Genomic DNA, 229739 nt, shown 5'->3' on the forward strand with positions numbered 1-229739 from the left:
TACAGCCCGGAGCTCAATCGCATCGAGAAACTGTGGCACAAGATGAAATATGAGTGGCTGGCCTTCAAGGCGCGTGACATCCAAACCCTTGAAGAAGACGTCGATACGGTCCTTCAAGGATTCGGATCAAATTATAGATTTACTTTCTGTTGAGAGCTTATCAACCTTCCATCACGTCCAACCAGGGCGACACGCTGTGCGGCGAGTCGATGGAACGCGGGCGCATCGTTGCGCAAGTGAGTTCGAGCCTGATGCTGGCCACGTCGATCCGGTCGGGCATCGGCATCGGCGAATTGCCGGTGTACATGGCGCAAGGGGATGATTCGCTCGTGCGAATCCGGCCCGACCGGTCGCGAGCCGCGCCGTATCAGGTCTGGCTCGTGTCGCATACGGACCTGAACCGGACCGCGCGCGTTCGGGCCGTCACCGCCGAGATTGCCGCTTCATTCGACCGCTATCGATAGCTAGCGGTCGGACTCACACCGGGGCAGTGCCTTGCGCTTAACGCGGCGGGGTCTTGCGCATCGACAGCGTGCGTCGCGCGGCATACCAGCGAGGCACGATCGCGATCGCCGCGACGATCGCGAAGAACGGGATGGCCGTCGCGAGCACATGGCTGCCGGTACCGAGCAGGCCGCCGGACACGGTGGCCGCGAGCGACGCACTGCCGATCTGGAAGAAGCCGACGAGCCCGGACGCCGTGGCCGCGCGCCCGTGTTCGCTCGCGATGGCGCCCGAGACGGCGAGCGACAGCGACGATCCGTTGGACAGGCTGACGACGAACATCGGCAACACGATCGCGATGATGCCCTTGACGTGCCACGATTCGCACAGGGCGAACGCGATGCCGCCGGCCACGAAGCAGCCGACGCCGGCTACGACGATCGCGTCGTAGGACATCCGGTCGAGCATGCGGCGCGACAGCATGTTGGCGGCAATGATGCCGGCGGTCAGCGGCAGATAAAGCCAGCCGCTTTGCTGTTCCGACAGGCCCAGGCCGGAGAAGATGAACGGCGACTGCGTCAGGTAGACGAACCACGCGCAATAGATCGCGCAGACGACGAGCATGTACCGGATGAATGCCCGATCCCCGAGCACGTCGGCGAAGCCGGCCAACGGCGCGGCGTGAGGTTGCCCCGGCGCGACGGCAGGCCGCGTTTCCTTCAGGAGAAGCTGGACGAGCACGAGCGCGACCGCGCCAAACGCGGCGACGAACATGAAATCGCTGCGCCATCCGAACCAAGCCGCCAGATATCCGCCGATCGCGGGCGCGATCGCCGGAGATAGCGACACGAGCGGATACACGATGCCGTAGACCTTCGCGGATGCGTGCTTGTCGCAGGTGTCTGCGATGATCGCGCGTCCGATGACGAGCCCGGACGCCGCGCCGAGCGCTTCGAGCACGCGCCAGCCGAGAAAGCTCGCGAAGCCGCTGGCGCTTGCGCAGCCGATCGAGCCCAGGATGTATACGAGGATGCCGACCGTCAGCACCGGTTTGCGTCCCCATCGATCGGAGAACGGGCCGTAGAACAGCTGCGCACAGGCGAGCGCGATCAGGTACGCCGATACCGTTTGCGGCATCTGCCACGCACCGATCGAAAACGCGTGGGCCATCGACGGCATCGCGGGCAGGTAGACGTCGGACGCGATCAGGCCAAAGGCGCTCAACAGGGAGACGACGAGGATGAGTGAGAAGTGGGACATGTTCGCTGGGTAGTTGGGGCGGAGCGCGAGGAGAGGGCAACGCGCATTGAGCCGCCCTGAGAAAAGGCCGGGGCGATCATACGGTGTGCGATGCGGTTCGGGAGCGGGCGGAATTGCATCGCTCGGATGCGTTTTTGCAGGCGGCGAAGGGGGCGGGGAGGAGTGTGGAGGGCGGCGCGGGGTGTTGTGCAGGACACCGATTAGCCGAAGCCCGGCGCGGTCGTTGGAAACTTGCAGCGCGGCACGTCGTCGTTGCTCATCGCAGCGCGCGCGAAATTGCCGCCGTCGTTAACGAATCCGTGAAGCTCTGACTGGCGGATCAGGATACGTAAAGTGTCTATCTTTTTATAAACGCGAATGATCCAGAGAATGTAGCGGCCTCAATTTCATTGGAATAAATGCGGGACGCCACATCAATTTTCGCGCTACCTCTTCGCGCAATTTTTCGTCGAAAATCTTGCCAATCGGAATGCCTTGAATCTGAGATGGAGTGGATGTCGCCGGAAATTGAATTTGTGAATTTGATGCTGTGGCTACATATAATGACGTCCCCTTCGAAGGACTCCTCTCGCACATTGGCCCATGCCAGGCACCATGCGGACAGGATTGCCAGGACACTGATGCTTCCGCCAAATGCAGTGCCGCAATGATTGATGTTTTTGTCGAGTGGCGCAGATATTTATACTTTTATTTTAGAGAATGATTTAATGCTGAATCCGATGCTTTCTGTCATCGGCATCGCTTTGATCAAATATTTCTCTATGTCGCGAACATTCGTCGAGTTCGTCATATGGGGTGGATATGAGTAGGGTGCGAAAAAATTGCCTTGATGGGGGGCGTCAAGGCATCGGGGATGCTTCGCATTAACGCATACGAGGAGTGCCCGTTTCGTGGTTTGGTGTAAAAATCGGACAGAGATTTATTGGGTGAAGACCATTTTTCGTACTCGTTCGGCCTTCTGATGGCCGACGCATCCCGATATCGATGGGGCGCGCGCTAGCAAGATGCCATGGATGTTTTGCTTCACCAAGTTGATTTCCTGGTTGCAGAACAAGAAAGGCATTCCTCTTTGACGAGCGAGGGCCCGACAGTGAGGTCAAGGATGGAGCCTGAGTCGTACTCGGAAACGAATGCAGTTCGCCGTCTTCGCAGAGATCGCGATAAATGCGGAACGAGTGGCCGCGACGAGAGCGGCCCTGTCGATGCAGGTATTGAGCATGGGCCGCCGCTTGCCGGCCAGCCCACGCACGCATCACAGACCATCAGCGCATCAGAACGACACCGTCGTCGTCAGCGTGACGAGCCGCGGCTCGCCGACCGCGATGATCAGGTTGTTGTTGCTCGACGGGTAGTAGGTCTTGTCGAGCAGGTTCTTCACGTTGAGCTGGAAGCGCGTCGGGAACTTGCCGATCGTCGTTTCGTAGGCCGCGAACGCGTCGACGGTCACGTAGCCGGGCAGCGTGAAGCTGTTCGCGGTGTCACCAGAGCGCGCACCGACCAGCCGTGCGCCGCCGCCGAAGCGCCAGCGGCCGGGCAGGTTCGCGATCGCCGTGTCGTATACCGCGAAGAGGCTGCCCGTATGGCGCGCAACGTTGGTTAGCGGCGTGTTGCTGTCACGATCGGTCGCATTCGTGTACGCATAGGTGCCGATCACGCTCAGGTGGCGCGTGATCTGCCCCGCGACGTCGAGCTCGATCCCGCGCGAGCGCGCGGTGCCGATCGTCGACGTCAGATCGCCGACCGTGACCGCGACGTTGCGCTTGTCGATCTGGTAGACCGCGAGCGTGCCGGTGATCGCCGGCCTCAGGCTGAATTTCAGCCCGGCCTCGAGCACGCGACCGTATTCCGGTGCGAGCGGCGCCGCGACGTTCGTGGCGACGTTCGGCTTGAACGAGCGGCTCACGTTCGCGTAGGCGGTCAACGCCGGCGTGAGCGCGTACGCGAGGCCGAACTGCGGCAGCCACACGGTGCCGCGCGAGCGGTCGGCGAACACGAACGGCCGCCCCATCCCCGATTCCTGCTGCCAGTTTTCCCAGCGCAGCCCGCCCACCGCGGTGAGCCGGTCGGTGAGCTTCACCGAGTCCTGCACGATCGTCGAATACGCATGCACCACCGAGCGCGAATCGCTTTGCTTCGGGTTGGGTATGCCGCCCGGTGCGAGCAGGTCGTACACGGGATCGTAGAGAGTGAAGCCCTTCGTCGCCTTGCCGCGGATCGTGTCGCCGCGGAAGCTGCGCTGACGCTCGTATTCGCCGCCGATGTAGATCGCGTGGTGCATCCCGGCGAGCGTCACGTTGCCGAGCAGGCCGAGCGTCGCGATCTGGTCGGAGTCGTTGCGCCCGAGGTTCGCATCGGACGAGCGCGTCAGTGCGCCGGTCGAACTGTTGAACGCGGTGGCGCGGGTGATGGTTTGGTCGTAGCGATCGCGGCCCCAGCCGTAGGTTGCGCGCACGCGCCACGCATCGGAGAAGCGGTGCTCGACGCGTGCACGCAGCGTTTCCTGGATGCCCGTGCTCTGCGACCACGCTTCCTCGTAGCGGCGGTAGCGCAGCGCATCGTCGAGCTGGCCGTTCACGAGCACGGTGCCGCGATCGAACGGCGTCGTGTAGTCGACGTACTGGTAGCTGACGTCGATCGACGTGTTCGCGTCGTGCCACGACAGCGCGGGTGCGATCAATGCATCGCGCTGGCGGCCGAAGCTGCGCCAGTAGCGGCTCGTGTCGTACTGGCCGGTCAGACGGAACGCGAGCGTGCCGCCCGCGACCTGGCCCGGCTTGCCGAGCGGGCCCGTGAGATCGAAGGTCGCGCTGCCGCCGCCGTGGCTGGTGCGCGAGGCCGAGATCGAGCCGCCGAACGTGTCTTCCGGCTTGCGCGTGACGAGGTTGATCACGCCGCCCGGATCCTGCATCCCGTAAAGCAGCGACGCGGGGCCCTTCAGCACTTCGACGCGGTCGATCGTCGCCAGATAGCTGTGCAGCACCGGCGTGCGCACGCCGTCGACGAGCACGGAGCCGTCGTTGTTCGACCCGAAGCCGCGCTTGATGAACGCGTCGCGCGTGCCGCCGAGCGTGTTCGTCTGCGTGACGCCGCTGATGTTGCCGAGCACGTCGTCGAGCGTGCGCGCCTGCTGGTCCTGCATCACGCTGCTGCTGACCACCGCGACCGATTGCGGAATCTCCTTGATCGAACGGTTGTCGCCGCCCGCGATGCTCGTGGTGCGCGGCTGATAGCCGACCGTCGGATCGGCGGTTGCCGATGCGCTGACGCTGATGGCCGGGAGTTCGCGCGCGGCCGGCGTCACGGGCGTGGTGGCAGCGGTGGCGGGCTCGGCTGCGGATGCATGCGTGCCGCTCGCGACGCACAGGGTGACCAGGGCAGGCAGGCTCGTGCGCCACGGGCGCAGGGTCCGGGCGCGGCGGGGTGTTCGACGGGATGGCATGAATCGATGCAGGACGGAGTGCTAAGGATCGGGGCGCGGGCCGCAGCGTTTCGCCACGGCCAGGACGCGAATAATATATGTAATGAGAATCACTTGCAATTGTGATGAAATGAGCGGTGGCATACGGGGCTTGGTTGCCGGGCCGTTGGCCGTCTGCTACCGTAGCGACCAAAATCAGACGCAGTGAAATTCAATGAGAGAGCCGGGGGCCGCACCATGTCATCTTCCTGTCACGTCGCGTTCAGCGCGACGCTGCGCACCGCACACGACCATGCGGGTGGTGAAGTGATCGCAGCCGTGTTCCGCCATTCGAACGATTAAAGCAACGGAAGCGAATTCATCGGGCGTTGCGCCGGGCAGCCGGCGAAGCGCCGTATTCCATCACTTCAACCACCACGCTAGACGGGAGACCACCCATGCGAAAAATTTCCGCGCCGTTCGCGGCGGCCGCGCTTGCGGCATGCACGATGCTGGCGGGCGTTCACCAGAGCGCCTGCGCCGCGTCGGACACCGAGCCCGCGATCGATGCGCATTACGGCGCCGTGATCGAGGCCTATACGCAGGACATGGCCGCCGCGAAGACGAAGTACGACGGCAAGCGACTCGTGTTCGTCGGCGCCGTGATCCGGATGGGCAGCGATCCGGGCGGCACCTATTTCGGCGCGCTGACGAAGGACGGCGAGCAGTTCGACACGCATTTCGACGTGGCCGACCAGGATGCGCTGAAGCCGAAATTCCCCGGCGGCGAGATCAAGCCGTTCGTCACGTCGTCGGCGTTCCGCTTCAGCTGCGTGAACGAGGGCTATGTCGATGCGCCGGTGCTGCCGGGGTTGAAGCTCTCGCACTGCCGGCTTGCCAACTGACCCCGCGCCGGCGTGGGGGCCGGCGTTCAGAACTTCTGCTGGATGCCGGCCATCACGCCGAGCTGGTTCATCCCGGTCCCGACAGTCCCGCCGGCGGCGACCGCGTTCGCCGCCAGCGTGCTGTTGAACATGTAGCCCACCGACGTATAGACGGTCGTCCGCTTCGACAGGAAATAGTTCGCGCGGCCGACGAGCAGCGTGGCATTCGTGCCGCCTTCGCTGTTTTCGCGGCGTTGCAGGTAGCGTACGCCCTGAAGGTCGAGCGCAAGGTAGGGCGTCGCATAGTACGTGCCGCCGGCGAACACGATATCCGCCTGCAGGTGTTCGGCTGCCGCGAGGTTGCGGCGGATCCATCCGGCGCCGAGTTTCGCGGGGCCGATCTTCACGTAGCCGGCGACGATGTCGCGCGTGTCGGTGTACGCCGGATTGTTCGGCGGGGCGAGCGCGCCGCCGCCGCCGCGCATCACGTCGTGCGACGCGGCGAGCCCGAAGTTGCTCGCGTCATACGCGAGCATCGCCGTGTACTGGCGGCAGGCGACGATGTCACCGGGCACCTGTCCGGCACAGCCCGTCGCCGACGGCCCTGCCGGCCCGGCCGCGTCGCGGCCGAAGCTGTAGGTGGCGCCGAGCGTCACGCCGTGGAACGTGCCCTTGTAGCCGATCGCATTGTCGCTGCGCGCGTTCGGCAGATAGGAATCGAAATCCGCCATCGAGTGAATCGACGGGCCGATCACGTCGGCATTGGTCAGCACGATCATCGACATGTTCATCTGGCGGCCGAGGGTCAGCGCGCCGAACGGACCGTTCACGCCGACGTTTGCCTGTCGCCCGAACAGGCGCCCGCCGTAGTTCAGTGCGCCGGTGCCGGGCTGGAAGCCGTTTTCGAGCACGAAGAAGGCCTGGTAGCCGCCGCCGAGATCCTCCGTGCCTCTCAGCCCCCACCGTGACGGCACCTCGCCGGTCAGCGTCGGCATGCCCGTGAAGGATCCGCCGTGCGCGGCGTTGTTGTAGTAGGACACGCCGGTATCGATGATCCCGTACAGCGTGACACTGCTTTGCGCGCAGGCCGGTCCGGCCAGCGCCATTGCCGTCGCGAATGCGACGCCCGGTTTCCTTTTCATGACTGTCTCCAAACAGTATGTAGCTGTGCTTATCGATTTTTATGGTAACCCGGATGTATCCGGGGTGCCGACGGGTATCGGCAGGACTGCTGGCGTCGCGTGTTACGAGATCGCCGGGTCGCGCTGCCGGCGCGGCGCCGCGGCACGCGAGCCCGCCATGACGACGGCGATTGCCGCGCCGGCCATCGGCACGAGGAACGCGAGATAGAGATGGGGCACGGACCAGCCGTCGTCCAGCAACGCACCGACCGTCATCGGCGACAGGATCGCGCCGAGGCGGCCGATGCCGACCGCGAGGCCGATGCCGGTCGTGCGGATTTCGGCGGGGTACGGCGTCGGCGAAAGCGCATACATGCCGGCCACGCACGCATTGATCACGGCGCCGAGGCATACCGCGACGGTCATCCCGATGCCGAGCGAGCCCGTGTTCGCGCCGAACACGACCATCAGCGCACCGCCGAGCAGCAGGGTCGCGCCCAACAGGTTGCGCAGGCCGACACGCGTCGACAGCAGGCTGAAGAGTGAGGCGCCCGCAATGCCGCCGAGGTTGAGCAGTACGCCGCCGGTGACGCCTTGCGATGCCGACAGCCCGGCCTGGACCAGCAGCTTCGGCGTCCAGCTCACGACGAAGTAGAAGCTGCCCATCACGAGGAAGAACGCGATCCACAACGCGATCGTGCGGCGCGCGAGCGGTGCGCGCAGCACGGCCGTCCAGCTCGACGCGGGGCTTGCCGTGCCGATGGACGAGGCCGCGGCCGGCAGCGAGTCGATCGGTGCGCGCTTCATTCTCGCGAGGATGCGGTTGATTTTCTGCAGCGCGTGGTCCGGACGCCTCGCCAGCAGGAAATCGAGCGATTCCGGCAGCAGTGCGAGCACCATCGGGATCGACAGCAAGGTCAGGACGCCGCCGAACGCGAACACGCTGCGCCATCCCCACGTCGACAGCAGGTAGCCGGCGATGACGCCGCCGGCGGTGGCGCCGATCGCGTAGCCGGTCGACTGCATGCCGATCGCGGCGCTGCGCCATTTGTTCGATGCGTACTCGCCGCTGATGACGGTCAGGCTCGCCAGCATGCCGCCGATGCCGAGCCCCGTGTAAGCACGCGTGACGGCGAGTTGCAGCGTGCCGTGCGTGGCCGCGCAGGCGAGCATCCCGGTCGAGATCACGGCGAGGCAGAGCAGGATGATGCGGCGGCGGCCGACGCGGTCGGCCAGCGGCGCGATCAGCACCGAGCCGATGCCCATGCCGGCCAGCCCGGCACTCAGCAGCAGGCCGATTTCCTTGCCGCTCAGTTTCCATTCGGCCGCCAGGTGCGGCGCGGCAAACGCGATGGCCAGCACATCGAATCCATCGAGCATGTTCAGCACGACGCAGGCCGTGACCGCCATCGTCTGGAACGCGCTCATCGGGGATTCGTCGATCGTATTGCGGATATTTGCGCTCACGTCAAAGATCCTTCATGAAAATAGTATGACTAATCAAATGGAATGGCATCGAAGCCGGCGGTAGCGAATGCGACGAAAGCGAATGCGCGGGCCGACGGGCATCTCCGGGGGAACACCCGCCGCGGCCGGCAGGCACCGCTAGTGCGCCGGCACGATGCTTACGCGGGTTCGGGGTGCAGCAGCAGCCGCTCGATCACGCGCCGCGCGCGATTGGGGCCCGCGTCGCCATGAATGTCGATCTGTCGGCCGTCCGGGAACCGCAGCTGATTCCGGTATTGCGCTTCGATCACGGTCTTGTCCTCGTCGAACGTCGCCGCGGATTGCTCGATGACCGTTTGCGCGACGCGCTCGACGTCGTGTTGCGGATTGGTCGCGACGGTCCAGAAGTAGTGCGTCGTCGTTTCCGTTTCGGGCGTGATGCCGTGGAAGCCGCGCATGTGAAGGCCGCCGCGTGCCGGATCGCGCAGGTCGCCGGTGCCGGCGTCGATCGCGCCGGTCCAGATCCGGATGTGCGACACGTGGAACTCGATTTCCTGCCAGCGATCGACGCGGGCCGCGAACGGCCATGCGGCGGTGTAGGTCGGCGGCGGGTCGGAATCCGGCATCCGGCGAACCAGTGTCACCGTGTCGCCGTCGCTGCTGACGCGGGTTTCCGCGCCCATGTGCAGCGGCGCGTCGCCGCCGATCGTTTTCAGATGGACATAGCCGAGGTGGCTCAGGTCCATCAGGTTGTCGTGAATCAGTTGATACGGCGCGTCGTAATGGTAATGGCCGCCGCCGAACCGGTATTGCGGATCCGTATGGAATGCGTAGCGGGGCGGCGCGCAGGTCGGTTGAGCGTGCGCGTCGGCACCGATCCAGATCCACACGATCGCGTCCTGCTCCTGCACCGGATACGACGACACGCACGCCTTCGCCGGAATCCGGTCCTGCCCGGGAATCTCCACGCATGCACCGCCGCGGTCGAACAGCAGGCCGTGATAGCCGCAGCGCAGGCCGCGCGCTTCGAGCGAGCCGCACGACAGCGGCAGCGACTTGTGGCAGCAGCGATCCTCCAGCGCACCGACTTCCCCGGACGGCAACCGGAACAGGACGACCGGATGGCCTAGCAGCGTGCGGGCGACGGGTTTATCCGTCAGTTCGGATGACAACGCGGCGACCCACCATCGGTCAACCGGGAATTTAGCAGTCTTGATTGATGGACGGGCAGGTTGCTCCATTGATCGTCTCCAGTATTGTGGTGGGCCGCCTCGGGTCGGGCGTGTCCGTCTACAGATCGAGTACCAGCAGGTCGGTTCGTGCTCGCGAGCAGCAGGGCATGAACTGGTCGCCGGCGGCTTTTTCCTCGTCGGTCAGATACGTATCGCGGTGATCGGGCTCGCCTTGCAGCACGCGTGTCAAGCACGTGCCGCACACGCCTTGCTCGCACGACGTCAGCACGTCGACGCCGTTTGCCGCCAGCGCCGCGATGACCGTGCATTCGGCCGGCACGTCGATCACCTGGCCGCTGCTCGCGATCCGGACCTGGAACGCGCGATCCGCGCCGGACGGTGCAACCACGCCGCCGAAGAACTCGTAGTGCAGTCGCGCTTCTGCCCAGTTGCGCTCGCGCGCGGCGTTCAACACCGCATCCATGAAGCCGCGCGGCCCGCATACGTACAGGTGCGTGCCTTCGGGCGCCGCGGCGAGCACGGCGGCCAGGTCGAATCGTTGCTCGGGCGCGCCGTCGTCGACGTGGAAGCGGGCGCGATCGTGGAACCCGGCCGCGTTGATCCGCTCGACGAAGGCCATGCGGTCGGTCGAGCGCGCGCAATAATGCATGTCGAACGCGCTGCCGGACGAGAACAACCGTTCCGCCATGCTGAGGATCGGCGTGACGCCGATCCCGCCTGCGAGCAGCAGGTGGTGCGGCGCGTCGGGGGCGAGCGGAAACTGATTGCGCGGCACGCCGATCCGCACGGTATCGCCTTGCCGGACTTCGTCGTGAATCGCGCGCGACCCGCCGCGGCCGTCCGCCTCGCGCAGCACCGCGATCTGATAGCGATCGCGTTGCTCCGGGTGGTTGCACAGCGAGTACTGGCGCACGAGCCCGCCCGGCAGATGCACGTCGATATGGGCGCCGGCGTCGAAATGCGGCAATGGCGAGCCGTCGTCGCTGACGAATTCGAAGCCGTAGATGTCGCGCGCTTCCTGCCACTTGCGAGCGACTCGCACCGTCCGGGTCGCCGCGCTCATGACGCCTCCTTGACGTGCGCGACCGGAATCACGGGCCGCTGCGGGCTCACGGCGGTTTCGGCGGCGAGCAGCCGGTCGATCACCTTGCGCGACAGCACGCCGCCGGCGTCGATGTTGAGTTTGAGCAGTTGGCGGTCCGGCCATTTCTCGAGGTTGAGCTGCTGGCGCTCGAGCATCTCGAGATCCTCGGCGAAAATCTTGCCCTGGCCTTCGCGGATCTCGGCGGTCAGTGCGTGATCGTCGGGCCGGAAGTTGCGCGCCATCCCCCAGAAGTACCAGATCGAGGTGTCCGTCTCGGGCGTGATGAAATCGACCACGATCGACGACGCCTTCCATTCGGCCGGCGCGTCGTAGCCGCCGTGGCCCGCGTGCGCGACACCGACTTCGATCATCACGTGGCTCGGCGGCGTGAAGCGGCAGATCTGCCAGCGGTCGACCGGCACGTCGTCGGCCAGCCCGTTGCCGCGCAGCGCCATCTGCCAGAACGGCGGCGGCATCACGTTCTCCATGAAGCGGCTCGTGACGACTTCGTCGCCGTGGCTGGTGGTCTTCGGCGGCGCTTCGTCGATTTCCTTCTGGCCGATGCTCGTCGCATGCACGTAGGTCTCGTGCGTGAGGTCCATCAGGTTGTCGATCATCAGCCGGTAGTCGCAGCGGATGTGATACAGGCCGCCGCCGTGGGCCCAGGCCGGATCCTCGGCCCACGCCAGCGCGGGCAGTTTCGCGGGATCGGCTGCCGACGCATCGCCCGGCCAGACCCAGATGAATCCGTATCGCTCCACCACCGGGAAACTGCGAATCGGCGGGAAACCGCCGACACGCTGGCCCGGCATGCCGGTCGCCTTGCCGTTGCAGCCCATTTCCAGCCCGTGATAGCCGCACACGAGTACGCCGTCGCGCACGAATCCCAGTGACAGCGGCGCGCCACGGTGCGGGCAGAAGTCCTCGAGCGCGGCGACCTGGCCATCCGCCGCGCGGTAAAACACCATCGACTCGTTGCAGATCTTGCGGCCCAGCGGCTTGCCGTCGATGTCATCGGGTGTGCACGCCACGTACCACGCGTTCTTGAGAAACATGTTCCTTGTCTCCTTCGGGGGCGGTGCCGCCGGGGAGGCGGCCCGATCTTCATTCCGTGTACTGAATGAGATTCAGTGTACTCATCGAGATTGGCGGAAACAAGGCGAGCGGTATACTGGTTTTCCCGGGAAATGGCGCGAGGCAGCGCCATGCCGTCGGCGCGTGCAACGGCGCGCGCCGCCTATGTCATCGACTCATTCATGGAAAAAACGAATCCCGCCGACCTGCCGGCTTTCCCGCTCGATCTGTACGACGAACCCGGGCACCTGATCCGGCGCGCCCACCAGATCGCGGTCGCGATGTTCTACGAGAAACTGGGCCGGGACGTGACGCCCGTGCAGTACGCGGTCCTGCGGATGCTCTACGAGAATCCGGGGCTCGACCAGGTGACACTCGCGCAGCGGGTGGCGCTCGATACGTCGACCACCGCCGATCTCGCGGTCCGGCTCGAAGCGAAAGGATTGATCGTGCGCGAAGTGCTGCCGCGGCGGCAGCGCCGCTTGCTGCTGACGCCGGCGGGCGTCGAACTGCTCACGCACCTGATTCCGTCGGTGAAGGAACTGCGGGCCGGCCTGTTCGACGGAATGGGCGAGGACGATTCGCAGGAACTGATGCGGCTGTTGCGCAAGTTCGTCCATTTGAACAACGAGCAGAGCCGCGCGCCGCTGCGCGTCAGCGACGAGTCGTAGCGCCCTCGAACCCCGCGACGGCGGCGGGCGCGCTGCCCGCCGCGCGTCACCCGCGCGTGCTTTCGCCTTCCAGCCGCCGCACGGCTTCCGCCACTTCGTTCCTGAAGCGCACGAGCGCCGCCTGTTCCGGCGCCGGCGGTTGCACGGCCGCCCACAGCATGTCGACGAGCTGCGTGGCCGTCGTTTCCGCATCGAGCTTGCGGTGCCCGAGGATCGCATCCCACAGGACGTGCTCGATCGGCCCGAACACCATCGAACGCAGCAGGCTCAGCGGCAGGTCGGTACGCACTTGCCCGGCCGCCTGGCCGCGCGCGAGCACGTCCATCAGCGGCGCGGTATAGCGGCGCTGCAGTGCGGTGAGCTCGTCGCTCAGCGCATGCTGCTTCGCGCGGCCTTCCGACAGCACCAGCGCGCACAGGCCCGTGCCGTTCACCAGCATCAGCCGCAGATGGGTGCGCACGATGAACGCGAACTGCTGCTGCACCGATGCGTCCTGCGGCATCCCTTCCTCGAATGCGGCGATGTTTTCGTCGTACCAATCCGCGATGACGCGCGCGCACAGCTCGCGCTTGCCGCGGAAATAGCTGAACACCGTCGCCTCCGACACGCCCACGCGCTGCGCGATCTCGGCGGCCGTCGCATGCTCGTAACCTTTTTCGGCGAACACTTCCCGGCCGGCGCGCAGAATGTCCTGCACGCGTTGCTGGGATTTGCGCCCGGCGGGCGCGCGCGACGTGTCGGCGCGGTCGGCTTTGACGGTGGCGGTCATGGTGTCGGCGGTAGCGGCGGTCATCCCGGCATGATATCTGAGTGTCACTCAAAAAAATATTGACGCCGAACCCGGCGAGGCGCGAAACTGTGCAAAATTTACGCTGTATTGGTCAATGAATCTACGCATTCATTCGATCTGAGCGAAACTCAGAAATCGGTGAGTGCCACACACTTTCTGGAGACGGAGGAGACATGATCAACCTGCCCGGTGTGCAATTCATGCTCGGTGAAGACATCGAGATGCTGCGCGACGCCGTCGCGACGTTCGCGGCGAAGGAAATCACGCCGCGCGCGGCCGAGGTCGACCGCACCGACCAGTTTCCGATGGATCTGTGGAAGAAGTTCGGCGATCTCGGCGTGCTCGGCATGACGGTGGCCGAGGAATACGGCGGCGCGAACATGGGCTACACCGCGCACATGGTCGCGATGGAGGAGATCTCGCGCGCATCGGCATCGATCGGCCTGTCGTACGGCGCGCACTCGAACCTGTGCGTGAACCAGATCCACCGCAACGGCACGGAAGCGCAAAAGCAGAAATACCTGCCGAAGCTCGTGTCGGGCGAACACATCGGCGCGCTTGCGATGAGCGAGCCGAACGCCGGCTCCGACGTCGTCAGCATGAAGCTGCGCGCCGACAAGCGCGGCGATCGCTACGTGCTGAACGGCACGAAGATGTGGATCACCAATGGCCCCGATTGCGACACGCTCGTCGTCTACGCGAAGACGGACGTCGAAGCCAACTCGCGCGGCATCACCGCGTTCATCGTCGAGAAGGGGATGAAGGGCTTCTCGGTCGCGCAGAAGCTCGACAAGCTCGGCATGCGCGGCTCGCACACGGGCGAGCTGGTGTTCCAGGACGTCGAAGTGCCGGAGGAGAACATCCTCGGCCAGCTCAACGGCGGCGTGAAGGTGCTGATGAGCGGCCTCGACTACGAACGCGCGGTGCTGTCCGGCGGCCCGACGGGCATCATGGCCGCGTGCCTCGACGCGGTGGTGCCGTACATCCACGACCGCAAGCAGTTCGGCCAGGCGATCGGCGAATTCCAGCTGATCCAGGGCAAGGTCGCCGACATGTACACCACGTTCCAGGCCTGTCGTGCGTACCTGTACGCGGTCGGCCGCCATCTCGACTCGGCCGGCAGCGACCACATCCGCCAGGTGCGCAAGGACTGCGCGGGCGTGATCCTCTACACCGCCGAGAAGGCGACGTGGATGGCCGGCGAGGCGATCCAGATCCTCGGCGGCAACGGCTACATCAACGAATACCCGGTCGGGCGCCTGTGGCGCGATGCGAAGCTGTACGAGATCGGCGCCGGCACGAGCGAGATCCGCCGGATGCTGATCGGCCGCGAGCTGTTCGCGGAAACGATGTAACGCCCCACGTCACGCGAACGGAGCCCCGTCGATGCCGATCATCGAATCGAAACTGAATCCGCGCTCGGAAGACTTCCGCGCGAATGCCGCCGCGCTCGAGGCGGTCGTCGCCGACCTGCGCGCGAAGATCGAACAGCTCGCGCAGGGTGGCGGCCAGGCCGCGCGCGACAAGCACCTGTCGCGCGGCAAGCTGCTGCCGCGCGACCGCATCGCGCAACTGCTCGATCCGGGTGCGCCGTTCCTCGAGTTCTCGCAGCTCGCGGCGAACGGCATGTACAACGACGATGCGCCGGGCGCCGGCGTCATCACCGGGATCGGCCGGATCGCCGGCCGCGAATGCGTGATCGTGTGCAACGACGCGACGGTCAAGGGCGGCACCTACTACCCGGTCACCGTGAAGAAGCACGTGCGCGCGCAGGAAATCGCCGCGGAAAACCGGCTGCCGTGCGTGTACCTCGTCGATTCGGGCGGCGCGAACCTGCCGAACCAGGACGACGTGTTTCCCGATCGCGACCACTTCGGCCGCATCTTCTTCAACCAGGCGACGATGTCGGCGGCGGGGATCGCGCAGATCGCCGTCGTGATGGGCTCGTGCACGGCGGGCGGCGCGTACGTGCCCGCGATGAGCGACGAGTCGATCATCGTGAAGGAGCAGGGCACGATTTTCCTCGGCGGGCCACCGCTCGTGAAGGCCGCGACCGGCGAGGAAGTGAGCGCCGAGGATCTCGGCGGCGGCGACGTGCATACGCGCCTGTCGGGCGTGGCCGACCATCTCGCGCAGAACGACGCGCATGCGCTGTCGATCGCGCGCAACATCGTCAGTCACCTCGCGCCGAAGATCGCGTCGCCGGTCGCGCTGCGCGAGCCGAAGCCGCCGCGCTACGACGCGAAGAGCCTGTACGGCGTAATTCCGGTCGATACGCGCAAGCCGTTCGACGTGCGCGAGGTGATCGCGCGCATCGTCGACGATTCCGAGTTCGACGAATTCAAGGCGCGCTACGGCACGACGCTCGTCACGGGCTTCGCGCACATCTGGGGCCACCCGGTCGGGATCGTCGCGAACAACGGCATCCTGTTCTCCGAATCGGCCGTGAAGGGCGCGCATTTCATCGAGCTGTGCTGCCAGCGCAAGATTCCGCTCGTGTTCCTGCAGAACATCACGGGCTTCATGGTCGGGCGCAAGTACGAGAACGAAGGCATCGCGCGGCACGGCGCGAAGATGGTGACGGCCGTGTCGAACGCGAAGGTGCCGAAGTTCACGGTGATCATCGGCGGCTCGTTCGGCGCCGGCAACTACGGGATGTGCGGTCGCGCATTCGGTCCGCGCTTCCTGTGGATGTGGCCGAACGCACGCATCTCGGTGATGGGCGGCGAGCAGGCAGCGTCGGTGCTCGCGACGGTGCGTCGCGACGGCATCGAGGCGAAGGGCGGTTCGTGGTCGGCCGAGGAAGAGGATGCGTTCAAGCAGCCGATCCGCGACCAGTACGAGCGCCAGGGCCATCCGTATTACGCGAGCGCACGGTTGTGGGACGACGGCGTGATCGACCCCGCGCAGACGCGTGACGTGCTGGGCCTCGGCCTCGCCGCGTCGATGAACGCGCCGATCGAAGACACACGCTTCGGCGTGTTCCGCATGTAACGGCCGGGAGGGCTGAACGATGCGATACGAAACGATCAAGGTAAGCGAAGCCGGCCGCGTGGCGACTGTCACGCTCGCGCGTCCCGACGTGCGCAACGCGTTCAACGAGACGACGATCGCCGAGCTGACCACCGCGTTCGAATGGCTCGACGCGCACGAAGGCGTGCGCGCGATCGTGCTCGCCGCGGAAGGCGCGGCGTTCTGCGCGGGCGCGGACCTGAACTGGATGAAGAAGATGGCCGGTTACTCGGACGACGAGAACCGTGCCGATGCGCGCAAGCTCGCGCGGATGCTCGAGGCGATCCATCGCTGCGGCAAGCCGGTGATCGCGCGCGTGCATGGCGACGCGTATGCGGGCGGCGTGGGCCTGGTGGCGGCGGCCGACATCGCGATCGCCGCCGACGGCGTGAAGTTCTGCCTGTCGGAAGCGCGGCTCGGGCTGATCCCCGCGACGATCGCGCCGTACGTGGTGCGCGCGATGGGCGAGCGCGCGTCGCGCCGCTACTTCACCACGGCCGAGGTGTTCGACAGCGCGCGTGCGGCGTCGCTCGGCTTCATTCACGACGCGGTGCCGGCCGATGCGCTCGACGAAACCGTCGCGAAGCTGGCCGTGACGCTCGTCGCGAACGGCCCCGACGCGGTGAAGGCGTGCAAGCGGCTCGTCGCCGACGTCGCCGGCCGGCCGCTCGACGCGACGCTGATCGAGCAGACCGCCGACTGGATCGCGCGCACCCGCGCCGGCGCGGAAGCGCGCGAAGGGATTGCGTCCTTCCTCGAAAAGCGCACGCCGTCGTGGCGTGAATGATCGCGCAGCGCGCGTGACCCCCTCTTTCCGGACGACACCGAAGCCATGTTCGACAAGATTCTGATCGCCAACCGCGGCGAAATCGCGTGCCGCGTCGCCGCGACGTGCAAACGTCTCGGGATCGCGAGCGTTGCCGTCTATTCCGACGCGGACGCGAACGCGAAACACGTGGCCGCATGCGACGAAGCCGTGCACATCGGCGGCTCGGCCGCCGCGGACAGCTACCTGCGCATCGAGCGCATCATCGAAGCCGCGCGCGCCACCGGCGCGCAGGCGATCCACCCCGGCTACGGCTTTCTGTCGGAGAACGAAGATTTCGCGCATGCGTGCGAAGCGGCCGGCATCGTCTTCATCGGGCCGCCGGTCGACGCGATCGCGGCGATGGGGTCGAAGGCCGCCGCGAAGGCGCTGATGCACGCGGCGGCCGTGCCGCTCGTGCCCGGCTATCACGGTGACGACCAGGACGCGTCCAACCTGCATCGCGAAGCCGACGCGATCGGCTATCCGGTGCTGCTGAAGGCGAGCGCGGGCGGCGGCGGCAAGGGGATGCGCGTGGTCGAGCGCTCCGACGATTTCCCGGCGGCGCTCGCATCGTGCCAGCGTGAAGCCGCGAGCAGTTTCGGCAACGATCGCGTGCTGATCGAGAAATACCTGACGCGCCCGCGCCACGTCGAGGTGCAGGTGTTCGGCGACACGCACGGCAATACCGTGTACCTGTTCGACCGCGACTGTTCGGTGCAGCGCCGTCACCAGAAGGTGCTCGAGGAAGCACCGGCGCCCGGTTTGCACGACGATGTGCGCCAGGCGATGGGTGAAGCGGCCGTCGCGGCCGCGCGTGCGGTGAATTACGTCGGCGCGGGCACCGTCGAATTCATCATGACGGGCGAAGCGTTCTACTTCATGGAAATGAACACGCGCCTGCAGGTCGAGCACCCGGTGACCGAGATGGTCACGGGGCTCGATCTCGTCGAATGGCAACTGCGCGTCGCATCGGGCGAGCCGCTGCCGCTGAAGCAGGACGAACTGCGCGTGCAGGGGCATGCACTCGAGGCGCGCCTGTATGCGGAGAACCCGGCGCGCGGCTTCCTGCCGTCGACGGGCACGCTGAAGCACCTGCGGCTGCCGGCCGGCGTCGAGTTCGCGATCGGCGCATCCGTGCGCGTCGACAGCGGCGTGCGCGAAGGCGATGCGATCACGCCGTTCTACGATCCGATGATCGCGAAGCTGATCGTCCATGGCGCGGACCGTGCGGAAGCGCTGAGCCTGATGCTGCGCGCATTGCGTGCCTGTGAAGTGGTCGGCCTGCACACGAACGCCGCGTTCCTGCAGCGGATCGTTGCGTGCGCACCGTTCGCGACGGCCGATCTCGACACGGGCCTGATCGAGCGCAACCACGACGCGCTGTTCGCGCCGCAGGAGCCGCCGCGCGCGATGCTTGCGCTCGCATGCGCGGCGCTGCTCGCGCGCGAACGCGGCGCGACCGCACAGGGTTCGTCGCCGTGGGGCGCGCTGCCGGACTGGCGGCTGAACGGCGGCTATCGCCGCACGCTCGAATGGCACGCGGCCGAGCGCGAAGCGGACGTGACGGTCACGTACGAGGACGACGGCGCGGGTACGCGCCTCGCGATCGGCGACGCCGCCGCGCAGCCGTTCGCGTGGACACGTGGCGCCACGCCGCTCGATTTCGACGTGACGCTCGGCGGCGTGCGCAGCAGCGGCCGCGTGTATGCGGACGGCGACCACTTCCACGTGTTCACGCAGGGCGTGGGGGAGACGTTCGAATGGCGCAACCTGCTCGCGCATGCAGGTGACGTGGAGCAGGGCGGTGGCCGCCTGACCGCGCCGATGCCCGGCAAGGTGATCGCGGTGCTGGTCGAGCCCGGCCAGAAGGTCGAAGCCGGCACGCCGCTGATCGTGATGGAAGCGATGAAGATGGAGCACACGATCGGCGCGCCGAGCGCGGGCGTGGTCGCGGAAGTGTTGTTCGGCGTCGGCGACCAGGTGTCGGATGGCGCGCAGTTGCTGATGATGGCGGAAGGCTGAGCAGCGCTTTCGTCGTACACGGGCCGGCGGCTGCCGGCCCGCTCAAACCGCGACCGCGTCGCGATTCACCGCGCGCCGGTGGTTGCGACGGCACCGCCTGGATCGCATCGACAAGCGGCAGCAGTACGAAGCTTTCGATTGAATTACGCACTCGCTGGCGCTGATGACATGTCGTGCCGCATATTCCGCACCATGCGTGTTTTTGCCCGCATGCACAGCGATTTTCTCCCGCCACACGACACCATCGTGTAACACGTCGAAATTAGCATCTCGCCGTCGATATGACCGGTGCGCACCCGCGCCTGTGTCACGTCATCACATCCACGGAGAGACGTTATGCGAAACTCGGCCCTACGGCCCTTCGCGGTCGCTGGTCTGATCGCGCTGACCGCACTCCTCGGCGCCTGCAACGACGACGTGACCGCACCCGCCGCACCCGTCGCGCAGCAGAAGGCCGCCTGCGGCGGCGGCGTGGTCGCCACCGCGCAGATGCACTGCCCGCCCGGTTTCACCGCACCTGCCTCCTCGCCCGCTTCCTGATCCCGGCCGTTTCCACCAGAAATCCAATCAAGAGCAACCAGCATGGCCACCCATTCGCGACGCGACTTTCTGAAGTTCTCGGCCGGCCTCGCCGGCGCGACCGCCGCCACCGCACTGCTGCCGGAATCGATCCGCAAGGCGCTGGCGATCGAGCCGAACACCGTGACGGGCACGATCCAGGATGTGCAACACATCGTCGTGTTCATGCAGGAGAACCGTTCGTTCGACCACTACCTCGGCCACCTGAGCGGCGTGCGCGGCTACAACGACCGCTTCCCGGTCACGCTGCCGAACGGCAAGCCGGTGTGGTTCCAGCCGCGCCAGGAAGACACGTCGAGCGTGATCGCGCCGTTCCGCTACGACACGACCAATCCGGGCGTCAACGCGCAATGTATCGGCGGCCTGCCGCATACGTGGGCGACGACGCACGGCGCGATCGACAACGGTCGCGCGGACCAGTGGGCGGTGCAGAAGTCGAACATGACGATGGGCTACCACGTCCGCGACGACATCCCGTTCCATTACGCGCTCGCGGATGCGTTCACGGTGTGCGACAACTACTTCTGCTCGATCCCGGGCAACACGCACCCGAACCGCATGTACCTGATGACGGGCATGGTCGACCCGCTCGGCACGGGCGGCGGCCCGCTCCTCGACAACACCGACTACATCGACAACCCGTTCGACAAGATCAAGCTGCCGCCTTTCAACTGGACGACCTACCCGGAACGGCTCGAAAAGGCCGGCATCTCGTGGCAGATCTACCAGCAGGGCACCGGGTTCGACAACTTCACCGGCAACTACGGCACGAACATGCTCGCGTGCTTCAACAACTTCGTGAACGCGCCGGCCGGTTCGTCGCTGCAGACGCGCGGGATGAGCACGCGCCCGATCACGCAGCTGAAGGCCGACGTGCAGGCGAACGCGCTGCCGCAGGTGTCGTGGCTGCTGCCGCCGGCCGCGTATTCGGAACATCCGAAGTTCACACCGCTCTACGGCGCGTACTACCTGTCGACGATTCTCGATGCACTGACGTCGAATCCGGACGTATGGAGCAAGACCGTCCTGCTCATCATGTATGACGAGAACGACGGCTTCTTCGACCATGTCGTGCCGCCGTCGGCGCCGACGTTGCCGGGCTCCGGCATGAGCACCGTGGATGTGTCGCTCGAGCGGCACAACGTCGTGACCTCGACCCAGACCGGCACGTACACGGCCGACAACCTGCCGTACGGCCTCGGGCCGCGCGTGCCGATGTTCGTGGTCTCGCCGTGGTCGAAGGGCGGCTTCGTCTGCTCGCAGGTCTTCGATCACACGTCGGTGCTGCAATTCATCGAGAAGCGCTTCGGCGTGATGGAAACGAACATCTCGCCGTGGCGCCGCGCGATCTGCGGCGACCTGACGTCGGCGCTCGACTTCTCGAAATCGGATGCGACGCTGCCGACCCTGCCGAGCACGCAGGCGTATGTCGCGCAGGCGGATCTGCAATGCTCGCGCGCGTCGTCGCAGACCGCGCCGGCCAGTACCGCGCAACAGGTCGTGACCGCGCAGGAACCCGGCACGCGGCCGGCGCGCGCGCTGCCGTACGAACTGCACGTGACCGGCCAGCTCCAGGCGCAGGGCTATGCGCTGACGTTCGCGAATACCGGCACGCAAGGCGCGCACTTCTGGGTCTATACGGGGGACGCGACCGCGATGCCGCGCCGCTATACGGTCGAAGCGGGCAAGCAGCTGACCGATACGTGGGCGCTCGACGCGAACGGCAACTACCTGGTGAGCGTGTGGGGGCCGAACGGTTATTTCCGGCGCTTCGCGGGTTCGGCCGCGGCCGATGCCGGCGCGAAGCCTGAAATCACGCCGTGCTACGACACGGCCAACGGCGACGTGTACGTGACGATCGCCAACGCGGGTACCGGCACGCTCACGGTCACGGCCACCGATGTCGCGTACGGCGGCGCACCGCGCACGCTGACGGTGCCGGCCGGGCAGCGCGTCGAGGCGCACTGGGATCTGTCGTGCAGCAGCCACTGGTACGACCTGCAGTTCGCGGTGGCGGGGAATGCCGGATGGACGCGCCGGATCGCGGGGCACGTCGAAACCGGCAAGCCCAGCCTCACCGACCCGGCCGCCGTCGCGCCGACCATCACGGCGATCTGACCGTAGCCCGTGCGTGCCTTCGCGGGGCCGCGTCCGGCTTCCGGCACCGCGAATGTGCAGTCAATCGTGAAAAAGGCGCCGTGAGGCGCCTTTTTCATTCGTCGTGCAAGCAGGATGCGTCGAGGTTGGATCGCATCACGCGCGTGAAATCGGATCGGGTGAAATACCGCAAATTGGTCGCCATCGAGTTTTTCCATGTACCGGGTGTCATGGCGCGTCAGGTTGACCGGCTGGCGCATTTTTGCATTCCGCGTGCTGACCATCCCTGACAGTATGCGGCCGGCGCTCCGCTAGAATGCCGGCTTGCCGCCGGCGAGCGCCGCTTGACGCGGGCGGCGCATCGCGCGCTACACTGCGTCCATTCCATCCCCATCCAATCTTCCATCCTGCCGACGATGACGTCTCCTGCCCTGAACGGCCTGCGCATCGGTATCACGATCGGACTGCGTGCCCCCGACGAAAGCCTGTGGATCAACGGCATCAAGCAGAACGCGTTGTTTCTCGCGAAGCTGCTGATGGCGTCGCCGCACGGCTACCGCGTCACGCTGGTCAACACCACCGATGTGCCGCTCACGGACGCGCTGCCGTGGGATCGCAACGTATTCGACACGCGCGCGTTCGACGACATGAAGGATTCGCTCGACGTGGTGATCGAGCTCGGCGGCCAGGTCAACGGGGAGCAGACGGCCTACCTGAAGGCGCGCGGCGCGAAGCTCGTCAGCTACTGCTGTGGTGTCGAGTACATCAACGTGATGGAGTCGATGCTGTTCGGCCGCCGGCTGTGGGATTCGCTGTTCATCAACCGCGGCTACGACGAGGTGTGGGCGATTCCGCAGATCGCGCCCTCGTCGCTGCCGTTCCTGCAGTCGCTGCGCCGCTGCCCGGGGCGCGTCGTGCCGTTCGTGTGGGATCCGATGTTCCTGAGTGCGCGCGCCGCGCCGCTGCCCGAGCACGGTGAATACCGGCCGCGCAGCGAGCCCGGCAAGCGGCTGACGGTGATGGAGCCGAACCACGACGTGGTGAAGTTCTGCGTGTATCCGATGCTGATCATCGACGAAGCGTATCGCCGCGATCCCGACGCGATCTGCTTCACGCACGTGACGAATGCCGACCGCCTCGCACACGACAGCCCCGAGTTCGTGATGCTGATGAACTACCTCGACATCGTGCGCGCGGGCAAGGCGAGCTTCGTCGGGCGCTTCGATACGCCGCTGTTCCTGGCCGACCTGACCGATATCGTCGTGTCGCACCAATGGTCGAACCCGCTCAACTATTTCTATTTCGACGTGTGCTGGCAGGGCTATCCGCTCGTGCACAACGCGAGCCTCGCGCCCGATCTCGGCTACTACTATCCGGACAACGACGTGCAGCAGGGCGCCGATGCGCTGCTGCGCGCGCTGCATACGCACGATGACGACTGGGAAGCGTATACGCGGCGCCAGCGCGAGATCCTCGGCCGCTATACGTCGGCCAATCCCGCACTCGTCGCCGAATACGACGCGCTGCTGGCGAATCTGGTCGGCGCATCGGCCGCATAAGGCGCGATTTTTCGCGCGACGCACACCGTCGCGCCGAATCCCGCCATCGGGATTGTCCCGCCCTCATGTCTGACGAATGGATGCCGTTAAAAAAGAAACCGCCGAACCCGATCGGTTCGACGGTTTTTGAAGGCACGAATTTGACGGCTCCGAGGGAAGTCCGTCGAAAATCATTTTATAGGTTAACAAGTATTTAAGATTGTTAAAAATGGTCCGGTCGATAATCGTCATATGAATTAAATTGGTATTATTGATTCAATGTGGTTGGATTCCAGGTTGGAAATTCAATAATTCGTTTGAAACAATAAAATTGAATGCTGCGACGATCGAATGACGTGCGGCGGCCGATTTTCGACCCGGGAAAAACCGGGTGGCCGGCCACCTGGGCGCGCTTGGCAGCGGGCAAAGACACAAGACTTTCCGGGCCGGTATTTATCTGATTAATTGATAATTTCCTGATTTCCTGATTTCCTGATTTCCTGATTTCCTGATTTCCTGATTTCCGAGATCCGTAAGTTGCGAGGAAATCGAGTCGGATCGGGTTGTTTAGGTGCGACGAATAAACAGTATCTGGGTCGGGGGTTCCGTAATTTGCGTTAATGTGACCTGTCGCACATTCGGTATCGTGCACACATGGTGTATTTCCAGTAACTGAATATCGTTGAAAAATATCGAATTTGACGGCGCGCCGAAGCGAAAAGTACGCTCCCGGAAAAGATCGACATAACAGGATAGGCCGGGTAGGCGGCGGAGCGCGTCATGGTCGGCTTGCTCCGCATGTTTGTTGAGGTCGAGCCGTGATTGGCGGCTCGCCATTTGCCGGAGCGCCGGATGAATGCGGTCGAAGCTCGCCAGGAGGCGAATCGGGAAGCGAATCGTGACGAAATCTATCTCGTGTTCGGCACCCCCGACGATCATCCCGACCTTGCGTCGGTACGCAGTTTCGTGGAAAGCCGGCTCGGGTTCGCACAAGAGCCCGTGTGCCGGGCCGACCTGTCGGGTGGTGTGCTGTACCAGGAATGCCTGGCGCGATTGCGGTGGGGTGAGCGTGATGCGCTGCCGCCGGTCGCGTTCCTGCCGCGCCTCGAGGCGCTCGGGCTGATGCGGTGGTTCGACCGGCTCGTGGTCGGCCGGACGATCGACGCGCTGCGTGCCGATCCGGCTGCCGTCTACGGCTGCAACGTGGCGGCGGCGAGCGCGGTGGTCGACGACGCGTGGCTGGCCATCTTCAGGCGGCTCGAGCGCGAGCCGTCGGTCGCGGCGCGCCTGGTGGTCGAGATCACGGAGACGGGGCCGCTGAATCCCGTCGCGGGGCGCTCGTTCGTGAACCGCTTCCAGCAGGCCGGGTGCCGCATCGCGATCGACGATTTCGGTGTCGGCTTCAGCGCATTGAACAACCTGGTGGTCGGCAATCCCGACATCGTGAAGCTCGACCGGTCGATCCTGTCGATGATCAAGCGCAACGCGATCGGGCGTTACCAGTTCCGCCGGCTGATCGCGTTCGCGCATGAAGGTGCGCGACACGTCGTCGTCGAAGGCGTGGAGAGCGAGGGCGACCGGCAGATCATCGTGGATGCCGGCGTCGCCTGGGCGCAGGGCATCCGTTTTTCGTGGCGGTCGCCGGCCGCCGCGTGACGGTGTGGGAACAGGCGAGGTGGCGTGCATGATGCGCGCCGATGTCGGGCGTGATCGGCGCGTGGCCGGAATGAATCGCAAAGGGGCTGAGCATGGCAGGGACGAAGGCCGGAGGCGGAACGGGCACGCAGGCGGCCGGTGCGCGCGACCTCGTCGCGATCACCGAGCTGGCCGACATGCTGTGGCAACTGGGCGCGGAATCGACCGATGTGCCGATCGACGTCGCGCCGTATCTCGACGGCCTGACAGCCATTGCGCGCCGCATTCAGCGAATGAAGCCGCTCGACGCCGGCGGCCGCGAGCTGGCGGCGCGGCACTATTACGCGGCCGTCATCGCGGGTGCGTGCGGCGACGATTCGGCCATCGCGCGTGGCGTATCCGACGGCCTCGTCAGGCAATCCGGCGGCGCCAGCCGGCCGGTGGCGCATTGCTTCGCGGTGCTCGCGCGGATGGGGCGGCGGCATGGCCGCACGTTCGCCGCGCAGAGCGGTGATCGGGTGCTGGTCTAGCGCCCGTTCACGCCAGTCACGGGCCCTGGCGCAGCGCGAGACGCGCGCCCCGCGTCGACATCGTCCGCACGCCGCGGCCCCCGATCCGCATCCCGTCGATCAATCCTTCCCGAATCCGCCGAGCACGAACGCCATCGCGCGGTCGACCGCGTCGTCCCATTGCCCGACGCGCGCAGCGCGCACGATCCGGATGCCCGGATAGAGCGCGGTGCGCGAGCCGGTTTCCCAGCGCGCGTCGGCTTTCGGGCTGAGCAGCAGCACGGCCGGCACGCCGAGCGCGCCGGCGAGATGGATGTGCGCGGTGCAGGTGGTCACCACGGCATCCAGCGCCAGCATCAGCCCCGCCAGGTCGCTGAAGTCGCCGATCGCGTGATGCGGGAACGTCACCGGCAGGTCGGATTGCTCGGACTGCGCGGACAGGTCGCGGTTGATGCAGTACGCGGCGTGGCCATGCATCCGCGTCAGCGGCGCGAAGTCGCGCAGGCTGGCCGCGCGATGGAAGCGCGCGTCGCTTTCGTCGCGTCCGCGCCAGTTGAGCCCGATGCGGCGCGTGCCGGCGGGATGGCCGTCGCGCGACACGCGTTCGCGCCACGCGGCCGCGTGCTCGGGCGGGCACGACAGGTAGGCGGCCGCCGAGCCTGCGGGCGCCGGCGCGTAGCCGAACTGCGCGGCGAGCATCAGGAACGAACACCAGTAGTCGTGCGCGAGCGGCGACGTGTCGACCCATGCGCCATGTGCGCCGACGAATTCGAAGTGCGGGAACGTGTGACGCAGCAGGCCCGTCAGCGCGTCCGGCACGACGACGGTCACGCTCGTGCAGCCGAGTGCGCCGAGCGCAGGCAGGTAGCGCGCGTACTGGAGCTGGTCGCCGACGCCGCCGTAGCTGAGCACGAGCAGCCGCTTGCCTTGCAGCGGCTGGCCCTGGTAGAGCCGCTCCGTCGGCAGCCCGAACTAGTTGGCCGTCAGCACGTTTTCGCTGGCGATGGTGGCGCGGGCGGCCTCGTCGCGCCGGCCGGCGCGCAGCAGCAGCGCCGAACGCGCGAGTTCGATACGCCCGCGCGTCGCGTCGGGCAGGGCGGCAGGATCGCCGAAGCGTTCGAGCGCCGCGAGCCCGGCTTCGGGTGCGCCGGCGAAGCCGTAGCACGACGCGAGCTGCAGCGCGATCGCATCGTCGTCGAGCCCGCGGCCGCGCGCACGCTGCCAGCGGTCGATTGCATGGCCCCATTCGCCGCGCGACTCGTGGTCGAGTGCGAGATTCCAGTTCGTTTCGGGCGCCTCGGCGTCGGCGGTTGTCGCTGTCGCTGCCGGGAGCGCCGTATCGTTTTCCGCCGTCGATGTGACGGCGAGCGGTTCGCCCGAGATGATCAGCTTCTGCCGGTCCCAGCGCGGGTTCGGCACACACAGCATGTTCAGGCCGTCGATCCGGTAGAACGTATAGTCGAGGCCGGCGAACGTGGCGATGATCGGCGCCTCGCCGACTTTCCAGTATTCGATCCAGCACCACGGCAGATGCGTCTCGATCAGCCGGCGCGCGCCGCGCAGCGCGTCGATCTCCATCCCTTCGATGTCGAGCTTCAGGAAATCCAGCCGAGGCAGCCCGAGCGAGTCGAGCCGCACGACGGGTGTCGGCGTGCCGCCGTCGGCCTGCCCGTCGACGAGCGAAACCTGGCCGAAGTCGGCTTCCTGTCCGTAATCGACGTCGGGCACCTTCATCGTCCCGTTGGCGCTGGCGAGCCCCATGTTCAGCAGATGGACGTTGTCGAGCTGGTTGAGCGCGACGGTGCCGCCGAGCGCATGGAACAGCGTGCGCTGCGGCTCGAACGCATACACGCGGCCGCCGCGCGCCCGCAGCCGGTGCGCGATCGGCACGCACACGAGCCCTGCATTTGCGCCGCCGTCCACCGCGATCGCATCGTCCGGCAACTGGTCGATTACGTGCAGGATCGTGTCGAGCTCGTCCTGGATGTGCGGCCGGCCGGTCTTGATCAGCGCTTCGGCCTGAAACGCGCAGTGCCGGTTGATGACGAACGGGCCGTGGATCGAATCGATCACGACGAAATTGCGGACGGTCTGATTCATGGGCGGGGCGTGTGCGAAGGAGGTCAGCCGAGTGCGCGGCCGTCGAACAGCTGCCGGATCTGCGCGGAATATGCGTGGACGTTGTGCTCGGCGAGCGTGTCGACCTGGTGCAGGCAGCGGCGGGCCGCGGCCGCGTAGTCGTCGAGCCGCCCGTCGTGCGTCTGCGCGGCGGTCGCGATCGCACGCGCCGCATCGAAGATCTCGAAGTCCGGGTAGTAGTAGCCGACGTCGCGCAGGAACGGCGAGTTGTGCACGAGCGGATAGTTGCCGTACAGCGCGTCGTACAGCAGGTAGTTGAGGCCGTTTTCCCAGTGATGGGACACGACGATGTCGGTGTGATGCGCGGCCCATGCGACGAACGGCGCGCGCACGTCGGCGGTGGCCTTGCCGTCGCGCACCATCTCGAGCCCGAGCGCGAGATGCTTGAAGGCGACGTTTTCCTTCTTGTCGAACGTGTTGGTCATGAACACGTGCTCGACGAGCTCCGGATGCTCGACGTAGCACGCGTTCGCGGCGAGCATCGGCACGATCGCGCTCTTCACGACGTTCAGGTTCGGTTCGAAGAACGCGATGCGCTTCGCGGTGCCGTGATTGCGATAGCCGAAGCGCACTTTCAGTTCAGGATCGGCGTCGAGGCTGCGTTCGATGAAATACGGCGACCAGATGTGCGGCAGCTCGATCACCGGCGCGCGATAGACGGCCTGGAAATACGCCGCGCACGTGTGCATGTGCTGCGGGTTGGTCCAGATCTCGTCGAACTGCACGCGGTTCGGGTTCGGCCGCCACTGATTCTTCTCGAAGTTGATCGTCTCGACCGCGATCACGTAGTCGTTGCCGAAGCGGTACGACACGCACTTGCCGCCGCGCCGGCGCACGGCATCCGTGTGGGTCTGATCGACGAACGCATTCATCTCGATCAGCAGGTCGGTCTGGTGGACGACGGCCGACAGCGGCCGCAGCGCGTCGCCGAACGCGTCCATCATCAGCGCTTGCGGATAGTCGGTGATGCCGTCGTCGTGCGCGAGCCAGACCTCGCCGATCAGCGGCGACTGCTTCAGCAGCATGTACAGGAACACGCAGTGCTGGTTCGCGCCGTTGTACCAGATCGACTGCGTCGCGTCGCGCTGCACGTTCATCGTTATCGCGACATTGAGTTTCATCGGATGCTCCGTCGGGGCGCGGCGCGCGGTTTATTGCGCGAAATTCTGCGACTGGCGCGGCACGTAGCCCGTCAGGTGCCAGCGGCCGTCATCTTCGAGTCGGAAGCTCAGCGTCTCGTAGACCGTCGCGCCGCTCGTCAGCGTGGTCGTGTAGTCGACGTTCGCGTAAAGCCCGTCGGGCGTCGTCGCCGCATTCGTGTAGCGGATGCGCGTGACCTGCGCCCAGCCGCGACGGCTGACCGTGCCGACCGACTGGCGTGCATGCTGCATGTCGGCCGCGAACTGGTCCTGCTTGATGCGCGCCTTCACGAACGGGGCCGCGTCGGTCCACACCGCGCCGTACTGGCCGGCATCGAGCTGCTTGAACACCGCATCCGAGTCGCGGAGCAGCGCGTCGGCCGATTCGCCGGCGGATTGCGCGTGCGCGCCGATCGCGATCGAAGCGACGGCGCAGCCGATCAGCCATTTGGCGCGGGTGAGGGGCGGGCGTGCGTTCATGTCGGAGTCCGGAACGGGCGGCGGGTCACGCGTCGCGATAGAGGGTGGCGATCGCGTCCGTGTACGCGGCGACGTTCTCGGGGTTGTAGATGCTGACGGCGCTGAGCACGTGCTTCGACTGCTCGCGGTACGCCTCGAGGTTCGCGTCGTGCTCGGTGAACGCCTTCAGCAGTGCGCGGCCGCCGGCCTGGCAGTCGAAGTCCGGATAGAAATACCCGGCCTTGCCGAGGAACGGCGAGTTGTGGATCAGCGGATAGTCGCCGTACAGCAGCTCGTAGTACAGGTAGTTCTGCGCGTTTTCCCACGTGTGCGACACCACCGCATCGCCGTACGCGGCCATGAACTCGTACACCGCATAGCGGCTTTCGAACGTCGTGATCCCGTGGTTCACGATGTCGAGGCTCTTCGCGAAGTGGACGAACGTCGCATGTTCCTTCAGGTGCAGCGTGTTGCACACGCGCACGAACTCGAGGAAATCAGGCTTGGCCCGATACGCTTCCTCGGCCACCAGCATCGGGATGACGCTCGTCTTCACCATGCAGATGTTCGGCTCGAACATCGTCACGCGCCAGCGCGGCTTGCCGGGCTCATAGCCGAACGACAGCCCGGCGCCGAGCGTCGCGCGCGCCTTGTCGAACAGCACCGGGTGCCAGATGTGCGGGACGATCGTGACGGGCGCGCGCAGGCCCGTCTGGTAGTAGTGCAGGCACGAGCGCTCGAACTCGGGGATCGTCCACACGGCGTCGTACGGCGCGCCCGAGAACAGGAAGCCCGACGGCTTGTCGAACATCGCGCGTTCGATGTCGATCACGTAGTCGTTGCCGACCCGCATCGTGACGACCTTGCCGCCGCGCTCGCGGAACGCGCGCAGGTAGTCGGCGCCGAACTGCGCGCTCATTTCGATCAGTACGTCGCAGCGCTGCAGCGCTTCGTCCATCGACAGCAGCGGCACGTCCCATTCGCCGAGCATCATCTGCGGATCGGCGACCTGTTCGCCGCCGTTCACCATCACGGCTTCCGCGACGAGCGGCGACTGGCGCAGCAGCAGGATCAGCAGCAGGCAGTTCTGGAAGATGCCGTTTTCCCACAGCGACTGGCCGGCGCCGCGCACGAACAGCGACACGCCGACGACGAGACGCTTGCCCTCGCCGGGCGCTTGACGGGCATTGGAGTCCGACATGCGTATGCTCCGGTTCAGGCGACCAGACGCGAGACGAACGCGTCGAGGTTCGCGGGGTTGTCGATCGAGACCGACTGCAGCAGCCGGCCGGCCTTCGTGCGGTAGTCGTCGAGGCGTTCGTCGTGATGCAGCCAGGCCTCGAGCAGCGCGCGGCCGCCTGCGGCGGAATCGAAGTCCGGGTAGTAGTAGCCGGCGTCGCCGATCAACGTCGAGTTGTGGATCAGCGGGTAGCCGCCGTACAGCACGTCGTAATACAGATAGTTCTGCCCGTTTTCCCAGTGATGCGACACGACCGCGTCCGCATGGCGCGCCATGAAGCCCGGCAGGTCGAGGCGCGGCTCGAAGGTCGCCTTGTGCTGGCGCACGAGGTCGAGGCTGTTCGCGAAGTGCACGAAGGTCGGATGTTCCTTCATGTGCAGCGCATTCACGACGAACATGTGCTGAACCGCGTCCGGGCGCGCACGGTAGAACTCGTCGCACGCCAGCATCGGGTAGTGGCAGGACTTGGCGACCGAGATGTTCGGTTCGAGCATCGCGAGGCGCCATGGGCGGGCGCCGGGCTGATAGCCGAACGTCGCGCCTTCCGCGGCGAGCGCGGTGATGCGGCGCTCGAGGAAGTACGGCGACCAGATGTGCGGCATCAGGTGGACCGGCGCGCGCAGGATGGTCTGCAGCATCGGCGCGGCCGTCTTGTCGTATTGCGGCAGCAGCCACACTTCGTCGAACGGCGCGCCGTTGAAGATGTGCCCCGACGGTTTGCCGAAGATCGGGGTTTCGCACAGGCCGGCATACACGTGCCCGCAGAAGAACGCGGCGATTTTCTTGCCGAGCGCCTTCATGTGCCTGAGCCATTCCACCGGCAGCTGCGCGCCCATTTCGATCACGACGTCGAGTTCGTGCGTGACGTCGGAGGGCTTCACGAGCGGGATGTCGAGGCCGTCGAGTTCGAGGCCGGCCGGCAGCGCGCTGGCGTCGCCGCCGTTCAGGAAGTAGACGGGGCCGACGCGATCCGAGCGCTTGAGCATCATCGCGAGGAACGCGATGTTCTGGTGTATGCCGTTTTCCCAGATCGCCTGGCCGTCGCGCGCAAACAGCGAGATGCCGACCGCCGGCCGTTGCTTGCGGGTGCCGCCCGAGGCGGCTTCATTGATGTCCGTCACCGGTTGGTTTCCTCTGCGGCGTCGTGCGTCCGGGCATCGCGTCGAGCGTCTGGCCTGGAAGCGGCGCGCCGTGGATTGTCATGGTTGCATGTGCGCCGGTGCGCCGCGGCGGGCGAATCGGGCGACCTGGTTCGCGAGGGCGGCAGCCGGTTTCCGGCGTGTCGTCGCGCACGCCTGGCACGGCGTGCGATTCGGGCAGGCTGCCCCGGCGACTGTCTGCGGCGATTGTGGCACGGAAACCACCGGTTTTGGCGGGGCGTGACGAACTTTGACATAGCCGTCGGCCAACGGAAACGGGCGCCGGCGAAGCGGCGCCCGGGCGGTCCGGCGGCGGTCGGGTGCGGGGCCGGCGCGGCGCTGGCGGCCGGCCGGACCGGGGCGCCGCGCGCGGCGGCGGCCCGCTCAGTGCTGCAGGCGGATTTCGACGCGGCGGTTGCTGGCGCGGCCTTCCGGCGTCGCGTTGGACGCGACCGGATCCGCCTTGCCGCGACCGGTGACCGTCAGCGAGTCGGTCTTCAGGCCGTGCGCCTTCAGGTACGCCGCGACGGATTCGGCGCGGCGCTTCGACAGCGCGAGGTTGTAGTCGTCGCTGCCCACCGAATCCGTAAAGCCGGTGACGCTCACCTGCGAGTACGTGTGGTCGGCGCGCTCGCTCAGCAACCGGTCGAGCGATTCGCGCGCGGTCGGGGCGAGCGTCGCGTGGTCGGTCGCGAACAGCGCATCGCCCGACAGGTTCACCTGTTCGACGACGGCAGCCGCCGGCGTGGCGGCCGATGCCGCTTCGGCCGGCGCCGCGCCGCACTGGAACACGAGCGTCGCGGGATCGGATTTGTCGCGCAGCGCGCGGGCCGAGTCGACGGCGCGCACCGGCTCTTCGCCGCAAATCTTGCGGGCGGCCTTCATGCAGGTCTGCGGGCCCGACAGCAGGCCGTGGCAGTCCACCTGGAAGGTCCGCACGCCGTCGCGCGGCTGCAGTTCGGAGGCGCTGAAGGTCGGGCCGGATGCGGTCGAGCACGCGGCGAGGGCCGTTGCGGAAAGTGCGAGCGCAAGAGCGAGTTTGTTCACGGTTACATCCTCAATGCTTGGGTTGACTGAAGCCCGCCACGGGTGGCGCGGCGGGCTCGTCCGGCCGTCGGGGCCGCCGCGGGCCGTCCGGCTGGCGAGCCGGGCGGCCTGGCGGCGCGACGCGTTACTTCCACTGGTACAGCATGCCGGCGCCGATCACCTTCTGGCCGCCGCTGAAGCCGCCGTTGATCGACGCCTTCAGGTTCTCCGTGATGCGAGCCTGCATGTTGACCGCCATCGCCTTCTGGCCGAGGAAGGTCGACGTACCCACGCCCATCCCGAAGTTGGCATCGCGATCGAGCTGCGGGATCGATGCCATCGCGCCGACGGCCGCGATACCCTGCTTCGCCATCTGGTCGGTCTGCTGCAGTTGCGAACCCAGCGAGTTGATCTGCGCCTGCTGGCCCGACAGTGCCGTCGACAGCGTCGTCTGCACCTGCGTCAGCTGGTTCACGTTCACTGCGTCGGTGCCTTGCGTACCCGGCGCGACGTTCGTGATCTGGCGCTGCTGCTGGTCGCTGCCGACCGACACCACGTTCGAGCGGCCGCCGTCGTTGGAGCCCGCGCCGATCGCCACCGAGTTCGAACCCGCGGTGACGACCGGAAGGTCGTTGCCCTTGCCGTTCAGGTCGGCGGCGACACCGTTGTTGTTGTTGGAGCGAATCGTGTTGTTGTTGATCGTCGTCGACAGCGAGTTCAACGTGTTGTTGATGTTGGTCACGCCGGTCGACAGCGAAGCCACGTTGCTGTTCGTCGTGCTCAGGCCGGTGGACAGCGAGCCGATGCCGGTCGAGGTCGACGTCGACAGCGAGTTGACGTTGCTGTTCGTCGTGCTCAGGCCCGTCGACAGCGAGTTGATCGCGGTCGACGTCGACGTGGACAGCGAGGCCACGTTGCTGTTCGTCGCGCTCAGGCCGGTGGACAACGAGTTGATGCCCGTCGACAGCGACGCGACGTTCGACGCGGTCGACGTCGACAGCGTGTTGATCGCGTTGTTCGTCGCGTTGAGCTGGCTGCCGTTGATCGCGTCCGTGCTGCTGGCCGAGATCCGGCCTGCGGCGACGTTCGTGATCTGGCGTTCCTGGCCCGGTGCGCCGACGCTCACCACGCCGACCGGCGAGCCGCCTGCGAAGGGGTACGTGACGCCGCCGATCGTGGCGCTCGACGTCGGGTTCGCGGCGCTCGTGACCGAGTTCGCGCCGAGTGCGATCGAGTTGGCGACGTTGGCCTGTGCGTTCGTGCCGAAGGCGAGTGCGTCGGCGGCGGTTGCCTTCGCTGCCGAGCCGTACGCTTGTGCGCCGGTGGCGCTTGCCGTGGCCTGGTTGCCGAGCGCGATCGTGTTGTCCGCGGTGGCCTGGTTCGAGCTGCCGAGTGCGAGCGCGCTCGCGCCGTTGGCCGTGTTCGCGTTGCCGAGCGCCACTGCGCCGTTGCCGGTCGCCGTGTCGTTCGCGCCCATCGCCACCGCGCCGGTACCCGTTGCGATGCTCGGGTCGCCGATCGCGACCGCGCCGTCGCCGGTTGCCGTGTTGCCGGAGCCGATCGACACGGCCTTGCCGCCCGTTGCCGATGCGTTCTGGCCGATCGCGACCGCGCCCGCCGTCTGCGCGTTCGAGCCGTCGCCGACCGCGACGCTGCTGGTGCCTGCCGCGCTGGCGTTCACGCCGGCTGCGAGGGCGTTGGTGCCCGTTGCGCCCGTGTTGTCGTAGTTGGCTTGCTGCACGCCGTTGTCGTTGACGCTGTAGTAGTGCGTCTTCGCGGCGTTGATCGCGGTCGAGGTCGAGGTCGACAGCGAGGTGATCGAGCTGGTCGCCGACGACAGGCCCGTCGAGGTCGAAGTCGACAGCGACGTCATCGAACTATTCGTCGAGCTGAGGCCCGTGGACAGCGAACCGATCGAGCTGTTGGCCGACGAGAGGCCGGTCGAGGTTGAGGTCGACAGCGATGTCACCGAACTATTCGTCGAGCTGAGGCCCGTGGACAGCGAACCGATGGAGCTGTTGGCCGACGAAAGGCCGGTCGAAGTCGAGGTGGACAACGACGTGATCGAGCTATTCGCCGAGGAAAGGCCCGTCGAAGTCGACGTCGACAGCGACGTCACCGAACTATTCGTCGAGCTGAGGCCGGTCGACAGCGAGCCGATCGAGCTGGTGGCTGACGAAAGGCCGGTCGACGTGGAGGTCGACAGCGAGGTGACCGAGCTGTTGGTCGAGCTCAGACCGGTCGACAACGAGCCGATCGAGCTGTTAGCCGAAGACAGACCGGTCGACGTGGAAGTTGACAGCGAGGTGACCGAGCTGTTCGTCGACGACAGGCCCGTCGACGTCGAGGTCGACAGCGAATCGATCGAGCTGTTGGCTGACGAGAGGCCGGTCGACGTCGAGGTCGACAGCGAATCGATCGAGCTGTTGGCCGACGAGAGGCCGGTCGACGTCGACGTGGACAGCGACGTGATCGAGCTGTTGGCCGAGGACAGACCGGTCGACGTGGAAGTCGACAGCGACGTGATCGAGCTGTTCGCCGAAGACAGGCCGGTCGAGGTGGACGTCGACAGCGAGGTGATCGAGCTGTTCGCCGAAGACAGGCCGGTCGACGTGGAAGTCGACAGCGAGGTGATCGAGCTGTTCGCCGACGAAAGGCCCGTCGAAGTCGACGTCGACAGCGACGTCACCGAACTATTCGTCGAGCTGAGGCCGGTCGACAGCGAGCCGATCGAGCTGTTGGCCGACGAGAGGCCGGTCGACGTGGAGGTCGACAGCGAGGTGACCGAGCTGTTGGTCGAGCTGAGGCCGGTCGACAACGAGCCGATCGAGCTGGTAGCCGACGAAAGACCGGTCGACGTGGAAGTCGACAGCGAGGTGACCGAGCTGTTCGTCGACGACAGGCCAGTCGACGTCGAGGTCGACAGCGAATCGATCGAACTGTTGGCCGACGAGAGGCCCGTCGACGTCGACGTGGACAGCGACGTGATCGAGCTGTTGGCCGAGGACAGACCGGTCGACGTCGAAGTCGACAGCGACGTGATCGAGCTGTTGGCCGACGACAGACCGGTCGAGGTCGAGGTCGACAGCGAGGTGATTGAGCTGTTCGCCGACGACAGGCCCGTCGAAGTCGAAGTCGACAGCGACGTCACCGAACTATTCGTCGAGCTGAGGCCGGTCGACAGCGAGCCGATCGAGCTGTTAGCCGAAGACAGACCGGTCGACGTGGAAGTCGACAACGACGTGATCGAGCTGTTCGCCGACGAGAGGCCGGTCGAGGTGGAGGTCGACAGCGAGGTGATCGAGCTATTCGCCGACGACAAGCCGGTCGAGGTCGAAGTCGACAACGACGTCACCGAACTGTTCGTCGAGCTGAGGCCCGTGGACAGCGAACCGATCGAGCTGTTTGCCGAAGACAGGCCGGTCGAAGTCGAGGTGGACAACGAGGTGATCGAGCTATTCGCCGACGACAGACCCGTCGAGGTCGAAGTCGACAGCGACGTCACCGAACTATTCGTCGAGCTGAGGCCCGTGGACAGCGAACCGATCGAGCTGTTAGCCGAAGACAGACCGGTCGACGTGGAAGTCGACAACGACGTGATCGAGCTGTTGGCCGACGACAGGCCCGTCGACGTCGAGGTCGACAGCGAGGTAATCGAGCTATTCGCCGACGACAGGCCGGTCGAGGTCGAAGTCGACAGCGACGTCACCGAACTGTTCGTCGAGCTGAGGCCCGTGGAAAGCGAACCGATCGAGCTGTTAGCCGAAGAAAGACCGGTCGAAGTCGAGGTGGACAACGAGGTGATCGAGCTATTCGCTGACGAAAGGCCCGTCGAAGTCGAAGTCGACAGCGACGTGATCGAGCTATTCGCCGACGAGAGGCCGGTCGAGGTCGAAGTCGACAGCGACGTCACTGAACTATTCGTCGAGCTGAGGCCCGTGGACAGCGAACCGATCGAGCTGTTGGCTGACGAGAGGCCGGTCGAGGTGGAAGTCGACAACGACGTGATCGAGCTGTTTGCCGACGACAGACCCGTCGACGTGGAGGTCGACAGCGAAGTGATCGAGCTGTTAGCCGAGGACAGACCAGTCGACGTGGAAGTCGACAGCGACGTCACCGAACTATTCGTCGAGCTGAGGCCCGTGGACAGCGAAGTGATCGAGCTGTTAGCCGACGACAAGCCGGTCGAGGTCGAAGTCGACAACGACGTCACCGAACTATTCGTTGAGCTGAGGCCCGTGGAAAGCGAACCGATCGAGCTGTTGGCCGAAGACAGACCGGTCGACGTCGAGGTGGACAACGAGGTGATCGAGCTATTCGCCGACGACAGACCCGTCGAGGTCGACGTGGACAGCGACGTGATGGAGCTGTTAGCCGACGACAGGCCAGTCGACGTGGAAGTCGAGAGCGAGGTGATGGAGCTGTTAGCCGAAGACAGGCCGGTCGAAGTCGAGGTGGACAACGACGTGATCGAGCTATTCGCCGACGACAGGCCCGTCGACGTGGAGGTCGACAGCGAGGTGATCGAGCTGTTAGCCGACGAGAGGCCGGTCGACGTCGAGGTCGACAGCGAGGTGATCGAGCTATTCGCCGAGGACAGGCCCGTCGAGGTCGAAGTCGACAGCGAGGTTACCGAACTATTCGTCGAGCTGAGGCCCGTGGAAAGCGAACCGATCGAGCTGTTAGCCGAGGACAGGCCAGTCGAAGTGGAGGTCGAGAGCGACGTGATCGAGCTGTTAGCCGACGAGAGGCCGGTCGACGTCGAGGTCGACAGCGAGGTGATCGAGCTGTTAGCCGACGAGAGGCCGGTCGACGTGGAGGTCGACAGCGAAGTGATCGAGCTGTTAGCCGACGACAGACCCGTCGACGTGGAGGTCGACAGCGAAGTGATCGAGCTGTTAGCCGACGACAGGCCCGTCGACGTGGAAGTCGACAGCGAAGTCACTGAACTGTTGGTCGTGCTCAAGCCCGTCGACAGCGACGAAATGGCGCTGGTCGCGGTGTTGACCTGTTGGGCGACCGAATAGAGTTGGCTGCCGTTGATCGCGTCGGTACTGGTCGACGTTACCTGGCCAGCGGCGACGTTGGTGATTTGGCGCTCGTTGTTGAGGCTACCGACGCTAACGGTGCCGACCGGCGTGGTGCCTGCGAATCCGCCGAACGTGACGCCGCCGACGGTCGCGCTGCTCGTGGCAGTGGCCGTGCCGGTCTGCGAATTTGCGCCGAGCGCCACGGAGTTGCTGTTGCCGGCGGAGGCGCCGTTGCCGATGGCAATGGCATTCTTGGCGCTGGCGACGGCGCCGGTGCCGATGGCGACAGCGTCGGTGCCGGTCGCGGTGCTGTCGGCGCCGGTCGAGTTCGCGTGGAAGTACTTGATGCCCTGGCTGTTGATGTTGTTGATCGCCGAGCCGACGCTGTTCGCGGTCGACGTCGTGCCGTTCGCGTTATAGGTCGTGTACGCCGGTGCGGAAACGGTCCCGGTCGTCGGGTCGTACGTGGACCCGCCGCCGAGTGCCGACGCCGTGCTGGTACCAAGGTTGTTGGTCTTGGTCGTAATCGTGCTCAGGCCGGTCGACGTGGAGGTCGACAGCGAGGTGACCGAGCTGTTGGTCGAGCTCAGGCCGGTCGACAGCGAGCCGATCGAGCTGGTAGCCGACGAAAGACCCGTCGACGTAGAAGTCGACAGCGAGGTGACCGAGCTATTGGTCGAGCTCAGGCCGGTCGACAACGATCCGATCGAGCTGGTAGCCGACGACAGACCCGTCGACGTCGACGTGGACAGCGACGTAACCGAGCTATTGGTCGACGAAAGACCGGTCGACAGCGAGCCGATCGAGCTGGTGGCCGACGAGAGGCCGGTCGAGGCCGAGGTCGACAACGACGTAACCGAGCTATTGGTCGACGAGAGACCGGTCGAGAGCGAGCCAATCGAGCTGGTGGCCGACGACAGACCCGTCGACGTGGAAGTCGACAACGACGTAACCGAGCTATTGGTCGACGAGAGACCGGTCGACAGCGAGCCGATCGAGCTGGTGGCCGACGAAAGACCCGTCGACGTGGAAGTCGACAGCGAAGTGATCGAGCTGTTCGCCGACGACAAACCGGTCGAAGCCGAAGTCGACAGGCTCGTGATGCTCGACGTCGTCGTGCTCGCGACCGAGTAGAGCTGGCTGCCGTTGATCGCGTCGGTGCTGGTCGCCGTGACGAGGCCGGCTGCGACGTTCTGGATGCGGCGCTCGTTGCCCGCCTGCCCGACGCTAACCACGCCGCCTGCCGCGCCCGCGCCCGCGAAGTTGCCGAACGTCTGGCCGCCGATCGTGGCGTTGCTGACGGTGGTGGTGCCGCCGGACGTCGTTGTTGCCGCGCTGGTCGTCAGGGAGTTGTAGCCGAGGGCGACCGATTTGGCGACGCTTGCCGTCGAATTCGAACCGATTGCCGTCCCGTAGGTACCGGACGCCACGGCTGCGGCGCCTACGGCGACCGCACCGGCGGCGCCGCTGGCCGTCGAGCCGTTGCCGAGTGCGAGCGCGTCCGTGCCGCTCGCGATCGAGGTGGCGGCGAAGCTGCCGGAGTTGCCGAGCGAGATCGCGCCGGTGCCGGTTGCTGTCGACGAATTGCCGACGGCGATCGAGCCGTTGGTGCCAGTTGCCACCGCCGAACTGCCGAGCGCCACGGAGCTATTGGTTGCCGTGCTGGTGTTACCGAGTGCAACCGAGCCCGTACCGCTTGCCGAGTTGCCGTTACCGATGGCAACCGCGCCGTCGCCACTGACCGTCTGCGAGCGACCGATCGCCACGGCACCGCCGGTCGCGGAACCGCTGTTGGCCGTCGTGCCGGACGAGCCGATTGCGACGTTCTGGCCCGTCGCGCCGGAGATGACGCCGTCACCTTGTGCGATGCCATATGCCCCATTGACGGTCGCGCCGCGGCCGAGTGCGATACCCGACGTGGCGGTCGATGCGACGGACGACTGTCCGCCGATCGCGATGCCGTCCGAGGCGGCCGACTGCGCGCCCTTCGTTGCGTTGCTGCCGATTGCGATCGAGCCCGCGCCCGACGCGAGCGTCGAGTTTGCCTGCGAGAGCGGCGTCGTGCCGTTGCCGCCCGCGCCGCCGATCGCGACCGAGTTCAGCGCGCTCGCCGTCGAGCCGAAGCCGAGTGCGGTTGCACCGGCGCCGCTGGCGGTGGTTTCGAGGCCGGCCGCGACGCCCCACAAGCCGGCCGACGACTGCATCCCGGTGGCAACGGCGCCGTTGCCGGTCGCCTGTGCGAATGAGCCATATACCGTGACACCGGTCCAGCCGTTGCCGTTGGAGTTACACCCGGCCACGACCGAATACGTACCGGAGCCGTCGCCGGCCTGGTTTTGCGTGCCGCCCGGGTTCACGCGGCCGACCGCGCCGTTGCTGCCCGTAAAGCAGGTCTGCTGTGTGTTGAGCGTATTGGCCTCGGCGAGCCCCGGCAGGCTGATCGCCAGCGCTGCGACAGCAGCGACCACGACAGCCGACTTGTTCGGCTTGCCCCGTGCCGAATCGTGTTCCGATGCCGCGACCCAGGCGCCAAGTGCTTCGTTCCAGATCGAGCGGTATGTGCGGTTCATGTCCTGCTACCTCCAAATGTGCACGCCACACACCGGTCTCTTTTGTTAGAGGAATACTCCGTGCGCTCGCGCGAATCTCAAAATTGATGGGCGGAGTTTATTGGAGGAGGATTTTTTGGATTGATAAAAAGTGACAAATAGAGCGTTTTGAAAGTTAAAGGATGGTTAATAAGTCGTGTTTTGATGTATCCGCTCGGAATGTATTTGAAAGTTGCAAGAATGTTTAGTGCAGGGTTTGAAGCTTCCGCGCGCCTCGTGATTTTTCTTATAAAAATCATGGAGTTGCGTTGGTTTTGTGCGGTGGATTACACAACGGCGATGCTCAATCGTAAGACGAATGAAATAGCAAACGTTTGCGAGAGAAGTATTTCTTTCATCGATGTAATGTTTGTTGGGGTGCCGGAGGATAATATGATTGACATCTTGTTAATTTGTTAATTAAAGATTTGATGGCTGATTTTATATTGATTTTATCGGTTATCTTTAAATCGATTTAATTTGAAATATCGAACATCGGACTATGCTGATCTGCGCATCTGGTCCGCTGCGATGGCCCGCGAGACGGGCGTTTCGGGCCGGTTGGCTCGTCGAATTTGTAAAAAAGTGCTACAACGAGGTGGGCCGGACCGCCGTCATTCATCTTTCGAATTTGTCCTATTGACTATTTCGGTGATGGTGACAATCGAGCAGGTTCGGCGACGGGGGCGAATCGGTCAGGCAGACGTGATCTGCGTCGACGGTGCGCCTGGCGGCGACAGGTTGCTGAAGAGGCTGTCCGGCATCGGTGGCGACGTCGCCGAATCGTCAAATCCCGGGTGTGACAATTTGTCCGCGCGCGCCGAAGCACTGAAGAAAAAAGGGCGGGAGTGAATGTGTCCGGTGCGCCACATCCGGCAGGTCGATGCAGGTCGGTGAGGCTCACACCGCACGCGAAGGGTCGGCCTCGAGCGAGCGGCGGGCAGGATAGCCCCCCGTGATGCGGCTCGTCATGGAAGTGCAACGAACGCGCAGCGACGTTCGAACGCGACGCAGCGGCGGGCCGTCGAACGGGACGGATGCCTCGATCGTCGCGTACTGCTCGTTGCGCGGCCGGATGCTGGCGATGCCGTCGCCGACATCCGGATCCCGGTGGAATTCAGCGGCCCGAGGTTTCGAGCGTCAAGGAAGGCGTTGCCCGGTTGCCCGATCGGACAACCGAGGCAACCGGGGGCAACCGGACTTCTACCCGGCGCGGCAGCCTTACTTCTTGAGAAACCGCAGCGCGAACCGCGCCATGCGCGGCACGAACATCGGGCGCAGCAGGCGCTTGTCGTAGCCGGCCATCCGCCGGTCGTTCTCGGCGAGGCACAGTTCGATCAGCTCGCGCGGATTGAGCGCGTCGCCGATATCGGCGGTGCCGGTTGCCGGGAAGTTCGCGTCACGAGCGACGCCGTCGGAATCGATGCCGCGCGCGATGCCGATGCGCTCCCGGATCAAATGCACCCACACGGCCGCGACCCGCGCGAAGAACCACGGCCGGCGCCACCACGGGAGCGAGCGCCAGTACCACGCGTACCAGTTCACGAAGAACAGGATATGGCGGCCTTCTTCCTGGATCACGGGCTCGAAGGTGTCGACGAGTTCGGGCGGGAAATAGCCGGAGCGCTGCGCGGAACGGAACAGGCCGAACGCGAAGAAGCTGTCGATGCATTCGCTGAAGCCCGTGACGATCCACCACCACTCGGGATCTTTCGGCGCAGGGTAGGCGGGCTCGGGGGCGAGCCGGATGCCGTATGCCGCGACGAGCTTCGACAGTACGACCTTGTGGCGCGCTTCCTCGCCGCCGTCCATCTCGAGCGCGCGGCGCAGCAGCGGATCGCCGATCGTCGCCGCATAGGTCGCCACGCGGATCGATGCGCGACCTTCGGTCTGCACCGCGATGTCCCAGATCGGCAGCGACGTGAGCCGTTTGAGCTCGGCGGGTGTGAGCGCCGGCCAGTCGATCACTGCCGGCTTGTACGGATTGTGTGTGTCGAGCAGCATGCGGCAGAACATCTGCATATGCGCATCGGAACCGATCCGGACCGGACCTTGCCTGTCGAAGGTCCAGTTGCGCATTGCGTGATCTGCTGCTGCATGCTCTTCCTGCAGCGTGTCACTCATGGCTGTTGTTATGCGATTACGGGTCGAAAGATTCTTGCATAGCTTCCGTAAACGCGTATTTTCGAGCGGCCATGTGCACGCCGGCGAGGCGTGCATCACGCGTTCGTGTCGACCCAGAGGCGGCCCCAGCGGGATGCGTAGGCCAGCGCGTGCTCTTCCTCGAAGAAGAAATCGATTGCGTCGAACGAAACGGCGCGCGGCGACGGGCCGCCGCTCGCCTTCTCGATCGTCAGGTTGGCGGCGAACAGCCCGTTCGGCAACCGGGCGGCAGCGGGGGCGACTTCGTAGCCCTTGTAGCGGATCGTACGGTTCATGGCGTGCGCGGAGAAAGTTCGGAGGTTCAGCGTACGAAAACCCGCCCGCGGCGTGAACCAATCTTTCGGCCAATGCAAATCACGCGGCGGGCTGAATCGTTATCGGCACGAGGGGCGCGGAAGGGCAGGCGGGAAGCAGCGTCGGCGTGCACGGCGCGTGGCCGTTGGTCCGAATGGGCACCGCCCGCGCCGGCGATTGGCGTCGGCCGGCGCGGGCGGTGGAAGGCGGGGAAATTACTGGTTGGCGATCTTCAGCACGGGCGCGAGTGCGTCGACCGAGGCCGCATGCGAGGCCGCGCGATGCGATGCGAACGCCAGCGCGAACTCGGCTGCCTGCGTGCCGACCGTCTCGAGCTGCGCGACGACCTTCGGATCCGAGCAGCTGTCGGCGCTGTCGAAGCGCGTTTCGAGCGTGTTCACGGTCGCTCCGAACGGCGTCGGCCAGCCGCGCAGCGCATGCACGATCGAACGCAGCGACGTCAGCACGGTGCCGGCCGCCTGCCAGCCGTAGGCGGTAACGATCAGGCCGACCGCGCGGCCGTCGAGATACGGGCGATCGTCTGCGCGCAGTTCCTCGAGCGTGTCGAGCGCGTTCTTCACGAGGCCGGAGACGCCGCCGTGATAGCCGGGCGTCGCGATGATGATGGCATCGGCCTGGCGCACGGCGTCGATCAGTTCGCGCTGCGCGTCGGTCAGCGTCTTGTGTTCGGGCGCGTAGTGCGGCAGCGTATGCAGGAACGGGCCGTCGAACAGCCGCGTGCGTGCGCCGGCCGCCTGCGCGCCGCGCAACGCGAACGACAGCGCGCGTTCGGTCGACGACGCTGCCCGGGTGGTACCGCCAATGCCGACGACGAACGGGCGGCGGTGTTGATCGAATGCAGTCAAGGGGCGCTCCTTGGGGATGGCTTGCCCGGCTAAGCACAGGCTTAAAACCAGATGGTAACGACCCCGCCGCCACTCTGAAAACGACTTTTCGTTCTATCGATATGCCGCGCGGCAGGGGCAATCGTGTGCGCGGTCGCCCAGATCGATAGCAGAAATGCTTGGTTGGGACGGCGGGCGGCGGTCGATAAGATGGGCCCGTCTCCTCCATGATGTCTCTACTGACATGGGTTGGCCCCGCCGCGCGGATGCAGGCGGGGCTTTTTTTCGTCCCGGTCAGGAAAAGGGGGCCGATGTGCCGGGCCGTTGCCCGTCGCCCGTTACCCGTTACTCGAACACCGGCCGGAAGAAGCTGCGCTCGTAGCTGACGATGCAGCGTGTTTCCTCCGCGTAGCGGAACGCGGCCTGGCAGGCCGGATCGTCCATCGAGCGTTCGCGGTAACGCTCGTATTCGGCGAGGCTCGGGAACGAGAACATCGCGAGCGCGATGTTGTTCGCCCCTTCGGACGGCAGGAAGTAGCCGTGATGCGTGCCGCCGAATTTTTCGACGAGCGGAATCCACATCTTGCCGTACGTTTCGAACTGGTCGAGCTTGTACGGATCGATGACGTAGCGAAGGTGGCAGGTGATCATGAGCGCGCTCGAAGCGGGGAGGATCCAGCGAGTCTGGATGGCGCCGCCGCATGTGTCAACGACACATGCCGACGCGTAATCCGGCCACGAGATGCGTTGCTTGCGCAAACAACGATCGGCGCGCTTTCATCTGTTCGCAACGACCCACGCAGCGCGGCGGCTCGCACCGTTACGCGCGTCTCTCCCGCGTGCATTTCCCCAAACTTTTACGACATTTTTTCTTGCGAGGGTGGCTGGCGCGCTCATAGACTTCGGGCATCCCAACCACGGAGCAAGGCAATGTCGATACCCTGGAACGCGATCGCCGAACACACCCCTGCCGCGCCGCCTTCCGTGTGCGCCGATCGGGTGATCGTGCGGCGTTTCGATCCGGCCTTCGACAGTTATGCACAACTCACGCCGATGCTGCATCGCGCGTTCGCGCGGCTCGGCGCGATGGGACTCAACTGCACGTGCGTCGACCAGAGCGAGGACGTCACGCGCCGCCGCGCGGAAGCGGGCGAGTGCTACGTCGCCGTGTGCGGCGGGCGCGTGATCGGCACGGCCACGCTGTATGCGACCGATCCTTCGTCGGCGTGCTCGCTGTACCGGCGCGAAGGCGTCGCGAGCGTGCGGCAGGTGGCGGTGGACCCCGATTGCCAGAGTCGCGGGATCGGCGCGTTGCTGCTGTCGTTCGCCGAGCAGTGGGCCGCGCTGCGCGGCTATACGCTGCTCGCACTCGATACGCCGCATCCCGCTTCGCACCTGCTCGCGTTCTACGGCGCGCAGGGTTTCGAGGTCGTCGACGTGATGCGCTTCGACGGCAAGCGCTACGACAGCGCGATCCTTTGCAAGCGGCCTGTCGCGCACCTTGCGCGCCGCGTGTCGCCGGCGTCACGCATGGCCGCGCGCGTGGCGGCCGTGCGGCGTCTTGCGCATGCGTTGCCGTCGCGCGTGGTCGCCGTGGCCCGGCGCGGCCAGCACGTGCGCCGTGGCGCAGGCTGGGCGGCACGACGCGCGGCCGGCGCCGCGAGTTGCCGCTCGTCGCCGTGGCGTCCGCGTCAGCACGGGCGCTACACGTTCGGCTGAACGCCGCGCCCCGGTTCGGGTTCCTGCTTTGCCGCGTAAACGTCGGATGAGCGGAGTGTGGCGCTCCCGCTCGTGTACGGCCCTTGAGACACCCCCGCCGCGCCGCGGCGAAACGGACGTTTACGCGCTTTTTATACCCCGACGCGATCCTTTGCCGCGATCTTCACGCGAACCTTCATAAGATGGTTGCGTGGAAATCGGAAGCCGCACGCGAGCATGCGCGAAGGCCGCCGGCTCGCCTGACCGATGCCGGATGCCGATGCGCGGGCGTGCCGGCAAAAGGAAACCGCCATGTCTCTCTCGCCCATGACAGGTCCGCGCCCAGCGCAGCCCGGCCATCCGCGCACGGCCGTGCGCTCGATGTTCGATCCCGCGCTCGTGCGCCCGGCGATCGCCGATTCGTTCCGCAAACTCACGCCGCGCACGCAGTTCCGCAACCCGGTGATGTTCTGCGTGTACGTCGGCAGCATCCTGACCACGATCCTGTGGATCGCCGCGCTGTTCGGCCAGGCTGAAGCCCCCGCCGGTTTCATCGTCGCGATCGCGCTGTGGCTGTGGTTCACCGTGCTGTTCGCGAACTTCGCCGAAGCGCTCGCGGAAGGGCGTTCGAAGGCGCAGGCCGCGTCGCTGCGCAGTGCGAAACACAACGTGGTCGCGAAAAAGCTCTCGGCGCCGCGTGCGAAGGCGGTCGTCGAAGTGATGGCATCGACCGGCCTGCGCAAAGGCGACGTCGTGCTCGTCGAAAACGGCGACACGATCCCGGCCGACGGCGACGTGATCGAAGGCGTCGCGTCGGTCGACGAATCGGCGATCACCGGTGAATCCGCGCCGGTGATCCGCGAGGCGGGTGGCGATTTCTCGTCGGTGACGGGTGGGACGCGCGTGCTGTCCGACTGGATCGTCGTGCGGGTCGCCGTCAATCCGGGCGAGGCGTTCCTCGACCGGATGATCGCGATGGTCGAAGGCGCGAAGCGCAAGAAGACGCCGAACGAGATCGCGCTGACGATCCTGCTCGTCGCGTTGACGATCGTGATGCTGCTCGCCACCGCCACCCTGCTGCCGTTCTCGACGTTCGCGGTCGAAGCGATGAAGGCCGGCCATGTCGTGACGATCACCGCTTTGGTTGCGCTGCTCGTGTGCCTGATCCCGACGACGATCGGCGGCCTCTTGTCCGCGATCGGCGTGGCCGGGATGAGCCGGATGATGCAGGCGAACGTGATCGCGACGTCGGGCCGTGCGGTGGAAGCCGCGGGCGACGTCGACGTGCTGCTGCTCGACAAGACCGGCACGATCACGCTCGGCAACCGCCAGGCGTCGGCGTTCGTGCCCGCGCCGTTCGTGACCGAGGAAGCGCTGGCCGATGCCGCGCAGCTGTCGTCGCTTGCCGACGAAACGCCGGAAGGCCGCAGCATCGTCGTGCTCGCGAAGCAGCGCTTCAACCTGCGCGAGCGCGACATGCAGGCACTGCACCCGGTGTTCCTGTCGTTCAGCGCGCAGACGCGGATGAGCGGCGTCGATCTGCCCGGCCGTGAAATCCGCAAAGGCGCGGCGGATGCGATCAAGCACTACGTCGAGTCCCACGGCGGCCGCGTCACCCGTGAAGTCGAGGCCGTCGTGACCGACATCGCGCGCCGGGGCAGCACGCCGCTCGCGGTGGCGGAGCGCGTCGACGGCGTTGCCCGCGTGCTCGGCGTGATCGAGCTGAAGGACATCGTGAAGGGCGGCATCAAGGAGCGCTTCGCGGAACTGCGCAAGATGGGCATCAAGACCGTGATGGTGACGGGCGACAACCGGCTGACGGCCGCGGCGATCGCGGCGGAAGCGGGCGTCGACGATTTCCTCGCGGAAGCGACGCCGGAAACCAAGCTCGCGACGATCCGCGAACATCAGGCGGCGGGCCGTCTGGTCGCGATGACGGGCGACGGCACCAACGATGCACCGGCGCTCGCGCAGGCAGACGTGGCGGTCGCGATGAATACGGGTACGCAGGCGGCGAAGGAAGCCGGCAACATGGTCGACCTCGACTCGAACCCGACGAAGCTGATCGAGATCGTCGAGATCGGCAAGCAGATGCTGATGACGCGCGGGTCGCTGACGACGTTCTCGATCGCGAACGACGTCGCGAAGTATTTCGCGATCATCCCGGCCGCGTTCGCGACGACGTATCCGCAACTGCGCGTGTTCGACGTGATGCATCTCGCGTCGCCGGCGTCGGCGATCCTGTCGGCGGTGATCTTCAACGCGCTGATCATCGTCGCGTTGATCCCGCTCGCGCTGAAGGGCGTGCGCTATCGCCCGCTCGGCGCCGCGCCGCTGCTGCGCCGCAACCTGCTGTTGTATGGCCTCGGTGGCGTACTGTTGCCGTTCCCGTTCATCAAGTTGATCGACATGGTGCTGGTGGCATGCGGATGGGCCTGAGCATGGGCGCGCACCACGCACCGGACGAAGGCGCTGCCGCATGAGCGAACCGAACGTCGTCATCGTGATCGTCGACGAAGACAGGTTCATCCGGCATTTCGTCCGTGTCGCGCTGAAGGCCGAGCACATGCACGTCTTCGAGGCCGCGACCGGAGCGGCGGGCGTGGCGGCCGTCGGCGCGCGACGTCCCGACCTGATCGTCGCGGACACGAACCTGCACGACATCGGCGGCACCGACCTGATCCATGCGCTGCGCGCGTGCTCGGCCGCGCCGCTGATCGTGCTGTCGGCACTGAGCGCGGAAAGCGACAAGGTGGCGGCGCTCGACGCGGGCGCGGACGACTACCTGACCAAGCCGTTCGGCGCCGCCGAGCTGATCGCACGGATTCGTGCGCACCTGCGGCGGCAAGCCGGCGGCGGGCGCATCGATGCGGCGTGCATCCGCTTCGGCGACGTGACCGTCGATCTCGGCGATCGCCAGGTGTTGCGCGGCGGGGCGCGCGTACATCTGAGCCCGATCGAATTCCGGCTGCTGGCCGCGCTCGCGCATCACGCGGGCCGGCTACTGACGCACGACCGCTTGCTGAGCGAAGTGTGGGGCGCGGCGCACGGCAAGGATGCGCACTACCTGCGCGTGTATGTCGGCCACCTGCGGCGCAAGCTGGAATGCGATCCGCGGCGGCCCGCGTACATCGTCACGGAGACGGGCGTCGGCTACCGGCTCGACGGTGCGCGATAGCGACGCGCTCAGGGATTCGCGGCCGTCCGCAGCGCGTCGCTCGCCGCGCCGTTCGAACGGCGCAGCTGCGCATCGAATTGCTGCACGCGCAGCGCGACCCGCTGCGCATAGCGCTTCGTGCCGCCGTTGTAGCGCACGAGCGCGGTTTCGACGTCGCCATCCGCATCGTCGAGATAGCCGCGGAAGATCGCCGCGCCGATCCGCACGTTGGTGGCCGGGTCGGAGAGATCCTTCACATGCACGACGAGATCGCGATGGGCGGTGGGCATCACCTGCATCAACCCGCGCGCGCCGGCGACACTGACCGCGTGGCGATCGAAGCCCGACTCGACCGCGATGATCGCGAGCAGCAGTGCCGGAGCAAGCCCGTAGCGATCCGATTCGGTCTGCACCGCGCGGGCGATCGTGCGCGCGTCGGCGTACGCGACGTGAAAGCGGTTGCGCAGCGCGGTGACGATCGTGTCGAGGGTCGGGGGAAGCGAGGGTTCGGGCGTGCTGGCTGCGCTGACCGGCGCCGCTGGCGTGTCGTCGGCATGCGCGGGCAATGCGATCGACAGCGGCAGCACGATCGGGAAGCGCAGCAGAAGGCGCTTCAGCCGCAGGGCCGGGCGCACGCGCGTGCGTGGCAGCGGCCGGTCATACGATGGATAGGTTTCCTGCATGTCGTCGCATCGTGGTTCCGATGCGACGACTGTACGCAGTTATGTATTGCGACCGTCGAAAGAAACCGGCACGCGAGATAAACGGCGCGTAAAGACGGGCGGTGCACGTGGCTGCGCGGCGTCACCCGTCTCGGCCGTGCGTATCGCCGCCGCCTTTTGCGAGGCGCCACGCAATCGTGCCGAGCACGCCGACCGCGACGACCAGCGCGCCCCACAGCACGTAGCGGCGCGGTGCATCCGTATCGGCGGCTGATGCCGGCGCGACCGCCGACGCCGGCAACGCCGCGCCGACGCGCGCGGGCCGCACTTCGGGCGCCATGCCCACCAGCAACGCGTCGCGGCTCACGGCCGACGACACGAGCGACGCGTCGCCGACGCCGAGCGTAAACGGCGGCGTGCCGCGCGCGACGAACGTCAGCGCGGCCGGATGCCAGCCGATCGCGACGGCCGGCTGGCCGCCGCCGAATCCGCCATTGCGCATGTCGACGACGATCCGCCACGCGCGATCCGTATTCGCCGCGAATTCGAGCGGCGGATTGCGCTGCTCGCCGGCCTTGCCCTGCAACCGGAACAGCACGGCGCCCGCGACGTCGCGCCACGGCGCCTGCGCGTCGGCGCGGCTCTGCAGCGTCGCGCGCGCGACGGTATTCGGCTGCGGCAGGTCGATGCGCACGCGGTCGACCGGATACGCACCATCGGTGTCGAACAGATACTCGCCTGGCGTGCTGCCGGCCCGCACGCGCACGGCGTCGCGCCATTGGCGCGGCACGGATGCGGTGTCGGTCCCGCGTGCGTCGCGCGGGTGCGTCTCGACCTCGATCGACGCGATCGCGGGCGCACCGTCGAGCCAGTCGAGCCTCAGATAGCGCGGCGCTGCGCCTTCGAGCGCGATGCGTTCCTGCACCAGCATCGCGTCGCCGTGACCCACCTTCAGCAGTTGCGTGCTGCCGAGCGACCGCCAGCTGCGCAGGTCGTCGCTGGCTTCGACGGCGACACGCCCCTGGTAGCTGTCGTCGCTCACGTGCACGAGCAGCGCGTCGATCTCGCCGTCCGCATGCGACAGGTCGACGAGATCCGCGCCGTGCTTCGCACGCACCGGTGCGGCGACGCCCGCGCGCAGCGCACCGTCGGGGCCGACCGTCACGCCGAGCGGCGCGTTGCCGTTGTCGGCGCGCGCGGGTGGCAGCGGAAACCCGTGCACCGGCGTGCGCTTCGGCGGGACGGCGGGCGCGGCAGCGGCGGGCGCGTCGAGCGAATACGGTACCGGCTCCCCCGCGCCGTTGAAGATACGCACGTCGCCGAGGTCGTCGCGCCGGCTCGCCGCGTAGACGGGCTGCGGCACGGTGAGCTGGTAATACGCGGCGGTGCCGTCGAGATCGAGCGAGAAGCGCTGCGCGACGCGCCCGTCGGCCGCCGCGAACGACGCGAGCAGGCTCAGTCCGAGCAGGGCGGCGAGTCGTTTCATGGCGTGTCGTCCTGCGGCGCAGCGGCCTTCGGCGGCAGCGGCGAGAAATACCCGATCAACAGCAGCAGCACGCCGATGCCGATGAACGACACGATGCGCTCGATACCGGTCACGTGCGACAGGTCGAACAGGAACAGCTTGACGACCGTGAGCGCGAGCAGCGCGGCGCCGACGAACCACAGCGGGCGCAGCCCGCGGCGCGTGGCCCAGATCGTGATGGCGAGCGCGCAGAGCGTCCAGTACACGGACACCGACGCCTGCACGAGCGTCGATTCCGCCATCGCGCCGAGTTCGTACGGCACGCCGGCCCAGTGATGCAGCGTACGCAGCAGGATCGCGTTCAGCCACAGGAACGCGGTCGCGCCGGCCGCGCTCAGCAGCTCGACGCGATACTTGCCGAACGACCAGCCGAGCTTGCGTGCGCGCACGAACCACGAGGCGGCGAGCGCATAGACCACCGCGAGCACGAGGTCGAGCGGGTTGAAGAGCGGCACGCGCGCCCAGCTTCCGCCGTCCTGCGTGAAGTTCGCGTAGAAGGTCCACGCCCACATCACAACGATCAGCGGCAGCGACGCGAGCGCGCACACGCGGGCGATGCCGTCGCGGCGCGTCAGCCACATCCCGGTGAACGCGAACAGGCTCCAGCCGACCATGAACACCTGCTGGATGCCGAACGACGACAGCACGGTGTCGATGTCGTAGCCCAGGTGGAAACGGTGATGCAGCGTGCGCAGCATCAGCGCGTTGAACCACAGGAACACGGTCGCGATGGCCGCGTAGTCGACGACGCGCGGATGCCACACGATGCCGAGCGTCTTCAGCCGGCGCAGCCACACGGCGAATGCAATGAACACCAGGCACTGCGCGATGTCGAGCGGGTTGAGCAGCGGCAGCCAGAAGAGCGGCGCCGCGTTGCCGTCGCTGGTCACGCTGGCGAGGCTCCACAACCACAGCAGCGCCGCGAGCGGCGCCGCGCCCCACACCTGGTACGCGCGCGGAAACGCCGCGACGGGCCAGCGCAGCCGCGAGCCGGGGCCCGACACCAGCAGGAGCAGCGCACCGAAGCCATAGGCCCACGCGCTCCAGCTCCACGCACCTTCGGGCACGTACGCACGCAGGCGCCAGAAGCCTTCGAGCGACAGCAGCCCGCACACGGTCCAGAACATCAGCGTATGCAGCGGCGCGATGATGCCTGCGGAGATGGATTGCAAGACGCCGCGCGCCGAGCCTTGCGCGGAATCGGCGCCTGCCGTGCCGCGCGACTGGCGCCACAGCAGCGCAAGGCCTGCGCCGACGGCGACGGGCCACGCGAACGCGCCCATCCCCGACAGCGGCGCTTCGTGCGCATCGAACGCACGCAGCGCGAGCAGCGCCAGCACCGGCGTCAGCGCGAGCGCCGGCCATTCGGCGAGCGGCCACGCCAGCCGGCGGCGGGCGACGTGCGCGAGCCATGCGGTGCCGGCCGCGAACAGCGCGGTCGTATCGACGACGAAGCGGTCGGCATGCAGGTCGACGTGACGGCTCGCGTAGAGAAGGATCTCGTGCAGGCCGCCGCTCACCCACCACAGCAGTCCCCACGCGGCGGCCGCGGCGCCGATCTCGGGCATCCACGCATGCCACGCGCGCGCTTCGCCGCGCCCGTGCAGCCACCAGCCGGTGAACAGGCCGGCGAGCGCGATCAGCAGCATCGCGATGGTCGGGCTGTTCAGTACGGGCAGCGCGTTCACGTCGGCCGGCCCGAGCAGGCTCGTGAAGAACGCGCCGGCCGCGGCAACCTGCATCAGCAAGCCGAAGCCGAACCGCAGCATGCGCTTCTCGCGCACGCCGAGCCAGACGACGGCCGCGCCTTCGATCGCCCACGCGGCGCTGGTCGTCGGACCGGAGAACGCGAGCGGCACGGCCAGCGTCGCGAAGATCACCGCGAGCGCGAGCGTGGATTCGAACAGCAGCGCGAGGCGGTCGCGGCGCCGCGCGAGCCACGCGGAGACCACGACGTAGAACGCCGACAGCGCGACGGCGCTCCATGCGAGCCCGAACGGCATGTCCTTCACGAGCGACGCCTGCAGCGCGGTCGCGACGATCGGCGTGCCGAACACGAGCGTGCCGTCCACGTAGTGCCGCAGCGCGAGTTCGCGCTTCACCGCATACAGCAGCGCGATGCCGACATACATCAGGAAGAACAGGATGAGGAACGGCTCGGTGCTCGCGAACAGCGCGGGGCGGTAGGCCGTCACGCCCCACGCCGAGCCGATCGTGAACGTGAAGACGAAGCCGAGCAGGTTCAGCGGACGCCAGGCCTTGAACCAGGCGATCGCGAAGATGCCCGCGTTCAGCAGCGCGTAGTAGCTGAACAGCGCGACGTGGTTGCCCTGGCCGGTCGACAGCAGCACCGGCGCGAGAAAGCCGCCGGCGCTGCCCATGAACGCGAGCGGCAGTGCGTTCTGCCGCACCGCGAGGAACGCGCTCAGCGCGCACACGGCCACCATCAGCGGGAACGCGGCACCGACGGGCAGCAGCGTGTAAAGCTTGGTCGCGGCGAAGATCGTCAGGTACAGGATGCCGACGCCGCCGCCCTGCAGCACGAGCCCGTACGCCGCACGGCGCGCGCGCACGCGCCAGCCGATCACGAGCAGCGCGGCCGCGGCGAGCGCGGTACCCGCGAGGCGGAATTCGATCGGCAGCATGCTGTTGTCGGCCGCGTACTTGAGCAGGAACGCGACGCCGAAGAACAGCACGATGATCCCGACGCGCACGACCGTGTTGCCGCCGAGCAGCCAGTCGCGTGCGGCGCGGAATGCGCGCTCGACGAGGTCGGGTTCACGTGGTTTGGGCGGCGCGGGAGGCGCCGACGGTGCGGGCGTCGGGGCGGCAGGTGTTTCGCTCGCGCGGATCGCGGCGGCTGGTGTCGGTGCCGGCGTGGCGGCGCGAGCGGGGGTGGGGGTGGGCGCCGGTGCCGATGCGGACGCCGGTGCGTCCGGGCGTGCAGCGGCCGGCTGGGCAGGCGCGCGCGGCGGCAGGGCGGTCGAAGGCGGGAAAGTTGCGGATGGGGCTACCGAGGCAGATGCAGAGGCGTCCCCGGTGGGCGTGTGCACGGTCGCGTCAGTCGTGGCCGAGCCGGCCTTCGCACCGGCCAGCTGGCCGCGCAACGACGCGACTTCACGCGTCAGCGTCTCGACGGTCGCCTCGAGGCGTGCGACGCGCTCGGCCAACGGAACCGGCGGCTGGACGGGCGGTGCCTGCATCGCGAACGCATCGGAGGCCGTGCCTTTGCTTTTGCGCTTGCGCTGTTGCAGCGTGTTGTCGAGGCAGAACCCGATCGCGGCGCCGAGCACTGCGCCGGTGATGGCGGAGAAATCCCCGATCAATGCGGCAATCCCGCCCACGATGAAGCCGATTGCGGTAAAAGCCCAGTTCATCTCGCCCTGCTCCCTCTCTCGTATCGTTATCAGCCTGCGATCGGATGTTTGCCGGTCGAGGCGGTATCGGCATGGCCGGCAGGCGAACCGGCATGCGCTGGTGACCCCGGTGGCCGCATGGCGGCCTGCGTCGCGGTCAGCCTGTTGGCGGGGAATGTATCACAGCGGCCGTCGCGGATTTTCCGGGTTGGCGCGGTATCGTGGCGTGCACCGTCCGGTGTCGCCGCGCGGCTTTTTGCACGGTCATGCTTTTTATTGGTGGACGCGATGCGCTTTCGTCTGAACAGATCGGCGCGTGATCGGACGTGAAATTGTCGTAAAGCGACGCGTGCCCGATGCGAATTGCCGCAAGGCGCGACGCGATATGCGCCGCGCTGCTGCGCACAAGTCCGACGCGCGATGCCCGCCGTTGCTGGCCGTGCGCGTATTGCGCCGCCGCAATCGGGTGCCGTCGCGTGCCGCGGCCCGCCCGGCGGGGCTGGCGGCCGTGTCGTATTTGCGCAAGCGTTTGTCGTAATTCGTCGGCAGGTCGGGGTTTTTTCTGGCAACTATGTAGGCACGCTAAGACAAGCGCGAGTCCCCGCTACACGAGGAGAAGGTTTCGATGGATGCCCCCAAGGTCGTGGTCGAAGGTCTGTGCAAGGTGTTTGGAAGCAACCCGCAGCAGGCGCTCGACATGCTCGCCGCCGGCGCGACGAAGGACGATGTGCTCAAGCGCACCGGCCAGGTCGTCGGCGTGCACAACGTCTCCTTCGATGTGCAGGAAGGCGAAATTTTCGTGCTGATGGGCCTGTCCGGCTCCGGCAAGTCCACGCTGATCCGCCTCGTGAACCGGCTGGTCGATCCCAGCGCCGGCAAGGTGATGATCGACGGGCTCGACGTCGCGTCGGCGCGCCGCTCGGCGCTGACCGCGCTGCGCCGCAAGGACATGAGCATGGTGTTCCAGTCGTTCGCGCTGATGCCGCATCGCACCGTCGTGTCGAATGCCGCGTTCGGACTCGAAGTCGGGGGCATGGGCAAGAAGGAACGCGAGCGGCGTGCGATGGAAGTGCTCGAGCAGGTCGGCCTCGCACCGTTCTCGCACAAGCTGCCGTCCGAGCTGTCGGGCGGCATGCAGCAGCGCGTCGGCCTCGCCCGCGCGCTGGCCGTGAACCCGTCGCTGATGATCATGGACGAGGCGTTCTCCGCGCTCGATCCGCTCAAGCGCCGGGAAATGCAGGATGTGCTGCTGCAGCTGCAGAAGGAACAACGCCGCACGATCATGTTCGTGTCGCACGATCTGGAAGAAGCGCTGCGCATCGGCAACCGCATCGCGATCATGGAAGGTGGCCGGCTCGTGCAGGTCGGCACGCCGCAGGACATCATCGCGAACCCGGCCGACGATTACGTGCGCGCGTTCTTCGACGGCATCGACACCAGCCGCTACCTGACGGCCGGCGACCTGATGCAGACGGGCGCCGTGCCGATCGTGTCGAAGTGCGATGCCGCGAACGTCGCGGCGACGCTGAACGGCAGTGCCGACTATGCGTTCGTGCTCGATGCACAACGCAAGATCCGCGGCTTCGTCACGCGCGATGCGATCGGTCAGGCGACGCCGTCCGTGAGCCCGATCGAATCCATCCGGCGCGACGCGTCGCTCGAACATGTCGTCGCGCGTGTGGTCGCGAGCCCGAATGCACTGCCGGTCGTCGACGACGACGGCTGCTACTGCGGCTCGGTCGATCGTGCGCTCATCCTGAAGGCCATCACGCGTTCGCGAGGTTCCCATGTCTGAAATGATTCCGCTCGGTACCTGGGTCGACCAGTCCGTTCACTACCTGCTCGACCACGACGCCAAGACGTTCGACACGATCGGTCAGGTGATCGAGGGGCTCGCGGCATTCGTCGAGCACGGCCTGCAGGCGATCCCGATGTGGCTGATGATGGCGATCTTCATCGGCGTCGGGCTGTGGCGGGTGGGCTGGCGCTTCGCGCTGTTCACGACGCTGTCGCTGCTGCTGATCTTCGCGACGGGCTTCTGGGACCAGACGGTCATCACGCTCGGCCTCACGCTGTCGTCGACGATCATCAGCCTCGTGCTCGGCATCCCGCTCGGCATCTGGGCGGCGAAGAGCAAGTGGGTCGCCGCGATCGTGCGCCCGATCCTCGACCTGATGCAGACGATGCCCGCGTTCGTCTACCTGATTCCGGCCGCGATGCTGTTCGGTCTCGGCCGCGTGCCGGGGATCCTGTCGACGGTGATCTTCGCGATGCCGCCGGCGGTGCGCCTCACGAGCCTCGGCATCCGCCACGTGAACCGCGAGATCGTCGAAGCCGGCCAGGCCTTCGGCTGCACGCCGTGGCAGCTGCTGTACAAGGTGCAGTTCCCGAATGCGCTGCCGTCGATCATGCAGGGCGTGAACCAGACGATCATGATGGCGCTGTCGATGGTGATCATCGCGTCGATGGTGGGTGCAGGCGGCCTCGGCAACGACGTGCTCGCCAGTATCCAGCGCCTCGACATCGGCCTCGGCTTCGAAAGCGGTCTGTCGGTCGTGCTGCTCGCGATCATTCTCGACCGCATTACCGAAAGCTTCGGCCGTGCGCCGGGCACCGTGAAGGCGCCGCTGTTCTCGGGTCTCAAGCAGCTGTTTCGCGTGAAGGCCGCGCCCGCCCAGGCTTGACCTCCAGCGGCCGGAACCCTCCGGCCGCTCAACCTGAATAGAGATAACGGCCTCCGCGGCTTTGGCCGCGGGGCTGGCCCCCTGCAACCTCCTCGCCAGGAGACCGATGTGACGTCCGCCGTCGCTGTCGCGCCCGCAGCCTGCGTTTCACCGGTTTCATCTCTCGCCCATTTCGGCTTCCTGACGCTGCCGAACTTTTCGATGATCGCGTTCTCGAGCGCTGTCGAAGTGCTTCGGATGGCGAACTATGTCGGGCGCGCCGATCACTACCAGTGGTCGATCTATTCGCTCGACGGCAGTCCGGTGCACGCCAGCAACGGCATCGCGGTACGGCCCACGCAGGCGCTCGACTACACGAACCTGCCCGACGTGATGATCGTGTGCGGCGGCATCCGCATCCGCGACGTGGTCGACGAAGGCGCGCGCGATACGCTCGCGGCGCTCGCCGAACGTGGTCTGCCGCTCGGCGGCATCTGCACGGGCGCGTATGCGCTGATGTCGAGCGGGCTGCTCGACGGCTATCGCTGCACCGTGCACTGGGAGAACCTGTCCGCGCTGCATGCCGAGTTTCCGCAAGTGGGTTTTGCGGACGAACTGTTCGTCGTCGACCGCGACCGGCTGACCTGCACCGGCGGCACCGCGCCGCTCGACCTGATGCTGAACCTCGTCGGCATGCGCTTCGGCCAGCAGCTGGCCGCGCAGGTATCCGAGCAGTTCATCCTGGAGCGCATCCGCAGCTCGACGGACACGCAGCCGATTCCGGTCGATGCGCGCGTCGGCTTCTCGCGCGCGGAGCTGATCGAGGTCGTGCGGCTGATGGAGGCGAACATCGAGGAGCCGCTGTCGCTCGAGGAGCTCGCACGGCTCGTGCGGCTGTCGCAGCGGCACCTGCAGCGCATGTTCAAGGTGTACCTGAACGTGTCGCCGACCCACTATTACCTGACGCTGCGCCTGAAGCGCGCACGCGACCTGCTGCGCACGACCGACGCGTCGATCGCACGCGTGACGACGGTCTGCGGCTTTCATTCGCCATGCCATTTCAGCAAGGCCTACCGTGCGCAGTTCGGCCACGCGCCGAGCTACGAGCGCCGGTTGCCCGGGCGCTGACCGAACCTCTGGTCCGCGACGCCGCCGGGATCGCGGCGCGCGGCTTCAATAAGCGATCCCGCATTCAAGCAAACGACATCACTTTGAGGAGAAGCAAGATGAAGCGCCTATTGATCGCAGCGGTGTGCGGGATCGGGATAACCGCGCCGATGTCGGCCGTGTATGCGGCCGATCCGCCCGTGTGCAAGAACGTGCGCTTCGCGGACGTCGGCTGGTCCGACATCGCGGCGACCACGGGCCTCGCGTCGACGATGCTGCAGGGGCTCGGCTACAGCCCGACGAAGACGATCGCGTCGGTGCCGATCACGTTCGCCGGCATCAAGAGCAAGCAGATCGACGTGTTCCTCGGCTACTGGTCGCCGACGATGGACCCGATCATCCAGCCGTTCACGAAGGCCGGCCAGATCAAGGTGCTTTCGACGCCGAACCTGACCGGCGCGAAATACACGCTCGCGGTGCCCGACTACGTGTACCAGGGCGGCCTGAAGTCGTTCGCGGATATTCAGAAGTACGCGGACAAGCTCAACGGCAAGATCTACGGGATCGAACCGGGCAACGACGGCAACCTGCTGATCAAGAAGATGATCGACGGCAACCAGTTCGGCCTCGGCAAGTTCAAGATGGTCGAGTCGAGCGAGGCCGGGATGCTGGTCGAGGTGAATCGCGCGATCCGCGACAAGCAGTGGATCGTGTTCCTTGGATGGGAACCGCATCCGATGAACGTGCAGATGAAGATCGACTACCTGACCGGCGGCGACGACGTGTTCGGCCCGAACTACGGCGAAGCGAAGGTGCTGACGGCGACGCCGCCCGACTACGCGCAACGCTGCCCGAACGTCGCGAAGTTCGTATCGAACCTGCAGTTCACGACGTCGATCGAGAACCACGTGATGATGCCGATCATGAACAAGGAAGATCCGAACAAGGCGGCGGCCGAGTGGCTGAAGGCGAACCCGCAGGCGCTCGACAAGTGGCTCGCGGGCGTGACGACGCTCGATGGCAAGCCGGGCCTGCCGGCGGTGAAGGCTTATCTCGGCGTGCATTGAGCGCCGTGACCGAGCGGTCCCCGGGCCCGCAAGCGGCTTGACGGACCTGCGCCCCCCCGTCTCGGGAAGATCCCGGGATGCGGGGGGCGTCGGCGTGCCTGTCCGGTCTGTCCGCTCTGTTCAGGCGGGATGGTTCGAATCGGGCGTCAGGCATCAGGCGACCGCATGCATGAGCCACGCGTGGATGTTTCGAACCACGTCGCTCCAGTCACCTTCCCTGGTTTGCCTCAATGCGGTCGCATGCCTGATCCACGGGCTCGTGGTTCCCTCGACGCCCCAACGCCAATCGCCGCAGGTGTGGGTCGGTACACACGTCCGCATGCCCATCATGGCCGCCAGGTTGGCGACGCCTGAATCGACCGCGACCACGGCGTCCAGTTGGGCAGTGCACGCCGCCGTGTCGCCAAAATCCCGGATCACCGGCTGGTAGTGACTGACATTGCCGGCCGGCGTACCCGCCAGCGCCGCGGCCGCGGGATGATGCAGATTCACGAAATGCATGCGTTCCGCCATGGCAGGGTGCTGCACGATCTCGTTGACCGCATCGAGCGGCAGGCTGCGGCGGCTGGCCCAGCATCTGACGATGGCGCCCTTTTCGGGCCAGTGTCGTTGAACGCAATCCCAGAACAGTCCGATCAGCTGCTTCCCCGGATGCTGGTCGCGCAGTTGCGCGGCCCATTCGGCCGCGATTCGTTGCTTTTGCGGCGGCACCTGGATATAGGGCGCGAACCATTGCTCCGGCACGCGCGTCCGCCGGGCTTTCAGCATGGGCAAATGGAGCAGTGTGGCATGCAGGTCCGGCGCGAACCCGTCTACCCGTGATTGCAGTTCACGGGGCAAGGGCGCATGAAACTGCGGCGGATTGGGTGCGGCGACAACCTCGCAATGCGGCAGTGACGCCTGCATCAGCGCGTGGTTCTGCGGATGGCAGGTGAGCATGACGTGCGCGCCCGCATCCAGCCAGTCGGCCACGCAGGCTGCCAGGAGAAAGTTGTCGCCGAATCCGTGTTCATGCGTGACCAGGACACGCTTGCCGCGCACATCCGATTCGCCCGCCCATGTCGGGAGGTCGATCGGGCGGTAATTGGCGGACAGGCGCGGAACGTCATCGCGCATTCGCCAATAGGCGAAGCCGCGCGGATCGCCGGCCTTGAGCATCGCCTCTCCCATCGCGAATCCGATCGATGCGGCCATCTCGGCAGGGCCGGATTCGGCCATTCGATAGGCTTCGTCGAGCAACCGGATGGCCTGCGCGAGATCGCCGGCCATCATCAGGCTCATGCCCAGTCGCAAGCGGTAGAGTTCGGGGCGGTCGTGCCGCGACGGATCACGTTGCCATGTATCGGCGGCTTCGACATACCGGCCCAGCAGGTAGAGCGCATCGGCGCGCCGTGTCATGGAAACCGCGTCGTGCGGATCGAGCGCCAGCGCGCGGTCGGCCCACGGGAGCATGTCCTCCTCGCGCCTGAGCGCGGTCAGCAGTTCGCAGATGCGATGCAGCAGCGCGGGATCACGCGAATCGCCTGCGTATTGCGTCTGCGCGACATGCAGTTGCTGTTCGAGGTCGACCATGACGATTCGGCTCGGGAGGGCGTGGCCACCGCACGGGACAGGCGTTACGTGAACCTGCGCGGGCAGGGGCCGACGGTGGAAGTCGCGAGGCCGGCATCGTGTCGGTGCTTCGATGCCGGCCGTGTCGTCGAAGGCGCTATACGTGGAACGCGCCGTCGAAGAGGACGGTGTCGTCGAACCGAATCGTTCCGGACGAAAACACCAGATCCAGATGATGGCTGCCGCGTTCACCGCCGCCGAGGCCGAGGTGCAGCCCGGCATGGCGTTCTTCGAAACTGGCATTGCGTCCATGCAGCCTGACGTTCAGGTTCGTACCGATCCCGAACTCTTCGACGATCCGGTTTCCCGCGCATTTATCGAGGTACAACTTGATGTCGTCCTCGAGCTGACGATTGGCCGATGCGACGCTGACCACGTGGCCCCGTTCGATCCCGATGTTCAAGATCGGGTCGATGACGCCGTACTTGATGGCAAAGGGCACCGTGCTCAAGAAGGTGCCGCCGAATGTGACGTTGCCGGTCAGGTCGGGTACCCGGGTCGCGACTTCGCCGGGCATCAGGTCATAGTGATTGCGCCCGTCCAGGCTTTTCCAGGTCTGATCGAGCGTTCCATGCAGCGAACTGCCGAAACCATCGTGGAATTGCACGCGTCGGGCGCGTTGTGCCGCGGCGATGATGCGTTCGTTGCGTGCGGCAATGTCGTCGATGCGCTCGGAAAAGGCCTCTTCGAAGAATTCGCCGTACTCCCGGAGCAATACCGACTTCTTCCAGTGCTCGGCCATTTTCGGCTTGAGGGGCGGGATGAACGACGGCCCGTGCGGATTGATGTCGGAACGTATCGAGGAGTCGTACATGAAGATGAACATGTCACACCGGTCGATTTCCTCGATGACCTGTTCGTGATTTTCCGTGTCGAGCTCGACGTAGGTGAATGAATATTCCAGTTTCTTCGGGCAATGCCGAATGATGGATTGGGCGGTATTTTTCTGGCTTTTGTCCGAGCCGACCAGGATATTGGCGCCGGGCGCGTTTCTCTGCATCATGGCTGGATGTCCGCGGACGCACGAAAAGAAATTTTCGACACTTTTTTCCATCACACTCTCCGCGATATCCAGGTTCTCGATCAAAAAATGGCGGATCGTTGCGATCCGCCATCATCCGAGGCTGACCGCTTATGCCCAAAGAGCGGTGGCGAATGGAATGACCGCGCTGTCTTTCATCATTTCGACCCAATCTTCATGCTGATCTTCCTGCATCCATTCGATCAGCGGGAGATCCTGCTTTTCTTGATTTTCGTTCATGATGATTTCCTTGTTGAGGAATTGAACTGCGAACATCGCAAATCGCCCTCGAAGCTTCGAGGGCGGATTTAGCGATTGAGTCGGCGCGTGTGGTTGCGCTGATTATATGGGGTGGGTGCGGGTGATTATCTTGTGTTAATCGTCAACCTACATTAGCAGTTGAAATTGCGAGGCGGCAATGTAACGTAAACCCTATGTTTGATTTTGACTTTGTGAATGTGTTGGGCGGCGAAAGTCGGGCGTTTGAATAATGAAATTTCAATTGGCATTAAAATCGAAATAAACGCGTCGATTGATGTCATTCCCGGCTGTCCGGTTTCACGGAGCGGTGTGTCCGATTCATTGCTCCTTCGTCGCCGCCGGCACGTCGAACACCCGATCGAATGCCCACTGGAACACGAACGCGTAACAGAAGAAGAACGCGAACAGCCCGATGTCGACGACGAACGCGTCGAGCCACGAGATGTCGAGCCACCCCGCCACGACGGGCACCAGGATGAAGATCAGCCCGCCTTCGAATCCGGTCGCGTGCAGGATCCGCCGCCCGAGCGTGCGTGACGGCTGACGGCGCGACGCTTCCCAGCGCTCGAACAGCGCGTTGAAGATCATGTTCCACAGCATCGCGATCGCCGACATCGTCGCCGACAGCGCGCCCGAATAGACGAGGTCCTGCTTGAAGATCGCCGCGATCGCGGGCGAGATGCAGGAAATCGCGATCGCTTCGTAGAGCACCGCCTGCGTGATCCTGCGCGGTAGGCCTTGCACGTTGTTGCTCCGGTTGGACGTCACTCGACGCGGCACCGTGCCGCGACGTCCCGCAAGGCTATTCGCGTTGCACGCCCGCTTCAATTCACCTAATCTCACCCCGGTTCAATTGAATTCAACCCGGCCCGATCCGGCCCGCGAGGCCCCGTGTTCTCGAAAATCCCCCTGACCGCATTGCGTGTATTCGAGTCGTCGGCACGGCTCGGCGCGTTCAAGGCTGCCGCGGACGAGCTGTCCGTGACACCAGCCGCCGTGTCGCACCAGATCAAGTCGCTCGAAAGCCGGCTCGGCGTGCTGCTGTTCGAGCGCGGTGCGAGCGGCGTGCGGCTCACGGACGAAGGCGAACGCCTGTTTCGCGCGAGTCACGATGCACTGCTCGCATTGAGCCGCGGGCTCGACGCGGTGCGGCCCGAAACGACCGGCGAGCGCACGCTCGTGCTGACCACCACGCCCGCGTTCGCCGCGATGTGGCTGATTCCGCGCCTCGGCCGGTTTCGTCGCATCGATCCGCAACTGCACATCAAGGTTGAAACCGGCAACACGCTTGCGGATCTCGAACGCGATGCGCGGATCGACCTCGCGATTCGCGCGACGTCGCGCACGTTTCCGGCGCTGCACGAGATTGCGCTGATCGACGAGTATTTCGGTGCGTATGCAGCCGCCGGGTTCGACTCGCATCGGACGGACGAACCGCTCGACCTGATCGAGACCGTGTGGGATACGCCGCTGCCGGTGTCGGTCGACTGGGTGTCGTGGTGTCGCGCGGCTGGCCGCGAAGCGTGGCTCGAGCGCGCGGTATTTCGCCACGACGACGACGAGCATTACGCGTTGCAGGCGGTGCTGCACGGGCAGGGCATCGCGTTGCTCAGTTCGGTGCTCGCTGCCGAGCATGTCACGCATGGGGCATTGACGCCGATCGAGCCGTCGGTGCGGATCGAGGGCGCGCGTTTTGTCGCGCTGTGCCGGCCCGGGCGGGAGCGCGAGCCGCAGGTCAGGTCGTTTCTCGACTGGCTCGAGGCGGAGATTGCGCAGACGCGGCAGGCGGTGGCGCGGATGGCGGGAGGGGGCTGAGCAGGAACGCCGGGGCGCACTGCTCGTCACGCGCGGGCGGGTGCCGCCCCGGTCATTTCCCGGCGCGTATCGGCTTCGCGAGCTTCGCGTCGCAACGCCAGCTTCGGTCGCGTATCGTTGCGATCTGCGCGACGGCCGGGCTGCGCCATGCGTCGGGCAGCTTGCAGGTGCGGCGGACGGCACGTTTCGCGGGCGTTTCGTCGCCAGGGATCGGCGCGTCGCTGTCGTGCACGTCTCCCGTCAAAGCATTGACGCTGGTATGGGATTCGCTGCTGCCGCTGCCGTCCCAGCGGAAGTCCCAACTGTCCTCATCCCATCCCGCGACGATCCATTGGCCGTTGCGCGTCGTCACGCGCCAAGTTTCGCCCCAGCGCATCGAACTGCCGCCGTAATTCCGCACCAGCAGCGAACCATGGCTGATGTCGAGCGGCTGGTACGGATCGCCCATCATGCCGCCGTCACCCGGCCCCATCGCGATCGAGTCGTTCGTGAGTACGCGCTTGCCGTCGACGAAGATGCGCAGGCGCCGCGGGCCGTCGGGTTGCCCGCGCAGCACGTCGATGCAGGCGGTGACCGGCTGGGGCGAGCCGAACGCGCCGCGGATGCTGTCGTCGAGTGTGTAGCCGGTGTCGACCTTGCCGCACGGATCGTCGGTCGTGTTGGTCAGCGCCGCGCCGTGTGCGGTGGAGGCGGCGAGGACGGTGAACGCAAGCAGCGCACGCAGGCTGTGCGGCGCAGCGTCGAAACGCCCGGGAAACGACCGGAGAAATCGCATGGCGACAGGGGGATGAGAGGCCGGGTGTGCAGTGTAAGCGATTCGGCTGGCCGATCGGGCGGCGTGTGGAAGCGCGGTTTCCCGGCGAGCGGGCCACCGCATTTTGCATCGGCTTCGACGTTCCGGAGCGGGCCGTCAACCGGACCGTCGCCCGTCGTCACCCGAACCGTACACAATAAACCGGCGGCAAATGCGCAGACACCAACTGCCAGTTTTCGCCGCCGTCAGCGGACGTCCATAACCCGCCGGTGGTCGATCCCATCGCGAGGCGCGTACCGGTGTCATCGATCGCGAGCCCGTGCCGATACACGAGGTCGTACGCCGGCGCACTCGGCAGCCCGTTCGCGAATTGCTCGAAACTGCGCCCGCCGTCGCGCGTGCGCGTGACGACGAACCTGCCGTCCACCGGAATCCGGCACGCGTCCTTCACGGCCGGCACGAACCACGCGGTGTCCGGTTCGTGCGGGTGCACGGCTACCGCGAAACCGAAGCTCGAAGGTTGCGCCTCGATGCGCTGCCAGTGCTCGGCGCCGTCGGTCGAGCGGAAGATCGCGCAGTGATGCTGCGTCCACAGCACGTCCGGGTCGGCCGCGCACTGCACGACGCGGTGCGGATCCTGCATGTTCGGTTCGCCGCGCCGCTCGGGCGGCATGTAGTCGGCTTCCATGCCGTCGGCGGTCACACGCCACGTCGCGCCGCCGTCGGTGGTCTGCCAGACGCCGCCGCACGAGATGCCGATCGCCACGTGCCGGCTGTCGCGCGGATCGACCATCACCGAATGGATGCCCGGTGCGTCGTATCCGCCGCCGCCCCATTCGGCGCGCTCCGGGCGATCCCACAGCGGGCGGTTGAGCACCCACGAATCGCCATGGTCGTCGGAGCGGAACAGGCCGCCGGGAATCGTGCCGGCCCACAGCACGCCCGGCTCGTCGGCGCCGCCGGCTTCGAGCGACCAGATCTGCTGGAGTGTCCATGGCGGCTTCGGCAGGCCGGGTGGCGCGTCGTCGTCGTCGCCGGTGCCGGCATTCACGCTGGCGCCGGCGGGTGCGGCGTCGGCGGGCTGCGGCGGATAGACGGGAACCGCGCATTCCTCCCAGTCGGTGGCGCCTGCGCGCCGGCGGTGCAGCTTGACGCCGAAATGGCCGAGGTTCAGCGCGGCGTACAGCGTGCCGTCGCGCGGGTCGGCGAGCGTCATGCTGACCGGCTCGCCGGCGAAGTGCGGCTCACCGAGCGTCCAGCCGCCGTGGCCGTCGGCCTGCAGGACGAACAGGCCCTTGCGGGTGGCGACGAGCAGTCGATCGTTCATTGCGATGTCTCCTGATGGCCCGGCCTGACGTCGGGGTGCGCGGTCGGTGCTGGTGGATGCGTCCCCTTATCCGCCCGTCAGCGCCTGCACGACATAGACCCGGCTGGCATCGCCGAGTACATCGGACAGGTGTTGCCGGTCGCGTATCGGCTGGCCGTCGATGAATACCGACAGGTGTTTGCGCAGCGCACCCTGGTCGTCGAGGATGTAGCCGCGCAGCCGCGGCTGCTCGCCGAAAACGGTGTCGAATGCTTCGCCGACCGAGTGGGCGTCGATTTCGCGCTCGGGCGTTTCGATATGCCGCTGGATCGAGGCGGCGAAGAAGAGGTGCGCCATGGCGGTGGCTGGCAGGAGCCGCGCGGAGGGGACGGTCTGTAGTTTAGGCGATCCAGCGGGTGCGACGGAGCCGGATCCCGCATCGGTCGCATCGTCGATGCGCAGGCACCGAATGGCCTTGCGGGGCGCGCCGTCGTGCGTTTCGGTCACGCGTACTTGTCGCCCACCGCCTCCCTGACCGGATGCGTGTCATAGACGATGACCATGCGCTCGACGAGTCCGCTTTCGTCGAATTCGAACACATCGACGCATTCGAACTGCACCGCCGAGCCGTCCTTCAGCCCCCAGTCGTACACGAAGTAACCGGTTGCCCGTCGCGCGCCGGTCGCACTGACACAGATGTCGATCGCCGTGATCCGGCTTTGTCCGGATGCCGAAGCGACCTTTTCGAAGAACGGTGTCGGCTTCATCCAGCCGAGAAACGGCGAAAAAATCCGTGCATCCGGCGTGAACAGTGCGCAGATCGCGGCGACGTCGCCGCGCTCGAGCGCCTTCAGGTAGGTGTCGACCTGCCGCGTGTATAGTGCGTTCGACGATGGGACCATTCTCTTTCTCCGCTGGTTGTTGACGAGCCGGGCCGCGACAGGTGATGCGGGTCCGGCGCAACCAAGATAGCGATGCACCGATGTCCGAACAATCGAAAAATCCGCAACCCGGGCATGCGGCCCGTGCATACCCGCTTGCCGAACTCACGCGAGCCCTGCCGCCGTTGACGGCGTTCCAGGCCTTCGTTGCCGCGGCCGAACTCGGCAGCTTCAGCCGGGCTGCCGATCATCTGTGCCGGACCCAGGGGGCGGTGAGCCGTCAGGTGCAGCAACTGGAAGTGCATTACGGGTGCGCACTGTTCGTGCGTCATGCGTCGGGGCTGACGCTGACTGCGGAAGGCGGCGCGTTGTTGACAGTGGCGGTCGACGTCCTGACGCAACTGGCACGCCACGCGGAGGCGCATTGCGGCGTCGCGCCGGTTCTGACGTTGCGGTTGCCGTCGACCTTCGCGATCCGCTGGCTGCTGCCGCGTCTTGCGGCGATCAATCGCGCACTCCCGCGGACCGAACTGCGTATCCAGACGTCGGCGGACGACACGCCGGATTTCGCCGGAACCGACGTCGATGCGATCGTCGTACGAGGCGCCGGACACTGGGCCGGAATGGTGTCGGTTCCGCTCTTTGCAGAGCGGCTGACACCGATGTGCACCGGTACGCTGGCCGCTTCATTGAGATCGATCGCCGATCTTGCGCAGGCCACGTTGCTTCATCCCGCCCACGGGCACGAAGAGTGGCGCTGTTGGCTCGCTGCCGTCGGCGCGACGCAGGTCGACCCTGAAACCGGGCTCATACTGGACACGCTCGAATTGACGCTCACCGCCGCCGAGCAGGGGCACGGCGTGGCGATCGGTGACCCGCGCATGGCCCGGGACCGGCTCGCGGCCGGGTCGCTGGTTGCCCCCTTTGGCGACCTCGTGGACAACGGTCTCGGCTATTTTCTTGTGTACCCGTCGCCGCGTGCGATGCAGCCCAAGATTCGCGCGCTGACGTCGATCCTGACGGAGCTGGCACGGGACGATTCGCCGCGCATGGCGTGACGGGAGGTCGCGTCGCTCACACGCGCTAAACCGGAATCGAGCGCCCGCGAATCCTGATCCCGATCCGCACGACACCGATCACCGCATTCGACAGCCACGTGAGCAGGCGCGGCATCCCGCGCCGGCGGATATCGAGCAGCAGCACAATCCGCACCGCGTCACTGTCGTTCCACACCTCGTGCATGAAGGTGTCGTCCCACAGCAGGAAACGTCCTTCCTCGAGCCGGTATTCGTGGCCGTCGACCTTCAGCACGGCGGCCGGCGTGCCGTCCGCGCGCTTCGGCATCGACAGCACGAGATAGCCGCGCAGGATGCCGCGAAACGGCCCGCGATGCGGTGGAATGTGCTTGCCGGGTGCGAGAAACGACAACGATGCCGATAGCACGTCCGGCGATGCCGCGACGATCGATGCGACGGTCGGGCAGCGCGACAGGTTGCGCGGGAACGGCTGGCCGTACGCCTGCATGATGAACATCCGCCAGTCGCGTGCATCGTTGGCCGAGATGTCGTACTGCTCGCGCATGATCTCGTGAAAGCGCGGGATGCGCGGCATGTCGCGCGCCACGGCGAATGCCTCTGCCTGGATGTCGGTCCACGCACGAACGAAACGCTCGGCGTCGGGAAACGCGGCCGGATCGAGCACCGCGCCGCCGTCGATATGGCGGTCGTACAGCGTGCGCAGCAAGCCGGCTGCATAGTCGTAAGCGACGGACATGGTCGATCGATCGGCGATCCGTAAGGGGTGACGTCAGTCTGCCCGAAGCGCGGCGGGCGCTGCGTTACGTCAGGTTACGCCGGCTGACGAAAGAATGACAGTTTCATGAACGTCCATTCCGGGCGCTCCAGGGGCCGGAGAAGCCGCGCCATCCGCGTTGCGCGACGCGCGGGAATAAACGCACGCGCTCCGTCGTCATACGGGTGTAGCACGTCGTCTCGTTGACTTCTCAAGGAGTGGAACATGAACACGCATTGGCTGGTGGCCGCCGCGGTGGCGGCGATTTCTTTCGCGGGTATCGCGACGCAAGCGTCGGCACAGGAGCTGACGCGCGCGCAGGTCAGGCAGGAACTGATCGACGCCGAAAACAACGGGCTGCGCTTCGTGACCGATACATCGTATCCGGACGTGAGCCCGCTGTTCCAGCGGCAGGTCGAACAGATGCCGGAGCATCAGGCCAGCACGGCGGTCGGCAGCGATCCGGCCGCGTCGTCCGAAGCGGGCAAGCCGGCGACGATGTCGCCGCGCCGGGGTTCCACCGCATGCGTCGGCCCCGCGAGCTTCTGCGCGATCTATTTCGGAAGCTGACGCAGCCGCCTGCGTTCGCAGGTCAGGCATTCAAGGTATTCGACACGGTTGATCGATACGGAACATTGAAGGAGTTCATGATGAAAACATATATCGCAGTACTGACGATGATCGGCGCGATCGTCGCTCAGTCGGCTTTCGCGCAATCGGCCGCGCCGCTCACGCGTGCCCAGGTTCGCGACGAATTGATGCGTCTGGAAGCAGCCGGGTACGACCCGGCGAAGGGAGACGACGGCGAGTATCCGGCGGACATCCAGGCGGCGGAAGCGAAGCTTGCCGAGCAGGACCGGGCCCGGATGGCGGCTGCCGCCGCGCACGCACCGGCCTCCGGTATGCCGGCGCATACCAGCAACTAGGTGCCGACATGGTCTTGTGTGACTTCAGGCCATCGTGTTCGCGGCATGGCAGTACGGCAGCCCTTCGTGCCACTCGACGCGGCAGAAGGGCGCCGGCCGCGCTGCCGGTCATCGCGCGCCGCTTCGCGCGGCGGCGCGATCATCTCATCGGCCGCGTGCGATGAGCGGCCGGTCGGTCGTGCGATGAGCCGGAACGAACACGGTATCGGTATCGGCGGCAATGCGGCTCGCGCGCGATGGCATGCGGTGCCGCCGGCAAGGCGATCACCAGGGCATCATGCGCTGCATGACCTGGTCGCGCAGCACGAAGCGGTGCGCGAGCGCGGCTGCCACGTGCAGGCAAATGCCGACGAACAGTGCCCAGGCGAGGATGCCGTGCACGTCGCCCATCGCGTGGCCGAATCCGGAGCCGGCCGCCGACAGCGCGGGCAACGGCACGATCCCGAGCAACGTCACGCCCCATGCGCGCGACGACGCGTTGATCCAGCCGAGCAGCGGCACCGCGATCAGCAGTGCGTAGAGCGCGAAATGCGTCGCGCCCGACAGTGCGCGCATCGCGGGCGGCAGGTCACTCGCGGGCGGGCGATGCGTTGCGCGCCACAGCACGCGGCAAGCCATCGCCGCGAGCAGCGCGGTGCCCACGAGGAGGTGCGCGGCGATCAGGCCAATGGGCTGCGTGTCGCGATGCACGTCGGGCATCGTCCAGCCGATCGCATATTGCGCGATGACCAGCGCGACGATCAGCCAGTGAAGCAAGCGCGCAACGGTGTCATATCGGGCGGGCATGGACATGGAGACTCCTGCGGACGACGGGGACGATATCGGTCGGTGGATTCTACGTTCGCTTTCTTAACGAAACGTTAAGCAGGCGTCGCCACAATCGTTCTCCGCTGGACCTTCGCTTTTCCTGATCCTGATCCACGCGACCTTTCGAATCTTCAGATCGATACCGGTCGTCCGCACGGGAGAGTCTTTCACCATGGCATCTTCGACGATCGAGCGATGGCGTGCCCACCTGCTGATCGCCGCGCTGGCCGGCATGTTCATTCAGTGCTTCGTGCTGGTGTCGTTGCTTGCATGGCGCGTACCCGAAGCATTTTTCACCACGATGACGTTTCGTATCTGGGTCGTCATCGCGCTCGCCACCGCGATCCTTTCGGCCCGCAAGCTTGCCGACGTCGCGTTCCGGACCGCGCTCGCCTGCGGCTACGTGCGCGTGACGGGAATCGATCGCCGCACGGTAGTTGTGTCATCTGATTGCGCGTATCGTCGCTTGGTCGTCCTTCACATCCGGCTCCACGGGAATCGATACGGCGGCGCGCACGGGTGAACCCGCGTGCGCGCGGCGGCTCCCGGGTGTCGTGGTCGTACGGGTCACCACTGGGGAGAAGCATGGTTTTGCTGCATGTGCTGCGCGCGCTGGTTGAGGCAATGTCGATCGTCTGCGGGCTGGGCGGCTTACTGGGCATTGCCTACACGATCACGGCCAGCGTGCTGGTCGGCCGGTTCTTTTCCCGGGCGGCGGCCGAACCGCGCGATTATCCGGGCGTCACCGTCGCGAAGCCGCTGCACGGTGACGAGTGGCAACTCGTACAGCATCTCGAAAGCTTCTTCGTGCAGAATTATCCGGGGTCGGTCCAGCACCTGTTCGGCGTGCACGATGCGAACGACAAGGCGCTCGTGGCCGTCGAGGCGCTGCGGGCGCGCTACCCTGACGCGAACATCAAGGTCGTCGCCGATGCGCGGCTCTACGGGCCGAACCGCAAGATCGCCAATCTCGTGAACATGCTCGAACACGCGGAGTATTCGATGCTCTGTCTCGCCGACAGCGACGTGCTGGTCGAGCGCGATTATTTGCGCGCCGTCGTCGGCGCGCTGCAGCAGCCGGATGTCGGCATCGTGACGAGCGTGTATCGCGGCATCGCGTCGCCGGGCTTCTGGCCCGGTGTCGCCGTCGCGATGACGAACTACCATTTCCTGCCGGGCGTGATCACCGGACTCTTCATCGGGCGCGCACGGCCATGCTTCGGCCAGACGATTGCGATCACGCGCGCGACGCTCCAACGCATCGGCGGGCTCACGCGTTTCGCGCATCACCTGGCCGAGGATCATGCGCTGGGCGAGGCGGTGCGGCAGGTGGGCGCGCAGGTCGTTATTCCGCCGTTCGTCGTCGGGCATGCATGCGTCGAGGAGACGTTCGGGAACCTGTACGCACACGAATTGCGCTGGAGCTGCACGATCCGCGCGGCGGACCGGCTCGGTCACGCCGGCTCGGTGCTGATGCACCCGGTGCCGCTCGCGCTGCTGGCTCTGCTGTTCTCCGGCGGCACGGCCGTCGCGTGCGGGCTGGCGGTCGCGGCGCTGGCCGCGCGGGCGCTGCTGATGCTCAAAACGAGCCGGGCGACCGGCGCGGGCCTGCGCGGTGCGCTCTGGCTGCCGTTCGTCGATCTCCTGCAGTTCTTCGTGTTCGTGTCGAGCTTCTTCTCGTCGCATGTCATGTGGCGCGGCACGCGTTTTCGTGTCGACCGGGAAGGCCTGCTGTCGCCCGCGAGCGAATCATGACGACCCAAACGAACCGCGCTGCCGATGCCGCGGAGCGCAACGCCGCGCGGGGCGACGCACGGCTGCGCCACGTGGGGCAGGTGGCGGCGCTGGGCGGGCTGGCGCTTGCCGTGTGGCTGATCTGGCGTGAGCATCCGCTGGACATCCTGCATCGCCTGCAGATCGCCGGGGCCGGACTGTTGCTCGCGGCCCTCGCGCACATCCTGCCGATGCTCGCGAATGCGTGGGACTGGCGGATGCTGATCCGCGGCCCGCGCCGCCCGTCGTTCGCGGCGATGCTGAAGCTCGTGTGGATCCGTGAATCGATCAACGGGTTGTTGCCGGTCGCGCGGATCGGCGGCGAGATCGTGTCGTTCGGCCTGCTGCGGCAGGCGGGCGTGCGACCGGCGACCGCCGTCGCCAGCCTCGTCGCCGACATGCAGCTGACGCTGATCAGCCAGCTCGTGTTCGCGCTGGTCGCGATCGGCTACGTGCTCGAGCATGTGTCGTCCGATACCGCGCGGGTGGCCGGCAACCTCGCGATCGGCATGGCCGCGCTGGTGCCGGTGCTGCTGCTGTTCGCGCTGGTGCAGCATGCGCGGCCGTTCGAGCGCGCGATGCGCGTGCTCAACCGCGTCACGAGCGGCAAGGTGGTGGCGCTGGTCGGCGAATCGGCGCGCACCGATCAGTCGATCCGGATGATCTGGAGAAAGACCGGCATCGTCGTGCGCTATCTCGTGATCTGGCAGACGCTGCAGTTCGTCGGCTATGCGCTGGAAATCTGGCTCGCGCTGTATTTTCTCGGCGCGGAGCCGACGTTCGTGCAGGCGCTCGCGATCGAGGCGCTGATCCAGCTGGTGAGCAGCATCGCGTTCCTGATGCCGGGCGGGCTCGGTGTGCAGGAGGGCGGGTTCGTGCTGATCGGCGGGCTGCTCGGGTTCGACCCGCCGACCTGTCTCGCGCTGGCCGGCGCCCGCCGCGTGCGCGACCTGCTGTTCTATCTGCCGGGCCTGCTGGCATGGCAGTGGGCGGCCGGTTCGGCGAACCGGCCGGGCGGAACGAAAACCGCGCCGCTGCCCATCGGGGAATCCGCCCGGCCGCGTTGATGCGACCGGGGCGCCGGTGCCTGCGCGGCCGGCGGCGCGGGAATCAGCGTCGTTCGTCGGCGAGATGGCTGCGGATCACGTCCGCGAACGACGTATCGCCCTTCAGCCCGAGCGCTTCCGCGTGCGACGTATCCCAACGGCCCGGCCAGCTGCCGACGATCTTCTCGATGCGCTCGTCCGGCGCATGGCGGATCAGCTTCACGACTTCGTCGCCCGCGACTTCGCGCAGCGCCGCGATCATTTCGTCGACCGACACCGACAGGCCGGGCAGATTGATCACCCGTTTGTTGCCGAGCTTCGCGCTGTCGATCTCGCAGCCCGCGACGAGCGCTTCGATCGCGCCGCGCGGCGACAGCAGCCACAGCCGCGTCGAACCCGGCACCGGGCACACGCTTTCCTCGCCGTTCAGCGGTTCGCGGATGATGCCGCTCGCGAACGACGACGCGGCCGCATTCGGGCGGCCCGGCCGCACGCTGATCGTCGGCAACCGCAGCACGCGGCCGTCGACGAAGCCGCGCCGCGCGTAGTCGCACAGCAGCAGTTCGGCGATCGCCTTCTCGGCGCCGTACGACGATTGCGGGTTCAGCGCGGTGTCGTCCTGCACGACGTCGGGCAGCGTGCCGCCATAGACCGCGACGGAGCTCGTGAACACGACGCGCGGCCGATGGCCGCGCGCGCGGCACACTTCGAGCAGCGTGCGCGACGCGTCGAGGTTGATCCGCATGCCGAGATCGAAATCGGCTTCGGCCTGCCCGCTGACGATCGCCGCGAGGTGGAAGATCGCGCCCGTCTGCGTGTCGATCGCGCGGTCGAGCACCGCGCGGTCGGCGATGTCGCCGACGATCGACGTCACGCGCGCATCGCCGAAATCGCTGCCTGCGACGACGTCGAGCAGCACCAGCTCGTCGATCTTCTCGCTGCGGCCGTCGGGGCCGGTGAGTTCACCGCGCTCGAGCAGCTTGCGCGCGAGACGCTGGCCGAGAAAGCCGGCGCCGCCGGTGATCAGTACTTTCATGTTCTTTACCCTCAGAAGAATGCTGGAATTACAGGTACGGCTTGAGCCAGCCGAGCCCTTCCGACGTGCCGGCCTTCGGGCGGTACTCGCAGCCGATCCAGCCGTCGTAGCCGAGCGCGTCGATCAGCGCAAACAGATACGGGTAGTTGAGCTCGCCGATATCCGGCTCGTGGCGCTCGGGCACGCCCGCGATCTGGATATGGCCAATGCCCGCGAAATCGCGCTTGAGCTTCATCGCGAGGTCGCCCTCGACGATCTGGCAGTGGTAGCAGTCGAACTGCACCTTCAGGTTCGGCGCGCCGACTTCCGCGCAGATCTCGTGCGCATCGTCCTGGCGGCTCAGGAAATAGCCGGGCATGTCGCGCTGGTTGATCGGCTCGATCAGGATCGTGATGCCGTGCGCGAAGGCGGCCTGCGCCGCATGCCGCAGGTTCGCGAGGTAGGTGTCGCGATGGCGTGCGCGGTCGGCGCCCGGCGGCACCATGCCGGCCATCACGTGCAGCTTCCTGTTGCCGAGCACGCGCGCATAGTCGAGCGCCTGGTCGATGCCGCGCCGGAACTCGTCCTCGCGGCCCGGCAGCGACGCGGTGCCGCGTTCGCCCGCGGCCCAGTCGCCGGGCGGCGCGTTGAACAGCGCCTGCTCGAGGTTGTGCGCGTCGAGGCGCGCGCGGATGTCCTCGGCGGCGAAATCGTACGGGAACAGGTACTCGACGGCCTTGAAGCCGTCGTAGGCGGCAGCGGCGAAGCGTTCGAGGAACGCGTGCTCGGTGTACATCATCGAGAGGTTGGCGGCGAAGCGTGGCATGGCAGCGGGTCCTGTGAATGAATGGGGCGGGGCGCACGGCGCCCCGCGTCGAATGGCGGCCGGATCGGCGGCTCGGCGAATCAGCGGTTCACGAGTTTCGCGGGCGTGAGCCACACGGCGATCGCGCCGATCACGAGCATCGCGGCGAGCACGTACATGCCGGACGCCGTGCTGTGCGTGACGTCCTTCAGGTAGCCGATCACGTACGGGCTCGCGAACCCGGCGAGGTTGCCGACCGAGTTGATGATCGCGATCCCGGCGGCGGCCGCGGAGCCCGCGAGGAACGCGGTCGGCAGCGACCAGAACAGCGGGGCGCAGGTCAGCACGCCGCCCGCCGCGAGCGACAGGAACACGATCGACACCGCCGTATTGTGCGAGTACGACGCGGCGACCGCAAACCCGAGCGCGCCCATCAGCGCCGGCACGATCAGGTGCCAGCGGCGTTCGCGGCGCTTGTCCGCGCTGTGGCCGAACAGGTTCATCACGACGATCGCGACGACGAACGGAATGGCCGACAGCAGGCCGATCTGCAGCGTATCGGTGATGCCGGTCGACTTGACTAGTGTCGGCATCCAGAACGTGAGGCCGTACTGGCCCGTGACGAACGCGAAGTAGATCAGCGACATCCACCACATGCGCGGGTCCGCGAACACGGCCTTCAGCGAATGGCCGTGCTTCTGCTGTTCCTGCGGTTGCGCGGCGATCTCGTCCTCCAGCAGCTGCTTTTCGCGCGCGTCGAGCCACTTCGCGCTGCGGATGCTGTTGTCGAGATACAGGATCGTCGCGATGCCGACGAGCACGGCCGGCACGGCTTCGATCATGAACATCCATTGCCAGCCGTGGAAGCCCGAGCCGCCGTGGAAGCGCTCCATGATCCAGCCCGACAGCGGGTTGCCGAAGATGCCCGACACGGGGATCGCGGACATGAACACCGCGATGATCTTCGCGCGGCGATGCGACGGGAACCAGTACGTGAGGTACAGGATCACGCCGGGATAGAAGCCGGCTTCCGCGAGGCCGAGCAGGAAGCGCAGCACGTAGAACTGCGTCGGCGTCTGCACGAATGCGAACAGCGCGGACAGCAGGCCCCACGTGATCATGATCCGTGCGATCCAGATACGTGCGCCGATGCGATGCATCAGCAGGTTGCTTGGCAGTTCGAACAGAAAATAGCCCAGAAAGAAAATGCCGGCGCCGAGCCCGAACACCGTTTCGCTGAACGCGAGATCCTGCGACATCTGCAGCTTCGCGAAGCCGACGTTCACGCGGTCGAGATACGCGACCACGTAGCAGAGCATCAGGAACGGCACGATGCGCCAGAACACTTTCTTGTAGGTGCGGTCGAGTTCCGCGGCATGGGCGGGCGCGGCGGGCGAGCGGCCAGCGGCCGCGTCGAGAGCAGTCATCGTCGTCTCCAATGATGTCGTGTGCCGGCGGCGCGTACGTCGCCGGTCGTGTGTGTGCTGACGGAAGGGCCCGCGCACACGGCGGGCATGGGAATCGTTGCGCGGCGCGTCGCTACCAGCGCGCGCCGAAGCTGGCGCGTAGTTCGTCGAGCGCGGCGTCGTCGAGCGGCTCGGGTTTCGGGTGCGTCATCAGCCACAGCCGCGCCGTCTCCTCGAGCTCTTCGAGCGCATACGACGCGTTCGACACCGACGGTCCCCACATCACGGGGCCGAGGCGGTCGAGCAGCACGCCGCGCACCCGGTCGGCGAGCGCCGCGACTTCGGCCGCGACGCCCGGATCGCCGGGGCGGCGGTAGCGGATCAGCGGAATGTGGCCGACCTTCATCACGTAGTACGGCGTGATCGGCGGCAGCACGTCGGTGTCGCGCCACACGCCCGCGAGCGTCAGTGCGACGAGATGCGTCGAATGCGTGTGGACGACGCCGTTCGCTTCGGCATTGCGCGCGTAGATGCCGCGATGCAGCGCGAGCGTCTTCGACGGCTTGCCGCCCGATACGGGCTGGCCGTCGAGGCCGACCTTCGCGATGTCGTTCGGGTCGAGCCGGCCGAGGCACGCATCGGTCGGCGTGATCAACCAGCCGTCGGGCAGGCGCGCGCTGATGTTGCCGGCGCTGCCGACCGCGTGACCGCGCGCATACAGGCTCGCGCCGACCACGCAGATCTCTTCGCGCAGTTTCGCTTCGTCGCTCATCGTGCGGCTCCGTCCAGCGCGCGCAGCGCCTTGTCGAAAAAGTCCGTGGCGCCGAAGTTGCCGGACTTCAGCGCGAGGCCGAGCGGCTGCGCGTCGATGGTGGCCGTCGCCGGCACACCCGGATCAATCTGCGCGCCGATCTGCAGCGACTTCACGTCGAGCGCCTGCACGACCGCGCCGGAGGTTTCGCCGCCGGCGACGACGAACTTGCGCACGCCGAGATCACGCAGGCCGCGCGCGATCGCCGCGAGCGTGGCTTCGACGAGATGGCCGGCCGCGTCGACGCCGAGCGCCTGCTGCACGGTCTTCACTTCGTCGGGCGTGGCCGTTGCATAGATCAGCACCGGCTGCGGCAGGTGCGAGCGCGCAAAGGTGAGTGCTTGCTCGACGACGGGTTCGCCGCGCGATGCCGCGAGCGGATCGATGCGGAAGCTCGGCCGCGTGGCGCGCCATGCGGCGACCTGCGCGTTGGTGGCCTTCGACGCGCTGCCGGCGAGCACGGCCGAGAGCCCTTCGATGCGCGGCAGCGACGCCGCGTTGTCGCGCTCGGGCAGTTGCTCCGCGCGGCGGAAATTCGCGGGCAGGCCGAGCGCGATGCCCGAGCCGCCGGTGACGAGCGGCAGGCCCGCGCACGCTTCGCCGAGCACGTAGAGGTCGCGATCCGACAGCGCGTCGGCGATCGCGAAGCGCGCGCCTTCCGCGCGCAGTTGCTCGATCCGCGTGCGCACGGCGGCCGCGCCCAGCGCGATCGTGTCGTAGCGGATCAGGCCGACCGGCGACTTCGTCTGCCGTTGCAGCACGCGCACGAGGTTCGCGTCCTTCATCGGCGTGAGGGGATGATTCTCCATCCCCGATTCGTTCAGCAGCACATCGCCGACGAACAGGTGGCCGCGATAGATCGTGCGGCCGTTCTCGGGGAACGCCGGGCACGCGATCGTGAAGCCGCCGCCGGCCGCATCGAGCAGCGCATCGGCGACGGGCCCGATGTTGCCTGCGTCGGTCGAATCGAACGTCGAGCAGTACTTGAAGAAGAACTGCCGGCAGCCCTGCGCGCGCAGCCATTCGTATGCGGCGAGCGATTGCGCGACGGCGTCGGCGGCGGGGATCGTGCGCGACTTCAGCGCGACGACGATCGCGTCGGCGTCGAGCGTGGTGTCAGCGGCATCGTCGGCGGGTACGCCGATCGTCTGCACGGTGCGCATGCCGCTCTTCACGAGCATGTTCGCGAGATCGGTCGCGCCGGTGAAATCGTCGGCGATGCAGCCGAGCAGGGGACGGGAAGCGGAAGCGGTCATGGCAGAAGCGTCGGTCGAATCAGCGGGCGGGCGGCAGCGTGATGCCGGGGAAAGTCTTGATCACGGCGGAATCGTCCTCGCCGCCGTGGCCGGCGCTCGACGCGCTCATGAACATCTGGTGCGCGGTGGCCGACAGCGGCAGCGGGAACTTGCTGCGGCGCGCGGTATCGAGCACGAGGCCGAGATCCTTCACGAAGATGTCGACGGCCGACAGCGGCGTGTAGTCGCCGTTCAGGATGTGCGGCACGCGGTTCTCGAACATCCACGAATTGCCGGCGCTGTGCGTGATCACGTCGTACAGCGCGTCCGCATCGACGCCTTCGCGCAGGCCGAGCGCCATCGCCTCGGCCGCTGCCGCGATGTGCACGCCGGCCAGCAGCTGGTTGATGATCTTCACTTTCGAGCCGATGCCGTGCGCGTCGCCGAGGCGATAGACCTTGCCGGCGATCGCGGCGAGCACGTCCTCGCAGCCCGCGTAGGCGGCGGCCGGGCCCGACGTCATCATCGTCATCTCGCCGGAGGCCGCGCGCGCGGCGCCGCCGGATACCGGCGCATCGAGCATCTGCAGGCCGGCCGCCTCGATGCGCGCGCCGAGCGCCACCGCGAATTCCGGTGCGACGGTCGCGCTTGCGATCACGACGCCGCCCGGCTTCATCGCCGCGACCGCACCGTGCTCGCCGAACAGCACCGTTTCGGTCTGCGCGGCATTGACGACGAGCGTGACGACGACGTCGCACTGCGCGCCGAGTTCGGCCGGCGTCGCGCAGGCGATGCCGCCTTCGGCGGCGAACGCCTGCAGCACCGTGTCGCGCACGTCGCATGCGCGGACGCGCAGGCCGGCGCGCAGCAGCGAGCGGGCGACGCCGAGGCCCATCGCGCCCAGGCCGATGACTCCAACATTTCGTGACATGGTCAACCTTGATCGATTCGGGAAAGGGGCGGCGGGGCGGCCGCCGGGTTCAGCAAATGCCGGCTTCCGCGAGGCGGCGGGCGGCGTTGTACATGTGCGTGCGCGCCGCGTTGCGTGCGGCCATCGGGTCGCGCGCGCGGATCGCGTCGGCGATCGCCGCGTGTTCCTCGCGCACCTGGCGCGAGAAGTCCTCGCGCGTCGCTTCGTTGCGCCGCGTGACCTTCACGCCGGCTTCGAGGTACTGGTTCAGGAACTGCAGCGTCTTCAGGAAATACGGGTTGCCGGTGACGGCCGCGATCGTGCGGTGGAACGCGACGTCTTCCGCGACGCCATCGCGCCCCTCGGCCACCGCGTCGTCGATCTTGCGCAGCGCATCGTCGATGTCGGCCATGTCTTCATCGGTGTGGTTCAACGCGGCTTCGGCCGCGACCTCGGCCTCGATCGCGCGGCGCACCGCAAGGAGGTGCGGCAGCGACGTGGCTTCGACGGCCTCCGCATAGTCGATCCGCAGCGGCCGGATCGCGCCGTGCTGGTTCACGTACACGCCGCTGCCCTGGCGCGGCTCGACCACGCCTTCGTTCTTCAGCCGCGAGATCGCCTCGCGAATCACCGTGCGGCTCACGCCGAATTCCTGCGCGAGCACGGCCTCCGTCGGCAGCTTGCCGGTGGCGGAGAAACTGCCGACTTCGATCTGCTTGAGCAATTGCTGCGCGACATGGTCGCTCATCGCACGGGCGGGAATTTTCTCGAACATGGTGCTCTGGTTTGTAAGGTTATGTGGTCATCATACAAATTTGAAGATGCGTCAGCATCCGGGATAACCCTCGGTTAACGGAGTGCAACGTCGGTTAAATTGAATGGAACCGGTTCCAATTGAGTCTAAACCGATGCGTTCGAGTGTCGATGCGCGAACGGTTGGATAAGGAGCGGGGGCCCGTCGCCGTCAGTCGGCGATGTCCTCGACGGGGTCCGCCGCGATTGCCGCGCCGGCTTCCGCCACTTCCCCGCCACGTTCCCGATAAGTCGCCGGCGGCACGCCGAACTGCTTGCGGAACTCGCGTCCGAGGTGCGACGCATCGGCGAATCCGCAGCTCGACGCGATATCGGCCACCGTGCGGTCGGAGCTGGTCAACAGCCACGCGGCCGTGCGCAGCCGAACCTGCTTCGCGAACGCCTGCGGGCTCTTGCCCGTTTCCGCCTTGAACAGCCGCTCGAGCTGCCGCGTCGACAAATCGAGCTTGCACGCGAGTTCCTCGAGCGGCAGCGAGCGCCCGACATGCTGTTCCATCAGAAGAATCGCGCGCTTGACCTTCGGGTGCGTGGCCGGCTCGAGGCCCGGCGGATGCGGCTGCGGTGCATTGCCTTTCTGCATCTCGCCGACGAGCAGGATGCGCAGCGCCTTCTGCACGGTCGCGTGGTCGAAATGGCGCAGCAGGATCGCGGCGGCGACGTCGATCGACGCGCGGCCGCCCGAGCAGGTGATGCGGCGCTGGTCGATCACGAACAGGCGGTCGGCGATCAGCAGGTCGGGATCGGCGCTCGGGAAGCGCTCGATGAAATCCCAGTAGTGGAACCAGCTCACGCAGGTGCGATAGCCGTCGAGCACCTTCGCGCGCATCAGCGTAAACACGCCCGTGCAGATCCCGACGACCGTCGCGCCGCCCGCCGCCGAGCGGCGGACGAACTCGAGCGTTTCGGGGCCGGCTTGCGGCCCCGAGTGCAGCAGCCCGCCGACCACGACCACGTAGTCGAATGGTTCGGCCCCATCGAAGGTTTCCCACGGCGTGATCTGGATCCCGCAGCTCGCGCGCACCGGCGCCAGCGTTTCGCCGATCACGCTCCACGCGCAGCGCACGGGCTTGCTGTAGTCGCCGTCGTCCGCCGACAGCCGCAGCATGTCGACGAAGCCCGAGAAGGCCGTCAGCGTGAAGTTCGGCAGCAGCACGATGCCGAAGCGGATACGCCGCGGCACGGGTTCTGCGAGGGGGGAAGCGGGTACGTCGGTTGTCATCGCGGCCAATCTCTTCACGCCGGGCGGGCGGTCTCACTCAGTCTGTTGATACGGGGCATGCGGGTACGGCGGTCGGGCGGGGCGGATGCAGCCAGCGTCGCTGATCGGTTCCGGCACGACTTGTGGTTTTCCGTCGCGAACCATCGCCAAAACGCACTTTCGGGCCTGCCGACGTGGCGCTTGGCGGCGCTATCCCACGCCGATGCCGTTTTTGTTCTATCGGCCGATTTTACGCTTTGATGTACTGGCGCCAACGTCATTTCACGTGTGCCCCACCCAGAGGAAGCCAGATGAACGTCAGCGTCTTCGACCTGTTCAAGATCGGCATCGGCCCGTCCAGTTCGCATACGGTCGGCCCGATGATCGCCGCGTGCCGCTTCGCGTCGCACGTGGAGGACGCGAACCTGCTCGGTTTCGTGCGCCGCGTGCGGGTCGAACTATACGGCTCGCTCGGCGCGACCGGCAAGGGCCACGGCACCGACAAGGCCGTGCTGCTCGGCCTCGAGGGCCACCTGCCCGACACGATCGATCCGGACCTGATCGAGCCGCGGCTTGCCGCGATCCGCGCGGAGAAATCGCTGTCGCTGCTCGGCAAGCAGACCGTCCGCTTCGAGGAAAAGGAGCACATCGGCTTCTATCGCAAGCTGATGAGCGGCACGAGCATCGTGCACCCTAACGGGATGCGCTTCCAGGCCTTCGACGAGCACGGCCAGCTGCTCGTCGAGAAAGAGTATTACTCGGTCGGCGGCGGCTTCGTCGTGAACCGCGACGGCGATCGCGTGAACGGCGTGCGCGCGGCGGTCGAGGTGCCGTATCCGTTCCGCACCGGCGACGACCTGATGCGCCAGTGCCGCGAGCACGGGCTGTCGATCGCCGAGCTGATGATGCGCAACGAATGCGCGCTGCGTCCCGCCGACGAAGTGCGCGCCGGGCTGCTCGCGATCTGGCGCACGATGGCCGCCTGCGTCGAGCGCGGCTGCAAGGTCGAGGGCGACCTGCCGGGCCCGATGCGCGTGAAGCGCCGCGCGGCCGAGCTGAACGCCCGCCTGCGCGAGCGCTCGGAAGAGTCGCTGCGCGACCCGCTGTCGATGCTCGACTGGGTCAACCTGTATGCGATTGCCGTCAACGAGGAGAACGCGGCGGGCGGCCGTGTCGTCACCGCGCCGACCAACGGCGCGGCCGGCGTGATTCCCGCGGTGCTGCACTACTACGTGAAGTTCGTGCCGGGCTCGAACGAAGCCGGCATCGTCGAATTCCTGATGACGGCCGCGGCGATCGGGATCATCTACAAGGAAACTGCGTCGATCTCCGGCGCGGAAGTGGGGTGCCAGGGCGAGGTGGGCGTCGCGTGCTCGATGGCCGCCGCCGCGCTCGCCGCGGTGATGGGCGGCACGGCGACCCAAGTCGAGAACGCCGCCGAGATCGGCATGGAGCACAACCTCGGGATGACCTGCGACCCGGTCGGCGGGCTCGTGCAGATCCCGTGCATCGAGCGCAACGCGATGGGCGCGATCAAGGCGCTGAACGCGTCGCGCATGGCGCTCAAGGGCAACGGCCAGCACTACGTGTCGCTCGATTCGGTCATCAAGACGATGCGCGAGACGGGCGCCGACATGAAGACGAAATACAAGGAAACGTCACGCGGCGGTCTGGCCGTGAACGTCATCGAATGCTAAACGAAGGATCACTCACATGAGCCGCTACTCGATATTCAGCCTGTTCCGCAACGGCCTCTCGTATCACGAGAACTGGGAAAAGCAGTGGAAGAGCCCGGAACCGAAGAAGGAATACGACGTCGTGATCGTCGGCGGCGGCGGCCACGGCCTCGCGACCGCGTACTACCTCGCGAAAGAGCACGGGATCACGAACGTCGCGATCCTCGAGAAGGGCTGGATCGGCGGCGGCAACACCGCGCGCAACACGACGATCGTGCGCTCGAACTATCTGTGGGACGAATCGGCCGCGCTGTACGAAAAGGCGATGAAGCTGTGGGAAGGGCTGTCGCAGGACCTGAACTACAACGTGATGTTCAGCCAGCGCGGCGTGATGAACCTGGCCCACACGCTGCAGGACGTGCGTGACACCGAGCGCCGCGTGAACGCGAACCGGCTGAACGGCGTCGACGCCGAATTCCTGACGCCCACGCAGATCAAGGAAATCGAGCCGACCATCAACCTGAACAGCCGCTACCCGGTGCTCGGCGCGTCGATCCAGCGCCGCGCGGGCGTGGCGCGTCACGACGCGGTGGCCTGGGGCTTCGCACGCGGCGCGGACCGCGCGGGTGTCGACATCATCCAGAACTGCCAGGTGACGGGCATTCGCCGCGAAGGCGGTGCGGTGGTCGGCGTCGACACGGTGAAGGGCTTCATCAAGGCGAAGAAGGTTGCGGTGGTCGCGGCCGGCAACACGACGACGCTCGCCGACATGGCCGGCGTGCGCCTGCCGATCGAGAGCCACCCGCTGCAGGCGCTGGTGTCCGAGCCGATCAAGCCGGTCGTCAACTCGGTGATCATGTCGAACGCGGTGCACGCGTACATCAGCCAGTCCGACAAGGGCGATCTCGTGATCGGCGCCGGCATCGACCAGTACACGGGCTTCGGCCAGCGCGGCAGCTTCCACATCATCGAAAGCACGCTGCAGGCGATCGTCGAGATGTTCCCGGTGTTCTCGCGCGTGCGGATGAACCGCCAGTGGGGCGGCATCGTCGACGTGTCGCCGGACGCGTGCCCGATCATCACCAAGACCGACGTGAAGGGCCTCTATTTCAACTGCGGCTGGGGTACCGGCGGCTTCAAGGCGACGCCCGGCTCGGGCTGGGTGTTCGCGCACACGATCGCCCGCGACGAACCGCATCCGCTGAACGCGCCGTTCGCGCTCGACCGTTTCTACACGGGCCACCTGATCGACGAGCACGGCGCCGCCGCCGTCGCGCACTAACCCCCCGCACTGAAGGAGAAAGAAACATGTTGCTGATCGAATGTCCGTGGTGCGGGCCGCGCGCCGAATCCGAGTTCTCGTGCGGTGGTGAAGCCGACATCGTGCGCCCCGTGAACAACGAGAACATGACCGACCGCGAATGGGGCGAGTACGTGTTCATGCGCGAGAACAAGCGCGGGCTGCACAAGGAGCAATGGCTGCACGCACAGGGCTGCCGCCGCTGGTTCAAGGTCACGCGCGACACGGTGACCTACGATATCAAGGGCTACGAAAAGTTCGGTGGCGAAGCTGCCGGCAACGCACACGAAGAGGGCACGGGCAAATGAGCCAGAAAGACCGCCTCGGCACCGGTGGCCGCATCAATCGCGCAATTCCGTTGACCTTCACGTTCAACGGCCGCACGTATCAGGGCTTCCAGGGCGACACGCTCGCGTCCGCGCTGCTCGCGAACGGCGTGCACTTCGTCGCGCGCAGCTTCAAGTACCACCGTCCGCGCGGGATCGTGACGGCGGACGTCGCGGAACCGAACGCCGTCGTGCAGCTCGAATCGGGCCCGTACACGGTGCCGAACGCACGCGCGACCGAGATCGAGCTGTACCAGGGGCTCGTCGCGTCCAGCGTGAACGCGGAGCCGTCGCTCGAGAACGACAAGTACGCGATCAACCAGAAGCTGTCGCGTTTCCTGCCGGCCGGCTTCTATTACAAGACGTTCATGTGGCCGCGCAACATGTGGCCGAAGTATGAAGAGAAGATCCGTGAAGCAGCCGGCCTCGGCAAGGCGCCGGAAGCGCTCGACGCCGATCGCTACGACAAGTGCTACGCGCACTGCGACGTGCTCGTGGTCGGCGGTGGCCCGTCGGGTCTCGCGGCCGCGCATGCGGCGGCCACGGCCGGCGCACGCGTGATCCTCGTCGACGACCAGCGCGAGCTCGGCGGCAGCCTGCTGTCCTGCCGCGCCGAGATCGACGCGAAGCCCGCGCTGCAGTGGGTCGAGAAGATCGAGGCCGAGCTGCGCAAGCTGCCCGACGTGACGATCCTGTCGCGCAGCACCGCGTTCGGCTACCAGGACCACAACCTCGTGACGGTCACGCAGCGTTTGACCGATCACCTGCCGGTGTCGATGCGCAAGGGCACGCGCGAGCTGCTGTGGAAGGTCCGCGCGAAGCGCGTGATCCTCGCGACCGGTGCGCACGAGCGTCCGATCGTGTTCGGCAACAACGACCTGCCGGGCGTGATGCTCGCCGGCGCGGTGTCCACCTACGTGCATCGCTTCGGCGTGCTGCCGGGCCGCAACGCGGTCGTGTTCACGAACAACGATCGCGCCTACCAGACCGCGCTCGACCTGAAGGCGTGCGGCGCGAAGGTGACGGTCGTCGATTCGCGCGCATCGTCGAACGGCGCGCTGCCGGCCGCCGCGAAGCGGCAGGGCGTGACGGTGATGAGCGGCGCGGTCGTGACGGTCGCATCGGGCAAGTGGCGCGTATCGTCGGTCGACGTCGCGTCCTACTCGAACGGCCAGACCGGCGGCAAGCTGCAGACGCTGCCGTGCGACCTCGTCGCGATGTCGGGTGGCTTCAGCCCGGTGCTGCACCTGTTCGCGCAGTCGGGCGGCAAGGCCTGCTGGAACGACGAGAAGGCATGCTTCCTGCCGGGCAAGCCCGTGCAGGCGGAAGCGAGCATCGGTGCCGCGGCCGGCGAATTCGGCCTGGCGCGCGCGCTGCGGCTCGCGGTCGATGCGGGCGTGGAAGCCGCGAAGGCGGCGGGTTTCACCGCTGAGCAGCGCGCGGTCGCGCCGCAGGTCGCGGAAACCGTCGAAGGCGCACTGCAGCCGCTGTGGCTGGTCGGCAGCCGCGAAGCCGCGGCGCGCGGGCCGAAGCAGTTCGTCGACTTCCAGAACGACGTGTCGGCCGCGGACATCCTGCTGGCCGCACGCGAAGGCTTCGAGTCGGTCGAGCACGTGAAGCGCTACACGGCGATGGGCTTCGGCACCGACCAGGGCAAGCTCGGCAACATCAACGGGATGGCGATCCTCGCGGGCGCGCTCGGCAAGACGATTCCGGAAACGGGCACGACGACGTTCCGCCCGAACTACACGCCCGTGTCGTTCGGCACGTTCGCGGGCCGCGAGCTCGGCGATTTCCTCGACCCGATCCGCAAGACCTGCGTGCACGAGTGGCACGTCGAGCACGGCGCGCTGTTCGAGGACGTCGGCAACTGGAAGCGGCCGTGGTACTTCCCGAAGAACGGCGAGGATCTCCATGCGGCCGTGAAGCGCGAATGCCTCGCGGTGCGCAACAGCGTCGGCATCCTCGATGCGTCGACGCTCGGCAAGATCGACATCCAGGGTCCGGACGCGGTGAAGCTGCTGAACTGGATGTACACGAACCCGTGGAACAAGCTCGAAGTGGGCAAGTGCCGCTACGGGCTGATGCTCGACGAGAACGGGATGGTGTTCGACGACGGCGTGACGGTGCGCCTCGCCGACCAGCATTTCATGATGACGACCACGACGGGCGGCGCGGCGCGCGTGCTGACGTGGCTCGAGCGCTGGCTGCAGACCGAATGGCCCGATATGAAGGTGCGGCTGTCGTCGGTCACCGATCACTGGGCGACGTTCGCGGTGGTCGGCCCGAAGAGCCGCAAGGTCGTGCAGAAGGTGTGCCAGGACATCGACTTCGGCAACGAGGCGTTCCCGTTCATGAGCTACCGGAACGGCACCGTCGCGGGCGCGAAGGCGCGCGTGATGCGGATCAGCTTCTCGGGCGAGCTTGCCTATGAAGTGAACGTGCCGGCGAATGCGGGCCGCGCTGTGTGGGAAGCGCTGATGGCGGCCGGCGCCGAGTTCGACATCACGCCGTACGGCACCGAGACGATGCACGTGCTGCGCGCGGAGAAGGGCTACATCATCGTCGGCCAGGATACCGACGGCTCGATTACGCCGTACGACCTCGGGATGGGCGGCGTCGTCGCGAAGTCGAAGGACTTCCTCGGCAAGCGTTCGCTGTCGCGTTCGGACACCGCGAAGGAAGGCCGCAAGCAGTTCGTCGGCCTGCTGACCGAGGACGAACAGTTCGTGCTGCCGGAAGGCGCGCAGATCATCGCGAAGGACACGCAGGTGTCGGCGGTCGATCCGACGCCGATGATCGGCCACGTGACGTCGAGCTACTACAGCCCGATCCTGAAGCGCTCGATCGCGCTCGCGGTGGTGAAGGGCGGCCTGAACAAGATGGGCGAGAGCGTCGTGATTCCGCTGGCCAACGGCAAGCGCATCACCGCGAAGATCTCGAGCCCGGTTTTCTACGATACCGAAGGGGTGCGTCAGCATGTGGAATGAAACGAGAAACCAGACGCAGGTGGCGGGCGCGGGCGGCGTGACGCTTGAATCGCCGTTCGTCGGCGCGGCCGACGTGCTGAAGCCGCACCAGGCGCGCGCATCGAAGAAGTTCACGCTGCGCGAGCGGCCGTTCCTCGATCTCGTCAACGTGCGCGGCGAGTTGAGCGATCCGGCGTTCGTGAGCGCGTTCGAGCGCGTGGTCGGCTGCCGGCCGCCCGCGGCGCCGAACACGGTCGCGCGCGGCGCCGAGTACGACGTGCTGTGGCTCGGCCCCGACGAGTGGCTCGTGCGCTCGAACGGACCCGTGCAGGCCGGCGTGCTGGAGGCGCAACTCGCGGAAGCCGTGCAGGGTTCGTATGCGGCCGCCGTCGACGTCGGCAGCGGCTATACGGTCGTCGAGATCAGCGGCGAACGCGTGCGCGACGTGCTCGCGCGCGGCTGCCCGCTCGATCTCCACCCGCGTGTGTTCAAGCCGGGCCAGTGCGCGCAGTCGCATTACTTCAAGTCGTCGATCGTGCTGATCCCGACCGGTGACGATGCGTTCGAGATCGTCCTGCGCCGCAGCTTCGCCGACTACTTCGTGCGCATCATGCTCGACGCGGCCGCGCCGCTCGCATCATGAAGCCGTTCGACGAACCGTTCGTGGCGATCGACGCGCCGCGCCTGCGCGGGCGCGGCTGGAGCGTGTTCGTCGACGAACTGAAGGTGCCCGCGCGGATCGGCATTCATGCGCACGAGCATGAAGCGCCGCAGCCGATCGTGATCGATGCACGGCTCGGCTACCGGTGCGAGCCGAGCGAGCAGGGCGAGTGGATCGATTACGACGGCTATTGCGCGCGCCTTGCCGCGTTCCTGTCGCACAAGCCGCATACGCGGTTGCTCGAGACGCTCGTCGCCGATATCGCGGTGCTGTCGTTCCGCGAATGGCCGGCGCTGGAGTCGCTGACGCTGTCGGTGTACAAGCCGAAGATCCGGCCCGGCACGAAACGGGTCGGCGTGTCGCTCGACTGGACGCGCGGGGATTATTTGCGGTGGACGGGCGCGGCGGGGCAGTTTTGATGTGGGAGAGGCGGTCGACGAGCGCATCGAAACGATGCCGGTCGGCCGCCAGCGTGGCACGTGTCGCGCCTGTATAGTTCCTGAAATATAAGAATAATCCGTCGACCGTGAGCATGATGCTATTTGTTCCTGAAATATGAGAACAATCGCCCTCACCGGTATTCAAGCCTATAATTCCGATATTCTCGTAACAATGCCGTCGACGCACGCTCGTCGGCATTTTGTTCCTGGTATCCCGGAATTATGGCCCGCACCTTACCCCGCCCGATTGCATCACCCGACCCGCTTGCGCAGGATCTCGCGGCGTTGGGGGCGCTCGTCCGCAACCGGCGGGCGCAGAACCAGATGCGGATCGACGACGCGGCCGATATGCTCGGCGTCTCCAAGGACGTGCTGTCGCGGCTCGAAAACGGCCGGGCGGTGAGCCTCGACAAGTTGTTCAAGGTGCTCGACGGTCTCGGACTCAATTTGCTCGTCGTACCGAAGCGCGAAGTGCCTGTCGCACGCAAGGCCTTGCATGAACTGGCCGAGCCGCCTGTTCCGGCGGGGTCGCGGGAGGGCGCGTGATGGTTCATCGCCTGCGCATCTCGACCAACGGTTCGCCCGTCGGGCAACTGACTTACGACGCCCGTCAGGATGACTACGGTTTTTCGTATGACCCGGCGTGGCAGGCGCGCGCGGATGCGTTCGCGTTGTCGCCGTGCATTCCGCTCCACGGTCGTTCGCTTCCCGTGGGAGCGGTGCAGCGCTTCATCGGCAATCTGTTGCCCGAGGGGCGCGCGCTCGAAGTGGCCGCGGCGATGTATCAGCTATCGAAGGACAACGTGTTCGGTCTGATCCGGATGCTCGGCAAGGAGCCGGTCGGCGCGCTGAGTTTCCTGCCGGACGACGGAGAGAACGCACAAGCCCCGGAAGCCCTCGCGTCCGAACGTCGCGTGATATCCGCGGAAGAGTTGACCGACCGCATTCGCAAGCGCGACGCGATCCCGTTTCCGGTGTGGGACGGCCAGGTCCGGCTGTCGATTGCCGGCCATCAGGACAAACTGCAGGTGCTGGTCGAGGGGGAGCAAATTGCACTCGTCGAAGGGGCGCTCAGCAGCACGCACATTCTGAAGCCGGAGTCGGGCAACCCGCATGCGCCGTTCATGGTCGCCAATGAACATTTCTGCATGACGCTGGCCGCGCGCATGGGGCTGCCAGTGGCGCCCGTCGAGATTCGCCGCATCCCGGAGCCGATTCTGCTCATCGAGCGCTTCGACCGGATCGTGACGACCGAGCCGGACGATTCGAAGCGCGTCAGTGCGGTGCGGCGCCTTCATGTCATCGACGGATGCCAGGCACTGGACATGCCGGCGACGCTCAAGTACGAACGCAACCTCGGCAACAACGCGGACGTGCGCAATATTCGCGAAGGCGTGAGCTTCGAGAAGCTGTTCTCGCTGACGCCGTATCTCGAGACGCCGGCAGCCGCGCGCGCGGCAATGCTGCGCTGGGCCCTGCTGCAACTGCTGATCGGCAACAGCGACGCGCATGGCAAGAACATCTCGTTTTTCGTCAGCGGTGGCGGGCTTGCGCCGGCGCCGCTTTACGACCTCGTTTGCGTCAACGTGTATGGCGACGCGTACGTCCAGGATATGGCGATGGCTTATGGGGACGTGTTTCGCACGGAGGAACTGACCGCGTTCGCGCTCGCGGATTTTGCGCATCGCATACAGATCCGGCCATCGTTCGTCGCGCGGGAAATGTCGAAGATGGCGCGTCTGGCGACGGAGATCGCGCCTGAGTTGGCAAAGTCCGACATCTACGTGGGCGACGAACGTGGATGGGTAGGCAATATTTCGGAGTACGTGTGTGCTCAGGCCGACCGCGTGCTGCGTATTGCGCCTATGGTGTCCAAGGTGAACATCGATCTGCTTTGAAATCGGGCATTCACCGGGCGATCGCCGCGACATGCGTTCCCGCATGTCCTTGCGATCACCCTGAACCGACGCATCAAGCCGCAGCCGCCCCATCCAGCGCCGGATAGTCGACATACCCACGCGCATCGCCGCCGAAGAACGTCTCGCGCCGCGCATCGTTCATCGGTGCGCCGGTCTTCACCCGCGTCACGAAATCCGGATTCGCCAGCACCATCTGCCCGTACGCTTCGAGATCGGCCAGCCCCGACGCCACGTCCGTGCCGATCGCGTCGCGCGTGCGGCCCGGCCGGTTCAGGATCAGCGTGCCGTTCCAGCGTGCGCGCAGGTCGGCCAGCAGCGCTTCGTTGCCCTGATGCATCACGTGCAGGTAGGCGAGGCCGAGACGGTCGAGTTCCGTCGCGAGGTGGCGATACAGCTCCGGCCCTTCCGCACCTTCGTCGAGGCCGCCCAGCGTGTTGCCGGGCGACACGCGGATGGCCGTGCGATCCGCGCCGATCTCGTCGGCGATTGCCGCGGCAACCTCGATCGCGAAGCGCGCGCGGTTCTCGATCGAGCCGCCGTACGCGTCGGTGCGCGTGTTGGCATTCGGCGCGAAGAACTGCTGGATCAGGTAGCCGTTCGCGCCGTGAATCTCGACACCGTCGGCGCCCGCCTCGATCGCGCGGCGCGCGGCGATGCGGAAGTCGTTCACGGTCGCGCGCACTTCGTCGAGCGTCAGCGCGCGCGGTGCGGGGATGTCCAGCATCCCCTTCATCGTGAACATCGGCGCGTTCGGCGCGATCGCCGACGGCGCGACGGCCTGCCGGTGATGCGGCGTATTGTCGGGATGCGACATGCGCCCGACATGCATCAGCTGGATGAACAACCGGCCGCCGCGTGCATGCACGCGGTCGCTGATCGCCTTCCAGCCGGCGACGTGCGCGTCGGTATAGATGCCGGGCGTCGTCAGGTAGCCTTGCCCGTCGTCAGATGGCTGCGTGCCTTCGCTGACGATCAGGCCGAGGCTCGATCGCTGCGCGTAATACTCGGCGGCCCATTCGCCGGGCGTGCCGTCGAGGGCGGCGCGGCTGCGGGTCATCGGCGCCATGACCAGGCGGTTTTCCAGCGTATATCGGCCCACGCGGACCGGGGTGAACAGTTGGCTCATTATGCGTCAGCTCCTCGAGATTCGGGATAGCGGCGCCAGGACGGTGCCGCCTCGGGCGCCGGCCGCGCACGGGGTGTGCCGACCTCGCCTCCACACACCCATCATCCATTGCTTCCTTTTCGGGATAAACCGGGTAATCTGGATAACATTGATCCATTGATGGAGCAGTTGGCATGGAACTGCTGAACGACATGGCGTTGTTCGTCGAAGTCGTGAAGGCGAAGGGATTTCGCAGTGCGGCCGAGGCGCTGGGGATGCCGAACTCCACACTGTCGCGGCGCATCAGCGCGCTGGAGAAGGCGATCGGGCTGCGGCTGCTGCATCGCACGACGCGCCGGATCGAGCTGACCGAGGCCGGCCAGCTCTACTTCGAGCGCTGCAAGCGCATCGTCGACGAGGCGCGGCTCGCGCACGAGCAGCTCGGCGGCCTGCTGGCGGAGCCGACCGGCGTGCTGCGCGCCTCGTTTCCGGTCGATTTCGCGGTGGTCATTCTGGCGCCGCTGGTCGTCGAATTCGGGAATCGTTATCCGAAGCTGACCTTCGAATTCGAGCTGACATCGCGGCGTGTCGACCTGGTGAGCGAACCGTTCGACGTGGCGATCCGCATGGGGCCATCCGAGGACTCGCAGCTGATCGCGCGGCGGCTTGCGACGCTCCGGAACTACCTGTATGCGTCGCCAGGCTATCTCGCGCGCGCCGGCGAGCCTCGCGAGCCTGAAGACCTCGTGCGGCACGCGTGCCTCGGCCTGCAGCGGAGCGGGTCATGGACGCTGCACGACGGCGCGCGTTCTGTCGAGGTGCCGGTGAGCAGCCGGTTCGGGTCGAACAGCGTCGGCATGCTCCGGCGTCTGGCCACGCTCGATGCGGGCATCATCGTGCTGTCCGAAGCGATCGTCGCGGACGATCTGGCCGCCGGCCGGTTGCGCCGTGTGATGCCGGCATGGGAAGGCGAGCCGATTGCGGTCTACGCGATGACGGAGACGCGGCTGCTGCCCGCGAAGACGCAGCATTTCATCGAGTTCTTGCGGGAGCGTTTCGCGCAGGCGTGACGGGCGGGTAGCCGTTCGTCGTTCAGTTCTGTGCCGGTGGCGGTGCGTCCAGCTGCGCTTCCCATTTCTTCAGGATGCGCACGCGTGCCTGGCTGAAATCGACCCAGCAGTTCATCCGCGCGTCTTCCGGGATCATCTGTTGCGGATTGGCGGTTTTCACGTAGTCGCAGGTGTCGTCGGCGAAGCGGGTCCAGCTTGCCTGCGACTTCGCGAGTGCGCTGGCGGCATCGGGGTTGCGCTGCTTGAGCTTGCGCTCGAGCGACCGGTATGCGCGCTCGACGGCCTGGTCGTTTTGACCGAGTACGCAGGTCCGCATGTCGTTCATCGTCAGCGCGTGTTTCTCGCAATCGACGGCGGCGAACGCAGCGGTGTGGCCGATCGTCAGCGCGGCGACGGCAAGGAGGCGGGTGGCATGGCGCATGCGCGTCGAACGAAGGGGGAGACTAGTTGCCGCGGGCCGACGTCGGGCTCGTCTTTTCGCTGACCGGCACCATGCGGGCCTTCGCATCGTTCGCGGAATTCGCGGGATTCGAGGCTTTCGCATCGTCGTCAGGTTCGAGCACGAAGCGGAACGAATCGACGCGCTGCATCACCTTCGCCGCATACGCGTTCGAGCCGCCGCTGTAGCTCCTCAGTCCGGCCCGCACGTCGCCACCGGCCGCCCTCACGTAGCCGGACAGGATCGCCGACCCGACTTCGACGTTCGCGTTCGGGTCGGTCAGGTCCTTCACGTTGCGAACCAGGCCGCGGTGCGCGGTCGGCACGACCTGCATCAGCCCGGTCGCGCCATGCTGGCCGCGTGCCTTTTCCTGGAAGCGCGATTCGATCGAAATAATGGCGTAAACGAGCGCGGGAGGCAGCGAATATTTCGTCGCAGTGACGCTCACGATATCGGCGAGCTTCGCGGCCCGTTCCTTCGCGACGCCGAACTTCTTCGTCAGGTAGGACGTGATGCGGCGGTTTGCTTCGTTGGGCTGATCGTTGGCGTCGGCGAGCGGCGCGGATGCGACGGACGGCGCCGATGCGGCTGCCTCGGGCGCGGACGCAGGCGGTGCGGGCGCTTGCTGCGCCGACGCCTGTTGCGCGATGCCGAGCGAAAGCACGATCAGCCAGAGAAACCGTCGCATGGTGGAGTGCGGGGAATGGGAAGGCGCCTAGTATATCGGCCAATCGCGGCCGGTGGTCGAGTGCCGGTTCGAATGAAAGCGGCATGTAGGTTTGTGTCGTGGCGAGCCGATCGGGGAACCGATCGTTGCGCGGACACGCATCGGAGTCCGGATGAACGCTAGTTGATGATCTCGCCGATGCCGGTTTCGATGCGGATTCTGAGCTGCTGGATGAACGCCGGATCGTAGGGTTCCCAGCTCTCGAGTTCGCCAACGATCTTCAAAGGCGATGTGCTCCGATACGATCGCGTCGGATTGCCCGGGAATTTCTTGTCCGTGACGTTCGGGTCGTTTTCGAATTCGCCGGTGGGTTCGACGATGTAGACCCGCGGTCGGCCGTCGCCTTTGGCCATTTCCGCAGCCAGGCCCGCGCCTTTGGGCAAGGCCGTGAAGTAAATGTGATTCATCACGACGTCATCGCGATAATTCGATCGGAAGCCTGCCGTCAGCAAGTCGCCGATCCGCAGATCCGCTTTCGTGCCATGAAAAAACGGGCCGGTGTCCGGAACGGTCATGGTTTCTCCTTCCAAAAATCGCGCAACGGCTTCTACGCGCGCCGTGCGGCCGCCACCCGTGCAATCGCGCCGATCGCATCGCTGACGAGCACCGCGAGCAGCCCGACGATCACGCCGCCCTGCAGCACGAACGCGGTATTCGACGTCTGCAGCCCTGCGATGATCACGTCGCCGAGCCCGCGCGCGGCAACCGTCGAGCCGATCGTCGCAGTGCCGAGATTGATCACGACCGCGAGCCGGACGCCGTTGACGATCACCGGAAACGCGAGCGGCAGCTCGACCGATATCAGTTGCTGCCAACCGCTCATCCCCATCCCGCGTGCGGCATCGACGACGTCGCGCGGCACGTCCTCGAGCCCCGCGATCGTGCTTTCGAACACGGGCAGCAGGCCATACAGCACGAGCGCGATCAGCACGGGCTTCAAGCCGAAGCCGACGGCCGGCACCGCGAGCGCGAGCACCGCGACGGGCGGGAAGGTCTGGCCGATGTCGACGACGCTGCGCGCGACTGGCAGGAAATCCGCGCCCCACGGCCGCGTGACCGCGATGCCGGCCGCGACCGCGACGATCGTACCGATCACGCTCGACAACGCGACCGTGCCGAGATGCGCAAGTGTGAGGTCGAGCAGACTCGCGCGATCGTAGATGACGGGCGCGCCGTTGTCCGCGAACGGCGCGAACAAGCCTTGCAGCCAGGCGGGGCGCAACAGCAGCACGAGCAGCAGCGCGAGCGCGGCTGCGCGTGCGATGTAGGCGGGAAGTGCCGACCGCCCGGGCCGCGTGCTGCCGTGCGTCGTCATGCGGGTTTCCTTGCGTGCGCACGGATCGCATCGAGCGTGATGCGGCGCGTGTTGTGGCCGTTGCCATCTTCCACTGGAAGCGCATCGACACCACGCCACAGCAGCTCCGACACCGCATCGCGCAGCGTGCGCGTCGCGGCGATCGGTTCGCCGTCGGCATGACCGGGTTCGGCCACCGCGTCGATCGGTGTCAGCGCGAGCAGGCGCAGCGGCCGGTCGACGCCCGCGACGAGCTGCTCGACGACGCCGGCCGCCGGCTTGCCGAGAATCTCGGCCGGCGAAGCGACCTGCAGCAGCCGGCCGCCGTCCATCACCGCGATCGTGTCGCCGAGCTTCAGCGCTTCCTCGATATCGTGCGTGACGATCACGACGGTGATGCCGAGGCGGCGCTGCAAGGCAAACAGGTCGTCCTGCGCCTTGTTGCGGATGATCGGATCGAGCGCACCGAACGGCTCGTCCATCAGCAGCATCGCGGGCTCGGCCGCGAGCGCGCGCGCGACGCCGACGCGTTGCTGCTGGCCGCCCGACAGTTCGTGCGGCAGCTTGTCCGCGAACTCGGCGGGCGCGAGATGGAACAGGTCGAGCAATTCGTTCACGCGCGCATCGATGCGCTCGGCCGGCCAGCCGAGCAGGCGCGGCACGGTCGCGATGTTGCGCGCGACGCTCCAGTGCGGAAACAGCCCGTGCCCCTGGATCGCATAGCCGATGCCGCGACGAAGCTGCTCGGGCGCCACGGTGGCCGTATCGACGCCGTCGATGCGGATCGTGCCGCTGGTGGGCGCGATCAGCCGGTTGATCATGCGCAGCAGCGTCGACTTGCCGCTGCCCGATGCGCCGACGAGCGCGGTGATCGTGCCGCGTTTCATCGTCAGCGAGACGTCGTCGACGGCGACGATATCGCCGAAGCGTTTGCCCGCACGTTCGATCTCGATCATCCTGCACGCCCCTTCGCGAGCGTGGTCGCGGCTTCGAATATGACGGCCGCCACCAGCGCGAGCGCGATCGTCGGGATCGCGCCGAGCAGCACGAGATCGGCGGCCGATTGCCCGATCCCCTGGAAGATGAAGGTGCCGAAGCCGCCGCCGCCGATCAGCGCGGCGACCGCGGTCAGCCCGATGTTCTGCACGAGCACGATGCGCACGCCGCTCAGGATCACCGGCAGCGCGAGCACGAGATCGACGCGCAGCAATCGCTGCGCGCGCGTCATGCCCATCGCGCGCGCCGCTTCGGTCACATGCGGCGGCACCTGGCCGAGCCCGACCACGACGCTCGACGCGATCGGCAGCAGCGAATACAGGAACAGCGCGAGCACGGCTGGTGCTACGCCGATGCCGCGGATGCCGAGCGCGGCCGCGAGCGGCACGTGTGCGGCGAGCAAACCGAGCGGCGCCATCATCAGCCCGTACATCGCGATGCTGGGGATCGTCTGCACGATATTGAGCACCGGCATCGCGACGGTACGCACCGCCGCGATGCGCGCGCAGGCGATGCCGAGCGGCACGCCCGCGACGAGCGCGGCAGCCACCGAGCCACCGGTGAGCGATACGTGCCGGATCGCCTCGATCCAGAAGTCGTCGCTGCGCACCGCGTATTCGCGCATCACCGAGAGGCCGTCCCACCAGCCGCTCGCGAGCGGCACCGAAATCGCTGCTATCGCGACGACGAGCGCGGCGAGACGCCGCCACGGGCCGAATGCGAGCCGTGCGAGCGCATCCGCGACGAGCACGGCCCACGCGAACAGCAGCAGCCAGACGCCGGAGGAGGGCGACACGCGCGCGAGCGTGTCGTCAGGTGCGACGACGTGCGTCGCGGCCGCGCCGACCGCGTACGCGAGCGTCGCGAGCCACGCGCAGCCGGCCGCGAGGCGCCAGGTGGGGCGGCTCGCCGTCATCGCCCACAGCGCGCCGACGATCCACAGTGCGGCGAGCACGGCGCCCTGCAGGGCCGGCAGCGCGGCGAACACCGACAGGTCGGTGCCGGCCGCGATGCGGTTCGGCCGCAGCACCGCGAACGGCAGGCCGAGCACCGCGACGATCGTCAGGACCCCGATCAGGATGCCGACCTTGTCCGCCGTGATGCGCCGCGCGGACGCTGCCGCGCGACCCGTCATTTAACGAAGCCCTTCGCTTTCAGGTAGCTTTTCGCGACGCCGGCGGCCGGTTCGCCGTTGATCTGGATGCGCGCGTTCAGCGACTGCAGCGTCTTCAGGTCGAGGCTCGCGAACACGGGCTTCAGGTAGTCGGCGATTTGCGGATGCGCTTTCAGCACGGCTTCGCGGATCACCGGCGCGGGCGCGTAGACGGGCTGCACGTGCTTGTCGTCGTCGAGCACCGCGAGGCCGCTCGACGAGATTCCGCCGTCGGTGCCGTAGACCATCGCGGCATTCACGCCGTCGGTCTGGTTCGCGGCGGCCTTGATGGTCGCGGCCGTGTCGCCGCCGGACAGCACGACGAGCTGGTCAGGCTTCAGCTTGAAGCCGTACGCCTTCTCGAACGACGGCAGCGCCGATGCGCTGTTCACGAATTCGGCCGACGCCGCGAGCTTCACCTTGCCGCCGCCGGCAACCCACTTGCCGAAATCGGAGAAGGTCTTCAGGTGCTGCGACTGCGCGACCGGTGCGAGCACGGCGACGCCCCACGTGTTGTTCGCGGGCGCCGGGGTGAGCCAGACGAGATGGTTCGCCGCGTAGTCGAGCTGCTTCGCGGTGTCGTAGCCCTGGCTCGCGTTCTTCCACAGCGGATCGTCCGCCTTGTTGAAGAAGAACGCGGCATTGCCGGTGTATTCGGGGTAGACGTCGATCTCGCCGCTCGTGAGCGCCTTGCGCACGATCGGCGTGGTGCCGAGCGCGATCTTTTCGGTGACGGGAATGCCGTGGGCCTTCAGCACCTGTGAAATGAGGTTGCCGAGCAGGTTGCCTTCGGTGTCGATCTTCGACGACACCACGACGGGCGTGTCGGCATGCGCGCCGGGCGCGACGATCGCGGCGGCGAACGCGAGGCCCAGGATCCGGGCGGGCAGGGCGAGCTTCATACGGGCCAATCTCCAGGACGGGGGCGTACGCCGAAAGTTACTTGACTGAGCCGGCTTTGGCAAACCGCGTGCGGCGGCGTGCCCACAGCCCGTGTGGGGATTACCCGCATCCGTGTTGCAGGCTTGTTACACTGAATCCGTTCCCGCCTTGCCGACACTTCCTGACATGAAGCCCGAGCTGCTGGTTCTCATCGCATTGCGCGGTGACGCGCATCGCGAGATCGCCGCGTCGTTCGACGTGCGCTACGCCCCGACATCCGAAGCACGCGAACGCGCGATCGCCGAACACGGCGGCACCCTACGCGCGGTGCTGACCAACGGCAGCACGGGGCTCACCGCCGCCGAGATCGATCGTCTTCCGCAACTCACGTTCGTCAGCGCACTCGGCGCCGGCTACGAGCACATCGACGTGACGCATGCCAAGGCGCGCGGCGTTACCGTGGTCACGGGGGCCGGCACCAACGACGATTGCGTGGCCGATCACGCATTCGCGCTGCTGCTCGCGACCGTGCGCAACGTCGTGCAGCTCGATGCGAAAACGCGCGCGGGCGTGTGGCGCGACGGACTGGCGATGCCGCCGAACGTGTCGGGCAAGAAGCTCGGCATCGTCGGGCTCGGCAAGATCGGCGAGAAGTGCGCGCGCCGCGCGGTCGGCTTCGACATCGAGATCGGTTATCACAACCGGTCGGAGAAGCAAGTCCCTTATCGCTATTTCGACCGCGTCGACGCGCTCGCGCAGTGGGCCGATTTCCTGATCGTCGCGACACCGGGCGGCGCGGGCACGCGGCACCTGATCGATCGTGCGGTGCTCGACGCGCTCGGCCCAGGCGGATTCGTCGTCAACGTGTCACGCGGCAGTGTTGTCGATACCGCTGCTTTGGCAGAGGCGTTGCGCGAAGGCCGCATCGCGGGCGCGGGGCTCGACGTGTACGAAGGCGAACCCGAGCCGCCGCGCGCACTGACGGACCTCGACAGCGTCGTGCTGACGCCGCACATGGGCGGCTGGTCGCCCGAGGCGCTCGATCGGTCGGTGCGGCAGTTCATCGACAATGCCGAGCGGCACTTTTCAGGGCGGCCGGTGTTGACGCCGGTTTGAGCGGCGCCCGAACGGTGATTCGCCGCCCACCGTTTCGTCCGTGATCGATGTCCGCGTGAGAGGCGTCCCGCGACGGTCGAGGGCGGATGCGGAGCGCTATCGATCGATACGCAGCACGAGCTTGCCGGTCGTGCCGCCCGACTCGAGCGCCACATGCGCGTCGACGATCGCGTCGAACGCGTAGCTGCCCCCGATCAGCGGTTTCAGCGCGCCGGTGGCCAGCAAGCCGAACAGCTCGCCGAGCGTTTGCTGCACGACGTGATCGGCGAGGAACGCATGCAAGGCGAAACCGGACAGCGAGCGGCAGCCGAAGATGAGCGCGTTCATCAGGCTTTCATCGACCGTCAGCAAGTGGCCGCTTGCCGCGCCATAGGCGACGAAACGACCGTGCGGCGCAAGGCTGGACGCAAGCGTGCGGGCCACGACGCCACCGATCGAATCGAAGACGACGTCGGGGCCCGTGCCGCCGGTTGCGGCGCCCAGTCGATCGGCCCACGCGTCGTCGCGATAGCTGACGGCCTGATCGGCACCGAGCGCCCGCACCGTCGATAGCTTTTCCGTGGAGCCGGCCAGGCCGACGATCGTCCTTGCGCCGTCGAGTCTTGCCAGCTGGATGAGCATCGAACCGACGCCCCCGGCTGCCGCGGTGATGGCGACGGATCTCGCGGCCACCGGCGTCTCGCGCAGCAGCAAGCGGGCGACCAGTCCCTGCAGCATGACCGCGACGGCGTCGTCGTCCGACACTGCGTCGGGAATCGCGACGATCAGCGTGGCGCGTACCGTCACATATTCGGCATAGCCGCCGGTTCCGCTCGTTGCGCCGAACAGCGCCGCGGCCACCCGCTCGCCGACGCGGAAGTCCCGCACGTTCGCGCCCACGGCTTCGACGGTGCCGACCGTTTCCGATCCCAATATCGCCGGCAAAGTCGGCGCCGGGCCAGGGTAGGTACCGGCGCGTTGCAGTGTTTCCGCGAAATTCAGTCCGACGCGCGTCACACGCACGAGGACTTCGTCGGGAGCCGGTGTCGGGCGCTCGATCACGACCGGACGGAGGACGGAGGGATCGCCGAAACGATCGATCTGAATGGCATTCATGGTGTTCATGGGAAAGACTCGCTGGATGCGGGGGCGTTGCCCCCGGGATATGTGAGGTGTCGGGCAGGACGCGGCGTCGGCCGGGTCATTCCGGCAGGGACGCTCGATCGCCGCGATCGAACGAGGCGCGGCCCGCGCCGTTCAGCACGAGCGCGAGCAGGCCGCCCGTCATCGACAGGTTCATCATGAAGAAGGTCTGCTGCGTCTGGTCGCCGCCGCTATGGAAGATCACTGCGGCGATGACCGAAAAGATCGCAAGCCCGAGCGCGGCGAGTCGCGTCATGAAGCCGGCGATCAACGCGAGGCCGCCGGCGACTTCGACGAAGATCACGAGCGGCAGCAGTGCTCCCGGTACACCCATGTGCGCCATGTATTGCTCGGTGCCTGCGTAGTTGAAGATCTTGCTGATGCCCGCGCCGACGTAGACGCCGGCGATGAGGATGCGCACCAGGACGGACAGGATGGCGCTGACGGCGGGCGTCTGCGCAGCGGTTCGGTACAGGGCGCGGTTGATCGATCGAATCATGGTGACTCCTTGTTCGAGGGGCGGCGGATCGGCGATCCGCCGCCGTGTTCAGCGGTTCGGGTTCGGGTGCGTGCTCATGCGCTGAACGGCGGGTAGTCGGTATAGCCGGCTTCGCCGCCGCCATAGGCCATGGACATGTCCGCATGCGCGAGCGGCCGGTCGTGCCGGAGGCGTTCGGCAAGATCCGGGTTCGCGATGAACGGGTAGCCGAACGACACGAGATCGGCGTGGCCGTCGGAAAGTGCCGTTTCCGCGCGTGCTTTCGTGTAGCCGTTGTTCGCGATGTAATGCCCGCCGAACGCGTGCTTGAGCGCGCCGTAGTCGAATGCGGGCACCGCGTCCGGTGCGGCCTGAGGGACGCCTTCGACGACATGGAGATAGGCCGCGAGGCCGCTCAGCCGGTCGGCGAATCGCCCGAACAGTGCTTGCGGATCGCTATCCGCAATTCCACCGAAATGCGGCGTGACCGGAGAGATGCGGACACCTAATCGATCAGGGCCCGAAACGAGGCCGACTGCGCGCACGACCTCGAGTGGCAGCCGGAGCCGGTTGTCGATCGTGCCGCCGTAGTCGTCGGTCCGCCGGTTCGTGCCGTCGCGCAGGAACTGGTCAAGCAAATAGCCGTTGCCGGCGTGAATCTCCACGCCGTCGAACCCGGCCTGCAATGCGGCCCGAGCCGCCAGCACGTATTGGTCGACGATGGCGGGCAATTCGGCGGTTTCGAGCGCGCGCGGTACCGGGTACGGCTGCGGGCCGGTCGGCGTATAGGCGTCGCCGTCGGGGCGGATCGGCGACGGCGCGACCGGTCGTGCGCCGCCCGGCTGCAGGTCCGGGTGACCGATGCGGCCGACATGGGCCAGTTGCACGAAAATGCGGCCGCCTTCACGGTGCACCGCGTCGGTCACCTGTTTCCAGCCCGCGATCTGCGCATCGCTATAGATGCCCGGCGTGAACGGATAGCCTTTGCCTTGTGGCGAGATCTGCGTGCCCTCGGTGATGATCAGGCCGGCCGAGGCCCGTTGGGCGTAGTAGGTCGCGTTCATCGGGCCGGGCGCGTCGCCGGCACCGGCACGGCTGCGCGTCATCGGCGCCATCACGATGCGATTCCTGAGCGTGATGCGCCCGATTTCGACGGGGTCGAACAGCGTCGGACGCGCAGGCGCCCGGGGCGGCGAGAGAAAGCGGTCGGTCGTCATGGTTCCATGTTCCTGTGACATTGAGGGGGGACTGTCGACGCGGGGGCGCCGCGATCGACATGGCGTGACAGGAATGTAGGGGATCGTTTCGATCGAAACAATTGGCTAAAATGGATCGTTAAAATCAATTTTCTGGATAGATCGTGGATCGCAGCCCCAATCTGGATCAGCTTCGTGCGTTCGTCGCCGTCGTCGAGGCGGGCAGCTTTTCAGGGGCGGCGCGTCGGCTCGGCAGGGCCCAATCGGTGGTGAGTTATGCGGTCGCCAGCCTTGAGGCACAGCTGGGCATGCCGTTGTTCGAGCGTGGCAGACGCCGTCCGCAACTGACGGCGGCAGGCGAGGTCGTGCTCGCCGATGCGCGTCGGCTGGACATGCTGATGGGGCAGTTGCGGGCGAAGACGGCCGGTCTGCGGGGCGGCGTGGAAGCCGAACTGTCGCTGGCCGTCGACGTGATGTTTCCGTTGCCGAAGCTGGTCGAAGGCATGCAGGCGTTTGCCGAGGCGTTCCCGACCGTCGCGCTCAACCTGGCGATCGAAGCGCTCGGCGGCGTCATGAAACTGGTGCTCGACGGCGGCTCTGCGCTCGGCATCAGCGGCCCGATTCCGAACTGGCCGGATGCGATCGACGCGACGTCGATGGGGGCGATCGAGTTGCTGACCGTTGCGGCGCCCATGCATCCGCTCGCGTTGCGCGACGCGCCGATACCGCTCTCGGAGGCGCGCGAGCATACGCAGATCGTGCTTACCGACCGCAGCAAGGTCACCGACGGGCAATCGTTCGGAATCCATGCGACCCGCACCTGGAAGGTGGCCGACCTCGGCGCGAAACATCGATTGCTGCTCGCCGGGCTCGGCTGGGGATCGATGCCGATGCATCTGATCGAGGACGATCTGCAGTCGGGCCGTCTGGTGCCGGTGAAACTGGCCGATCGGCGCACGTTTCGCTACGGACTATCGTTGATCCGGCGTGCCGATCGCGCGAGCGGTCCGGCCGCGCAGTGGCTGATCGATTATTTGAGTCGCCAGGGCGATCCGGACGGCCGAAGGGCCTGACCCATGCCCGGCGGCGACCGGCCGGGCAGGCCGCCCGGCCAGCCTTGCAATCCGCGACGATTGAAGACTGGCCGGACGTTCGGCCGTGTCAGCTACGCGGGCCGGCTGAAGTGCGTTCCGCGCGGCGCACGTCCGCTCAGGACGAAGCCAGCGGCACCGTCACCGACGTACCGGCCGGGTCAAGCGTCAGCCCGGTGCCCGGCGTCGGCCGCAGCGTCGCTTCGTTGTCGCTCGACAGCACGACGAGCCCCAGCCGGTGGCCGGCTTCCAGCTTGTAGTCGCGCGGCATGAACGTCAGCTTCAGGTCGTACGGCATGCCGGGCAGAACCGGCTGCGAGACCCACTCCGACACGCGGTTACGCGGATCGGTCCACGCCCGCGTGACGATCGTGGCCGTACCGTCCGGCGCGCGATCGACCAGCAGGGCCGTCACGTTGGCCACGGCCGTGAAGGTCAGCCTGACGCGTGCGGTCGCTGAACCGGACAGGCGTGTCGCGGCCGTGAGCGGCGCGGTTTCGAAGCGGCTGCGGTTCTCGCCCGTCGGTGCGTTCGCCAGCGTGAGCGCGGTGATGCGCGCATCGTCGGTGAAGCGCGCGAGCGGGCCGCCGGTCGGCAGCCGCAGCAGCGTGCCGGTGCCCGCGCCGTCGCCGCCCGCGAAATACGTGACCGGCGTGGCGTGGCGCGCGGCCCAGTCCGCTTCCTTCAGCAGCGTGCCGTCCGCCTGCTCGATCACCGCGCGCGGATCGCGTTCGACGCCATTGTCGAAACCGATCAGGTAGCGCGTAAACCAGCGGTTCACTTCCGCGGTCCACGCCTCGGCCATCGCCGGCACGCGGGTCGGGTCGGTGTGCTTCAGGCGATGCAGCCACAGCTGCGTCGGCACGCCCTGGCGCCGCATCGCGAGATGCCACAGCGTCGACTGGTCGACGCGCACGTTGTCGTCGGTCAGCCCTTGCGCGACGAGCGCCGGCGCGACCGCGTATGCGGTGGGAATGTCGCGCGCGGCCCAGAACGGCGAATAGTCGCCGGTCTTGCGGTCTTCCTGCTGCAGCGCTTCGTCGATCAGGTGCGTGCAGCGCTCCGGATGCGCGTTCGTCAGCAGCGCCTTGATGTATACGTCGACGTCCTCGCCCTGATAGCCTTCCGGCGCACGCACGAGGCCGCCCGAGCGGTAGTAGCCGTACATGTTCGTCAGTCCGGCGACCGGCACGATCGCGTCGAGCCCGCGCGTGCGCAGGCTCGCGACCATCTTCGGCAGCGTGCCGTCGTACGACACGCCGTACATGCCGACGTGGCCCGTCGACCAGTTCGCGACGACCGTCTTGCCGTTCGCGTCCTTCGCGGTCGCGTCGCGGCCGAGCCAGCGGATCACCGATGCCATCGCGACCGATTCGTCGCGCGTGAGGATCGTCGGGCAGCCGTCCGAACCGGCGGTACCGAGCGAATCCGCGTAGACGATCGTGAAGCCGCGCGGGATGAAGTAGCCCTCGATCCACGAGCGCCCGGCGGCAGCCGCCTCGACCTGCTGCAGCATCCGCACCTGCGGCGCGGCGGCCATGATGCGCGCGGAGGCGCCGGTCGCTGCCGTGGCCGCCGCGGCGGCCGGATGCGGCGTGCCGTCGAGTTCGACGTCGACGTTGTGGTCGGGGCTGTCGGCGAGGCCCGCGTAGTACGGGCTCGCGAGCACGATGACGGGCGTGCGCGCGCCGTTCGCGGTTTCGGTCGGGCGCACGATGCGCACGTGGATGCGGTCGCGCGTGCCGTCGCCGTCGGAATCGACCGGCGTGTCGACCCACGCGTTTTCCTCGATCGTGCCGCCCGACAGTGACGGCTGCACCTGGCCGTTCGCGATCACGGGCCGGTAGCGGCCGCCGCTGGCCGGATTGGCGTACGGGACGCCGGACGGTGAAATGCGTGAGGCGAGCGACTGCTTGTCGGCCGCCGAGGCGGCGGCCTCCTCCTGTTTGCCCTGCGCGAGCGCGGAGACGCCCGCCACGCTGCCGCCGTCGTCACCGCCGCACGCGGCGAGCGTCGCGGCTGCAACGAGCGCGGGAAGCCACGCGCGACGCAATCCGGTTCGATGAATGTCCATTGTCGACCTCTTCTTGTGATTGTCTGGAACCGGTCGGCCCGCGATATGCCCCCTGCGGCCCGGCCGGGTGCTGCATCGGATGAAACGGAACTGCACCTTCGAAAGCGCCGGGCGCGAGGCCCGGGTGTCACGGCCGGTGTCGACGCGCGTCACGTATCGCGCGACCCGGCGAGCGTCGGGGCGACTGCATTGCCCCGACCGGAAAGCGTCAGCGCGGCGGCTGATTCGGGCCGCCCGGTCGAAGCGAGGCCGGCGGCACGAAATGAATGCAGGAGTGCGAATCAAATGCGGGCATGCCCGATCTTCCTTCAGGTTTCAGATGAAACGGAACGGCACGATGCGATGAGGCGGGGATGGTGCGAACGGCGGTGCTGCAACGGCAGGAAAGCGCGACGCGAGTCGGCAGGGCCGGCCGGAATGCTTTCCGGAAGCTTGCGCAAAACTTATCTCAGTGAAATCTCGGTGTCAAACTTTTTTAGTTTGAGTCAAACAAAGTTTTCATGCGTGCGGGGTGATGGACTTGCGATCGGTCTAAATTTCCGGGAAATCTGTCCGTAAACGGTAAAAAACAGATTGAAAGGAGAGAGAGGGCATGACGACTTCAGTCACGGCAGCGAGCGGCTTTTCGCTCGTGCAGATGGCGCAGCAGGCTGCGCTCGACGGGCGCCAGCAGACGGACGCGGCGGCCGGGCAACCGCAGGACACGCCGATTACCATCCGGGCGCTGGACCAGGACGCGATGCAGGCGGCGCGCATGAAGCAGATGTCGACACTGGGCAACCTGTCGACGAAGCTGCGCGACGTCACCAGCCAGCTCGTGACGAGCCTGCACGAGATTATCGCGAAGCGGCCGGACTTGGCCGACGCGCAGTTCGACTTCATGACCGACAACGGCCAGATCAAGGTCGTGTCGAAGACGATGACGGAAAGCGATCGCGCGTGGGTGGAGTCGACACTGAATGCGAACGCGGGCCTCGTGCTCGCGACGCGCGCGTTTCACCAGCAGGCCGTCGACTTCGCGGAGCAGGGCGCGGCCGCCGTCGGCGAGACGTTCACGGACGACGATCGCAAGGTGGCCAGCCGGCGCGCCGACGCGGACTTCCTCTTCATGAAGGAGATCAACGCGTCCGTCGCACGCAACCGGAAGTTCGAAGAGGTCGGCGGGCATTTCACCACGCAGGACGGCACGCGGCTGACGTTCGATCAGTCGGCCGGCACCGCGCGCGGCACGCTGGCGCTGCTGGATACCGACCGTCAGTTGTCGTCGGGTGCTGCGATCTTCGTCGACGAGTCGGGGCAGAAGACCTACGGCCGGCGCGCGGGCCTGATCGACGTCGGCTTCGGCGCCGCGTTCGAGGATATCCTGAACGGCCGCAACAGCATCGGTTTCCACGAGATCGCGTAGCCACGCGCGTCACAGAGCCGGACGCCGCGCGCCTATTCGTCGCGCAGCGCTTCCGCCGGCCGTACCCGCGCGGCGCGCCAGCTCGGGTAGAGCGTCGCGACGCACGACATCAGGAACGCGGCCGCGGCGATCTCGATCACGTCGGTCGCCGCGAGCTTCGACGGCAGCGAGCTGAGGAAGTACACGGACGGCGTCAGGAAGCGGATGCCGAGCAACTGTTCGATCGCCGGCAGCACCCACGGGATGCTCACCGCGATCGCGCAGCCGAGCGCGACACCCGCGAGCGTGCCGGCGAGGCCGATCGTCATCCCCTGGATCGCGAAGATCTTCATGATCGACCCGGGCGGCGCGCCGAGCGTGCGCAGGATCGCGATGTCGCCCTGCTTCTGCGTGACGGTCATCACGAGCGACGACACGAGATTGAACGCGGCGACCGCGACGATCAGCATCAGGATCAGCGACAGCATGCGCTTTTGCAGCCGCTCGGCCTCGAACCACGTGCGGTTCTGCCGTGTCCAGTCGCGGATATAGAGGTCGCCCGACAGCGTGCGCGACAGCGCCAGTGCGATGTCCGGCGCGCGCTGCAGATCGTCGAGGCGCAGCCGGATGCCGGTCGGCGCACGCACGTTGAACAGCGTCTGCGCGTCGCGGATGTGGATGTACGCGAGCGCGCTGTCGTACTGGTAGTGGCCCGACTCGAACGTGCCGACCACGTTGAACTGCCGGAACCGCGGCAGCGCATCGCCGATGCGTGCGGTGTTGCCGGGCGCGAAGAACGTGATGCGGTCGCCGATCTTCACGTGCAGCGCGTCGGCCAGCGCCGAGCCGAGCACGATGCCCATCTCGCCCGGCACGAGCGCGTCGAGCCGCCCGGTCTTCAGCTTGCGCGCGATCTCGGACACGCGCGGCTCCAGCACCGGATCGATGCCGCGCAGCGCGACGCCCGTCACGCTGACGGCGTTCGTCAGCAGCGCCTGTGCGTCGACATAGGGCGCGACGGCGCGCACCGCCGGATTCTGCAGCGATTCGTGCGCGGTGAGCCGCCAGTCGGGCATCGCGCCGGTCGGCGAGAAGATTTCCACGTGCGCGAGCACCGACAGCATCCGGTCGCGCACTTCGGTCCGGAATCCGTTCATCACCGACAGCACGACGATCAGCGCGGCGACGCCGAGCGCGATGCCGGCCATCGCGGCGCCGGCAATGAACGACACGAAGCCGTCGCCGGCCGAGCGCCGGCCGCCGCGCGCATAGCGCAGCCCGATCTGCCATTCGAACGGGAGTTTCAAGCGGTTTCCTTTCATTTCGATTCGATCCTGCCGAGCCGCGCATTCTAGCGAACGCGGCGCCGCCGTGTGCAGAGGTTGCGCCACGGACGACCGAGATCCGCCCGGCCGGCCGGTCATCCGGCGGCGTTGCGCGCCGGCACACCGATATTTCCATCGTTTCGGGTCTGATCGATAATGGCGCCCAGCATCCGGTCGAACATACCAAGTAATTACGGCGCAACCGGGCCGCGCCGTCACAGACCCATAACAATTCGGGGAAGGTTGCCGCACCAGGCAGCATGTCCTTGATAAGGAAATAACAATGGATTTGCTGCGTTTCCTGCTGCTCCTGCCGATTCGCGTGGCGGGCTTTGTCTGGTGGCTGCTCGGCTGCGCGCTGCGGCCGCTGGTCGGCGACGTGTCGTGGACGGCGCCCGCGTGGATGGGCGTGACCGCCGCGGCCGTGCGCCGCCGCCCGTGGCATGCCGGCGGCCTCGTGCTGCTCGCGGCCGCGCTCGGCTATGGCGGCTACTGGTTCAAGCATCGCCCGAAGCCGCCCGAGCCCGCGACCGTCAGCTTCACCGTGAAGGCGCCGGCGATCACCACCTACGAGGTGGACGACACCGACAAGCCGAAGATCACCGTCCATCCGCTCGAAGTCGTGTTTGCGCAATCGGCTGCGCCGATCGAACAGGTCGGCAAGCCGGCCGGCGATGGCATCGAGATGACGCCTGCGCTGAAGGGGGCATGGGAGTGGGCCGACGACAAGACGCTGCGCTTCACGCCGGCCGCCGACTGGCCGGTCGGCGCGCACGTCGAGGTGCGTTTCGCGGTGCACCGGGTGTTCGCACCGCAGGTGCTGATGCACGACGACCGTTTCGCTTTCGACGTGCCGGCGTTCGCCGCGACAGTCGGCAACAATGAGTTCTACCAGAACCCCGACAATCCGGCCGAGAAGCAGGCGCTGCTGCAGTTGCGCTTCAACTACCCGGTCGATCCCGCCGAGTTCGAGAAACGCATCGGCCTCGTGCTGGTCGGCCGCGACGGCAAGAATTCGACGCCGCTGCGCTACACCGTCAGTTACGACAAGATGAAGACGAGCGCATGGGTCCGCTCGCAGTCGCTCGAGATCCCGCTCAACTCGATGGTGGCACGGCTCGACGTCGACAAGGGCGTGAAGAGTTCGCGCGGCGGCAACGGCACGCCGGACGCGCTGCATGCCTTGGTCGACGTGCCGGGCCTCTACAGCCTGTCGATCGACAACATCGCGCCGACGCTCGTCGACAACGAGCGCTACGAGCCCGAGCAGGTGCTCGTCGCGGAGGCATCCGACGGCGTGCGCAGTGCCGACCTGGCCGCACGCGCCAAGGCGTGGGTGTTGCCGAAGCGCAAGCCGGGCGTCGATCAGTCGGACGACGATCCGCCGTACGCATGGAACGTGGCCGACATCAGCGAGGCGGTGCTGAAACAGTCGAAGCCGCTGGCGCTCGACGTGGTACCGACCGAGAACGACTACGCGACGTTGCAAAGTTTCAAATATCACGCGACGCCGGGCGATCGCATCTTCGTGCGGTTCGCCGAAAACCTGAAATCGGCCGGCGGCTACCTGCTCGCCGAGCCGGTGACGACCGCGTTCACGGTGCCCGACTATCCGAAGCTGCTGCGCTTCATGGCCGACGGTTCGCTGCTGTCGATGAGCGGCAGCAAGCGGCTGTCGGTCGTGTCGCGCAACCTGCCGGGGATGAAGGTCGAGATCGGCCGCGTGCTGCCCGACCAGCTCCAGCACCTCGTGAGCTTCAACAACGGCACGTACGCGCGGCCCGAGCTGTCGTATTCGTTCAGCGAGGATCACATCGTCGAGCGCTTCGTGCAGACGCGTGCGTTCCCGGCCGGCGACCCCGGCAAGGCGCATTACGAAGGCATCGATCTCGGCCAGTACCTGAAGGGCGGCAAGCGCGGTGTGTTCCTGCTGCACCTGACGAAGTACGACCCGGCGGCCGAGAAGAAGAAGGCCGACGATGCGAAGGATAGCGATGCATCGTCCGGCGACGGCAACCAGGATCAATCGGACAACGCCGCTTCGGGCGACAGCAGCGGCAATGGCGACGACAGCGACAACGCGCTCGGCGACACGCGCCTGATCGTCGTGACCGATCTCGGGATGCTGGTCAAGAAGGCGCTGGACGGCAGCCAGGACGTATTCATCCAGTCGATCCGTACGGGCAAGCCGGTTGCGGGCGCAACCGTGTCGGTGCTTGCGGTGAACGGCCAGGCGCTGTTCACGCAGACCACGAGCGCCGACGGCATCGTGCATTTCCCCGCGTTCAAGGGGCTCGACCGCGAGAAGCGGCCGCAGCTGTACGTCGTGAAGAAGGACACCGACCTGTCGTTCCTGCCGGTGGCCGGCCGCGATCGCCAGCTCGACTTCTCGCGCTTCGACGTCGACGGCGAGCGCAACGCGACCGGCCAGGGGCAACTGTCCGCGTACCTGTTCTCGGATCGCGGGCTGTATCGCCCCGGCGATCCGTTCCACATCGGCCTGATCGTGCGGGCGGCGAGCTGGGCGCGCAGCCCGGCCGGCGTGCCGCTGCAGGCGGAGATCGTCGACCCGCGCGGGATCACCGTCGAGCGCAAGCCGGTGACGGTCGATGCGACCGGCTTCACCGAGCTCGGCTATACGACGGCTGAAACGGCGCCGACCGGCACGTGGACCGTCAACCTGTACATCGTCAAGGACGGCCAGCCCGGTGCGGAGCCGATCGGCAGCACGACGGTGCAGGTGAAGGAGTTCCTGCCCGACCGGATGAAGGTCGACGCGAAGCTGTCGCAGCAGGTCGTCGAAGGCTGGGTGAAGCCGAAGGGGCTGAAGGGTATCGTCGATGCGCAGAACCTGTTCGGCACGCCGGCGGAGAAGCGCCGCGTCGCGGCGACGCTGACGCTGCGCCCGGTGTGGCCGTCGTTCCGCAGTTGGCAGGGCTATCACTTCTTCGATGCCCGCCGCGCGAAGGAGGGCTATACGACGACGCTGCAGGACGGCACGACCGACGACAAGGGCCATGCCGAGTTCGACCTCGATCTCGACAAGTACGCGGACGCGACCTACCAGCTCTACTTCCAGGCGAAGGCCTATGAAGCGGAAGGTGGGCGCAATGTCGCCGCGAACGCGCAGACGCTCGTGTCGAACAATGACTGGCTCGTCGGCTACAAGTCGGTCGACGATCTCGGCTACGTGAAGCGCGGCAGCCCGCGCACGGTGCGGCTCGTCGCGATCGATCCGAACGCGAAGGCGATCGACGTGAAGGACTTGCGCGCGCAGCTCGTCGAGGAACGCTACGTGTCGGTGCTGACCAAGCAGGATTCCGGTGCGTACAAATACGATTCGCGGCTGAAGGAAGTGCCGGTCGACGACAAGCCGCTGGCGATTCCGGCGGGCGGGCTCGACTTCACGCTGCGCACCGACAAGCCGGGCAGCTACGCGCTCGTGATCCGCAACGCGGCCGGCGCCGCGGTGAACCGGATCGAGTATTCGGTTACGGGCGACGCGAACGTCACGCGCTCGCTCGACCGCAACGCGGAGTTGCAGGTGACGCTCGCGAAGCACGACTACAAGCCGGGCGAGCAGGTCGAGATCGCGATCCGCGCGCCTTACGCGGGCAGCGGCCTGATCACGATCGAGCGCGACAAGATGTATGCGCACGCGTGGTTCCATGCGGACACGACGAGCTCGATCCAGCACATCACGGTGCCGGCCGGCTTCGAAGGCAACGGCTACATCAACGTGCAGTACATCCGCGATCCGTCGTCCGATGAAATCTTCATGAGCCCGCTGAGCTATGGCGTCGTGCCGTTCTCGGTGAACCTCGACGCGCGCCGCAACGCGGTGTCGGTCGATGCGCCGGCGCTCGTGAAGCCCGGCGACACGGTGAATTTCACCGTGCATTCGGCGAAACCCGCGAAAGTCGTGGTGTTCGCGGTCGACGAGGGCATCCTGCAGGTCGCGCGCTACAAGCTCGGCGATCCGCTGAAGTTCTTTTTCCGCAAGCGGATGCTCGAAGTCGGCACGTCGCAGATCCTCGACCTGATCCTGCCGGACTTCGAGAAGCTGATGGCGATGGCCGCGCCGGGCGGTGATGCCGACGATGCAATCGGCCGCCAGTTGAACCCGTTCAAGCGCAAGCGCGACAAGCCGGTCGTCTACTGGTCGGGGATCGTCGACGTGAACGGCGACACGCGCCTGAGCTACACCGTGCCCGACTACTTCAACGGCAAGCTGCGCGTGATGGCCGTGTCGGTGTCGCCGGACCTGGTCGGTACGTTCGAAGGCGCGACGACGGTGCGCGGCGATTTCGTGCTGTCGCCGAATGTGCCGACGACGCTCGCGCCGGGTGACGAGGCCGACGTCAGCGTCGGTGTCGCGAACAACCTGACGGGTGTCGGCAGCCAGCCGGTGCCGGTCGCGGTCACGCTGAAAACAGGCCCGCAGTTGCAGGTGGTCGGGCCGGCCACGCAGAACGTTGCACTCGCGCCGCAGCACGAGGGTGTCGCGATGTTCCGCGTGAAGGCGACCGATACGCTCGGCTCGGGCACGCTGTCGTTCGGCGCGCGCTATGGCGCGAAGGGGGCGCAGCAGCGCGTCGACGTGTCGGTGCGGCCGGCTGCCGCGTTCCGCACGCAGCTCGACATCGCACGCCTCGAACCGGGCAAGAAGGCGAGCGTACCGAACCTGCGGTCGATGTACGACGCGTATGCGTCGCGCGACGCGAGCATCTCGACCGCGCCGCTCGTGCTGTCCGAAGGGTTGTCGTCGTATCTCGTCAACTTCGAGCACACCTGCAGCGAGCAGATGGTGAGTGCGGCCGTGCCGCGCGTGTTCGCGGCAAAGTGGCTGTCGGTGCAGGCGCTGACGAGCGCGATGCGTGCGACCGACGCCGGCGCGGATGCGACGAACGCGGCGGCGATCACGCAGTTCCTCGGCGTGCTGCGCAGCCGGCAGAACGCGCAGGGCGGCTTTGGCCTGTGGAGCGCGACACCCGACGCCGATCCGTTCGTATCCGCGTATGCGATGCACGTGCTGCTCGACGCACGCGAGCGCGGCATCGCCGTGCCGAAGGACATGCTCGACGCGGGTAATCAGTATCTGCAGAAGCTCGCGGCGAACGATTCGCTCGGCTCGCTCGATCTGCTGCGGCAACGCGCGTACGCGGTGTATCTGCTGACGCGCCAGGGCAACGTGACGACCAACAGCCTCGCGGCCGTGCAGAAGCGGCTGCAGGATGCGTATCCGAACGACTGGAAGAACGATCTCGCAGCCGCATGGCTCGCCGCGTCGTACCAGCTGCTGAAGCAGGACAAGGAGGCCGCGGCGCTGATCGCGGGCCCGCAGGCGCTGCTCGAGCGCAAGCGTGCATCCGACGGCGGCTACGTGACCGGCTACTACCTCGATCCGCTGACGCGCGACGCGAGCGTGCTGTACCTGATCGCTAAGCACTTCCCCGAGCGCGTGCGCAAGCTGTCGCCGCGCGCGATGGACAACCTCGCCGCGCCGCTCGTCGACAATCGCTACAACACGCTGTCGTCGGCGATGACGATCCTCGCGCTCGATGCGTATGCGGCGTCGAGCGCGGGCCAGCTCGACCAGCTCGCGATCGACGAGGTGCGCGCAGGCGCCGCGCCGAAGGACGTGTCGTCGATCCAGGCGAACCTCGTGCGCTCGGGCACGTGGTCGGCCGGTGCGTCGCGCGTCGACTTCGTGAACGGCAGCACGCTGCCTGCGTGGTGGATCACGAGCCAGTCGGGCTACGACCGCGGCACGTCGACGAAGGCGATCAAGAACGGGCTGGAAATCGTGCGCGACTACACCGACACGGACGGCAAGCCGCTCGACAAGATCACGGTCGGCCAGGAGATCGACGTGCACCTGAAGATCCGTGCGACGGGCTCGGCGAGCGTCGGCAACATCGCGATCGTCGACCTGTTGCCGGGCGGCTTCGATCCGGTCATCGCGCCGCCGCCTGTCACCGACACGCAGGAGGGCGACAGCAACGGCGACGGCGGCGCGTCGGCACCGGTGGCCGATGCACCGTGGCGTTCGCCGATCGGCGTGAAGGGTTCCACGTGGCAGCCGCAGTTCGCGGACGTGCGCGAGGATCGCGTGGTGATCTACGGCACCGCGACGACCGACGTGCGCGAGTTCGTCTACCGGATCAAGGCCAGCAACGCGGGCCGCTTCATCGCGCCGCCGGCATACGGCGAGTCGATGTACGACCGCCGCTTGCAGGCCCAGGCGCCCGGCGGGTCGACACTGACGGTGGAGCGCGTGCGATGACGATGAGGCTGCAACGTCGTGACCGGCCGCGCCGGGTGCGAGGAGTGCCCGCGCGTGGCTGACGACGTTTCGGTGCGCCGGCGCGTGCTGCACGGCGCCGGCCGCTGGTTGCATCGCTGGCAGAACTGGATCGCCGGCGTGCTGCTCGTGGTCGGCGCGCTGGCCGCGTGCCGGCTGTGGCCGCATCCGCCGCTGCGCGACTGGAAGCCGTCGTCGGTCGCGGTGGTCGACGCACAGGGCCGCTTGCTGCGGCTCACGCTCGCGAAGGACGATCGCTACCGGCTGTGGGTGCCGCTGGAGAGGATGTCGCCGCAGCTCGTCGAAGCCGTGATGCTGCACGAGGACCGCTGGTTCTGGTGGCATCCCGGCTTCAACCCGTACGGGCTCGCACGCGGCGCGTGGATCACGTACGTGCGCGGCGGCAATCCGCAGGGCGGCTCGACGCTGACGATGCAGCTCGCGCGCTCGCTGTGGCGGCTGAACACGCGCACGCCGGCCGGCAAGCTCGAGCAGGTTGCGCGCGCGGTGCAGCTCGAGCTCTTCTATTCGAAACGGCAGATTCTCGAAGCGTATCTGAACGATGCGCCGTACGGCCGCAACGTCGAAGGCGCGGGCACTGCGAGCGTCGTCTACTTCGACCGGATGCCCGATGCGCTGACGCTGCCCGAGGCGCTCGCGCTCGCGGTGATTCCGCAGGACCCGGCGCGGCGTGTGCGTGGCGGGCAGGATGAAATCAATCGCGCGCTGGCCGCGTCGCGCAACCGGCTATATGCGCGCTGGCTGACGAAGCACCCGGGCGATGCGTCATTCAAGCCGCTGTTCGCGTTGCCGCTTGCGATGCGGCCGCTGTCCGCGCTGCCGTTCGATGCGCCGCATGCGGTTGACCAGGCGCTCGCCGCGCGCAACGCGTGGCGTACGACCGCGAGCGCGGCGGCGAACGACAGCGACGCCGACGCGCGCCTCGTGACGACGCTCGATCTCGACCTGCAGCGCACGCTCGAACGGCAGATCGCACGCTATGTCGCGCGCAACGACACGCGCGGCGTGCGCAACGCGGCGGCGATCCTCGTCGATACGCGCGACATGGGCGTGAAGGCGCTCGTCGGCTCCGCGAACTTCTTCGACCGCTCGATCGATGGGCAGGTGAACGGCACGCTCGCGCGGCGCTCGCCGGGCTCGACGCTCAAGCCGTTCATCTATGCGCTCGGCTTCGACCAGGGCGTGCTGCATCCGCAGACCGTGCTGCGCGACGTGCCGACCGCGTTCGGCCCGTATGCGCCTGAGAATTTCGACGGCCATTTCCTCGGGCCGATCACCGCGACCGATGCGCTGAACCGCAGCCGCAACGTGCCGGCAGTGTGGGTCGCGTCGCAGCTCAAGTCGCCCGATCTGTACCGGTTCCTGCAGGAAGCCGGCGTGCGCCGGCTCGCGAGCGCGCAGCACTACGGGCTCGCGCTCGTGCTCGGCGGCGGCGAAGTGACGATGCAGGATCTCGCGGCGCTCTACGCGATGCTCGCGAATCGCGGCGAGTTCCGGCCGCTGCGGCTGCGCGCGGACGAACCGGCGCTGCCCGGCCGGCGCCTGCTCAGCGCGGAGGCGAGCTACATGACGATGGACATGCTGCGCGAGCATCTGCGCCCCGACGAGACGAGCGGCGCGCAGCCGTCGAGCGTGCCGGTCTACTGGAAGACCGGCACGTCATGGTCGTTCCGCGATGCATGGACGGCCGGCGTGTTCGGCCCGTACGTGCTGGTGGTGTGGGTCGGCAACTTCGACAACTCGACCAACACGGCATTCGTCGGCGTCGACGCGGCCGCGCCGCTGTTCTTCCAGGTCGTCGACGCGCTGAATGCCGAGCGCACGCTCGTCGAGCCGCCGCGTGCAGTGCCGTCGAAACTGAAGCGCGTGCGGATCTGCCTCGCGAGCGGCGATTTGCCGAACGAGTGGTGCCCGCAGCAGGGCTGGACGTGGTTCATTCCGGGTACGTCGCCGATCCGCGTGAGCACCGTGCACCGGCCGGTCGTGATCGACGATGCGACGGGGAAGGCCGCGTGTCCGCCATACGACGGCAAGCGCACGCATACGGAGATTTTCGAATTCTGGCCGTCGGATCTGCAGCAGGTATTCACGCAGGCCGGCATACCGCGCCGGCGGCCGCCGCAGAACGCGGACTGTCGCGACGCAGGGCAGGTCGAGGGCGATCCGCCGCGCATCACGTCGCCGCTGCGCGGCAGTACGTACGCGATGCGCGTGAAGCGTACGGAGGAGACGCGCATCGCATTCAACGCGACGGCCGACGCGAGTGCGCATGCGCTGTACTGGTTCGTCAACGATGCGTTCGTCGGGCGCAGTGCGCCGGGCGATGCGCTGTTCTGGCAGCCGCGGACGGCCGGCAGTTATACGGTGCGGGTGGTCGACGATCACGGGCGCAGCGATCAGCGGCCGCTGGGGGTGGGGTTGGAGCAGTAGGCGTTGCGTGGCTGTCGCCTGGGTTGCTGTCGGGTAACTGCGTCGACCTCTTCTGTGCTTGGAGGATTTCCGCGGACATGGGGCAGACTGTCGGCATTCGGCCGGAGTCATCGTTCGACAACAGTGCGACGAGAAATGAAATGATTGCAATCGACGTCGCGTGGAAGCACGCTTTCGAGACGGAGCCGGTCCGACTCGTTTCGGTGCTGGATCGGGATCGCTATGAGGTGCGCAAGCTCGAATTCTTTCGCGACGGCCGGGTGGGATTTGCCGACGAAGCGAGGTCGTCGCATGGAACGGAGCTTGGAACGGTTCCCGTGCCGTCGCTGGTCGAGATCAACGCCGAGCCTGAATTCGATGGAAGAGAGATCACGTTGGAAGATTTCGAAACGCTATGGTCGCGCCATGTGACACGTATCGATCGCGTCGACTGAGTGTGCGGTGTTGGGCCGCAATCAGTCGCGCGACAGCAGTGCTTAGATTGCCGACCATCGAGAACGAGAGCGTCGAACGTCATCGTCCGCCGTTATCGGCAATATCGGAACCTGGTCAGCTGTTGCTGATCCATGCAGTCCACTGATGAGACGCCTTATGGATGAGAAGGCAAGAAACATCCTGGTCAGAACCTATTGGAGCGGCAAGGGATGGGTCGACAAAAATGACAGGAACATCAGCGACGCCGATTTTGCCTATGCAAAGGAACAAGGCGTGATGTTTGCCCCCGTCACACTGACGCACGACCAGAGCATTACTGCAATCAAGGAGATTCTGCCGAAGGTTGCGCAGGATGCCGTAGCCAGGGCATTTTTAAGCAGCCTCTCGACGCGGCGGCTGGAGTGGCGTTCGGCGTTGGCTTCTTTCGTGTGCGCGCAACGATTGTCGCCGCCGCATGAATACGTACCGAAGGTGAGCGGACACGGGTACACGAACGGTGCCATCACATACACCTCCTATCACTGCGGCGTCTGCGATGGATTTCGGGAGTATGAAGAGGTGGACTTGAGCGTACTGAATTTCGAGCGCATCAAATGGGGAGGCGTGCGTCTCGGCGACCGGATGTATACCTTGTTCGATTTGCAGCAATTCCTGCGAGAAGAAATTTCCGAGCCCACGCAGGCCGACATCGACATTCTCAAATCGATGCTGTCAGTGATCGCTCATAGCCAGCCAGGTGACTACCCGAGTGCGCTGAGGGACAACCTGGCGCCGGTCATCAAATCGTCGAAAAACGAGCGCGGCGTGTTGATGGAAATTCTGGCGTGCGTTGATATTCTGCGACCGTCGTCTTACGACAGGCCCTCGCGCGGAAGACACGATTGGCATTTCGTGGAGCACTGGCGCGGAGAGGACAAATACAACGAGGCTGCCGTGAAGCAGTATTTCGGCAAGTATCTCGATTGACAAGAGGGCGCAACGTGCCTGGTTCGCAGGCCGGGATGGCAGCACCGATTCAGCCTGCCTCGGTTGCCGATGTCGCACATCGGAGCCAACGCAGGGTTCGGCCGAATGGCGGCTTTCAAGAATGCTGCGTGTCTCTTGCAGGGCGCCAAGCAACGTCCGTTGCAATCTCCGACGCACCTTCCTCTCTTCTCTTCCGGTGCTTGCCGTAGCTGCGGGCGCGTAACGCCCCGCCCGCCCCATCACCCATCATCCGCCTTCGCCTGCAGCCCCTTCAGCCCCTGAATCACGACCAGCAGCGCGCGCCCGTGCTCATCCGACCCGTCCCACGCGTCGACGATCGCGTCGCGCAGCAGGTCGTTGTACTGGCGGCGCGACGGCCCGGTATCGACACCATAGAAACTGCATAGCTTATTGAATGGCGCGCTGCGGCGCAGCCGGTGCCCGTTCGACAGCCTCAGGCGCGATACGGTCGGCTGGCTGACCCCGGAGAGTCGCGCGATTTCGCTAGACGAGCGTGTGTCTGCCATCAGACGGCGCAACAGGTCTTGAACGGGAAAATCTTGGTCCGGGGCTTCCATGCGATGCATTATACCTATACAGTTACGGCTGTTGAATGGGCTTGCTGTCACCAGCGAGGCTGTATCCCCGAGAAAGTTGATGACACTGAAACACCTCCCACCCACGTTCTGCTGGACCAAGATCGGTACCGAGTCCGGCGAGGAACTACCGACCGTCGTGCTCCGCAAGGAATGGGAGCGCCGGCTCGGGGGCGGGCGTTTTCTGTGGGGCATCAACCAGCCGCTCGGCAGCAGCGCGCAAGTCGCCGCGCATCGCACGGGCTCGCTGCTCGCGCTGTTTTCGCCGGTCGCATCGCGCCCGCGCGCAGGCGAGCGGAAAGACATGCTGCTGTGGAATGCCTGGATCGACGCAAGCGGGCAGGTGCGCCCGCTGCCGCCGCACACGTTCATCGCCAGCCGCTCGACCTTGCCGTCGGGCCGGTGTCGCGAACAGCACTACGCGCTCGTGTGCGCGTCATCCACCGCGCTGACGGTCGGCACGCAATTGCGCGTGTTTCCCGATCACCTGCGCAGCGTGAGCACCGGCCAGCCGCTTGGCGCCGCACAGGGCGCGGCCGTGGTCGATTGCGTCGGGCGTGCGAAGGAGCAGACGGGCAAGAGCTATCCGCTCGCGCTGTCGGTCGAGCTCGAAGCACCGTATTTCGTGCGGCTCGCACAACCGTGCGTGCTGAAGGCGCGCGATCTCGCGGAAGTGAACAAGGCCACGCGCGCGGGTGATTTCGATCGCTTCGTCGAACTCGTCGCGCGCTTGCGCGGCCGTTCGCCGACGGACGCCGTGCGCGGGGTCACGCGTGATCTGTTCGATGTGCCGCCGATCGAAACGGCGGCCGCGTATGTTGCGCCCACGCACGCGGCGCGATTGCGCAACCGGCCGGCGGCCGAGCATCCGCGCGATCTCACCGGCGACCTGTTCGACTTGTCGCCGGGTGAAGCGGCCGCGTTCGCGGGCCTTGCGCATCCCCGTATCGGGCGCGCGTGACGAAACGCGCGCGGCAGATCGCGCAAGAATTTGTTGCAATCTCGCCATAGCGGAGCGGCGAGCGCAGAGAGACAATCGGCACGAAGCGCGCTGCGCGGCGGCCGATGCGTCGATACTCGATGGGTCGTGGTTCACGCCGCCGACATGCGCACCACGCACACTGAGCGTCGGCGTGCTTCACACTGCAACCCTGAGGGAGAAGTGTCGATGTCGACCCACATCTGTTCGCGGGAAGCCCGGGCCGCGCAGCGCTTCGTCGAAGCCACGCGCAACGTCGATCAGGCCTTTCGTGCCGTGCGCGGCGAAAGCGACGACGACGTTTCGTCGGCCGAATACGCACGTGCGATGTCGCGCCTCGATCGCGCGCTCGACGAGCTGGCGCGTGCGCAGGAATTCTTCGATCGCGTAGTCAGCGCCGACGCAACCGCGCACGACAACTGATCCCGCCGCTTCCACGTGTTCGCGCGTCGGGCGACGCGCGTTCATCTTCATGCCGGGCATCGCGCCCGGCATGTCATTCAGTCATCCCGTACCGACTTCAAACTTTGCGGCCTTCGACCGGATAGCCGGGATCGGTATAGCCGTGCGTCGATGCATGCCCGGGCGGCACGAGCGAATCGACGAACCGTTCGTCATCGGGGCCGAGTGCGAGCGTCAGCGCATCGATGTAGCTGTCCCAATGCGCTTCGGTGCGCGGCCCCGCGATCGTCGAGCTGACGATGCGGTTCTTCATGACCCACGCGAGCGCGAACGCAACCGACGTCGTGCCGCGCGCGGCGGCATGCGCGGCCACCTGCTGCGCGATGTGCAACGATTCGGGGCGCCATTCCGTTTGCTGGATGCGACGGTCGCCGCGGCCCGCGCGTGAATCGGCGGGCGGCTGCGCATCGACTGCATATTTGCCGGTCAGTACGCCGCGCGCGAGCGGGCTGTACGGCACGACGCCGATCCCGTAGTGCGCGGCGGCCGGCAGTTGTTCGACCTCGGCCGTGCGATCGACGAGGTTGTACAGCGGTTCGCTCGCGACCGGGCGATCGATGCCGAGCTGGTCCGCAAGCGGCACGACCTCGGCGATGCGCCAGCCCTTGAAGTTCGACAGCCCGAAGTAGCGCACCTTGCCTTGCCGGATCAGGTCGGCGATCGCGCGCATGCCTTCGTCGAGCGGTGCATCGGTCAGCGCGCGATGGAAATAGAGGATGTCGATGTAATCGGTGCCGAGCCGCTTCAGGCTCGCGTTGACCGATTCGACGATCCATTTGCGCGACTGGCCCTGCCGGTTCGGCCCTGCGTCCGGCCCGGCCGGATAGCCGAACTTCGTCGCGACGACCCAGCTGTCGCGACGCGGCGCAATCGCGCAGCCGACGACTTCTTCCGAGCGGCCGGCGTGATAGACGTCGGCCGTGTCGATGAAATTGATGCCCTGGTCGAACGCCTTGTCGATGATGCGCGCCGATGTCGCTTCGTCCGTCTCGCCGCCGAACATCATTGCACCGAGACACAGCGGCGACACCTTGAGCGCGCTGCGCCCGAGATAGCGGTAATCCATGGAGGCTCCATGCGGGCGCATGCCCGCCGGTTGAATGTAGGGGCGCGGCGCTTACACGCCGGCTTCGTCGAACACGCGTTGCGCTATCGTCAGCGCCGAGCTTGCGGTCGGCCGGCCCGAGTAGAACGCGAGGTGCGTGATCGCTTCGACCAGTTCGTCGCGCGTGAGGCCGTTGTCGAGCGCTTTCTTCAGGTGAAACGGCAGTTCGTTGACGCGATACAGCGACACGAGGCTCGCGACCGTGACGAGGCTGCGATCGCGCGGCGACAGGCCGGGGCGCTGCCAGACGTCGCCGAACAGCACGTTGTCGGTGTAGTCGGCGAGGGCGGGGGCGATGGCGCCGAACGCTTTGCGTGCGGCGGAAGTCGATTCGGACATCGAGGGCTCCGGGGAATGTGGGGAACACCGTCGATGGTAGTCACCGATGCGTCTATCGATAATCCCCGCCAATCCGCATGCACTTATCGATCCGATTCATGAATCGCGGGGCAGGTGCGGAGCACAGCGGGCTCATGCGCGATAGCGCAGCGCCTCGACGATCACCGCGAGCGCGCGCGACGACTGCCGCCGGCTCGCGTAGTACAGGTGATGGCCGGGGAACGTCGGGCACCAGTCGTCGAGCACGCTGTCGAGGCGGCCGGCGGCGACATGCGGCGCCGCGAGTTCGGCGAGCACGTAGGCGAGACCGTAGCCCGCGAGCGCCGCATCGAGTGTTTCGTAAGTGCCGTTGAACGTGACCTGCCCGTCGACGCGCACCTGCAGCATGTCGTCCCCGCGCGCGAGCTCCCACGCGTACAGCGCGCCGTGCGTCGGCAGGCGCAGGTTGATGCAGTCGTGCGCGACCAGATCCTGCGGCGACACGGGGCGCGCGCGTTCCGCGAAATACGCGGGCGCGCCGACGATCGCCATTTTCATGTCGGCCGAGATGCGTACGGCGATCATGTCCTTCGCCACCTGGTCGCCGAGCCGCACGCCGACGTCGAAGCGCTCCGCGACGATATCGGACAGCCCGTAGTCGTTCACGAACTCGACCTTCAGGTCGCGATAGTCGCGCAGGACCGGCGCGAGCTTCGGCCACAGCAGCGTGCGGATCACGAAGTCGGTCGCGTTGATGCGCACGGTGCCCGCCGGTTGGTCGCGCAGTTCCGCGAGCGCAGTCAGTTCGGCCTCGATTTCGTCGAAGCGCGGTGCGAGAATGCGCAGCAGACGCTCGCCGGCTTCGGTCGGCGCGACGCTGCGTGTCGTGCGCGTGAGCAGCCGCACGCCGAGGCGCGTTTCGAGCGAGCGGATCGTATGGCTGAGCGCGGATTGCGAGACGCCGAGCTGCGCGGCCGCACGCGTGAAACTGCGCTCGCGCGCGACGGCGATGAAGGCGAGGAGGTCCGCAAAGTTGTCGCGCGGCATGGAAGGTGTCGGGTGGTCGATGCCCGCGCATCGTACCACCGGGTTCGACGGGCCGCGTCGTGACGCGGCGATGCGGCGCGCGTCAGCCCGCGCGCGTCATGCCCGGCGCACGGGGCGCGGGATGGTACGCATAGCCGCCATGCTGGAACGACGTCGCGAAGAACCGCATCTGGTAGCGGATCGCGTTCGCCCAGTAATCCCACGTGTGGCCGCCAGGCCGCTCCGCATAGTCGTGCGGCACGCCGAGCGCGACGAGCCGTTCGTGCAGCGTGCGGTTCGAGCCGACGAACGCGTCGTCGCGGCCGCAATCGATCGTCAGGTCGAGATGCGCACGCACGAACGCGCTGGCGCTGGCGACGATCACGTTGCGGTCCCAGAACGACGGATGGCGGCCCGGGTCGCCGAATACATGGTCGATACCCGGTTCGTCCGCGCAGCAGCGCGGATCGACCGCGCCGCTGATACTGCCGACCGCGCCGAACGTGTCGGGCCGGTCGAGCGCGATGCGCAGTGCGCCGAAGCCGCCCATGCTGAGCCCGGTGATCGCGCGGGCACGTTGCGTGGCGATCGTGCGGAAGTGCAAATCGACGTAGGACACGACTTCGTCGCCGATGAAGGTTTCGTAGCGGCTGCCCGAGTCGAACGGGCTGTCGATGTACCAGCTCTCGTGCCCGCCGTCGGGCATCACGAGGATCACGTGATAGCGGTCGGCCAGCGCGGCGATGCGCGTGTTCGACGTCCAGTCGGTGTGATCGCCGCCCGAGCCGTGCAACAGATAGACGACCGGATAGCGGTCGCCGTCGCGGGTGCCGCGCGCATAGGCGTCGGGCAGCACGACGGTTGCCTTGAGCGTCTCGTTCATCGCGGCGCTGGGAATCACGACGACCCGAGCGTGGAAGGCGAGAGCAGGGCCTGAAATGGCGACCAGCAGAAGTAGCCAGAAGGCGCGTGCCAGGTACATCGATCCTCGCATGTGTCGACCCCATCCGGCGCAGGGCGCCGGGAAAACCCTGTTCAGACGACTCTAGCAACCGCGCCTTTCAACCATATTTCGGCGAATCCTACGGGTTGTCAGGCGGGCGGTGCGGACACGATGCGCCCGAGCGCCGCGCGAAACGCATCGGGTTGCTCGGCCGGGATCAGGTGCCCGCAGTGCGCGATCGTGTCGAAGCCGGCGCAGCGCGCAAGCGCCCAGTCGGGCACGTGCCAGCCTGCGCGCGAGCGTTCGCCGGCCATCAGCCAGACCGGGTGACGCGCGAACACTTGCGCGAGTGCCTGCAGATAGCCCGGTTCGCCCGTCGTCGCGACCACCGAGCGGCCCATCGCGCGCAGCGTCGAGGCGGGCTGATGCGCGAGCCAGCGGCGGGCGTCGTCGAGCAGGCCCGGCGACGGCGCGTCGACCGCGCCGCGCAGCCAGCCGAGTGGATCGGCACGCAGGCCATCCAGCATCGCGTCGGCTTCAGTAGGCGTCATGCGGCCGACCGACGCCGACCAGAACGCATCGTCGAGCGTGAAGTTGCCCTCGACGTTGACGATCCGCCGCACGCGTTCCGGGTGCGCATGCGCGAACAGCATCGCGATCGCGCCGCCGACCGAGTGGCCGACGACATCGACCGGCTGCGCGCCGAAGTGCGTATCGACGGTGTGGCGAAGGTGCTGGACCTGCGCGGCGAGTGTGATCGCGTCGAACGGTACCGTGCGATGCGCGCCGTAGCCGAGCAGGTCGGGGGCGAGATGCGGGCCGTTCCACCCGTGCGCGTCGAGCGTGCCGATGAAACCGTGGATGAAGACAACGGGCGTGGGCTGGGTCATGGGGCGGGTGCGGAGGGAAGAGGCGGCAACGCGAGTTCGGCGAGCAGTTCGTCGAGTTCGAGCACGTGCGTGCGGTCGTGGTCGAGCAGCTCGCGCACGAGTTCGTCGAGCGACATGCGGCGGATGCCGTCGCGCAACCCGCAGCGTGCGAGCTGCGCGGGCGCCAGCGCGGCCGCGGTGGCACACAGCGCGGCGCGGCCCGAGCGGAATGCCGTGACGGCAGCGTCGAGCGGCTGCGCGAGATAGTCGCGTTGCGCGGCGAGCGCGGTGCCGTCGACGGATGCAATCACGGGCAGGTCGAGCGTGCGTACGGCGTCGATGCGCTCGGCGAACACCGCGTCGAGATCGCGCAGGTGGCACGCGTGCTCGACGAGCGAGAAGCCCGTGCCGTCGGGGCGGCGTGTCCACAGCGCGGCCGGCACGTGTGCCGCATACGCGGCGAGCCGGTCGGGCAGGCGGGCCAGCGCGGCGACGACGTCGGCGAACGCCAGCACCTGCGGATACGCGCTGAACACCGCGCCATAGCTGAACAGCGTGCCGCCGAGCCGCCCGCGTGCCTGCACGACATCGTGACCGTGACGGCGCATGATTTCCGCGACCATCGCGCCGCAGAACTGGCGGGCCGTGGTGTCGGTTTCGATTTCGGGGAATTTGTGCGCAATCTCGTGCTGGATCGCGCCGATCGCGGCGACGCCCACGCGCGATAGCGCCGCGAATTCGACATAGCGCTCGGGTTGCGCGATCAGCGCTTCGAGCTGGGCGCCGAGCGGCGTGGTGCGGAAACGGTCGAAACGGGAATGCATGACGGGAGGAATTCGCCGAGTAACGTATCAAAACGATACGTTACTCGGCGAGGGGACGTCAACAGGCGGAATCGGGCAATACGTTGCCTCACTCCTTGCCGGCGCCCTTGGCGGCCTGTTCGATCAGCTTCGCGACTTCGGCCGGATGCGAGATGTACGCGACGTGGCTCGACTTGAGTTCGATCGTCTTGCTGCCGGCGCGTTGCGTCATGAAGCGTTCGAGTTCGGGGTTGATCGCACGGTCCGCGGTGGCAACCACCGCCCAGCTCGGCTTCGTCCGCCATGCGGCATGCGTGATCGGCACGCCGAACGACTGCGCGGCCGGCGTCACCTGCGAGATCGCCATGAATTTCGCTTCGGCGGCCGGCACGTCGGCCGCGAAGTCGGCGTGGAAGGACGCTTCGTCGAAATACAGATGGCCGTCTTCGGTGGCCTTGATCGCCTTCGTCGCGGGCGGCGTCTTCTTGGTCAGGTCGAGCGGGCTTTCGCCGGTGTCGGGCTGGAACGCGGCCACGTAGACGAGGCCCGCGACCTTGTCGTCGTTGCCGGCTTCGGTGATCACCGCGCCGCCATAGCTGTGGCCGACGAGGATGCTTGGGCCGTCCTGCGCGTCGACGACACGCCGGGTTGCCTTCACGTCGTCGTCGAACGATGTTTCCGGCTGCTGAACGACGGAAACCTTGTAGCCGTCGCGCGTCAGGATGTTCGAGACGGCTTGCCAGCCCGAGCCGTCGGCGAAGTAGCCGTGAACCAGCACGACATTCTTGACGGGGGCGGCGACGGCCGCGTGCGAACCGAATGCGGCGGCGGAAACGGCGAGTGCCGCGGCGATCTGGCGGACTTGGGACAAGCGCTTCATTTTCATTCTCCAGAAGGAAGACAGGGTGGGAAACCGTCGGATATCGACAGGCGTTTCGTTCTGTCGATGAAGTCATCCTACTAGTAGGTAGGATGAGCGACAAGGAGAAATTGCGGCTGGAAAAGACTATCTCAGGGCGGTAAACTATCCCTGTTTTTCATCCGACTAGATGGTAGGCAAATATGACGGTATCGGGGGACAGTACGGCGGGCCGCATTCTCGAAGCCGGGCGGCAACTGATCATGCGGCGCGGCTACAGCGGGTTCAGCTATGCCGATATCGCCGACGCGATCGATATCCGGAAGGCGAGCATCCACCACCATTTCCCGACGAAGGCGGATTTGGCGGTCGCCGTGCTGCAACAGTCGCAGGCGAATTTCGATGCCGATATGTCACTGCTCGACGCGAGCGGCGCCGACGCGCTGGTGCAGATGCGCGCGTACATCGGCTACTGGGAACGCTGCATCGCGGACGACAGCGCGCCGTTCTGTGTCGCCGGCATGCTCGGCGCGGAACTGCCGGCGCTGCCCGACGACGTCGCGCGGGCGGTGAGGGCGCATTTCGACGACCTCGCCGCATGGCTGGTGCGCGTGCTCGAGGCGGGGGTGAAAGATGGCGTCGTGCAGCCGGACGTGTCGGTGCAGACCGAGGCCGCGACGTTCGTCTCGCTGGTCTATGGCGCGATGCTTGCCGCGCGGGCGTACGGCAATGCCGGGATGTTCCGGAACGTGACCGGCGGCGCGGTCGAGCGGCTCGCGGTGCCGCGCAAACGCGCGTAAGGCGCGCTCGGGCCAGCGGATGGAGGTGGCGCCCGACGGTTATGTGAAACCGTCGGACGCCGCCCGACTTACACGCGCTTCCCGGCCTCGATTTCCTCACGCATCCGCGCTTCCTGCTCCTGCAGCTCGGGGGTGAGCGCCGCGCCGAAATCCTCGGGAGAAAAGATTTGCCGGATCTCGATGTCCGATTCGACGGGCATCGGGTTCGGGCAGCGCTTCACCCACTCGACGGCTTCGTCCATCGATTTCACTTCCCACAGCCAGTAGCCGGCGATGAGTTCCTTCGTTTCGGCGAACGGGCCGTCGATGACCGTCCGATCCTTGCCGGAGAAGTGCACGCGCTTGCCGCGCGAACTCGGATGCAGCCCTTCGCCGGCAAGCATCACGCCGGCTTTCACGAGTGCTTCGTTGTACTGGCCCATTGCGGCCAGCAGTTCGGTGTCGGGCATCGCGCCCGATTCGGAAATGGCGGTTGCCTTGACGATGACCATGACGCGCATTGCTGTTTCTCCTTGAACAGGCGTTGACGGTTGCCGCCGGCGGTGCCGACGGCAAAACGATCGCTTACGACAACACGACGCGTGAAGATGGCGCGAATCGACATCGTGCGTGAAGAATTTTTGCGTGCGGCCGCGCGGGCGGGCCTGGCTGCGGAACCCGTCGTCAAAACTGGTATGCTGATCCTCACCACGTTCACGCGGAGGACGCCATGGCTGCTAAGGAAGTCTCGAAGAAGAAGTACCTGAAAATCCTGAACAAACGCCTGCGCGCCGAGCCGGCGGCCCCGGCCGGCGCATCGTTTGTCTTTTTCCCGCTGGGTGCGAAGGCGAAGAACGCGACGGGCGTCGTGTCCGGCGACACGCGCAGCAAGCGCGAACTGGCGGTGATGGCTGCGGTGCAGCGCAAGGCGGCCGAAGAGTTCGTCGTCGCCGGCGCCTGACCGGAACCTGTTGCACCGCCGCTGGATTGCCGCCTCCGCGACTTACGCGGCGGCGGCCTCGCAATGCGCGATCGCGCCGGCGAGCACGCGCGGGATGTCGTGCGTGATGGCCGGGCCGTGCATCGGCAGGATGACGTCGAGCTCGAGCGCCTGGATCCGGCGCAGCGCACTCGCCAGGTGGGCGAGCGACGGCAGGTAGTCCGAGCGGCGGATCGAATCGACGATCGCCGGCAGCGGGTCGTCGACGGCTTCGTCGCCGAAGCGCATCAGGATGTCCGACGACAGCAGCGCCTTGTACGCCGGCAGATAGACGACCAGCGCATCCCATTGATGGACATGCTTCGTGAAGATCGGCACGAGTTCGACGCCGGAGATCGTCGTCGGCTCGCCGTCCTTCAGCGGCTTCGCGCGCACACCGAAGATGTCGGCCAGCCCGTGCGTGCAGATCGGATGTGCGTACGCGACGAGCGCCGGATTCGCCGCGAGGAAGTCGGGCAGCGCGCCCATCTCGTCGACCTCGAAATGCGGAACGATCACGCTGCTCACCATCGACGGCGTGATGCCGACGGTCGCGAGGCTCTCGGTCAGTTGCGGAAAGTTGGAACGCGTGCCCGTTTCGATGCAGACGACCTCGCCGTTCGGCGACCGGACGAAGAACTGGCTGAACCCGAGCTTCAGCTTGTCGATATAGGTCGTTGCGCGAAACAGGCCGCTGCGGATTTCTTCGATACGAGCGTTATCCATCGATGCGATCCTTGCGCGGGCAGTGGGGCCGGACACCACCGTCGCGCGATCGCCGCGATGTGCCGCCGGGCGTGCGCGCGACTCGGTGCCTCGATTCAGTCTAGCAGCGTCGATCCTGCCGCGAATCCTGGCAGTTGCGCAGCAGCCGGCCGGGCCCGGCACTGAGCACCTTCCCGGTGGTCAAGAACCCCCAGTCCGATCAGGCGCTCAGGAGAGCTTGTCTGCCGCCGCCGCGTACCTGCCACCGCTACCCGCTTCATCGCCCGCCGCGAGCTGTTCCAGCGCGAGGCCCTTCGTCTCGATCCCGAGCGTCCACACGGCAAGTGCGGCCGCGATGAACGACAGCGCGCCGAGCGTGAACACGCCGCCCTGGCCGAACACCGGCAGCACGACGCCGACCACGTAAGGCCCGATCAACGAGCCGACGCGCCCGATCGCCGACGCGAAGCCCGAGCCCGTCGCGCGCGCGCCGGTGCCGTACAGCTCGGGCGTATAGGTGTACAGCGCGGCCCACATCCCGAACAGGAAGAACTGCATCGCGAGGCCGGTGCCGATCAGCAGCGCCATGCTGCCGCCGTACAGCGCGCTCTGGCCGTACGCGTACGCCATCACGCCGCCGCCGATCAGCGACGCGATGCAGGTCGGCTTGCGTCCCCAGCGTTCGACGAGCCACGCGGCGCACAGGAAGCCCGGCACGCCGCCGAGTGAGATCAGCACCGTGTAGAACACCGATTTCGTGACCTCGAAGCCGGCCTGCTGCAGCAGCGCGCCGAGCCATGACGTGAGACCGTAGAAGCCGAGCAGCGCGAAGAACCACAGCAGCCACACCATCACCGTGCGGCGGCGGTACGCGCCGCTCCAGATCTCGCGCAGCGCGCCGCGCCCGCGGGCGGCGACCGGCTCGGCCAGCCGCGACGGCGGCGGCAGCGTCGTGACGCCGGCCGAGCGCATCACCTTCGCCTCGATCGTGTGCATCACCGTGTCGGCTTCCGCATGTCGGCCCGCATGCTCGAGCCAGCGCGGCGATTCCGGCACGATCCGACGCACGACGAGCACGAACACGGCGGGAATCGCGAGCAGCGCGAACACGGTGCGCCAGCCGAACTGCGGCAGCACGAAGTACGCGACGATACCGGCCGTGATGAAGCCGAGCGGCCAGAAGCCATCCATCAGCGCGATCAGGCGGCCGCGCTTCTCGGTCGGCACGAATTCGGACAGCAAGGTCTGCGCGACCGGGAATTCCATCCCCATCCCGATCCCGAGCAGCACGCGGTAGACGATCAGCGCGTCGACGCTCTGCGCGGTCGAGCACAGATAAGAGGCCGCGCCCCACAGCACCATGCTCCACTGGAACACGGGCCGGCGGCCGAAACGGTCGGCGAGCAGGCCGGCGACGGCCGCACCGAGCACCATCCCGAAGAAGCTCGCGCTCGCGACGAGGCCGGCGGCCGCGGTCGACAGCCCGAACTCCTTGCGGATCGAGCCGAGCACGAACGTCATCGTGCCGAGGTCGACCGAGTCGAAGAAGAACGCGATCGCGATGATGAAGAAGATCCGCTTGTGATAGCCGGAGAACGGCAGGCGTTCGAGCCGGGCGGCGGCGGAGGCGGGAGCGGTGGCGGCGGGCATGGCGTCCTCTGAAATGAAAAGGGGCCGTGAAGCGCGTGCTTCGCGGCCCCGATGCTTCATCTTCAGTAGACGCGACCACAAAATGCCGCATCAGAGGAAAAGCGCCGCCTGCTTGCCCAAATGCGTCATCGGCGGCGGCGCGGGATGCGGCCGTCTTGCGTCAATTCTTCAGCTTGTAGCCGGTGCGGAACATCCACGCGACGATCGCCAGCAGGATCACGAGGAACAGCGACGTCGCGCCGAGGCTGACGCCCACGTGCACGTCGGCGATCCCGTAGAACGACCAGCGGAAGCCGCTGACCAGGTAGACGATCGGGTTGAACAGCGTGACGACGCGCCACGCGGGCGGCAGCATGTCGACCGAGTAGAAGCTGCCGCCGAGGAACGTGAGCGGCGTGATGATCAGCAGCGGCACGAGCTGCAGCTTCTCGAAGCTGTCGGCCCAGATGCCGATCACGAAGCCGAACAGGCTGAACGTGATCGCCGTCAGCACGAGGAACAGCACCATCCAGAACGGATGCAGGATGTGCAGCGGCACGAACAGGCCGGCCGTGGCGAGGATGATCACGCCGAGCAGGATCGACTTCGACGCGGCCGCGCCCACATACGCGATCACGATCTCCCAGTACGACACGGGCGCGGAGAGAATTTCGTAGATCGTGCCCGTGAAGCGCGGGAAGTAGATGCCGAACGACGCGTTCGAGATGCTCTGCGACAGCAGCGACAGCATCACGAGGCCCGGCACGATGAACGAGCCATAGCCGATGCCGTTCACGTCGCTGATGCGCGAGCCGATCGCGGAGCCGAACACCACGAAGTACAGCGATGTGGAGATTACCGGCGCGATGATGCTCTGCATCAGCGTGCGGCGCGTACGGGCCATTTCTGCGCGGTAGATCGCGCGGATTCCATGGAGGTTCAAGTGTCAGGCTCCTTGCAGGCCGTTGCGGCGGTTGTCGATCAGGCTGACGAAAATGTCCTCGAGCGAGCTCTGCGTCGTGTGCAGGTCGCGGAAGCCGATGCCGGCCGAGCCGAGCGCGTTGATCAGCTTCGCGATGCTCGCGTCGTCGCGCTGCGAGTCGTACGTGTAGACGAGCGCGGCGCCGTCGGCCGCGCGTTCGAGCCCGAACGGCGCGAGCGCGGGCGGTACGTCGGCGAGCGGGTGCTCGAGCTGCACGGTGAGCTGCTTCTTGCCGAGTTTGCGCATCAACTCGTGCTTTTCCTCGACGAGCACGAGCTCGCCGCCGAGGATGATGCCGATGCGGTCGGCCATTTCCTCGGCTTCCTCGATGTAGTGCGTGGTCAGCAGGATCGTCACGCCGTTGTCGCGCAGTGAATCGACGAGCTTCCACATGTCGCGGCGCAGCTCGACGTCGACGCCGGCCGTCGGCTCGTCGAGGAACAGGATGCGCGGCTCGTGCGACAGCGCCTTCGCGATCATCACGCGGCGCTTCATCCCGCCCGACAGCGTCATCAGCTTGTTGTCGCGCTTGTCCCACAGCGACAGCGCCTTCAGCGTCTTCTCGATGTACGCGGGATCGGGCGCCTTGCCGAACAGGCCGCGGCTGAACGACACGGTCGCCCAGACAGTCTCGAACGCGTCGGTGGTCAGTTCCTGCGGCACGAGGCCGATCATTTCGCGGGCCGCGCGGTAATGATCGCGGATGTCGTGGCCGCCGACCGTCACGCGGCCTTCGGTCGGCGTGACGATGCCGCAGATCGAGCCGATCAGCGTCGTCTTGCCGGCGCCGTTCGGCCCGAGCAACGCGAAGATCTCGCCGGGGCGGATGTCGAGGGTCACGTGCTTCAGCGCCTGGAAGCCGGACGCGTAAGTCTTGGAGAGGTCGGAGACGGAAAGGATCGGTTGCATGCTCACGGATGGCACGGCCGGCCGGCGCGACGGCGTGCGCCGTGCGTGCCCGGCGTCGCCGCCGCTGCGAAGCGGCCGGGACCGGGGACGGCATGGCGAACGGGCGTCATGTCGAACGGCGTTGTGGTGCGGGATCGCAGGACCGCCATATTAGCAATCGGCAGATGGAAATGCATTCTCGTGGAAAGGGCGTGCGTTGCCGGTGCCGGATTTGCGTGAATTGACCGCGCATCGCTGCATAACGCGGCGATTTATTTGTGATGCGTGAACAATGGGTGCCGTTTTCGGCGAACCGGGCTGCGATTGCGTTTCGGCGCGACGGCAGCGCGGCCGGCCGGCCGACTGTGCCGCCCGAAGGCCGTCGCGCCGTACCGGGACGGCATGCGCGGCGCTCGCGATAATGCGTTCCTTTCATCGTTCACGGAGCGGGGCGCATGTCTTTGGTCGATTTCAAATCCGTGGCGGCGGCGCAGCCCGTCGCATGGAAATCCACGATCGTCGGCGAGGTCGGGCCGGCCAGGATCAAGGTGCTGCGCATGGATGCGCAGGCTTACGAGGCGGAAGTGCACGACTACAACGAGGGGCTGCTGGTGCTCGATGGCCGGATGATGCTCGAGGTCGCAGGCGAGACAATCATCGTGGAGGCCGGGCAGATGTACCTCGCGCTCGCCGGTGTGCCTCATGCGGTGCTGCCGGGCAGCCACGGCACGCTCGCGATCATCGACGTGTAAGGTTGCGCCGCAACATGCAGCCGGGCGGCTCAGGCCCGGCTGGCTTGGCCAGGCGCGGATTGGCGGTCGCCATTCAAACGCGTGTTATACAGCCTGGGTATTTGTCTGAGCAAATAAAAAGAAGGCTGTTTGAAAAATTGTTAAATACCGTGTAAACGCTAGGATTGCGTGGTTCCGGTCGTTTGGAACTCTGCATCCATTTACTTGTGGGTATCGTCCGATCATAGTCTCCACCAACGACGCATCACGATAACGAATCAAGCGTACGGATGGAGACCCATACATGAGACGCCTATCCGCGGGGCCAGTCGGACTGCCGTTTCCCGTTTTTTCGCTGAATGCCGGCGCGATGCAGATCGCGTGCCTGCGTTGTCCTGTCGCCGTGTAGCGGCGAACCACTTCCCGTTTCGATCGTTCTCACGGCGCCGTGCCGCATGACGGCGCCGCGGGAGCGCGCTTGCCTGCCGCCGCGGCGTGTGCCGCATTTGCCTGACCGGCATCGCGGCCGCCTTGCGCGCACCGTCATGCGCCGCGCGTCCGTGCCGCGGCGCGATACCAACCGGCGGGCCATGCAGCCTGTCCGGACGAGACTTGTCGTACCTGAAAAGGAGGGGTTGATGATTTGCATTCCTGAATGGCGGAAGGCGATTCTGTCGTGCGCGGTAGTCGCTTTGCCGTTCGTCGCCGGTTGCGGCGGCGGCGACGATCCGGGGCCGATCAACGTGCCGCAGTGCTCGGGCAGCGCGTGCGGGCCGAGCGGCTCTGAAACGACGCCGCCGGTCGTGACGAAGCTGTGTCCGGACGCGCTCGATTACACGACGACTTATACGGGCGGCGCAGGCAGTGGCGAGTATGTGAAGGTGAAGTTCGATACCACGAAGCTCACCTACCAGATGCAGTTCCTCGACTCGTCCGTGCCGACGTCTGCGGGGCAGATCAACAACACGCGCGCGGGCCTGACGATCAGCGGCGCGTTCCATCATCCGACCAATCTTCCGACCGCCGAGCAGAACCGCTGCGCGTTCGTGCTCGACAGCGGCGCGACGAGCGATGGCGCTTATGCGGTGACGATCAATCGAGCGGATCCGCCGATGCTGTTCGTCGGTAACGGCGTCGTGGGCGGCGGGATTCCGGGCGCGACGATCGCGTTCCAGGGGATCGAAGTCGTGCCGGGTTACTTCCTCGGTACCGTACCGTCGCGCACGTTCGACTTCTATCCGTTCATCGGCTTTACCGCCACGGAAACGGATTTCACGAAGGTGGCCGGCGCATACAACGAAGTCGGCATTCACCTGTCGCCGACCGGCACCGGCTATCAGACCACCACGCCGCAGGGCTGGCAGCCGGATGTCGTGAACTGGAACCAGACGCTCAATGCGGACGGCTCGTGCACGATCACGCAAGGCAGCGACTACTCGTGTCAGACGACCGGCACGCCGTGGACGTTGCGCAAGAACGCGGATGGCACGTCCGACAACGTATTCGTCAGCAATGCGCAGCCGGGGCAGGCGTATCCGTCGGCCGGCCAGGGGCAGCCGATCGTGCTTCTCGTGCCGAGCCAGGCCCATGGCGTGATGATCGTCGGCAAGCTGAACGGCGCACTGGTGCCGGTGGTGATCCGTGTCGGGTACGCGTATGCCCCGCCGGGCAATCCGTTCGGTTCGGTGGCCGATGCGGAAGTCGGCATCTCGATGCTCGCGCCTTCCACACCGGTTGCGGCAAACGTGCTAAAGGGCGGGTTCATCGGCGCGACGAGCGCGTCCGCGTGCGGTGTGGTGACGAACAACGGGCCGTCGAGCAATGCGGCGGCTGCGCGACCGAGTTTCGATCCGACGATCCCGCATCCGGAGCTGCCGGGCGTGTTCAACACCAGTTTCAATTACTTCGCGCCGTCTGCCGGCAACTGTACCGACGGCACCGCCGTATCGACCATCGCGGCGAACTACACGTCGACGCTCTTCCAGGGCAATACCGCGGCATTCATCGATCCGCAGACGTCGTCGGAGACGGCTCAGTTCGGGCTGGACTATACGCAGGCATCGCCCGGCAAGATCGCGGTCACGGCCAACAGCGACTTCAACGCGAAGGGCGCCAGCGGTAACGTGGCGATCTTCAAGAAGGGCGACACGGGCTGGATCGTGACGGCCGGCAACGTCTACGCGATGGTCGTCAACAACAGCCAGGTCAACCCGTTCTTCACGGTTGGCGCGTTCGTCCAGTAACCCTGCGTTGAACACGTAACACCGGCGGCGCATGCGTTGCCGCCGGCGAATCGAATTTCAAGAGGATTCCTATGAATTTGAAGCAATGGATGGCCGCGGCGTCGCTCGCGCCCGTGCTGGCCGCATGCGGCGGCGACGGCGACCCGCCGCCCGCACCGGTGGTCCGGCTGTGCCCGCAGACGATCGACTACAACACGGTGTTCATCGGCGGGTCGGGGTCGGGCGAACTCGTGAAGGTTCAGCTCGACACGACGAAGATGACGTACCGGATGACGTACCTCGCGTCGCCGGTGCCGACCACCACGGGCATCGTGCAGCCGACGCGCGACACGGCACCGGCCAACGTGGTCGACGGCACGCTGGCCGACGAAACCGGGCTGCCGACGGTGAAGCTGAACCAGTGCACGTTCCGGATGCAGAACGCGAGCCTCGACCCGAGCCGGCCCGCGCGGCTGTTCCTCGGCGAAGGCGTGCTGGGCGGCGCGATTCCCGGCGCGACGATCCAGTTCGACGGCGTGATCGGCGTCGGCAAGATCCCGAAGACGACGTTCCCGTACTACCCGTTCATCAGCTTCTCGTCGCTGGAAACCGACCTGACGAAAATCGCCGGCAAGTACAACCAGCTCGGCTATCACCAGGTGCCGTCGCAGAGCTTCCAGCCGGTGGCGCTCGACCAGCAGGTGACGATCAACGCGGACGGCAGCTACGTCGAGACCGACAACTTCGGCAAGAAGAACGGCGGGCAGCCGCTCGCGTCGAGCGCGACCGTGAACCAGCCGTTCACGCTACGGCCCGATGCGCCGGCGTTCCAGTCGCTCAACTACCTGCCGCAGATTCAGCCGACGCTCGCGGCGGTCGATCCGGCGAAGGCCGGCAAGGGGATCCTGATCGTCGGCAAGCTGCGCAACCAGCTCGTGCCGGTATTCATCCGCACCGGCGCCGCGAACGCGGACCTCACGCAAGGCCCGCCGAGCGCGGACGACGAATCGGGCATTTCGTTCCTGAGCCCGCAGACGGCGATCGCGCTCGGCTCGCAGAACGGCGAGTACACGGGGGTCGACAGCGCGTTCAACTACCGCGCGACCGCGCTCGTCGGCGCGCAGGCCACGCTGCTCGATCCGTTCAATGCGTCGCAGGCCGCGCTTACGCGTGCGCTGAACCTCGACTACACGCAGAAGGTGCCGGGCGTCGTGACGACCGTGCATGCGGACGCGGCGTCGGGGCCGGCGACCGGCAAGTTCGTGTTCACCGGCGGCGTATTCGGGTTCCTCGACATGAACGATACGACCAACCCGTACTTCACGGTCGGCGCATTCGTGCAGTGACGCACGCCTGGATGGAGACACGGTGGCGCCGCGCGCAGATGCGCGGCGCCCGGACAGAATGAGGGGAGACTTCATGAAGAAGCTGATTGTCGCGGGTGTCGTCGCAGGCGTGTCGACGCTCGCATCGGCCCAGCAGGCGGGCGACAACGTCGCGACGCTGGGCTGGCTGCACATCATGCCGCAGGATTCGACCAACGGGCTGACGACGAATCTCGCGAGCATGCCGATCAACGGGCCGCTGCGCCTGCCCGGGTCGTTCACGTCGCCGGGCACGAGCCTGACGGTCAACAACGCCGATACCGTCGGCCTCACGCTCACGCACTTCTTCACCGACCACATCGCGGTGACGTCGGTGCTCGGCGTGCCGCCCGAGTTCACACTGACCGGGCACGGCACGATCCGGCCGCCCGGCCCGGCCGGTGCGCTCGGCAGCGTCAACATGGACAATCCGGCGAACCAGCCGGCGGTGAAGAACGCGCGGCAGTGGAGCCCGACGGTCATTCTGCAGTACTACTTCAATTCGCCGACGGCGCGGTTCCGTCCGTTCGTCGGGATCGGCGTGGCCTATAGCTGGTTCAGCAACATCGAGCTGAACGGCAACTTCGCGAAGGACATCAACGAGAACCTCGGCAGCGTGCTCGCGGCCGGTGCCGGCAAGCCCGGGCCGACATCGGTGGAGGGCAAGGCGTCGTCGTCGTTCACGCCGGTCTACAACGTCGGCGCGAGCTATGCGATCGACAAGCACTGGGGCGTAACGGCGACGCTGACCTACATGCCGCTGAAGACCTACTCGTCGCTCGTGATCAAGGCGGCCGACGGCTCGACGCTCGCCACCACGCGCACGCGGCTGAAGGCTGACCCGCTGATCACGTTCGTCGGGATTTCCTACAAGTTCTGAGCCGACCGGTGCGCATGATGTGCACCGGCGGCTTCCTGCGACCGGCTGGCCGGACCATTCCGGCCGGAAGGTCGCGTTCCTGGCGGCGTGCCGCCATTTGTGAAGAGAGGGGGCAGTTCAAATGAGCATTCGCAAAATCGTATCGCTTGTTGCTGCAGTGGCTTTCACCGCGGTTTCGGCCGCGCCTGCTTTCGCTGTCACCGTTTCGCGTGCCGACGGCCAGCCGATGAACCCGAATGGCGAGCCGTTCTCGGCGTCGGGGATCACGAATCTCAGCAAGGGATCGATCAGCGCATCCTGTACCGCGACCTTCAACGGCACGATCACGTCGACCGGCATCGTCAACATCACGTCGACGCAGTTCACCGGCGGCGGGACGTGCGGCCTCATCGCTGGCAGCGCGAGCAGCGCGTCGCCGTGGACGGGGCAGGCTGACAGCACGACACAGCTGTCGATCAATAACGCGAAGGTGACCGTGACGCTGCTTGGTACTTGCGGGCCGAGCAAGGTCGTGACGGCGTGGAGCGATGCGAACTCGTCGCTGACGTTCAACAAGGCCGTGCTGACGCCGGATTGCACGGTGGGCGGCACGGTCCTGACGTCGCCGAAGTTCCACGTGCAGTAAGCGTCGCAGATCGAAGCAGGATGCCCGCCGCGCGCGAGGGCCGTGTGGTATGTGCGGCGGGTATTCGCGGTTTCGATGGGTCCGTGCCGTCGCGTGTATCGGCGCGGCGGCCGGATTCATTCTGCAGAGCGGTCGCGTTTCTCGTGTAAGGCCGCCATATATCAAGAGAGAGGGCCGTACAAATGAATATTCGTCAGATTGCATCGCTTGTTGCTGCAGTGGTGTTCACCGCGGTTTCGGCTGCGCCCGCATTGGCGGTAACCGTTTCGCGCGTGGATGGCCAGCCGATGAATCCGAACGGTGAGCCGTTTTCGGCGGTGGGGCTGACCGCGCTCACCATAAAGCAGATCATCGCGAACTGCTCCGTGACGTTCAACGGAACGATTACGCCTGCGGGTATCGTCAATATCGCGTCGGTGCAGTTCAGCGGAGGCAGCTTGTGTCAGCTGGTCAGCGGCAGCGCGAGCGGCTCTTCACCATGGACAGGGCAGGTGGAAAGCGCGACACAGCTTTCGGTCAACAACGTGCAGGTGGACTTCAAGGTGCTTGGAGCGTGCGGGCCGAGCAAGATCGTGGCGAAATGGAACGATTCGAATTCTTCAATGACTTTCAGTAATGCTGAATTGACACCGGATTGCAAGTTTTCCGGAACGCTCATGGCGTTGCCGAAGCTCCACGTGCAGTAAGCGCGTCGCGAATCGACGCGGGTTGCCGTTGCGCACGAGGGCCGTGCCATATGTATGGCGGACTCCCCATTTCTAGATGCATTCGTGTCGTCGCGCGTATCGGTGCGACGGCCGGCTGGCCGCCCGTGTCGCGATCCGATTCGGGTGGACATGCAGGGCTGGCGTGGCGTGCCGCGCTGTCCGATTCGATTGAAACAACACAATTCCAATTGGCCAGAACTATCCCGGAAGACCCATGCTTACCGATCCAGCAAAGTATGGAGATGCCCGCGGCGCGACGCCTGATCGGCTGCGCACGGCCGCGTGGCTGCAGTACCTGATCCAACGACTCGACGCCGCCGCGTGCGCGGCGGAGGCGGGTGACGCCGGTGACACGACGGCCATCGCGTCGCACGCGATACGCATGCGGGCTGGCGCGAACCTGTCCCGAGATGCGACGGCGATGCTTCACCGGCTCGCGCCGTGGATCGCCTCGGACGGTGGCATTTGCGCATGCGATCTGAGCGACCCGCGCGGTGCATGCTCGCATGTGCCGTCGATGCAGCAACTCGCCGAAGCCGAACGCAGCTGCCCCGGCTCGCGCGCCGTGTTCGACACCGCGTACGGTGTGATCGATGCATGCGCGTTCGACGATCCCGATGTCGGCTGGGCCGCACTCGGGCGAATTGCCGGCGGCGTCGAATGCAACGGGGGCGATGACGGTGAATGTACCGAACATGAAAAGGGCGCGCAGGGCGACACGCCGGCCGTGAAGAACCTGAGAGAAAGGCTGGCCGGTGCCGCGGCGGCGAGTGGAGAAACGTCGGCGATGCCTGGCACCGTCATCGATGCGATCGTGCTGCGCGTGTGCGGGCCGCGCAACGACGCGTCGCGCATCGACGAGATGGCTGCGCTCGTGACGTTCTCGGCCGCACTCGCCGCTGGCGACGGGACCTCTGTTGCCGCGTATGGCGGTCAGCACAACCTCGTCGCCCAGGCGATCCGCACGCATCGCGCCGATCTCGCGTCGGTGGACGGTCTGCTCGCGGCGTTGTCCGTGTGCAGGCTCGATCAACTCGTCGGCGCGGGCAGCTTCTGGGCCTACTACTTGCTGGCGGGCATCGTGATTGCAGCGCCGGATGCCGTGCACGAAGTCGGTCGCCGCTTTCACGGTGACGAGTGGCAAGCGTGGCTCAATCACGTGCTCGCTTGGCCAGCGGTCAGCCGATTCGGGCCGAAGGAGGATGTCGCGTTCGAACGCCTGCAAGGCGCGATGAGCCTGACGTCGCGATGGAATCCGATCGTCCGCGGGAAACGGATGCGCAAGCGGGGTGTTGTAACGCCCTGATTCGGGGAGCACGTGGGATGGACACGGCCGGCTGGGGCATCGCCTGGGCCGAAGCGACACGCAAGGATTCCAAACGAATCGCGCACGAGCGCCCTGGCTTGCGCCGAAGTGCCGGCCTCGTTCGCACGCGCGAATGGGCGTCCGGCGGTGGCGCACTGAGCCTTCGTGTCGTCGGCGCCCACGCCGGCCGCGCGCCACGCCGTCCACGCCATCTATCATTCTTGACTGCCTGACTGCCTGACTGCCTGACTGCCTGACTGCCTGACTGCCTGACTGCCTGACTGCCTGACTGCCAGACCGCTAGACCGTCTGACCGCCTCGCACCTCCCCCAATCCATGCACCCTCGACCGAACGCAGTATGATTCCGCAGTCGATGCCGGCGATCGCTTCGCTGTAGCCGCCCGCCCGCACCGCCAAAGATCTGCCAAGCTTGTTGTAAGCCGGACGCAAACAGCCGCCGTGTGAGAGCGCCGCCGCGAACCCACGTCCGGACCACCTTCATCGAAACGGTCAGTCAGATGTCAAAGCAAAACAAGAAGATCCTCCTCCTGAGCGTCAGCGCCGGCGCCGGCCATACCCGAGCGGCCGAAGCGATCCGCGCGTTCGCCGACCACCATCCCGCCGGCATCGAAGCCACCCACCTGGACGTGATGGATTTCGTGTCCACCGGCTTCCGCAAGCTGTACACCGATCTCTACATCAAGCTCGTCAGCAGCCAGCCGGCGCTGTGGGGCTACCTGTACCAGAAGACCGACGAAGTCGATCCCGCCGCGCCGTCGCAGAAGATCCGGCGCGCGATCGAGCGGCTCAATTGCCGGACGCTGCTCGCGGAGATCGAGCGGCAGCGCCCGGACGCGATCATCTGCACGCACTTCCTGCCCGCCGAACTGCTGTCGCGCGAGATCCGCAAGGGGCGCGTCGACACGCCGGTGTGGGTGCAGGTCACCGATTTCGACCTGCACAGCATGTGGGTCGTGCCGAACATGCGCGGCTATTTCGCGGCCAACGACGAGATCGCGTGGCGCATGCATGCGCGCGGCATGGCGCCCGACACGGTGCATGTCAGCGGCATCCCGATCATGCCGGCGTTCGGCCAGCCGCTCGACCGCGCGGCCTGCGCGGCCGAGTTCGGCCTCGATCCCGCGCGCCGGACGTTCCTGATGATGTCCGGCGGCGCGGGCCTCGGCGGGCTCGACGTGCTGGCCGCGCGCCTGCTCGAGATGGATGCCGATTTCCAGTTGATCGCACTGGCAGGCAAGAACAAGGCGATGCTGGCGTCGTTGCAGGAACTGGCCGCGCAGCATCCGGGCCGGCTGTTTCCGCAGGGCTTCACGCAGCAGGTCGAACGCCTGATGGCCTGCGCCGACCTCGTGATCACGAAGCCGGGCGGCCTGACGACGTCCGAATGCCTTGCGATGCAGCTGCCGATGATCGTCAACTCGCCGATTCCGGGCCAGGAAGAGCGCAATGCGGATTTCCTGCTCGAACAGGGTGTCGCGCTGAAGGCGATCGACGACGATGCGCTGGTCTACCGGATCCGCGCGCTGCTGCAGACGCCGGAGCGTCTTGCCGACATGCGCCGCCGTCTCGCGCCGCTCGGGCGGCCGCTCGCCGGCCGCTTCGTGCTCGATCGCGTGCTGGGCCTGGAGCCCGCCGCATGAGCGTCGCGCGTTTTGTGCCGACGCGCCATACGGTGTTCGTCGTCGCGTGGGTCGTGCTGCTCGCGTACTTCTTCGCGAACGTCGAGATCCAGATCGAAGGCAGCGCGGGCTGGGCGGCCAACCTGCCGACGTGGCGCATCGAGCATCACTGGCTGCTCGACCTCTTCTGGGGCGGGCGGCCGATGACCGGCTACCACGCGTGGGTGTTCCCGTTCGTCGCGCTGTTCTTTCACCTGCCGGCCGTGTTCAACGGACGGTGGTCGTGGCGCATCGAAGCCCGCATCATCGCGTGCATCATGGTGTTCTGGCTGACCGAGGATTTCCTGTGGTTCGTGCTGAATCCGGCGTATGGCCTGGCCCGCTTCAATCCGGCGAATGTGCCGTGGCATATCCACTGGCTCGGCGTGGCCCCGACCGACTACTGGACGATGAGCGCCGCCGCGATCGTGCTGTTCATGCTTTCCCGCGAGCGCAAGCGCGCCTTTTATTGATCCCCGACCCGACATGAAAACCGCCGTCATTACCGCGATCGCCGTCACGCTTGCCGGGCTCGTGCAGCCGGCCCACGCGGACCCGGCCTCCGAGGTGTCCGCCCGGCCGATCAAATGGGCGCAGAGCGTGGCCGATGTGCATGTGAACAACCTGCATCGCATCACGCCGACGCTGTACCGTAGCGCCCAGCTGTCGCGCTCGGACGTGCCGGAACTGCAGAAGCTCGGCATCCGCAAGGTCATCAGCTTCCGTTCGTTTCACGCGGACGACACCATCCTGGCCGGTACGCAGATCAGGATGCAGCGCATCCGGATCAACACGTGGGACATCCGCGACGAAGACATGGTTACCGCGCTGAAGGCGCTGCGCACGGCCGACCAGGACGGCCCGGTGCTGATCCACTGCCAGCACGGCGCCGATCGTACCGGCCTCGTGTCGGCGTTGTACAGGATGGTGTATCAGGGCTGGACGCGCGAGCAGGCGCTCGATGAACTGCAGCACGGCGGCTACGGTTTCCATCCGATCTGGCAGAACATCACGAACTACTTGAAAAACGTCGACGTCGAGCGTTTGAAACGGGAAGTGAACAGCGGCTGACGACCCCATGCAAAACGCCGCCGACAATCGCTGTCGGCGGCGTCTTTTCAGTACGCTGATGCGCGGGCAACACGCCCGCCGTCGTCAGACCGTCTCCGGCTGCCGCACCGCCTTTGCGATGTTGCGAGCCATTGCCCCGTTCGCGACAAAGTAAGGCACATCCACCCGAGCAAGCGCCTTGCGCCCGCGAATCCTGTCCGCGATCTTCTCGGCGATCATGATCGTCGGCGCATTGAGGTTGCCGGTCGTGATGATCGGCATGATCGACGCATCGACGACGCGCAGCCCTTCGAGCCCGTGCACGCGGCCTTCTTCATCGACCACGGCCATGTCGTCGTACCCCATCTTGCACGAGCACGACGGATGGAACGCGGTCTCTGCGCGGGCGCGCACGAACGCGTCGAGTTCCTTGTCGGACTTGCAGTCCGCACCCGGATTCAGCTCGCGGCCGCGATAGCGATCAAGTGCCGGCTGCCGCATGATTTCGCGCGTCGCACGGATCGCGTCGCGGAACTCGCGCCAGTCGAGCGCTTCGGCCATGTAGTTGAACAGGATGCTCGGATGATCGTTCGGATCGCGCGAGCGCAGCTTCACGCGGCCGCGGCTCGGCGAGCGCATCGAGCCGACGTGCGCCTGGAAGCCGTGCATCTCGATCGCGTTCGAGCCGTTGTAGTTGATCGCCACCGGCAGGAAGTGATACTGGATGTTCGGCCACAGGTCGTCGTCGCGCGTGCGGATGAAGCCGCCCGCCTCGAAGTGGTTGCTCGCGCCGAGGCCGGTGCCGTTCAGCATCCATTCGAGGCCGATCTTCGGCTGGTTCCACCACTTGAGCGCCGGGTACAGCGAGACCGGCTCCTTGCACTCGTACTGGATGTACATCTCCAGGTGATCCTGCAAGTTCTGGCCGACACCGGGCAGGTCGAGCACGACGGGAATGTCGAGTGCCTTCAGCCACGCGCCGGGGCCGACGCCCGAGCGCTGCAGCAGTTGCGGCGATGCGATCGCGCCGCTGCACACGAGCACTTCGCGGCGCGCATGCGCGGTCGCGCGTTCGCTGCCGCGCAGGTACGTGACGCCCGACGCGCGCTTGCCGTCGAACAGGATGCGGTCGGCGAGCGCGTGCGTGACGATCTCGAGGTTCGGTCGCACCTTCGCCTGGTCGAGGTAGCCGCGCGCGGTGCTGGCGCGGCGGCCCTTCGGCGTGACGGTGCGGTCCATCGGGCCGAAGCCTTCCTGCTGATAGCCGTTCAGGTCATCCGTGCGCGGATAGCCGGCCTGCACGCCCGCATCGACCATCGCCTCGAACAGCGGGTTCACACCCGGCTTGCTGGTCGTGACCGACACGGGGCCGCTGCCGCCGTGATAGTCGTTCGGGCCGACGTCGCGCGTTTCGGCCTTCTTGAAGTACGGCAGGCAGTCGAGATACGTCCAGTTCTCGAGGCCCTTGTGCGTCGACCAGTTGTCGTAGTCGAGCGCATTGCCGCGGATGTAGCACATGCCGTTGATCAGCGACGAGCCGCCGAGCCCCTTGCCGCGGCCGCATTCCATCCGGCGGTTGTCCATGTGCGGCTCGGGGTCGGTTTCGTATGCCCAGTTGTAGCGGCGGCCCTGCAGCGGGTAGGCGAGGGCGGCCGGCATCTGCGTGCGGAAGTCGAAGCGGTAGTCGGGGCCGCCCGCTTCGAGCAGCAGCACCGTCACGTCCGGATCTTCCGTCAGGCGCGTTGCGAGCACGTTGCCCGCGGAACCTGCGCCGCAGATGATGTAGTCGTATTCGCGTGTCGTCATGACGGTCAATCTCCTTTCGTGATCCTTAAAACACCGGGTTGTAGCGGCCGAGCTCGACCTGCACCGACTTGATTCGAGTGTAGTGCTCGAGCGTCGTGATGCCGTTCTCGCGTCCGACACCGGATTGCTTGTATCCGCCAACCGGCATCTCGGCCGGCGATTCGCCCCACGTGTTGATCCAGCAGATACCGGCTTCGAGACGATGGATCGTGCGGTGCGCGCGCGACAGGTTCTCGGTCACGACGCCGGCCGCGAGGCCGTAGTGCGTGTCGTTCGCGCGGGCGATCACTTCGTCCTCCGATTCGAAATCAAGGATGCTCATCACCGGCCCGAAGATTTCCTCGCGGACGATCTTCATGTCGTCGCGGCAATCGCCGAACACGGTCGGCGCGACGTACTGGCCGCTGCCGAAGTGGCCGTCGGTCAGGCGCGTGCCGCCCGCGAGCAGCTTCGCGCCTTCGGCCTTGCCGCTTTCGATGAAGCCGAGCACCTTGTCGAGCTGCGCGGCCGACACGAGCGGACCGAAGTTGGTATCGGCATCGGTCGGCTTGCCGACGCGGATGCGCTTCACGCGTTCGAGCACACGCTGCGTGAACGCATCCTTGATCGAGCGGTGCACGAACACGCGCGTGCCGTTCGTGCAGACCTGGCCCGAGCTGAAGAAGTTGGCGGTCACCGCGATGTCGGCCGCGCGGTCGAGATCCGCATCGTCGAACACGATCAGCGGCGATTTGCCGCCGAGTTCCATCGTCACTTCCTTCAGCGACGATGCGCCGGCCAGCGACATCACCTTCTTGCCGGTTTCGACGCCGCCGGTGAACGACACCTTCGCGATGTCCGGGTGGCCCGTCAGCAGCGCGCCGACCGAGCCGTCACCCTGCACGACGTTGAACACGCCGGCCGGCACGCCGGCTTCCGTATAGATTTCCGCGAGCTTCAGCGCGGTGAGCGGCGTGACTTCACTCGGCTTGAACACCATCGCGTTGCCGGCCGCGAGCGCGGGGGCCGTCTTCCAGCACGCGATCTGGATCGGGTAGTTCCACGCGCCGATGCCCGCGCACACGCCGAGCGGCTCGCGGCGCGTGTAGACGAACGATTCGGCGCGCAGCGGCACCTGCAGCCCTTCGATCGCGGTCGCGAGGCCCGCGTAGTACTCGATCACGTCCGCGCCGGTGACGATGTCGACCGCGAGCGTCTCGCCGATCGGCTTGCCCGTGTCGCGTGTTTCCAGCGCCGCGAGTTCGTCGTTGCGCTCGCGCAGCAGGTCGACCGTGCGGCGCAGGATGCGCGAGCGCTGCATCGCGGTCATCGCGGCCCATTCACGCTGGCCTTCCTGTGCGGAGGCCACCGCGCGATCGACGTCGGCCGCGCTGGCCTGCTGCACCTGCGCGAGCAGTTCGCCGGTGGCGGGATCGAAGGTGTCGAAAGTCTTGCCGCTCGTGGCGTCGACGTAACCGCCGCCGATGTAGAGGCGCTGCAAACCGAATACGGACATGAGGATCTCCTTGAGGGCGACTGCGTCGCGCGTCAGTCTGACGCGAGCAGCAGGTCGATGTAATCGTGGGCGAGCTTCAATGCAGCCCGGGTGTCGATGGGGCCGCCGGCGAGTGCGCCGCGCAGCCACAGGCCGTCGATCAGCGCGGCGAGGCCGCTGGCGGCTTCGCGCGCTTGCGTGCGCGGCAACGCCTTCGCGAATTCGGCGCACAGGTTCGAGTGGAGGCGCCGCGTGTTGACGTGCTGCAGGCGCTTGAGCATCGGGTCGTGCATGCTCTGCGACCAGAACGCGAGCCATGTCTTCATCACGGGCGCGCTGACCTGCGTGTCGTCGAAGTTCGCGGCGACGATCGCGCGCAGCCGGGAGCGCGGGTCCTTGCGTGCCGCCACGCGGCGGCGCGTGGTGGCCGACCACAGGTCGCGCAGCACGTGCCGCATCGTCGCTTCGAGCAGGCCGTCCTTGTCGCCGAAGTAGTGGCTGACGATGCCCGTCGAGATGTTCGCGCGCTGCGCGACCGAGGCGAGCGTCGTGCCGGGCAGGCCCGCCTCGTCGATCGAGCGTAGCGTGGCGTCGATCAACTGTGCGCGGCGAATCTCCCGCATTCCGACTTTCGGCATCGCGACTCCCTTCGCCCGGACGGGCCGTCCATGGAAGTCGAGAGCTTAGCGGTTTTTTATTGATCGTTCAATCAACAAAAAATCGGGGTCCGACGGTGAAGACGGTACCCCGACAGGTGAGCGGGGCCTCCGATCGCGCGTTGTGCAGGTGCGGAAAAATAATTGAAAGATGATTAAAAAAGCTGGAGTTTGTTTAAAACGCTTTCTGAAGTGAGCGATCAATCCGGTTAATCATTGCAGGTGCCGAATCGATTACGGAATGAAAGAGTATTGAGTAGTGTGACATTCGGTTAAGCGCGGAAGTCGACGCGCGAAACGGCGTCACGATTTTTTCATGAAAATCCGTTTGAAATAGGCGAATGAAACGACTTAAATCATTGATTAAAAATGAATTTGTATCGATTGAACGGCGACCGGCTGCCGCTCCGCAAACGATTGCGATCGCCCTCGAATGCATTCCGCATACCATAAAAAATGCTGGAATAATTTGAATCGGCCGCATTTCCTAACAGAGTAGAGGGTATCGTTGGAATGACTTGAGTCAGTAATATTGTCCGTATTAGTATGGCGCCGCACTACGAGGAATGAATCGATGCCGCCGGTATTGCCGCGGTGCATGGGCCAATCGCGCGATTCGGATCGCGCGTGAAAAACCGGCGCAGTCATTGCGCACCTGCAGCATGCCGCGACGTCGAGACGCCGCATCCACCGGAGAACGACGATGCTGACCGAAAAACACGTGATCCCGCTGCCGAATGGTCTGAAGGTTTACGTCGAACGGAACGTGTTCGACCCGGCGTTCGACACGGCGATGCTCGTCAACGGCGCCCTCGCGACGACCGCGTCGTTCGGGCAGACCGTCCAGTATCTCGGCGAGCGGATGAACACGATCTGCTTCGACCTGCCGTATGCGGGGCAGTCGCGCCAGCACAACCCGGGCTGCTTCATCCTGACGAAGGACGACGAGGCCGCGATCCTGCAGCACCTGGTCGAGCGCTTCGCGCCGGCGTACCTCGTGTCGGTGTCGTGGGGCGGGGTCGCGTCGCTGTTCGCGCTCGCACGCGGCTGCCCGAGCGTGCGGCGCGCGGCGATCTGCTCGTTCTCGCCATTCCTGAACGATGCGATGGTCGACTACGTGACGCGCGCCCGCGACCACATCGCGGCCGGCGAGAACCTGAAGGCCGCGCAGTTGCTGAACGACACCGTCGGCCGCTACCTGCCGCGCATCATGAAGTTGTACAACTACCGGTATCTCACGCGCCTGCCGCGCGACGAGCAGGACCAGGTCGCGTTCCATGTCGACCAGATCCTGTCGCTGCAGCCGGAGCGCTACCTCAGCGAGTTCTCGAACATCGGCTGCGAGCTGCTGTTCCTGAACGGCGAGCGCGACGAATACACGACGCCCGCCGACGTGCGCCAGCTCGGCGCGCATGTGCCGCGCGCGCGGTTCGCGACGGTGCCGGACGCCGGCCACTTCCTCGACATCGAAGGCCGCGCGCAGCGCGAATACACGCGCTCGGCGCTGCTCGACTTTTTCTGCGGCGGGTCGTCGTTCGCCGCCGGCATCGCGCTCGCCACCTCGCAGGCGTGCGTGCCTGCTCCGATGCACGCGCTTTCGTCGTGACGCCGTACGCCGTGCGTCCGGACCGCGCGGCGCTCCCCAATTCCCATCCCAACGAGGCAGGCCAGCCGTGAATATCGTTCAGACCATCGCCATCGTCGTTCCGTGGGCCGTGTGGCTCGCCTACTGGATCGCCACTTCGCAAGGCGTGAAGACGACCGTGCGCAAGGAAGCGTCGCGCTCGCGCACGTTGCAGTCGATTCCGCTAATCGTCGGCGGCGCGCTGATCATCCTGCCCGATCCGTCGTGGCAGGCGCTCGTGCCGGACTGGCAGCGCTTCGGCCTGCAGGCGCAGTGCGGGCTCGCGGTGCTGGTGGCCGGCCTGCTGTTCTCGGTGTGGGCGCGGCTGCACCTCGGCACGAACTGGAGCGTGTCGGTCACGCTGAAGGAAGACCACGAGCTCGTCCGCACGGGGCCGTACGGGCTCGTGCGTCACCCGATCTATACGGGCTGCCTGATCGCGCTCGTCGGCGCCGCGCTGATCGGCGGCGAATGGCGCGGCGCGATCGGCGTGCTGCTCGTGTTCGCGTCGCTCGCATACAAGGTGCGCGTCGAGGAAAGCTGGCTGACCGGGCATTTCGGGCCGGCGTACACGCAGTACCGTCGCGAAGTCGCGGCGCTGATTCCCGGCTTCTACTGAACCCCGCGAGGCGCGCGATGGCGAAGATGATCGTGACCGCGATCGGCTCGGCGGGCGACGTGCATCCGCTGCTCGGCGTCGCACGCACGCTCGCGGCGCGCGGTCACGACGTCGTGTTCTGCACGCATGCGCCGTTCGAGGCGGCCGTGCGCCGTTGCGGGTTCGCCTTCGTGCCGATCGGCACCGCGGCCGAATACGAGGCTGCGATGGCGAACCCCGCGCTGTGGGATTCGCGCACGTCGTTTCGCACGCTGTGGGAGGTGATCGCGCCGACGCTGCGCCCGCATTACGACGCGCTGCGCGCGCTGACCGACGACGATACGGTGCTCGTCGGCACGCTGTGGGCGTTCTCCGCGCGCTTCATGCAGGAGCTGCACGGCACGCCGTATGTGTCGGTGCAGGTGTCGCCGTCGACGCTGCTGTCCGCGCATGCGCCGCCGACGCACCCCCGCCTGACGATTCCCGCGCGCTGGCCGCTGCCCGTGAAGGCGGCGCTGATGACGCTGATCGAGCGGCAGGTGCTCGATCGTACGTGCGGTCCCGCGCTCAATGCGGTGCGCCGCGCGCTCGGGCTTGCGCCGGCGCGGCGCGTGCTGGGCCGCTGGCTGCATTCGACCGATGGCGTGCTGTGCCTGTTTCCCGGCTGGTTCGCGCCGCCGCAGCCCGACTGGCCGTCGAATCATCTGCAAAGCGGGTTCCCGTTGTTCAACGATATTGCGACCCCTGAAGACGATGTGGCACTCGATGCGTATCTCGCGGCCGGTGAACCCCCGGTCGTGTTCACGGCCGGTTCGACACGCGTCGATCACGCGGCATACGCGCGCGCGGTGGCGGACGCGCTGCGCGCGACCGGCGCGCGCGGGATCCTGCTGACGCCGCACGATGCGGCGCCGGACGATGACCGGCTGCTCGTGCGCCGCTTCGTGCCGATGCGCACCTTGCTGCCGCGTTGCCGCGCGCTCGTGCATCACGGCGGGATCGGCACCGCGGCGCTCGCGTGCGAAGCCGGGATCGCGCAGGTCGTCACGCCGTTCGCGCACGACCAGTTCGACAACGCGCAACGCGTCGTCGCGAACGGCTGCGGCGTGCGCGTCGATGGCCCGGTCGACGGCGCGCGGCTCGGCGCGGCGCTCGCACGCGTGCTCGACGAACCGGCGTTCGCGGTGTATGCGAAGCGCACGCGTGCGCTGCTCGCGGCCGCGCCGGACGGCTGCGAGGCGGCCGCCGATTTCATCGAACGATTCGTGCCGGTGCGCGGGCGCGTGGCCGCACGGGCCGATTTCGCGGCGGCCGGCGCATGAGCACCGCGTCGCCGCTTCACGACGGGCCGGTCGCGCCGTCCGCGTTCGACGTGCCGGCGCCCGCGCCGGCCGCGCAGCCGGTGCGTGGCATCCGGCTCGCGTTGCTGACGTTCGCGCTGTCGCTCGCGACCTTCATCGAGGTGCTCGACTCGACCGTGACGAACGTCGCGGTGCCGGCGATCTCCGGCAGTCTCGGCGTATCGAACAGCCAGGGCACGTGGGTGATCAGCTCGTATTCGGTCGCGGCCGCGATCGCGGTGCCGCTGACGGGCTGGCTCGCGCGCCGCGTCGGCGAGTTGCGGCTGTTCGTCGGCGCGATCCTGCTGTTCACGCTGACGTCGCTGCTGTGCGGGCTCGCGCGCGACCTGCACGTGCTGGTGATCTGCCGCGCGCTGCAGGGGCTGTTTTCCGGGCCGATGGTGCCGCTGTCGCAGACGATCCTGCTGCGCACGTTCCCGCCGGACAAGCGCACGATCGCGCTCGCGCTGTGGGCGATGACGGTGCTGCTCGCGCCGATCTTCGGGCCGGTGGTCGGCGGCTGGATCGTCGACACCTTCTCGTGGCCGTGGATCTTCCTGATCAATTTGCCGATCGGGCTGTTCTCGTTCGCGGTCTGCACCGCGATGCTTCGCCCCGACGCGCAACGCGGCACGGCCGGCCCGATCGACGTGCCGGGCATCGTGCTGCTCGTGATCGGCGTCGGCTCGCTGCAGGCGATGCTCGATCTCGGCCACGATCGCGGCTGGTTCGGCTCGCCGCTGATCGTCACGCTCGCGGTAGTCGCGGGGTTGTCGATCGTGTCGCTGCTGATCTGGGAGGCGGGCGAAGCGCATCCCGTCGTCGATCTCGGCCTGTTCCGCGATCGCACGTTCTCCTTCTGCGTACTGATCATCTCGCTCGGGATGATGAGCTTCTCGGTGGTCGGCGTCGTATTCCCGCTGTGGATGCAGGCCGTGATGGGCTACAACGCGTTTCACGCGGGGCTCGCCACGGCGTCGCTCGGCGTGCTCGCGCTGGTGTTCTCGATCCTCGTCGGGCTGCATGCGCATCGCTTCGACGCGCGCGTGCTCGCGACCTTCGGCTTCCTCGTGTTCGCGGCCGTGCTCGCGTGGGATGCGCATTTCACGCTGAAGATGACGTTCGCGCAGATCGCCGCGCCGGGGCTGATCCAGGGAATCGGGCTGCCGTGCTTCTTCATTCCGCTGACCGCTGCGACGCTGTCGCGCATTCCGGACGACCGGCTCGCGGCCGCGTCGAGCCTGTCGAACTTCCTGCGCACGCTGTCCGCCGCGTTCGGCACCGCGATGAGCGTGACGCTGTGGGACAACCGCGCGACCTATCACTACGACGTCGTGTCGCAATCCGTCACGCACGCGTCGGCGAACACGCAGCGCTTCGTGCACACGCTGAACGCGATGGGCGTGGACGGCGTGCGCGAGCTGTCGACGCTGCACCAGGTCGTGATGCAGCAGGCCTACATGATGGCGACCAACGACATGTTCTGGATGGCGAGCATGACGTGTCTCGTCCTCGCGGCAATGATGTGGCTGACGCGGCCGAAGCGCGGCGCGGCGGCGTCGTTCGGGCATTGAGGAGAGGAGCATGACGACACTCGGCGCACTCGTGATCCTGTATCACCCGAGCGAGGCACAGCTCGACGCGCTCGGCGCATGGCGGCATGCGTGCGACGCGCTGCTCGTCGTCGACAACACGCCGCAGCCCGATGCGCGGGCCCGCGAGCTGTGCGCGCGCGAGGGCATCGCGCTGCTGCATCACGGCAATCGCGGCGGGATCGCGGGCGCGTACAACGCGGGGCTCGCGGCGCTGTTTCGCGATCGGATCGACGCCGTCGCGCTGTTCGACCAGGATTCGTCGGTGCCGGCCGCGTATTTCCCCGCGATGCGCGATGTCTGCGCGGGGCTTGGCAGGCGCGCGTTCCTGGCCGGCCCGCGCATCTTCGACGAGAACGCGCGCAGCTTCCTGCCCGAACTGTCGACCAACGGGATCGGGCTGCGCCGCCTGCGCATCGAGCCGGGCGCGCCGCTGCAGCGCTGCGCGTTCCTGATTTCGTCGGGCTGCGTCGTGTCGCGCGACGCGTTCGACGTGCTCGGCCGTTTCGACGAGACGCTGTTCATCGATCACGTCGATACCGAATACAGTTTCCGTGCGCTGTCGCGCAACGTGCCGCTCTATGTCGTGCCGTCGCTGGTGCTGCCGCACCGGATCGGCGCGAAGCAGCGTCACGCGATCGGCCCTTTTGAAATGACGTCGATGAATCACTCGTGGCAACGGCGCTATTACAGCGCCCGCAATGCGGTGCAGCTCGGGATGCAGTACGGGTTGCGCTTTCCGGTGGCGATCGTGCCGAACCTGTTGACGATGTGGCAGATCGTGCAGATCGCGCTCGTCGAACGCGACAAGCGCGCGAAGCTCGCCGGCATCCTGTTCGGCATCGCGGACGGCCTGTTCGGCCGGCTCGGCCCGCTCGAACGCACGCGGCCGCGTCTGGCCGCGCGTGCGCAACGCGTGCAGCAAGGGTGAGGGGCGCGATGCGGCGTGTGAATGAAGCGGCGAGTGTGGCGCGTGGCGTGAAGGGCGGCTCGATGATGATCGTCGCCGCGGCCGTGTCGCTGGCGTTGAGCGGATGTGTGCCGTCGGGCTTCCTGCCGTCGCTGTCGTTGCGCGCGCCGGCCGACGATGCGCTCGCCCACACGGCGGGCCCCGGCGTGAACGGCGCGTGGCCCGCGCCCGACTGGGTGAAGCAGTTGAATGATCCGCAGCTCGACGCGCTGGTCGCCGAGGCTTCGCAAAACAATCCCGACCTGCAGGTTGCGCAGGCGCGGCTGCGGATCGCGCAGGCGCAGCTTCAGCAGTTCGATTCATTGACGGGACTGACGGGCACGGCCGGCGCGACGGTCAGCCGCGCGCGGATGCCGAAGCCGGGCGACGACGTCGCCAACGTGTCGGTCAGCGGCTATCGCGTGCCGGTGGAGATCTTCGGCGATCCGAACACCTCGCCGTCGTCGGTGTTCGTCGGGCTGACCTATCAGCTCGACCTGTGGGGCAAGAACCGCGCCGCGACGAAGAGCCTGATGTCGCTGCGCGAAGCGGCGCGGGTCGAGGCCGAGCAGGTGCGGCTCACGCTGGCGGTCGCGATCGTCACCGTGTACTGCCAGCTCGACCAGGCGTATGCGACGCAGGACCTGCTGCAGCAGAAACTGAAGGTCAGCCAGCGCGTGACGACCGTGCTGCGCGAGCGCACCGCGCGCGGGCTCGACAACGCGTACGACGCGAGCGACGCATCGATCAAGCGCAGCAAGCTGCTCGCCCAGATCGCGATGAACGACGAGCAGATCAAGCTCGCGCAGCTGCAGCTCGGCGTGCTGTCCGGCCGGGGCCCGGAGCGCGGGCTCGCGCTGCAGCGGCCGCGGGTCGGCGCATTGGCGGGCGGCGCGCTGCCCGCGCGGCTGCCGGCCGATCTCCTGGGGCGCCGGCCCGACATCGTCGCCGCGCGCTTGCGTGTCGAAGCCGCGTTCGCGAATGCCGATTCGACGCGCGCACAGTTCTATCCGGACGTGAACCTCGTCGCGCTCGGCGGCGTGTTCGCGTTGACGCCCGCGTCGCTGTTCTCGCGCGATGCGCTCGCCGGTTCCATCGGCCCGGCGATCTCGCTGCCGATCTTCGATCGCGGCCGGCTGAAGGCGAAGCTCGGTGCGGATGTCGCGCAGGCCGACGTCGCGATCGGGCTGTACAACAAGACCGTCGACGACGCGCTCGGGCAGGTCGCGCAGTTCGTCACGTCGCTGCAGACGTCACAGACGCTCGTCGCGCAGCAGCAGGACGCGGTCGCGGCCGCGCAGAAGATCGTGGAGATCGCAACCGACCGGCACCGGCGCGGTGTGCTGATGCAGAAGGACGTGGATGTCGCGGATCTCACGCTGATCGACGAGCGCGCGCAATTGATCGCGTTGCTCGGCCGGCAGCGATCGTTGCGCGTCGGGCTCATCGGCGCGCTGGGCGGCGGGTTCGATGCGGGCGCGACGGTTGCGCAGGCGCCGGCCGCGCATCGGGCGCGTAGCGGGGCGGCCAAGCGAGGCGCTGCGCCCGCCTTGGCCGCTGCGACCGCACCGACCGCGAGCCGACCGATGGTGGTGCCGTCGGCCGATGTGCGTGCGGCGAGCGTAGCTGTGCCGCCGATCGTCGCTGTATCGAATGCGGGTTCCGTACGACGCGACGATACGGCACGCACGCCGGCCGTCGCCGCGACACCTCGCAGCACCTCTATTCTCACGCACACGGCCGCGGCGAATCCGGCGCCGAGCCCGTCGGTCACGCCACCGATTCCCCTGTTCCAGCACGATCGTCTGATCGTTACGCAAAGCGACTGATGCACCACGACAACCTCCATACCGCCGCGCCGCCGGCCGCACTGAACGACCCGGCACTCGACGCACGCCGCGCGACGCGCCGCAAGCGCTTCATCGCGTTCTTCGCGGTCGTGCTGGTGGCCGCGCTCGCATGGATCGCGTACTGGCTGCTGAGCGATCGCTATTACGAAGACACCGACGATGCGTACGTCGCCGGCAGCATCGTCCAGGTCGCCGCGCAGATCCCTGGATCGGTGACCGACGTCGTGGTTGCCGATACGCAGGCCGTGCGCGCCGGCCAGACGCTCGTGAAGCTCGACGACACCGAGGCGTCCGTCGCGTTCGCGCAGGCGAAGGCGCAGCTCGCACAGGCGGTGCGGCAAGTCGCGAACGCGAAGATCTCGAATACGATGTACGTCGAGGCCGTGAATGCGCGGCGCGCCGACCTGTCGCTGGCGCAGCGCGCGTTCGCAGCGCGCTCGGGCGCGTCGGTCGAGATCGTCGCGCCCGAGGAACTCGCGCGTGCGCGCGCGGCGGTCGCCGGTGCGCAGGCGAATCTCGCGGCCGCGCAGGCGCAGCTCGATGCGGCACGTGCGCTCGGCACCAAGTTGCCTGTCGACGAAAGCCCGGCGGTCGTGCAGGCGGCCGCGCAGTTCAAGCTCGCGTACCGGAACCTGAAGCGCACGACGATCGTCGCGCCGGTCGACGGCACGATCGGGCAGCGTTCGGTGCAGGTCGGCCAGCAGGTCGGGCCCGGCGTGCCGCTGATGTCGATCGTGCAGCTCAACCAGCTGTGGATCGAGGCGAATTTCAAGGAAGGGCAGATTCGCCACATGCGCATCGGGCAGCCGGTCGAGGTCGTGTCGGATCTGTATGGCTCGTGCGTGACCTATCGCGGCCGCGTGCAGGGCTTCTCGGCGGGCACGGGCAGCGCGTTCTCGATGCTGCCGTCGCAGAACGCGGCCGGCAACTGGATCAAGGTCGTGCAGCGCGTGCCGGTCGTGATCGCGCTCGATGCGCGCGATCTCGCCGCGCATCCGCTGCGCGTCGGGCTGTCGATGCGCGCGACGGTCGACACGCACGATCGCAATGGCCACGCGCTTGACAGCGAGCCGCCGACGCCGGCCGTCAGCACGCGCGTGCACGACGGCGTCGCGAGCGACGCGGAAAGCGCCGCCGCCGCGATCATCCGCGAGAATCAGGGCGGGTAACGCCAGCCCGGGAGAGGGGCGGCCGGTCGCCACGACTGGGCCGCCGCCCGGCGCGTCACGGCGCACTTCCGCACCCCCAGCGCACTTCCGCACCCCCAGCGCCTCCGGCACCATCATCCAGCGCGTCGCCCCGCGCGCGAAACCTTCCCGTCGTTTCCCGCCCGACTTTCGCATTTCCGACATCGATGTCGGCGCCGTTCAAACGCGTGTCGCGTTTGAGACATCGGCGCCCCTGCCTCCGGGACTACTCTCGAACAGCACGTTGCGCGTGCGCCGCATGGCGCCGGCGCGCCGCGGCGCCATCCAACGAGACATGGAGACAATACGATGAGCAGCAATCGAGGTGTCGTCTATCTTGGGCCGGGCCAGGTCGAAGTCCAGAAAATCGATTATCCGAAGATGGTCGATCCGAGCGGCCGCGCGATCGGCCACGGCGTGATCCTGAAAGTGGTGAGCACGAACATCTGCGGTTCCGACCAGCACATGGTGCGCGGCCGCACGACCGCGCCGGTCGGCCTCGTGCTCGGTCACGAGATCACGGGCGAGGTGGTCGAGATCGGCCGCGACGTCGAGACGCTGAAGCTCGGCGATCTCGTGTCGGTGCCGTTCAACGTGGCCTGCGGCCGCTGTGCGATGTGCAAGGACACGCATACGGGCGTGTGCCTGAACGTGAACCCGTCGCGTGCCGGCGGCGCCTACGGCTACGTCGACATGGGCGGCTGGATCGGCGGCCAGGCCGAGTACGTGCTCGTGCCGTATGCCGATTTCAACCTGCTGAAATTCCCCGATCGCGATCAGGCCATGGCGAAGATCCGCGATCTGACCTGCCTGTCCGACATTCTGCCGACCGGTTATCACGGCGCGGTGAGCGCGGGCGTGAAGCCGGGTTCGACGGTCTACATCGCGGGCGCGGGCCCGGTCGGGATGGCGGCGGCCGCTTCGGCGCGCCTGCTCGGCGCGGCCGTGACGATCGTCGGCGACATGAACGCGGAACGCCTCGCGCATGCCCGGGCGATGGGCTTCGAGACGGTCGACCTGTCGAAGGACGCCTCGCTCGGCGAGCAGATCGAGCAGATCCTCGGCGTGCCCGAGATCGACTGCGCGGTCGACTGCGTCGGCTTCGAGGCGCACGGCCACGGTTCGTCGGGCCATTCGGAGGAAGCGCCTGCGACGGTCCTGAACTCGCTGATGGAAATCACGCGCCCGGCCGGCGCGATCGGCATCCCGGGCCTGTACGTGACGGACGATCCGGGCGCGAAGGACAAGGCCGCGCAGCACGGCAGCCTGAGCATCCGCTTCGGCCTCGGCTGGGCGAAGTCGCACTCGTTTTTCACGGGCCAGACGCCGGTGCTGAAGTACAACCGCAACCTGATGCAGGCGATCCTGTTCGACCGTCTGCCGATCGCGAAGATCGTCAACGTCGAAGTGATCTCGCTCGACCAGGCGCCGGAAGGCTACAAGAAGTTCGACGGCGGCGCGCCGCGCAAATTCGTCATCGACCCGCACGGGTTGCTGGCGGCGTAACGCGACCGACTGCCGCGCGGCCATCGAAAGGGGCCGGGGCGCTCGAGCGCCTCGGCCCTTTGTCGTTCCGCAAGCGCGCGCTCAATGCCCGCGAGGGAACCGGGCGGGAAGCTCACGTATGAACGATCGGCCGGGCGACATTCGCCTGGCTCCGTTCATGCGGTGCGCTCCATCTCGGCGTCGTATTGACCGCAGCAGGCCGCACTGTTCAGGCGTGCACGCAGCAGCAGCGCATCCTGCGCGGCGCGTACGTTGGCGGCCTGTCCCTTCCACGCGGCCAGCGGCGGCTCCTGCAGCGCGCGTCCATAGGAAAAGCTCAGCACCCACGGCCGCCCGTCGACGCGATTCATCGCATCGAGATGCGCCGTCGCTTCCTCGGGCGTCTGTCCGCCGGACAGGAAGAAGATGCCGGGCACTTCAGCTGGCACGGTGCTGCGCAACAGGCGCACCGTGGTTTCCGCGACCTCGGCGGGGGCCGGCTGTTCGGGGTGCGTGCTGCCCGCGACGACCATGCTCGGTTTGAGCAACATGTGCGCCAGCACGACCCGGTGCCGGTGCAGCGCGTTGAACACGGCGTGCAGCACGGCGTCGGTCACTTGCGCGCAGCGGCCGATCGAATGATCGCCGTCCATCAGCACTTCCGGCTCCACGATCGGCACGACGCCGGCCTCCTGGCAGATCGCCGCATAGCGCGCCAGCGCTTCGGCGTTGGCTTCGATCGCCGCATGGCCGGGCAGCGTGTCGGACACGTTGTACACCGCACGCCATTTCGCGAACCGCGCGCCTTGCCGCTGGTAGCCGTCGAGGCGCGCCGCAAGCCCGTCGAGCCCTTGCGTGATTTCGTCGCCGGGCGCGAGCGCGAGCGGAATCTTGCCCGCGTCGACCTTGATGCCGGGCACGATCTGCTGGCGAGTGGCGAGTTCGGGCAACGGCGTGCCATCGTCCGCGCATTGCCCGAGCGTCTCTTCATACAGGATCACGCCGCTGACGAATTTACCGAGGCCCGGCGTCGACAGCAACAGGGTGCGCCATGCGCGGCGGTTCTCTTCGGTCGATTCGACCGAGATCGTCTTGAAGCGTTTCGCGATGGTCGGCCCGCTTTCGTCGGCCGCCAGCAAGCCTTTGCCATCCTGAACGAGTGCCTGGATCGTCTCCTGGAGTGTGCTCTCGGTGCTCATGGAATTCCTCCGCTTAAACCGCTACGCGGCCGGGTCGACCGCTCGCTGTTCACTTCGTCAACGGTCGTCACGCCGCCTTCCGATTTCATTCTTTGTCGCGCACGGGCCAGAACGCAAGGCGCGTGCTCGGGTGGCATCGTCCGTGCCGGGGCGGGTGCGTGATGCGCGGGCGTTCGACGTACGCGACGCATCGTGCGAAACGGGTGGTGCCGGAAACGGGTCCCCCTTTTTTTGCTGCGGATGCGCAGCGGAGAGCCGGCCACGCGCACGTTCGGCGCGGCCCGGAACACGGGCGCCCCGCGGTCCCGGGCACCCGCAATTGCTGCGATAATCTTCGCCCGTTCCCGACCCCATCGCCGCCGTTCGGCGGCGCATCCACGGATGGCCAAGTCACTTCCCCTCGCAGCGTTGCACACGTTCGTCGAAGTGGCGCGCTGCGGCAGCATGAAACAGGCGGCCGACCAGCTCTGCATTTCGCCGGGCGCCGTCAGCCAGCATGTTCGCAATCTCGAGGATCGCCTCGCCGTGCGGCTGTTCGAGCGCACCGGCCGCGAACTCGAGCTGACCGGCACGGGGCGCGCGCTGTTCGACCAGCTCGCCGGCGGCTTCAACGAGATCGAGGCCGCATGGGCGAACGTGCATGGGGCGAACCGGCGCGTCGTTCGCCTCGCGGTGACGACCACCGCCTCCTTCGCGAACACGTGGCTCGTGCAGCGCCTCGGCGCATTCAATGCCGCGTACCCCGACATCGAAATCACCGTCGAAACGCGCGCGCAGCTGGTCGACCTGCGGCGCGACTATGTCGACGTCGCGATCCGGCACGGGTTGGGCCACTATCCCGGGCACGCATCGTTCCGTATCTGGACACCCGAGCTGTGGCCCGTCTGCAGCCCGCAACTGCTCGATCCCGCCCGTCCGATCGCCGCGCCGGCCGACTGCCTGTCGTATCCGCTACTGCAGGACGCGGATCGCGCCGATTGGGCACTGTGGTTGCGCGCGCAGGGAATCGAGGACCCGCGTGCGCCGCGCGGCGCGAGCTTCAGCGAGGATGCGTTGTTGATCAAGGCGGCGGTCGCCGGGCAGGGCGTGGCGCTGGTGCGCGACATCTATGCGCGGGACGAAGTCGCGGCCGGCCGGCTGGTTCGCGTGCTCGCACGGCCCTGGCCGACCGAACTGTCCTATTACGTCGTGTGCAGCGAAGCGCGCCAGCACGAGTGGAAGATCGCGGCGTTCCGCGACTGGCTCGCGAGCGAGATCGGCGGCGGCGACGACGGCCCGCGCGATCTACTGGCGTGACCCGCGCGCGGTGGCGATCGTGAACCCCTTGAGCTTGCCGGTCGCGAGCGCGGTGCCGAGCAGGATGATCGCGCACCCGGCGACCGTCTGCACGGTGAGGGTCTCGTGCAGGAAGATCGCGCCCCATACGACGCCGAAGATCGGGATCAGGAACGTGACCGACGCCGCATACTGCGCGCCCGCGTTGCGGATCAGCCCGAAATACAGCAGGTAGGCGACGGCCGTGCAGATCGCGCCGAGCAGCACCACCGCGATCCACGCGGACGTTTGAACGGGCCCGTGCGGCCACATCGGCAGCGCGAGCGGCACGAGCGCGACCGCCGCGAACAACTGGCTGCCGAACGCCGACACGAACGGCCTGACGTTCGCCAGCTTGCGCTTCGAGTAATGCGCGGCGAACCCGTACGACAGCGTCGCGAGCATCGCGGCGGCGATCGCGCGCGATGCGCCGGGCGTGCCGGCGCCGACTGCCGAACCGGCGAGCACGACGACGCCGGCGAAACCCAGCGCGAGGCCGGTCGCCTGCGGTTTCGTCAGCGGCGCACGCAGCCATGCGTATGCGACGATCGCGGTCCACAACGGCGTCGTCGCATTCAGGATCGAATCGGTGCCGGCCGACACGAACAGCGCCGCGTAGGTCAGCAGGCAGAACGGCAGCGCCGAGTTCGTGATGCCGACGACGAACAGCGGCAACGCATGCGAGCGGAATTCCTGTCGTGCCTGCGCGTTGCGCAGCACCGGCGACAACAGCACGGCCGCGATCGCGACGCGCAGCGCGATCAGCGGGACGACGCCGAATTCCGGTGCGCCCATGCGCATGAAGAGGAAGGACGCGCCCCAGATGGCGGCAAGGGTCACGAGCTGTAATGCATTCATCGACGACTCCGTTCGGTGGATCGGGCGGCCGGCCGGAACGCGATACGCGAGATGCACCGGCGCGGGCGAATGACCCATTGAACGTCACGCGTGAGTCGCGACGCAAACGAGGTTTTGTGAGGGATGGTTTAGAAAAATGAATCGACGGGCGCGCATGCACGGCCCATGCCTGCGCGCTCAGTGGCCGCGATAGAGCTGCGCGATTTGCTGCGTATTGCCGGCGGTGGAGCGTCGCGCACGCGCGGTGTGCGTGCTCACGCGGTGGAAGGTATGCGGGCGATGCGCGGCACCGTGACTGCCTTTCCAGCCCGTCAGGCGAACCGTGGCGGCGGGGTGCGACCGGTCGGGGGCGCGCATGGCCGGCGCCGCTCGCGCGACTGCCGTCGGTCCGGCGGATGCACGGGTGGTATCCGGGCTGGGGCTGCCTGGGCGGGCGGCCGCCACCTGCGTTCCGTCAGTCGAATGAAACGGATAGACGGGTGCGGGCAAGACCGGTAGCACGGGATCGTTCGATGCATACCGGGGGGCATCGCTCGCCATTGCGCGCGAACCATTCGAACCGCGACAGACCGGATCGGCCTTGCATGTCCGGTCGACCACCACGTAGCCGCCGACCAGCAGCACGAGTGTCAGGATGCTCAGGATCGGCGCGGTCGACGCGCGAGGCTGCTGGAACGCCGCGTTGCGAAGCGCGCGCGCGATGCGTGACGACCACGTGTGAAAGGCGTGCGGAGCGTGCGTGGCATGGGCGTCGTCTGATGCGTGGTGGATCGAATCGAACGGCCAGTTCCGCCGGCCGCAGACGGGGCAGTGCTCGAGCGCACGGAAGGCCACGAAGCCGCATTCCCTGCAGCGGAAGCTGGCCGTGCGCCGCGCTTCGGCTCGCGCGTTCAGGATCGCGCGCCAGTCGTCGCGCGCGCGAGTTGTGCGATTGAGGAGGACTCGCATCGCTGGAAACGGTCGGGCGCCGTCAACGAGGCGAACGTTCGCCGGTCGTCATGATCCGTTCCTGCCAGACAGGCGATCGGCCCGTGCCGGAATGTCGTTGTGCGTACATCGTCGACTGTCGTTCGCATGCGGTGTTCATGGGGTTCTCCGTGACATCGGGTGCGCGGAACACGTTCGTCCGTGATGGCCTACGTTTCATTTTTGGTCGCTGGCGCGTGAAACGCAAGGTACAGAGTGGCCGCGGTGATTCGTCGGTTCCGCGCTAACCGTCCTGCCGCTGCCGGGCCGCGAGCGTCCCGATGGTCTCCATCGCGTGTTCGACCGCCGGCGTCCACGGCCGGCCGTAATTGAGCCGAAGATAGCGCCGGAATCCGCCGGTTGCCGAAAAGATCGGCCCCGGCGCGATGCTGACGCCGCTATCCATCGCATCGCCGAACAGGTGCAACGCATCCACGCGCGGCGGCAGTTCGATCCACAGGAAATACCCGCCGCGCGGCGCGAACACTTCGGTGCCGGCCGGAAAATACGCACGCACGGCCGCCAGCATCTGTGCCTGGTGCGCGGCCAGATTGCGGCGCAGCTTGCGCAGGAAGCGGTCGTACGCACCGTCGCGCAGGTAGCTCGAAATCGCCATCTGCGCAGGCACGTCGGCGGCCGGCGCGCTTGCGCCCTTTGCCTGACGAATTTGCCGCACGTAGCGTCCGGCCGCGACCCAGCCGATCCGGAACCCGGGCGCGAGGCATTTCGAGAACGAGCCGCAATGCAGGACGAGACCGCTGTCGTCATACAGCTTGGCGGGGCGCGTGGGTGCCGTGCCGAAATGCAGCTCGCCATAGACGTCGTCTTCGATCAGCGGCACGTCGCGCGCCGCGAGCAGGTCGATCAGTGCGTGCTTGCGTTCGTCGGTCAGCGTCGCGCCGGTCGGGTTGTGGAACGACGTCATGAACCAGCACGCGCGCACCGGATGCGTGTCGAGCGCTTTCTCGAGCGCGTCGAGATCGAGGCCGGTACGCGGGTCGACCGGAATCTCGACGGCCTTCAGGTGCAGGCGCTGCACGGCCTCCAGGGCCGCATGAAACGCCGGTCGCTCGATCGCGACGATATCGCCGGGGCGCGTCAACGCCTGCAGGCTGAGCGTCAGCGCTTCGAGCGCGCCGGTCGTGATGATGATCTCGTCCATCGGCAACGCCGCGCCCGCATTCAGGTAGCGCAGCGCGATCTGGCGGCGCAGCCCGTCGTGGCCGGGCGGCGCGCCGGCCAGCAGGGCCGTGCGATCCATGTTGCGGGCCGCCGACGCCATCGCGCGCCACAGACTGCTCATCGGGAACAGCGAATAGCTGGCGAAGGCCGAGCCGAGCGGGACGATGTCCTCGCATCTGAGCGAGTCGAGCAGCCGGAACAACGTATCGCCGTTGCCTGCTGACGGGGCGGGCGGCTTGCGCGGCGGTTCATGGCCGAACCGCACGCGCCTGTCTTCGAGGTTCGCAACGAAATAACCGGACCGTGCACGCGCGACGATCAGACCCTCGCCTTCGAGCGCGTAGTACGCGCGAAACACGGTGGACGGGCTCACGCCATATGCGCGGCACGCGGCGCGCACGGTGGGGATGCGCGTACCGGGGGCCAGATCTCCACGCCGGATCGACTCGGAAATCGTTCGGGCGAGCTTCGCATAACGCTTCATGCCTGCCTCAAGTCGAGCAGCTTTGTGCCGAAAAAAGAGTAGCACGGGGCGCGCTGCGCCACAGGGTCGTTATCCCGTGATCCGCTCGTTTTTCACGGGCTCTGATCCTGTTTTTCGGCGCGACGCGCTGGCATCCTCTAGCCCCTCGAGCAATCTTTGTTCCCGACATTGACCGATACGGAATTCACGCTGTCCGCCGGCTGATCCGTGCCCCGTGCGCCTGTGCGTGCGAGGTCTAGTCAGCGATGTCATGACCCTAACCGGAAACCTTCAGCGTGAAATTGAAAACTCTTGTCGCCGGTCTCGTGGCCGGCGTTGCCCTCAACCTCCTCGGCGGCGCCGCGCAGGCCGCCTGCATCAGCAATCCGCCGGCGCAATCCAACGCGTCGTTCCCCGCCGCACTGACCGGCAAGCTCGTCTATCACAGCTACGTCAATTACGGCGACGGCACGAGCCAGCTGTTCCTGTACGACTTCTCGGCCCATACGCTGACGCAACTGAGCAAGAGCGCGTGGGGCATCACCGATCCGATGAACGGCGTATTCAGCCCCGACGGAAAGTGGCTCGCGTTCATGGGCATCAAGAACAACGCGTGGAACGTGTTCATGGTTCAGCTCGGCACCAACAATGCGCCGATCAACATGACCAACAGCACGGGCGCCACGCGTAACGAGGACCCGAAATTCAGCACGGACGGCAAGACGCTCGTGTTCAAGCAGAACGGCGACGTCAAGCAGGCGACGCTGTCGTACACGAGCGCGGGCCCGGTGTTCACGTCGGTCGTGAGCCTGACGAACGCACCCTCCGGCGCCGAATACTCGATGCCGTACCTTTCGCCGGATGCGAGCGCCGTGTACTACGCGACCGGCACGGGCGCGAACATGGGGCTGATGAAGCGCACGCTCGCGACCGGCGTCACCGCCACGTTCGATCATCCGGCCGGGCTGCAGACGTACTACCCGATCGTGCGTGGGGACGGCATGGTGTTCTACGCGCGCTGGAAAGACAGCGGCCAGGCCGACCAGATCTATGCGAAGACCGCGGACCCGGCGTCGACGCCGAACGCGTTGCCGATCAACGATTGCGTGAGCAACAACTCGGATCCGGCGCCGGTGACCGGCACCAACTACGTGTTCTTCTCGTCGACGACCGCGGGCGGCTACCAGCTCTACGTCGGTGACGTGACGACCGGCCAGCGCTGGAGCCTGTCGCAGTTCGGCGTGAACGCCGACACGACGAAGGCCAAGCTCGGGTCCAGCTACTACGGCGGCCCGGCCGCCGCGCAGCCGACGCTGCTGTCGCAGGGTCGCCCGGCTGCTGCATCGGCGAGCTACAACGCATCGCTCACGGCCGACAAGGCGTTCGACGGCAACACCACGAGCACGCGCTGGGATTCGCCGGAAGGCGCGGGCGTCGATCCGCAATGGATCTCCGTGGATCTCGGCGCGACGAAGACGATCAGCAGCATCGATCTCTACTGGGATGCGGGCGCGCTCGTATATCAGATCCAGACGTCGAACGACAACGCGAACTGGACGACGATCTACTCGACGAACAACGGCGTGTCGCATGGCCACGTGACGCTGCCGAACCTGAACGGGCATGGCCGCTATGTGCGGATGCTCGGCACGAAGCGCGCGACGCCATGGGGCTATTCGCTCGACGAAATGCAGGTGTGGGGATCGTAAGCGCAAAAAAAGCGACCTTCGAGGTCGCTTTTTTTTCGTCAATCGCGGCGAGGATCACGCATGCAGCACATGCGCCGGAAAGGCGGGGCTGGCGCTCGCCGCACTCTGCGCGAGCGGCGCGACCTGCTTGCGGCGCTCGCGGGTCGGCGCGACGCCGAACGCGTCGCGATAGCTCTTGCTGAAATGGCACGCCGACTGGAAGCCGCACGCCATCGTGATGTGCATGATCGACATGTCGGTCTGCAGCAGCAGTTCGCGCGCGCGGCGCAGCCGCAGCGTCAGGTAGTAGTGCGTCGGCGTCATGCCGAGGTGTTCGCGGAACAGGCGCTGCAATTGCCGCTGCGACATGTTCGCGAGCCGCGCGAGCTCCTCGCGTGACAGCGGCTCCTCGATGTTGTTCTCCATCAGCGAGATCACTTCGAACAGCGACTTGTTCGCGGAGCCGAGGCGCGCGACGAGCGGCATGCGTTGCTGCGCGCTCGTGTCGCGCACGTGTTCGACGATGAACTGCTCGGCGATCTGCGTGACGCGTGCGGTGCCCACGCGCGCGGCGATCAGGTTCAGCATCATGTCGAGCGGCGCGACGCCGCCCGTGCACGTGATGCGGTCGCGGTCGATCACGAACAGTTCCTTCAGGAAGCGCGTGTCCGGAAACTCTTCCTTCAGCGCCGACATGTTTTCCCAATGGATCGCGCACGCATAGCCCGCGAGCAGCCCCGACTTCGCGAGTGCATAGGTGCCCGTGCACAGGCTGCCGAGCGGGATGCCCGCGCGCGCGAAGCGGCGCAGCGTCGACAGATGGGCGGGCGTGGTCGCGCGCTGCACGTCGACGCCGCCGCACACGAACACGATGTCGGGCTGCCCCACGCATTCGGCCGGGCCGGTATCGACCGTCAGGCCGTTGCTCGCGGTGACCGGGCCGCCGTCCGGGCTGATGACCGACCAGCGATAGAGCGGCTGGCCGCTCAGGTAGTTCGCCATCCGAAGCACCTCGATCGCATTGGTGAACGCGATCATCGTGAAGTTCGGTAACGGCATGAACGCGAAGTGGGACAGCGACGCTGTGCGGTCGGGCGACATGGGGAGCGTTCCTAGAATCTCTAATAGCTTTACGCCCGGGGGGCACGGACGGGCTGCGATATTGTGTGAGCCAGCGCAACAAGCGTGCCATACGGCTAAACCCTAGATCCATACGTTGTCTGGCCGCAAGCGGCATGCTGCACTGCACCGTATTCGTGATGCGTTGCACCCCGACCGGGCGGCAATCGCACCGCCGGCGTGCCTGTTCATAGGTGAACTGCGTCGACCATTTCTGTTGGTCATCCGAAAAAGCACGACCGGTCACTTGTATAAAACGGACGCGGATGGCGGAAAAGGCAAAGAACGCGTCTAAATTCATCAATCCGCCGAAAATCCGAACGACAAGAATAGAGCCGTCGGCAGCCTTGAAACTGGACGAGCGGGAAACCCAGGCAGGGCGGGCCTTGAGCTTCGGTTTCAGCCCCTTATTCTTCGTCACGGACGCACTATGTCGAACACCCAGCCTTTCTTCTCGCAGCCCCTCGCCGAGCGCGACGCGCCGGTGCGCAGCGCCATCCTGAAGGAACTCGAGCGTCAGCAGTCGCAGGTCGAGTTGATCGCGTCGGAAAACATCGTGTCGCGTGCCGTGCTCGAGGCGCAAGGCTCGGTGCTGACCAACAAGTACGCGGAAGGTTATCCCGGCAAGCGCTATTACGGCGGCTGCGAATTCGCGGATGAAGTCGAGGCGCTGGCAATCGAGCGCGTCAAGCAGATCTTCAATGCCGGCTATGCGAACGTGCAGCCGCACTCGGGCGCGCAGGCGAACGGCTCGGTGATGCTCGCGCTGGCCAAGCCGGGCGACACGGTGCTCGGCATGTCGCTCGACGCGGGCGGCCACCTGACGCACGGCGCGAAGCCGGCGCTGTCGGGCAAGTGGTTCAACGCGGTCCAGTACGGCGTGAACCGCGACACGATGCGGATCGACTACGACCAGGTCGAAGCGCTCGCGCACGAGCACAAGCCGAACCTGATCATCGCCGGCTTCTCGGCCTACCCGCGCGCACTCGACTTCGCGCGCTTCCGTGCGATCGCCGACAGCGTCGGCGCGAAACTGATGGTCGACATGGCGCACATCGCCGGCGTGATCGCCGCGGGCCGCCACGCGAACCCGGTCGAGCATGCGCACGTCGTCACGTCGACCACCCACAAGACGCTGCGCGGCCCGCGCGGCGGCTTCGTGCTGACCAACGACGAGGAGATCGCGAAGAAGATCAACTCGGCTGTGTTCCCCGGCCTGCAAGGCGGCCCGCTGATGCACGTGATCGCCGGCAAGGCCGTCGCGTTCGGTGAAGTGCTGCAGGCGGACTTCAAGACCTACATCGACAACGTGCTCGCGAACGCGCAGGCGCTCGGCGAAGTGCTGAAGGCGGGCGGCGTCGATCTGGTCACGGGCGGCACCGACAACCACCTGTTGCTGGTCGACCTGCGTCCGAAGGGCCTGAAGGGTGCGCCGGTCGAGCAGGCGCTGGAACGCGCGGGCATCACCTGCAACAAGAACGGCATTCCGTTCGACACCGAGAAGCCGACCGTCACGTCGGGCATCCGCCTCGGCACGCCGGCCGGCACGACGCGCGGCTTCGGCGTCGCGGAATTCCGCGAGGTGGGCCGCCTGATCCTGGAAGTGTTCGACGCGCTGCGCGCGAACCCGGAAGGCGACCACGCGACCGAACAGCGCGTGCGCCGCGAGATCTTCGCGTTGTGCGAACGCTTCCCGATCTATTGATCCCACCGACCCGACAATACTGGAGCAACACATGAGCACGCTGCATCAAGACAGCATCATCATCGACGGGCTGAACATCTCGAAGTTCGAGAAGCCGGTGTTCGAAGACATGCGCAAGGGTGGCATCACCGCCGCGAACTGCACGGTGTCGGTGTGGGAGAACTTCACCAAGACCGTCGACAACATCGGCGTGATGAAGAAGAAGATCCGCGACAACAGCGAACTGCTGACGCTGGTGCGTACGACGGAAGACATCTTCCGCGCGAAGAAGGAAGACAAGACCGGCGTGATCCTCGGCTTCCAGAACGCGCATGCGTTCGAGGACAACATCGGCTACATCGAAGCGTTCGCCGACATGGGCGTGCGCGTCGTGCAGCTCTGCTACAACACGCAGAACCTGGTCGGCACCGGTTGCTACGAACGTGACGGCGGCCTGTCGGACTTCGGCCGCGAAGTGATCACCGAGATGAACCGCGTCGGCATCATGGTTGACCTGTCGCACGTGGGCGGCAATACGTCGTCGGAAGCGATCGCGTTCTCGAAGAAGCCGGTGTGCTATTCGCACTGCCTGCCGTCGGGCCTGAAGGAGCATCCGCGCAACAAGAGCGACGAACAGCTGAAGGAGATCGCCGATGCGGGCGGCTTCGTCGGCGTGACGATGTTCGCGCCGTTCCTCAAGCGCGGGATCGAAGCGAACATCGACGACTACATCGAGGCGATCGACTACGTCGTAAACCTGATCGGCGAGGATGCGGTCGGCATCGGCACGGACTTCACGCAGGATTACGCGAAGGAATTCTTCGACATGCTGACGCATGACAAGGGCCGCTATCGCCAGCTGACGAACTTCGGCAAGGTGATCAACCCGGACGGCATCCGCACGATCGGCGAATTCCCGAACCTGACGGCGGCGATGGAACGCCACGGCTGGAGCGAATCGCGCATCCGCAAGATCATGGGCGAGAACTGGGTGCGCGTGTTCAAGGACGTGTGGGGCGCATAAGCGCCGCGAACGCCGAACCGCCGCCAGCGATTCAACATTAAAAGAAATCGGGACGCGCCCGTGCAAGCCGCACGGGCGCGCGGACGATGTCGCGCCTGCGCACTGAGCCGCGCGGCCACTTTCCTCACGGAGTCACCACGATGCAACCGCAACTGCCGATCAACGTCGATCCCGATACCGGCGTCTGGACCACCGACGCGCTGCCGATGCTGTACGTGCCGCGTCACTTCTTCACGAACAACCACGTCGCCGTCGAGGAAGCGCTCGGCGTCGAAGCGTATGCCGAGATCCTGTACAAGGCCGGCTACAAGTCCGCTTACCACTGGTGCGACAAGGAAGCGAAGCTGCACGGCCTGACCGGCATGGCCGTGTTCGAGCACTACCTGAAGCGCCTGTCGCAGCGCGGCTGGGGCCTGTTCTCGATCATCGAAGCCGACCCGGCAAGCGCACGCGCGAAGATCGAGCTGCGTCACTCGTCGTTCGTGCTCCAGCAGCCGGGCAAGGAAGGCAAGCTCTGCTACATGTTCGCGGGCTGGTTCGCCGGCGCGATGGACTGGGTCAACGACACGACGCCGGAAGGCAAGGGCGCACCGCGTGCGCAGTCGAAGGAAGTGCAGTGCGCGGCCGAGCATCACGACCACTGCGTCTTCGAAGTGTCGCCGATCGCGCACTGACGCATTGATTCACTGAAACACAACAACACCCGCAACACGAGACATTCGAACGCCAGAGGTCGCCAGCGATGCGTTATCCCCACCTGTTCAAACCCATGCAGCTGAACCAGCTGACGCTGCGCAACCGGATCGTCAGCACCGCGCATGCGGAGGTGTATGCCGAGCCGGGCGGCCTGCCGGGCGACCGCTATATCCGCTACTACGAAGAAAAGGCGAAGGGCGGCGTGGGCCTCGCGATCTGCGGCGGGTCGAGCCCGGTGTCGATCGACAGCCCGCAGGGCTGGTGGAAATCGGTGAACCTGTCGACCGACAAGATCATCGATCCGCTCACGCGCCTCGCCGACACGATGCACAAGCACGGCGCGAAGATCATGATCCAGGCGACGCACATGGGCCGTCGCTCGTCGTTCCACGGCGAGCACTGGCCGCACCTGATGTCGCCGTCGGGCGTGCGCGAACCCGTGCACCGCGGCAACGCGAAGATCATCGAGATCGAGGAAATCCGCCGCATCATCGGTGACTTCGCGGCCGCCGCGAAGCGCGTGAAGGCGGCCGGCATGGACGGCATCGAAATCTCGGCCGCCCACCAGCACCTGATCGACCAGTTCTGGAGCAAGCGTTCGAACCACCGCACCGACGAATGGGGCGGCAGCCTGGAGAACCGCCTGCGCTTCGGCATCGAGGTGCTGACGGCCGTGCGCGAGGCGGTCGGCAAGGATTTCTGCGTCGGCCTGCGCATGTGCGGGGACGAATTCCACGAGGACGGCCTCGATCACGAAGCGCTGAAGGAAATCGCGCAGGCGATGTCGGAGACGGGCCTGATCGACTACCTGAGCGTGGTCGGTTCGGGCGGCGACACGCACAACACGATCGCCAACTGCATGCCGCCGATGGCGCTGCCGCCGGAGCCGTTCGTGCACCTCGCGGCCGGCATCAAGTCGGTCGTGAAGATTCCGGTGATGCACGCGCAGAGCATCCGCGATGCGGGCCAGGCCGAGCGCCTGCTCGCGACCGGCATGATCGACCTGGTCGGCATGACGCGCGCGCAGATCGCCGATCCGCACATGGTGATCAAGATCCGCGACGGCCGCGAAGACGAAATCAAGCAGTGCGTCGGCGCGAACTACTGCATCGACCGCCAGTACAACGGCCTCGACGTGCTGTGCATCCAGAACGCGGCGACGTCGCGCGAAGCGACGATGCCGCACATCATCGAGAAGTCGCGCGGCCCGAAGCGCAAGGTCGTGGTGGTCGGCGCGGGCCCCGCAGGGCTCGAAGCCGCTCGCGTCGCGAAGCTGCGCGGCCACGACGTGGTGCTGTTCGAGAAGAATGCCGAAGTGGGCGGGCAGGTGATGATCGCCGCGAAGGCGCCGCAGCGCGAACAGATGTCGGGGATCATCCGCTGGTTCGACATGGAAACGAAGCGCCTGGGCGTCGATCGCCGCCTGGGCGTGGCCGCCGACGAGAAGATGATCATGGCCGAGAAGCCGGACATCGTCGTGCTCGCGACGGGCGGGTCGAGCTTCACGTGGCAGGTGCCGGGCTGGGGCGTGGCCGAGGGGCTGGCCGTCAGTTCGTGGGACATCCTGACCGGCAAGGTCGAGCCGAAGCAGAACGTGCTGCTGTTCGACGGCGTGAGCACGCACGCGGGCGCCGGCGTGGCCGACTTCATGGCGAGCCGCGGCTCGAAGGTCGAGGTCGTCACGCCGGACGTGAAGGTCGCCGACGATTGCGGCGGCACGACGTTCCCGATCTTCTATCGCCGCCTGTACGCATTCGGCGTGATCCCGACGCCGAACACGATGCTCGATCGCGTCTATGAAGAGGACGGCAAGCTGATCGCCGTGCTGCGCAACGAGTACACGGAAGAACTGGAAGAGCGCGCGGTCGACCAGGTGGTGATCGAGAACGGTTCGTCGCCGAACGACGAGCTGTACTGGAAGCTCAAGCCGGAATCGGTGAACCGTGGCCAGATCGATCCGCACACGCTGTTCGCGGCCGAGCCGCAACCGTGCCTGTCGGAAGAACTCGGCAACGGCCGTTTCCTGCTGTTCCGTGTCGGCGATTGCATCTCGATGCACAACGTCCACGGTGCGATCTACGACTCGCTGCGTCTCGTGAAGGATTTCTAAACGATGAACCCGTCCTTCCTCATTACCGCCCTGTTGTGGCTGTCGGTGGCGGGGCTCGCGTTCGCGGTCGCGAAGCGCTCGTCCTACTGGCGTCTGGGCCGGGCCACCGCGCCTGGCACGTTCGGCGTCGCGAACCTGTTCGCGATCCCGAAGCGCTATTTCGTCGACCTGCACCACGTGGTCGCCCGTGATCCGTACATCGCGAAGACGCACGTCGCGACGGCCGGCGGCGCGATCGGCGCGCTCGCGCTGGTGTTCATCAACTACGGCCTCGCGATCTACTCGCCGTGGCTCGACAAGCTGATCTTCCTCGCAGCGCTCGCGATGCTGGTCGGCGCGGTGTTCGTGTGGCGCCGGCGCGCGGCGAAGGATGTGCCGGCCCGCCTGTCGCGCGGCCCGTGGAATACGCTGCCCTGGCTGCTCGGCTCGTTCGCGCTCGGCCTCGTGCTGTTCATGCTGGTGCCGACCGGCGCGATGTCGGGTGCGTTCGCGGTGCTCTGCGCCGTGCTGATCGGTGTCGGTGCGTTCACGATGACGGTCGGCGCCGCGAAGGGCGGCCCGATGAAGCATGCGATCGCAGGTCTCCTGCACCTGGCCTTCCACCCGCGCCAGGAGCGCTTCGCGGCCACCCGCGAATCGTTCACGGGCAACGGTACGGCCACGCCGCCGACCGCGCTGAAGCTGCCGGACATCGAGCATCAGGAGTACGGCGTTGCGAAGCCGGTCGAATTCCGCTGGAACCAGCTGCTGAGCTTCGACGCGTGCGTGCAGTGCGGCAAGTGCGAAGCCGCATGCCCCGCGTTCGCGTCGGGCCAGCCGCTGAACCCGAAGAAGCTGATCCAGGATCTCGTCGTCGGGATGGCGGGCGGCACCGATGCGGCGTACGCGGGCAGCCCGACGCCGGGCCTCGCGGTCGGCCAGCATCGCGGCGAGCCAAACGGCCCGATCGTGTCGGGCCTGATCGAAGAGCAGACGCTGTGGTCGTGCACCACCTGCCGCGCGTGCGTGCAGGAATGCCCGATGCTGATCGAGCACGTCGACGCGATCGTCGACATGCGCCGCAACCGCACGCTCGTGCACGGCACGGTGCCGGGCAAGGGCCAGGAAGTGCTCGCGAACCTGCGCGAAACCGGCACGATGGGCGGCTACGACACGGCCGCGCGCTACGACTGGTCGGTCGACCTGAGCGCGCCCGTCGCGCAACCCGGCAAGCCGGTCGACGTGTTGTTCGTCGCGGGTGAAGGTGCGTTCGACATGCGCTACCAGCGCACGTTGCGCGCATTCGTCAAGGTGCTGAACAAGGCGGGTGTCGACTATGCGGTGCTCGGCTCGACCGAGACCGACACGGGCGACGTCGCCCGCCGGCTCGGCGACGAAGCGACGTTCCAGCAGATGGCGAAGCGCCTGATCGGCACGCTCGACACGCTGTCCTACAAGCAGATCGTGACGGCTGACCCGCACGTGATGCACAGCCTGCGCAACGAATACCGAGCGCTCGGGCTGCGCGTGACGGTCAAGCATCACACGACCTTCCTCGCCGAACTGGCCGACAGCGGCAAGATCGCGCCGAAGGCCGTCGAAGCGCTGCAGGACAAGCGCACCACGTATCACGACCCGTGCTATCTCGGCCGCTACAACGGCGAGACGGAAGCGCCGCGCAAGGTGCTGAAGACGATCGGCATCCAGGTCGTCGAGATGGAGCGCAACGGCATGCGCGGCCGCTGCTGCGGCGGTGGCGGCGGTGCGCCGCTGACCGACATCCCCGGCAAGCAGCGCATTCCCGACATCCGCATCGCCGACGCACGCACGATCGGCGCGGACGTGGTCGCGGTTGCCTGCCCGAACTGCACGGCGATGCTCGAAGGCGTCGTGGGCCCGCGCCCCGACGTGCTCGACGTGGCCGAACTCGTTGCCGCCTCGCTGGAGTGAATCGATGAATACGATCAAACGAATCGATCCGCGCCGGCCGTTCATCATCACGGCCGCCGGCCTGAAGCGCATCACGCTCGGCGAGGAAGGCAGCGCCGATGCGAACGCCGTGCACGGTTCCGCGCACGCTCATGGCGCAGCGGCTGCCAAGCCGCGCCGCGCGGTGCAGGATCCGAAGCACGTGATGCTGGTGGTCGCGCACAGCGAACGCGGCGCGCTCGACGATCATTCGCGGCAGGCAATCGCCGCCGCCGCATTGCTTGCCGATGCGCAGACCGAAGTCGCGCTGCTCGCGTTCGGCGAGCTGAAGGACGACGTGGCCGCACTGGGCGTCGACAAGCTGCTGGAACTCGCCGGCTTCGATCGGCGTGCGTTCGACCCTGAAAGCGAACTGCAAGCGTTGCAGGCGTGCGTTGCGGCACTCGCGCCGAAACACGTGTTCGTGCCCGACAACGCGACGGGCGACGGCGATCTCGGCCGGCGTTACGCGGCGGCCGCCGGCGCGAGCGTCGCGGCGCACGTCGTCGAGATCGACGCGAAGCATGTCGGCGCGTATGCGCACGCCGGGCGCGCGTTTGCCACCCGTGCGCTGCCCGACGTGATCCTGCTCGCGCAGAACGCGGTCGACGCGAAGCTGCCGTTCGTCGGTGCGGGCGAACGCGTGGCCGCCGACTTCATCCGCCCGGCCCGTGACGCCGCGCAGCCGTACCGCGATCTCGGTCTCGACGAAATCGATGCGGCCCAGGTCGCGCTCGAGGAAGCCGATTTCATCGTGTCGGCCGGCAACGGCGTGTCCGACATCGGCGCGTTCGAGCGGCTGGCCGGCGTGTTCGGCGCGGCGATCGGCGCGAGCCGCGTCGCAGTCGACAACGGTCACTTCACGCGCGACAAGCAGGTCGGTGCGACCGGCAAGACGGTCGAGGCGAGCGTGTACATCGCGTTCGGCATCTCGGGCGCGGTGCAGCACCTGCAGGGGATCAAGGACTGCCGCCACGTGATCGCGGTGAACCTCGACGGCAGCGCGCCGATCGCGAAGCGCGCGAACCTGACGGTGGTCGGCGACGCGCAGGGCACGATTGCCGCGCTGATCGAACAGGTGCAGGCCGCGCGCGCCGCGCGTGGCGAATCGCCGGCCGCGGTCGGCACCCGTGAACCGGAAGGAGTCGCAGCATGAACGCCCCCCGCCAGCTGCAACGCATCGCGGTGCTCGTGTCTGTCGGCCGTCATCCGGTCAGCGGCGTCGCGCGCTATAGCCGCAACGACGCGGCCGCGCTCGAAACCGGCCGCCAGCTCGCGGAGCGGCATCGCGCGAAGCTCGACGTGATCCATGCGGGCGACCCCGCGAATGCGGCGCTTGCCGAATATCTCGCGCTCGGCGCACGGGAGGTCGAGGTGCTGGCCTGCCGCGACGGCGATGATGCCGTGCATGCGCTCGCCGCGCGCGTCGAGGGCTACGACCTCGTGCTGACCGGCACGCGCGCCGAGGGCGCGTACGACACCGGCATGCTGCCGTATCGCCTCGCCGCGACGCTCGGCTATCCGCTCGTTGGTTCGGCCGTCGACGTGACGGTCGACGGCGGCCGCGTGGCCGTCCGGCAATTTTTGCCGAAAGGGCTGCGGCGGCGCGTCGACGCCGCGCTGCCGGCCGTCGTCGCCGTTCATCCGCTCGCCAATGCCGAGCCGCGCTATGCGTATGCGCGGCTGCGCGCCGGCGCGATCCGGCCGGCGCTCGCGGCGCCCGGCGCGGACGCCGACGCGGCCGCGTGGAAGGTCGGCCCGATTGAGCGTAAACCCGTAAAACTGGTCGCTGCCGAGAAGCGCTCCGGGCATGCCCGGATGCTGTCCGCGACGACGACCGAAAGCCGTGGCGGCAACGTCGTAAATGAAGGGAGTTCGGTCGAAAAAGCACAAGTGATCCTCGCGTATTTGCGCGAGCATCAGCTCATCGACTACTGATTTTGATGCCTGTCGGCAAGAACCCAGGGATGCAAGGAATCCGGAGCAAACGATGAAAGTATCGGCAGACATTCGTGCATTGATCGAACGGCGCAAGGAAGGGCACAGCCTCGAGGCGCCGTTCTACACGAGCGAGGATATCTTCGCGCTCGACATGGAGGCGATTTTCCGCCAGCACTGGATCCAGGTGGCGATCGAACCGGACATTCCCGAGCCGGGCGACTACGTGACCGTGGAACTGGGGAGCGATTCGATCCTGATCGTGCGCGACGACGACATGGCGATCCGCGCGTTCCACAACGTGTGCCGTCACCGCGGCGCGCGCCTGTGCAACGAAGATAAAGGCTCGGTCGGCAACATCGTGTGCCCGTACCACAGCTGGACCTACAACCTGACTGGCCAGCTGATGTTCGCCGAGCACATGGGCGAGAAGTTCGACCGCTGCAAGCACAGCCTGAAGTCGGTGCACGTCGAGAACCTCGCGGGCCTGATCTTCGTCTGCCTCGCCGACGAGCCGCCCGCCGACTTCGCGCAACTGCGCGCCGAGATGGAGCCGTACCTGCTGCCGCACGATCTGCCGAACACGAAGATCGCCGCGCAGATCGACATCATCGAGGAAGGCAACTGGAAGCTCACGATGGAGAACAACCGCGAGTGCTACCACTGCGTCGCGAACCATCCGGAGCTCACCATCTCGCTGTACGAATACGGCTTCGGCTACCAGCGCTCCGACGCCAACGCCGAAGGCATGGACGCGTTCGCGGAAACCTGCGTGCGGCGCGGTAAGGAGTGGGCCGAGATGGGCCTGCCGTCCGCCGAAATCGAAAAGCTGCTCGACGTGACGGGTTTCCGCACGCAGCGCCTGCCGCTCGATCGCCACGGCGAATCGCAGACGCTCGATGCGAAGGTCGCGTCGAAGAAGCTGCTCGGCGGCTTCGACAAGGCCGACCTCGGCGGGCTGTCGTTCTGGACGCAGCCGAACTCGTGGCACCACTTCATGAGCGATCACATCGTGACGTTCTCGGTGATTCCGCTGTCGGCCGGCAAGACGCTCGTGCGCACGAAGTGGCTCGTGCACAAGGACGCGAAGGAAGGCATCGATTACGACGTGAAGAACCTCACGGCCGTGTGGAACGCGACCAACGACCAGGATCGCGCGCTCGTCGAATTCTCGCAGCGCGGCGCGACCAGCAGCGCGTACGAGCCGGGCCCGTATTCGCCGTTCACGGAAGGTCTCGTCGAAAAATTCTCGGCCTGGTACATCGGCCGGCTCGCCGAAAAAACCGGCGCGTAGTACCCAGAAGCGGACAAGCGGAGCAAGACATGATGCGAGATGCGGCCAACTTCGAGCCGACGGACAGCCGGGTGACGCGCCCGGCGTTCTGGAATGGCCTTCCCGAGCGCTGGACGAGCGACGTCGAGGAAACGCTGGTGTGCTGCCACGTGCGGCAGGAAACGCACGACGTGAAGAGTTTCTTCTTCCGTTCGCCGCAGGGCCGCTCGTTCTCGTTCGAGCCCGGGCAGTTCCTCACGCTCGAGCTCGACATCGACGGCGAAACGATCAACCGCTGCTACACGATCTCGTCGTCGCCCGCGCGGCCGCACACGGTGTCGATCACGGTGAAGCGCGTGCCGGGCGGCAAGGTGTCGAACTGGCTGCACGACAACCTGCAGCCGGGCGCATCGGTGCGCGTGCTCGGCCCGGCCGGCGAATTCACGTGCGCGCGGCATCCGGCGCGCAAGTACCTGTTCCTGTCGGCCGGCTCGGGCGTCACGCCGCTGATGTCGATGAGCCGCGCGCACCATGATCTCGCCGAGGATCGCGACATCCTGTTCGTGCACAGCGCGCGCACGCCGGACGACATCATCTTCGCGCGTGAGCTCGACCTGATCGCGTCGAACCACACGAACTTCCGCACGTCGTTCGTCGTCGAGCGCGTCGGTGCACGCACCAACTGGCCGGGCGTCACGGGCTTCCTGACGCTGCCGCTGCTGAAGCTGATCGCACCGGATTTCATGGAGCGCGAGATCTTCACGTGCGGCCCCGCGCCGTACATGAAGGCCGTGCGCGACCTGCTCGACGAAGCGGGCTTCGATCGCAAGCAGTATCACGAGGAGAGCTTCTCGTTCGAAACGCTTGCGCAGACCGCGAGCGACGAAGTGCTCGCCGAACTCGTGCCGCCGGTCGAAGGCGGTGACGCCGCGACGAAGCAGTACACGGTCAGCTTCGCCAAGAGCAATCGCGAGATTTCGTGCGGCTCGGAGCAGCACGTGCTGGATGCGGCTCGCCAGTCGGGCGTGCGGCTGCCGGCCTCGTGCACGCAGGGCATGTGCGGCACCTGCAAGGTGAAGCTCGTATCGGGGCAGGTGGAAATGAAGCACAACGGCGGCATCCGCCAGCGCGAGATCGACCAGGGGATGGTGCTGCTGTGCTGCAGCAAGCCGCTGTCCGATCTCGTGATCGACAAGTAGTCGCAACACGCCATCGGCTGTCCGGGCGCGTCGCGTCCGGACAAGCATCCGTCGGAAAACAACGATACCGCGGATTTGTGGTTGAAGAACCTAGAGAGGCAACGCGCACGGTGCGCATATCAAGGAGATCGACCATGAAGCTGTTCGGAAAACTGTTGTGGACCGGCGCACTGTCGGCAATGGTGGCGCTGAGTGCATCGGCGCTCGCCGATACGAAGCCCACGCTGAAGATCGGTTACGTCGAAGGCTGGGATGACAGCGTGGCGACGTCGAACGTCGCGGCGCGCGTGATCGAGAAGAAGCTCGGCTATGAAGTGAAGCTCGTTCCGGTCGCTGCCGGGATCATGTGGCAGGGCGTCGCGCGCGGCGATCTCGATGCGACGCTGTCCGCATGGCTGCCGGTCACGCACGGCTCGTACTGGGATGAATACAAGGCCAAGGTCGTCGACCTCGGTGCGAATTTCCCGGATGCAAAGATCGGCCTGATCGTGCCCGCGTACGTGAAGGCGAAGAGCATCGATGATCTCAATGCGGAGAAGGGCAGCTTCGGCGGCCGGATCGTCGGCATCGATGCCGGTGCCGGCGTGATGCGCAAGACCGACGACGCGATCAAGAGCTACGGGCTGAACTACACGCTGATGCCGAGCTCGGGCAGCGCGATGACGGCCGAGCTGTCGCGTTCGGTCAATGCGAACAAGCCGGTCATCGTGACGGGCTGGGCGCCGCACTGGATGTTCGCGAAGTGGAAGCTGCGCTTCCTCGAGGATCCGAAGAAGGTGTTCGGCGGCGCGGAGCACGTCGACAGCGTCGTGAATCCGGGGCTCGAAACGAAGGCGAAGCCGGTGGTCATGTTCCTGAAGAAATTCCAGTGGAAACCGGGTGAAATCGACAGCGTGATGCTGGCGATCCAGAACGGCTCGAAGCCGGAAGCAGCCGCCGATGCGTGGATCGCCGCGCATACGGATCGCGTGAATGCGTGGACGGAAGGCGCACAGTAAGCCAGTAAGCCAGTGGTGAATCGCCTCAATAAATAGATGAAGAGACAGTCCGGGAAAGGTCGGTAGTAATGCGAAATAATCGTACTGCGACACGGCCTTATCCCGGAATTATTTTTTTGATTCTGCAAAAAAGTGCGTAAGTTGTTACACTAGCGCCCTTGTGCGGAGTCATCACAGGAGGAATTGGATGAGTCAGGCAGGACTGCGTGCGAACCGCACCAGTGATGTTGAGGCAACCATCTCACATGATTCGACGGGCCACACGCTGCATCGTGGCCTGACCTGGAAAGACGCTTTTTGGGTGACGAGCGGCGTGCCGGCAGGCGTACTGTTCACGATCGGCGGCGTATGCGCGACGATCGGCCAGCCCGCGTGGGCGATCTGGATCGCCGCGATCACGATGGGGCTGGTTCAAAGCGCGACTTATGCGGAAATATCGGGGCTATTTCCCCATAAATCGGGCGGCGCGTCCGTGTATGGCGCGATCGGCTGGGTCCGTTACAGCAAGCTGATTGCCCCGGTGTCCGTGTGGTGCAACTGGCTCGCGTGGTCGCCGATGCTCGCGCTCGGCTGCGGCCTCGCGGCGAGCTATGCGCTCACGAGTCTCTTTCCCGCCGATGCGGCGGTGCTGCACTGGCAGCTCAAGGTTGCGGATCTCGGGTTCATCAAGCCCGGTCTTTCCCTGCGGATCAATGCGACGTTCATCATCGCGACGATCCTGCTTCTCATCACGTTCAAGCTTCAGCACAGCGGTGCATCGAAGGCTGCGCGTACGCAGCGCATTCTCGGCATCGCATCGCTCACGCCGCTGTTGATCGTCGGCATCGTGCCGTTCATCACGGGCGACGTGCCGATGTCGAACCTGCTCCCGCTGCTGCCGCTCGGTCACGACGCGCACGGCAATCTCACGGCCGCGACGTTCGGCTCGTGGAACGGGCAGGGCGTCACGATGGCGCTCGGTGCGATGTTCATGGCCGGCTGGGCGTCGTACGGCTTCGAGACGGCCGTCTGCTACACGCGTGAATTCCGTGACCCGCGTCGCGATACCGCCAAGGCGATCTTCTGGTCGGGCGCACTGTGTCTCGTCGTGATGACGCTCGTGCCGATGGCGTTCCAGGGCGCACTCGGTACGCAGGCGATGCTCGATCCGGCGATCGGCGACGGCACCGGCGTCGCGGCTGCGATGGCGAAGATCGTCGGCGGTGGCGCATGGGTCGCGAATGCGGTCGTCGTGATGCTGATGCTGTCGATCCTGCTGATCGTGATGACGTCGATGATGGGCTCGTCGCGCACGCTGTACCAGGCATCGGTCGACGGGTGGCTGCCGAAGTACCTGTCGCACGTGAACGAGCACGGCTCGCCCACGCGCGCGATGTGGACCGATCTCGGCTTCAACCTCGTGTTGCTGATGATGTCGGACTACATGACGGTGCTGTCGATCTCGAACGTCTGCTACATGCTGTTCGTATTCCTGAATCTTCAGTCGGGCTGGATCCACCGGATGGATCGCGGCAACTGGGATCGGCCGTTCCGCTGCCCGACGTGGCTGCTCGTCGGCGGCGCGATCTGCGGGTATGCGAACCTCGTCTATGTCGGCGCCGGTGCGAACCTGCAGGGCGACGGCACGCTGCGCAACGGGCTGATCGCGATGCTGCTGATCGTGCCGGTGTTCCTGTTCCGCCACTACTGGCAGGACCGCGGCCGGTTCCCCGCGCAGATGCAGCGCGACATGGAACTCGAAGTGCCGAAGCGCGCGATGTGGCTGAACCTGATGCCTTACGTTGCGCTGGTTGGCGCGGGGCTGACGATCTGGTTGTCGTATTACTTCGCGTGGGTGAAGTGACGCGGTAGCGAACGCGCGACGGCTCCGGAAACCGCACACGGAGCGTCGCGTGGCGCATCGCGCGCAGCGCGACGACAAAAAAGGCTCGGCCGGGACATACCGGTCGAGCCTTTCTCGTTTCTGCCGCGTGTCGAACGCGACGCCTTTCCGCTTACGGAAACACCACCGTCCGGTCCCCGTTCAGGAACACGCGCCGCTCGATGAACGCCTTCACCGCGCGTGCGAGCGTGAGCGATTCGACATCACGCCCCACCGCAAGCAACTGCTCCGGCCGCAGCGCATGATCGACGCGCTCGACGACCTGCTCGATGATCGGGCCTTCGTCGAGATCGTCGGTGACGAAGTGCGCGGTCGCGCCGATCAGCTTCACGCCGCGCGCATGGGCCTGGTGATACGGCTTCGCGCCCTTGAAACCGGGCAGGAACGAATGATGGATGTTGATCGCGCGGTTCGCGAGCTTCGCGCTGGTTTCCTGCGACAGCACCTGCATGTAGCGCGCGAGGATCACGAGTTCGGCGCCGCTCGATTCGAAGAAGTCGAGCCACTGCGCTTCCTGCTGCGCCTTCGTATCGGCCGTGATCGGGAAGTGGCGGAACGGCAGCCCGTGCTGTGCGGCGAGCGGCTCGAAGTCGGGATGGTTCGACACGATGCCGACGATGTCCATCTTCAGCTCGCCCATCCGCCAGCGGAATAGCAGGTCCGCGAGGCAGTGCTCGAGCTTCGACACCATGATCAGCACCTTCGGCCGTGCGTTCACGTCATGGATGGCCCACTGCATGTCGCCTTGCTGGCCGCCGAGACTGGCCGCGATCGGCGCGAATTCGTGGCGCAGCGCATCGATCTGCAGCGTTTCATCCGTCGGATGAAAGACGCAGCGCACGAAGAAGCGGTTGCTGAGATCGTCGTCGAACACGTTCAGCGCATCGACATAGCAGCGATGGCGATCGAGAAAGCCGACGACGGCGGCGACCTGGCCGGCCGCGCTTGCGCACGACAGTGTCAGGACGAATTGATCGGGGCGGTGCTCGGCGGTCATGAGACTCCTCGGATGGCATGGGCGCACGGCCGTGCGGCGGCGCACGAAAGCGCCGCGCCGCGCGGGTAGCGGGAGGCTCAAGTAAATCAGGACGATTTCGGGGCGGATAGAACCAACGCGCCGTGTGGCTGGTATCGGCGCGCCAGCACGCGGGGGCGGGATGTGCCCGTCACGCGCTCGCGCACGCGTCGAGCAGCCAGCGCCGGAACACGTGGGTCGCGTCCGGCTCGGGCCGCTGCGGCGGCCGCACCAGGAAGTAGCCGCGCGACGTGACGACCGGCGCGTCGACGAGCTTCACGAGCTGCCCCGACGCGACGAGTTCGTCGACGAGCGGCGACCAGCCCAGCGCGACGCCTTCGCCGAGCAGCGCCGCATGGATCACGAGCGCGTAGCTGTTGAAGGTCACGCCGCGCGCGGCGGCGGCCGTATCGAGGCCGTGCGCGTCGAACCAGCCGGACCACGACAGCCAGCGCTCGGGGCGCGTCGGCTGCACGTGCAGCAGCGGCAGGGCCAGCAGCTGCTCGGCCCGCGCGACGTGCGGGTGCGCGTCGCGGAACGCGGGCGAGCAGACAGGCGTGACCGATTCCGGAAAGAGTCGTGCGGCGGTGCACGACGGCCAGTGGCCGTCGCCGAACAGGATCGCGATGTCGCCATGGTCGCGCTGTGCGTCGTAATCCTGTGACGTGACGACGCGCACGTCGACATCCGGCATCACGCGCTTCAGCCCGGCCAGGCGCGGCATCAGCCAGTAGGTCGCGAAGCCGAAGTCGGTGACGATCGTGAGCGCACCGTGCTCGCGGCGCGCGCGCAGGGTCGCGGTCGCGCCGCGCAGCGTGTCGAGGCTCAGCCGCACGGCTTCGTACAGGCACTCGCCGTCGGCCGTCAGCGTGACGCCGCGCGGGCTGCGCTCGAACAGCGGCACGCCCAGTTCGGCTTCGAGCTGGAACACCTGCTGGCTCACGGCCGGCTGGGTGGAGCCGAGCTCGCGCGCGGCGGCCGTGAAGCTCGCGAGCCGGGCAGCCGATTCGAACGCGCGCAGCGCCTGCATCGACGGTAACGGTTCGGATTTCGACATAAGTCTCTCTAATGGCCCCATAAGGGCCGGACGCCTACCCGCGCGAATTCGGGCGGGTGATAGTGCTTCGGACGGTGCGGTACCTGCGCTTCACGGCCCGTTTCAAAGCCGGCTTCAAAGCCGGCTTCACGGGCGTCGCGCAACGCATTCCGCGATTCTAGCCAGCGCGGCCCGCCCGTGCGGCACTTTCGTCGAGCCGTTTCCGTCATGCCGGACGTCTCGCTGCGCGAGCGGCGCGCCGTTCCATTCGAACACCGTTTTCCCCACGACTGCCGATGACGAACCCGACACCCAACATCCTGATCCTGATGGCCGACCAGCTCACGCCGTTCGCGCTGCCGGCCTACGGTAATCGCGTCGCGCGCACGCCGACACTGGACCGTCTCGCCGCGCAAGGCGTCGTATTCGACGCCGCGTACTGCGCGAGCCCGCTGTGCGCGCCGTCGCGTTTCTCGCTGCTGACGGGCAAATTGCCGTCGGGGATTGGCGCCTACGATAACGCCGCCGAATTGCCGGCGCAAACGCTGACCTTCGCGCACTACCTGCGCGCGGGCGGCTACCGGACGATGCTGTCCGGCAAGATGCACTTCTGCGGGCCCGACCAGTTGCACGGTTTCGAGGAGCGGCTCACGACCGACATCTACCCGGCCGATTTCGGCTGGGTGCCCGACTGGGACAGCCCGACCGAGCGGCCGAGCTGGTATCACAACATGAGTTCGGTGCTGGAGGCCGGCCCGTGCGTGCGCACGAACCAGCTCGATTTCGACGACGAAGTCACGTTCGCCGCGAAGCAGAAGCTGTACGACGTCGCGCGCGAGCGTGCGGCCGGGCACGATGCGCGGCCGTTCTGCATGGTCGTGTCGCTGACTCATCCGCACGACCCGTATGCGATCACGCGCGAATACTGGGATCAATACAGCGACGACGAGATCGACATGCCGGCCGTGCACCTCGATGCGGCGGAAAGCGACCCGCATTCGCAGCGGCTGCGCTTCGTCTGCGAGAACGACCGCACGCCGCCCACCGACGCGCAGATCCGCGCCGCGCGCCGCGCCTACTACGGCGCGACGTCCTACGTCGACACGCAGTTCGGCAGCGTGCTCGCCGCGCTCGAACAATGCGGATTCGCCGACGACACGATCGTGATCGTCACGTCCGACCACGGCGACATGCTCGGCGAACGCGGGCTCTGGTACAAGATGACCTTCTTCGAAGGCGGCTGCCGCGTGCCGCTGATCGTGCATGCGCCGGGCCGTTTCGACGCCGCGCGCGTGCGCGGTCCGGTGTCGCACGTCGACCTGCTGCCGACGCTCGTCGACCTGGCCGGCGCCGCACCGGCCGGCGGCTGGCCCGATCCTGTCGATGGCGCGAGCCTCGTGCCGCACCTGCACGGCACGCCCGCCCACGAGGTTGCGCTCGGCGAATACCTGGCGGAAGGCGCGGTCGCGCCGGTCGTGATGATCCGCAGCGGCGACTGGAAGTACGTGCATTGCCCGCTCGATCCCGACCAGTTGTACAACCTGTCGGACGATCCGCGCGAGCTGACGAACCTGGCCGGCACGCCGGAAGCCGCCGACGTGCTTGCCGCGTTCCGCGCGCAAGCCGCGCAGCGCTGGAACCTGCCCGAGCTGGACCGGCAGGTGCGCGCGAGCCAGCGGCGCCGGCGCTTCCATTACGCGGCGACGACGCAGGGCCGCATTCAGGCGTGGGACTGGCAGCCGTTCACCGACGCGAGCCAGCGCTACATGCGCAATCACATCGAACTCGACACGCTCGAGGCGATGGCGCGTTTTCCGCGCGTCGGGCGCTGAGCGTACCGCATCGCGGTCAATGAAAAACGACGGAGGAAGTGAACCATGAAACGGCAACGCAATGCAGCAATCCGAAGGATCGGCGCGGCGCTCGCCGCCGCCGCGTGCGTGGTGGCGATACAGCCTGCGTATGCCGCCGACCCGCAGACGTGCAGCGACGTGAAGATGGCGGCGCCCGGCTGGACCGACATCGATGCGACGAACGCGATGGCGGGCGTCGTGCTGAAGGCGCTCGGCTACCGGCAGGACGTGGCGAACCTGTCGGTGCCGATCACGTACCAGGGGCTCAAGAAAGGGCAGGTCGACGTGTTCCTCGGCAACTGGATGCCCGCGCAGGCGCCGCTCGTGAAGCCGTTCGTCGACGAGAAATCGATCGACGTGCTGCACGCGAACCTGAGCGGCGCGAAGTTCACGCTCGCGGTGCCCGATTACGTGGCGGCCGCCGGCGTGCATACGTTCGCCGATCTTGCGCGCTATGCGGATCGCTTCGGCGGCAAGATCTACGGGATCGAGCCCGGCGCGCCCGCGAACCAGAACATCAAGCGGCTGCTGTCCGACCACGTGCTCGGGTCCGCGAACTGGTCGCTCGTCGAATCGAGCGAGACGGGCATGCTCACGCAGGTCGAGCGCGCGGTGCGCGACAAGCGCTGGATCGTGTTTCTCGCGTGGGAGCCGCACCTGATGAACACGAAGTTCCATCTGACGTATCTGTCGGGCGGCGATGCGTACTTCGGCCCGAACTACGGCGGCGCGACGGTCAATACTGTCACGCGCGCCGGGTTCGCCGGCCAGTGCACGAACCTCGCGCGGCTGTTCCGGCAGATGACGTTCTCGGTCGACGTCGAGAACCGGATGATCGCCGACATGCTCGACCACAAGACGTCGCCCGCGCTCGCGGCGCAGCATGCGCTGAAGGCCGAGCCCGCGCTGGTCGCGGGCTGGCTCGACGGCGTGACGACGGCGGCCGGCGCACCGGGCCTGCCGGCCGTGCGCGCGGCCCTCGACGGTCGCTGATTCCCTTCCTCCGGGCGGCCGGTTTTTGCCGTGCCGCCTGTCTACGTGTTTTCCCGATCCGTCGCATCGTGACCATTTAGTGTCGCCTTCAGACGGGTGGCCCGAAATATGGGTTTGTATTTTTCGCCAATGGCTGCGTTATTGCGGAAAACGAAATGCCGAAGCCAGCGGGGCGGGTCTGAATTGGAATCCACCGGCGCATCGCGGCACGCGCCGGGACGAGATTCTATCCATCGAACGGTTCAGGGAGGGTGGTCGACAATGAAGCAAAAGAAAGTTGCCGTAGCCGCCGCGCTTGCATGCGCGGCCTGTATTCCCGCCATCGGGCATGCGCAAAGCAGCGTGACGCTGTACGGGATTCTCGACGCGGGCATCACGTACGTGAACAACACGGGCGGCTCGCACGTGGTCAAGTTCGACGACGGCGTCGCCTACGGGAACCGCTTCGGCCTCAAGGGCACCGAAGACCTGGGCGGCGGCCTGAAGGCCGTGTTCACGCTCGAGAGCGGCTTCCACCTCGGCAACGGGCAACTCGGCTTCGGCGGTGCGGAATTCGGCCGGCAGGCGTATGTCGGCCTGCAGAACGACTGGGGCACGCTGTCGTTCGGCAACCAGCTCGACATCACGAACGAGCTCGTATCGATCTACAACATCTCCGCGTGGGGCAGCGGCTATGCGATCCACCAGGGCGACTTCGACCGCTTCAACGGCGACCGCCTGCCGAACTCGGTGAAGTTCCTGTCGAACGATCTCAGCGGCTTCAAGTTCGGCGCGATGTACTCGTTCGGCAATGTCGCGGGCAACTTCCATCGCAACAGCGCCTGGAGCGCGGGCGCGAGCTTCACGAAGGGCGACTTCTCGATCGGCGCCGCGTACACGCGCCTGAACAACCCGAACGGCATCTATGCGTTCGATCCGTACGCGATGATCGGCACGCATACGTTCCTCGGCCAGCAGACCGTCACCGTCGATCCGGCGACCGGCGCCCGCACCGACCTGTTCGCGAACACGCCGATGGATGTCGACAGCCAGGGCACGTTCGGCATCGGCACCAGCTACACGATCGGCAAGCTGACGCTCGATGCCAACTATTCGTATACGACGATCAAGGGCTTCGGCCAGTCGTCGCACATGCAGGTGTACGAAGGCGGCGGCCTGTACCAGTTCACGCCGGCGCTGAGCTTCATCGCGGGCTACCAGCACACGCGCTTCGAAGGCCACCACTGGAACCAGGGCACGGCCGGCCTGCATTACCTGCTGTCGAAGCGCACCGATATCTACATCTCCGGCGATTACCTGCGCGCGTCGCAAGGCGTCGATGCGGTGGTCGGCTACAGCTTCACGCCGTCGACGACGCAGACGCAGGCCGACGTGCGGATCGGGATGCGGCATTCGTTCTGAGCGGGGTGGTGTGGGGCAGCGACGTCTTCAGCGAAGGGTCTCTCTTTGGCGCGAACCACGGTTCGCGCTTTTTTTTGCCGGCGCGAGCGGGCATGAAATGCGTCCGGCCCGTGCGGCCGCCTGGCCACCGCCCGGGGAGCGGCGGTCGGATGGTATTGACCATTGCCGTCTATAGGCGCTAGCATCGTCCGCATGCTTGATCTCGCCCTTTCCCCCTCGTCGCTGATCCGTGCATGTTGTCAGGACATGCCAGGGGGAAGTTGCGTCTAGCGAACTCGCTGAACATTCAAGCAATCGCCTTCCGGCCGCCTGTGATGCAAGACAGGCGGCCTTTTTGTTTTTGGGCCCACACCTTCGGGACGGAGAAACTCGATGCCGCTTGCGCTGTATGACACCTGGTCGCGTACCGTGCGCCCCGTCACGCCTATCCGGGCCGGGCAGGTCGGCATGTATTGCTGCGGCCCCACGGTCTACGACGATGCCCACATCGGCAACCTGAGAACCTACGTGTTCGAGGACCTCCTGCGCCGCGTACTGGAACGCAACGGCTACGCGGTCCGGCACGTCGTCAATCTCACCGACGTCGGCCACCTGACATCGGACGCGGACGAAGGCGAAGACAAGATGGAGAAGGGCAGCCGTCGGACCGGCGAATCGGCATGGGCCATCGCCCGGCGCTACACCGAGGCGTTCGTCCGGGACTGGCGCGCGCTCAACCTGCTCGAGCCGACGGTCTGGTGCCGCGCCACCGATCACATCGCCGAACAGATCGCGTTCATCGAGACGCTCGACCGGGCCGGCTACGTCTATCGGACGGACGACGGCCTTTACTTCGACACCAGTCGGCAGGACGACTACGGTTATCTCGCGCGGCTGGACCGCGCCGGGTTGCAGGCGGGCAAGCGGGTGGCATTGGGCGGGAAGCGGAGCATCACGGATTTCGCGTTGTGGAAGTTCAGCCCGGCCGACGTCAAGCGGCAAATGGAATGGGACAGCCCGTGGGGGCGCGGCTTTCCGGGCTGGCATATCGAATGCTCGGCGATGTCGGCGAAGTATCTCGGGACGTTGTTCGATATCCATTGCGGCGGCGAGGATCATATCGCCGTGCATCACAGCAACGAGATCGCGCAGACGCGGGCGGCCCACGGCACGCACCTCGCGAACTACTGGATGCACGGGCACTTCCTGACGCTCGACGCCGATACGAAGATGTCGAAGTCGAGCGGCGATTTCGTCCGTCTGCAGACCTTGCAGAGCCGGGGTGTCGATCCGCTCGCGTACCGCTACCTGTGCCTGACGGCCCACTATCGAAGCAAGCTGCATTTCACGTGGGCGTCGCTCGACGCGGCGCACACCGCGCTGAATCGACTTCGGCACCTCCATGCCGGCTGGCCGGACGGCGGGCGCGTCGATGCGGATTTCGCCGCGCGATTCGATGCCGAAGTGAACGAGGACCTGAATCTGCCAAGGGCGCTCGCGGTGCTGTGGGATCTGGTCAGGAGCAACCTGCCGCCTGCCACGCTGAAGGCGACCGTCGACAGCTTCGATGCGGTGCTGGGTCTCGGGTTGAGCGAATGGCGGCCGGTTGCGTTCGACGTTCCGGAACATGTTCGCGTGTTGCTCGGTGAGCGTGAGCGCGCGCGGGCGGACAAGGACTGGGCACAAGCCGACCGGATCCGGGAAGCGTTGAGCGCCGAGGGCTGGAGAGTCGAGGACACGCCGGAAGGGCAACGTCTGTTCGGCATGGCGATGGGGTCGAGCGATACAGGCGGCCCACCGCGGTAAAGCGCGCGGGCCGCCTTCATCGGAAGATCCTGTCGCCGGGCATCCACCCGGCGGCCGCGCTCAGCGTGGCCGCCGGAATCGTCGGCACCCGCGCCTGCGGCCCGTTTTCCTCGGTTGGCATATCATCGCGCTTTGGCCGCGTCGGCACCGTTGTCGCGCGCACGCGTCGGCGTGCGCAGTCGTTTCTCGAACGGTACCGGCGCGCAGCGCCGACCGCCGAGACCTCGATGACCGAATCCGTGCCCGACTCCAGTCCTTTATCCCCGTTACCCGCCAACCTGTTCCGCCACGTCCCGTTCCAGCGTTTCTGGGGCACGCGCGTCATGTCTTCCCTGGCTTTCCAGATCCTGTCGGTTGCCATCGGCTGGTACGTCTACGCGCTCACGCACAGCGCATTCGCGCTCGGTCTCGTCGGCCTTGCGCAGTTCGTACCCATGTTCGCGCTGACGCTCGTCGTCGGGCAGGTGGCGGACCGCTACGATCGTCGGCGCATCGCGACGATCTGCCAGGGCGTCGAGGCGCTGGCTGCCGGCGTGTTCCTGCTCGGCGCCACGCAAGGGTGGCTGGCCGCACCGGCCGTGTATGGGCTCGCGGCGATCGTCGGCACGGCCCGCGCGTTCGAATCGCCGTCGGTGTCGTCGCTGCTGCCGGCCGTCGTGCCGCGCACCGACCTGCCGCGCGCGACCGCGCTGTCGACCTCCGCGAACCAGGCGGCGCAGATCCTCGGGCCCGCGTTCGGCGGGCTGTTGTACGGCGTCGGCGCGCCCGCCGCGTTCGGCACGAGCGTCGTCGCGTTCGCGATCGCGGCGGCGCTGAGCGGCACGATTCCGCTGCGCAGTGCGCCGCCCGCCCGCGAGCCGGTCACGCTGCGCTCGGTGTTTTCGGGCATCGCGTTCATCCGGCGCGAGCCGGCGATTCTCGGCGCGCTGTCGCTCGACCTGTTCGCGGTGCTGTTCGGTGGCGCAACCGCGCTGCTGCCGATCTACGCGCGCGACATCCTGCAGGTCGGCCCGTGGGGGCTCGGTGCGCTGCGTGCGGCGCCCGCGGTCGGCGCGCTCGCGGGCACGCTGTGGCTCACGCGGTTCCCGCTGAAGGGGCGGCCGGGCCGCGCGATGTTCGGTGGCGTGATCGCGTTCGGCATCGCGACGATCGTGTTCGGGTTGTCACGGCACTTCACGCTGTCGCTCGTGGCGCTGGCCGCGCTCGGCGCGTCGGACGTCGTCAGCGTCGTCGTGCGGCTGTCGCTCGTGCAACTGCGTACGCCCGACGACATGCTCGGGCGCGTGAGCGCGGTCAATTCGCTGTTCATCGGGACGTCGAACCAGCTCGGCGAATTCGAGTCGGGCGTGACGGCCGCATGGTGGGGCGCGCCGGCGGCGATCGTCGTCGGTGGTGCCGCGACGATTCTGGTCGCGCTCACGTGGATGCGGTTGTTCCCGCAACTGCGGAACATGACTTCGCTCGAGCGCGAGCGCTGAAGCAGTACCGACGCCGTTTCATGTCCGAGTATTTCAAAAGACATTCAACAACGCGTTCCAGCGGCTCAATGTCGGCGGCGCCGATGCGCAGGGGTGACTGACGAGCCTGCACAAGGGCGTCGGGATGAGTATCGGCTGGGTGCTGCTCGTCGATACGCTCGCAGGTGCGCTGATCCTGCTGTCGCTGACGGGCGTGCTGCCGTGGAAGGAACTGAACAGTCTCAAGACCGTCGGCAGTGGTGCTCGTGATCGTCGCGATCGTGTGGGCGGCCGGCGCGCAACGGTTGACGGTCAGGCGCCGGCGTCGCGCGCGACCCGCACGGCCGTGCCGTAGCAGATGACTTCCGTGACGCCCGCCCCGATCTCGGTCGAGTCGTAGCGCATCGCGACGATCGCATTCGCGCCGAGCTTGCGCGCGTCGCCGAGCATCTTGTCGAACGCCTGCTGGCGAGCTTTCTCGCACAGCGACGTATAAAGCGTGATGTTGCCGCCGAAGAGGGTTTGCAGCGACGCGCCGAACGAGCCGACGATCGAGCGCGAGCGCACGATGATGCCCTGTGCGACCCCGAGCGAGCGGACGGTCGTGTGGCCGGGCAGGTCGAACGCGGTCGTGACGCGTTCGGGTGTGAGATCGTCGAACGAGCGGGAGATATCGGTCATGGCATTGCACCGTGTTGCTGAAGTGAGCGAACGACGATTCTATCCGGAACGGCATACGGGCTCGGCCGGGTTCGAACGGGCGCGCCCGCACCACGCGCCCGTGCCACTGCCCCCGGCCGTCGCCGGGTCAACGCTTGACGGTCGCGCTGCCGTTCCCGCCGAGATCGACCGCGTAGGCCAGCGCCAGCTTGCCGAACTTCAGCGCATGATTCGCCTGCCGATCCGAATTCTCCAGCGTGTCGTTCACGGTATGGATATACGGACTATCGTTCTGGTCGGCCTCGAACGGGAACGACGCCGGATACCCTTGCGCATTCCACGACGCGTGATCCGAGCACGCATACCCGCACTGCGACGTGCCGATCGCGAGTTCCGGCAGGTACGTCTTCGCCAGATTCGTCAGGTAGGTGTTCTGCGACGCGTTCGTGTAGTCGGTGATCAGGTAGATATCCTTCGGATCGCCCTTGTAGTTCGTCATGTCGAGCTGCAGCACGCCGACCACGTTCGCATTCTGCGCGCGGAACTGCTTCGCGATCGCTTTCGAGCCGAGCAGCCCGGCTTCCTCGGCTGCGTACCCGACGAACTTGATCGTCCGCTTCGGCTTGTAGTTGTTCGCCAGCAGCACGCGCAGCGCTTCGGTAAGGCTGGCGATGCCCGACGCATCGTCGTCCGCGCCGGGCGAGCGCGTGTTTTCCGTCGTGCGGCCGACCGTCGAATCGAGGTGGCCGCCCAGCACGACGGTGCCCGCGGCCGGATCGCTGCCGCGAATCGTCAGGATCACCGATTTCTGCGGAAAGCCGGTGTGCGTGAACTGTTCGACGGTGATGTCGGCGCGCGACCCCGCCAGCTGCTTCCACTGCAGTGCGAGCCAGTCCGACGCGGCGACGCCGTGCGACGTCGTGTAGTAGCGGTTCGTGAAGCCGGACAGCGACGTGATCGTGCCGACGATGTTGCTGGCCTGCAGCTGCTGGATCCATGTGCCGATCTGCGGCGCGTTCGATACCTTGTACACGGAGGCGGCGGCCTGTTTTGCGAGCGTCGGCGGCAACGGCTGCAGTGCCTGGCGTGCTTCGTCGAACGAGTCGTGCACGACGTAGCCGGGCCCGTGGCCGCGCGCATGGTGGACGGCGAGGGCCAGCTCGCCGAGCCGTGAATCGTCGATTGAGACGACGTGAACGGTTTCGCGGCGCGCGGCGCCGTCGGCCGTCTTGCCGGCGTCGAGGGTCGTGCTGTACTGCGCGGTGGCACCGGCGTCGATGCGTTGCAACTGGCGGAACGCCGCGTCGCCGAGTGTGATCCACACCGGCGTCGCATGCGCGGCGGCGGTCAGCAGCATGCCGCCCAGCGCGGCGCTCAGGCGGGTCAGTTTCAGAGTAGGCATGTTCGATCTCGTGAGGATGGCGATGTCGAGGAAGAGGGCGCGCCGCAGGTCGTGCGAGGCGCCCCCGCCTGCTGCGGAATTACGACTTCTTCGGTACGGTCACGCCGTACGTGCAACTCTGGTTGTACGCATTGCCGATCGCGGTCAGCTGCGCGCTGCTGTAGCCGAGCGCGGACGCAGCCGTCAGCACGGCCTGCGCGGCGGCCTTCTGGTTGGTCGAGCTGTTGGTCATCGACAACCCTTTCAGGAATGCCTTGTCCATTGCCTGCGCACCGATCGCGTCGCGTGCGACGAGGTTGCACGACGCCCAGTACTGGCCGGCCGTATGGATCTCCGCGCCGCGTGCCTGCGCGTAGGTGCGCCCGACGTTCCAGTTGGTCGCGCGGCCGCCCCAGAACTCGTTGTGGCCGTCCCAGTTGTAGACCCAGTGGTATTGCGCGTCCGACGGGCTCCACTGGTTGAAGTCGCGGCTGTACGCGGCGGCGAGATAGTCGCCGGTGCCTTCCGACAACCCTTCCTGCTGCGACAGGCCGCCGTTCGTCACCCAGTCGTGGATGCCGTGGCCGAGCTCGTGGATCACGACGTCCGCATCCTCTGCATCGTCGACGCCGCCTTGCCCGAAGGTCAGCCGGCCGCTGCTCGACGAATACGACGAATTGTCGTCGCCCGATTCGCCGTGCGGGTCATACTGCACGCCGCCGGTGTACTGGTACGGCAACGCCTTGATGCCGAGCGTCTGGTTCACGTAACGCAGGAACGTATCGATGTGGTAGTACGCGTTCACGGCCTCGAAATACAGGTTGCCGCGCGTGAATTCGAACGTGGGCGTTGACTGCACGGGGCACGCCTTGTCGAGCGGCGCATCGAAATCGACGCACGACGCGTACGGGCCCGTCAGCGAATACCGCCCGCCCGACTGCGCGAGTTCCTTCAACGTCACGCGCACGCGTGCGGCGGTGAGCTGCGACGAATCGGCGTCGTTGCTGTCCTTGTAGCCCGTGCTGCCGTAGCTGCTCTTGGTCGGCGACAGCGGGTCGGGCCGGAACACGAAGCCCGTGCCGTCGGTCGCGTAGAACGCCTTGTCCTCGGCGCGCAGCACGTCGCCGCTGCCCGAGTCGATCAGCAGTTCCCAGTCGCCTTTCGGGCCGTCGTTCGGGCGGCCGCGCACTTTCCACGCGGTATGCGTGCCGGTCTTGTCGACGAACGCGACGAGCTGCGCATCCAGGTTCGTGAAGCCGCTCACGCCGAGATACGCGCGGGCGCGGTCGAGCGCCTGCTGCTGGTCGACGGCTTGCGACTTGCGCGACGTCGCGACCACGCCGTTGATGGTATTGCTCGCGACGTACAGGATGCGGCCGTCCTTCGCGACCGTCACCGCGATATCGCTGCCGTACACGGGCAGGCCGGCTGCCTGCTGCTGCAGGCGCACGACGGTGAAATCGGCATCATTGCGCTCCGACGTGACGACGAGGCTCGCGAGCGCGGTCGCATCGAGCCCGAGCTGCGCGGCTTGCGACGCGACGAAGTCGCGCGCGGTGGCGGCGGCTGTCGTGGCGGTTTTCTTCGCGCGATACGCGGGGTTGTACAGCGTGACGGCGACGCCGTCCGCGCGGAACTGCCCGGCGGCCGTATCGGCCTTGGCGGCCGGCGGCGCGACGCCGCGCGTCAGGCTTTCGCGCAGGCTCGTTGCTTGCGGGTTCGAGACTTTCGTATCGGCCGCGGTGCCGCCGACGATGCCGAAACCGAGCGCGAGACCCAGGGCGAGCGGCAGTGCTTTGCGTGATGTCTGCATACGTGATCCTCATCTCAACGGTTGGATACGCCCGCGCGTTCGTGGCGCGCAGGCACGACACGGCCCGCGCGCCGGCTCGATGGAGCCGGTGCGGCGAAGCGGTGTTGGGAGCGTCGACTGACTAAGGAACCCTAAATGTCAGGTCGAAAAGAAGCAGGCGGGAGAAGAGCGGGGAGCGCAGGCGAAGCAGCGAACGGCAGGCAGGTGCGGCGACGGCGAAGCGAGCATCGTCATGTCATACCCCTCGGATCGGATCGATATCGGTTGATGGCCCGCGTGGCGCGACGCACGCCGAGCGGCGGCATGCGTGTCGTTAGGCTGCCTATCTAACTTTTTTTGGTATGTTACAGAATATTTTCAACGACATTCCAATTTATTTTCGACGACCGCTTCGGTCCGTCGATCAATCACCGGCATTGTGCAGCGAGCGGCGGGAAACGCTGCCGGAACGTGCAATACCGCGCTGGATTGTGCTTGAAGCCGGCGACGATCAGCGTGTCGCACGCCGGTCGTTGCGCGGGCTCAGCCCGAATCGCGCGCGATACGTGCGCGAGAAGTGCGACGGCGATTCGAACCCGCACGCGACGCAAACCGATGTGATGCTCATGTCCGTCTGCTGTAGCAGTTCACGCGCGCGATCGAGGCGCAGGTTCAGGTAGAAATGCGTCGGCGTGTCGTTCAGCGTTGCGCTGAACAGCCGTTCGAGCTGGCGGCGCGTGATCGACACCTCCTGCGCGAGCGCATCGGAGCCGAGCGGGGTTTCCATGTGCCGCTGCATCGTGCCGATCACCTGGATCAGCTTGCGGTTGTGCACGCCGTAGCGTGCGGCGATCTCGAGCCGCTGGCTGTCGGAGCGCTGCCGGATCCGGCTGACGACGAACTGCTCGGAGATCGCCGCCGCGAGATCGGCGCCGTGCCGCCGTCCGATCAGGTCGAGCATCATGTCGATCGATGCGGTGCCGCCCGCGCACGTGATGCGCCGGTCGTCGATCTCGAACAGTTCCTGCGTCGCGTTCAGGCCGGGGTAGCGTTCGCGAAACGCGGCCAGTGCTTCCCAGTGCAGCGTGAGCGGCTGCGACGCGTCGAACAGCCCGGCTTCCGCGAGCACGAAGCTGCCCGTGTCGATGCCGCCGAGCGTTGCACCATGACGGTGCTGGCGGCGCAGCCAGTCGCCGATCGCGCGCGTGTAGCACACGAGCGGATCGAAACCCGCGACGACGAACACCGTATCGACCTTGTCGACCTCCGCGCACGCGGCCTCGGCGGCGACCGGAATGCCGTTGCTCGCCGCGACGGGCGCGCCGTCGGCGCTGATCACGTGCCAGCGATAGAGCTCGGTGCGAAAGCGGTTCGCGACGCGCAGCGGCTCGACCGCGGACATGAAGCCGAGTGCGGAGAAGCCGGGCAGCAGCAGGAAATGGAAATCCTCGGGCATCGGGGCAGGAGATGGAATCCGGAAGTCGTCGCGCATCGTGCGGGGCGGCGAGCGGACGGGCATGCGCCGTGGCCGGTTCGCGCGCGCCGAACGGTCAGCGGAAGATTATCGCGGGTTTTGCGGGGGCTCAGCGCGTTTTTGCGTCGCGCACGGCCCGGCGCGCGGTGGCCGAGGGCAACTCGCCGAACTGCGCCTTGTACGCGTTCGCGAAATGCCCGAGATGAATGAAACCCCAGCGCGCGGCGGCGTCGCTGATCGGCAGGTCGGCCTGCCGCGTATCGAGCAGCATCCGCCGCACTTGCGACAGGCGCAGCGAGCGCACGTAATGCAACGGGCTGGTCTGCACGACCGACTGGAAGCTGTTCTGCATCGTGCGCCGGCTCACGCGCAATTGCGTGCACAGGCTCAGCACGTCGACCGGCGCTTCGGGATGGCCGATCACGTAGTCGTGCACGCGGCGCACGATGTCGGCGCGACACGCGTGCGTGAGGCGGTTCGAAGGCTCGGGAATCCGGTACGTGAGGAGATCGACGAGCACGTTGCCGATCTCGCCGCGCAGTTCGCGTTGCGCGCGTGCGTCACGGTAGGTATCGGGTGCCGACAGCACGCGCTCGAGTTGCGTGGCGACCTGCACGCTCGCGCGCATCAGCACGGCGGTGGGCATGTCGACGACACCGCGCCGCAACGCAGCTTCGTCGACGCGCACGTCGGCCGCATCCTCGACCTGCTGCATCAGCGCGCGATCGGCGACGACGCCGATCAGCGACATGTCGTCGGGCGAATGCAGCTCGAACGGCGCACCGCCGCGCGCCATCACCATCGTGCCGCGCTCGATGCGCGCGCCGCCGAATGCGAATGTGCCGGAGCCGGTGAGCGGCATGCCGAACACCGTATGGTCGTGCGGCAATCTTCCGCGCTGGATGATGCGAACGTTGGCGGTTTCCTGGAACAACTGCATGCCGTCCAGCACCGCATGCTTGACTGCGCTGCGATACGCGCCGGAGCCGATCTGGTCGTAGCGCTGGTGCCAGCCGCGCAGCGCCTCGGCATGCCGGTCCGCGTTGTCGAACCTCTCGTGAAACACGAACACAGCGCCTCCGGGTGCGTCGATCAGGACCGCGCAAGATTAAACCGACCGCGTGGTCGGCGCAATACGGGGGAGCGCTATTCCGCGCGCATTCGTCAGAGGGTCGGAAGCCTCCGGCCGGCGCGGCTTTCAGGCGGTTTTCCAATATCCCGAATCGGCACGCACGCGGTGCCGGTCCGGGTGCTGACCGGATTTATTGTCGAACTACAGTCGCCCCACATCACGTGATTCCCCAACTGGAGGCGACATGAGGACAAGGCGACGAACCGCGGTGCTCGCGGCGACGCTGGCGTTCGCGGCGGCATGGGTCGGCGGCGCGAACGCGACGGAAATGCCGGAGGAACTGGTCGTGCAGAAGATGCCGCCATGGCATCCGCACGAGGTCTATATCGTCGACATCTCGATGCCGTCGATGACCGACGGACGCATCTACGTGTACGACGCCGATGCGAAGAAGCTGCTCGGCCAGATCGACGGCGGCTTCGGCCCCGGCTTCGCGATTTCGCCCGACCGCAGGACGAGCTTCGTCGCGACGACCTACTTCTCGCGCGGCTCGCACGGCACGCGTACCGACGTCGTCGAGATGACCGACAACACGACGCTCGATCACGCCGGCGAGATCGTGATTCCGGCAAAGCATGCGCAGCATGTGCCGTCGCCGTACAACACCGCGTTCAGCGCGGACGGCAAGCGGTTGTACGTCGCGAACATCACGCCGGCCGCTTCGATGACGGTGATCGATGCGGTGTCGAAGCAGGTGCTGTCGGAGATCGACACGGCGGCCTGCGTGCTCGCCTATCCGTCGGGCAATGACCGCTTCACCGCGCTGTGCGAAAGCGGCAAGGCGTTGACCGTCACGCTCGATGCGAACGGCAAGGAAGCGAAGCGCACGATGTCGGATGTGTTCATCGACGTCGACAAGGATCCGGCGTTCGTGAACGCGTCGCGCTACAAGGGCGACTACCTGTTCACGACCTACGGCGGCAACGTGCGCAGCGCGGATTTCAGCGGCGACAAGCCCGCGTTCGGAAAGCCGTGGCCGCTCTTGACGGATGCCGAGCGCGCCGAAGGCTGGCGCCCGGGCGGCATGCAGCAGACGACCGTGCAGACCAGGCAGAACCGCTACTACGTGCTGATGCACCAGGGCGGCGACGGCTCGCACAAGGATCCCGGCACGCAGGTGTGGGTGTATGACCTGAAGTCGAAGCAGCGTATCGCGCGTTGGGATCTCGCGCAGCAGAAGGTCGATCCGCTCGTGTCGATCCAGGTCAGCGAGGACGACAAGCCGCTGTTCTACGGGCTGACGGCGACGTCCGACCTCGTCGTGATGGATGCGCGCACCGGCAAGCTGCAGAACGTCGAGAAGCAGATCGGCAACACGTCGTCGCTGCTCGTCAACCCGTGAGGCCGCGATGACGCTCGATCCCGTACTTGCCACCAGCGCGCAGGCCGGCGCCGCCGTCGTCGTGCTGCTCGGCGCGTTCGCGAAGATGCGCCGGCCCGCCGCGTTCAGCCGGGCGCTCGCCGGCTACCGGCTGTTGCCCGACGCGCTGACCGCGCCCGTCGCGTTCGCGATTCCGCTCGCGGAAGCCGTCGGCGCCGCGGCGCTGCTGTTTCCCGACACGCGCACGGCCGGCGCGAGCGGCCTGGTCGCGTTGCTCGTGGCTTTCGCCGCCGCGATTGCGATCAATCTCCTGCGCGGCCACACCGACATCGACTGCGGCTGTTCCGGCTTCGCGGCGGCGCGTGCGGACGCACCGCGCGGCATCGGCTGGCTGCACGTCGGGCGCGCACTGCTGCTCGCCGCGCTGGCCGCGACCGCGCTCGTCGAGCCGGGCGCTCGCGCGGTCGTGTGGTTCGACTACCTGACGCTGTTCTTCTCCGTGCTGCTGATCGTCTGCGCGCTGCTTATCGTCGACGTGCTGCTCGCCAACGACCCGCGCCTTTCCCACCTGAGGAATTCATGATGCAAACCGCTCTCACCGTTTCCACCGCCCTGCTGTGGGTGGCCGTCCTCGCGCTCGGCGCGATCTGTCTTGCGCTCGTGCGCCAGATCGGCATCCTGTACGAACGCATCATGCCGGCCGGCGCATTGATGATCGACAAGGGGCCGGCGGTCGGCGCGATCGCGCCGACGTTCGAACTGACCGACATTCGCGGCGCGCAGGTGAAGGTCGGCGGCTTCGATGCGTCGGGCAACGCGACGCTGCTGTTCTTCCTGTCGCCGACGTGCCCCGTCTGCAAGAAGTTGCTGCCGCTGCTGCCGTCGCTGCAGGCGAGCGAAGCGACGCCGGTGAACATCGTGCTCGCGAGCGACGGCGATGTCGACGAACACACGCGCTTCGCGCGCAAGCACGACCTCGGGCGCTTCCCGTACGTGCTGTCGCAGGAGCTCGGCCTCGCTTATCAGATCGGCAAGCTGCCGTACGCGGTGCTGCTCGACGAAACCGGCACGGTGCGCGCGAAGGGGCTCGTCAACACGCGCGAGCATCTCGAGAGCCTGTTCGAAGCGAAGGCGCGCGGCGTCGCATCGCTGCAGCAGTTCGTGCACGGCGATCACGGCCACGACCACGACCACGACGCACGCGCGCAGCACGCATGACCGGGCCGCACCTCTTTCAACGTCAAGGGAGAACAACGACATGGGCCTGTTTGATTCATGGTTCGAGCGGTCGGCGCGCGGCGTCGCGCAGCACAGTTCGCGGCGCAGCGCGATGGCGAAGCTCGGCAAGGTGCTGGTGGGATCGGCGATGCTGCCGCTGCTGCCCGTCGACCGCACCGCGTATGCGGCCGATGCGGCATCGGGCGCGTCGGCTGCGTCCGGCGGCGCCGCATCGGCGGCAAGCGACGATCCGATGAGCTGCGACTACTGGAAATACTGCGCGATCGACGGCTGGCTGTGCAGTTGCTGCGGCGGCACGTCCAGCAGTTGCCCGCCGGGCACGACGCCTTCGCCGATCACGTGGATCGGCACGTGCCGGAACCCGCACGACGGTTCGGACTACATCGTGTCGTACAACGACTGCTGCGGCAAGACTTCGTGCGGAAAGTGCTTCTGCAACCGCAACGAGCGCGAGAAGCCGCTGTACAAGCTGTCGCTGAACAACGACATCAACTGGTGCATGGCCAACGGCAATTCGAACTATCACTGTTCGGTTTCGGTTCTGCTGGGAGCGGCAAAACAATGAAAGGGAAACAAGCGGGAAAGTTCGTCGTTGCGTGCATGACGGCCGTGGCGGGCTTCGTGTTGGCGGGCGCCGCCGGCGCGCAGGAAACCGTGCATTACCCGGCCGGCAAGAGCGTGTTCGACGCGCAGTGCACGGTGTGTCACCAGGCGGGCGGCAAGGGGCAGGACGGCCTCGCGCCGCCGCTGACCGAGTATCCGGGCAAGTACGCGACGGCCGAGCCGGGGCGTGCGCAACTGGTCGCGACGCTGCTGCACGGGATGTTCGGCGAGATCAAGGTGCGCGACAAGACCTACAACTTCAAGATGCCGTCGTTCGCGAGCGCGAGCGATGACGACATCGCGCACGTGCTCAACTACGTCGTGTTCGATCTCAACGCGCAGCATGGTGACGCGAAGCCGTTCACGGCGGCCGATATCCGCGCGGCGCGTGCGAAGGCGATGGAGGGCACGGCCGTTCATGCGCAACGCGAAATCGTCATCAAGGGGCTTGGCCTGTGACGCTCGCGTGCGCGCCCCGTGTTGGCAACGCCGCGGCCCGCGCGCGGTGTGCGGTGTCGTCGTGGCTGATGCTGGCCGGAGCAGTCGCGGGTTTGACCGCGGCACCCGCGCACGCCCAAGGCGCGGCCGACGCGGCGCTCGCGCGGCAGCACTGGGTGCTCAACTGCATGGGCTGCCACACGGCGACGGGCGATGGTATCCCCGGCAAGGTACCGCCGCTCGCCAACTCGCTCGGCTATTTCACGCATCTGCCGGCCGGGCGCGAGTACGTGATGCGCGTGCCCGGCGCGTCGAACTCGGCGCTGTCGGACCAGGACCTCGCCGACGTGCTCAACTGGGTACTCACCACCATGAACCGCGACGCACTGCCGCGCGACTTCAAGCCTTATACGGCCGCCGAAGTCGCCGCGCACCGCCGTCCCGCCTTGTCCGACGTCGCGACCGTGCGCGCCGGCCTCGTTCGCGCGTTGCAGGCGCGCGGGATCGACGGCGTCACGGATCGCTATTGACCGATTCATTCAGGAAATCGAGGAATCAAGAAGATGGAGACGAACGAACAGTTCCCGCTGCTCGATGCCACGCGCGCGTTTCTCGCGAAGCCGAAAAGGATGCTGATCGGCGCCGAGTGGTGCGATGCGGCGTCGGGTCGCCAGCTCGACGTCGTGAACCCGGCCGACGGCACCCTGCTCGCACGGGTGCCCGAAGCGGACGAGCACGACGTGCAGCAGGCCATCGCCGCCGCGCGGCGCGCATTCGACGCGGGGCCGTGGCGCACCGCGAAGACCACCGACCGCGAGCGTCTGCTGCTGGCGCTCGCCGACCTGATCGACGCGAACGCGCGCGAGCTGGCCGAGATCGAGTCGCTCGACAACGGCAAGCCCGTGATGGTGGCGCAGGGGCTCGATGTCGCGATGGCCGCGCAGTGCTTCCGCTACATGGCAGGCTGGGCGACGAAGATCGAAGGCAGCGTGATCGACGCGGGCATGCCTTACATGCCGGACAGCGAGATCTTCACCTATACGCGCAAGGAACCCGTCGGCGTGGTCGGTGCGATCATTCCGTGGAATTTCCCGCTGCTGATGGCTGCGTGGAAGCTTGCGCCCGCACTGGCCACGGGCTGCACCGTGGTGTTGAAGCCCGCGGAAGATACGCCGCTCAGCGCGTTGCGACTCGGCGAGCTGATTCAGGCGGCCGGCTTTCCCGACGGCGTCGTCAATATCGTCACCGGTTACGGCCACACGGCCGGCGCCGCGCTGTCGCGCGATCCGCGCATCGACAAGATCGCGTTCACGGGCTCGACGCAGACGGGCAAGACGATCGGCCACGCGGCGCTCGACAACATGACGCGGATGTCGCTCGAACTCGGCGGCAAGTCGCCGGTGATCGTGCTGCCCGACGTCGATCCCGACAAGGCCGCACTGGGCGTGGCGAACGCGATCTTCTTCAACCAGGGGCAGGTGTGCACGGCCGGGTCGCGCGCGTACATCCATGCGTCGGTGTTCGACGACGTGATCGAGCGCGTCGCGAAGATCGCCGCGAGCCTGAAGATCGGACCGGGGATGGACCCGTCGACACAGATCGGCCCGCTCGTCTCGGCGAAGCAGCGCCAGCGCGTATGCGGCTATATCGACTCGGGCTTCGGCGAGGGTGCGCGCGCCGCCACGGGCGGCCGCGCGATCGACGGCCCCGGCTTCTTCGTCGAACCGACCGTGCTGGTCGACACGACGCAGGCGATGCGCGTCGTGCGCGAGGAGATCTTCGGGCCGGTGCTCGTCGCGATGCCGTTCGACGACGTCGAGACGGCCGTGCAGCGCGCCAACGACACACCGTACGGCCTCGGCGCGAGCATCTGGTCGAACGATCTTTCCGCGATCCACAAGCTGATCCCGCGCATCGCGGCCGGCACGGTGTGGGTCAACTGCCACTCGCTGCTCGACAACGCGATGCCGTTCGGCGGGATGAAGCAGTCGGGTTTCGGTCGCGAACTCGGCCGCGCGGTGATCGACCAGTACACGGAAAGCAAGTCGGTGATGATGAACTACGCGTGAGCGTCGCGGCGGGTGCGCGCGTTGCCGGCGGTTCGGCAACGCACGCGCACGCGGCAGCGACGCGACACGTCGTCACGCGCGCACCAGCACCACCCCGAGAATGAGGCACGCCGCGCCGGCCAGGCGGATCGGGCTGGCCGCATGCTGCTGGATGCCGAGTACACCGAAGTGGTCGAACACGAGCGCGCCGGTCGTCTGCCCGACGACGATCAGCGCGAGCGTCGTCGCGGCGCCCAGTCGCGGCACCATCAGGATCGCGATGCCGACGAACGCCGCGCCGAAAATTCCGCCGGTCCAGCTGAACCATGACGCGGCACCGGTAATGGTGCCGGTGCCGCTCAAGCGCGGATGCGGGGACAGCAGCGCAACGACGAGCATCGCGGCGAGGCCGACGAGGTAGCTGACCGAGCCGGCCCACCACGGCGAGCCGAGCTGCGCACGGAGGTTGGCGTTGAGCACCTGTTGCAACGCCACGCTGACGCCGGCGGCAACGACCAGCAGATAGGACAGGAGAGTAGTCACGACGAGGCAGGCTCCGGCGAAGTGGCCGTGACGGCGGCTCCGGCACGGCAGGCTTCCATTCTGGAAAGCGCGACGGTATAACGCAAATATCAAATCGTGCGCTTATCCATCTCTTTTCGGCATGCCATCCCTGAGGCAAATCCAGTATTTCCTGACCGTGGCCGATCTCGGCGGCTTCACGCCGGCTGCGAGCGCGCTCCACGTCGCGCAGTCGGCGCTCAGCCGGCAGATCGCTCAACTGGAAGACGAGCTGGGGTTTCCGCTGTTCGACCGGGAGCCACGGGGTGTGCGGCTCACGCCCGCCGGCGCGCTCTATCGCGATCGCGTGGCGTCGATTCCGGCGACCCTGACCGCCGCGGCCGACGAGGGCGCGCAGTTGTCGCGCGGCTTCTGCATTCGAGCACCGTCCCCGTCTGCAGCCTGATGCCGGTGCTCGAGCGCTTCATGCGCGCGTGCCCGGGTGCGCGGATCGATCTCGACCGCGCGTCGTCCGAGGATCAGGTGCAGGAGATCGCGAACGGCAACGCCGATATCGGGATCGTTCGTTTGCCGGTGCTGCGCCGCGATCCGCGCGTGCGCTTCGTCGAGCTCGCGGCCGAGCGTTTGTGCGCGGCGGTGCCGGCCGATCATCCGCTGGCGGGCCGCAAGCGTATTGCGATCTCGAGGCTGCGGCACGAGCCGTTCGTATCGGCCGTGTATCGGGAGCGGGGCGGGCTCGCGCGCGTCGTGATCGATCTTTGCCTGAAGCGCGGATTCGTGCCGGCGACCGCGCGGATCGTGTCGCCGAAGACGTCGATGCTGAATCTCGTCGCGGCCGGACAGGGCGTGGCGATCTTGCCGGAGCGGATGGCGAGTCTCGGGATCGACGGGGTCGTCTTCGTGCCGATCTCGGATGACGACGCCAAGTCGGTGTGCGCGCTGGTGTTGCCGGTCGAGCCGACGGTGCTGGCGGACGCGTTCGTGCGGGTGATCGGGGCATAAAAAAACGCCAACCCGTATCGGGTTGGCGTTTCGCCTGGAGATGACCGGTATCAGAACTGGTTCATCGTGTTGTCCTTGCCTGCCGCCTTCAGCGCTGCTTCGCCGCTGAAGTATTCCTTGTGATCGTCACCGATGTCCGAGCCGGACATGTTCTGGTGCTTCACGCAGGCGATACCCTGGCGGATTTCCTTGCGCTGCACGCCGGCCACGTAGCCCAGCATGCCCTGGTCGCCGAAGTATTCCTTGGCCAGGTTGTCGGTCGACAGCGCGGCGGTGTGGTACGTCGGCAGCGTGATCAGGTGATGGAAGATGCCGGCTTCACGCGATGCGTCGGCCTGGAACGTACGGATCTTCTCGTCGGCCAGCTTGGCCAGTTCCGTCTCGTCGTATTCGACGCTCATCAGCTGCGCACGGTCGTAGGCCGACACGTCCTTGCCCTCGGCCTTCATCGCGTCGTACGCCTGCTGACGGAAGTTCAGCGTCCAGTTGAACGACGGGCTGTTGTTGTACACCAGCTTCGCGTTCGGGATGACCTTGCGGATCTCGCTGACCATGCCGCCGATCTGGGCGATGTGCGGTTTTTCCGTTTCGATCCACAGCAGGTCGGCGCCGTTTTGCAGCGACGTGATGCAGTCGAGCACGCAACGCGCTTCGCCCGTGCCGGCGCGGAACTGGAACAGGTTGCTCGGCAGGCGCTTCGGACGCAGCAGCTTGCCGTCGCGCTTGATGACGACGTCACCGTTGCCCAGTTGGTCGGCCGACAGTTCTTCGCAGTCGAGGAAAGAGTTGTACTGGTCGCCCAGGTCGCCCGGCGTGTTGGTCACGGCGATCTGCTTGGTCAGGCCGGCGCCCAGCGAGTCGGTACGGGCGACGATGATGCCGTCGTCCACGCCCAGTTCCAGGAACGCGTAGCGGATCGCGCGGATCTTCGCGAGGAAATCCTCGTGCGGGACGGTGACCTTGCCGTCCTGGTGGCCGCACTGCTTCTCGTCGGACACCTGGTTTTCGATCTGGATGCAGCATGCGCCTGCTTCGATGAACTGCTTGGCCAGCAGGTACGTGGCTTCCGCGTTGCCGAAACCGGCGTCGATGTCGGCGATGATCGGCACGACGTGCGTGACGTGGTTGTCGATCTTGTCCTGGATCGCGGCCTTCGCGGTCGCGTCCTTGGCGGCGTCGAGTTCGCGGAACAGGCCGCCCAGTTCACGGGCGTCGGCCTGGCGCAGGAACGTGTACAGCTCGCGGATCAGCGCGCTGACCGAGGTCTTTTCGTGCATCGACTGGTCCGGCAGCGGGCCGAACTCGGAGCGCAGCGCAGCGACCATCCAGCCCGACAGGTACAGGTAGCGGCGTTCGGTGCTGTTGAAGTGCTTCTTGATGGAGATCATCTTCTGCTGGCCGATGAAGCCGTGCCAGCAACCCAGCGACTGCGTGTACTTGGCCGGATCGGCGTCATAGGCGGCCATGTCGGCGCGCATGATCTTCGCGGTGTACTTGGCGATGTCCAGGCCCGTCTTGAACTTGTTCTGGGCACGCATGCGGGCGGCGTACTCGGGGCTGATCGCATTCCACGCGCTGCCGTGGTTTTCCTTCAAACCGGCAACTGCCTTGATGTCGTCTTGATACTGGGCCATGTCAATCTCCTGGGAGCAAAGCGCGTTTGAGTAACGGGTTGAGCGTGCCCGCTACGTCTGTCGAAGCGGGCTGCATGGGATAAATAGTAACGCCGCCCATCGAGCTTTTGGCGATGTCTTATATAAGACATAAGACATTAATTTTTCTTGTTTTTCAATGAGATACGTTGTGATTTTTGCAATGCAAAACAAGTTTTCAAGCGACGAAAAGGCCGCGGCGCGGGAATTCGGCGTAGATTCCGCAATGCGAAACGCTCTTTCGGCTGCTGGAGGCCGGGCCAGCTTCACACGTGCCCGTGACACGCGTTCGTCGACGCGGCGCAAGCGGCGCTGAACCGAAGCCGCCGCGGCATGCCGTTTCGTCCGGGCGAATCGAAAGCACCGCGCCGCATGTGGACAAGCTGAATCCATCGGAAATGCGCGTGAAAACCCCGCCTATCAAGCTTCTGAAGAAACCTAGTGGTTTCCACTCATAGTCGCAAATAGTCAAGAACAGGTCGCCGGCGGTCTTCTCGCGGCCAATATGGCTCGTTACTTTTACTCCCACGATGCAGGCCGGGCACACCCCGCGCACCGGCTGCCGCGAGTCAAACCGGGAGGTAACGAACCATGAAGTCGACGAAGATTGCCGCGCTTGTCGCGGCCGTGCTGGCGGCCGGCGCGTTCACGCACGCGGCGCAGGCCGAAACGGATGCCGCGACTTGCCGCACCGTGCGTTTCGCGGATATCGGCTGGACCGACATCACGTCGACCACGGCGCTCGCGTCGACCGTGTTCGAGGCGCTCGGCTACAAGCCGACCACGACGATCGCGTCGGTGCCGATCTCGTTCGCCGGCCTGAAGAGCAAGCAGCTCGACATATCGCTCGGCTACTGGTGGCCCGTGCAGCAGAAGCAGCTTCAGCCGTTCCTCGACAGCAAGTCGATCAACGTCGTCGAACCGCCGAACCTGTCGGGCGCGAAGGCGACGCTCGCGGTGCCGAGCTACGAGTACCAGGCCGGTTTGAAGACCTTCGAGGACATCGCGAAGCACCGCGCGGAACTCGACGGCAAGATCTACGGGATCGAGCCGGGCAGCAGCGCGAACGCGACGATCCAGAAGATGATCGACACGAACCAGTACGGGCTCGGCGGCTTCAAGCTCGTCGAATCGAGCGAGGCCGGGATGCTGGTGACCGTCGAGCGCGCGATCCGCGAGAAGAAGTGGGTCGTCTTCCTCGGCTGGGAACCGCATCCGATGAACATCCAGATCAGCATGAACTATCTGTCCGGCGGCGATGCGTCGTTCGGGCCGAACTACGGCGAAGCGCGCGTGTACACGCTCACCGCGCCCGACTTCATTTCACGCTGCCCGAACGCCGGCAAGCTCGTCACGAACCTGCGCTTCTCGACGCAGCTTGAGAACCAGCTGATGCAGTCGGTGATGAACAAGACGAAGCCGGCCGATGCCGCGAAGGCGTACCTGAAGAAGAACCCGCAGGTGCTCGATCCGTGGCTCGCGGGCGTCAAGACGTTCGACGGCAAGGATGGCCTGCCGGCCGTGAAGGCGTATCTCGGCCTGTGATGGATGGCCCGCGCGCCGCACGCGGCGCGCCCTGACGAAACATCCGCATTGCGACACAACCCGATTCAAACGAGGCAACCAGCATGAACCATGAAGTCATCATCACCTGCGCCGTCACCGGCGCCGGCGATACGGTCGGCAAGCATCCGGCGATTCCGGTCACGCCGAAGGAGATCGCGGCCGCCGCGATCGAGGCCGCGAAAGCCGGCGCGACGGTGGCGCACTGCCACGTGCGCGATCCGCAGACGGGGCGCGGCAGCCGCGACCCGAACCTGTACCGCGAAGTGGTCGACCGCATCCGCTCGGCCGACGTCGACGTGATCATCAACCTGACGGCCGGCATGGGTGGCGATCTCGAGATCGGCCCGGGCGAGGACCCGATGCGTTTCGGCAAGGGCACCGACCTGGTCGGCGGCCTCACGCGCCTCGCGCACGTCGAGGAACTGCTCCCCGAAATCTGCACGCTCGACTGCGGCACGCTGAATTTCGGCGATGGCGACTACATCTACGTGTCGACGCCCGCGCAATTGCGCGCCGGCGCGAAGCGCATCCAGGAGCTTGGCGTGAAGCCGGAACTGGAAATTTTCGACACGGGCCATCTGTGGTTCGCGAAGCAGTTGCTGAAGGAAGGGCTGCTCGACGATCCGCCGCTGTTCCAGCTGTGCCTCGGCATCCCGTGGGGCGCGCCGGCCGATACCGGCACGATGAAGGCGATGGTCGACAACCTGCCGCCGGGCGCGCACTGGGCCGGCTTCGGGATCGGCCGCATGCAGATGCCGATGGTCGCGCAGGCGATGCTGCTCGGCGGCCACGTGCGGGTCGGCCTCGAAGACAACATCTGGCTCGATCGCGGCGTGCATGCGACCAACGACACGCTCGTCGAGCGCGCACGAGAGGTCATCGAACGCCTTGGCGGCCGCGTGCTGACGCCGGCCGAAGGCCGCCGCAAGCTCGGCCTGCCGGCTCGCGGCGAGCGTCCGCTCGAACGCCGTGCGATCGCCGAGTTCGCGTGAGTTTTCAGCCGACTGATTGATACGACGTGGCGGCGCGCCCAGGCGCGGCCGCCCACCGATTTCCCCTGATTTGAAGGATGCGTTGACATGGCAGTGAAGACCGACATCAAGACGTTCGCCGCCATCGGCACCGGCGTGATCGGCAGCGGATGGATTTCCCGCGCGCTCGCGCACGGTCTCGACGTGGTCGTATGGGACCCGGCGCCGGGCGCGGAAGCGCGGTTGCGCGCGAACGTCGCGAATGCGTGGCCCGCGCTCGAACGCGTTGGCCTCGCACCGGGCGCCGACCCCGCGCGGCTGCGTTTCGTCTCGACGATCGAGGCATGCGTCGCCGAAGCGGATTTCATCCAGGAAAGCGCGCCCGAGCGCGAGGCGCTGAAGCTCGAACTGCACGAGCAGATCAGCCGCGCGGCGAAGCCCGACGCGATCATCGCGTCGTCGACGTCGGGGCTGCTGCCGACGGATTTCTACGCACGGGCGACGCATCCGGAGCGCTGCGTGGTCGGCCATCCGTTCAATCCCGTCTACCTGCTGCCGCTCGTCGAGGTGCTCGGCGGCGCGCGCACGTCGCCGGAGGCGGTCGAAGGCGCGATGGAGATCTATCGCAAGCTCGGCATGCGGCCGCTGCACGTGCGCAAGGAAGTGCCGGGCTTCATCGCCGATCGGCTGCTCGAAGCGTTGTGGCGCGAGGCGCTGCACCTCGTCAACGAAGGCGTCGCGACGACCGGCGAGATCGACGATGCGATCCGCTTCGGCGCCGGCATCCGCTGGTCGTTCATGGGCACGTTCCTGACCTACACGCTCGCGGGCGGCGATGCGGGCATGCGACACTTCATGCAGCAGTTCGGCCCCGCGCTCGAATTGCCGTGGACGAAGCTGGTCGCGCCCACGCTGACTGACGCGCTGATCGACAGCGTCGTCGAAGGCACGACCGAACAGCAGGGCACGCGCAGCATCAAGGAGCTCGAGCGTTATCGCGACGAGTGCATCACCGAGGTGCTGAAGTCGATCGCCGCGGTGAAGGCGCGGCACGGGATGCGATTCGAAGACTGAGGACGAGAGACGATGACCGGCGATACCCCGCTGACGATTTACCGCGACGTGGTGCGGCCCGAATGGGTCGACTACAACGGCCACCTGCGCGATGCGTTCTATCTGTTGATCTTCAGCTTCGCGACCGATGCGCTGCTGGACCGCATCGGCCTCGACGACGCCGCACGTCGCGAGCGGGGGCGCTCGGTCTACACGCTCGAAGCGCACGTGAACTACCTGCACGAGATCAAGGAGGGCACGCCGGTGCGCGTCGACGCACGCGTGCTCGCACACGACGCGAAGCGGCTGCACCTGTATCTCGAGCTGTTCGCGGCCGGGCACGACGATGCGGTATCGGCGAGCGAGCAGATGCTGCTGCACGTCGATACACGCGACGGTGCGAAATCGGCGCCGTTCGACGACGACGTGGCCGCACGCGTGGCCGAGCTGCATGCGTTGCAGCGCGATTGCGCGGCGCCCGCGTACGCGGGCCGCGTGATCGGGCTGCCGCCGCGCCGCTAGCCGGCGCGAACCTTCGACCTCGGAGCGCACACGATGCTCGAACCGGAAATCGCGACGTTCGTTGCCGCCGTCGACGCGTGGTATCCGGCCGATGCGGCGGCGCGTTCGCCCGCCGAGCAGCGTCGCCTCTACGACCGCTTCGCGGCCGAATGGACGCCAGCCGCGCTGCCGGCCGGCATCGTGCAGCAGGACGCCGTCTGGCATGCCGCCGACGGCCGTGCGATCGCGCTGCGGCGTTACACGTCCGCGCACCGCACGCCACGCGGCACGGTGCTGTTCTTTCATGGCGGCGGCTTCGTCGTCGGCTCGCTCGACAGTCACGCGCTGATCACCGCGCAACTGGCGGCCGATACGGGGCTCGACGTGATCGCGGTCGACTACCGGCTGGCGCCCGAGCATCGCGCGCCGGCCGCGCTTGAAGATTGCCTGGAGGTCACGCTTGCCGCGCGCGATGCGCGCTGGCCGTTCGGTCCGTGCGCGCATCCGCTGACGCTCGCGGGCGACAGTGCGGGCGGCATGCTCGCGGCGGCCGTGGCCACGGCGCTGCGCGATGCGGGCGAATGCGGTGTCGACGGCATCGCGCTCGTCTATCCGATGCTCGGGTTCGAACCGCAATCGCCCGCGCGCGAAACGGAAGCACACGCGCCGATGCTGACGCTCGACGACGTCCATCGCTATCGCGCGTTGTACTGGGAAGGCGGCTTGCTCGATGCGCTGGGAGACGGCAACCCGCTGCTGCGTGCGTCGGTGCCGCTCGCGGCGGCGCGTTTCGACGGCCTGCCGCCCGTGCTCGCGATCGGCGCGGAACACGATCCGCTGCGCGACGACGCGCGCGTGTATGTCGAACGGATTCGCGCGGCCGGCGGGGCCGCGCACTACTGGATGGGAGAAGGGTTGGTGCACGGCTGCTGGCGCGCGCTCGGAACGAGCCCGCAGGCGGCGCGGCTGCACCGGACGGTCGGCGGGTTTCTGCTCGCACCACACGCGTAGCGGGCGTTTCCAGGAGGCAACGATGCAGGCAGCGCAACACCGTATCGAGGACTGGCGGACGTTTTCGGCCGACGCGGCCATTGCGGCGGCGACGATTGGCGACGGCGCGGTGGACGTCGAATGGAGCGACACGCGACGATCGCCGTTTCATTTCGACTGGCTGCGCGACAACTGCGCGTGTTCCGCATGCGTGCATGCCGTCACGCGTGAACAGGTGTTCGAGATCGCCGATGCGCGCGAGGATCTCTCCGCGCTGACGGTGCACGTCGAAACCGACGGCGCGCTGCATGTCGAGTGGAATGACGGACATCGCAGCGCGTGGTCGCCGGGCTGGTTGCGCGCGCATGCATACGACGACGAGTCGCGCGCGGAGCGTCAGGCCGCGCACGGGCGGCACGTGTGGGCCGGTGACGATGCGACGGCCATCGGCGTGTTCGCGTGGCGCGACGTGATGGCGGACGACGGAGCATTGCTCGCGTGGCTCGCCGCGTTGCAACGCACGGGGCTGACGCTCGTCGAAGGCGTGCCGGCCGAGCGTGGCCGTGTCGACGAGATCGCACGCCGCATCGGCCTGATCCGCGAGAGCAATTTCGGCGTGCTGTTCGACGTCGAATCGAAACCGCGCCCGGACAGCAACGCGTATACGTCGCTGAACCTGCCGCCGCATACGGACCTGCCGACCCGCGAGTTGCAGCCGGGCGTGCAGTTCCTGCATTGCCTCGCGAACGACGCGACCGGCGGCGACAGCGTATTCCTCGACGGCTTCGCGCTGGCCGATGCGCTGCGGTGCGAGCATCCGGCCGATTTCGAACAACTCGCGGTGACGCCGTTCGAGTTCTGGAACAAGAGTGCGAACAGCGACTACCGCTGCTCGGCGCCGGTGATCGGGCTCGACGCGCGCGGCAACGTGACGGAGGTGCGCGTCGCGAATTTCCTGCGCGGGCCGCTCGATGCGCCGGCCGGCTCGGTCGCGGCCGTCTATCGCGCGTACCGGCGATTTCTCGCGCTGGCGCGCGAGCCGCGCTTTCGCGTGCAGCGCCGGCTGCGGGCGGGCGACATGTGGGCGTTCGACAACCGGCGCGTGCTGCATGCGCGCACCGAGTTCGATCCGTCTACCGGCCGCCGGCACCTGCAGGGCTGCTACATCGATCGCGACGAACTGCTGTCGCGGTGGCGCGTGCTGTCGCGTTCGACGCCTGCCGTGGCCGCGCCGCGCTGACGGGCGCGCGCGGCTTCATCCTGCTCGCACGCATCCCTCGCAGATGAAAAAGCGCCCGGACGCCAGGCGCCCGGGCGAAGCCACCCGTTGCCGGACGGCGGAGGTATGCGTTTCATAAAAAAGGACGAGCCCCGCAAGGGGGCTCGTCCGGATATTGCTTCATCGCGCGACGCGCGGCGCCCGCCAAGGGCGCATCGGCTTACTGGCCGAAGAAGATCGAGTCGCGAGCGTTCGACGATGCAGCCGGGGCGCCCGAGTGGACGGCCGGAGCCGGTTGTGCGCCGTAGCCGCTGGTGTCGGCACCATGAACACGCGCTTCGGCGCTCTGGATGTCGTTCGGGTAGTACGGGCTCGACACGCCCGGCTTGTAGCCGGCTTGTTCGAGCTGGACCAGTTCGTTGCGCACTTGAGCGCGGGTCACGGTGCTTTGAGCGAATGCGCCGAACGAAGCGGACAGGGCGGCAGCGGCAACGACTGCGGAAACGAGCGATTTCATGATGACCTCCGGTGTTTTATTGAGTTCGCTCTCGACACCATGTCTTAAGCAATTGATCAAATCTTAGTCATCGGAGGGTTGAGGGTAAACGCTGATTTTGACGATAAATTGTTTCCTGGGTGGTAACAGTGGCGCGTCGAATCAGGCTTTCAACCGGCTTTCTTTTCGGTTGGTGCAACGAGTAGGGCGAATGTTGCGACGGCCGACGCGCGGTTCAGCGCACCTCGGCCGCCGTGTCGAACGGCCGGCCCGGCGAACGTCCGGCCGGTGCGCCCGAACTGAGGAAACGCACGCCCGTCGCGGCTTCCGAGGCTTCCCACAACAGCGCCGCGGAGGCCACGTCGCGCGCCGCGCGTGGCACGCTCGCGGGCGCCGGCAGCCCGCGCGACTCGAACCAGCCGGACGGCCCGATGTACGCGCCGCCGGCGAGATCGGGCGAGGTTGCCGCATGAATCGCGGGCAGCGCGCCCTGGTCGGCCGGCTGGGCGAGATAACGGTTCGCGGCGCGCATCAGCGCCGCACGGGCCGGCGAGCTGTCCATTGCCGGGCCCGCGAACTGCAGGTTGGTCGCCGCGTAGCCCGGGTGCGCGGCCACGCTGATCCCGGCGAACGCCGCGCGCTCGAAACGGCGCTGCAGCTCGATCGCGAACACGAGATTGGCAAGCTTGCTGTCGCAATAGGCGAGATAACGGTTGTAGCGGTGCTCGGCGCGCAGGTCGTCGACGCGGATCCGGCCGCCGCGGTTGAGGCCGCTCGACATCGTCACGACCCGCGCGCGACGTGCGGCGCGCAGTGCGGGCAGCAGATGGCCGGTGAGCGCGAAATGGCCGAGGTGGTTGGTGCCGAACTGCATCTCGAAGCCGTCGTGCGTATGACGCAGCGGCAGGAACATCACGCCGGCGTTGTTGCAGAGGATATCGACGCGCCCATGGCGTTCGGCCACCTCGGCCGCGAAGCGTGCGATCGACGCGAGATCGGCGAGGTCGAGCGCATCGACTTCGACGCGGGCATCGGGATGGAGCCGGCGGATCGCGTCGGCCGCCTGCGCGGCGCGGGCCGCGTCGCGGCAGCCCATCACGACCGTCGCGCCTTTCGCGGCCAGCGTTTCCGCCAGCTGCCAGCCGAGCCCGCTGTTGGCGCCGGTCACGACCGCGACCTTGCCGCCTTGCGCCGGGACGTGGCGCGCGCTCCATGCATGCATGTCTGCCTCCATCGGCGCGGCCGGGCGGCCGCGGCGCGTAATCATTACATTGAGTGGTGTAACGATAGTGCGCGCGGGCGTGGCAGACAAGCGGGGGAACTAGACCGGCGCTTCTAGGGCCGGCGCATCGTGAGGCGCCGCGTGCCGTGATGCGCGGCCGGCAGGATTTACCTGCCGCCGGCCAGCGCGAGCACTTCGGCGGCGGAGATCATCGCGGCTGCATTCGCGGGTGCCGGGCGTTCGGCCGGGCGGAAGACTTCGTCGCCGCGGTGGATCACCTGGCGCGACAGCGCGCAGGTGCCGGTGCGTTGCGCGAAGCGGCGGCGCCAGCGCTGTTCACCGTAGTGACAGCGGCCGGGCTCGACCCAGCGGACGACGAGCAGCGTATCGGAACGTTCGAGGATTTCGACGTGAACGTCGGCGGGATCGAGCGCAGGCAGGGATTTGGAGGCCTTCATTTGCCGTTTCCTAAAGCTCGTGCGGTTCGGTCATGGCAGTGGATGTCACTACCCGATGGCGAATCCGTAGCGGTTTCCATGAGTGGTGCGCTAAATGTAAGCGTCTGTGACCGGAAAAAACATCCTGTCTGGCTCAAATTACCTTTTGCCGATTTAGAAACAATCCAAGCTTATTTTCTTGGAAACCACAGACAAAAACGCCCCGGACGTGAAGCCCGGGGCGGAAAATCGGCCTGCGCGCCGTGTCTGCTCGCCCAGTCACGGAGCCCATCGCCGGGGGACGGAGGTGCCCGCAGGGATCGAACGCGGGCGGGGTGGCGATGGACCGGATGCGCAGTCCGGTACGTCATGATGGCGCGCGCATCCCGTTGAGACCCTGACGTGAACATGACTTTTTCGTCAGTTTGGCGGGATGTCGTGCCAGGACGTGTGCCGTCATCCCGCCCGAAGGCACGCCGATATTGAGGTTGCGCGGCCCCCCGGACAGGCGCTCCGAGCGCCGTCGAATGCCAAATCCTTGCTCGAACGCCCGATTTCCCCACCCGGGTAAATACTGAATCCCGATTCCGTGACAAACGCGGAATCACTTCCTATGATTGGCTGGACCTTTAGTCCTTTGTGCCAATTCGGCCGACGGGTGGCCGGCTTTTCGGGAGAGGTGCTCATGAGATTGCAGGGCAAACGCGCGCTGGTGACGGCGGCCGGGCAGGGCATCGGCCGCGCGACCGCGCTGCGGTTCGCGAGCGAGGGCGCCGACGTGCTGGCGACCGACATCAACGAAGCTGCGCTCGTGCGGCTCGAGGCCGACGTCGAGCGTGCCGGCGGCCGGCTGGCCACCCGTCGGCTCGACGTGACCGATGCGCGGGACATCGCGGCGCTTGCCGCGAGCGAACGCGCATTCGACGTGCTGTTCAACTGCGCGGGCTTCGTGCACCACGGCTCGATCCTCGACTGCGACGACGAAGCATGGGCGTTCTCGCTGAACCTGAACGTCACGTCGATGTACCGGCTGATCCGCGCGCTGCTGCCCGCGATGCTCGAAGCCGGCGGCGCGTCGATCATCAACATGGCGTCGGCCGCGTCGAGTGTGAAGGGCGTGCCCAACCGCTTCGTGTACGGCACGACCAAGGCGGCCGTGATCGGCCTGACCAAGGCGGTGGCCGCCGATTTCGTCGAGCGGGGCATCCGCTGCAACGCAATTTGCCCGGGCACGATCGAATCGCCGTCGCTGGAACAGCGGATCGCGGACCAGGCGCGCATGCGCCACGTGTCGACCGACGAGGTGCGCCAGGCGTTCGTCGCGCGCCAGCCGATCGGACGCATCGGCAGCGCGGAGGAAGTGGCCGCGCTCGCGCTGTACCTCGCGTCCGACGAAGCGTCGTTTACGACCGGCGCGATCCACCTGATCGACGGCGGCTGGTCAAACTGACCGTGTCGAACTAACCGCGCCCTCCCATTCACTTTCCGTATCGGCTCAACACGACATGAAACTGCTGAGATTTGGCGACAAACACCATGAAAAGCCGGGCCTGCTCGATGCGCAGGGCCATATCCGCGACCTGTCCGGCGTGATCGACGACATCGCCGGCGACGTGCTGGCGCCGGCATCGCTCGCGCGGCTGCGCGACATTCCGCCGTCGTCGCTGCCGCTGGTCGAAGGCACGCCGCGGCTCGGCGCGTGCGTGGGCCGCGTCGGCAAGTTCATCTGCATCGGCCTCAACTACTCCGACCACGCGGCCGAATCGGGAATGGAAGTCCCGAAGGAGCCCGTCGTGTTCGGCAAGTGGACGAGCGCGATCTCGGGGCCGAACGACGACGTCGAGATTCCGCGCGGCTCGGAGAAGACCGACTGGGAAGTCGAGCTCGGCGTGGTCACTGGCCAGGGCGGCCGCTACATCGCGGAAGCCGACGCGCTGTCGCACGTCGCCGGCTATTGCGTCGTGAACGACGTGTCGGAGCGCGAATTCCAGCTCGAACGCGGCGGCACGTGGGACAAGGGCAAGGGCAACGACACGTTCGGGCCGCTCGGCCCGTGGCTCGTAACGGCCGACGAAGTGCCCGATCCGCACGCGCTGCGGCTGTGGCTCGACGTCGACGGCCATCGCTACCAGAACGGCACGACCGCGACGATGGTGTTCCGCGTGCCGCACCTGATCAGCTACCTGAGCCGCTTCATGAGCCTGCAGCCGGGCGACGTGATCTCGACCGGCACGCCGCCGGGTGTCGGCCTCGGGCAGAAGCCGCCCGTCTATCTGCGCGCCGGACAGGTGATCACGCTCGGCATCGACGGGCTCGGCGAGCAACGCCAGCGCACCGTGCAGGCCTGATTTCCTTTAACGGACGGTTCGCCATGCCTATCATTCGATCGATGCGCGTCCTCGACGTGCGCTTCCCGACTTCGCGCCAGCTCGACGGCTCCGATGCGATGAACCCGGACCCCGATTATTCGGCGGCCTACGTCGTGCTCGAAACCGACCATGACGGGCTCGAAGGTCACGGGCTCACGTTCACCATCGGACGCGGCAACGAAATCTGCTGCGCGGCGATCGACGCGATGCGTCACCTCGTCGTCGGCCTCGACCTCGACTGGATCCGCGAAGACATGGGCCGCTTCTGGCGGCACGTGACGTCGGACAGCCAACTGCGCTGGATCGGCCCCGACAAGGGCGCGATCCACCTGGCGACGGGCGCGGTCGTCAACGCGGTGTGGGATCTATGGGCGAAGGCCGAACGCAAGCCGCTGTGGCGGCTCGTGGCCGACATGAGCCCCGAGGAACTGGTGCGCGCGATCGACTTCCGCTACCTGACCGACTGCCTGACGCCGGACGAAGCGCTCGACCTGCTGCGCCGCCAGGCGCCCGGCAAGGCCGACCGGATCGCGCTGCTCGAGCGCGACGGCTACCCTTGCTACACGACGTCGGCCGGCTGGCTCGGCTACAGCGACGACAAGCTGCGGCGGCTGTGCCGCGAAGCCGTCGAAGCCGGGTTCGAGTACGTGAAGCTGAAGGTCGGCGCGAACCTGGAGAACGACATTCGCCGCGTGACGATCGCACGCGAGGTGATCGGCCCGGACCGCAAGCTGATGATCGACGCGAACCAGGTGTGGGAAGTGGACGAGGCGATCGACTGGGTGCGCGAGCTGGCGTTCGCGCGGCCGTGGTTCATCGAGGAGCCGACCAGCCCCGACGACGTCGAAGGGCATCGCAAGATCCGCAAGGCGATCGCGCCCGTGCAGGTCGCGACCGGCGAGATGTGCCAGAACCGCGTGCTGTTCAAGCAGTTCATCGCGCGCGGTGCGATCGACGTCGTGCAGATCGATGCGTGCCGGCTCGGCGGTGTGAACGAGATTCTCGCGGTGATGCTGATGGCCGCGAAGTACGGGCTGCCCGTGTGCCCGCATGCGGGCGGCGTCGGGTTGTGCGAGTACGTGCAGCATCTGTCGATGATCGATTACATCTGCATTGCCGGCACGAAGGAAGGGCGCGTGACGGAGTACGTCGATCACCTGCACGAGCATTTCGTCGAACCGTGCGTCGTGCGCGGCGCGGCGTACATGCCGCCGACGGCGCCCGGTTTCTCGATCGAGATGAAGCCCGAATCGCTGGAGCAGTACCGGTTCCGCGGCTGACACGCGTCGAGCGTGCCGACAACATGAACGACGGAGACGCGAAGTGGATCTGAATCTGCAACACAAGGTCGTGATCGTGACCGGCGGCGCGTCGGGCATCGGCGCCGCGATCTCGATGCGGCTGGCCGAAGAAGGCGCGATTCCGGTGGTGTTCGCGCGCCACGCGCCCGACGACGCATTCTGGCGCGCACTCGTGCAGAAGCAGCCGCAAGCCGCGTGCATCTCGGTCGAATTGCAGGACGATGCGCAGTGCCGCGATGCCGTTGCGGAAACGGTCACGCGCTTCGGCCGACTCGACGGCCTGGTCAACAACGCGGGCGTCAACGACAGCATCGGGCTCGATGCCGGACGCGACGCATTCGTCGCGTCGCTCGAACGCAACCTGATCCACTACTACGTGATGGCGCACTACTGCGTGCCGCACCTGAAGGCGTCGCGCGGCGCGATCGTCAATATTTCGTCGAAGACGGCCGTCACCGGGCAGGGCAACACGAGCGGCTATTGCGCATCGAAGGGCGCACAGCTTGCGTTGACGCGCGAATGGGCCGTCGCGTTGCGTGACGACGGCGTGCGCGTGAACGCGGTGATTCCGGCCGAGGTGATGACGCCGCTCTATCAGAACTGGATCGCCGGCTTCGACGACCCGCAAGCGAAGGTCGCGGAAATTGCCGGCAAGGTGCCGCTCGGCCAACGCTTCACGACGGCCGACGAAATCGCCGATACGGCCGTGTTCCTGCTGTCGGCGCGCGCATCGCACACGACGGGCCAGTGGCTGTTCGTCGACGGCGGCTATACGCATCTCGACCGTGCGATCAGCTGAGGGCGGCGATCCATGCAACCGGACTTGAACCCGAACGCCGCGCTGCCGTTGATCGCATTGACCGGCATCGGCAAGCGCTTCCCGGGCGTGCAGGCGCTCGACGATTGCCGTTTCGACCTGCGTGCCGGCGAAGTGCATGCGCTGATGGGCGAGAACGGCGCCGGCAAGTCGACGCTGATGAAGATCCTGGCGGGCGTCTACCAGCGCGACGACGGCGAGATCCGGATGGACGGCCGCGCGGTGGAGATCGCCGATCCGCGCGCCGCGCAGGCGCTCGGGATCGGCATCATCCATCAGGAACTGAACCTGATGAACCACCTGAGCGTCGCGCAGAACATCTTCATCGGCCGCGAGCCGCGCGGCCGCTTCGGCGTGTTCGTCGACGAAGCGGCACTCAACCGCGACGCGGCCGCGATCTTCGCGCGGATGCGGCTCGATCTCGACCCGCGTACGCCGGTCGGCCGGCTCACGGTGGCGAAGCAGCAGATGGTCGAGATCGCGAAGGCGCTGTCGTTCGACTCGCGCGTGCTGATCATGGACGAGCCGACCGCCGCGCTCAACAACGCGGAGATCGCCGAGCTGTTCCGCATCATCCGCGATTTGCGCACGCACGGTGTCGGCATCGTCTACATCTCGCACAAGATGGACGAACTGCGCCAGATCGCCGATCGCGTGACCGTGATGCGCGACGGCAAGTACGTGGCGACCGTGCCGATGGCGGACACGTCGATGGACACGATCATCGCGATGATGGTCGGCCGCCAGCTCGCGACCGAATTCCGCACGCCGCCCGATACGTCCGCGAACGACGTCGCACTCGAAGTGCGCGGGCTGTCGCGCGGCCGCGCGATCCGCGATGTCGGCTTCACACTGCGGCGCGGCGAGATTCTCGGCTTCGCCGGGTTGATGGGCGCAGGCCGCACCGAGGTCGCGCGCGCGGTGTTCGGCGCGGACCCGGTCGATGCGGGCGAGATCCGCGTGAACGGCAGGGCCGTGACGATCCGCACGCCGGCCGATGCGGTGAAGTACGGCATCGGCTACCTGTCCGAGGATCGCAAGCATTTCGGGCTCGCGGTCGGGATGGACGTGCAGAACAACATCGCGCTGTCGAGCATGCGCCGCTTCGTGCGCCGCGGCGTGTTCCTCGACGCGCGTGCGTTGCGCGACACCGCGCAGTCGTACGTGCGGCAGCTCGCGATCCGCACGCCGTCGGTCGCGCAGCCGGCGCGGCTGCTGTCAGGCGGCAACCAGCAGAAGATCGTGATCGCGAAGTGGCTGCTGCGCGACTGCGACATCCTGTTCTTCGACGAACCGACGCGCGGGATCGACGTCGGCGCGAAAAGCGAGATCTACAAGCTGCTCGACGCGCTCGCCGCCGACGGCAAGGCGATCGTGATGATCTCGTCGGAGTTGCCCGAGGTGCTGCGCATGAGCCACCGGATTCTCGTGATGTGCGAAGGACGCGTGACCGGCGAATTGCGCGCGGCCGAGGCCACGCAGGAAAAGATCATGCAGCTCGCGACGCAGCGCGAGTCGACCGTATTGTCCTGAATCAGACGCCGAGACGCTTACCCGATCATGTCCAACGATACGCATCCCGTTCCGCCTCTCGCTTCCGGCGACGCGCCGGCCGGCGCATCGAGCCTGAAGTCGCGCTTCTTCAACCCGGCCGCGCGGCAGAAGCTGCTTGCGTTCGCGAGCCTCGTGCTGCTGATCGTGTTCTTCAGCTTCGCGTCGCCGAACTTCCTCGAAGTCGACAACCTCGTCGCGATCCTGCAGGCCACCGCGGTAAACGGCGTGCTGGCCGTCGCCTGTACCTACGTGATCATCACGTCGGGCATCGACCTGTCGGTCGGCACGCTGATGACGTTCTGCGCGGTGATGGCCGGCGTCGTGCTGACGAAGTGGGGCATGCCGCTGCCGCTCGGGATCCTGGCCGCGCTGTGCTTCGGCGCGCTGTCGGGCAGCGTGTCGGGCTTCGTGATCGCGAAGATGAAGGTGCCGCCGTTCATCGCGACGCTCGGCATGATGATGCTGCTCAAGGGGCTGTCGCTCGTGATCTCGGGCACGCGGCCGATCTACTTCAACGACACGCCGGGCTTCACGTCGATCGCGCAGGATTCGCTGATCGGCAACCTGATTCCGGCGCTGCCGATTCCGAACGCGGTGCTGATCCTGTTCCTCGTCGCGGTCGGCGCGTCGATCGTGCTGAACCGCACGATCTTCGGCCGCTACACGTTCGCGCTCGGCAGCAACGAGGAAGCGCTGCGGCTGTCGGGCGTCAACGTCGATGCGTGGAAGATCGCGGTCTACACGTTCAGCGGCGCGGTGTGCGGGATCGCCGGGCTGCTGATCGCGTCGCGGCTGAATTCCGCGCAGCCCGCGCTCGGGCAGGGCTACGAGCTCGATGCGATCGCGGCCGTGGTGATCGGCGGCACGTCGCTGTCGGGCGGCGCGGGCAGCATCGTCGGCACCATCATCGGCGCGTTCATCATGAGCGTGCTGACGAACGGCCTGCGCATCATGTCGGTCGCGCAGGAATGGCAGACGGTCGTGACGGGCGTGATCATCATCCTCGCCGTCTACGTCGACATCCTGCGCCGGCGGCGCCGCTGACGGTCGCATTCATGCAGGCATGTGCTTCATCGCCGGTTCCGGCCGGCGTCCCAGTCGTTCCAGTCGGTTGAGTCGATACGAAAAAAGGAGACGCGAAGTGATCAGGAGCAAGGTGTTGAACGCGATCGTCGGGCTGACGTTCGCCGTCGGCGTCACGACCGGCGCGCAGGCGCAGGAAACCTACATCCCGCTGATCTCGAAGGGCTTCCAGCATCAGTTCTGGCAGGCCGTGAAAGCGGGCGCGATGCAGGCCGCGAAGGACTACAAGGTGAGGGTGACGTTCGACGGGCCGGAGACCGAGGCGATGGTCGACAAGCAGATCGACATGCTGTCGGCCGCGATCGCGAAGAAGCCGGCCGCGCTCGGCTTCGCGGCGCTCGACAGCAAGGCCGCGCTGCCGCTCCTGAAGAAGGCGCAGGCCGAGAAGATCCCGGTGATCGCGTTCGACTCGGGCGTGGACAGCGACATCCCGGTGACGACGGCCGCGACCAACAACAAGGCCGCCGCGTCGCTCGCCGCCGACAAGCTCGCCGCGCTGATCGGCGATGAAGGCGAGGTGGCCGTGGTCGCGCACGACCAGACGAGCCGCACCGGCATCGATCGCCGCGACGGCTTCCTCGAACGGATGAAGTCGGCGCACCCGAAGGTGCAGGTCGTGACCGTGCAGTACGGCGAAGGCGACCAGCTGAAGTCGACCGAGGTGACGAAGTCGATCCTGCAGGCGTATCCGAAGCTCAAGGGGCTGTTCGGCACCAACGAAGGCTCGGCGATCGGTGTGGTCAACGGCGTGCGCGAGATGAAGCGCAAGGTCGTGATCGTCGGGTACGATTCCGGCAAGCAGCAGAAGGACGCGATCCGCAGCGGGCTGATGGCCGGCGCGATCACGCAGAACCCGGTCGGGATCGGCTACAAGACGGTCGAGGCGGCCGTAAAGGCGATCAAGGGCGAGAAGCTGCCGAAGGTCATCGATACCGGCTTCTACTGGTACGACAAGACCAATATCGACGATCCGAAGATCACGGCGGTGTTGTACGACTGAACGTTGCGTCGAGCGGCGGCGGCGCGCGCCGCCGCCGCGGCGACCGGACACGAGGGCATCATGGGTGCAGCGCGTATCGATTCCCATCAGCACTTCTGGCGCTATCGCGCCGCCGATTATCCGTGGATCGGCGCCGGGATGGGGGTGCTCGCGCGCGACTACCTGCCCGACGCGCTATGGCCGCTGATGCATGCGCAGGCGATCGGCGCGTCGATCGCGGTGCAGGCGCGCGCCGGGCGCGACGAGACGGCGTTCCTGCTCGATCTCGCACGCGACGATGCGCGCATCGCGGCGGTGGTCGGCTGGGAGGATCTCGCCGCGCCGCAGCTCGCGGATCGCATTGCCGAATGGCGCAGCCCGAAGCTGCGCGGGTTCCGTCACCAGGTACAGGACGAAGCCGATGCCGGCGCGTTCGTCGCGGAGCCGGGCTTCAACCGCGGCATCGCGTGGCTGCAGGCGAACGGCTATGTGTACGACGTGCTCGTGTTCGAGCGCCAGTTGCGGGACGTGTGGGCGTTTTGTGCGCGGCACGACGTGCACTGGCTCGTGCTCGATCACGTCGGCAAGCCCGCGCTCGCCGACTTCGAGCGCGACGACACGGCGCTCGCGCGCTGGCGTGCCGCGTTGCGCGAGCTGGGCGCGCTGCCGCATGTCGTGTGCAAGCTGTCGGGGCTCGTGACCGAGGCCGACTGGAAGCGCGGGCTGCGCGGGAAGGACGTCCGGCGCATCGAGCAGTGTCTCGACGCGGCACTCGACGCGTTCGGCCCGCAGCGGCTGATGTTCGGGTCGGACTGGCCCGTGTGCCTGCTGGCCGCGTCGTATGACGAAGTTGCGTCGATCATCGAGCGCTGGGCCGAATCGCGGCTGTCGGCGGCCGAGCGCAACGCGCTGTGGGGCGGCACCGCCGCGCGTTGCTACGCGGTGCCGACGTGAACGCGCGGGCGTATGCGTTGGAACGTGGCTTCGTCGGACGAATGGCAACGGGTGCCGCGGTGTGTCGATGGTTGCGGTCGCATCGATGCTTCACCCGATGCCCGGGGCCGAACCTTTAGAATATGCGCAAACGGTTGCGTGCGATGCGCGCGCGGCCGTCCGGAACGAAACCGATCACCAGTCCCGACGTATGTCCATCCAGCCGATTCAGAACCGCCGTCTCTACCAGCAGATCGCCGACAAGCTCAGTGCGATGATCGAGTCCGGCGATTTTCCGCCGGGCAGCTACCTGCCGCCCGAGCGCGAACTGGCCGAACAGTTCGGTGTGTCGCGCACCTCGGTGCGCGAGGCGCTGATCGCGCTCGAAGTGAGCGGGCTCGTGAGCGTGCGCGTCGGCGACGGCGTGAAGGTGCGCCACCCCGAAACGGCTGCCCCCGAGCCCACGCCTGTCCCTGTGGAAAAGGCCGCGCCGTTCACGATCGTCGAGATCGATCCCGAACTCGGCATCGCACTCGACCTCGATACCGAAATCCCGCCGTTCGCGTTGCTGCAGGCGCGCCGTCTGATCGAGCCTGAAGCGGCGTCGCTGGCTGCGAAGCACGGGTCGGACGAGCAGATCGAAGGAATCCACGAGGCGTTCCTGCGCAACCAGGCAGACAACCTCAGCGGCTCGCTCACGCATCCGGGCGACCGGCTGTTTCACATCCGCATCGCGGAAGCGAGCGACAACGCCGCGTATGCGCTGATGATCAAGCAGCTGCTCGCGCACAAGTACGACCCGATGTTCCAGCGGCTGCAGTCGCTGTACATGCCGAACGACATGCCGCACCGGTCGGAACTCGAACACCGCGCGATCCTCGATGCGATCCGCGCACGCGACCCGGATGCCGCGCGCCGCGCGATGGCCGAGCATCTGGACGAAGTGATTCGCATCTTCGGTCGCGCGCTCGATTGAGCGCGCGTCGAAGCGTGATCGGTTGAGCGCGCGTCGAAGCGTGATCGGTTGCCCGTTCAGAAGCGATCCGCGCGATACGGCGCCGGATCGGTGAACGGCGTTTCGCCCGTCATCATCTCGGCCAGCAGGCGGCCGGTGACGGGGCCGAGCGTCAACCCGTGATGGTTGTGCCCGAACGCGAACCACAGCCCGCGATGCGCGGGCGCCGGCCCGATCACCGGGCGCATGTCGGGCGTGCACGGCCGGAAGCCGAGCCACGGGTGCGGGTCGAGCCGCTCGCCGAAACCGAATACAGGCCGCGCGACGCGTTCCGCGCGTTCGAGCTGCACGCCGGTGGGCGGCACGCCGCGCCGCGCGATCTCGACGCCGGTCGTCAGCCGCAACCCGCGCTTCATCGGTGCGATCACGTAACCGTATTCGCGATCGACGATCGGCGCCGACGGCACGCCGCGCGCGGACGGCGCGTAGTGCATGTGATAGCCGCGCTTCTCGCGCAGCGGGATCGTGTAGCCGAACTTGCCGAACACCGTGTCGGACCACGGGCCGAGCGCGACGACCACGGCCGGCGCGGCGGCCAGGCCGTCCTGCGTCCGGACCTGCCAGCCCGGCGACAGCGCGTCGAGGCTCGCGGCGTCGCCCGTCAGCAGCGTGCCGCCGCCTTGCACGAAGAGTTGCGCGTACGCTTTGACGAGCGCGGACGGGTCGACGACGCTTTTCGGATCGAGCCAGTGCAATGCGCCGCAGAAGCCGGGCGCGAGGCTCGGTTCGTGCGCGCTCAGCGCGGCGGCATCGAGCGGCGTGATGCCGAGCCCGTGGCGGCGCGCGGTGAGTCCGGCTTCGGCCACGCTGCGTTCGAACGCGGCCGGCGTGCGGAACGCTTCCAGCCAGCCGTTCGCGCGGATGAGTTCGCCGGCGCCGGCCCGCGCGATCAGCGCGTCGTGCTCGACGATGCAGCGCTCGATAAGCGGCAGCATGTCGCGCGACGCCGCCGCGTGACGCAGCGGCGCCGATTCCCACCAGAAACGCGCGAGCCAGGGCGCGAATGCGGGCAGCGACGCGCTGTGCCAGTAAAGATCGGTCGAGCGGTTCAGCGCATAGCGTATCAGCGTGAACGGGCTGCGCGGGAACGGATACGGTTCGACCGACGAGCGCTCGATCAACCCCGCGTTGCCGAAGCTCGTGCCTTCGCCGGGCGCGCCGCGATCGACGAGGGCGACCTTGCGTCCTCGATCCTGCAGGTGAAGTGCCGCGGAGACGCCGACGATGCCTGCGCCGAGAACGATGACGTCGAAATCCATCAGTGGTGAATGACGGTGAGCGGCGCGCGCCCGCGATGAGGCGTATGCGCCCGGGTTGGAGAGCAGTTCGAGCTGCAAGCATACTCGCGGCGGCGTGGGGCACCAAGAGGACGCGCGCGGCCTGCGCACGACAGGTGGCCCGCGCGCGACGATTCGCGATCGTCGTGCCGACGCGGGCAGTAGAATGCGCGGGTTCCGGCCTTCGAGGGTGACACGCGATGATCGAGTTGACCGCATCGGTTTATGCGGCGGAGTTGAAGCGCTTCCGGGCGACCGGCAGCGTCTGGCTCGCGGTGGACGAGATGCCGGCCGATGTCGACGTGCCGCCGGCATGGCGCGCGCTGCTCGCCGCGCCGGACGACATGCTGGCGGAGACGCTCGTGCGGATGTGGGCCGGCATCATCGATCGGCTGCCGGCCGTCGCGCAGTTCTTTCGCGACAAGCTTGCGCGTCCGGCCGTGTTCCGCAATGACGGCGGCGACGTCGTGCTGCTGTATCCGTACACGGTCGGGCACGACGACCTGAATTTCTTCATCGGCCGTACGCCGTTGGGCGAGCGGTGGCCGGGTGATGCGTCACCGTGGCCTGCACTGCCCGGCGATCTGCGACGGTTCCACCAAACCGTGCATGACGGCTGGACGTTCTTTCCCGCGCATTCGATGGGGCCGTTGCCGCTCGCCGATCAGGCCGCGCTTGCCGGCAAGCTCGACCTGACGCCTGCCGAGATGCGCAAGCTCGGCGTGAAACCGGATCTCGTGCGGACCGTGTTTCATAACGGCAGCGGTGACTGGCTGTGCGTCGATTCGAGCGAAGGGGCCGGCGGTAGCAACCCGGCAGGGCGGTTATGGTGGCACGAGCGTCCGACCGAGCTTGAGCGCGTGGATTTCTGGGCCGTGATGAACGCGTGGTTCGAGATCTTCGTCGAGGAAGCTGACGAACGGTAGTTGTTCACGGCGTTTTCAAGTCATCGCGAACAGCGTGCCCCACCGCGCGAGTGCGTGCGTATGGATGCACGTCATTCCTGCCAGATGTATTCAATGCGATGTGTCGGCGGCGGCCTCGCGCGACAGAACGTATGAAGTTTGGCATCCTCGAGCATCCAATCCGCTGATCAATTTCCCGACGTCGACACCGGATCGACATCGGCAACAAGTTCGTGCACCAGCGCCGATTCCGCATACTTTCCCCGTTTCTCGCGGGTGTTTCCCACTGGTTGGCGATGCGAATTTTTACCTAAGATGAAGCCATCATGCGCGTAATTCGGTGCCTGCACGCGCATGGAGGGAGGCGGGAGGCAGCGCCGGAGCGACGCCAGCGGATGTTGCCATCATGGATGCGAAAGTGTGCGCGTCGGCTGCCAGTCTCGCGACTGCAGCGACGCCAGCGGACGTGGCGGCAATCGCCGCGCGAACGGCGCCCGGCCGTCCCGGCCGAACCGCCCCGCTGCACCACGCGCTGGTCGCAATCGTTTGCGTTCTGGGGGCCGCCCAGGCCATGCTTGCCGGAGCTTCCGCCGACGCGCTCGATCCGGCCGACACGGTGCGCATCGTTGCGCCCGCAAGCCCCGCCGATCCCGCCGATCCGGCAGCTGCGACACACGACGCGGCCGTGCGTCAGGTCGTGCTGGGCATCATCAGTTTCACCCGCTGGCCGACGACACCCGTGCGCCTGCATCTATGCGTCACGGGCCGGCCCGACTATGCGGGCGGCCTGACCGATACGCTGCAGGCCGGCTCGACGCTGCTCGACGTGCAGCGTGTGCGCTTCGACGATCCCGCGCTCGGCATGGCCTGCGACATCGTCTATCTCGGCAACCTGGGCGCGGATGAACGCGCGCGCGTGAGAGCGGCGCTAGCCGGCCATCCAGTGCTGACGATTGCGGAACACGATCCATCCTGCACGGCGGGCGGCATGTTCTGTCTCAACGTCGACGGCGAACGCGTGTCGTTCGACATCAATCTCGACGCGGTCGCCCGCAGCGGCGTGCGCGTGCATCCGAGCGTGCTCAATCTCGCACGGCGGCCGGGGGCACCATGACACGACCCGTCCCGCCCGTTTCGCTGTCGCGCGTGCCGCGCCCGACGCTGCAAAGCGTGCTGCGTCGCGCGCACCTGCGCCTGGCGTTCGTTGCCGTCGCGATGGCCGCCGTGTCGTTGATCGTGGTGGCCGTGATTGCATTGCGCGCGTATGCCGGCAACAACCTGAACCTGCTGGCCCGTTCGCTCGGCTATACGGTGGAGGCCGCGCTCGTGTTCGGCGACCGCGTCGCGGCGGCCGAGGCGATCGGGCTGATCGCCATCGATGAAGATGTCGCGCAGGTGGTGGTCACGGATAGCAAGGACCAGCCGTTCGCGACGTGGCAGTTGCCCGCCGGCAGCGGGATCGCGCGGCTCGAACGCGTCGTCGCCGACCTCGCGCTGCCGGGGCCCGTGACCGCGCCGGTGGTACACGACGGCATCGTCGTCGGTCACGTCGTCGTGCGCGGCCGTGGCCATCAGTTCTTCGGATTCCTGCTTGGCGGCGTGGGCGGCATTCTCAGCTGCCTGGCCGTCAGCGTGATCGGTGCGTACATCAGCTCGAAGCGCCTGCTGCGCAGCATCGTTTCGCCGTTGCGCGCGCTGGCCGGCGTCGCCCACGCGGTGCGGCGCGAACGTGCGTTCGCGCAGCGCGTCGAGCCCACATCGATTGCCGAACTCAACCAGCTCGGCGACGACTTCAATGCATTGCTCGACGAATTCGAAGAGTGGCAGAACACGCTGCGCGACGAGAACGCGTCGCTCGAACACAAGGCGACGCACGATGCGCTCACGGGGCTGCCCAACCGCGTGCAGTTCGAGTCGCGTCTCGCACTCGCCCTCGGCGAAGCCGCGCTGACGGGGCAGCGGGTCGCGATCCTGTATCTCGATTGCGACCGCTTCAAGGAAATCAACGACTGCCTCGGCCACGACGCCGGCGACGCGGTGCTGATTGGCATCGCGTCACGGCTGCGCACGCAGGTGCGCGAGACCGACCTGGTCGCGCGCCTGGGCGGCGACGAATTCGCGGTCATGCTGCCGGCCGTGCGCGAAGCGGGTAGCGTATGTCGTATTGCTGACGAGATCTTGTCCGGTATGGGGCCGTCGATCGAGCTGTCCGACGGCCGCGTGGTGGCCACCATGATGAGTGCCGGCGTAGCGCTGTATCCCGATCACGCGTCGGATGCGAGCGGCTTGCTGCGGGCGGCGGATGCCGCGATGTACCGCGCCAAGCGCGCCCGGCCAGGCTCGTGGCAACTGGCGGAAGGGGTCGCGGGGGCGGCCTGAGGTGCATCGTTTCACGCTGCGGGCGAGGCCGCAGCAGTGGGTGGAAAGCGCGCTCGCGATGCGCGTGCAATCGAAGAGGTCAATGATGAACAACACGTTTCCGGTGGGCATTGGGCGCATGTGCGTCGGCAGCGCGCTGCTTTTGTGCATGCTGCTGGGAGGCTGCAAGACGCCGCCGCTTCATCGTGGATTGACGCAGACGCAGGTCACGGCGCTCAAGTCGGCCGGGTTCCAGGAAACCCAGCAGGGTTTCGAGTTCGGCTCGGCCGGGCCGATCCTGTTCGATTTCGATCGCTACAACCTCAAGCCCGATGTGCGGCGGATCGTCGAAAGGATCGGTCGCACGCTCCACTCGGCGGGGATCAACGGGGTACGGGTCTATGGATATTCGGACCGGGAAGGCCTGGACGAGTATGACCTCGAGCTGTCCAGGCGGCGGGCGGAGGTCGTTGCCCTCGAACTGGTCGACGTGGGGCTCGATGCAAAGCGCATCGCGATCGTCGGGAAAGGGAAGAGCGATCCGGTCGGGGACAACAGGACGCCGGGAGGAAGGGCGCAGAACCGGCGGGCGGCGATCGTGGTGTCGCCGCGGTGACCGGGGCGGTTTCCCTGGACGGTGTGAAAGGCGATTGAAAGCACCGGAAAACATGCGATCGAACGCGACGACCGGCAGCGTGTAGCGGTACCGCGCGTTTGCAAGCGCGCGTTCCGTTCCGAGCGTTCGCACTATTTCATCGTGACTGGGGGCGATGCTTCGCCCCGTACGGATCTGTCACACGTTTCATGCAGATTGTGTCCTGTTCCGCGCGTGCCGGCGCGGCGATTCGGCATGGGCTGCCGCGTCCGGGCGGCCGGCCGCCGGCCTGTTTTCGGGCCATCGGGGGCCCGAACGGAAACGTTTGCAGGTGTCTTTCACGCGTCCGGATTTTGTCCTACATTATCGGGGCTTCGGGCCGGTCAGCCGGCACCAGGAACCTGAGAACACAAGAAGGAACAAGAATGAGTTTCGCTCCGAACGGGGGTATTCCCACTGGAATGGGCGGTAGTGCGCTCGGCTCGTTGAGCGCGCTCGGCGGTCTCGCCGGCCCGGTTGCGTCGAGCGTCGCCGGCAGCCTCGGGCCGCTCGCGGGCCTGGCCGGGCACGTCGACACCGTCCAGCGCGCGATGCAGCTCGCGCAGACCGGCTTCTCGCTGATGGACAAGACGCCCGGCGCGATCGCCGAGGCGATCAACGGCGCCGCCAACCCCGCGCGCCTGACCCAGCTCAACCGCTACGTGACGCTCGATACGCCGCTCGGCCCGGACGTGCTGCTGGTCAGCGCCGCCGTCGTCGAC

Annotated in this window: 202 protein-coding genes and 2 pseudogenes (1 of these 204 running past the window's edge); 114 read left to right on the forward strand and 90 right to left on the reverse strand. The window is 66.7% G+C overall.

What is annotated here, in order from left to right; genetic code table 11:
• Positions 1–149: 149 nt before the first annotated feature.
• Entirely contained in the window at positions 150–464 is a 315-nt protein-coding gene (locus CFB82_RS20490) for a substrate-binding domain-containing protein (protein WP_256990393.1), read from the forward strand.
• 37 nt (positions 465–501) lie between these two features.
• Here CFB82_RS20490 and CFB82_RS20495 read toward each other — a convergent pair whose 3' ends face one another.
• The 3 genes from CFB82_RS20495 to CFB82_RS20505 form a co-directional block, all read right to left on the reverse strand.
• A complete protein-coding gene (locus CFB82_RS20495) occupies positions 502–1704 on the reverse strand; it encodes a multidrug effflux MFS transporter (protein ID WP_089485059.1) in 1203 nt (400 codons plus the stop codon).
• 337 nt (positions 1705–2041) lie between these two features.
• Positions 2042–2383 (reverse strand): YiiD C-terminal domain-containing protein, encoded by a 342-nt coding sequence (locus tag CFB82_RS44575; protein ID WP_089485060.1) that lies wholly within the window; start codon positions 2381–2383, stop codon positions 2042–2044.
• Positions 2384–2974: 591 nt separating this feature from the next.
• Entirely contained in the window at positions 2975–5143 is a 2169-nt protein-coding gene (locus CFB82_RS20505; RefSeq protein ID WP_089485061.1) for a TonB-dependent siderophore receptor, read from the reverse strand.
• 416 nt (positions 5144–5559) lie between these two features.
• Here CFB82_RS20505 and CFB82_RS20510 point away from each other — a divergent pair, with 416 nt between their 5' ends.
• On the forward strand, positions 5560–6006 hold the full coding sequence (locus tag CFB82_RS20510; RefSeq protein ID WP_089485062.1) for a hypothetical protein: 447 nt from the start codon (positions 5560–5562) through the stop codon (positions 6004–6006).
• Positions 6007–6032: 26 nt separating this feature from the next.
• Here CFB82_RS20510 and CFB82_RS20515 read toward each other — a convergent pair whose 3' ends face one another.
• The 5 genes from CFB82_RS20515 to CFB82_RS20535 form a co-directional block, all read right to left on the reverse strand.
• Positions 6033–7127 (reverse strand): porin, encoded by a 1095-nt coding sequence (locus CFB82_RS20515; RefSeq protein ID WP_089485063.1) that lies wholly within the window; start codon positions 7125–7127, stop codon positions 6033–6035.
• A gap of 102 nt (positions 7128–7229) precedes the next feature.
• Positions 7230–8573, reverse strand: coding sequence for an MFS transporter (locus tag CFB82_RS20520; protein WP_089485064.1), 1344 nt, complete (start codon positions 8571–8573; stop codon positions 7230–7232).
• A 158-nt stretch (positions 8574–8731) separates the two neighbouring features.
• Entirely contained in the window at positions 8732–9793 is a 1062-nt protein-coding gene (locus CFB82_RS20525; RefSeq protein ID WP_089485065.1) for a Rieske 2Fe-2S domain-containing protein, read from the reverse strand.
• A gap of 49 nt (positions 9794–9842) precedes the next feature.
• Positions 9843–10808, reverse strand: a complete 966-nt coding sequence (locus tag CFB82_RS20530; protein WP_089485066.1) for a PDR/VanB family oxidoreductase — start codon at positions 10806–10808, stop codon at positions 9843–9845.
• Positions 10805–11884, reverse strand: a complete 1080-nt coding sequence (locus CFB82_RS20535; RefSeq protein WP_089485067.1) for an aromatic ring-hydroxylating dioxygenase subunit alpha — start codon at positions 11882–11884, stop codon at positions 10805–10807. The genes CFB82_RS20530 and CFB82_RS20535 overlap by 4 nt, the downstream gene beginning before the upstream one ends.
• Positions 11885–12085: 201 nt before the next feature.
• Between CFB82_RS20535 and CFB82_RS20540 the strand changes: the two genes are divergently transcribed.
• Complete coding sequence (locus CFB82_RS20540) at positions 12086–12574, forward strand: MarR family winged helix-turn-helix transcriptional regulator (protein ID WP_089485246.1); 489 nt, start codon at positions 12086–12088, stop codon at positions 12572–12574.
• A 46-nt stretch (positions 12575–12620) separates the two neighbouring features.
• On the opposite strand, the gene CFB82_RS20545 is transcribed toward CFB82_RS20540, so the two are convergent.
• Positions 12621–13367 carry a TetR/AcrR family transcriptional regulator gene (locus tag CFB82_RS20545; protein WP_069252471.1) on the reverse strand — a complete coding sequence of 249 codons (747 nt, stop codon included), beginning with the start codon at positions 13365–13367 and terminating at the stop codon, positions 12621–12623.
• A 170-nt stretch (positions 13368–13537) separates the two neighbouring features.
• On the opposite strand from CFB82_RS20545, the gene CFB82_RS20555 reads away from it, so the two are divergent.
• The 8 genes from CFB82_RS20555 to CFB82_RS20585 all read left to right on the forward strand — a co-directional run bounded on the left by CFB82_RS20555 (position 13538) and on the right by CFB82_RS20585 (position 23441).
• The gene (locus tag CFB82_RS20555) at positions 13538–14719 is read left to right on the forward strand and encodes an isovaleryl-CoA dehydrogenase (RefSeq protein WP_039339638.1); all 1182 of its coding nucleotides are present in this window, start codon (positions 13538–13540) and stop codon (positions 14717–14719) included.
• A 31-nt stretch (positions 14720–14750) separates the two neighbouring features.
• Entirely contained in the window at positions 14751–16358 is a 1608-nt protein-coding gene (locus CFB82_RS20560; RefSeq protein ID WP_089448307.1) for a carboxyl transferase domain-containing protein, read from the forward strand.
• Positions 16359–16377: 19 nt separating this feature from the next.
• Positions 16378–17163, forward strand: coding sequence for an enoyl-CoA hydratase/isomerase family protein (locus tag CFB82_RS20565; RefSeq protein ID WP_089485068.1), 786 nt, complete (start codon positions 16378–16380; stop codon positions 17161–17163).
• Between the two features lie 45 nt (positions 17164–17208).
• The gene (locus CFB82_RS20570; RefSeq protein WP_089485069.1) at positions 17209–19206 is read left to right on the forward strand and encodes an acetyl/propionyl/methylcrotonyl-CoA carboxylase subunit alpha; all 1998 of its coding nucleotides are present in this window, start codon (positions 17209–17211) and stop codon (positions 19204–19206) included.
• A gap of 336 nt (positions 19207–19542) precedes the next feature.
• Positions 19543–19746: a hypothetical protein gene (locus tag CFB82_RS20575; RefSeq protein WP_039339629.1), complete on the forward strand. Its 204-nt coding sequence runs from the start codon at positions 19543–19545 to the stop codon at positions 19744–19746.
• Positions 19747–19788: 42 nt separating this feature from the next.
• Positions 19789–21903 carry a phosphocholine-specific phospholipase C gene (locus CFB82_RS20580; protein WP_089485070.1) on the forward strand — a complete coding sequence of 705 codons (2115 nt, stop codon included), beginning with the start codon at positions 19789–19791 and terminating at the stop codon, positions 21901–21903.
• A 125-nt stretch (positions 21904–22028) separates the two neighbouring features.
• On the forward strand, positions 22029–22172 hold the full coding sequence (locus tag CFB82_RS43320; protein ID WP_174946204.1) for a hypothetical protein: 144 nt from the start codon (positions 22029–22031) through the stop codon (positions 22170–22172).
• A gap of 126 nt (positions 22173–22298) precedes the next feature.
• Positions 22299–23441: a DUF2827 domain-containing protein gene (locus CFB82_RS20585; RefSeq protein ID WP_069252464.1), complete on the forward strand. Its 1143-nt coding sequence runs from the start codon at positions 22299–22301 to the stop codon at positions 23439–23441.
• 247 nt (positions 23442–23688) lie between these two features.
• Here CFB82_RS20585 and CFB82_RS42325 read toward each other — a convergent pair whose 3' ends face one another.
• Positions 23689–24072 carry a hypothetical protein gene (locus CFB82_RS42325; RefSeq protein ID WP_143750946.1) on the reverse strand — a complete coding sequence of 128 codons (384 nt, stop codon included), beginning with the start codon at positions 24070–24072 and terminating at the stop codon, positions 23689–23691.
• Between the two features lie 200 nt (positions 24073–24272).
• Here CFB82_RS42325 and CFB82_RS20590 point away from each other — a divergent pair, with 200 nt between their 5' ends.
• Positions 24273–25076, forward strand: coding sequence for an EAL domain-containing protein (locus CFB82_RS20590; RefSeq protein WP_089485071.1), 804 nt, complete (start codon positions 24273–24275; stop codon positions 25074–25076).
• 92 nt (positions 25077–25168) lie between these two features.
• Positions 25169–25585 (forward strand): hypothetical protein, encoded by a 417-nt coding sequence (locus CFB82_RS20595; RefSeq protein WP_089485072.1) that lies wholly within the window; start codon positions 25169–25171, stop codon positions 25583–25585.
• A 99-nt stretch (positions 25586–25684) separates the two neighbouring features.
• Here the strand turns inward: CFB82_RS20595 and CFB82_RS44040 are convergent, their stop codons facing one another.
• The 8 genes from CFB82_RS44040 to CFB82_RS42330 all read right to left on the reverse strand — a co-directional run bounded on the left by CFB82_RS44040 (position 25685) and on the right by CFB82_RS42330 (position 40306).
• Positions 25685–26476, reverse strand: coding sequence for a hypothetical protein (locus CFB82_RS44040; RefSeq protein ID WP_256990394.1), 792 nt, complete (start codon positions 26474–26476; stop codon positions 25685–25687).
• A 60-nt stretch (positions 26477–26536) separates the two neighbouring features.
• Positions 26537–27664, reverse strand: coding sequence for an FkbM family methyltransferase (locus CFB82_RS44045; RefSeq protein WP_256990395.1), 1128 nt, complete (start codon positions 27662–27664; stop codon positions 26537–26539).
• Between the two features lie 23 nt (positions 27665–27687).
• Complete coding sequence (locus CFB82_RS20605; RefSeq protein WP_089485073.1) at positions 27688–28824, reverse strand: DUF2827 family protein; 1137 nt, start codon at positions 28822–28824, stop codon at positions 27688–27690.
• A 30-nt stretch (positions 28825–28854) separates the two neighbouring features.
• The gene (locus tag CFB82_RS20610) at positions 28855–29322 is read right to left on the reverse strand and encodes a DUF4019 domain-containing protein (protein WP_089485074.1); all 468 of its coding nucleotides are present in this window, start codon (positions 29320–29322) and stop codon (positions 28855–28857) included.
• A gap of 25 nt (positions 29323–29347) precedes the next feature.
• Positions 29348–30502 carry a DUF2827 domain-containing protein gene (locus CFB82_RS20615; protein ID WP_089485075.1) on the reverse strand — a complete coding sequence of 385 codons (1155 nt, stop codon included), beginning with the start codon at positions 30500–30502 and terminating at the stop codon, positions 29348–29350.
• Positions 30503–30516: 14 nt separating this feature from the next.
• Positions 30517–31662: a DUF2827 domain-containing protein gene (locus CFB82_RS20620; protein WP_069252457.1), complete on the reverse strand. Its 1146-nt coding sequence runs from the start codon at positions 31660–31662 to the stop codon at positions 30517–30519.
• A gap of 402 nt (positions 31663–32064) precedes the next feature.
• On the reverse strand, positions 32065–32727 hold the full coding sequence (locus tag CFB82_RS20625; RefSeq protein WP_089485076.1) for an OmpA family protein: 663 nt from the start codon (positions 32725–32727) through the stop codon (positions 32065–32067).
• A 124-nt stretch (positions 32728–32851) separates the two neighbouring features.
• Positions 32852–40306 (reverse strand): ESPR-type extended signal peptide-containing protein, encoded by a 7455-nt coding sequence (locus CFB82_RS42330; RefSeq protein ID WP_143750951.1) that lies wholly within the window; start codon positions 40304–40306, stop codon positions 32852–32854.
• 498 nt (positions 40307–40804) lie between these two features.
• Between CFB82_RS42330 and CFB82_RS42335 the strand changes: the two genes are divergently transcribed.
• Complete coding sequence (locus CFB82_RS42335) at positions 40805–41176, forward strand: hypothetical protein (protein ID WP_143750947.1); 372 nt, start codon at positions 40805–40807, stop codon at positions 41174–41176.
• A gap of 369 nt (positions 41177–41545) precedes the next feature.
• Here the strand turns inward: CFB82_RS42335 and CFB82_RS20665 are convergent, their stop codons facing one another.
• The 4 genes from CFB82_RS20665 to CFB82_RS20680 all read right to left on the reverse strand — a co-directional run bounded on the left by CFB82_RS20665 (position 41546) and on the right by CFB82_RS20680 (position 44277).
• Complete coding sequence (locus CFB82_RS20665) at positions 41546–42448, reverse strand: aminomethyltransferase (RefSeq protein ID WP_089485078.1); 903 nt, start codon at positions 42446–42448, stop codon at positions 41546–41548.
• A 95-nt stretch (positions 42449–42543) separates the two neighbouring features.
• The gene (locus CFB82_RS20670; RefSeq protein ID WP_011354057.1) at positions 42544–42762 is read right to left on the reverse strand and encodes a hypothetical protein; all 219 of its coding nucleotides are present in this window, start codon (positions 42760–42762) and stop codon (positions 42544–42546) included.
• A 234-nt stretch (positions 42763–42996) separates the two neighbouring features.
• A complete protein-coding gene (locus CFB82_RS20675; RefSeq protein WP_027790596.1) occupies positions 42997–43647 on the reverse strand; it encodes an NADPH-dependent FMN reductase in 651 nt (216 codons plus the stop codon).
• Positions 43648–43971: 324 nt separating this feature from the next.
• A complete protein-coding gene (locus tag CFB82_RS20680) occupies positions 43972–44277 on the reverse strand; it encodes an NIPSNAP family protein (protein ID WP_089448296.1) in 306 nt (101 codons plus the stop codon).
• Between the two features lie 279 nt (positions 44278–44556).
• Between CFB82_RS20680 and CFB82_RS20685 the strand changes: the two genes are divergently transcribed.
• The 3 genes from CFB82_RS20685 to CFB82_RS20695 all read left to right on the forward strand — a co-directional run bounded on the left by CFB82_RS20685 (position 44557) and on the right by CFB82_RS20695 (position 48502).
• Positions 44557–45345, forward strand: coding sequence for a GNAT family N-acetyltransferase (locus CFB82_RS20685; protein ID WP_089485079.1), 789 nt, complete (start codon positions 44557–44559; stop codon positions 45343–45345).
• Between the two features lie 360 nt (positions 45346–45705).
• Positions 45706–47763, forward strand: coding sequence for a potassium-transporting ATPase subunit KdpB (gene kdpB, locus CFB82_RS20690; RefSeq protein WP_089485249.1), 2058 nt, complete (start codon positions 45706–45708; stop codon positions 47761–47763).
• A 40-nt stretch (positions 47764–47803) separates the two neighbouring features.
• Entirely contained in the window at positions 47804–48502 is a 699-nt protein-coding gene (locus CFB82_RS20695) for a response regulator (RefSeq protein ID WP_089485080.1), read from the forward strand.
• Between the two features lie 8 nt (positions 48503–48510).
• Here the strand turns inward: CFB82_RS20695 and CFB82_RS20700 are convergent, their stop codons facing one another.
• From CFB82_RS20700 to CFB82_RS20710, 3 genes are all read right to left on the reverse strand, one after another.
• On the reverse strand, positions 48511–49164 hold the full coding sequence (locus CFB82_RS20700) for a lytic transglycosylase domain-containing protein (RefSeq protein ID WP_089485081.1): 654 nt from the start codon (positions 49162–49164) through the stop codon (positions 48511–48513).
• A gap of 121 nt (positions 49165–49285) precedes the next feature.
• Positions 49286–50629, reverse strand: coding sequence for a DUF3999 domain-containing protein (locus CFB82_RS20705; RefSeq protein WP_089485082.1), 1344 nt, complete (start codon positions 50627–50629; stop codon positions 49286–49288).
• A complete protein-coding gene (locus CFB82_RS20710) occupies positions 50626–54045 on the reverse strand; it encodes a DUF2339 domain-containing protein (RefSeq protein ID WP_089485083.1) in 3420 nt (1139 codons plus the stop codon). The genes CFB82_RS20705 and CFB82_RS20710 overlap by 4 nt, the downstream gene beginning before the upstream one ends.
• Before the next feature lie 322 nt (positions 54046–54367).
• On the opposite strand from CFB82_RS20710, the pseudogene CFB82_RS20720 reads away from it, so the two are divergent.
• From CFB82_RS20720 to CFB82_RS20735, 4 genes and pseudogenes are all read left to right on the forward strand, one after another.
• Positions 54368–55819, forward strand: a pseudogene (locus CFB82_RS20720) (betaine/proline/choline family ABC transporter ATP-binding protein); the annotation flags it as partial.
• A complete protein-coding gene (choW, locus tag CFB82_RS20725; protein ID WP_089485084.1) occupies positions 55812–56708 on the forward strand; it encodes a choline ABC transporter permease subunit in 897 nt (298 codons plus the stop codon). The pseudogene CFB82_RS20720 and the gene choW, both read left to right, overlap by 8 nt.
• Positions 56709–56816: 108 nt before the next feature.
• Positions 56817–57815: a GlxA family transcriptional regulator gene (locus tag CFB82_RS20730; RefSeq protein WP_011354068.1), complete on the forward strand. Its 999-nt coding sequence runs from the start codon at positions 56817–56819 to the stop codon at positions 57813–57815.
• A 98-nt stretch (positions 57816–57913) separates the two neighbouring features.
• Complete coding sequence (locus CFB82_RS20735) at positions 57914–58861, forward strand: choline ABC transporter substrate-binding protein (RefSeq protein ID WP_011354069.1); 948 nt, start codon at positions 57914–57916, stop codon at positions 58859–58861.
• Between the two features lie 153 nt (positions 58862–59014).
• Here the strand turns inward: CFB82_RS20735 and CFB82_RS20740 are convergent, their stop codons facing one another.
• From CFB82_RS20740 to CFB82_RS20750, 4 genes are all read right to left on the reverse strand, one after another.
• Positions 59015–60433, reverse strand: coding sequence for a tetratricopeptide repeat protein (locus CFB82_RS20740; protein WP_089485085.1), 1419 nt, complete (start codon positions 60431–60433; stop codon positions 59015–59017).
• A 136-nt stretch (positions 60434–60569) separates the two neighbouring features.
• Complete coding sequence (locus CFB82_RS20745) at positions 60570–61475, reverse strand: hypothetical protein (RefSeq protein ID WP_089485086.1); 906 nt, start codon at positions 61473–61475, stop codon at positions 60570–60572.
• 129 nt (positions 61476–61604) lie between these two features.
• Positions 61605–61733, reverse strand: a complete 129-nt coding sequence (locus CFB82_RS44050; protein WP_021163990.1) for a hypothetical protein — start codon at positions 61731–61733, stop codon at positions 61605–61607.
• Positions 61734–62072: 339 nt separating this feature from the next.
• Positions 62073–62498 carry a PACE efflux transporter gene (locus tag CFB82_RS20750; RefSeq protein ID WP_089485087.1) on the reverse strand — a complete coding sequence of 142 codons (426 nt, stop codon included), beginning with the start codon at positions 62496–62498 and terminating at the stop codon, positions 62073–62075.
• 147 nt (positions 62499–62645) lie between these two features.
• Between CFB82_RS20750 and CFB82_RS20755 the strand changes: the two genes are divergently transcribed.
• Positions 62646–63569 (forward strand): LysR substrate-binding domain-containing protein, encoded by a 924-nt coding sequence (locus tag CFB82_RS20755; protein ID WP_089485088.1) that lies wholly within the window; start codon positions 62646–62648, stop codon positions 63567–63569.
• A gap of 52 nt (positions 63570–63621) precedes the next feature.
• On the opposite strand, the gene CFB82_RS20760 is transcribed toward CFB82_RS20755, so the two are convergent.
• From CFB82_RS20760 to CFB82_RS20775, 4 genes are all read right to left on the reverse strand, one after another.
• Positions 63622–64344 (reverse strand): hypothetical protein, encoded by a 723-nt coding sequence (locus tag CFB82_RS20760; protein ID WP_089485089.1) that lies wholly within the window; start codon positions 64342–64344, stop codon positions 63622–63624.
• Between the two features lie 157 nt (positions 64345–64501).
• The gene (locus CFB82_RS20765) at positions 64502–65650 is read right to left on the reverse strand and encodes a WD40/YVTN/BNR-like repeat-containing protein (protein ID WP_089485090.1); all 1149 of its coding nucleotides are present in this window, start codon (positions 65648–65650) and stop codon (positions 64502–64504) included.
• Positions 65651–65716: 66 nt separating this feature from the next.
• Entirely contained in the window at positions 65717–65986 is a 270-nt protein-coding gene (locus tag CFB82_RS20770) for a MoaD/ThiS family protein (protein WP_043180651.1), read from the reverse strand.
• A gap of 146 nt (positions 65987–66132) precedes the next feature.
• Complete coding sequence (locus tag CFB82_RS20775; protein ID WP_089485091.1) at positions 66133–66531, reverse strand: nuclear transport factor 2 family protein; 399 nt, start codon at positions 66529–66531, stop codon at positions 66133–66135.
• A gap of 80 nt (positions 66532–66611) precedes the next feature.
• Between CFB82_RS20775 and CFB82_RS20780 the strand changes: the two genes are divergently transcribed.
• The gene (locus CFB82_RS20780; RefSeq protein ID WP_089485250.1) at positions 66612–67568 is read left to right on the forward strand and encodes a LysR substrate-binding domain-containing protein; all 957 of its coding nucleotides are present in this window, start codon (positions 66612–66614) and stop codon (positions 67566–67568) included.
• Positions 67569–67593: 25 nt separating this feature from the next.
• Here the strand turns inward: CFB82_RS20780 and CFB82_RS20785 are convergent, their stop codons facing one another.
• Positions 67594–68283 (reverse strand): aspartyl/asparaginyl beta-hydroxylase domain-containing protein, encoded by a 690-nt coding sequence (locus CFB82_RS20785; RefSeq protein WP_069252439.1) that lies wholly within the window; start codon positions 68281–68283, stop codon positions 67594–67596.
• A gap of 243 nt (positions 68284–68526) precedes the next feature.
• Here CFB82_RS20785 and CFB82_RS20790 point away from each other — a divergent pair, with 243 nt between their 5' ends.
• Both CFB82_RS20790 and CFB82_RS20795 read left to right on the forward strand, forming a co-directional pair.
• On the forward strand, positions 68527–68871 hold the full coding sequence (locus tag CFB82_RS20790) for a DUF4148 domain-containing protein (protein ID WP_089485092.1): 345 nt from the start codon (positions 68527–68529) through the stop codon (positions 68869–68871).
• A gap of 80 nt (positions 68872–68951) precedes the next feature.
• On the forward strand, positions 68952–69227 hold the full coding sequence (locus CFB82_RS20795) for a DUF4148 domain-containing protein (protein WP_089485251.1): 276 nt from the start codon (positions 68952–68954) through the stop codon (positions 69225–69227).
• Positions 69228–69491: 264 nt separating this feature from the next.
• On the opposite strand, the gene CFB82_RS20800 is transcribed toward CFB82_RS20795, so the two are convergent.
• Complete coding sequence (locus CFB82_RS20800; protein WP_089485093.1) at positions 69492–70019, reverse strand: cytochrome b; 528 nt, start codon at positions 70017–70019, stop codon at positions 69492–69494.
• Between the two features lie 187 nt (positions 70020–70206).
• Between CFB82_RS20800 and CFB82_RS20805 the strand changes: the two genes are divergently transcribed.
• From CFB82_RS20805 to CFB82_RS20815, 3 genes are all read left to right on the forward strand, one after another.
• Positions 70207–70557, forward strand: a complete 351-nt coding sequence (locus CFB82_RS20805) for a hypothetical protein (RefSeq protein WP_089485094.1) — start codon at positions 70207–70209, stop codon at positions 70555–70557.
• Positions 70558–70619: 62 nt separating this feature from the next.
• Positions 70620–71789 carry a bacteriohopanetetrol glucosamine biosynthesis glycosyltransferase HpnI gene (hpnI, locus tag CFB82_RS20810; RefSeq protein ID WP_089485095.1) on the forward strand — a complete coding sequence of 390 codons (1170 nt, stop codon included), beginning with the start codon at positions 70620–70622 and terminating at the stop codon, positions 71787–71789.
• Positions 71786–72874, forward strand: coding sequence for a lysylphosphatidylglycerol synthase domain-containing protein (locus tag CFB82_RS20815; protein WP_089485096.1), 1089 nt, complete (start codon positions 71786–71788; stop codon positions 72872–72874). Before hpnI ends, CFB82_RS20815 begins: the two co-directional genes overlap by 4 nt.
• A gap of 43 nt (positions 72875–72917) precedes the next feature.
• Here CFB82_RS20815 and denD read toward each other — a convergent pair whose 3' ends face one another.
• The 8 genes from denD to CFB82_RS20855 form a co-directional block, all read right to left on the reverse strand.
• Positions 72918–73889, reverse strand: a complete 972-nt coding sequence (denD, locus tag CFB82_RS20820) for a D-erythronate dehydrogenase (protein ID WP_089485097.1) — start codon at positions 73887–73889, stop codon at positions 72918–72920.
• 28 nt (positions 73890–73917) lie between these two features.
• Positions 73918–74694: a 2-oxo-tetronate isomerase gene (gene otnI, locus CFB82_RS20825; RefSeq protein ID WP_089485098.1), complete on the reverse strand. Its 777-nt coding sequence runs from the start codon at positions 74692–74694 to the stop codon at positions 73918–73920.
• An 80-nt stretch (positions 74695–74774) separates the two neighbouring features.
• Positions 74775–76100 carry an MFS transporter gene (locus CFB82_RS20830; RefSeq protein WP_089485099.1) on the reverse strand — a complete coding sequence of 442 codons (1326 nt, stop codon included), beginning with the start codon at positions 76098–76100 and terminating at the stop codon, positions 74775–74777.
• A 112-nt stretch (positions 76101–76212) separates the two neighbouring features.
• Positions 76213–76851: a 3-oxo-tetronate 4-phosphate decarboxylase gene (gene otnC, locus CFB82_RS20835; RefSeq protein ID WP_089485100.1), complete on the reverse strand. Its 639-nt coding sequence runs from the start codon at positions 76849–76851 to the stop codon at positions 76213–76215.
• Positions 76848–78146: a 3-oxo-tetronate kinase gene (gene otnK, locus CFB82_RS20840; protein WP_089485101.1), complete on the reverse strand. Its 1299-nt coding sequence runs from the start codon at positions 78144–78146 to the stop codon at positions 76848–76850. The genes otnC and otnK overlap by 4 nt, the downstream gene beginning before the upstream one ends.
• A gap of 19 nt (positions 78147–78165) precedes the next feature.
• On the reverse strand, positions 78166–79056 hold the full coding sequence (gene ltnD / locus CFB82_RS20845; RefSeq protein WP_089485102.1) for an L-threonate dehydrogenase: 891 nt from the start codon (positions 79054–79056) through the stop codon (positions 78166–78168).
• A 49-nt stretch (positions 79057–79105) separates the two neighbouring features.
• A complete protein-coding gene (locus CFB82_RS20850; protein WP_011354089.1) occupies positions 79106–79810 on the reverse strand; it encodes a FadR/GntR family transcriptional regulator in 705 nt (234 codons plus the stop codon).
• Positions 79811–79999: 189 nt separating this feature from the next.
• Positions 80000–81067 (reverse strand): GlxA family transcriptional regulator, encoded by a 1068-nt coding sequence (locus CFB82_RS20855; protein WP_089485252.1) that lies wholly within the window; start codon positions 81065–81067, stop codon positions 80000–80002.
• Between the two features lie 290 nt (positions 81068–81357).
• Here CFB82_RS20855 and CFB82_RS20860 point away from each other — a divergent pair, with 290 nt between their 5' ends.
• The 8 genes from CFB82_RS20860 to CFB82_RS20895 all read left to right on the forward strand — a co-directional run bounded on the left by CFB82_RS20860 (position 81358) and on the right by CFB82_RS20895 (position 90316).
• Positions 81358–82743, forward strand: coding sequence for an L-serine ammonia-lyase (locus CFB82_RS20860; protein WP_089485103.1), 1386 nt, complete (start codon positions 81358–81360; stop codon positions 82741–82743).
• 16 nt (positions 82744–82759) lie between these two features.
• Positions 82760–84004, forward strand: a complete 1245-nt coding sequence (locus CFB82_RS20865) for a sarcosine oxidase subunit beta family protein (RefSeq protein WP_089485104.1) — start codon at positions 82760–82762, stop codon at positions 84002–84004.
• Positions 84005–84030: 26 nt separating this feature from the next.
• On the forward strand, positions 84031–84330 hold the full coding sequence (locus tag CFB82_RS20870; protein WP_089485105.1) for a sarcosine oxidase subunit delta: 300 nt from the start codon (positions 84031–84033) through the stop codon (positions 84328–84330).
• Positions 84327–87338 (forward strand): sarcosine oxidase subunit alpha family protein, encoded by a 3012-nt coding sequence (locus CFB82_RS20875; protein ID WP_089485106.1) that lies wholly within the window; start codon positions 84327–84329, stop codon positions 87336–87338. Before CFB82_RS20870 ends, CFB82_RS20875 begins: the two co-directional genes overlap by 4 nt.
• Positions 87328–87960, forward strand: coding sequence for a sarcosine oxidase subunit gamma (locus CFB82_RS20880; protein WP_089485107.1), 633 nt, complete (start codon positions 87328–87330; stop codon positions 87958–87960). The genes CFB82_RS20875 and CFB82_RS20880 overlap by 11 nt, the downstream gene beginning before the upstream one ends.
• Positions 87957–88397: a dihydroneopterin aldolase gene (locus tag CFB82_RS20885; RefSeq protein ID WP_011354099.1), complete on the forward strand. Its 441-nt coding sequence runs from the start codon at positions 87957–87959 to the stop codon at positions 88395–88397. The genes CFB82_RS20880 and CFB82_RS20885 overlap by 4 nt, the downstream gene beginning before the upstream one ends.
• 243 nt (positions 88398–88640) lie before the next feature.
• Complete coding sequence (locus tag CFB82_RS20890; protein ID WP_069252423.1) at positions 88641–88964, forward strand: helix-turn-helix domain-containing protein; 324 nt, start codon at positions 88641–88643, stop codon at positions 88962–88964.
• Positions 88964–90316 carry a HipA domain-containing protein gene (locus CFB82_RS20895; protein WP_089485108.1) on the forward strand — a complete coding sequence of 451 codons (1353 nt, stop codon included), beginning with the start codon at positions 88964–88966 and terminating at the stop codon, positions 90314–90316. Before CFB82_RS20890 ends, CFB82_RS20895 begins: the two co-directional genes overlap by 1 nt.
• Positions 90317–90389: 73 nt before the next feature.
• Here the strand turns inward: CFB82_RS20895 and CFB82_RS20900 are convergent, their stop codons facing one another.
• Entirely contained in the window at positions 90390–91463 is a 1074-nt protein-coding gene (locus CFB82_RS20900; protein ID WP_089485109.1) for an alkene reductase, read from the reverse strand.
• 173 nt (positions 91464–91636) lie between these two features.
• Between CFB82_RS20900 and CFB82_RS20905 the strand changes: the two genes are divergently transcribed.
• On the forward strand, positions 91637–92512 hold the full coding sequence (locus tag CFB82_RS20905; RefSeq protein WP_089485110.1) for a LysR family transcriptional regulator: 876 nt from the start codon (positions 91637–91639) through the stop codon (positions 92510–92512).
• A 22-nt stretch (positions 92513–92534) separates the two neighbouring features.
• Here the strand turns inward: CFB82_RS20905 and CFB82_RS20910 are convergent, their stop codons facing one another.
• The 7 genes from CFB82_RS20910 to osmF form a co-directional block, all read right to left on the reverse strand.
• A complete protein-coding gene (locus CFB82_RS20910; RefSeq protein WP_089485111.1) occupies positions 92535–92933 on the reverse strand; it encodes a lysozyme inhibitor LprI family protein in 399 nt (132 codons plus the stop codon).
• 22 nt (positions 92934–92955) lie between these two features.
• A complete protein-coding gene (locus tag CFB82_RS20915) occupies positions 92956–93639 on the reverse strand; it encodes a lytic transglycosylase domain-containing protein (protein ID WP_089485112.1) in 684 nt (227 codons plus the stop codon).
• A gap of 158 nt (positions 93640–93797) precedes the next feature.
• Positions 93798–94193, reverse strand: a complete 396-nt coding sequence (arr, locus tag CFB82_RS20920; protein ID WP_069252417.1) for an NAD(+)--rifampin ADP-ribosyltransferase — start codon at positions 94191–94193, stop codon at positions 93798–93800.
• 32 nt (positions 94194–94225) lie between these two features.
• On the reverse strand, positions 94226–94993 hold the full coding sequence (locus CFB82_RS20925; protein ID WP_089485113.1) for an ABC transporter permease: 768 nt from the start codon (positions 94991–94993) through the stop codon (positions 94226–94228).
• Positions 94990–95928 carry an ABC transporter ATP-binding protein gene (locus tag CFB82_RS20930; protein WP_089485114.1) on the reverse strand — a complete coding sequence of 313 codons (939 nt, stop codon included), beginning with the start codon at positions 95926–95928 and terminating at the stop codon, positions 94990–94992. The genes CFB82_RS20925 and CFB82_RS20930 overlap by 4 nt, the downstream gene beginning before the upstream one ends.
• Positions 95925–97103 (reverse strand): ABC transporter permease, encoded by a 1179-nt coding sequence (locus CFB82_RS20935; RefSeq protein WP_089485115.1) that lies wholly within the window; start codon positions 97101–97103, stop codon positions 95925–95927. The genes CFB82_RS20930 and CFB82_RS20935 overlap by 4 nt, the downstream gene beginning before the upstream one ends.
• Positions 97100–98023 (reverse strand): glycine betaine ABC transporter substrate-binding protein OsmF, encoded by a 924-nt coding sequence (gene osmF / locus CFB82_RS20940; RefSeq protein ID WP_089485116.1) that lies wholly within the window; start codon positions 98021–98023, stop codon positions 97100–97102. Before osmF ends, CFB82_RS20935 begins: the two co-directional genes overlap by 4 nt.
• 166 nt (positions 98024–98189) lie before the next feature.
• Here osmF and CFB82_RS20945 point away from each other — a divergent pair, with 166 nt between their 5' ends.
• Positions 98190–99119: a 2-hydroxyacid dehydrogenase gene (locus CFB82_RS20945; protein WP_089485117.1), complete on the forward strand. Its 930-nt coding sequence runs from the start codon at positions 98190–98192 to the stop codon at positions 99117–99119.
• A 96-nt stretch (positions 99120–99215) separates the two neighbouring features.
• Here CFB82_RS20945 and CFB82_RS20950 read toward each other — a convergent pair whose 3' ends face one another.
• From CFB82_RS20950 to CFB82_RS20960, 3 genes are all read right to left on the reverse strand, one after another.
• Positions 99216–100223 (reverse strand): quinone oxidoreductase family protein, encoded by a 1008-nt coding sequence (locus CFB82_RS20950; protein WP_089485118.1) that lies wholly within the window; start codon positions 100221–100223, stop codon positions 99216–99218.
• A gap of 76 nt (positions 100224–100299) precedes the next feature.
• Positions 100300–100740, reverse strand: a complete 441-nt coding sequence (locus CFB82_RS20955) for a DoxX family protein (RefSeq protein ID WP_089485119.1) — start codon at positions 100738–100740, stop codon at positions 100300–100302.
• A 74-nt stretch (positions 100741–100814) separates the two neighbouring features.
• On the reverse strand, positions 100815–101936 hold the full coding sequence (locus CFB82_RS20960; RefSeq protein ID WP_089485120.1) for an alkene reductase: 1122 nt from the start codon (positions 101934–101936) through the stop codon (positions 100815–100817).
• Positions 101937–102079: 143 nt separating this feature from the next.
• Between CFB82_RS20960 and CFB82_RS20965 the strand changes: the two genes are divergently transcribed.
• Positions 102080–102988, forward strand: coding sequence for a LysR family transcriptional regulator (locus CFB82_RS20965; protein ID WP_089485121.1), 909 nt, complete (start codon positions 102080–102082; stop codon positions 102986–102988).
• A gap of 136 nt (positions 102989–103124) precedes the next feature.
• On the opposite strand, the gene CFB82_RS20970 is transcribed toward CFB82_RS20965, so the two are convergent.
• Complete coding sequence (locus CFB82_RS20970; protein WP_089485122.1) at positions 103125–105080, reverse strand: Xaa-Pro dipeptidyl-peptidase; 1956 nt, start codon at positions 105078–105080, stop codon at positions 103125–103127.
• A gap of 592 nt (positions 105081–105672) precedes the next feature.
• On the opposite strand from CFB82_RS20970, the gene CFB82_RS20975 reads away from it, so the two are divergent.
• Positions 105673–106485: a hypothetical protein gene (locus tag CFB82_RS20975; protein WP_089485123.1), complete on the forward strand. Its 813-nt coding sequence runs from the start codon at positions 105673–105675 to the stop codon at positions 106483–106485.
• A 32-nt stretch (positions 106486–106517) separates the two neighbouring features.
• Here CFB82_RS20975 and CFB82_RS20980 read toward each other — a convergent pair whose 3' ends face one another.
• Positions 106518–107771, reverse strand: a complete 1254-nt coding sequence (locus tag CFB82_RS20980) for a lipoprotein-releasing ABC transporter permease subunit (protein ID WP_256990398.1) — start codon at positions 107769–107771, stop codon at positions 106518–106520.
• Between the two features lie 301 nt (positions 107772–108072).
• Here CFB82_RS20980 and CFB82_RS20985 point away from each other — a divergent pair, with 301 nt between their 5' ends.
• From CFB82_RS20985 to CFB82_RS21000, 4 genes are all read left to right on the forward strand, one after another.
• On the forward strand, positions 108073–114075 hold the full coding sequence (locus CFB82_RS20985) for an MG2 domain-containing protein (RefSeq protein WP_089485125.1): 6003 nt from the start codon (positions 108073–108075) through the stop codon (positions 114073–114075).
• A gap of 54 nt (positions 114076–114129) precedes the next feature.
• Positions 114130–116544 carry a penicillin-binding protein 1C gene (gene pbpC / locus CFB82_RS20990; RefSeq protein WP_089485126.1) on the forward strand — a complete coding sequence of 805 codons (2415 nt, stop codon included), beginning with the start codon at positions 114130–114132 and terminating at the stop codon, positions 116542–116544.
• A 77-nt stretch (positions 116545–116621) separates the two neighbouring features.
• Entirely contained in the window at positions 116622–116978 is a 357-nt protein-coding gene (locus CFB82_RS20995; RefSeq protein ID WP_235986592.1) for a DUF6881 domain-containing protein, read from the forward strand.
• Between the two features lie 157 nt (positions 116979–117135).
• Complete coding sequence (locus tag CFB82_RS21000; protein ID WP_089485128.1) at positions 117136–117945, forward strand: hypothetical protein; 810 nt, start codon at positions 117136–117138, stop codon at positions 117943–117945.
• Between the two features lie 239 nt (positions 117946–118184).
• Here the strand turns inward: CFB82_RS21000 and CFB82_RS21005 are convergent, their stop codons facing one another.
• Positions 118185–118523 (reverse strand): helix-turn-helix domain-containing protein, encoded by a 339-nt coding sequence (locus CFB82_RS21005; protein WP_011354126.1) that lies wholly within the window; start codon positions 118521–118523, stop codon positions 118185–118187.
• 79 nt (positions 118524–118602) lie between these two features.
• On the opposite strand from CFB82_RS21005, the gene CFB82_RS21010 reads away from it, so the two are divergent.
• Both CFB82_RS21010 and CFB82_RS21015 read left to right on the forward strand, forming a co-directional pair.
• The gene (locus CFB82_RS21010) at positions 118603–119502 is read left to right on the forward strand and encodes a hypothetical protein (protein ID WP_089485129.1); all 900 of its coding nucleotides are present in this window, start codon (positions 118603–118605) and stop codon (positions 119500–119502) included.
• A 207-nt stretch (positions 119503–119709) separates the two neighbouring features.
• Positions 119710–119943 (forward strand): hypothetical protein, encoded by a 234-nt coding sequence (locus CFB82_RS21015; protein WP_039369627.1) that lies wholly within the window; start codon positions 119710–119712, stop codon positions 119941–119943.
• A gap of 97 nt (positions 119944–120040) precedes the next feature.
• Here the strand turns inward: CFB82_RS21015 and CFB82_RS21020 are convergent, their stop codons facing one another.
• From CFB82_RS21020 to CFB82_RS21050, 7 genes are all read right to left on the reverse strand, one after another.
• Positions 120041–121048: an aldo/keto reductase gene (locus CFB82_RS21020; protein ID WP_089485130.1), complete on the reverse strand. Its 1008-nt coding sequence runs from the start codon at positions 121046–121048 to the stop codon at positions 120041–120043.
• Between the two features lie 51 nt (positions 121049–121099).
• A complete protein-coding gene (locus CFB82_RS21025; protein ID WP_089485131.1) occupies positions 121100–121426 on the reverse strand; it encodes a carboxymuconolactone decarboxylase family protein in 327 nt (108 codons plus the stop codon).
• Positions 121427–121558: 132 nt separating this feature from the next.
• Entirely contained in the window at positions 121559–122452 is an 894-nt protein-coding gene (locus CFB82_RS21030) for a LysR family transcriptional regulator (protein WP_089485132.1), read from the reverse strand.
• A gap of 82 nt (positions 122453–122534) precedes the next feature.
• A complete protein-coding gene (locus CFB82_RS21035; protein WP_179255432.1) occupies positions 122535–123413 on the reverse strand; it encodes an alpha/beta hydrolase in 879 nt (292 codons plus the stop codon).
• 110 nt (positions 123414–123523) lie between these two features.
• On the reverse strand, positions 123524–124264 hold the full coding sequence (locus CFB82_RS21040) for an alpha/beta fold hydrolase (protein WP_089485134.1): 741 nt from the start codon (positions 124262–124264) through the stop codon (positions 123524–123526).
• Positions 124261–125067 (reverse strand): DinB family protein, encoded by an 807-nt coding sequence (locus CFB82_RS21045; protein WP_089485135.1) that lies wholly within the window; start codon positions 125065–125067, stop codon positions 124261–124263. Before CFB82_RS21045 ends, CFB82_RS21040 begins: the two co-directional genes overlap by 4 nt.
• An 88-nt stretch (positions 125068–125155) precedes the next feature.
• A complete protein-coding gene (locus tag CFB82_RS21050) occupies positions 125156–125926 on the reverse strand; it encodes an alpha/beta hydrolase (RefSeq protein ID WP_089485136.1) in 771 nt (256 codons plus the stop codon).
• A gap of 182 nt (positions 125927–126108) precedes the next feature.
• On the opposite strand from CFB82_RS21050, the gene CFB82_RS21055 reads away from it, so the two are divergent.
• The gene (locus CFB82_RS21055; protein ID WP_089485137.1) at positions 126109–126705 is read left to right on the forward strand and encodes a TetR/AcrR family transcriptional regulator; all 597 of its coding nucleotides are present in this window, start codon (positions 126109–126111) and stop codon (positions 126703–126705) included.
• Positions 126706–126773: 68 nt separating this feature from the next.
• Here CFB82_RS21055 and CFB82_RS21060 read toward each other — a convergent pair whose 3' ends face one another.
• Positions 126774–127205 carry a YciI family protein gene (locus tag CFB82_RS21060; RefSeq protein ID WP_089485138.1) on the reverse strand — a complete coding sequence of 144 codons (432 nt, stop codon included), beginning with the start codon at positions 127203–127205 and terminating at the stop codon, positions 126774–126776.
• Positions 127206–127414: 209 nt separating this feature from the next.
• Between CFB82_RS21060 and CFB82_RS21065 the strand changes: the two genes are divergently transcribed.
• Positions 127415–127645 carry a hypothetical protein gene (locus CFB82_RS21065; protein WP_046549636.1) on the forward strand — a complete coding sequence of 77 codons (231 nt, stop codon included), beginning with the start codon at positions 127415–127417 and terminating at the stop codon, positions 127643–127645.
• A 42-nt stretch (positions 127646–127687) separates the two neighbouring features.
• Here CFB82_RS21065 and CFB82_RS21070 read toward each other — a convergent pair whose 3' ends face one another.
• From CFB82_RS21070 to CFB82_RS21085, 4 genes are all read right to left on the reverse strand, one after another.
• Complete coding sequence (locus CFB82_RS21070; protein WP_089485139.1) at positions 127688–128389, reverse strand: MBL fold metallo-hydrolase; 702 nt, start codon at positions 128387–128389, stop codon at positions 127688–127690.
• A 207-nt stretch (positions 128390–128596) separates the two neighbouring features.
• A complete protein-coding gene (locus tag CFB82_RS21075) occupies positions 128597–130018 on the reverse strand; it encodes an MFS transporter (protein WP_089485140.1) in 1422 nt (473 codons plus the stop codon).
• Positions 130019–130178: 160 nt separating this feature from the next.
• Positions 130179–130940 carry an ABC transporter permease gene (locus CFB82_RS21080; RefSeq protein ID WP_011354149.1) on the reverse strand — a complete coding sequence of 254 codons (762 nt, stop codon included), beginning with the start codon at positions 130938–130940 and terminating at the stop codon, positions 130179–130181.
• 3 nt (positions 130941–130943) lie between these two features.
• Entirely contained in the window at positions 130944–131888 is a 945-nt protein-coding gene (locus CFB82_RS21085) for an ABC transporter ATP-binding protein (RefSeq protein WP_069252391.1), read from the reverse strand.
• Between the two features lie 434 nt (positions 131889–132322).
• Here CFB82_RS21085 and CFB82_RS21095 point away from each other — a divergent pair, with 434 nt between their 5' ends.
• From CFB82_RS21095 to CFB82_RS21140, 10 genes are all read left to right on the forward strand, one after another.
• Positions 132323–132619 (forward strand): cupin domain-containing protein, encoded by a 297-nt coding sequence (locus CFB82_RS21095; RefSeq protein WP_069252390.1) that lies wholly within the window; start codon positions 132323–132325, stop codon positions 132617–132619.
• Between the two features lie 617 nt (positions 132620–133236).
• A complete protein-coding gene (locus CFB82_RS21100; RefSeq protein ID WP_089485141.1) occupies positions 133237–134841 on the forward strand; it encodes a DUF2957 domain-containing protein in 1605 nt (534 codons plus the stop codon).
• A 71-nt stretch (positions 134842–134912) separates the two neighbouring features.
• Positions 134913–136166, forward strand: a complete 1254-nt coding sequence (locus CFB82_RS21105) for a DUF2957 domain-containing protein (RefSeq protein ID WP_089485142.1) — start codon at positions 134913–134915, stop codon at positions 136164–136166.
• A gap of 73 nt (positions 136167–136239) precedes the next feature.
• Positions 136240–137064, forward strand: a complete 825-nt coding sequence (locus CFB82_RS21110; protein ID WP_089485143.1) for an OmpW/AlkL family protein — start codon at positions 136240–136242, stop codon at positions 137062–137064.
• 121 nt (positions 137065–137185) lie between these two features.
• Positions 137186–137689 carry an activator protein gene (locus tag CFB82_RS21115; protein ID WP_069252386.1) on the forward strand — a complete coding sequence of 168 codons (504 nt, stop codon included), beginning with the start codon at positions 137186–137188 and terminating at the stop codon, positions 137687–137689.
• 182 nt (positions 137690–137871) lie between these two features.
• Complete coding sequence (locus CFB82_RS21120) at positions 137872–138375, forward strand: activator protein (RefSeq protein WP_089485144.1); 504 nt, start codon at positions 137872–137874, stop codon at positions 138373–138375.
• A 235-nt stretch (positions 138376–138610) separates the two neighbouring features.
• Positions 138611–139702 carry a hypothetical protein gene (locus CFB82_RS21125; RefSeq protein WP_089485145.1) on the forward strand — a complete coding sequence of 364 codons (1092 nt, stop codon included), beginning with the start codon at positions 138611–138613 and terminating at the stop codon, positions 139700–139702.
• A gap of 519 nt (positions 139703–140221) precedes the next feature.
• Positions 140222–141364: an MGDG synthase family glycosyltransferase gene (locus tag CFB82_RS21130; protein ID WP_089485146.1), complete on the forward strand. Its 1143-nt coding sequence runs from the start codon at positions 140222–140224 to the stop codon at positions 141362–141364.
• A complete protein-coding gene (locus tag CFB82_RS21135) occupies positions 141361–141855 on the forward strand; it encodes a hypothetical protein (RefSeq protein ID WP_089426822.1) in 495 nt (164 codons plus the stop codon). Before CFB82_RS21130 ends, CFB82_RS21135 begins: the two co-directional genes overlap by 4 nt.
• A gap of 13 nt (positions 141856–141868) precedes the next feature.
• Positions 141869–142453: a dual specificity protein phosphatase family protein gene (locus tag CFB82_RS21140; RefSeq protein ID WP_089485147.1), complete on the forward strand. Its 585-nt coding sequence runs from the start codon at positions 141869–141871 to the stop codon at positions 142451–142453.
• A gap of 84 nt (positions 142454–142537) precedes the next feature.
• Here the strand turns inward: CFB82_RS21140 and betA are convergent, their stop codons facing one another.
• The 3 genes from betA to betI are packed head-to-tail and all read right to left on the reverse strand — an operon-like array spanning position 142538 to position 146350.
• A complete protein-coding gene (gene betA / locus CFB82_RS21145; protein ID WP_069252380.1) occupies positions 142538–144238 on the reverse strand; it encodes a choline dehydrogenase in 1701 nt (566 codons plus the stop codon).
• A 25-nt stretch (positions 144239–144263) separates the two neighbouring features.
• Positions 144264–145733 (reverse strand): betaine-aldehyde dehydrogenase, encoded by a 1470-nt coding sequence (gene betB, locus CFB82_RS21150; protein WP_089485148.1) that lies wholly within the window; start codon positions 145731–145733, stop codon positions 144264–144266.
• Positions 145734–145765: 32 nt separating this feature from the next.
• Positions 145766–146350 (reverse strand): transcriptional regulator BetI, encoded by a 585-nt coding sequence (gene betI / locus CFB82_RS21155; protein WP_021160333.1) that lies wholly within the window; start codon positions 146348–146350, stop codon positions 145766–145768.
• 721 nt (positions 146351–147071) lie between these two features.
• On the opposite strand from betI, the gene CFB82_RS21165 reads away from it, so the two are divergent.
• The 8 genes from CFB82_RS21165 (at position 147072) to fdhA (ending at position 157014) form a co-directional block, all read left to right on the forward strand.
• Positions 147072–147974, forward strand: a complete 903-nt coding sequence (locus tag CFB82_RS21165; RefSeq protein ID WP_089485149.1) for an alpha/beta fold hydrolase — start codon at positions 147072–147074, stop codon at positions 147972–147974.
• A 67-nt stretch (positions 147975–148041) separates the two neighbouring features.
• The gene (locus CFB82_RS21170) at positions 148042–148611 is read left to right on the forward strand and encodes a methyltransferase family protein (RefSeq protein WP_089485150.1); all 570 of its coding nucleotides are present in this window, start codon (positions 148042–148044) and stop codon (positions 148609–148611) included.
• A 17-nt stretch (positions 148612–148628) separates the two neighbouring features.
• On the forward strand, positions 148629–149912 hold the full coding sequence (locus CFB82_RS21175) for a glycosyltransferase (protein ID WP_089485151.1): 1284 nt from the start codon (positions 148629–148631) through the stop codon (positions 149910–149912).
• A complete protein-coding gene (locus tag CFB82_RS21180; RefSeq protein WP_089485152.1) occupies positions 149909–151504 on the forward strand; it encodes a DHA2 family efflux MFS transporter permease subunit in 1596 nt (531 codons plus the stop codon). Before CFB82_RS21175 ends, CFB82_RS21180 begins: the two co-directional genes overlap by 4 nt.
• A 10-nt stretch (positions 151505–151514) precedes the next feature.
• Positions 151515–152453 carry a glycosyltransferase family 2 protein gene (locus tag CFB82_RS21185; RefSeq protein ID WP_089485153.1) on the forward strand — a complete coding sequence of 313 codons (939 nt, stop codon included), beginning with the start codon at positions 151515–151517 and terminating at the stop codon, positions 152451–152453.
• 8 nt (positions 152454–152461) lie between these two features.
• Entirely contained in the window at positions 152462–154300 is a 1839-nt protein-coding gene (locus tag CFB82_RS21190) for an efflux transporter outer membrane subunit (RefSeq protein ID WP_089485154.1), read from the forward strand.
• Positions 154300–155490, forward strand: coding sequence for an HlyD family secretion protein (locus CFB82_RS21195; protein WP_089485155.1), 1191 nt, complete (start codon positions 154300–154302; stop codon positions 155488–155490). Before CFB82_RS21190 ends, CFB82_RS21195 begins: the two co-directional genes overlap by 1 nt.
• A 327-nt stretch (positions 155491–155817) precedes the next feature.
• Positions 155818–157014 (forward strand): formaldehyde dehydrogenase, glutathione-independent, encoded by a 1197-nt coding sequence (gene fdhA / locus CFB82_RS21205; RefSeq protein ID WP_039369545.1) that lies wholly within the window; start codon positions 155818–155820, stop codon positions 157012–157014.
• Between the two features lie 155 nt (positions 157015–157169).
• On the opposite strand, the gene CFB82_RS21210 is transcribed toward fdhA, so the two are convergent.
• Positions 157170–158192, reverse strand: coding sequence for a class I fructose-bisphosphate aldolase (locus CFB82_RS21210; protein WP_089485156.1), 1023 nt, complete (start codon positions 158190–158192; stop codon positions 157170–157172).
• Positions 158193–158573: 381 nt separating this feature from the next.
• Between CFB82_RS21210 and CFB82_RS21215 the strand changes: the two genes are divergently transcribed.
• On the forward strand, positions 158574–159488 hold the full coding sequence (locus tag CFB82_RS21215) for a LysR substrate-binding domain-containing protein (RefSeq protein ID WP_089485157.1): 915 nt from the start codon (positions 158574–158576) through the stop codon (positions 159486–159488).
• Here the strand turns inward: CFB82_RS21215 and CFB82_RS21220 are convergent.
• From CFB82_RS21220 to CFB82_RS21230, 3 genes are all read right to left on the reverse strand, one after another.
• Positions 159477–160364, reverse strand: a complete 888-nt coding sequence (locus CFB82_RS21220) for a DMT family transporter (RefSeq protein WP_089485253.1) — start codon at positions 160362–160364, stop codon at positions 159477–159479. The two genes, CFB82_RS21215 and CFB82_RS21220, sit on opposite strands and share 12 nt — an antisense overlap.
• Positions 160365–160541: 177 nt before the next feature.
• Positions 160542–161312 carry a hypothetical protein gene (locus tag CFB82_RS21225; protein WP_089485158.1) on the reverse strand — a complete coding sequence of 257 codons (771 nt, stop codon included), beginning with the start codon at positions 161310–161312 and terminating at the stop codon, positions 160542–160544.
• Between the two features lie 262 nt (positions 161313–161574).
• On the reverse strand, positions 161575–162996 hold the full coding sequence (locus tag CFB82_RS21230; RefSeq protein ID WP_089485159.1) for an aminotransferase-like domain-containing protein: 1422 nt from the start codon (positions 162994–162996) through the stop codon (positions 161575–161577).
• 275 nt (positions 162997–163271) lie between these two features.
• Between CFB82_RS21230 and CFB82_RS21235 the strand changes: the two genes are divergently transcribed.
• Positions 163272–164684 carry a discoidin domain-containing protein gene (locus CFB82_RS21235; RefSeq protein ID WP_089485160.1) on the forward strand — a complete coding sequence of 471 codons (1413 nt, stop codon included), beginning with the start codon at positions 163272–163274 and terminating at the stop codon, positions 164682–164684.
• Between the two features lie 54 nt (positions 164685–164738).
• Here the strand turns inward: CFB82_RS21235 and CFB82_RS21240 are convergent, their stop codons facing one another.
• Positions 164739–165764: a GlxA family transcriptional regulator gene (locus CFB82_RS21240; RefSeq protein ID WP_089485161.1), complete on the reverse strand. Its 1026-nt coding sequence runs from the start codon at positions 165762–165764 to the stop codon at positions 164739–164741.
• Between the two features lie 448 nt (positions 165765–166212).
• Between CFB82_RS21240 and CFB82_RS21250 the strand changes: the two genes are divergently transcribed.
• The 11 genes from CFB82_RS21250 (at position 166213) to CFB82_RS21300 (ending at position 180494) form a co-directional block, all read left to right on the forward strand.
• Complete coding sequence (locus tag CFB82_RS21250) at positions 166213–167487, forward strand: serine hydroxymethyltransferase (RefSeq protein ID WP_069252365.1); 1275 nt, start codon at positions 166213–166215, stop codon at positions 167485–167487.
• 31 nt (positions 167488–167518) lie between these two features.
• Positions 167519–168490, forward strand: coding sequence for a dipeptidase (locus CFB82_RS21255; protein ID WP_089448219.1), 972 nt, complete (start codon positions 167519–167521; stop codon positions 168488–168490).
• A 140-nt stretch (positions 168491–168630) separates the two neighbouring features.
• Positions 168631–169164, forward strand: coding sequence for a DUF5943 domain-containing protein (locus CFB82_RS21260; RefSeq protein WP_006488993.1), 534 nt, complete (start codon positions 168631–168633; stop codon positions 169162–169164).
• Positions 169165–169232: 68 nt separating this feature from the next.
• Positions 169233–171296: an NADH:flavin oxidoreductase gene (locus CFB82_RS21265; protein ID WP_021160633.1), complete on the forward strand. Its 2064-nt coding sequence runs from the start codon at positions 169233–169235 to the stop codon at positions 171294–171296.
• Between the two features lie 3 nt (positions 171297–171299).
• Positions 171300–173225: a (Fe-S)-binding protein gene (locus CFB82_RS21270; protein WP_089485162.1), complete on the forward strand. Its 1926-nt coding sequence runs from the start codon at positions 171300–171302 to the stop codon at positions 173223–173225.
• A 4-nt stretch (positions 173226–173229) separates the two neighbouring features.
• Entirely contained in the window at positions 173230–174399 is a 1170-nt protein-coding gene (locus CFB82_RS21275; protein ID WP_089485163.1) for an electron transfer flavoprotein subunit alpha/FixB family protein, read from the forward strand.
• Entirely contained in the window at positions 174396–175181 is a 786-nt protein-coding gene (locus tag CFB82_RS21280) for an electron transfer flavoprotein subunit beta/FixA family protein (protein ID WP_089485164.1), read from the forward strand. Before CFB82_RS21275 ends, CFB82_RS21280 begins: the two co-directional genes overlap by 4 nt.
• A gap of 52 nt (positions 175182–175233) precedes the next feature.
• Positions 175234–176475 carry an aromatic ring-hydroxylating oxygenase subunit alpha gene (locus CFB82_RS21285; RefSeq protein ID WP_069252361.1) on the forward strand — a complete coding sequence of 414 codons (1242 nt, stop codon included), beginning with the start codon at positions 175234–175236 and terminating at the stop codon, positions 176473–176475.
• Positions 176476–176504: 29 nt separating this feature from the next.
• Positions 176505–177653 carry a hybrid-cluster NAD(P)-dependent oxidoreductase gene (locus tag CFB82_RS21290; RefSeq protein WP_069252360.1) on the forward strand — a complete coding sequence of 383 codons (1149 nt, stop codon included), beginning with the start codon at positions 176505–176507 and terminating at the stop codon, positions 177651–177653.
• Positions 177654–177787: 134 nt separating this feature from the next.
• Positions 177788–178651: a glycine betaine ABC transporter substrate-binding protein gene (locus CFB82_RS21295; protein ID WP_089485165.1), complete on the forward strand. Its 864-nt coding sequence runs from the start codon at positions 177788–177790 to the stop codon at positions 178649–178651.
• 187 nt (positions 178652–178838) lie between these two features.
• A complete protein-coding gene (locus CFB82_RS21300) occupies positions 178839–180494 on the forward strand; it encodes an APC family permease (protein ID WP_069252358.1) in 1656 nt (551 codons plus the stop codon).
• A 151-nt stretch (positions 180495–180645) separates the two neighbouring features.
• Here CFB82_RS21300 and purU read toward each other — a convergent pair whose 3' ends face one another.
• Together purU and CFB82_RS21310 are read right to left on the reverse strand one after the other, a co-directional pair.
• On the reverse strand, positions 180646–181530 hold the full coding sequence (gene purU, locus CFB82_RS21305) for a formyltetrahydrofolate deformylase (protein WP_089485166.1): 885 nt from the start codon (positions 181528–181530) through the stop codon (positions 180646–180648).
• A gap of 169 nt (positions 181531–181699) precedes the next feature.
• Entirely contained in the window at positions 181700–182605 is a 906-nt protein-coding gene (locus CFB82_RS21310; RefSeq protein WP_089485167.1) for a choline sulfate utilization transcriptional regulator, read from the reverse strand.
• 275 nt (positions 182606–182880) lie between these two features.
• Here CFB82_RS21310 and betC point away from each other — a divergent pair, with 275 nt between their 5' ends.
• The 6 genes and pseudogenes from betC to CFB82_RS21340 form a co-directional block, all read left to right on the forward strand.
• Positions 182881–184416, forward strand: coding sequence for a choline-sulfatase (gene betC / locus CFB82_RS21315; RefSeq protein ID WP_089485168.1), 1536 nt, complete (start codon positions 182881–182883; stop codon positions 184414–184416).
• A gap of 45 nt (positions 184417–184461) precedes the next feature.
• The gene (gene choX, locus CFB82_RS21320; protein WP_069252354.1) at positions 184462–185430 is read left to right on the forward strand and encodes a choline ABC transporter substrate-binding protein; all 969 of its coding nucleotides are present in this window, start codon (positions 184462–184464) and stop codon (positions 185428–185430) included.
• A 261-nt stretch (positions 185431–185691) separates the two neighbouring features.
• Complete coding sequence (locus tag CFB82_RS21325) at positions 185692–186831, forward strand: porin (protein WP_089485169.1); 1140 nt, start codon at positions 185692–185694, stop codon at positions 186829–186831.
• A 372-nt stretch (positions 186832–187203) separates the two neighbouring features.
• Positions 187204–188616: a cysteine--tRNA ligase gene (gene cysS, locus CFB82_RS21330; protein ID WP_089485170.1), complete on the forward strand. Its 1413-nt coding sequence runs from the start codon at positions 187204–187206 to the stop codon at positions 188614–188616.
• Between the two features lie 227 nt (positions 188617–188843).
• Positions 188844–190094: an MFS transporter gene (locus tag CFB82_RS21335; RefSeq protein ID WP_089485171.1), complete on the forward strand. Its 1251-nt coding sequence runs from the start codon at positions 188844–188846 to the stop codon at positions 190092–190094.
• A gap of 97 nt (positions 190095–190191) precedes the next feature.
• Positions 190192–190435, forward strand: a pseudogene (locus CFB82_RS21340) (hypothetical protein); the annotation flags it as partial.
• On the opposite strand, the gene CFB82_RS21345 reads toward CFB82_RS21340, so the two are convergent.
• From CFB82_RS21345 to CFB82_RS21365, 5 genes are all read right to left on the reverse strand, one after another.
• Positions 190386–190754: a YbjQ family protein gene (locus CFB82_RS21345; RefSeq protein WP_069252350.1), complete on the reverse strand. Its 369-nt coding sequence runs from the start codon at positions 190752–190754 to the stop codon at positions 190386–190388. The pseudogene CFB82_RS21340 and the gene CFB82_RS21345 sit on opposite strands and share 50 nt — an antisense overlap.
• A gap of 127 nt (positions 190755–190881) precedes the next feature.
• A complete protein-coding gene (locus CFB82_RS21350) occupies positions 190882–192135 on the reverse strand; it encodes a M20/M25/M40 family metallo-hydrolase (RefSeq protein WP_089485172.1) in 1254 nt (417 codons plus the stop codon).
• Positions 192136–192214: 79 nt separating this feature from the next.
• Positions 192215–193927: a M36 family metallopeptidase gene (locus CFB82_RS21355; RefSeq protein WP_089485173.1), complete on the reverse strand. Its 1713-nt coding sequence runs from the start codon at positions 193925–193927 to the stop codon at positions 192215–192217.
• Between the two features lie 490 nt (positions 193928–194417).
• Positions 194418–195362 (reverse strand): GlxA family transcriptional regulator, encoded by a 945-nt coding sequence (locus tag CFB82_RS21360; RefSeq protein ID WP_069252347.1) that lies wholly within the window; start codon positions 195360–195362, stop codon positions 194418–194420.
• A gap of 127 nt (positions 195363–195489) precedes the next feature.
• Positions 195490–196452: a helix-turn-helix domain-containing protein gene (locus tag CFB82_RS21365; protein ID WP_089485174.1), complete on the reverse strand. Its 963-nt coding sequence runs from the start codon at positions 196450–196452 to the stop codon at positions 195490–195492.
• 244 nt (positions 196453–196696) lie between these two features.
• Between CFB82_RS21365 and CFB82_RS21370 the strand changes: the two genes are divergently transcribed.
• From CFB82_RS21370 to CFB82_RS21400, 7 genes are all read left to right on the forward strand, one after another.
• Positions 196697–197854 (forward strand): amine dehydrogenase large subunit, encoded by a 1158-nt coding sequence (locus tag CFB82_RS21370; protein WP_089485175.1) that lies wholly within the window; start codon positions 196697–196699, stop codon positions 197852–197854.
• A gap of 7 nt (positions 197855–197861) precedes the next feature.
• The gene (locus CFB82_RS21375; RefSeq protein ID WP_089485176.1) at positions 197862–198416 is read left to right on the forward strand and encodes a MauE/DoxX family redox-associated membrane protein; all 555 of its coding nucleotides are present in this window, start codon (positions 197862–197864) and stop codon (positions 198414–198416) included.
• Positions 198413–199051, forward strand: a complete 639-nt coding sequence (mauD, locus tag CFB82_RS21380; protein ID WP_089485177.1) for a methylamine dehydrogenase accessory protein MauD — start codon at positions 198413–198415, stop codon at positions 199049–199051. Before CFB82_RS21375 ends, mauD begins: the two co-directional genes overlap by 4 nt.
• Positions 199052–199091: 40 nt before the next feature.
• Positions 199092–199637: a methylamine dehydrogenase light chain gene (locus tag CFB82_RS21385; RefSeq protein ID WP_089485178.1), complete on the forward strand. Its 546-nt coding sequence runs from the start codon at positions 199092–199094 to the stop codon at positions 199635–199637.
• Positions 199634–200134 (forward strand): c-type cytochrome, encoded by a 501-nt coding sequence (locus CFB82_RS21390; RefSeq protein ID WP_089485179.1) that lies wholly within the window; start codon positions 199634–199636, stop codon positions 200132–200134. Before CFB82_RS21385 ends, CFB82_RS21390 begins: the two co-directional genes overlap by 4 nt.
• A gap of 68 nt (positions 200135–200202) precedes the next feature.
• Entirely contained in the window at positions 200203–200643 is a 441-nt protein-coding gene (locus tag CFB82_RS21395; RefSeq protein ID WP_089485254.1) for a c-type cytochrome, read from the forward strand.
• 33 nt (positions 200644–200676) lie between these two features.
• The gene (locus CFB82_RS21400; RefSeq protein ID WP_089485180.1) at positions 200677–202182 is read left to right on the forward strand and encodes an aldehyde dehydrogenase family protein; all 1506 of its coding nucleotides are present in this window, start codon (positions 200677–200679) and stop codon (positions 202180–202182) included.
• Between the two features lie 72 nt (positions 202183–202254).
• Here CFB82_RS21400 and CFB82_RS21405 read toward each other — a convergent pair whose 3' ends face one another.
• The gene (locus CFB82_RS21405) at positions 202255–202704 is read right to left on the reverse strand and encodes a DMT family transporter (RefSeq protein ID WP_089485181.1); all 450 of its coding nucleotides are present in this window, start codon (positions 202702–202704) and stop codon (positions 202255–202257) included.
• Positions 202705–202825: 121 nt separating this feature from the next.
• On the opposite strand from CFB82_RS21405, the gene CFB82_RS44580 reads away from it, so the two are divergent.
• Both CFB82_RS44580 and CFB82_RS44585 read left to right on the forward strand, forming a co-directional pair.
• The gene (locus CFB82_RS44580) at positions 202826–203128 is read left to right on the forward strand and encodes a LysR family transcriptional regulator (protein ID WP_373558833.1); all 303 of its coding nucleotides are present in this window, start codon (positions 202826–202828) and stop codon (positions 203126–203128) included.
• A complete protein-coding gene (locus tag CFB82_RS44585; RefSeq protein ID WP_373558834.1) occupies positions 203128–203685 on the forward strand; it encodes a LysR family substrate-binding domain-containing protein in 558 nt (185 codons plus the stop codon). Before CFB82_RS44580 ends, CFB82_RS44585 begins: the two co-directional genes overlap by 1 nt.
• A gap of 50 nt (positions 203686–203735) precedes the next feature.
• Here CFB82_RS44585 and CFB82_RS21415 read toward each other — a convergent pair whose 3' ends face one another.
• Complete coding sequence (locus CFB82_RS21415) at positions 203736–205319, reverse strand: isocitrate lyase (protein ID WP_039356605.1); 1584 nt, start codon at positions 205317–205319, stop codon at positions 203736–203738.
• 609 nt (positions 205320–205928) lie between these two features.
• Between CFB82_RS21415 and CFB82_RS21420 the strand changes: the two genes are divergently transcribed.
• The 6 genes from CFB82_RS21420 to CFB82_RS21445 all read left to right on the forward strand — a co-directional run bounded on the left by CFB82_RS21420 (position 205929) and on the right by CFB82_RS21445 (position 211658).
• Positions 205929–206882: a choline ABC transporter substrate-binding protein gene (locus tag CFB82_RS21420; protein ID WP_089485182.1), complete on the forward strand. Its 954-nt coding sequence runs from the start codon at positions 205929–205931 to the stop codon at positions 206880–206882.
• Between the two features lie 83 nt (positions 206883–206965).
• On the forward strand, positions 206966–207895 hold the full coding sequence (locus CFB82_RS21425) for a 3-keto-5-aminohexanoate cleavage protein (protein WP_089485183.1): 930 nt from the start codon (positions 206966–206968) through the stop codon (positions 207893–207895).
• Positions 207896–207982: 87 nt separating this feature from the next.
• A complete protein-coding gene (locus CFB82_RS21430) occupies positions 207983–208948 on the forward strand; it encodes an L-carnitine dehydrogenase (RefSeq protein WP_089485184.1) in 966 nt (321 codons plus the stop codon).
• A 12-nt stretch (positions 208949–208960) separates the two neighbouring features.
• Positions 208961–209449, forward strand: a complete 489-nt coding sequence (locus CFB82_RS21435) for a thioesterase family protein (protein WP_089485185.1) — start codon at positions 208961–208963, stop codon at positions 209447–209449.
• A 33-nt stretch (positions 209450–209482) separates the two neighbouring features.
• On the forward strand, positions 209483–210439 hold the full coding sequence (locus tag CFB82_RS21440) for an alpha/beta hydrolase (protein ID WP_089485186.1): 957 nt from the start codon (positions 209483–209485) through the stop codon (positions 210437–210439).
• Positions 210440–210461: 22 nt separating this feature from the next.
• The gene (locus CFB82_RS21445; RefSeq protein ID WP_089485187.1) at positions 210462–211658 is read left to right on the forward strand and encodes a TauD/TfdA family dioxygenase; all 1197 of its coding nucleotides are present in this window, start codon (positions 210462–210464) and stop codon (positions 211656–211658) included.
• A gap of 199 nt (positions 211659–211857) precedes the next feature.
• On the opposite strand, the gene CFB82_RS21450 is transcribed toward CFB82_RS21445, so the two are convergent.
• The 3 genes from CFB82_RS21450 to CFB82_RS21460 form a co-directional block, all read right to left on the reverse strand.
• Positions 211858–212154: a DUF4148 domain-containing protein gene (locus CFB82_RS21450; protein WP_039366237.1), complete on the reverse strand. Its 297-nt coding sequence runs from the start codon at positions 212152–212154 to the stop codon at positions 211858–211860.
• Between the two features lie 214 nt (positions 212155–212368).
• Complete coding sequence (locus tag CFB82_RS21455) at positions 212369–213355, reverse strand: oxidoreductase (RefSeq protein ID WP_089485188.1); 987 nt, start codon at positions 213353–213355, stop codon at positions 212369–212371.
• 167 nt (positions 213356–213522) lie between these two features.
• Positions 213523–213813 (reverse strand): DUF3331 domain-containing protein, encoded by a 291-nt coding sequence (locus CFB82_RS21460; RefSeq protein WP_039366241.1) that lies wholly within the window; start codon positions 213811–213813, stop codon positions 213523–213525.
• A gap of 664 nt (positions 213814–214477) precedes the next feature.
• Between CFB82_RS21460 and CFB82_RS21465 the strand changes: the two genes are divergently transcribed.
• The 9 genes from CFB82_RS21465 to CFB82_RS21505 all read left to right on the forward strand — a co-directional run bounded on the left by CFB82_RS21465 (position 214478) and on the right by CFB82_RS21505 (position 223804).
• A complete protein-coding gene (locus CFB82_RS21465) occupies positions 214478–215242 on the forward strand; it encodes an SDR family oxidoreductase (RefSeq protein WP_089485189.1) in 765 nt (254 codons plus the stop codon).
• Positions 215243–215297: 55 nt separating this feature from the next.
• Positions 215298–216140 carry an ureidoglycolate lyase gene (locus CFB82_RS21470; protein ID WP_089485190.1) on the forward strand — a complete coding sequence of 281 codons (843 nt, stop codon included), beginning with the start codon at positions 215298–215300 and terminating at the stop codon, positions 216138–216140.
• A gap of 23 nt (positions 216141–216163) precedes the next feature.
• Positions 216164–217441, forward strand: coding sequence for an L-fuconate dehydratase (locus tag CFB82_RS21475; protein ID WP_089448193.1), 1278 nt, complete (start codon positions 216164–216166; stop codon positions 217439–217441).
• Between the two features lie 43 nt (positions 217442–217484).
• Positions 217485–218261, forward strand: coding sequence for an SDR family oxidoreductase (locus CFB82_RS21480; protein ID WP_089485191.1), 777 nt, complete (start codon positions 217485–217487; stop codon positions 218259–218261).
• Positions 218262–218273: 12 nt separating this feature from the next.
• The gene (locus CFB82_RS21485; protein ID WP_089485192.1) at positions 218274–219812 is read left to right on the forward strand and encodes a sugar ABC transporter ATP-binding protein; all 1539 of its coding nucleotides are present in this window, start codon (positions 218274–218276) and stop codon (positions 219810–219812) included.
• 27 nt (positions 219813–219839) lie between these two features.
• On the forward strand, positions 219840–220877 hold the full coding sequence (locus CFB82_RS21490) for an ABC transporter permease (RefSeq protein WP_089485193.1): 1038 nt from the start codon (positions 219840–219842) through the stop codon (positions 220875–220877).
• A 97-nt stretch (positions 220878–220974) separates the two neighbouring features.
• Positions 220975–221916 carry an ABC transporter substrate-binding protein gene (locus CFB82_RS21495; RefSeq protein WP_089485194.1) on the forward strand — a complete coding sequence of 314 codons (942 nt, stop codon included), beginning with the start codon at positions 220975–220977 and terminating at the stop codon, positions 221914–221916.
• Between the two features lie 60 nt (positions 221917–221976).
• Positions 221977–222849, forward strand: coding sequence for an amidohydrolase family protein (locus CFB82_RS21500; RefSeq protein ID WP_089485195.1), 873 nt, complete (start codon positions 221977–221979; stop codon positions 222847–222849).
• Positions 222850–223039: 190 nt separating this feature from the next.
• Entirely contained in the window at positions 223040–223804 is a 765-nt protein-coding gene (locus CFB82_RS21505; RefSeq protein ID WP_089485196.1) for a FadR/GntR family transcriptional regulator, read from the forward strand.
• Between the two features lie 56 nt (positions 223805–223860).
• Here CFB82_RS21505 and CFB82_RS21510 read toward each other — a convergent pair whose 3' ends face one another.
• Positions 223861–225102, reverse strand: a complete 1242-nt coding sequence (locus CFB82_RS21510) for an NAD(P)/FAD-dependent oxidoreductase (RefSeq protein WP_089485197.1) — start codon at positions 225100–225102, stop codon at positions 223861–223863.
• Between the two features lie 218 nt (positions 225103–225320).
• Here CFB82_RS21510 and CFB82_RS21515 point away from each other — a divergent pair, with 218 nt between their 5' ends.
• From CFB82_RS21515 to CFB82_RS21535, 5 genes are all read left to right on the forward strand, one after another.
• On the forward strand, positions 225321–226046 hold the full coding sequence (locus CFB82_RS21515) for an SMI1/KNR4 family protein (RefSeq protein ID WP_089485198.1): 726 nt from the start codon (positions 225321–225323) through the stop codon (positions 226044–226046).
• Between the two features lie 385 nt (positions 226047–226431).
• Complete coding sequence (locus CFB82_RS21520) at positions 226432–227139, forward strand: YfiR family protein (protein WP_089485199.1); 708 nt, start codon at positions 226432–226434, stop codon at positions 227137–227139.
• Complete coding sequence (locus CFB82_RS21525; protein WP_089485200.1) at positions 227136–228404, forward strand: diguanylate cyclase domain-containing protein; 1269 nt, start codon at positions 227136–227138, stop codon at positions 228402–228404. The genes CFB82_RS21520 and CFB82_RS21525 overlap by 4 nt, the downstream gene beginning before the upstream one ends.
• An 85-nt stretch (positions 228405–228489) precedes the next feature.
• Positions 228490–228999 (forward strand): OmpA family protein, encoded by a 510-nt coding sequence (locus tag CFB82_RS21530; RefSeq protein WP_089485255.1) that lies wholly within the window; start codon positions 228490–228492, stop codon positions 228997–228999.
• Between the two features lie 404 nt (positions 229000–229403).
• Positions 229404–229739: the 5' portion of a type VI secretion system Vgr family protein gene (locus CFB82_RS21535; RefSeq protein ID WP_089485201.1), read on the forward strand. It continues 1803 nt past the right edge of the window; 336 of the gene's 2139 nt are visible here — the first part of the coding sequence; its start codon is at positions 229404–229406; its stop codon lies off the right edge, out of view.

The organism is Burkholderia sp. HI2714 (assembly GCF_002223085.1).
GTDB classification, from domain to species: domain Bacteria; phylum Pseudomonadota; class Gammaproteobacteria; order Burkholderiales; family Burkholderiaceae; genus Burkholderia; species Burkholderia lata_D.

Excerpts from the sequence above, each read along its gene's own strand:
- CFB82_RS20495 (WP_089485059.1), bottom strand. The coding sequence starts at position 1,704 with ATGTCCCACTTCTCACTCATCCTCGTCGTCTCCCTGTTGAGCGCCTTT.
- CFB82_RS20505 (WP_089485061.1), bottom strand. The coding sequence starts at position 5,143 with ATGCCATCCCGTCGAACACCCCGCCGCGCCCGGACCCTGCGCCCGTGG.
- CFB82_RS20510 (WP_089485062.1), top strand. The coding sequence starts at position 5,560 with ATGCGAAAAATTTCCGCGCCGTTCGCGGCGGCCGCGCTTGCGGCATGC.
- CFB82_RS20515 (WP_089485063.1), bottom strand. The coding sequence starts at position 7,127 with ATGAAAAGGAAACCGGGCGTCGCATTCGCGACGGCAATGGCGCTGGCC.
- CFB82_RS20525 (WP_089485065.1), bottom strand. The coding sequence starts at position 9,793 with ATGGAGCAACCTGCCCGTCCATCAATCAAGACTGCTAAATTCCCGGTT.
- CFB82_RS20530 (WP_089485066.1), bottom strand. The coding sequence starts at position 10,808 with ATGAGCGCGGCGACCCGGACGGTGCGAGTCGCTCGCAAGTGGCAGGAA.
- CFB82_RS20535 (WP_089485067.1), bottom strand. The coding sequence starts at position 11,884 with ATGTTTCTCAAGAACGCGTGGTACGTGGCGTGCACACCCGATGACATC.
- CFB82_RS20540 (WP_089485246.1), top strand. The coding sequence starts at position 12,086 with ATGGAAAAAACGAATCCCGCCGACCTGCCGGCTTTCCCGCTCGATCTG.
- CFB82_RS20545 (WP_069252471.1), bottom strand. The coding sequence starts at position 13,367 with ATGACCGCCGCTACCGCCGACACCATGACCGCCACCGTCAAAGCCGAC.
- CFB82_RS20555 (WP_039339638.1), top strand. The coding sequence starts at position 13,538 with ATGATCAACCTGCCCGGTGTGCAATTCATGCTCGGTGAAGACATCGAG.
- CFB82_RS20560 (WP_089448307.1), top strand. The coding sequence starts at position 14,751 with ATGCCGATCATCGAATCGAAACTGAATCCGCGCTCGGAAGACTTCCGC.
- CFB82_RS20565 (WP_089485068.1), top strand. The coding sequence starts at position 16,378 with ATGCGATACGAAACGATCAAGGTAAGCGAAGCCGGCCGCGTGGCGACT.
- CFB82_RS20570 (WP_089485069.1), top strand. The coding sequence starts at position 17,209 with ATGTTCGACAAGATTCTGATCGCCAACCGCGGCGAAATCGCGTGCCGC.
- CFB82_RS20575 (WP_039339629.1), top strand. The coding sequence starts at position 19,543 with ATGCGAAACTCGGCCCTACGGCCCTTCGCGGTCGCTGGTCTGATCGCG.
- CFB82_RS20580 (WP_089485070.1), top strand. The coding sequence starts at position 19,789 with ATGGCCACCCATTCGCGACGCGACTTTCTGAAGTTCTCGGCCGGCCTC.
- CFB82_RS20585 (WP_069252464.1), top strand. The coding sequence starts at position 22,299 with ATGACGTCTCCTGCCCTGAACGGCCTGCGCATCGGTATCACGATCGGA.
- CFB82_RS20590 (WP_089485071.1), top strand. The coding sequence starts at position 24,273 with ATGAATGCGGTCGAAGCTCGCCAGGAGGCGAATCGGGAAGCGAATCGT.
- CFB82_RS20595 (WP_089485072.1), top strand. The coding sequence starts at position 25,169 with ATGGCAGGGACGAAGGCCGGAGGCGGAACGGGCACGCAGGCGGCCGGT.
- CFB82_RS44045 (WP_256990395.1), bottom strand. The coding sequence starts at position 27,664 with ATGAATCAGACCGTCCGCAATTTCGTCGTGATCGATTCGATCCACGGC.
- CFB82_RS20605 (WP_089485073.1), bottom strand. The coding sequence starts at position 28,824 with ATGAAACTCAATGTCGCGATAACGATGAACGTGCAGCGCGACGCGACG.
- CFB82_RS20610 (WP_089485074.1), bottom strand. The coding sequence starts at position 29,322 with ATGAACGCACGCCCGCCCCTCACCCGCGCCAAATGGCTGATCGGCTGC.
- CFB82_RS20615 (WP_089485075.1), bottom strand. The coding sequence starts at position 30,502 with ATGTCGGACTCCAATGCCCGTCAAGCGCCCGGCGAGGGCAAGCGTCTC.
- CFB82_RS42330 (WP_143750951.1), bottom strand. The coding sequence starts at position 40,306 with ATGAACCGCACATACCGCTCGATCTGGAACGAAGCACTTGGCGCCTGG.
- CFB82_RS20665 (WP_089485078.1), bottom strand. The coding sequence starts at position 42,448 with ATGAGTGACACGCTGCAGGAAGAGCATGCAGCAGCAGATCACGCAATG.
- CFB82_RS20670 (WP_011354057.1), bottom strand. The coding sequence starts at position 42,762 with ATGAACCGTACGATCCGCTACAAGGGCTACGAAGTCGCCCCCGCTGCC.
- CFB82_RS20680 (WP_089448296.1), bottom strand. The coding sequence starts at position 44,277 with ATGATCACCTGCCACCTTCGCTACGTCATCGATCCGTACAAGCTCGAC.
- CFB82_RS20685 (WP_089485079.1), top strand. The coding sequence starts at position 44,557 with ATGTCGATACCCTGGAACGCGATCGCCGAACACACCCCTGCCGCGCCG.
- kdpB (WP_089485249.1), top strand. The coding sequence starts at position 45,706 with ATGTTCGATCCCGCGCTCGTGCGCCCGGCGATCGCCGATTCGTTCCGC.
- CFB82_RS20695 (WP_089485080.1), top strand. The coding sequence starts at position 47,804 with ATGAGCGAACCGAACGTCGTCATCGTGATCGTCGACGAAGACAGGTTC.
- CFB82_RS20700 (WP_089485081.1), bottom strand. The coding sequence starts at position 49,164 with ATGCAGGAAACCTATCCATCGTATGACCGGCCGCTGCCACGCACGCGC.
- CFB82_RS20705 (WP_089485082.1), bottom strand. The coding sequence starts at position 50,629 with ATGAAACGACTCGCCGCCCTGCTCGGACTGAGCCTGCTCGCGTCGTTC.
- CFB82_RS20710 (WP_089485083.1), bottom strand. The coding sequence starts at position 54,045 with ATGAACTGGGCTTTTACCGCAATCGGCTTCATCGTGGGCGGGATTGCC.
- choW (WP_089485084.1), top strand. The coding sequence starts at position 55,812 with ATGTCTGAAATGATTCCGCTCGGTACCTGGGTCGACCAGTCCGTTCAC.
- CFB82_RS20735 (WP_011354069.1), top strand. The coding sequence starts at position 57,914 with ATGAAGCGCCTATTGATCGCAGCGGTGTGCGGGATCGGGATAACCGCG.
- CFB82_RS20740 (WP_089485085.1), bottom strand. The coding sequence starts at position 60,433 with ATGGTCGACCTCGAACAGCAACTGCATGTCGCGCAGACGCAATACGCA.
- CFB82_RS20745 (WP_089485086.1), bottom strand. The coding sequence starts at position 61,475 with ATGATGCAGAGAAACGCGCCCGGCGCCAATATCCTGGTCGGCTCGGAC.
- CFB82_RS44050 (WP_021163990.1), bottom strand. The coding sequence starts at position 61,733 with ATGAACGAAAATCAAGAAAAGCAGGATCTCCCGCTGATCGAATGGATG.
- CFB82_RS20760 (WP_089485089.1), bottom strand. The coding sequence starts at position 64,344 with ATGCGATTTCTCCGGTCGTTTCCCGGGCGTTTCGACGCTGCGCCGCAC.
- CFB82_RS20765 (WP_089485090.1), bottom strand. The coding sequence starts at position 65,650 with ATGAACGATCGACTGCTCGTCGCCACCCGCAAGGGCCTGTTCGTCCTG.
- CFB82_RS20770 (WP_043180651.1), bottom strand. The coding sequence starts at position 65,986 with ATGGCGCACCTCTTCTTCGCCGCCTCGATCCAGCGGCATATCGAAACG.
- CFB82_RS20775 (WP_089485091.1), bottom strand. The coding sequence starts at position 66,531 with ATGGTCCCATCGTCGAACGCACTATACACGCGGCAGGTCGACACCTAC.
- CFB82_RS20780 (WP_089485250.1), top strand. The coding sequence starts at position 66,612 with ATGTCCGAACAATCGAAAAATCCGCAACCCGGGCATGCGGCCCGTGCA.
- CFB82_RS20785 (WP_069252439.1), bottom strand. The coding sequence starts at position 68,283 with ATGTCCGTCGCTTACGACTATGCAGCCGGCTTGCTGCGCACGCTGTAC.
- CFB82_RS20790 (WP_089485092.1), top strand. The coding sequence starts at position 68,527 with ATGAACACGCATTGGCTGGTGGCCGCCGCGGTGGCGGCGATTTCTTTC.
- CFB82_RS20795 (WP_089485251.1), top strand. The coding sequence starts at position 68,952 with ATGAAAACATATATCGCAGTACTGACGATGATCGGCGCGATCGTCGCT.
- CFB82_RS20800 (WP_089485093.1), bottom strand. The coding sequence starts at position 70,019 with ATGTCCATGCCCGCCCGATATGACACCGTTGCGCGCTTGCTTCACTGG.
- CFB82_RS20805 (WP_089485094.1), top strand. The coding sequence starts at position 70,207 with ATGGCATCTTCGACGATCGAGCGATGGCGTGCCCACCTGCTGATCGCC.
- hpnI (WP_089485095.1), top strand. The coding sequence starts at position 70,620 with ATGGTTTTGCTGCATGTGCTGCGCGCGCTGGTTGAGGCAATGTCGATC.
- CFB82_RS20815 (WP_089485096.1), top strand. The coding sequence starts at position 71,786 with ATGACGACCCAAACGAACCGCGCTGCCGATGCCGCGGAGCGCAACGCC.
- denD (WP_089485097.1), bottom strand. The coding sequence starts at position 73,889 with ATGAAAGTACTGATCACCGGCGGCGCCGGCTTTCTCGGCCAGCGTCTC.
- otnI (WP_089485098.1), bottom strand. The coding sequence starts at position 74,694 with ATGCCACGCTTCGCCGCCAACCTCTCGATGATGTACACCGAGCACGCG.
- CFB82_RS20830 (WP_089485099.1), bottom strand. The coding sequence starts at position 76,100 with ATGACTGCTCTCGACGCGGCCGCTGGCCGCTCGCCCGCCGCGCCCGCC.
- otnC (WP_089485100.1), bottom strand. The coding sequence starts at position 76,851 with ATGAGCGACGAAGCGAAACTGCGCGAAGAGATCTGCGTGGTCGGCGCG.
- otnK (WP_089485101.1), bottom strand. The coding sequence starts at position 78,146 with ATGACCGCTTCCGCTTCCCGTCCCCTGCTCGGCTGCATCGCCGACGAT.
- ltnD (WP_089485102.1), bottom strand. The coding sequence starts at position 79,056 with ATGTCACGAAATGTTGGAGTCATCGGCCTGGGCGCGATGGGCCTCGGC.
- CFB82_RS20850 (WP_011354089.1), bottom strand. The coding sequence starts at position 79,810 with ATGTTCGAGAAAATTCCCGCCCGTGCGATGAGCGACCATGTCGCGCAG.
- CFB82_RS20855 (WP_089485252.1), bottom strand. The coding sequence starts at position 81,067 with ATGACAACCGACGTACCCGCTTCCCCCCTCGCAGAACCCGTGCCGCGG.
- CFB82_RS20860 (WP_089485103.1), top strand. The coding sequence starts at position 81,358 with ATGAACGTCAGCGTCTTCGACCTGTTCAAGATCGGCATCGGCCCGTCC.
- CFB82_RS20865 (WP_089485104.1), top strand. The coding sequence starts at position 82,760 with ATGAGCCGCTACTCGATATTCAGCCTGTTCCGCAACGGCCTCTCGTAT.
- CFB82_RS20870 (WP_089485105.1), top strand. The coding sequence starts at position 84,031 with ATGTTGCTGATCGAATGTCCGTGGTGCGGGCCGCGCGCCGAATCCGAG.
- CFB82_RS20875 (WP_089485106.1), top strand. The coding sequence starts at position 84,327 with ATGAGCCAGAAAGACCGCCTCGGCACCGGTGGCCGCATCAATCGCGCA.
- CFB82_RS20880 (WP_089485107.1), top strand. The coding sequence starts at position 87,328 with ATGTGGAATGAAACGAGAAACCAGACGCAGGTGGCGGGCGCGGGCGGC.
- CFB82_RS20885 (WP_011354099.1), top strand. The coding sequence starts at position 87,957 with ATGAAGCCGTTCGACGAACCGTTCGTGGCGATCGACGCGCCGCGCCTG.
- CFB82_RS20890 (WP_069252423.1), top strand. The coding sequence starts at position 88,641 with ATGGCCCGCACCTTACCCCGCCCGATTGCATCACCCGACCCGCTTGCG.
- CFB82_RS20895 (WP_089485108.1), top strand. The coding sequence starts at position 88,964 with ATGGTTCATCGCCTGCGCATCTCGACCAACGGTTCGCCCGTCGGGCAA.
- CFB82_RS20900 (WP_089485109.1), bottom strand. The coding sequence starts at position 91,463 with ATGAGCCAACTGTTCACCCCGGTCCGCGTGGGCCGATATACGCTGGAA.
- CFB82_RS20905 (WP_089485110.1), top strand. The coding sequence starts at position 91,637 with ATGGAACTGCTGAACGACATGGCGTTGTTCGTCGAAGTCGTGAAGGCG.
- CFB82_RS20910 (WP_089485111.1), bottom strand. The coding sequence starts at position 92,933 with ATGCGCCATGCCACCCGCCTCCTTGCCGTCGCCGCGCTGACGATCGGC.
- CFB82_RS20915 (WP_089485112.1), bottom strand. The coding sequence starts at position 93,639 with ATGCGACGGTTTCTCTGGCTGATCGTGCTTTCGCTCGGCATCGCGCAA.
- arr (WP_069252417.1), bottom strand. The coding sequence starts at position 94,193 with ATGACCGTTCCGGACACCGGCCCGTTTTTTCATGGCACGAAAGCGGAT.
- CFB82_RS20925 (WP_089485113.1), bottom strand. The coding sequence starts at position 94,993 with ATGACGACGCACGGCAGCACGCGGCCCGGGCGGTCGGCACTTCCCGCC.
- CFB82_RS20930 (WP_089485114.1), bottom strand. The coding sequence starts at position 95,928 with ATGATCGAGATCGAACGTGCGGGCAAACGCTTCGGCGATATCGTCGCC.
- CFB82_RS20935 (WP_089485115.1), bottom strand. The coding sequence starts at position 97,103 with ATGACGGGTCGCGCGGCAGCGTCCGCGCGGCGCATCACGGCGGACAAG.
- osmF (WP_089485116.1), bottom strand. The coding sequence starts at position 98,023 with ATGAAGCTCGCCCTGCCCGCCCGGATCCTGGGCCTCGCGTTCGCCGCC.
- CFB82_RS20945 (WP_089485117.1), top strand. The coding sequence starts at position 98,190 with ATGAAGCCCGAGCTGCTGGTTCTCATCGCATTGCGCGGTGACGCGCAT.
- CFB82_RS20950 (WP_089485118.1), bottom strand. The coding sequence starts at position 100,223 with ATGAACACCATGAATGCCATTCAGATCGATCGTTTCGGCGATCCCTCC.
- CFB82_RS20955 (WP_089485119.1), bottom strand. The coding sequence starts at position 100,740 with ATGATTCGATCGATCAACCGCGCCCTGTACCGAACCGCTGCGCAGACG.
- CFB82_RS20960 (WP_089485120.1), bottom strand. The coding sequence starts at position 101,936 with ATGACGACCGACCGCTTTCTCTCGCCGCCCCGGGCGCCTGCGCGTCCG.
- CFB82_RS20970 (WP_089485122.1), bottom strand. The coding sequence starts at position 105,080 with ATGGACATTCATCGAACCGGATTGCGTCGCGCGTGGCTTCCCGCGCTC.
- CFB82_RS20975 (WP_089485123.1), top strand. The coding sequence starts at position 105,673 with ATGACGACTTCAGTCACGGCAGCGAGCGGCTTTTCGCTCGTGCAGATG.
- CFB82_RS20985 (WP_089485125.1), top strand. The coding sequence starts at position 108,073 with ATGGATTTGCTGCGTTTCCTGCTGCTCCTGCCGATTCGCGTGGCGGGC.
- CFB82_RS20995 (WP_235986592.1), top strand. The coding sequence starts at position 116,622 with ATGGGGCAGACTGTCGGCATTCGGCCGGAGTCATCGTTCGACAACAGT.
- CFB82_RS21000 (WP_089485128.1), top strand. The coding sequence starts at position 117,136 with ATGGATGAGAAGGCAAGAAACATCCTGGTCAGAACCTATTGGAGCGGC.
- CFB82_RS21005 (WP_011354126.1), bottom strand. The coding sequence starts at position 118,523 with ATGGAAGCCCCGGACCAAGATTTTCCCGTTCAAGACCTGTTGCGCCGT.
- CFB82_RS21010 (WP_089485129.1), top strand. The coding sequence starts at position 118,603 with ATGACACTGAAACACCTCCCACCCACGTTCTGCTGGACCAAGATCGGT.
- CFB82_RS21015 (WP_039369627.1), top strand. The coding sequence starts at position 119,710 with ATGTCGACCCACATCTGTTCGCGGGAAGCCCGGGCCGCGCAGCGCTTC.
- CFB82_RS21020 (WP_089485130.1), bottom strand. The coding sequence starts at position 121,048 with ATGGATTACCGCTATCTCGGGCGCAGCGCGCTCAAGGTGTCGCCGCTG.
- CFB82_RS21025 (WP_089485131.1), bottom strand. The coding sequence starts at position 121,426 with ATGTCCGAATCGACTTCCGCCGCACGCAAAGCGTTCGGCGCCATCGCC.
- CFB82_RS21030 (WP_089485132.1), bottom strand. The coding sequence starts at position 122,452 with ATGCCGCGCGACAACTTTGCGGACCTCCTCGCCTTCATCGCCGTCGCG.
- CFB82_RS21035 (WP_179255432.1), bottom strand. The coding sequence starts at position 123,413 with ATGTACCTGGCACGCGCCTTCTGGCTACTTCTGCTGGTCGCCATTTCA.
- CFB82_RS21040 (WP_089485134.1), bottom strand. The coding sequence starts at position 124,264 with ATGACCCAGCCCACGCCCGTTGTCTTCATCCACGGTTTCATCGGCACG.
- CFB82_RS21045 (WP_089485135.1), bottom strand. The coding sequence starts at position 125,067 with ATGCATTCCCGTTTCGACCGTTTCCGCACCACGCCGCTCGGCGCCCAG.
- CFB82_RS21050 (WP_089485136.1), bottom strand. The coding sequence starts at position 125,926 with ATGAAGCGCTTGTCCCAAGTCCGCCAGATCGCCGCGGCACTCGCCGTT.
- CFB82_RS21055 (WP_089485137.1), top strand. The coding sequence starts at position 126,109 with ATGACGGTATCGGGGGACAGTACGGCGGGCCGCATTCTCGAAGCCGGG.
- CFB82_RS21060 (WP_089485138.1), bottom strand. The coding sequence starts at position 127,205 with ATGCGCGTCATGGTCATCGTCAAGGCAACCGCCATTTCCGAATCGGGC.
- CFB82_RS21065 (WP_046549636.1), top strand. The coding sequence starts at position 127,415 with ATGGCTGCTAAGGAAGTCTCGAAGAAGAAGTACCTGAAAATCCTGAAC.
- CFB82_RS21070 (WP_089485139.1), bottom strand. The coding sequence starts at position 128,389 with ATGGATAACGCTCGTATCGAAGAAATCCGCAGCGGCCTGTTTCGCGCA.
- CFB82_RS21075 (WP_089485140.1), bottom strand. The coding sequence starts at position 130,018 with ATGCCCGCCGCCACCGCTCCCGCCTCCGCCGCCGCCCGGCTCGAACGC.
- CFB82_RS21085 (WP_069252391.1), bottom strand. The coding sequence starts at position 131,888 with ATGCAACCGATCCTTTCCGTCTCCGACCTCTCCAAGACTTACGCGTCC.
- CFB82_RS21095 (WP_069252390.1), top strand. The coding sequence starts at position 132,323 with ATGTCTTTGGTCGATTTCAAATCCGTGGCGGCGGCGCAGCCCGTCGCA.
- CFB82_RS21100 (WP_089485141.1), top strand. The coding sequence starts at position 133,237 with ATGATTTGCATTCCTGAATGGCGGAAGGCGATTCTGTCGTGCGCGGTA.
- CFB82_RS21105 (WP_089485142.1), top strand. The coding sequence starts at position 134,913 with ATGAATTTGAAGCAATGGATGGCCGCGGCGTCGCTCGCGCCCGTGCTG.
- CFB82_RS21110 (WP_089485143.1), top strand. The coding sequence starts at position 136,240 with ATGAAGAAGCTGATTGTCGCGGGTGTCGTCGCAGGCGTGTCGACGCTC.
- CFB82_RS21115 (WP_069252386.1), top strand. The coding sequence starts at position 137,186 with ATGAGCATTCGCAAAATCGTATCGCTTGTTGCTGCAGTGGCTTTCACC.
- CFB82_RS21120 (WP_089485144.1), top strand. The coding sequence starts at position 137,872 with ATGAATATTCGTCAGATTGCATCGCTTGTTGCTGCAGTGGTGTTCACC.
- CFB82_RS21125 (WP_089485145.1), top strand. The coding sequence starts at position 138,611 with ATGCTTACCGATCCAGCAAAGTATGGAGATGCCCGCGGCGCGACGCCT.
- CFB82_RS21130 (WP_089485146.1), top strand. The coding sequence starts at position 140,222 with ATGTCAAAGCAAAACAAGAAGATCCTCCTCCTGAGCGTCAGCGCCGGC.
- CFB82_RS21135 (WP_089426822.1), top strand. The coding sequence starts at position 141,361 with ATGAGCGTCGCGCGTTTTGTGCCGACGCGCCATACGGTGTTCGTCGTC.
- CFB82_RS21140 (WP_089485147.1), top strand. The coding sequence starts at position 141,869 with ATGAAAACCGCCGTCATTACCGCGATCGCCGTCACGCTTGCCGGGCTC.
- betA (WP_069252380.1), bottom strand. The coding sequence starts at position 144,238 with ATGACGACACGCGAATACGACTACATCATCTGCGGCGCAGGTTCCGCG.
- betB (WP_089485148.1), bottom strand. The coding sequence starts at position 145,733 with ATGTCCGTATTCGGTTTGCAGCGCCTCTACATCGGCGGCGGTTACGTC.
- betI (WP_021160333.1), bottom strand. The coding sequence starts at position 146,350 with ATGCCGAAAGTCGGAATGCGGGAGATTCGCCGCGCACAGTTGATCGAC.
- CFB82_RS21165 (WP_089485149.1), top strand. The coding sequence starts at position 147,072 with ATGCTGACCGAAAAACACGTGATCCCGCTGCCGAATGGTCTGAAGGTT.
- CFB82_RS21175 (WP_089485151.1), top strand. The coding sequence starts at position 148,629 with ATGGCGAAGATGATCGTGACCGCGATCGGCTCGGCGGGCGACGTGCAT.
- CFB82_RS21180 (WP_089485152.1), top strand. The coding sequence starts at position 149,909 with ATGAGCACCGCGTCGCCGCTTCACGACGGGCCGGTCGCGCCGTCCGCG.
- CFB82_RS21185 (WP_089485153.1), top strand. The coding sequence starts at position 151,515 with ATGACGACACTCGGCGCACTCGTGATCCTGTATCACCCGAGCGAGGCA.
- CFB82_RS21190 (WP_089485154.1), top strand. The coding sequence starts at position 152,462 with ATGCGGCGTGTGAATGAAGCGGCGAGTGTGGCGCGTGGCGTGAAGGGC.
- CFB82_RS21195 (WP_089485155.1), top strand. The coding sequence starts at position 154,300 with ATGCACCACGACAACCTCCATACCGCCGCGCCGCCGGCCGCACTGAAC.
- fdhA (WP_039369545.1), top strand. The coding sequence starts at position 155,818 with ATGAGCAGCAATCGAGGTGTCGTCTATCTTGGGCCGGGCCAGGTCGAA.
- CFB82_RS21210 (WP_089485156.1), bottom strand. The coding sequence starts at position 158,192 with ATGAGCACCGAGAGCACACTCCAGGAGACGATCCAGGCACTCGTTCAG.
- CFB82_RS21215 (WP_089485157.1), top strand. The coding sequence starts at position 158,574 with ATGGCCAAGTCACTTCCCCTCGCAGCGTTGCACACGTTCGTCGAAGTG.
- CFB82_RS21220 (WP_089485253.1), bottom strand. The coding sequence starts at position 160,364 with ATGAATGCATTACAGCTCGTGACCCTTGCCGCCATCTGGGGCGCGTCC.
- CFB82_RS21225 (WP_089485158.1), bottom strand. The coding sequence starts at position 161,312 with ATGCGAGTCCTCCTCAATCGCACAACTCGCGCGCGCGACGACTGGCGC.
- CFB82_RS21230 (WP_089485159.1), bottom strand. The coding sequence starts at position 162,996 with ATGAAGCGTTATGCGAAGCTCGCCCGAACGATTTCCGAGTCGATCCGG.
- CFB82_RS21240 (WP_089485161.1), bottom strand. The coding sequence starts at position 165,764 with ATGTCGCCCGACCGCACAGCGTCGCTGTCCCACTTCGCGTTCATGCCG.
- CFB82_RS21250 (WP_069252365.1), top strand. The coding sequence starts at position 166,213 with ATGTCGAACACCCAGCCTTTCTTCTCGCAGCCCCTCGCCGAGCGCGAC.
- CFB82_RS21255 (WP_089448219.1), top strand. The coding sequence starts at position 167,519 with ATGAGCACGCTGCATCAAGACAGCATCATCATCGACGGGCTGAACATC.
- CFB82_RS21260 (WP_006488993.1), top strand. The coding sequence starts at position 168,631 with ATGCAACCGCAACTGCCGATCAACGTCGATCCCGATACCGGCGTCTGG.
- CFB82_RS21265 (WP_021160633.1), top strand. The coding sequence starts at position 169,233 with ATGCGTTATCCCCACCTGTTCAAACCCATGCAGCTGAACCAGCTGACG.
- CFB82_RS21270 (WP_089485162.1), top strand. The coding sequence starts at position 171,300 with ATGAACCCGTCCTTCCTCATTACCGCCCTGTTGTGGCTGTCGGTGGCG.
- CFB82_RS21275 (WP_089485163.1), top strand. The coding sequence starts at position 173,230 with ATGAATACGATCAAACGAATCGATCCGCGCCGGCCGTTCATCATCACG.
- CFB82_RS21280 (WP_089485164.1), top strand. The coding sequence starts at position 174,396 with ATGAACGCCCCCCGCCAGCTGCAACGCATCGCGGTGCTCGTGTCTGTC.
- CFB82_RS21285 (WP_069252361.1), top strand. The coding sequence starts at position 175,234 with ATGAAAGTATCGGCAGACATTCGTGCATTGATCGAACGGCGCAAGGAA.
- CFB82_RS21290 (WP_069252360.1), top strand. The coding sequence starts at position 176,505 with ATGATGCGAGATGCGGCCAACTTCGAGCCGACGGACAGCCGGGTGACG.
- CFB82_RS21295 (WP_089485165.1), top strand. The coding sequence starts at position 177,788 with ATGAAGCTGTTCGGAAAACTGTTGTGGACCGGCGCACTGTCGGCAATG.
- CFB82_RS21300 (WP_069252358.1), top strand. The coding sequence starts at position 178,839 with ATGAGTCAGGCAGGACTGCGTGCGAACCGCACCAGTGATGTTGAGGCA.
- purU (WP_089485166.1), bottom strand. The coding sequence starts at position 181,530 with ATGACCGCCGAGCACCGCCCCGATCAATTCGTCCTGACACTGTCGTGC.
- CFB82_RS21310 (WP_089485167.1), bottom strand. The coding sequence starts at position 182,605 with ATGTCGAAATCCGAACCGTTACCGTCGATGCAGGCGCTGCGCGCGTTC.
- betC (WP_089485168.1), top strand. The coding sequence starts at position 182,881 with ATGACGAACCCGACACCCAACATCCTGATCCTGATGGCCGACCAGCTC.
- choX (WP_069252354.1), top strand. The coding sequence starts at position 184,462 with ATGAAACGGCAACGCAATGCAGCAATCCGAAGGATCGGCGCGGCGCTC.
- CFB82_RS21325 (WP_089485169.1), top strand. The coding sequence starts at position 185,692 with ATGAAGCAAAAGAAAGTTGCCGTAGCCGCCGCGCTTGCATGCGCGGCC.
- cysS (WP_089485170.1), top strand. The coding sequence starts at position 187,204 with ATGCCGCTTGCGCTGTATGACACCTGGTCGCGTACCGTGCGCCCCGTC.
- CFB82_RS21335 (WP_089485171.1), top strand. The coding sequence starts at position 188,844 with ATGACCGAATCCGTGCCCGACTCCAGTCCTTTATCCCCGTTACCCGCC.
- CFB82_RS21345 (WP_069252350.1), bottom strand. The coding sequence starts at position 190,754 with ATGACCGATATCTCCCGCTCGTTCGACGATCTCACACCCGAACGCGTC.
- CFB82_RS21350 (WP_089485172.1), bottom strand. The coding sequence starts at position 192,135 with ATGCCTACTCTGAAACTGACCCGCCTGAGCGCCGCGCTGGGCGGCATG.
- CFB82_RS21355 (WP_089485173.1), bottom strand. The coding sequence starts at position 193,927 with ATGCAGACATCACGCAAAGCACTGCCGCTCGCCCTGGGTCTCGCGCTC.
- CFB82_RS21360 (WP_069252347.1), bottom strand. The coding sequence starts at position 195,362 with ATGCCCGAGGATTTCCATTTCCTGCTGCTGCCCGGCTTCTCCGCACTC.
- CFB82_RS21370 (WP_089485175.1), top strand. The coding sequence starts at position 196,697 with ATGAGGACAAGGCGACGAACCGCGGTGCTCGCGGCGACGCTGGCGTTC.
- CFB82_RS21375 (WP_089485176.1), top strand. The coding sequence starts at position 197,862 with ATGACGCTCGATCCCGTACTTGCCACCAGCGCGCAGGCCGGCGCCGCC.
- mauD (WP_089485177.1), top strand. The coding sequence starts at position 198,413 with ATGATGCAAACCGCTCTCACCGTTTCCACCGCCCTGCTGTGGGTGGCC.
- CFB82_RS21385 (WP_089485178.1), top strand. The coding sequence starts at position 199,092 with ATGGGCCTGTTTGATTCATGGTTCGAGCGGTCGGCGCGCGGCGTCGCG.
- CFB82_RS21390 (WP_089485179.1), top strand. The coding sequence starts at position 199,634 with ATGAAAGGGAAACAAGCGGGAAAGTTCGTCGTTGCGTGCATGACGGCC.
- CFB82_RS21395 (WP_089485254.1), top strand. The coding sequence starts at position 200,203 with ATGCTGGCCGGAGCAGTCGCGGGTTTGACCGCGGCACCCGCGCACGCC.
- CFB82_RS21400 (WP_089485180.1), top strand. The coding sequence starts at position 200,677 with ATGGAGACGAACGAACAGTTCCCGCTGCTCGATGCCACGCGCGCGTTT.
- CFB82_RS44580 (WP_373558833.1), top strand. The coding sequence starts at position 202,826 with ATGCCATCCCTGAGGCAAATCCAGTATTTCCTGACCGTGGCCGATCTC.
- CFB82_RS44585 (WP_373558834.1), top strand. The coding sequence starts at position 203,128 with ATGCCGGTGCTCGAGCGCTTCATGCGCGCGTGCCCGGGTGCGCGGATC.
- CFB82_RS21415 (WP_039356605.1), bottom strand. The coding sequence starts at position 205,319 with ATGGCCCAGTATCAAGACGACATCAAGGCAGTTGCCGGTTTGAAGGAA.
- CFB82_RS21420 (WP_089485182.1), top strand. The coding sequence starts at position 205,929 with ATGAAGTCGACGAAGATTGCCGCGCTTGTCGCGGCCGTGCTGGCGGCC.
- CFB82_RS21425 (WP_089485183.1), top strand. The coding sequence starts at position 206,966 with ATGAACCATGAAGTCATCATCACCTGCGCCGTCACCGGCGCCGGCGAT.
- CFB82_RS21430 (WP_089485184.1), top strand. The coding sequence starts at position 207,983 with ATGGCAGTGAAGACCGACATCAAGACGTTCGCCGCCATCGGCACCGGC.
- CFB82_RS21435 (WP_089485185.1), top strand. The coding sequence starts at position 208,961 with ATGACCGGCGATACCCCGCTGACGATTTACCGCGACGTGGTGCGGCCC.
- CFB82_RS21440 (WP_089485186.1), top strand. The coding sequence starts at position 209,483 with ATGCTCGAACCGGAAATCGCGACGTTCGTTGCCGCCGTCGACGCGTGG.
- CFB82_RS21445 (WP_089485187.1), top strand. The coding sequence starts at position 210,462 with ATGCAGGCAGCGCAACACCGTATCGAGGACTGGCGGACGTTTTCGGCC.
- CFB82_RS21450 (WP_039366237.1), bottom strand. The coding sequence starts at position 212,154 with ATGAAATCGCTCGTTTCCGCAGTCGTTGCCGCTGCCGCCCTGTCCGCT.
- CFB82_RS21455 (WP_089485188.1), bottom strand. The coding sequence starts at position 213,355 with ATGCATGCATGGAGCGCGCGCCACGTCCCGGCGCAAGGCGGCAAGGTC.
- CFB82_RS21460 (WP_039366241.1), bottom strand. The coding sequence starts at position 213,813 with ATGAAGGCCTCCAAATCCCTGCCTGCGCTCGATCCCGCCGACGTTCAC.
- CFB82_RS21465 (WP_089485189.1), top strand. The coding sequence starts at position 214,478 with ATGAGATTGCAGGGCAAACGCGCGCTGGTGACGGCGGCCGGGCAGGGC.
- CFB82_RS21470 (WP_089485190.1), top strand. The coding sequence starts at position 215,298 with ATGAAACTGCTGAGATTTGGCGACAAACACCATGAAAAGCCGGGCCTG.
- CFB82_RS21475 (WP_089448193.1), top strand. The coding sequence starts at position 216,164 with ATGCCTATCATTCGATCGATGCGCGTCCTCGACGTGCGCTTCCCGACT.
- CFB82_RS21485 (WP_089485192.1), top strand. The coding sequence starts at position 218,274 with ATGCAACCGGACTTGAACCCGAACGCCGCGCTGCCGTTGATCGCATTG.
- CFB82_RS21490 (WP_089485193.1), top strand. The coding sequence starts at position 219,840 with ATGTCCAACGATACGCATCCCGTTCCGCCTCTCGCTTCCGGCGACGCG.
- CFB82_RS21500 (WP_089485195.1), top strand. The coding sequence starts at position 221,977 with ATGGGTGCAGCGCGTATCGATTCCCATCAGCACTTCTGGCGCTATCGC.
- CFB82_RS21505 (WP_089485196.1), top strand. The coding sequence starts at position 223,040 with ATGTCCATCCAGCCGATTCAGAACCGCCGTCTCTACCAGCAGATCGCC.
- CFB82_RS21510 (WP_089485197.1), bottom strand. The coding sequence starts at position 225,102 with ATGGATTTCGACGTCATCGTTCTCGGCGCAGGCATCGTCGGCGTCTCC.
- CFB82_RS21515 (WP_089485198.1), top strand. The coding sequence starts at position 225,321 with ATGATCGAGTTGACCGCATCGGTTTATGCGGCGGAGTTGAAGCGCTTC.
- CFB82_RS21520 (WP_089485199.1), top strand. The coding sequence starts at position 226,432 with ATGGATGCGAAAGTGTGCGCGTCGGCTGCCAGTCTCGCGACTGCAGCG.
- CFB82_RS21525 (WP_089485200.1), top strand. The coding sequence starts at position 227,136 with ATGACACGACCCGTCCCGCCCGTTTCGCTGTCGCGCGTGCCGCGCCCG.
- CFB82_RS21530 (WP_089485255.1), top strand. The coding sequence starts at position 228,490 with ATGAACAACACGTTTCCGGTGGGCATTGGGCGCATGTGCGTCGGCAGC.